Raw genomic sequence first — 180,582 nt, forward strand, 5'->3', positions numbered from 1 at the left:
TCCGAAACACGCGCCTATATGGCCGTGCTGATGGGGGCCATAATGGCGATCATCATGCTGGGCTTCATGCTGTCGATGTACTCCAGCAAGGCGATCAACGCTGCCATCTTTATTGGCGGCGCCGTGGTGTTTGCCGGATCCCTCTGGCTGGTCCGGAGCCAGGTGACCGTGGGCGATACCAGCTACATGAAGGCAATGATCCCGCACCATTCGATCGCGATCATGACATCGAGCCGCGCCAACATTTCTGACCCTCGGGTGCGCAAACTGGCTGACGAGATCATCTTTGCCCAAGACAAAGAAATCGCCGAAATGCGGTATCTGGTGAATGACATCGACACGAATGGTGACGCGGCTGATGAGGGTCTGGATGGTTCAGCCCGCATCGTCGATCTGAACGAGGCACTCTCATCCGCCGAAATCGCCATCCTTGATCTGGAATTCCTGACTGGCGATGAGATCGCGCAGCTTTTCCCGGATGGGGCCATCTGCACCTTCAAGTATACGACGACCAGCAAACCTGTGCTTGCCACAGGACAGATCGACGGTGCCCCGGCGGCGCTGGCAAAGATCAGCGGCGACCTGGTGCGTCTTGGTTCAACCGACGCAACCGGCACCCTGAGCACCGAAGGAATGTCCGTAAGCCTCAGTGCGCCGGACGGGGCTGCGGCGCTGGAAAACAGTGGTGAAGTGCAGGACGCCAACCTCGTGCTCGAACTCGATGCCGGCCTGCGGGCAGGCTATCGCGGCTATTATGGCTGCGACGCCTGAACCCTGAAACGGAGGATATGACATGCCAAGAGACACAACCCAGACAGCCAAGCTTTACCGGATGGTGATGCCCGACCACCTCTGTCCCTATGGGCTCAAATCCAAGGACCTGCTGGAGCGCAAGGGTTTCGAAGTCGAGGATCACCCTTTGACCACGCGTGAGGAAACCGACGCGTTCATGGAAGAGCACGGCGTCGAAACCACCCCGCAAACCTGGATCGGGGACGAGCGGATCGGCGGATATGACGACCTTCGGGTCCATTTCGGCATCGATGCGCCGGAAGACGAACGCTCGGACACGTCCTACCAGCCGGTGATCACGATCTTTGCCGTCGCGTTCCTGATGGCGCTCGGTTTGTCGTGGTACAGCTTCGAGAACATTTTCACCCTGCGCGGGCTGGAATGGTTCATTTCGATCTCGATGTGCTTTCTGGCGGTACAAAAACTTCAGGATGTCGAGAGCTTCTCGACCATGTTCCTGAACTACGACCTGCTGGCGCGTCGGTGGGTGCGTTATGGCAAGATCTATCCGTTTGGAGAGGCTTTCGCAGGTATCCTCATGGTCGCCGGGGCGCTGACCTGGCTTTCGGCACCGGTGGCCTTGTTCATCGGCACTGTTGGCGCAGTATCGGTTTTCAAGGCGGTCTATATCGACAAGCGTGAATTGAAGTGCGCCTGCGTCGGCGGCGACAGCAACGTACCGCTCGGCTTTGTCTCGCTCACAGAGAACCTGATGATGATGGTCATGGGGATCTGGATGCCGATCAGGGTCTATCTGATCGGCTGAAAGGCGGGTGCCGTTTTCATATCCCTCGGACTCGTTCTCCCGATAGATGCGCAAGTCGGACAGCACTGCGAAAAAGGGTGAAGCTGAATGGACCAGATAATCGAAGCATTCACGACCGGGGCGGGCATGCTCTGGAAGGCGCTCTGGGCGCTCATCTTCGGGTATATCATCTCCGCAGGCATCCAGATTTTCGTGACACGGGATCAGATGGCGCGTGTTCTTGGCGACCGTGGTGCCAGGAAGGCAGGCATTGCCGGCTTCTTTGGGTTTGTGTCATCGTCCTGTTCCTTCGCGGCTCTTGCCGCGTCGCGTTCGATCCTCGTGAAGGGTGCGCATCCGGTCAATTCGATCGCCTTCCTGATTTCATCGACAAATCTGGTGATCGAGCTTGGAATCGTCCTTCTGGTCCTGCTGGGCTGGAAATTCATGGTGGCAAATTTCATGCTTGGCATCCTGATGACGATCTACGCCTATGCCCTCACCCTGATATGGCTTCCAAGGTCGTTTGTCGAAAGCGCAAAAGAGCATGCGGAGAAGGCCCAATCCGACGAAGGTATGGACAGGGACCAGACCATGAAGGGTTCGTTCCGCGACAAACTGCTGTCCCGCGAAGGATGGGACCGGATCGCCCGCGCTTTCTTCATGGAATGGAAGATGGTCTGGAAGGAGATCCTCTTCGGCTTCACGGTCGCGGGTTTCATTTCCGTCTTTGTGCCGCAGAGCTTCTGGAACGCGATCTTTCTGGTCGGAGATGGCGGTGCGCAGGACGCGCCGGGCTTCCTGATCGTTCTTGAAAACGCGCTGGTGGCACCGGTCGTGGCCTTCTTCACCTTCATCGGGTCGATGGGCAATGTCCCCCTGGCTGCGATCCTCTGGTCGCGTGATGCGTCGTTCGGAGGCGTGATCGCCTTTCTCGGAGCCGATCTTGTTGCTGCCACGGTGATATGGGTGCACGCAAAATATTACGGCTGGCAGTATGCGCTCTATCTTTCAGGCTTGCTGTACCTGTGCATGGTCGCTGCGGGAATTACGGTGCATTACCTGTTCGCTCTCGTAGGGATGATCCCGACCGAGCGGCCTTCGCTTCAGGAAATGGTCCGGTTCAGCATCGATTACACGTTCTTCCTCAACCTGATCTTTCTTGTCATCGGGTCAGCACTGATCTGGCTTCACATCAGGAATGCCGAGGAAGACTAACCGATTGAGGCCAAGAATGGGAAGGTTCCCAGAAGCCAGTAGGCAAACCGGGACAATTGGCCGGTCATGATGGCAACGCCCATGATGATCATGGCGACGCCCGCGCCCTTGTAGAGCCAGCGACCGGCTTTGCCGATCTGTCTGACCCGTGCGGCGATGGCGTCGGTGAACAGCGCGGCCAGCAGGAACGGCACGCCCAGCCCTGCGGAATAGATCGACAACAGCCAGATGCCGTCCGACATACCGCCGGATGTCGAACTGAGCGTCAGGATTGCGCCGAGGATCGGCCCGATGCAGGGCGTCCATCCAAAGGCGAAGGCCAAGCCCAGGACGTAGGCTCCAAGCGGGCGACCCCCCGGAATGTCGAGTGTGAAGCGGGTGTCACGCGAGAACGCTTCCAGACGGAAGGCACCCAGCATGACCAGTCCGAACAGGATGATGATCGCCCCGCCCAGATAGTTGAGCTCAGTGCGCCAAGTCAGCAGCAACGACCCGAGCGCGCTGGCCCCGGCCCCCAACGCGACAAAGACCGTGGAGAACCCCAGAACGAAGCAGGTGCTTAGGCCAAGTGCCCAGGCGCGTGCCCGCAGGCCGACCGATCGCGTCGTGCGCAAATCCGGCTGGCCTGCGATGTAGGAAACATAGCCCGGAACCAGTGGCAGGACGCAGGGTGACAGGAAGGAAATGGCCCCCGCCAGAAAGGCCGCGAAGATGCCGATGCCGGAAATATCCATCATGCTTTATGCTCGGCGCTGAAGGGTCGCGCCGCCCACCAGAAGGCAATCAGCGGGATTACGATCCATTGCAGCACGGGCGACAGCCCTGCATCGAGGACCGGAATGATCGGCATCAGGTCCGAATAGGCCCAAGCCGCGCGGATCACGATGTTGAGCCATTCGCTGAACAGCGTATATCCCAACCCGAACACCACCGTCAGGACGGTTACCGAGCGTCGCGTCGGAGCCACGAAGGGCCAGCCACGGCCGGTCAGCATCAAGGCAAGCACCAGCGCGCTCATGGCAATCAGGATGTCGCCACCCGTGCAATGAACCGCGGCGAAGACGATCTCACCCCAGGTGCCCTCGTTCCAGATCGTGTAGAGCGGCATATGGGCGAACTCCTAGATCAGATTGGCCGGGATGATTACCGAAAAATACCGACGTAGCGCTGTCAGGGATATTCCATCCGCCGAAGATGGCATGACGCCAGTCGCGGTGACACTCATTGAAACACCCCTGTCACCCGGTCCCACCAACTGCGTTCCCGGCGTCGATGCTGGGCATTGTTGATCAACTCGCTGACATAGAGGATCAGGTTCACATTCTTGAAATCCATGCCATGGAACTTTGCGGCGAACCGCCCGCCGATATCCACGACATGGGTGACCGCACCGTGCATCATCATGTCGCTGTCGGCGGTCGTGGTGAACTCGAGCCCATAGTCCCGCGCCACAAGGCGCGTCGCGTCGTCGCTCTGATCGGGCCGTTTGGTCAGAATGACCCAGTTGCTCGGATCGAGCCCATGCCGGTCCGCGTAGTCGCGCAGAACGTCCGGCGTGTCATTCACGGGATCGGTTGTGATCGAGATGAATTGCACCAGATCCCTCATCGGCCCGTCGTTGATCGAAGCCTGGACCGCCGCGATCTTTTCCGCATGGAGCGGGCAGATATCCGGGCAGTTGGCGTAGATGAAATGCAGGATGACGACCCTTTCGCTGAAATCCGCCAAGCGCACAGGATTGCCCTCCGCATTCTGCAACTCGAAATCCGGGGCCTGTGCCGCGTCGATGGCCTGGAAGTATGGCTCCATCTCGAACATCCGGGCATCCAGATTTTCACCCGGATGATCGGCGGAGGCCGGAAAGGAGATCGTGGCCGCAAGTGTCGCCAAGGCGGCGCGCCGGGTAAGATAGACAATCAACTGCATCACCTTTCGGATTGATCGGGCTTGCCACCACCCGCATCGTTGCATTTCCCGCCAGACCCGCCCTTCATGCACAGACCAAGCCCGCACATCGCGGCACAGGGTGCCAGCGAAACCAGAACAGGCGCGAGACCGATCGCGGTGAGCCATCCCCAGTTCAGCGCCATGCCGCCGCCCATAACGGTTGCCGCACCGATGAACAGCAATCGTTTGCGCATCAACCACCGGGTCCGTTTGCCAGCGTTTTCGATGCCGACGGCGCCCGCATCGTTGGAAGATGATATGTCGGTCATCCGGAAACTCCTTTTGAAGTTTGAGGACCGGTCATTCTGATAACTGAAAGGTCAAAAGCGGGTGTTACTCTTTCGAAGGTACTCATTGGATGAACCCTTGCAAAAAGGACGCCATCTCGGGCTCGTCCCATTCGGCAGGGCCGACCAGCCGTCCCAGTTCCTGCCCCTGCGCGTCGATCAGGATCGTCGTCGGCAGGCCGACGGTGCGCAGCGCGGTCATCGACAGCATGGTCTTGTCGACATACATCTTGAGACTGCTGACACCGATCTCGTCGTAGAACCGCCGCACCACGGGCGACCCCGCCCTGTCGATGGACAGGGCGACAACCTCGAAGCGGTCGCTGCCAAGTTCCGCCTGGAGCGCATCCAGCGTCGGCATTTCCTCACGGCATGGCACGCACCAGGTGGCCCAGACGTTCAGGAGGATCACCTTGCCGCGAAAATCCTCCATGTCCCCACGGCTGCCGTCCTCGGTCTCGTAGCGCACATTGATCACCGGCTGCGGCGTGTCGTGCAGTGCGAAGCCTTGCGGCCCGGCAAACGCAGCGCCGACGGACAATGCCCAGACGAGCAGCGCCGTTTTTAGATATTTCATGGCGTTGGCTCCTTGAAAGATTGGTTTTTCAGATCCCGGACGATCGGCAACAGGGTTTCGCGCAAGATTGCCCGAGTGATCGGTCCGACATGGCGGTAGGCGATGGTGCCGTCAGACGTGATGACATAGGTTTCGGGCACGCCGTAAACGCCCCATTCGATGCCAGCACGTCCGTCGATGTCGGCCCCGATGCGCGCGTAGGGATCGCCCAATTCGTCGAGCCAGGCGCGCGCCTGCTCGGGTGGGTCCTTGTAGTTGATCCCGTAGAGCGGCACCTCACCGGTGGCGCTCAGCTCCATGAACAGCGGGTGTTCGGCCCGACAGGGCACACACCACGAGGCAAAGACGTTCACCAGCGAGACATGGCCGATCAGGTCCTGCGTCGAAAGACCTTCCTCGCGGCCGAGCACCGGAGCAAGCGCAAACTCCGGCACAGGTTTGTCGAGAAGCGCCGATGGCAAGTCGTCGCCGCCCCTGAAAAGCCCCCAGCCGAACAAGACCATGAGGGCAAAAGCTATCAGCGGCACCAGCACAAACCCGGAGATCCTGCGCCGCGGTACGGGGTCGATTTTGCTGACGACCTCTTGCGTCATGGCTGCACCTGCTCATCCGCAAGGGTACGGCTTTCCTGCGAAGCGCGGATCCGATCGGGCCATGTGCTCTTGATGTAATCGATGATCGCCGTGATCTCTTCATCCGTCAGCACCTCCTTGAAACCGGGCATGTCGCTTTCATAGCCATTCCCGACAATCGCCGCCGTTCCGCGCTTCACGATGTCCAAAAGCACGCGGTCCGTATGGTGCCAAGTATGGCCCGAGGCGTCATGCGGCGGGGCACGCAACCGGCCGTTCGGCAATCTGGAGCGCCAATCGGGCTGCCCCTCCAGGTTTGCGCCATGGCAACTGGCGCAATTCTCCTGATAAAGGCGTTCGCCCGCGAGCGAGTCATCCTGCGCCGAAACGGGCAAGACCGTTGCAGCCAGCAAAAGTGCTGCGAGCCTAATGGTAATTTTCATGTCGCTTGTGCCTTCTTCTTGCGATCCACATACAAAGGATGAAGAGTGCCACGAGCGATGCCACGACAAGCAGGACGCAATTCGCCCAGACCAATCCCATCGACAACAAACTGTCGCCACTGTTGGCGCCCTCATTCCGCATCCCGGCGCATTTCTATTTCCCGTTGTCCGAGCGGATGTATTTGACCAGGGCGATTGCCGCGAGCACCAGCACCGCCACGATGAGCAACCAAACCAGTCCCGTCGCGATCATCATTCCACCATCCATCATCATGCACTTCATCCTTTGTTTTCCCTTGAAACCGGTCAGGCACGGGATCGCACCAAACCGCGCAATTGATCATTCGACCGCATAGACGGTCGGGTTCACACCTTCTTCGACGGTGTAAATCTTGAACGGTTCCTGCTTCGCGCCACCCATACCCGGCGATCCCAACGGCATGCCGGGAAGCGTCACACCGGCAATGTCCGGGCGCTCATCAAGCAACTTGTTGACGACATCGATTGGCACATGACCGCTGACGACGTAGTCTCCCAGAAAGGTCGTATGGCAGCCTTGGAAACTGTCCGGGATACCTGCATCACGGCTGATCTGAACCAGATCGTGGGTCGGCTTCACCTCGACCGTGAAGCCGTTCTCGCGGAGGTAGTCCGCATAGCTCTCGCAGCATCCGCATTGCGGGTTCTTGTAGAGCGTGGCCTCTTGCGCTGCGACAGGCGCGGCATTCAGGCTCATGGCGAACACAGCGGCGGCTCCTGCGGTGCCAAGACTGGCAAGTCCAATTAGTTTCTTCATCGGTTCTTTCCTTTCGTGGTCATTGATACGTGAGATTGTTTCAGGTTTTGGTCGCGCCGGGATCGACACGTATGATGCCCATCATGCCGGCCGCCTGGTGCTCCAGGATGTGACAATGGAACATCCAGTCTCCCGGATTGTCCGCCACGAAGGCGATTTCGACCCGTTCCTCGGGTGCCAACAGGACGGTGTCCTGCCATTCGCGATGCCGTGTCGGTTGTCCGTTCCGTGCGATCACACGGAACGAATGTCCATGAAGATGCATCGGGTGATGCCACGCGGTGCGATTGTCCATCTGGAGCACGTGCGACGTGCCCTGCGGCAGGACCAGCAATGGATCCATCATGTGCCCCGTTGCTGCTTTGCCGTTGATGAACCACATGTTGCCTTCGCGCATCTGCTCCATCATCGACCCCATGCCGCCGCCCATCATCATCTGCCCCATCATGCCGCCATTGAAGATGATCTGATGCCGCGTGGCCGCTTGCATATCGGGTTCGGCCAGCGGGTTGGGAGGCAGCGCCATCGACCAGTCCGGGACCGCGTCCCGTAACCGATCCGGCCCGTAGGCGAGATCGACCAGACGGTATTCCAGATCCCTGTAGAAGACATCGGTGATGGTCAGGCTCTCTCCGGGCTTGCCGGTCATATCAATCACCAGATCGACACGCATGGCCGGACCGACCACCACGATGTCATCGACTGGTACATGAGGTGACACGGGTTGACCGTCCAGAGCGACCACGACCGGCGCAAGCCCCCCGAAATCCAGCCCGAATATCCGCGCGTTCGCTGCATTGACCAGCCGAAGGCGGATGCGTTCCCCGGATCGCACCGCGATGCGTTCCGGCATCTGGCCGTTGATGGTCACGGAATTGCCGATACGACCGCCGTGCATCGCGTCGTGGCGGCTTCCGAAGTCGCCGGCAATCTGTCCGTCCCGGGTCATGCGCCAGTCATCGAGCATCCAGGTCAGGTCGCGATCCACACGGATCGGGTCCGCCTCCTCGACGATCAGCGGCCCGTAAAGGCCGCGTCCGACCTGTTCCGAACTGCGCTGGTGCGGGTGATACCAGAATGTACCTGCGTCTAGCGCATCGAATTCGTAGAGAAACTCGCCACCGACCGGGATCGGGTCCTGTGTCAGGAACGGCACACCGTCCATCGCATTGGGTGTGCGAATGCCATGCCAGTGGACCGTCGTCCCTTCATTTAGCCCGTTCCGGGCCAGAACCCGAATTCGGTCTCCCTGCCGCACCCGGATCTCGGGGCCGGGGAGGGATCCGTTGTAGCTCCAGACGTCGGTAGGGCCGTAGGGTGCCGGTCGCAGGGCGGCTTGTCCGGCCGCAGCGCGTAGCAAGAATGGGTCCTCTGTCGGACCTGCCATCGCTACTCGCGCAGGTGACAGGGCGGATATGGCAGTGAAGGCGGCACCGGTGCGCAGCACGTGCCGTCGTGAAATCAGTCTGTTGAGGGTCATTACTTCTGCCTTGATCTGAAAGGGTCGCACTCAGCCAGCTTCGGCCAAGGCAACGGTCAGGCCCCGCAACAAGCGAGGTCGTTATCAGGTTCAGACAGGCAGCTTGGGAGGAAATGGATCAAGGGAGGGAACCGAGCCAATCGGGATCACAGGTCCCGCGACCGGGATGACAACTCCGAAGGCCATCTCAAGCGTCATCGCTGACGTACGAGCTACGATACCGGCCGTACTTCCCGCGCCACAAGGGACTGTACACCCACCCTCGCAGGATATCCCGTCAGCAAATCCGATCGGATCGCATCCGCTGCAATGGTCGTCCGCGCTTTCGGCGCCCGCCATCTGAGCCATTGCTGCCTCAGCCGCATTCACTGCCGATACATCCGGCGCAACCACGGCACCGAAGCTCAATGCAAGAATCAAAATGAGGCGGAAAAAGCGGATCATGCAGTTCTTATGCAAGCTTCCAGTAGGGGGAGGTCAAGAAGTATCCTGTAACATAGGCGTGACATTGCCACGCGGGTACTGACTGATTGGCCAACGGATGCCCGAGGTTGGTTTCGGGGGAAAATCTGAGGCGAGACTGCGGACTCATCCAAGGTCTTTTTCGGAGCCAGGCAACCACCCGCATCCTTTCATGCTGGTGGCTGCCCTTGTGTCAACTTGCGTCTTTGAATTCGGTGTATTCACCGCGCACCTGGACAGTCACGGTTGCGGGCTGGCTGTCCCGATTCCGCCAAAACCATCCGTGTTCGTCGTCAAATGTCGCGATGATCTCGCCCTCGTCGCCCGTCGAACCGGGGCCCTTTTCATAGGTCACCGAATTGCCCTCGCCATGGCCGTGCATGTTGAAGTTCACACGCCCGCCATCGACCAGCATTCGGTATTCTTCCGTCTGGCCCTCTTCCATGACCAGCTTCCACTCGGCACTGTCGCCGGGTGCAAGCGTAAAGGTGGTTTCGTCGCGCCAGACCTCGACCTCCTGCGCGTGTGCCGCACCGGTGCAGGGTCATAACCGATTCCGGCGCTATGTCCCGAGAATGCTCCATCTTCTTAAGATCGACGGGGCGCATGTGGCTACGCCGCTCTTGGCTGCCATCGATTTGATCAAAAATGGCGCAAGGCATTCTGTGCCAACAGATTTTCTGCGACGCACCTCGAAGTGGCACCAGCACCTGAAGATGCAGCAACCGAGTGATCAACGCTTGTGGGAGGTGGCGGTTCTGTTCCATTTGCGGGACGCCTTCCGATCCGGCGATATCTGGCTGGCACAATCCAAGCGCTACGGTGATCTCAAGCAGGTTCTGGTTCCCGCAACAACGGCAGCGGCAAATGCGCGGCTTGCTGTGCCGCTTGATCCCGAGCAATGGTTGGCAGACCGCCATGCCCAGATGGAAATCGGTCTGGAAAAACTCTCAAAGGCGGCGAAACGCGGAACGATCCCCGGCGGGGCCATCGAAGACGGTGTCCTGCAGCTCAGCCGATTGCCTACACAAAACCCGAACGGCGCGGCTGATCTGCTCTTTGATCTGTATAAGCGTGTCCCGGATACGCGCATCACCGACATCATGTTGCTGGTCGATGATGCAACTGGGTTCACCGATGCGTTCACACATCTACGGACAGGGGCACCGCCGAAGGATCGGATTGGCTTGCTGAATGTGCTGCTTTCGGAAGGCTTGAATCTTGGATTGAGCAAGATGGCTAAGGCGAGTAATTCGCATGGGTTTTGGGAATTGATGCGTATTTCGCGGTGGCACATTGAAAGTGAAGCCTAGGCTCCAGACCCATTAATCCGCTTGAGGCTGCCAAGCTTGCATGATTCAAACTCCCAAAATCTGGGGGCATTATGAGCAATCTTTACTGGCTGACGGACGAACAAATGGCGCGGCTTCGGCCGTTCTTTCCAAAGAGCCATGGCAAGCCACGCGTGGATGACAGGCGCGTTCTGAGTGGAATAATATTCATGAATCGCAATGGCTTGCGGTGGTCCGACGCGCCGAAGGAATACGGCCCGGCAAAGACCCTCTACAACCGATGGAAGCGGTGGGGCGACATGGGCGTCTTCGCGAGGATGATGGAGGGGTTGGCCTCTGAGGCGACAGTTCCGAAGATGGTAATGATCGACGCGACCTATCTCAAAGCACACCGCACGGCTTCGAGCCTTGGGTTGAAAAAGGGGGGCGCGGTCGCCTGATTGGCCGAACAAAGGGCGGCATGAACACCAAGTTGCATGCCGTCACAGATGAAAACGGCCGCCCGATCAGCTTCTTCATGAGCGCAGGCGAGGCCAGCGATTATACTGGTGCAGCGGCATTGCTGAACAGTCTTCCTCCTGCGCAATGGCTTCTGGCCGACAGAGGTTATGATGCCGACTGGTTCCGTGAAGGCTTGCAAAACAAGGGCATAAAGCCGTGCATCCCTGGCCGGAAGTCGCGAGCAAAGCCCGTCAAATACGACAAGCGTCGATACAAACGTCGTAACAGGATCGAAATTATGTTTGGTCGCCTGAAGGATTGGCGCCGGGTTGCCACTCGCTACGACAGATGCCCGAAGGTCTTCCTCTCAGCCATCGCACTCGCCGCGACCGTCTTGTTCTGGCTTTGATCATCAATGAGTCTGGAGCCTACGGACGGGCGCTTGCGAATATCGTGGACGCTCAGGCCAAACTACCTATGGCGTAGTTCTGGGGCATGGGGATAACCGCATCCAGCGACGATCAGTTCTTTCCAACCACCCGACAAGGCGAGGCGATGAATCTGATCAATGCCAAATACGGAAATGAGCCGGTGCTGAAAGCCTACACGCATGTTTCGGACCAGTTTGCGCCGTTTGCATCTCAGACCATTCCGGCCACGGTCAGCGAGGCAGCTTACATCCTTGATGGGTTGCTGAACAATGATGTCGGCAAACGGATCAAGGAACAATATGCGGACACAGGCGGCTTCACTGATCACCTCTTTGCGGTCACGTCGATCCTGGGCCATCGGTTCATTCCGCGCATCTGGGATCTGCCATCAAAGCGGCTTTATGTGTCCGATGCCGGAGGAACGCCACAGAACCTTAAAGGAATGATTGGCGGCAAAATCCGCGAAGGCCTGATCGCGTCAAACTGGCCTGACATTCTCAGGATTGCAGCCACAATGACGGCGGGGACGGTCGCGCCAAGCCAAATCCTCCGCAAGCTGGCTTCGTATCCACGCCAGAACGATCTCGCGTTGCTTTGAGGGAAGTCGGCCGTGTCGAACGCACATTGTTCATGCTGGATTGGGTACTCAACGCGGATATGCAGCGGCGAGTGCAGATCGAATTGAACAAAGGTGAGGCGCATCACGCGCTGAAGAATGCTCTGCGCATCGGCAGGCAGGGCGAAATACAAGACCGCACGACCGAAGGACAGCACTATCGTATGGCGGCGCTCAATCTGCTGGCGGCCATCGTCATATACTGGAACACCGCCCGGCTCGGTGAGGCGGTGGTGCAGCGCCAAGACGCGGGCCTGCCTATTCAGCCTGACCTCCTTGCGCATACATCGCCACTCGGGTGGGCGCACATTCTGCTGACAGGAGAATACAAATGGCCAAAAAAAATGATACGCAGGACAGCGGACCTTGGCTACGAGGCGCATGGACTCACACAGTGCGGACAAACCAAACTTATGCAGTTGCGGCTATTGCTGACGCAGCATCGCTATGCAACTGCGGCAAACATGCCGTTCGACATCTGCGCATATCCTGGAAGCAGTCATTGGATTTTGCCTGGGCTGATGCGAAGTGTATGGTTTCGTCCTCATCTATTTGACTGTCGAAAAGCTCTGCTTACTCACAGAATTGAGTTTGCCTAGATTGGAGGAGGTGTAATTAGTTCAGATGTTCGACATCATTCGCCGCGTCATTCAGTGGCTCGTCCGAAGCATCCTCATAGAGCGCGGCAAACAGCGCGAAGGCGACGGCCGCCGCTATGCCCGCCAACGGGATCCAATGCCATTTTTTCGATTTCTCGAAGTCCGGTTCCTGGTTCGACATATTGCACCTCCAAAAAAACGATCTGGCCGGGCGATGCGAAGAGCGCCCGGCCAAAGGGATCAGTCGTCGATCGAAATCGGGCTGACCAGCGGGCCGCCATCGACAACCACCGGCTTGTCGTTCGCAACGCTTCCGGGTCCGAATTCGTAGACGCCGAGTTCGCCATCATCGACGTGCAACATCGCGATGACTTTGTCTCCGTCATAGTCACCGGTCAGCGGAACGTAGACATTTTCGGTCATGCCAGCCTTGACATAGGTATGCCCGATCGAGGCCGGAACGACCGGCTTGCCGTCCTTGATTGCGTGGATCACGACCCAACCATCCGCGGCGGCGGTCACGGACTTGACCACGACGGCGTGGCTCAGTTCCTGCTCTGCGGTTTCGAGCGCGTTGGACACGTGGCCGTCAGCGAGGGCGACGGACGCAGTGGCGGTCAGGACCGCGATTGTGGCGATAACTTTCTTCGTAGCGTTCATGAGAACTCTCCTTTGAATTCGGTTGGAGCGCCGCTTTGGGCGGAGCTTGCAAGGTTCACGACCGACAGCCTGGAACCCTTCCCAAGTTTTTGTTCACGAACCCGTGATCGACAATTTTCAAAAGATTTCCGGGAATAATCCGGCGACCGCGCGCGTTACTTATGTGAATGCATGCAAACGGAGGCAGCGTGCCGACCCATCACGCCCTTGCCCAAGAGGCCGACGCCATGAAGCGGTACGCGATCACGCTGACGCGCGACGTGCACACCGCCGATGACCTGGTGCAGGATTGCATGGAACGAGCCTTGCGCAAGTGGACGCTGCGGCGCGCAGGTGTCCCCCTGCGGGCCTGGCTGTTCACGATGATGCGCAATCTGCATGTTGATGGGTGGCGGCAGGCGAAACGACGTCAGACGGAATCGCTTGAGACCATGACATCACCGCCCGCGATACCGCCGACCCAGGAAAACCATGTCGAGTTGAACCGGTTGTTGGCGCGCGTCATGTCTCTGCCCGACGATCAGCGTGTGGCTTTGATACTGGTCAGCGTTGAAGGCTTCACCTACCGAGAGGCCGCTCAGACGCTTGGCGTCCCAGAAGGCACGATCCTGAGCCGCGTAAGCCGGGCCCGCGCCGCTTTGCGCGGGGCAACGGCTGAGACGGCCCCAAGACTGAGGAGCGTGACATGACAAGCGCGCCGAAGGATATTCGTGAAGAGGATCTTGTCGCCTACGTGGACGACGCCTTGCCGCCTGATCGGAGAAAACAAGTCGAAGCCTATCTGAATGACACACCAGAAGCCGCCCGTCGGGTGGAAGCCGACATGGCCATCGCCCGCGATCTGCGCCATGCCTTTGCGGGGCTGGTTGCCGATCATCCGATGGCGACGCTGCCGGTTGCCGAACGGCGCAGGCACATGCCGTTGGCATGGGTTGCGTCAGTTGCGATGGCGCTGATGATAGGCGGTACGGCAGGTTGGGTCCTGCGCCCCGACACAGCCCCGCAGCCGATGTCGGGCCTTGTGGCCGAAGCCTTCGCCGCACATCGCACTTTCGTTGTCGAGGTCGCGCACCCGGTCGAGGTCGGGGCGGAGAACAAGGGCCATCTGGCCACTTGGCTGACCAATCGGCTGGATCGTCCGTTTGCTATCCCCGACCTGCGTGTCGTGGGTCTGTCGCTGGTCGGTGGGCGGCTCCTTCCCTCGCCCACCGAACCAGCGGCACAATTGATGTACGAAGACGGCAACGGTCAGCGCCTGACGCTCTATCTGCGACGCGGCAGCGAAGGCGATCCAAGTTTCCGATTTGCCGAAACGGCCACCGAGCAGGCGTTCTACTGGAGCGACACCGAGTTCGCCTACGCCCTGACCGGTGCTTTGCCGCGCGCGCGCCTTCTGGAAATCGCTCATTTGCTGCAGGCTCAGTTCGAGGATCCAGGCGCGCCAACCTGATCTCACGGAAGCGTGATCATAAATTCGGGAAGGGTTCTGGATGTCGGCGCGTCAGTCTTGTGAAGGCCGCCCGCAATCGGTGGAGGCCGATCCACGACCCTGACAGGAGATACCATGCGACTGACAACGCTTTTCACCACCACAATCCTTGCCGCCGCCCCGGCATTCGCCGACACCGCAGCCGACCGCCGCGGTGATACCGCGTTCAACGATCCATCTATCGAACACGCGCCGCAAGACGGCGTCGTAAAGCTTTACGGCGCGGGTGGTCCGCACACGGCATTCCGCAAGGTCGCAGCCGTCTTTGAAGAGCAGACGGGAACCTCCGTCGAAGTGATCGCGGGCCCGGAATCGAAATGGACCGCAGACGCCCAGGCCGACGCCGACATTCTTTGGGGCACATCCGAGCAGTCGATGACAGCCTTCCTGCTGACCTACACGGCCTTCGATCCCGCGAAAGTCGAGCCGATCTACCTGCGGCCGACCGTGATCGCAGTGAAGGCCGGCAACCCGCTGAACATTGATGACTTCGATGACCTTCTGGCCGACGGGGTGCGGGTTGTCGTGACCGAGGGCGCAGGGGTCTACAACACCTCCGGCACTGGCACATGGGAAGACGTAGCGGGCCGTTTGGGGAGCCTCGATGACATCTCCGACCTGCGACGCAATATCGTGGCCTATGCGCTTGGATCGGGTGCCTCCTATGGGGTCATCTCAAACGGTGATGCCGACGCTTGGATCACCTGGCCCAATTGGCCGATCACAAAGGACGACCTCGACATGGTCGAACTGTCTGCGGATCGTGTGATCTACCGCGACGTGAATGTCGTGCTTTCGCCCGATGCCGATCCGGAGGCGCAAGCCTTCCTTGACTTCCTCATCACGGATGAAGCGCAGGAACTCATGGCAACCGAAGGCTGGCAGCGATAGTGCGGTTGATCCGACAACTTTCGCAACATGCGGAATAAACCAACATGATTGGACGTTTTGTCTTTAGGCCCCGCTGCTTAGCCGGGGCCTAAAGGACTTTCGGAACATGAGTTGCTTGATGACACAGCCCTGATTGCCCGGTGACGCCGAACGGACTTCAGTCCTCCCCGCAAGGCCGAACACCGGTTCACGGTCTGCGCCCTGTTCCTGACCCGGAAGTTTTATTTTCGTGAGCTTTTCGCCATCGGAGCGGCGACCGTCTGAGCTGTCGCAGCGGCGTGTTTCTCAGATATAGAAATAGGACGGTACCAGCGTCGAAGTCGCTGCTGCCGTGGTTCAGCTATCTGGAAGTCGCGCGATGGCGGGCATCTATTTCCGGACAAACCGCGTTGCCGTGCGGTTTCTCAATTACGTGGCGCCGACTGCGCTGACACGGCACCTGACCGCATCCATCGATCTTGATCCGTCGCAACGTTCTGACCCTGCCCCTCGGTTGAATACAACATACGGGTCTTCCCAGGGACTTTCGGCGGTGGTTATTCTTGTATTGCGCGACGGCTCCTACGCTTTTCCATCCGACAACCCTGCCGGTTATAGCTCTGATCTGTTGGCGCAGCCTCCGGGAGCCGTGCGCCCCCCATATCCAACTGACTGAGCATCGGAACTGCACGACCCCAATTACCAAAATGGGTTATCCGGCAAGCAGAGCGACCGCACAAGCGGGCACCGTCCTTTGGCCAGCCGACCCGGCCACGTGCATCCACTTATTTGGAGCTTCGCGAATATTTTTTCGTTCCGCGGGAATAAAATGCACCCTCAACACGTTAGTTACGCATGGAGCTGCTGCATACCGTGGAGTGCAAATGCTTCGAACCACGGGAGGAAAGACATGAAAATCATAGAAAAAGTAAAGCGTCGGCATTTCCTGATAGGATCAGCGGGCACGATGGTGGCTGCTGCAGTCGGGGCACCGGGGATGGCGCAATCAGACGGGGAGCCGTTGCCAGATTACGTCGCATGGAAAGACGCCGAGGACATGATCGTCCATTCCAAGCAGACGCTTGAGACGAAGCGCGCCGCGCAAGGTTCGGAGCTGATCACGCCCAGTACCGAGCTTTACATACGCAATAACCTGCCCGCCCCACCCGACGAGATCGTCGCAGATCGCGATGCCTGGGAGGTCGAGATCGACGGGGTCGCGAACCCGGGTAAGATGACTGTGGGCGAGATGAAGACGCTCGCGGTCGAAACCGTGGTTTGTGTGCTGCAATGCTCGGGCAACGGGCGCGCTTTTTTCGATCATGAAACCAGCGGCTCGCAGTGGTCGGTTGGTGCTGCGGGCAACGTGGTGTGGACCGGCGTGCCGGTGCGCGCCGTGATTGACGCGATGGGCGGCGCGAATGCGGGCGCCGTGTTCCTGACCGGTACAGGTGGCGAAGAGATCCCCGAAGGTCTTCCACCCGAGACGATCCAGGTCGAACGGTCGGTTCCAAAGGTCGCGATGGATCAGGCTATCCTGGCGTGGGAGATGAACGGTGAGCCTTTGCCACTCGCCCATGGAGGCCCCCTGCGGCTGGTGATTCCGGGGTATTATGGCGTGAACAACGTCAAGTATCTCAAACGTCTGGCAATGACGGCCGAGGAATCGCCCAATAAAATCCAGCAAACCGGCTATCGCGTGCGCTCCGTGGGGGTAAAGGGCGATCCCTCTCAGCCGTCGATGTACGAGATGGCCGTCAAATCCTGGATCACCGGCCCTCTGATGGATGCGGCGACCGGCAAGGTGCAGGTCCACGGCGTCGCCATGGGCGGTGTCAGCGGTCTGGACAAGATCGAGGTGTCCACCGACGGGGGGCAAAACTGGGCAGAAGCGCAGTTCCTTGGCCCGGACCTTGGCCCCTATGCATGGCGGCCATTCGTGCTGATCACGGAGCTGTCCGAAGGCACACATATGCTGGCGAGCCGTGCCACCAACGAAGCAGGCGATACCCAACCCGAGATTTTTCCGCCCAACGAACGGGGTTATGGCAATAACGGCTGGCGCGCCCATGCCGTCGACGTGACCGTCAGCTGAGCTGACTGACCGGCGGCATCCTCTGCCACCGGTTTGACAACAAAAAAACCGGAGACATGAACATGACCACCCGAACGACGCCACGACTCGGCGGCGCAGTTTTTCTTGCCTTGATGGCCGGTGCTGCGAGCGCCGAGGCTGATCTGGATGCGGGCCGTAAGATATTCACTGAAACCGCGCAACCCGCCTGCGCCCTTTGCCACGCGCTGAAAGATGTGGGTTCGGAGGCCGAGATCGGCCCCAACCTTGATGAATTCAAACCGACAGTCGATCAGGTGCGCGCAGCCGTGACCAGTGGAATCGGAGTCATGCCAGCCTTTTCGGAAACGCTGACCAAGGAAGAAATCGAAACGGTTTCGAAATACGTGGCCCAGGTCACGGGAGGGTCGGAGACTGCAACCGGCACAGATGCCGCTACTGAAGCGACAGATTCCGCAGATGCGGAGGAGGTTGAAACTCCCGGCGCTGAGATCCTTGCGCAGGGCGACCCGGCTGCCGGCGAAAAGACGTTCAGGAAATGCAAGGCTTGCCATACGGTAGACGAAGGTGGGTCCAATCGTGTCGGTCCCAACCTTTATGGTATCGTCGGGGCACCCGTGGCAACGGTCGACGGCTTTCGCTATTCCGACGCGCTGGTTGAATACGGGGGCGATTGGACACCTGATCGGCTTGCCGCGTTTCTTGCAAATCCCCGGAAAGAAGTGCGTGGCACCAAGATGGGGTTCAGTGGCCTGCGCAAGGCGCAGGATCAGGCCGATGTCATTGCCTATCTTGACAGCTTGACGGACACCGCAAAAACCAACTGACCTAGCCGACGCAGGACCGTGCCGTCCGGGTTGCCTCCGAAAGCGACGCCATCACGCTTTCGGAAACACGTTCGCGGGTTTCAAGCATCAGATAACTGGCGATGGCATCGAACCGCGTGCGGTCCATCCCTGTCGCGACAACTATATGACGAAGGTGATCCCCGGACAGCCAGGTTGCGATCTGCTGACCGGGTGTGTCGTTGCCCTCTGGGGAAACGAACGCGCCGCGAAAATAGGTCAACCTGCATCCATTCTGACCCGCGTAATGCATGACTTCGCCGTTGTCCGATGTGCGGAAGGCAACAGCCGTCAGGTTTGCGACGGACAGGTCGGGTACGCCCACCGCACCGCCTGTCGCGGCGGGCCGCAGATCGGCGGTTTCGACGTCATACATCTCAGCGGCCAGTTCAGCGTGAATGTCAAAAGCTGTCGGGGTGGCAACAAAAGCGGGTCCGAATACCACAGCCAAGGCAATTCCCGCAGCGACAGCACCGCCCGCCAGCCAGCGCCGGGGGTGCCAGCTACTATTTGCGGCACTAGTTTCCGGCATAGATTCCGAATGCACGAGGTCCGGTCGCAAGGCCGCCAAGCTGACGGACACGTTCCGCACGTCCTCAAGCGCTGCGGCAAGCGCGGGCTCGGATGCAGGCCGCCCCTCGAATGCGCGCATGTCGGCCGCGCACAACTCACCATCGTGGTAAGCGTTGACCTGTTCCCAGTCCTTGTCGTTCAGTTCATTCATGTCTTCCGCGTCACTTCCTGCTTTGCCGTTTCGGCCCCATCGACGATTTCCAGCAACGCCTTGCGGGCACGGCTGATCCGGCTCATCACCGTTCCGTTCGGCACATCCATCACTTTCGCCGCCTCGGCGTACTTCAACCCCATGATATCAACGAGGCACAGAACCTCGCGGGTCTCGGGCGGCAGTTTCTTAAAGGCCAGCCGGATCAACACATCCCGCGCGGTGTCCGACGCACCCGCTTCATTGGATAGACGTTTTTCGGCCGCGAAATATTCCCGACGCACGCGCCTTTTTCTCAGCTCATCGTAATGCAGGTTGCGAATGACACGGAACATCCAGGGCCGTAGTTCCCCGATCGGGTCTGGCCTCCCACCTGATCGCAGCCCCCGTTCCACAGCATCCTGAACAAGATCTTCAGCCTCGTCGCGGGAATGGCAAATGGCTATCGCATAGGCCCGAAGTTCAGGCAATAGGATTTCAATGGAGGTCAGCTGCGCCATGACGAACCGTACCGCGTTTGCAGGTGGGGTCAAAGCAAACAAGGAGCGCTGGAAAAGTCCGGTCAGAGCTTGAAATAAATTCATACCGTCGCATATGCGAATGTATGAAGGTAAAGCAGATGCAAGAAAACGCGGACAAGGCTGAGGCGCTGCTCAAGGCGATGGCCAGCCGGAATCGCCTGATGATCTTGTGTACGCTTGTCGAAGGCGAAAGGTCGGTCGGCGCACTCGCAAAGGCCCTTGGGGTGCGCGAAAGCGTGATTTCCCAGCATCTCGGGCTTTTGCGCCGCGACGGGTTGGTGCAAGGGCGGCGGGATGGGCAGACGATCCACTATGCGCTTGCGGGCGAAAACGCAAAGCGTCTGCTGACCACCCTTTACCAAATTTTCTGCACCGACGACGCGGACGCCCCGGAACCCGATGACTGACAGACGCGCCCCCATCTGACACCCCAACCAAAACGAGGCATTATGACGATCACACGCCACAGCCCGTCCAACGGCCCTACCTCTCCGGATGTCTGGGGGCTTTATGAAGAGGAAACGGGATCCATCCAGTATGTCGCTGCCTGCCCCGCGACCGGGCAGGCCGCGCTGATCGACGTGGTTCTGGACTTTGATCCGAAGGCCGCATCCACTTCGACAGACAGCGCAAAGGCTGTACTGGATCTGGTCAATCGTGAGGGGCTGGAGGTGGCGATGATCCTCGACACCCACCCCCATGCCGACCACATGACCGCCGCCGCGTGGTTGAAGGAGGAGACCGGCGCGCCGACGGCGATCGGTGTCAACGGCGGAGACAAAACCGGCCACGTGGCGGCGCAAAAGTAGGCCAATGGCGGGGCACCAAGCGCCATGGCGCGTGCGCTCTCCAGATAGCCGGCGCGTGCCATGGCGCATTGGCCCGGAGGGCCAGTTCTGCAAGGTGTGATCAGGTGGCGGCTTGGGCCTTTCGGGCGCGGCTTTGGCTGAGGCGATAGCTTTCGCCGTTCATCTCGAGAATGTTGACGTGGTGTGTCAGCCTGTCGAGAAGGGCGCCGGTCAGGCGCTCGGTGCCGAAGGTTTCGGTCCATTCGTCGAAGGGCAGGTTGCTGGTGATCAGCGTGGAGCCGCGCTCATAGCGCTGCGAGATCAGTTCGAACAAGAGCTCGGCGCCGGTCTTGGAGAGCGGCACGAAGCCCAGTTCGTCGATGATGAGCAATTTTACGGCAGCCAGCTGCTTTTGCAGCCGTAGCAGCCGACGTTCGTCGCGGGCTTCCATCAACTCGTTGACCAGCGCGGCGGCGGTGATAAAGCTGACAGGCAGCCCCTTCTGGCAGGCGGCCAGCCCCAGCCCGAGGGCAACATGGGTCTTGCCGGTTCCACTGGGCCCCAAGGCGATGACGTTCTCGCGTCGGTCGATCCATTCGCAGCGGGCGAGTTCCAGCACCTGCATCTTGTTGAGCTTCGGGATCGCCTTGAAGTCGAAGCTGTCCAAGCTCTTGGTTGCCGGGAACTTCGCGGCCTTGATACGCCGCTCGATCATCCGCCGCTCGCGGTCGATCAATTCCAGCTCGACCAGACGCGCCAGGAACTGGACATGATCCAGCCCCTCGGCGGCGCATTGGCGGGCGAGTTTGTCATATTCCCGCAGGAAAGTCGGCAGCTTCAGCGTCTTCAGATGATCCGCAAGCAGGATCTTCGGGGGCACGGTCATGCTGCATCCTCTGACATCAGGGACATATAGCTGGCCGCGGATGTGGTCTCGACGTTCGCCCGCGGCAGGTATGGGTAAACATCGAGATCCAACTTCGGCGGCCGTTTCTCGACGTGGCAGAGGACAAGGTGCTTGACGGCATCAAAGCCGACCGCGCCCAGTTGCAGAGCCTTCTTCACGGCGGCATGCAGATCGTCGATGTCGAAGGTCTCGAGCAGGCGCAGCACCTGCACATATTCCCGGCGTCCGGCTTTGATCATGCGCGCTTCCATCAAGCGGCGCAGGGTCGCGAACTCCGACGGCAGGTCCCATTCTGCCAAGGGAGCCGCCTGGTCGAGAGCGTTGATCTTCTGCTCGATCAGCGGAAGGTAATGCCGCGGATCGAAGACCATGTCCTCGCGGTCGTAGCAGCGCGGATGACGTGCGATGACCTCGCCGCCGCAGCCGATCACGACCACGTCGACATAGCCCCTGATCCAGACGTCACGATGGCCGTAGGCAACCGGGACCGAGTAATCATTGGTTTTGTAGCGCACCAACGCCTGCGAACTGACCCGTCCGGTTGTCTGATCGCAGGCATCGAACGGCGCCACAGGCAGGTCGGACATCGCGGCCAGATCCCGCTCGAGGCGTTGGCCAATCGTCTCGGACTGACCTCGCAAGACATCCGCCTGACGTTTGAGACACTGTGTCTCCAGGTAATCGTTGAACGCGTCCCAGGTCGCGAACCGCGGGATTGGCACCATGAAGTTGCGGCGCGAGTAACCGACCAGGCCTTCCGCATTGCCCTTGTCATTTCCCTTGCCGGGTCGCCCGTAGCGGTCACGGAACAGGTAATGTGACAGGAACCCGCTGAACAGCGTAGCCCTCTGACGTGACCCGTCCGGCAGGATCTTCGCAACCAAACAGCGGTCGTTGTCGTAGAGCACCGACACCGGCACCTTGCCGAAGAACGCGAAGGCGTGGACGTGGCCATCAACCCAGGCTTCGGCAGTGGCCGCCGGATAGGCACGGACATAGCAGGCGTCGCTGTGCGGCAGATCCATGACAAAGAAATGCGCCTTCTGCTCGATGCCGCAGATGACGACCACCGCCTCGCCAAAGTCGGCCTGGGCATGACCGGGCGGATGCGCCAGCGGCACGAACATCTCGCGGCCGCGCCGTTCGCGCTGTCGCATGTAATCCTTCACGATCGTGTAGCCCCCGGTGAAGGCATGCTCGTCGCGGAGCCGCTCGAACACCCGCTTCGCCGTGTGCCGCTGCTTGCGAGGGACCTCCCGATCGCCGTCCAGCCAACCGTCGATGATCCCGGTGAAGGCATCCAGCTTCGGTCGCTTGACCGGCGCCTTCCGCCGATATCCAGGTGGAACCGAAAACGCCATCATCTTGGCTACGCTATCGCGCGAGATGTTGAAATGCCGCGCCGCCTCACGCTGGCTCATGCCCTCAGCACAGGCCAGCCGAACCTTCCGATACAAATCCACAGTGAAAATCCTCCCGCCCTCCCTGTCACCAGAAAGGGTAAAGGTGGACGACTTTTACACCGCCCGCAGCAGGCTCATCCCGCCGCTACCGTGGCCGACTTTCGCACCGCCGTTTTCAATCTGCTCCGCCAAGAACTGAGCAACAATCTCTGGTATAGCATCCATTCGGTTAGGAAATCTGGCATGGCGTTGGAAAAACTTCAGGTAGTATCCGAGCACAAGCCGCTTCGGACCAGACAACCCCTTCAGCAGCGGCTGCTCTGAGGGTTGCAAAACCCAATGTAACCGCAGGGCCTCCGCTGACCAAAGTTGTTCCATGTCCGCTCCAAATTAAACTATATCGGAGCATACATACGGATCATCCCGCTATGTCAACTCAAAACGCACAACCCGAAAATGTGGCCGCTTTTGACCCCCTTCGTGCGTACAGGGCCTACCCGGCGTCGGCCTTCCCCCCGGACACTGACAAATAGGGGTAGATTCCGGCTGGGTGCAGAATAGTACGTTAGGCTCCGAGGACGCGCTTGCCGTAGTCTCGCAGATTGCCGTTCGGGTCGACGTAGCGATAGAGAGTAACGGGCCTCACGCCTAATTCTTTGCAAAGTTCTGAAACAGACGTGTCGCGGTTTGCCATTGCGGCCTGTGCCATGCGCACCTGTGATTTTGACAGCGCGAATTTTCGTCCGCCTTTCCTCCCCCGCGCCCGGGCTGCCTGAAGACCGGCCACTGTGCGTTCACGGATCAACTCGCTTTCAAATTCGGCGAGAGCGGCAAAGATGCCGAATGAAAGCCGTCCTGCCGCAGTTGTTGTGTCGATCTGCGCACCTTGCCCGGTGAGCACTTTAAGGCCAACCCCGCGCTCAGACAGCATACTGACGGTCTTGACCAGATGATGCAGGCTACGCCCCAAACGATCGAGCTTCCACACAACCAGAACATCGCCGTCACGCAATGCCTTGAGGCAGGCCTCCAACCCTGGCCGGTCATCCTTTTTGCCAGATGCCAGATCCGAGTAAATCTGCTCCTCTCCAACGCTCGCCGCGATCAAGGCATCCCGTTGCAGGTCAAGAGACTGCCTGCCATCGGCTTTAGAGACGCGCGCATAGCCAATCAGCATGTGTCACAAACGTTGGTTTGTGATGCTTGGGTTCGGCGGTCGCTTTCGGGCAACGGATTTATTCCTTATCTCATATCATAAATAAATATACTCAATACCTCCCATGAAAGCAAAAGAAGCATGGCGCATCGCACCATTCTGACCGAGCGCCAGCGCGCGACACTATTTGATCTGCCAACCAGTGAAGCGGCACTACTTCACCATTACACGTTGGCCGATGATGACATCGAACATGTTCGTCTGCGAAGACGATCACAAAACCGGCTTGGGTTTGCCCTTCAGCTTTGCGCGTTTCGACACCCCGGCCGCCTCCTGACGGCTGGAGAGGTCATCCCAGAAAAAGCGATCAGGTTCATCGCGGCTCAGCTGGGAATGCAAGCGGTTGAGTTGGAGGGCTACGCCGTCCGCGAAGAGACTCGGCGGGATCATCTGATCGAGCTTAGAGCGATCTATGGCTACAAGATGTTTACCGGACGTGGTGCCCGCGACCTGAAGGTTTGGCTTGAAACTGAGGCTGAGGTTGCGCGCTCTAATGAGGAGCTGGCGCGTCGGTTCGTGACAGAATGCCGCCGGAGCCAGACCATTCTGCCCGGGGTGTCGGTGATCGAACGGCTCTGCGCTGATGCGCTTGTCGCCGCCGAACGTCGGATGGAAACGCGCATCGCCGACCGTCTCGACGCGCCCATGAGAGGCAGGCTGGATGCCCTGCTTTCGGAAGACGTCGATGACCGGGTCAGCCGTTTTGTCTGGTTGCGCCAATTTGAGGTTGGCAAGAACTCGGCAGACGCGAACCGCCTGCTGGACCGGTTGGAGTTTCTGCAAGGTCTCGGGCTTGCGACCGCTGCCCTTGATGGCGTTCCACCCCACCGGATCACCCGACTTCGTCGCCAAGGCGAACGATATTTCTCGGATGATTTGCGCGACATTTCCAGCGATCGGCGGTGGGCGATCATGACCGTCTGTGCTGTGGAATGGCAGGCTGCGATAGCTGATGCAGTGATTGAGACCCATGATCGGATCGTGGGTAAAACCTGGCGCGATGCCAAGAGGTTATGTGATGTGCAGATTACCGGCGCCAAAGCAGCATTGCAGGACACACTTCGTTCTTTCTCAGGCTTGGGGGCCGCTCTCCTGGAAGCGCATGGCGATGGCGCACCCCTTGAGAGCGCGGTTACGACCGCCTGCGGTTGGCGTGATCTGGAAGGACTTGTCGCCACGGCGATGCAGTTGACCAGTACAATGGCTGCCAATCCCTTGGCCCATGTCGCCCAAGGCTATCATCGGTTCCGGCGCTACGCGCCGCGCATGTTGAGGGCGCTCGATATTCGGCCCTGTACGCACGAAGGGGGTCAAAAGCGGCCACATTTTCGGGTTGTGCGTTTTGAGTTGACATAGCGGGATGATCCGTATGTATGCTCCGATATAGTTTAATTTGGAGCGGACATGGAACAACTTTGGTCAGCGGAGGCCCTGCGGTTACATTGGGTTTTGCAACCCTCAGAGCAGCCGCTGCTGAAGGGGTTGTCTGGTCCGAAGCGGCTTGTGCTCGGATACTACCTGAAGTTTTTCCAACGCCATGCCAGATTTCCTAACCGAATGGATGCTATACCAGAGATTGTTGCTCAGTTCTTGGCGGAGCAGATCGAGTATGACGGTCCACTGCCATCAGATGTGCCAGAGCGCTCGGATCGCCGGTATCGCCGTCTGGTTTCGGACCATTTGCGGCTCCGACGGTTTGATCAAGCCGCTTCAGGCGAGTTTGTGAAATGGCTTGTGGCCGAGGTCTTGCCGAACGCACCGCAGGTGTCCGCGCTTGATGAGCGAATGACGGCGTGGTTTCTGATCAACCGCTTCATCCAACCTGACCAATCGCGTTTGGACAAGCTGGTGGCCCAGTCAGAACGCCGGTTCGATCAGATGCTGTGCGCCAAGATTTCAGGGCGGCTGGTGTTGGCGCACAAACACGCCTTGGATGCTTTGCTGACGACTGATGAGGCCGCATCGCGATTTGCGCAGCTTGCGCGAGGTCCAGGCGGGACAAGCGTACAGGCCGTTCAGGATGCTGTGGTGCGGTTAGAGATGGTGCGTGCCATCGGCCTTCCTGCAGATCTCTTGGACGGTGTCTACCCAGACCATATCGCCAATCTGGCCCGGCGCGCCGCCAGCGAGGATGCTTGGGACATGCGCCGCCGTCCTGAGGTCGTGCGCCATGCCCTGCTGAGTTGCTTTTGCGCAACCAGGGGCACAGATTTGACAGATGATCTGAGCGATTTGGTGATCAGCATCATCCACAAGATCTCTGCGCGCGCTGAGAGTAAGGTGATCAAGGAATACGTTGCCGATTTCCGGAAGGCGGAAAGCAAAGACACGCTTCTGGGCAAGATCGTGCTCGCGGTCGATGGGCAGCCGGACGGTGACATTCCGCAGGTCATCTACCCAGTGGTCCCGCGCGAAACGATCCGTGATCTCGCACAAGCCTACCAGGCGGACACGCCTTCCTTCACGACCCGCGTGCATCACACAATTCGCCGCTCTTATGCGCGGCATTATCGGCGCGTCCTGCCGGTAATCTTGAAAGCGCTGACATTCCGGACCAGCAGTGCCAGTGCGGAGCCGTTGTTAGCCGCCCTTTCTATATTGACCGAGCCATCGGATCGGAAGCCGCAGTTTTACGCTGAGAGTGAGGTGCCGATCGACGGTGTCGTCCGCCCAAAATGGCGCGATATTGTCCTCGAGATGGGCCGTGGGGGCGTGAGCCGCGTCAATCGGATCAACTACGAGATATGCGTCCTGCAAACCCTGCGCGACAAACTGCGGACAAAGGAAATCTGGATAGAGGGCGCGAAGCGATATTGTGATCCGGACCAAGACCTGCCCGCCGATTTTGATGCGCGCCGCGCGCACTACTTTAATCTTCTTAATCAGCCCCAAGACGCGGATCAGTTTGTCCAAGCTTTGCGGGATAACATGAGAACCGCCTTGATCTCCTTCGATCAAAGCTTCCCGGCCAACAAGGATGTCACACTCAAGTCCCGGGGTGGCGGCACGCGCCTGTCTCTACGCCCCTTGAAGCCACAAACTGATCCTGTGGGGCTTGAAGACCTGAAAGCAGAGCTCGGCCGACGGTGGCCGATGACCAGCCTGCTTGATGTGCTGAAGGAAGTTGACCTGCGCACGGAGTTCACGCCGCTGTTCCGTGCGGCGGGATCTCGGCAGACCTTGCCACAGGAAGAGGTCTCCCGGCGCCTCTTGCTGGCCCTGTTTGGGATCGGGACGAATATTGGGCTCAAGGCCATTGCGGCGGGCCCCCATAAGGTCAGCTACAAAGAACTGCTCTACATCCGGCAACGCTTCGTTCACAAAACAGCGCTTCAGGATGCAACCCGGCGGATTGCAGACGCCACCTACCGCATCCGAAGCGCCGATATCTGGGGAGATGCGGGCACGAGTTGTGCCTCGGATTCCACGCAGTTGGCTTCCTGGGACCAGAACCTGATGACAGAGTGGCACCAGCGCTATGGCGGGCGCGGGGTGATGATCTACTGGCATGTTGATAAGCAGGCCACCTGCGTCCACTCACAGATGAAACAAGTCTCGTCTTCAGAGGTCGCTTCCATGATCGAAGGCGTGCTGCACCACGGCACGGACCTGGATATCGACCGCCAGTTTGTTGATACCCACGGGCAAAGTGTCGTGGGGTTCGCCTTTTGCCATCTTCTCGGCTTCGACTTGATGCCGCGCCTGAAGGGTATCGCCAACCAAAAGCTCGCCCGCGCGGACAAGCAAACCGACCATCGCTTCGCAAATATCGAGTCTATTTGCATGGCCCGGCCCATCGACTGGGGTCTGATCGGGCAGCATTACGATGAGATGATCCGCCTTGCGAGCGCCCTCAAGCTGCGGACAGCAGACGCGGAAACCATCCTACGCCGCTTTACACGGGGCCAAACGCACCCGGTGTTCTCGGCGCTGTTGGAATTGGGCAAGGCGGTTAAAACGATCTTTCTGTGCCGGTATCTCGGCAACGCGGAGCTGCGCCGCGAGATCCATTCTGGACTCAATGTTATAGAGCGCTGGAACGGGGTGAACGACTTCATCTTCTACGGCAATGGCAATGAGCTGGTGTCCAATCGTCGTGACGATCATGAAATCTCTGTCCTCAGCCTGCATCTGCTGCAAGCGGCGATGGTCTACGTGAACACCCTTATGATCCAGGAGGTGCTCCGTGAGCACGCCTGGCGCGAAAAAATGACAGACCGAGACATGGCGGCGCTGAACCCACTGCCGCACAGCCACTTCAACCCATACGGCGTCTTCGATCTTGATATGGACACGCGTTTACCTCTCGAAGAGGTGAGGATGGCAGCATGACATGTTCCGAAACTTATAACAAACGGAACGACCTTTTTTGTGCGCAAAATCAGCGCCTTGTAAAATCCGTATATTTGTTCCGTATATGGCGCCTTAAATCCGGGCAAAATCCATGCTGATCGGGTACGCGAGGGTCTCGACGACTGGCCAGAACCTAGAAAGTCAGATCGAACACCTCCAGAGCGAAGGTTGTGACACGATCTTCCAGGAAAAAATCACGGGGTTTGACCGGCGCAGGCCTCAGCTTGAAAAGATGATCGCTTCCCTACAGCCCAGTGATACGTTGGTCGTCACCAGCCTCGACCGTCTGGCCCGATCAACCAGTGATCTCTTCGTGATTACCCAGAAGGTAGAGGCCGTCGGAGCATCATTCCGCTCCCTGCGGGAACCCTGGGCCGACACAACAAGCTCCATGGGAAAGTTCTTACTTACTGTTTTTGCTGGACTTTCTGAACTTGAACGCAACATCATCAATGAACGCACAGAAGAAGGACGGACCTCCGCAAAGAAACGCGGCGTGAAGTTCGGACGCAAGCTGAAGCTGACACCACACCAGCAGGATCAGGTCAGGGCCATGCTCAAAGAGGGAAAATCCATTCGTGCCATCGCGCGCGACTTCAACGTCGGTGTCGCAACAATCGACCGCATCAAGCGCACAACAGCACTCTCATGAAATGTGGCCGTTTTTGAACCCCTTCGTGCGTACGGGGCCTATGTGTTCAGGATGGGGTGATGCCGGCAGTTCCGGCCCGCCTGCGCGGCGGCAAATACAGAAGACATGGGTGAGATCGCACGCCGAAGGACTGTGTCCGTCTCTTGGTCGTGGTTTGCCCGGCCTCATGAAGGGGACATAGGTCTGCCGCGCGAGCGGCAGAAAGGAATTCATCGAGAAAGTTTGCCGCGGGAGGATTTGGCTATCGTTACCGGTTCGCACCGCCAGGATTTCCGACGCGGATCTATGTGAACCATGGATCCGCGTCGGATTTAGTATGACACATCATATTGGTCCGTCAGGGACGGCTCAGGACGTTCAAGCCCGGTAGCCAACACCGATAACGTGATTGCCAATAACCAATGGACGCCTTCCTCCCAGTTCCGGGAACGCCATACATGCCACGTCTTCGACGGACTTCGGACGTTGCAACACCTGATAGACAATGGATTGAGCAGCGAGGAGGGCATCCTGCTCGTTTGCGAACGGCTTGGAATCTGGCGTGCCCGTCACCTCAGGAAAGCCCTTGGGCACGTTCTTGAACACAATATCCCCGACCCAGCCGCCGTTTCGACGCAGGATAACCATGGCAAGCATATTGCCAGCATTCATGTAACCGAGCGGGTGCCCAGAGGGCGTGTAGGGCGGAGGAAGCATGTCACGATCCTCCAAGTCACGAATGAAATCTGCCAGAGCAACCTGGCCGGCGCGGATCTGTGCCGTCGTGTAGCGGTCATCTTTCACAGTGGATCTCCTTGTCTGTGATGGCGTGGATGTCTGCCGAAGCTGACAAGGATGAAATCGGATCGATTGGTTGGACGCGGGAGCGATCTCGTGCATTTTTCTGATTTTTTTCTCGCGCCCGACATCGAGAGGAAAGGCATGAGGATCAAAGGAGGCCTTTCGCGCGCACTGTCCGGATGTGAAAGGGTGCCAAATTACACCGACCCGCTCGTGAGAACCTGGAAAATTCTGCAATGGAAGAGGCGCGTGCCGCTTGGCAAAACAGATGACGGCAGGGTCTCTATTAGTGATGACGGGACCCCAACCGCTCACTGGTATATTGACGCCTGAAGACGACAATTACTTTGGTTGCAGCCGACCTCGTGTATCGATCACAGTCTTAGATCAGTGGCTCTGTTCTTATCCGAATGCTGTGCAAACTTCGGAATCAGTTGTGGCGCATCTGCTGGCGAGATTTCTGGAGCCTCGTCCTGTGATATCAGAATGACTTTCCGGGCTGTGTTCGGCATGCTCGAGAGGCTCTTGTTGCTCCACAGCGTTCCCGCGCGGCTCATGCGAATTTTTACTTCATCGATACCAAGACGCGATCCGCGCGCTTCACAAATTACAACAAACTTCACGCCAAAGATGCGCGCAGATTTCTGCAATGCCGGGACAAGCTTTGGACGCAGCCGGGGCCAATCCAGGACGTGACCCGCGCCCCCGAAATGCGTGTCGGCACACAAGTCGAATTCGGGAGCGCGTTTACGGCGCGCGATCCCTGTCGTCTCATAGATCAGGAAATCCAGAGTGGAGCACAATGACGCGGTGTCGCGGATATCGAACAAACCATAGGGCTGTATGTCGAACAGAAGGGCAAACGCCTTTTCCGTCAGATTGAACTCCAGCCATTGGTTCCAGTGGCAGAAAGCATACTCTTCAAGAAACGACAGTTGTTCCAGGTTCTGCAGTCCAGCTTTCAGTGCAGCGTTTCCATTGGCCTTTTCAAGCCCGAGGTTGCGGCGCAGTTCCACGCACCGAACGCGATAGGGGAATGGAAACTGTGGCGCGGTACCGTCATGCCAGTTAGTGGTCTGTCTGCAGACGCTATGCACGAGGCCGTGCAAAACGCGGGCTCCATGCAGTGTCAGGCCTTTCCTGAAGAGACCAAGCAACAGCACCTTCGATATGCGGTAGCGATACTCACGATCCTCACGGTTTAGCGCGAAGGCAACGGACTTTTGGATTGTCATGATGCGTTCCTCTTGAGATGCATCTGAAAGATGGGATCGGCGGAGGAACTTCGGAAACGGAAATCGACCCGAGGCGCGCGAACTCAGTCACAGCGGCGACGGTGACCCGCACAGAAACCAGAGCATGACTGCTCAGGAGCAAGGTGTGTTGTCTGCTGAAGGTTGCGGCACAGAAGAGGCATCGCTGCCAGATGTCTTGCTGGGCGGGCGCAGCGCAGCTGGCTCTGAATGAGGCGTCCCCGTTTTTGTTTCTTAACAACAAGATAGGAGGGATGTCGAAGCCAAGGTTAGATGGTGCCCGCTGGAATCTCAAGGTACGTTGCGACAGGTTCCGCTATCTCAGTTTCATCAGTTCTTCCCTGAATGCTTCAGTCGGTGTGCGCCATCCGAGGCATTTTCTGGGTGTGTTGTTCAAGCGGTCGCAAATCGCCTTCATATCGCGATTTGAGAGAGCGGCCACGGGCGCATCTCGTGGCAGAAACCGACGCGCCCGCTTGTTCAGGTTCTCGACAGAGCCCTTCTGCCACGGAGCCTGCGGATCACAGAACCACGCCTCAGTGCCGATCCCTGGCTTGAGTTTGCGCCAGTCGCGGAACTCAATCCCGCGATCGAACGTGATTGATTTGCGTGCAGGTTGGGGCAGGGGTTCCATAACGCCCATCAGGCGGTTCATCAGGTGCGTCGTGCTGCGATCATTGTTCCGGAACAGGACGGCGAAGCGCGTCTTGCGCTCGACCAGTGAAGCTACATTCATTTTGCCCTGTGCACGTTCAAAGATCATGAGATCGCCCTCCCATTCGCCAAAAGTCTCACGCGATCTGACGTAGGCGGGCCGCTCATGGATCGACCGATCCGGCGGAAAAACAAGGCCACGCGGCGTGCGTCGACCTCGCGGATGCCGCTTCTTACGTCGATGCGGCAGATAACGGGCCAATTGTTCAGACTGGCCGTCGGGCCCGTAAACATAGGCATAGATCGTCTCATGGCTGACGCGCAAATCTTGACCCTCATACCGCAAGCGCCCCGCGATCTGTTCCGGTGACCATCCTTCCTCCAACTGCTTGATAACATGAACTCGAAGATCCACGAACCGCACCAGCTTGCGACGCCGAGCGCGACGCTCGACAGCAGACCTCTGGGCATTCATCCCATAATAGCCATTCAGGTTTGGCAGCTCGTCGTCGACAAATCGATTCCGCTTGATCTCGCGATACACAGTCGAGCGATGCCTGCCGACCTCAGCGGCGATCTTGTCGACGGACATTTTGGCGTTCAACATATCTTCAATCGCACGCCTCTCGCGTAGGTTCAGCTCTGTGTGGGCCATCTTTCATTCTCCTGCTTTCCAGCAAGATAGGGGATTTGTCGCAACCCAAGTTAGAATGTGCCCCGCGTACATGATAGATTCGCATAATGAAGTTTATGTTAAGGTAATCTCCAGATCCCTTCGTCCTGAACCACCCGGGATTCTGAAAGAAGCTTCTCCAGATGCGCCGCGGCATTTCGTTCGGCGGCCATTGCAATATGCGGGTCAGATTTTTTGTAAACAGAAGTGGCGATATTCTGGAGCGAGTCGGAGGTACTTGAGAGGTACGCGAGAATCTCCGACTCACGACGCATCCGGTTGGCGAGCAACCGTTTGACGTACGGTCCCGGGTCCCGGAGTACAGGTCCGTGACCCGGCAGGCTGACCTTATCGTTGCGATCGATTAGCCGCTGAAGCTGGGTGCAGTAATCGCGCATGTTGCCGTCAGGGGGACTGACTATAGAACTGTTCCAACTCATCACGTGATCGCCTGTGAAAAGTACTCCATCCGGCCTCGCGAAGCAGAGGTGATCGCTCGCATGACCAGGTGTGTGCAGGACAGTAAGACCAGCGATCACCTGCCCGTCTTTCAAAAAGCCGTCAGGTTGAAACGCATCGTCAGGAAATGCGCGCGAAACATAAACCGGCAAACCTGTACGTTCGCGCAATGCCGGCACGGCCCCGAAATGATCGGAATGGTGATGTGTCAAGAGAATTCCGGCAGGGTTGGCTCCCAAATTCTCGACGATTGCTTCGAAATGTGCACTGTCTTCTGCTGGACCGGGGTCGATAATGAACCGACCGTCAGGAGTATCAATGATATAGCTATTCGTCCCGTGATAGGTCATCTTCCCGGGATTGTTGGCAACGATCCTTAGGATTCCCTCGGCCACCTCTACGCCCTGCGCACGAGGAGGGTCAGGCTCACCGTAAAACATGTTGTTTCTTGTCATTCTTTATGACCATGTATTGATTGCGAACAATCCGTATCATGCAGCTCCGCCTCTTGCTCTTGCACAATTTCGGAAACCTCAAGCTGGTTTTCAGCGCCGGTCGAACCCGGCACTGGAACAAAGCAACGAAGCCCAGCGTTCAAACACGGCCCCGATTTTGGAACCCTGTATACAGCACCACAGCAATTGCCGCCTTGGCCAGATCTCCAAGCAGGAACGGGTAAAGCCCGGCGTTCATCAATTTTTCTCCATAGCCGATAAAGCCGCCCAGCCAGAAGAGCCCTGCGCAGTACATAAGCATGGAACCGAAAAGTACAGCGACAGTTGCTCTGAATGCAGGCTGAAACCCTCTCAACTTTTGAACCATCCATCCAGCGGCAGCCGCTGCGAGTGCGAACCCAATCAAGTATCCGCCTGTGGGGCCGGCAATATAGACCAATCCGGCCGGCGCGGGAGGCGTGCCAGCGAAAACCGGAAGGCCAAGCGCGCCTTCCAGAAGGTAGATTACTACAACAAGTCCACCGCGAACTGGACCCAGAAAAAGTCCAAGGCCCAGGACTGCTAGGGATTGGGTCGACATCGGAACCGGGTAGAAAGGAACCACGATTTTCGCGGAGAGTGTTAGAAGAATGGTGCCGATGAGTATAGTTGCGAACTCTCGGGACAGACTTGCGAGTGGTTGGCGTTGAGTAGATTCCAAATTCATTTTGTTAGTCCTTGTGTCAGTTGGTCGTTGATATGGTTTTTGTAATGGTGAGTTCACATCCGCTTGGCGACCTCTTCGAGCATGACCTCGGTGGCACCGCCGCCGATGGCCTGGACACGGGCATCGCGCGACATGCGTTCCACGGGTGTTTCCCGCATATAGCCCATACCGCCATGGAACTGGACACAGTCGTAAAGCACGCTGTTTACCAGCTCGCCACAATAGGCCTTGACCATCGATACTTCTTTGACGCAATCGCGGCCCGCGGCATCTAGTGACGCAGCGTGATAGGTAAGCTGACGTCCCGCTTCAATCCGGGTCTGGCAATCGGCCAATCGCTGGCGCACTGCCTGCTTGTCCCACAGCACACCACCGAAAGCCTTGCGCTGCTTGACGTAATCCACAGTCATTTCCAGTGCGGATTGCGCCTCGGCGCAGGCCATTGCACCCAGCACGATCCGTTCGTTCTGGAAGTTCTTCATCACCGAGTAGAAGCCCCGGTTCACCTCCCCCAGCACGTTCTCTGCCGGGATGCGCACATCCTCGAAGATCAGTTCGGCGGTGTCCGAGCACAGCCAGCCGGTCTTGTTCAGCGCCCGGCCGACAGAGAACCCCGGCGTGCCCTTTTCGACCGTGAACATGGTGATCCCGCGCGAGCCCTTGGCGTCCGGGTCGGTCTTGGCGCCGACGAAATAGATGTCGCCATGCACGCCGTTGGTGATGAACATCTTGGTGCCGTTGATCACCCAGTCCGATCCGTCCTGCACCGCGCGCGTGCGCATCCCCGCCACGTCAGACCCGGCGCCCGGTTCGGTCACGGCCACTGCGGCAATCTTTTCGCCCGAGGTGATCGAGGGCATCCAGCGCGCCTTTTGTTCGGGCGTACCGGCGTTTTCAAGATGCGGCGAGGCCATGTCGGTATGGACCAGAACCGTGGCCGAAAACCCGCCGAAGGTGGAGCGACCCGCTTCCTCGGCCAGCACGACGCTGGACATCACATTTAGCCCTGCGCCGCCATATTGCTCGTCATAGCGCATGCCCAGCACGCCCAGATCGCCCATCCGGCGCAGCACGTCACGCGGCACCATGCCATCCTTTTCCCAAGCGTCGGCCTTGGCCGTCACTTCGGTTTCGATGAAGCGGCGCAGCTGCGCGCGGATCATGTTCAGGTCCTCACTGAACGGGCCTGTGGCCGCATCAATCATGTCATGCTTGGTCATTGGATTTCCTCTGGATCGAGTTTTACAAGGGGCGCTTGCCCGGCGACGGTGTCGCCGGCGGCGCAGTAGATTTCGGCTACGATGCCCGCAAACGGGGCGACCAGGCTTTGCAGCAGTTTCATCGCCTCAAGCACCACCAGTGTATCGCCCGCCGCGACCCGATCGCCGGGCGCGACCCGCAGTTCGACCACTGCACCGGGCATCGGCGCGACAAGCAAGTCTGCCCCGCGGACCTTTCCCGAAGCGCGTTGCAGGTGTCTGTCCTCCAGCGTTTCAATGGCAAACCCGGCCATACCATCCGGCGTTGACAGAAACACCTGCCAGTGTTTTTTCGTGCGGCGCAGGTGCGCGGCGCGGGTAAAGGGCACGCCGCCAACGCGCCCTGTCAGGCGGTCGGCGGTCAGGCCGGGCGCTTCGACGGTAACAGGGGTGTCGTCCGGCAATCTGATCGTCAGATGCCTTTTATCGCCCGCCGCGCTGGTCGGGTCTTCGTCGCCCAAGGCCCAATAGAAGGCAGCGCCGGGCCGGCCTGCGGGCGCGGTCAGACGCCACGCACCTAGACCTTGCCAAGGGGTGTTCCCGGCCGTCGGGACCAGATGCAAATGCAGGGCCAGTGTGGCCAGCGCGCGGCTTTGCGCATCGGGTGCGGGGGGTGCCCACCCGTTCACAAACATCTCGACAAGCCCGGCGGTGTGATGCCGGATCGCGGCAAAGTCGGGATGAATTAACAAGGCGCGCTGAAACGCCAGGTTCAGCCCCAGCCCGCCCACGGCAAAGCCGTCGATTGCGGCCACGCTCTTGCGGATGGCCTGCGCCCGGTCCGGCGCATGGATGATCAGCTTGGCCAACATGGAATCGTAGTGATGGCCGACAGTTGAACCTTCCCCGACGCCCGTATCCAGCCGCACGCCCGAAGGCGGCACCCACAGCGTGATCCTGCCGGTTTCGGGGCGGTAATTCTCGGCCGGGTTTTCGGCGGCAACGCGCACTTCGATGGCGTGGCCTTCGAAGTGTACGTCGGGTTGCTGGAAAGTCAGCCGCTCGCCCCGCGCGATGCGCAACTGCCATTCGACCAAGTCGATTCCGGTGATCGCCTCGGTGACGGGATGTTCGACCTGAAGGCGGGTATTCATCTCAAGGAAGTAATAGGCGCGGCGCTCGGGGTCATATAAGTATTCAACCGTTCCGGCAGAGCGGTATCCGATCGCCTGTGCAAGGCGCACGGCGGCAGCGCGCATATGCTCGCGCAGATCGTCTGGCAGATTCGGCGCGGGGGCCTCTTCGATAAGCTTCTGGTGATTGCGTTGCAGCGAACAGTCCCGGTCGCCGAGATGCACCAGGTTGCCATGCGTGTCGCCTAGCACCTGCACCTCGACATGGCGGGAGCGGAGCGCATAGCGTTCCAAAAATACCGCCGGATCGCCGAACGCACCCTGCGCCTCTGCCCGGGCAGAGGCGATGGCCTTGGGCGCGTCGGCCATGTCGGTGACGAGACGCATCCCGCGTCCGCCACCGCCGGCGCTGGCCTTGACCAGGAATGGCACCCCAAGCGCGCCCGCCTCTTGCAGCAGGCGTGAATCCGATTGATCGGCACCGCGGTACCCGGGCAGCACCGGCACCCCTGCGGCCTCGGCCGCAGCCTTCGCCGCGATCTTGGACCCCATTTGAGCGATGGCATCGGGTTCCGGTCCGATAAAGACTAGCCCTGCGGCCTCGACCGCTGCCGCGAAATCCGCGTTCTCGGACAGAAAGCCATAACCGGGATGCACCGCACCCGCGCCCGTGGCGCGCGCAGCCCCCAGGATGGCCGGGACGTTCAGGTAGCTTTCAGACGCAGCCGCCGGGCCGATACAGACAGCGTGATCCGCCTCGGCTACGAAGGGCGCGTCGCGGTCGGCCTCGGAAAAGACCGCAACCGTTTCCAGACCCAGCTTGCGGCACCCGCGCTGGATGCGCCGGGCGATCTCGCCCCGGTTGGTAATCAGGACGCGGGTGAAACTCATTTCACTCTCCACGAAGGCACGCTCTTGTTGAGAAAGCTGTTGATGCCTTCAATGCCTTCCCCGGTTTCCCAGGCGTCGGCTAGACGGTCGGCGGTGTAGATCATGTTGGTTTCCAGATCGTGACTGGCGACATAAGCGATCAGTGCCTTGGTATCCGCCACCGCGCCGGGCGCTGCCTGAAGGTGATCGTGCACCACCCGTTCAACGGCGGCATCCAACGCGTCGGCGGCGACGACCTCGGTGAGGAGCCCGATCCTTTCGGCGCGCGCGCTGTCGAAGAGCGCGCCCGACAGCATGGTTTCACGCGCGTGCACCTTGCCGATGCGGGCCACCACGTAGGGCGAGATATTGGCGGGCAGCAGACCCAGTTTCACTTCGGTCAGGCCATAGCGTGCGCCTTCTGCGCCGATGGTATAGTCGCAGACCGAAATCATGCCGACGCCACCGCCATATGCCGGCCCGTTGATCCGCCCGATCAGGGGCTTTTGCAGCGTGTCCAGTCGGCGCAACAGATGCGCGAGCGTGGCGCTTTGTTCGACCCGTTCGGCGCGGGATTTTTCGACGTTTGAGGCGAACCAGTTGAAATCCCCTCCAGCGCAAAAGCTTTTGCCGGCACCGGTCAGGATCACGATGCGCACCTTGTCATCTGAAGCCAGATCCTCGACCGCGTCGAAAAGCTCGGCGATCAGATCGGCGTTCAGCGCATTGTGCTTGTCAGGGCGGTTGAGGGTTACCGTGGCAACGCCACGCGCATCGGTTTCGACAATGATGGTTTCATAACTTGTTGTCATGACATCGGCCTCACATTCTGAAGACGGGCGTGTGGCGCCCTTTCTCGGGCACCGACGAGACAATGGCCAGACACAGGCCCAGAATATCGCGGGTCTGTCCGGGCTCGATCAACCCGTCATCCCAGAGCCGCGACGTGGCGTAATACGGATCGGACTGTTCGCCATATTGGGCACGCACCTGCGCCTCGATCTGCGCAAGATCGGTCTCCATCCTTTCAGGCTCGCCGCCTTTCTGGCGGCGCAGCTCCTGCATCACGTTGGTCGCGATGTCCGCGGACATGGTGGCCAACTCCGCCATCGGCCAGGCAAAGAGGAAATTCGGTGCAAATCCGCGTCCGCACATGCCGTAATTGCCCGCTCCATAGGATCCGCCAAGCAGGACTGACAATCGCGGCACCTTGGCAACCGACATGGCATAGACAAGCTTGGCGCTGTTCTTGGCGATGCCGCCGCGCTCCGCCTCGGTCCCGACCATGAAACCCGCGATGTTGTGCAAGAACAGTAGCGGGATATTGCGCTGGTCGCACATCGAGACGAACTGCGCCCCCTTCAGCGAACTGTCCGACATCAGCGCGCCGTTGTTGGCCAGGATACCGACCCGATAGCCGTGGATCCGCCCGGTGCCGCAAACCAACGTCTCACCCCAGCCGGGCTTGAATTCGCGGAACTCGCCCGCGTCGATCATGCGCAGCAGAACCTCGCGCATGTCGTAGGGCTGCTTGCGGTCGGCGCTGATGATGCCGAGCAATTCTGACGGATCATGCGCGGGCGGCGCGGGGGCTGCGTCGGGCGGCATCGGGCGCGACTGGCCCAACTCGGCCACGATGTCGCGCATCAGCGCCAGCGCATGGTATTCGTCCTCGGCCAGATGGTCGGACACGCCCGAGACGCGCGAATGCATCTCAGCACCACCCAGCGTTTCGCCATCGGCCACTTCGTTGATCGCCACCTTGACGATAGAGGGCCCGCCCAGATGGATGCGCGCGTTGCCGCGCACCATGATGACCTCGTCCGACAGCGCGGGAATATAGGCCCCGCCTGCCGTGCAGCCGCCGAACACGGCCGATATCTGCGGCAAGCCGCTGGCCGACATGTTGGCCTGGCGATAGAAGGAATTGCCGAAATGGCGGGCATCGGGAAAGACCCGGTCCTGCTCGGGCAGATAGGCCCCGCCGCAATCCACCAGATAAAGGCAAGGCAGCCGGGTTTCCGCCGCGATTTCCTGGGCGCGGATATGCTTTTGCACCGTCTCGTGGTAAAATGATCCGCCCTTGACCGTCGCATCATTGGCTATGATCATGCAGGGCAGGCCGTGGACGATGCCGATGCCGGTCACGATCCCCGCACCAGGCACCTCGCCGCCGTATTGCCCGTAGGCCGCGAGCGACGACAGTTCCAGAAACGCCGTGCCCGGATCCACCAGCAAGTCGATCCTCTCGCGGACCAGCAGCTTGCCGCGCTTGCGGTGGCGCTCGACCATGTCGAGGCGCCCGCCCGAGGTGGCCTCGGCAAAGCGCGCGCGCAGCGTCTCGACCCGCGCGCTTTGCGCCTGGTGATTCCGCGCATAGATCTCTGATGCGGTCAGCACTGCTGTTTCAAGGCGCGCCATGGCTCAGGTCTCCTGTCTTTCAAGTATTCCGTTGAGAAACACATCGGCATAGGTGCGTGACAGCGCCTCTGCGCTGCCGCGGTGCGGATCGAACCATTCAAGCGTGGCGTTCAGCGTACCGATCAACATCAGGCGCAGGCGGCGGATGTCCACTTCGCGTTTCAGCGCGCCGTCTGCCTGAAGCCGGGACAACAGGTTGTCCCATTCGGCCTCATAGGCCCGGCGCGTGTGCAGATTGGCATCGCGGACGGATTGCGGCACCTGCCCGAAAATGCGCACATTGGCCGAGGAATAATCGCTGACGTCCAGAAGCGCGCGCAGGTGCGCCCCGATCGCTGCCCGCAGGATCGCCTCGGCGCCGGTGCCCTCGGGCAAGGCGGAAACGGCTTGGCGCATGCTCTCATGAACGACCTGAATACCTGCATCCAGAACGCGCGCGACGATCTCGTCCTTGGAGCCAAAATGGTAATATATGCTGCCCGCCTTGATTCCAGCGGCCTCGGCGATTTTTCTGAGTGACACGGACCCATAGCCCTGTTCGCGGAAGAGCCGCGCCGCAACATCCAGCACGCCATCACGCCCGACCGCCCTCCGGGGGATCTCGTTGAGCTTGCTCGCTGAGGTATTCGCCATGGGGTCTCTTTACGGTATACTGCCTAACTAACACCTGTTAGGTAATTGGTGCCGATGAGTCAATCCTCCCGAACGCGTTGGATTGGAATTTGTGGCGAATCCCGTCCGGGCAATCGTCATACGGCCGCCGGAAATGCCGGTCGCCAGCCAAGGCTCGAATACGTGGTTTGGCTGGCGTGGGTCAGATCGTGAAGCCGCCGCCGCAAATGATGTGCTGACCCGAAATGAAGTTAGATTCGGGCGTACAGAACAAATAGACCGCGCCAGCGGCCTCTTGCGGGGTGCCGACCCGGCCCAGCGGAATCATGCGCTCCATCTGGGACAAGAGATCGGGGTTCACGCCGACCTTGATTTCGCGGTCTTCCACTTTGATTGTGCTGTCGCCCGCGGCGCTGCCTTCGGTCAGCCGCGTGCGGATCGGGCCAAAGGCCACCGCGTTGACGTTGACCTTGTAACGGCCCCATTCCTTGGCCATCGTCCGGGTGACACCCAGAACACCGGCCTTGGCGGCGGCGTAGTTGATCTGGCCGGCATTACCGCCGGTCCCCGCGATGGATGAGATATTCACCACCTTGCGGAACACTTCCTGCCCTGCAGCAGCTTCTTCTTTGGCCTTGGCGCTGATCACCGGCTGGGCGGCGCGCAGAATCCTGAAGGGCGCAGTCAGGTGAACGTCGATGATCGCCTGCCACTGTTCGTCGGTCATCTTCTGAACGACGCTGTCCCAAGTATAGCCGGCATTGTTCACGATGATGTCCAGCCCGCCAAAACTGTCCACGCCCGTCTTGATGAAACGTTCGGCGAAACCGTCTTCTGTCACGCTGCCGGCGCAGACCACGGCCTCGCCGCCAACCGCACGAATGGCCTCGGCGGTCTCATTGGCCGGGTCGGCATCCAGATCGTTGACCACCACGCGCGCCCCTTCCGAGGCCAGCTTGAGCGCGATCTCGCGACCGATACCCCGGCCCGAACCGGAAACCAGCGCAACGCGCCCGTCAAGTTTTCCAGTCATGTTTTCTCCTCCCGATTGGTGCTGTCACGCTTTTTCATAAAGCGTGGTCACACAAGCCCCGCCAAGACCCAGATTATGCTGGAGCGCCAGCCGCGCGCCTTCCACCTGCCTTGCATCTGCCTGCCCGCGCAACTGCTGAACCAGTTCGGTGCATTGCGCCAGGCCGGTCGCCCCCAGCGGATGCCCCTTGGACAACAGCCCGCCCGACGGATTGGTCACGAATTTGCCGCCATAGGTGTTGTCGCCGTCATCGACGAATTTTGCCGCATCACCGCGGCGGCAAAGCCCAAGCGCCTCGTAGGTGATCAGCTCGTTATGGGCGAAACAGTCATGCAGTTCGACCACGTCCACATCCTGAGGGCCGATGCCCGCCGCCTCATAGACCTGATCGGCGGCGCGTTTGGCCATCGAATAGCCGACGACCTCGCGCATGTCATGCGCGCCGAAGGTTTCCGGGCCGTCCGTCGTCATGGCCTGAGCGGCAATGCGCACCGAGCTGTCCAGACCGTGCTTGTCGGCGAAGGCCTTGGAGCACACGATTGCCGCAGCCGCGCCACAGGTCGGTGGGCAAGCCATCAGCTTTGTCATGACGCCGGGCCAGACGACCTGTGCCGCCATCACTTCTTCCGGCGTCACTTCCTGCCGGAACAGCGCCACCGGGTTCCTGGACGCATGCCGACTGGCTTTGGCGCGGATTTTCGCGAAGGTTTCCAGCGTAGTTCCGAACTCTTCCATATGCGCTTTGCCCGCGCCGCCGAAATAGCGCAGCGCCAGCGGAATCTCCGTGTTGCCCACCAGCACGTCGGTCTCGGCGTCGAAGGACGTGAAGGGGCTGACCCGATCGTGGAACATCGCGACGATTGCGCCAGGCTGCATCTGCTCGAAGCCAAGCGCCAGAGCACATTCCACCGCACCGCTTTCAACTGCCTGACGGGCCAGGAACAGGGCCGACGAACCGGTCGAGCAGTTGTTGTTCACATTCAGAACCGGTATCCCGGTCATGCCGACGTGATACAAAGCCCGCTGGCCGCTGGTGCTGTCACCATAGACATATCCCACATAGGCCTGCTGAACCTTGTCATAATCCAGCCCCGCATCGGCAAGCGCGGCACGGGTGGCCGCAGCAGCCATCACATCATAGCTTTCGGATTTTCCTGGCTTCTGAAATGGGACCATCCCGACGCCGACGACATAGGCTTTGTCTCTCATTTCTCTCTCTCCCATGCTTGGCCCGGCCATCGTGAACGGTAAGCCATGTCAATTTCTAACACATGTTTGATTTTAGCGCTCAACCTTGATAACTGTCAACATAGCTAAACCGTGATGTAGGGAGCCTGCGTCATTTGCCAACACATGACTGATTTTCCTGACCGCGCGTTCCGCAAGCCAGCACCATTCAGGCGTTCGGGTCCCGGCATGACTGTCGATAAACGTCTGACGTCTGGTTCCGGTAACCAGTGGTACCCAACCCACCAAAAGGAGAGATAATGGCGTATTGTTACGAATTCAAAGGGTTCGTGCCCGTTGTGCCCGAGGATACATATGTCCATCCTCAGGCGGTTCTGATCGGAAATGTCATCCTGGGTCATGGATGCTATATCGGACCCGGAGCAAGCCTGCGGGGCGACTTCGGCAGGATCGTGATTGGCGACGGGGCCAATGTGCAGGACAATTGTATCATCCATTCCTTTCCCGGTCGCGACGCGATCGTTGAATCCGACGGTCATATCGGCCACGGCGCGATCCTGCACGGTTGCACAGTGGGTCGGAACGCCCTGGTCGGGATGAATGCCGTCATCATGGATGGCGTAGAGCTTGGTGCGGAATCAATCGTCGGCGCGCAGGCGTTCGTGCGGGGCGAAACGATAGTTCCACCGCGCTCGATGGTGGTCGGATCGCCGGCAAGGGTAATCCGCGACGTCACCGAGAAGGAAGTCGCTTGGAAAACACGCGGAACTGCCGAGTATCAGCAACTCGCGCGCGACTGTCTGGCCGGATTGAAGCCCGTCGAGCCGCTGAAGGCGGTAGAGACCGACAGGCCGCATATGGCCGCCTCCGACGTCGTATCCATTCAGGAGGCGCGGCAGAAGCCATCCTGACCTGTCCGGCAAACCGGACAGGTCAGGGTTCCCGCGTGCCTCAAAAGCCCCCGTTGGCATCGCCTTGACGCGGGACGGCAACTCCGTAATCCAGTGTGCCGCCCTGCCCTTCAAGCCGTCACAGCCGGAATATCCCGTAATGCGGATCGTCGATCGGCGCGTTCAGCGCAGCCGAGATCGACATGCCGAGCGCGTTGCGCGTGTCCGCCGGGTCGAGAATGCCGTCATCCCACAATTCCGAGGTCGAGGTATAGGCCTCGACATCGCGCCGGAACTTCTCCAGCACCGGGTCACGGATCGCGGCGATTTCCACTTCGGTCAGTTGCTTGCCTTCGCGTTCAAGCTGCCGGATCTTGACGTCGGCCATGGTGTTGGCGGCCTGATCCGCCCCCATTACGCCGATTTCCGCCTGCGGCCACATGAACAGCGTGCGCGCATCCCAGGCCCGCCCGCACATGCCGTAATTGCCGGCCCCGTAGGACGCATTGGCAATCACGGTGAACTTGGGCACGACCGAGCCGCCCTGCGCCATCAGCATCTTGGCGCCGTCCTTGGCGATGCCGCGTTCCTCGTATTCGCGGCCGACCATGTAGCCGGTGATGTTCTGAAAAAAGACCAGTGGCGTACGGTTCTGGTTGCATAGCTGCATGAAATGCGCCGCTTTAAGCGAGCTGTCGTTGAACAGCACCCCGTTGTTGGCGAGGATGCCCACTTTGTAGCCCCAGATGTGGGCAAAACCGCAAATCATCGTGGTTCCGTAATCCGGCTGGTATTCGTGAAACCGCGAACCGTCCACGATTCGGGCAAGAACCTCGCGCATGTCGAACTGGGTCTTCCGGTCCTTGGGGATGATCCCGTAAAGTTCCTTGGGATCGTAATAGGGCTCCTCATGCGCCGCCGTTTCGATGATGGTTTTTGGCATACGCTTCCACTGACTGACAATCTCGCGCGCCAGTGCAAAGGCGTGCTGTTCTGTGGCGGCGCGATAATCTCCCGTCCCCGAGACAGAGGTGTGCATCACCGCGCCGCCAAGTTCCTGCACGCCGACCTCTTCGCCGGTGGCCGCCTTGACCAGTGGCGGACCGCCCAGAAAGATCGCCCCGGTGCCCTCGATGATGATGTTGTAATCGCTCAGCGTCGGCACATAGGCGCCGCCCGCGGTGCAATGCCCGCCAACGATGGCAATCTGCGGGATATTGGCCTGGCTCAGCTTGACCTGGTTGCGAAACACCCGCCCGCCCAGATAGCGGTCGGGAAACACGCCGTGTTGCAGCGGCAGGAAGCCCCCGGCGCTATCGCAGATATGGACGACCGGCAAATGGTTCTCAAGCGCGACATCCAGAAGCCGCACGATCTTTTTGACGGTATGCGGATACCAGGCACCACCCTTGACGCTCGCATCGTTGGCGTGGATGGCCACCTCGCGGCCCTGCACGATGCCGATGCCCGTCACCACGGCGGCACCGGGCACGGCGCCATCATATTCGCGGCAGGCGGCCAGCGTCGAGAATTCAAGAAACGGCGTGCCCGGATCGAGCAGCAGCTTCAACCGCTCGCGCACGCCCAGTTTGTTCTGGCGTGCCAAGCGGTCGATGTCCCGTTGGGGCCGCTCGAAACGCGCCGCGTGCTGGCGAGCGTGAAACTCCTTCAGCCGTTCGGACATGGCGGCAAAATTGGCCTTGTAGTCGGCGGCATTGGTGTCGATGTGGCTTTCGATCCGGCGCATTGTCACTCCTCCTGCGGGGTCAGCTGGGCAAGGACGGCCTTTAGGCCGAAACTGTCACCCGCGGTAAAAGGCATTTCGGCAACCACACCGTCGCGCGGCGCGGTCAGGGTGGTTTCAAGCTTCATGCTTTCGATGACCAGAAGCGGCTGGCCTTCTGTAACGGTGTCTCCGGGCTTAACCGCCACCGAAACGACGACCCCCGGCATCGGCGCCAACAGTCGATCACCCCCTGCAGCGCCCTGCCTGCCGGCAAGCCGGTCGTCGGGATCGACCCTCCCAACCTCGAAGGTGCGCCCGTTCAAATGTATGAAGGTAGATTCCGACCCGACCGCCAGCCGCAACTCATGCGCCCGCCCCCCGGTCCGCAGCACATGTGCGCCCGGCGCCCCGGTCGGGTCCAGTTGGCAGGGAACTGCGCCATCTGGCATGTTCAGGACAAAGCGGCTGCCATCATGGGTTAGCCAGCATTCGGCCTCATGGCTGGCGATCATGAATATTCTGCGCATCAGTTTCTCCACCCGCCCATCTTGCGGTGCATTTCGGGTATCTGCATCACATCGGTCACCAGACGTTGATCAGACAGGGCCGCCGCCGCCATAAGCAGGGTGGATACATCCTCGCCCGGCGCGGTCAGCACATCCGCCTGTTCGGCTAGAAACCCGGTTGAAACATCGCCCGACGCAAAATCGGGATGTGCAAGGATCGCGTCCAGATAGCCGGTGTTGGTCGTCACCCCGAGGATGACGTAATTCTGCACGGCGTTCCGCGCACGGGCGATGGCCTGTGCGCGATCTGCCCCATGCACGATCAGTTTGGACAGCATCGGGTCGAAATCGGTCGTGACCTTGCCGCCGTCCCGAATGCCACTGTCCACACGGATACCCTCACCGTGGGGTTCGTCCAGCAGCAGGATATCCCCGATCGCGGGGCGGAAATCGGCCGTCGCGTCCTCGGCACAGATGCGCAGCTCAATCGAATGGCCGGTCTGCGGAATATCGGCCTGCGCCGCGCTCAGCCCCTCGCCCGCCGCGATACGCAACTGCTCGGCGACCAGATCGAAGCCCGTGACCATCTCGGTCACCGGATGTTCGACCTGAAGGCGGGTGTTCATTTCGAGAAAGTAGAAGGCCCCGTCCTGCGCATAGATGAACTCGACGGTTCCGGCACCCCGATAGTTGACGGCGCGCGCAATTCTGGCGGCGGTTTCGCAGATCTCGTCCCGTTGTTCGGGCGAAAGCGCGGGCGAGGGCGTTTCCTCGATGATCTTCTGGAACCGGCGCTGGATCGAGCATTCGCGCTCCCAGAAATGGACCACGTTGCCCTGCCCGTCGCCCATCACCTGCACCTCGATATGGCGCGGACGTTCGATATAGCGTTCGACGAAGAGACGACCGTCGCCGAAATACCGCTCGCCCTCGCGGCGCGCGGTGGCGATCTCGGTCTCCAACGTGCTGTCCTCGCGCACGATGCGCATGCCCTTGCCGCCGCCCCCCGCCGAAGGCTTGATCAGCAGCGGATAGCCCAGGGTGCGGGCGCGTTCGACAAAACTCGCCGGATCGTCATCCTCGATCGCCGAGGGGGCAACCGGAAAGCCGCGCGCCTCGACAAAGGCGCGCGCGCGGACCTTGTCGCCCATCAGGTCGATGGTCTCGGAGGTCGGGCCGACAAATGTCACACCGGCCTCTTCCAGCGCCGCGACGAAACCGGCATTCTCCGACAGAAAGCCGTAGCCGGGATGCACCGCATCCGCGCCGATCTTTCTTGCGGCCGCAACGATCTGCGGAATATCGAGATAGGCCGCTACAGGCGTCGGGCCGTCGATCATCACAACCTCATCCGCGATCAGATGGGCCGGCCCATCTTGTTCGGCGACGTGGCGCAACACAGCCGTCGCAAGGCCGCGGGCCTTGGCGGTGCGCAACACGCGCGCCGCGATTTCACCCCGATTGGCGACCAGGAGTTTTGAAATAGTCATGGTATTACCCTCTTGTTCGGGTCCGGGGTGTTCAGCCCGTCGCGCGCGGCCAGGTCGGCCGGCACGGGAATTTCGATATCCAGCAGCATCTGGGCAAACCCCTTGCCTTGCGGATCGATGCGGACCGAGGCGATGCCGCCCCCGCCCAGCGATTCGTGCAGCAGGAAATTCAGCGAATGGCTTCCCGGCAGGTCGAACCGCTCGACCTTGCCTTCGCAGACATGGGAGAAATAGTCTTTTACCACCTCTTCGCTGAGAGCCGACCGGATAAAAGGCAGGTAGTCTGGCTTGCGCGCCAGGATACCGATATTGGCGATATCCCCCTTGTCGCCCGACCGTCCCCAGGCCAGATCGACGAGGCGCACCTTGACCGCGTCCGGACCGGGCTCGCGGCTCTCTGCGGGCGGTGCGGCAGGCGGATCGAGGTGGACTGGCCTGGTGGCCACGGTGACGGGAACATCCTGGCCGTCGACCTCGACTGCGACGGGGGTGTCGGCCTTGTCCTGCAGGAACGAGAACAGGCGTACCACCGGCTGCACCTTGGGCCGCCCGGCAAAGAACCCGGTCAGCCCCTGCGCAGTCGAGATGGCCATCGGTGCGATCTCGCCGGCGAAGATGTTGAGCGCGGCGCGGTCGTCGTGCGTCACGCCGATCTTGATCACCACCTCGCGGGTCTGCGCCCGCGCGTTGGCGCCGTAAGCCGCCTCTGCCCCCAGCACTTCGACGCTGACCTGCCGGAAATCGGACAGGTTTCTTTCACGGAAGATCCGGCGGCAACGGGTAACGATGGCCTCGGCCACGCGCTTGCCCTTGGCCGGCGCGTTGATGGCCGCCAGGGTCAGGGAGGAAACCGCGCGCCAGCCATCGGCATGGGTCGCCGACACCTTGTAGCTGCCGGTACGCCCGAGACCCTTGCCGCCTTTGACCAACACCCGATCCGGCCCGACCTGGTCCAGCGTGACCTGCGACCAGTCGCAGATCACGTCGGGCAGCAGGTAGGCGCGCGGATCGCCGATTTCATAGAGCATCTGTTCACCGACCGAACCCGGCACAACCAGCCCGCCCGTCTCTGGTGTTTTGGTCATGACAAAACTGCCGTCTTCCGACACTTCGACGATGGGCATCCCCATGTCGTCCCAGCCCGGTACGTCCTGCCAGTCGGTGAAGTTGCCACCGGTCCCCTGGGGGCCGCACTCGATCAAATGGCCCGCCAACGATCCCTGGCTGAGCTTGTCCCAATCATCGTCGCCCCAGCCAAATTCATGCATCAGCGGGCCGAGCGCCACTGCGCTGTCTGCACAGCGCCCTGTGATCACGATGTCGGCTCCGGCATCCAGCGCCGCCGCGATGGGGCGGGCGCCCAGATAGGCGTTCATGCTCCAGATATCGTCTGGAAACGCGACGCCCGAGAACATCTCCGTCTGACCACCGGCGCGGATATCGTCGGCCCGCGCCGACAAATCATCGCCCAGCACAACACCGATGGACACATCTATCCCGGCCTCGGCGGCGACTTTAGCCAGCGCATCGCGGCAGCCACGCGGGTTCACACCCCCGGCATTGGCAACGACCTTCATCCCCTTGGCCTTGATTTCCGACAACCAGGGTGCCAGCGCCTTGACGAAATCCGGCGCATAACCCGCATCGGGCGACTTGGCGCGGGCTCGCGCCATCAGCGACATCGTCACCTCGGCCAGATAGTCGAACACCAGATAGTCGATCTCGCCTTTGGAGACCAGCTGACCGATCGCTTCAGGCGTATCGCCCCAGAATCCCGATGCGCATCCGATACGCAGTTTTCGATCCGACATGTGCTTCTCCTCTCCGCTTGATCAGCGGCCTGTCCATTCAGGTTTGCGTTTCGCAATGAAGGCGGCAAAGCCCTCGCGCGCATCTTCTGTCTGCGCAACTCGTGGCAACAGGGTTTCGGCAAAGCGCATCTGCTGCGCATAGGTCATGTCTTCCATCGCGTGGCAGGCGTATTTTCCCAGCCGGATCGCGGTAGGCGACTGCGCGGCAATCTGCGCGACCAACTCCGCAACCTTGTCATCCAGCCCGGCAGTATCTGTCACATGGTTGACCAGATCATAGCGCAAGGACTCCTCGGCGGTCAGAGGAACGCCGGTGATGAACATCTCCATCAATCTGCGCCGGGGCAACATGCGGATCATTGGCGGAACGATAGTCATCGGAAACAGACCCACCTTCACTTCAGGCGTTCCGATTCGGGCATGATCGACCATCACGGCCAGATCGCAGGCACAGATGATGCCCGCGCCCGCGCCCATGGCCACACCGTTGATGCGCGCGATGGTTGGCTTTCGGCAGGCTTGTATGGTTTCGAACAATTGCCCGGCGAAATGGTCCGGATAGGCCGGGTCCTGAACAAATGGGCCACCTTCGGCACCCGCCTTGATGTCGCCGCCAGCGCAGAAGGCACGCTCGCCCTCGCCGGTCAGGACGATCACCCGGCATTCCGCGTCGGCCTCGGCCGCCAGAATTGCGGCAATCAGACCCTCTGCCACTTCGCGGTTCAGGGCATTTCGACTGTCAGGGCGGCAGATCGTGATGCGCACCTCATACCCCCGCGACTGCGAACGAACGACATTCTCCACCATTTCCAAGATATCCCCCGTTTTCTGGCCGAACTTGCCTGCAACGTCAGGTCGCGAAAAGCTTGCCTTGAACTATTTTCTAACATGTGTTTGATTTTGGTCAACGCTGTAGATGACATTTTGTTCGGGAGGAAAAAGTATGACCAGTCAGAATGAACTTGCCATGGCTGATCTGGCGGCCATCAGGGCGAATTATTCGCTGACCGATGAGCAGCGCCAGATCGTTGATCATGTTGATCGGGTGTCGCGCGAGGTGCTTCACCCGCTACAGGCACGCATGGACCAAGAGGATTGGTGGCCTGACGATCTTTTCAAGCAGATGGGCGAACTTGGTCTTCTGGGGATCACGGCCCCGGAGGCTTTGGGCGGATCGGGCCAGAACGAGTTTACCCAGGCGTTGGTGTCTGAGGTGATTTCGAAGTGGAACCCCGCCGTCGGCCTGTCGCATGGTGCACATGACAACCTGTGCCTGAACAACCTGCTGCGCAACGGCTCCGAAGCGCAGGTGAAAAAATATGTGCCGGGGTTGTGTTCGGGCGATCTGGTCGGCGGGCTCGGGCTGACCGAGCCCGGCGCGGGATCCGATGCGCTTGGCTCCATGGCCACCACCGCCCGGCGCGACGGCGACGACTATGTCATCAACGGCTCGAAGATCTACATCACCAACGGTCCCATTGCCGATGTGATCCTGCTCTATGCCAAGACCGACAAATCCAAAGGCGCCAAGGGCATTTCGGCCTTCATCATCGAAACCGACAATCCCGGGTTCAAGGTGGCGCAGAAACTAGACAAGATGGGTTTTCGCGGCTCACCTACGGGCGAGCTGGTGTTCGAGGATTGCCGCGTTCCGGCATCAGCCATGTTGGGGGTCGAAAACTCTGGCGTTGCAGTGGTGATGAGCGGGCTTGATCTGGAACGCGCGATGGTCGCTTCGGTCTGCGTCGGCATGGCCGAACGTGCGCTTGAACTGGGTCTGGAATACGCGAAGATGCGCGAACAATTCGGCAAGCCGATCGCCAGCTTCCAGATGATGCAGTCGAAACTGGCCGAGATCTACACCGAGGTCGAAACCGCTCGCGCCTTCAGTTATCGTGCCCTGGCGGCCTGTGTCGGCTTGCCGAAGGGTGCTGGGGGTCGCGGCGAGATCCACAAGCTGACCGCGGCCGCCTGCCTTTACGCAGGCGAGGCCTTTAACAAGGCCGTCACCGAAGCCTGCCACATCCACGGCGGCTCGGGCTACATGCAGGACACCGAGATTAACCGGCTGTTCCGCGCCAACAAGTTGCTGGAGATCGGCGCGGGCACCAGCGAAGTGCGCAAGATCATCATCGCCGAAGAACTTTTGCGCGCCTGAGGGGGACGAGACCATGAACAAGCAACTGCGCAACGACATCAATCTGCCAACACATTTCATGACGGACGAACAGCAGGCATTGGCCGATCAGGCCGGAAAGTTCTTCTTTTCCGAGTTCCACCACCTGAACGCGGAAATGGACGACACCGACGACCTGCCGCCTTCGGTCTTTCCCAAGCTGGGAGAGATGGGCTATCTCGGCCTCAACGTACCGCCGGAATTCGGCGGCGCGGGGCTCGACTTCACCTCGGCCTGCATCATCACCGAACAGCTGTCGCGCGCCTCGGCGGCCATCGGGTTGACCCATGTCGCGCATGACAACCTGTGCGTCAACAACATCTACCGAAACGCCAATGACGATCTGCGCCGCAAGTATCTGCCCGGCCTGTGCAACGGCACGCTGGTGGGCGCGCTTGGCCTGACCGAACCGGGCGCCGGGTCGGATGCGCTCGGCTCGATGCGGACCACGGCGAAGAAGGATGGCGATGACTATATCCTGAATGGCACCAAGATATATATCACCAACGGGCCGATTGCCGACTTGGTGCTGGTCTATGCCAAGACCTCGCCCGAAAAGGGCGCCAAGGGCATTTCCGCCTTCATCGTCGAAACTGACACGCCCGGCTTCAAGGTGGCGCAGAAGCTCAACAAGATGGGTTTTCGCGGCTCGCCCACGGGTGAGCTGGTGTTCGAGGATTGCCGGGTGCCCGCGAAGAACATGGTCGGCAAGCTGGACGGCGGCGTTGCGGTGACAATGTCGGGGCTGGATCTGGAGCGCGCCATCGTCTGCTTCAATGCCCTGGGGATTGCGCAGCGGGCGCTGGATATTTCCATCGATTACGCCAAGACGCGCCAGCAGTTCGGCAAACCGATCGCCAGTTTCCAGATGGTGCAGGCGATGCTGGCCGACATGTATACCCAGATCGAGGCGGCGCGCAGCCTGTCGCTGAAGACGGCCGCCATGTGTGAGGGGCTGGAAGAGGGCGAAGGCGGGCGCGGCGAAATTCACAAGCTGACCGCTGCGGCGATCTTCAAGACCGCCGCGGCGACGTCCTTCGTGCTGGACAAGGCGGTGCAGATCCACGGGGGGTCGGGCTACATGCGTGATACCGAAGTGAACCGCCTCTACCGCACCGGACGTGTGCTGGAGGTCGGCGCGGGCACCCAGGAGGTGCGCAAGCTGATCATCGCCGGCGAACTGCTTAAAAACTGAGGGGGCAGAACATGAGCGAAGAAAAAGCACGGCGTTACGCGCCGGATCTCATGGCGGGCCAGGTGGCTCTGGTCACCGGATCCGGCTCGGGGATGGGCCGGGCAACGGCGCTGGAAATGGCCTCCTGCGGGGCCAGGCTGGCCCTATTCGCGCGCCGCGAAGGGCCGCTGGAGGAGACCGCCGAGATGATCCGCGCGGCGGGTGGCGAGGCCTTTGTCGTGCCAGGCGACACCCGTGACGCGGACAGTATCGAAATAGCGATGGGGCGCATCAAGGACCATTACGGGCGGCTTGATGTTCTGGTGAACAACGCGGGCGGCCAGTATATCGCAGCCGCGCGCGACATCACCAACAAGGGCTTCGAGGCTGTGATCCGCAACAACCTGATAGGATCGTGGCAGATGACACGCGCCGTGGCCGATCATTTCATGTATGAAAACGGCGGCTCCATCGTCTTCGTGACTGCGATTTCAGCGCGCACCGCGCTCACCGGGTTCACCCATACCGTCGCCGCGCGCGCCGGCGTGACGGGCATGATGAAGACCTTGGCCGCCGAATGGGGCGAATACGGGATCCGTCTGAACTGCGTTGCGCCGGGAACGATCAAGACAGAGGCGCTTGGCCGCTATCCCATTCCGACGGAGCGCTGGAAACAGCTCAACCGCTCGGTCCTGAACCGGATGGGCGCGGCGGAGGACATCGCCGGGACGATCATTTTCCTCGCATCCAAATTGGGGAATTTCATGACCGGCGAAGACATCTATGTAGACGGCGGGGAAACCCTGCACATGGGTCACGATGCCCGTGACATGATAAACCCTGACATGTTCGAGAAACGCGAACGAGGAGATGGAAAAAATGAGTAACCCCCCCGTCGTTCTGGAAATTTCCGACAGGATAGCCACGGTCACGCTGAACGATCCGGAACGTCGCAACCCGATCACCGGAAACGACATGATCGCCGCGCTTCTGGACGCGTTTGCAAAAGTGCAGGCCGACCCGCAGGTCAGCGTCATGATCCTGACCGGTGCCGATCCGGCCTTCTGCGCCGGCGGCGACATCAAGGAGATGAACGATCCCGACAGCATCTTTCGCAAGGAACCGCTTGCGGCGGCGCAGAGCTATGTCGATGGGGTGCAGCGGCTGCCTCTGGCGCTCTACAATCTCGACGTTCCTACCATCGCCGCGGTCAACGGCGCGGCGGTCGGCGCGGGATGCGACCTGACGATGATGTGCGACATGCGCGTCGCCTCGGACAAGGCGCGGTTCGGCGAAGTCTTTTTGAACCTCGGAATCATTCCGGGCGATGCGGGCAGCTGGTTCATGCTGCGCCGTCTGGGCCATCAGAAAGCTGCCGATCTGACCTTCTCGGGCCGCATGATCGATGCCGCCGAGGCCCTGGAAATGGGAATGGTGCTGGAGGTCGTGCCGCATGAGAAATTGATGGACCGCACCCGCGAACGCGCCGCCGTCATCGCATCGAAGCCGCCGCGCGCGGTGCGGATCGCAAAGCGTCTGATGCGCAATGCCGAACGGATGGATCTACCAGATTTCCTGAATTCCGCGGCGGCCTATCAAGCGCTCATGCATCAGACTGAAGACCACCACGAGGCGGTCGCTGCCTTTATCGAAAAACGAAAACCGAATTTCACGGGTCGCTAAAGGAAGATCACATGTCCGATATCACCAAGAGGAAGATGGAGCAGATCGCGCAGATGTGGAATGCGCGCGGCAAGGGTCTGATAAAGCATATGGCACTCCAGATCGAAGAGGTCTCGACCGAAGGCGTTCGAGTTCGGATGCCGTTCAATCCGGAGTTTTGCGTCGACGCGGATCAAACGCGGCTTCATGGTGGCATCCTGACGGCTCTGCTGGACAGTGTGTTCGGTCTTGCAAACTTTGTGGCAATCGAGGGCGTCAGCACCATGGCCACTCTTGACCTTAGGGTTGATTACCTGCGGCCCGCTCGATCGCGCGCGGACGTCATCGTTCGCGCGCATTGTTTTCGGGAAACCCGCCATATCGCCTTCAATTCGGGCAGTATCTGGTTTGATGGCCATGAGAATGCGGAAATTGCACGTGGAGTCGCATCATTCGCATTGACCCGTGGAGACTCCAGCCTGTTTGACGCGTTGGAAAAAGGAGAGCCATCGTGATCAACTTGCAAGCCGTCAATGCAAATGTATCCCGCGTGCCGTTCTTCCGTTTTCTCAACTTCGAGGTTCAGAGCGTGGACAGCTGCCACGCCGAAACCGAGATGACCTTTGTAGAACGCCACATCGGAAACCCAGTCATGGACTACTACCATGGCGGGATCATCGCGAGCTTCATGGAAGCGACCGCCGCTATCGCAGTTCATCCCGATTTCGCGGACGTTCCGGCAAAGCCGATCAATCTGACCGTCGATTACCTCCGACCTGGCGTGAAGGGATCGCTTTATGCCCGTGCTAATGTTACCCGCAAGGGCAAGCGGATGGCGAGCGTCAGCGTGATCACGTGGCAGACGGACCGGGAAAAGGCGGTTGCGGAAGGGCTGTACCACTTCCTTCTGGTTTGATCGCAATGGCTGCGCTCATCAGGCTCGCGCGACGTTCTCCCTGTCGCAGATCCCTTCAAGAAGCAGCTTGATGAGCATGCCAGAGAACTCAGACAATGAAAGATACCCCGAGCTTCCCTCCTTGTTGGGATCAAACCATTCCACCGTCCAGTTCAAGGCGCCCAACATCACCTGGCGCAGAGGGACAATCTTGATGTCAGATCTTATGGCATCGGCCTCTTGCGCTTCGCGAAGAACCCTGTCCCAGAGATGCCCATACTCATGACGAATATCCCTGTGTCTCTTCCTTAAATGATTGGGCAGCATCCCATAGCTTCTGATGTTCGCAGACGTGAATTCGCTTGCCTTGAAGAGAAAATGTAAATGCGTCCAAATCGCAGTTGCGATCCTAGCATGATGGTCGATTGGCGCATGAAATTCTTGGACTGCTGCGGTGACCCCAGATAGCAAATCGCTCAAGCCGGCGTTCAGAACCTCGTCCACTATCGCGTCTTTGGATTTGAAATGGTAATAGACGCTGCCCGCCTTCATATCCGCTTCATCCGCGATCTGTCTTAGCGTGGTCGCCTTGTACCCTTTGTCTCTAAGAACGCGCGCCGCGGCCCTCAGGATTTCGGCGCGGGTTTTTGCGGCCTTGCCGATGGTGTCTTGCTCTTCAACAGAAGCGGCTACGTCGCCCGCCTTCTGGCCGTCTACGTCAGCCCGGTGACTGGGACACATACCGTCAAGTATCAGTTTGCTCATACGTTCTGCGAGGATATGAACCGGATACTGGTCCATTTTATACCATTCGACGGTCCAGTTCATGGCGCTCAATATGAACTGCCGGATCGCCGTAACGGAAATGTCGTTTCTCAGGGTGCCATAGTCTTTGGCATCCTGCAGAAAGCTGCTCCATACCCCGGCATAGGAGGCACGCAACTCACGGTGTGGGGCGCGCGCTTCATCCGACAGCATCGGATAGTTCCGGATATTGGCGGAAGTGAAGTCGCTGTCGGTCAGAAGATAGGTCAGGTGGGTTTCGATAAGCAAAGCGAAGGTCTTGCGAAATTCTTCGGGGCGCTGCTTTGTCGCGCGGACGATTTCGCAGACCTTCTCGTAAAGCTGCCGCACACCAAGTTCGAGAACCTCGCTCAAAATCTGGTCCTTGGATTGGAAATGATAGTAGATGCTTCCGGCTTCTATCCCTGATCCATGGGCAATGTCGCGCATCGTCGTCGCGTAAAAGCCATCGTGCCGAAAAAGTCGGGCAGCCGTAGCGAGGACGTCCCCCCGCGTCCTTTCGGACTTGCTCAGGTCATCTTCGATTTTATCGACCACATCGAGTCCTCGCATCATCCGCGACCGATACTTGTCGCCCATAAGGATGTCCATTGCAATAAATCTAACAAGCGTTAGAATGTACGAAAGGACGCCTCGAATCAAGTTCTTTGCGAAGGTGTTAGCGGAAGAGGAGGACATCCATATGCGAGGATTAAATGGAAAACGTGTCATCGTGACGGGTGGCGGCAGCGGAATCGGGCGCGCGGTGTGCGAACGTTTCGGCGAAGAAGGTGCCGAGGTTGCGATCTTCGACATGAATGAAGGCGGCGCGCAGGAAACGGCCCGTCTGATCCAGAGCGGCGGAGGAAAAGCCCAAGCTTACAGGGTGGACATCACCGACCGGGCTGAGGTGGACAAGGCTGTGGCCGCGTTCGAGGCTGGTGGCCCGATCGACGTGCTGGTGAACAACGCCGGCTGGGATGTGATAAAACCGTTCCTCGACAGCGATGCGGATCTGTGGAAAAAGGTCATCGACATCAACCTTTATGGTCCGCTGAACATGCACCACGCGGTGTTGCCCGGCATGGTCAATAACGGCGGGGGCCGCGTGGTCAACATCGCCTCCGACGCCGGTCGTGTCGGGTCTTCGGGCGAAGCCGTTTATTCGGCTTGCAAGGGCGGCATCATCTCGTTCACCAAAACCGTGGCGCGGGAACTGGCGCGCAAGGGCATTCAGTTGAACGCTGTCGCCCCCGGCCCGACCGATACGCCGCTGTTTGCTCAGGTTGCCGAGGGCGAGGCCGGTCAAAAGATCGCCGAGGGTCTCAAGCGGGCGATTCCGATGAAGCGTCTGGCGCAGCCGACGGATTATCCTGGCATCATCTGCTTCCTGTCGTCCGACGACGCCGGTTTCATCACCGGCCAGGTGATCTCGGTTTCCGGCGGCTTGTCGATGCACGGTTGACCGTGGGCGGGAGTGCCTGTCACAAGGTATTGCCGTCACGCCGTGTCCAGGGTTACCTCCCCGACTGGCCGCGCCAAATGCGCGGCCCTTTTTCCTTGTAGAAAGGTGGCGGATGTTTCAGCCAGACTCTGACATTCAGCGATTAAGCACGCTGACCGCTTTTCTGAAAGACTGCGGCATTGACAGTTACGAGGATCTTGTCCGCCGCGCCACTGAGGAGCCGGATTGGTTCTGGGGCCGGATCATTGACCATGCCGGTATACGGTTCGGCAAGCCGCACACGGTGCTGCGGGATATTTCCGATGGGCCTGAATCGATCAGATGGGCTGTCGGAGCCACTCTGAATCTGACGGAAACCTGTCTCGACGCACGAATTCACGAAGGTCTTGGCGAAAAGACTGCGATTGACTGGGTCGGCGAAGACGGAAGCCGCCGCCGATGGACCTATTCCGAACTTTCCGCCGAAGTCGCCCGCGTCGCCTCGGCCCTTGACGCGCGCGGGGTGCAGCCTGGTCAGGCGGTGGGCATCTACATGCCGATGATCCCCGAAATCGAGGCTGCGCTGCTAGGTATTGCCCGGCTGGGCGCGGTCGCGGTGCCGCTGTTTTCCGGCTTTGCGCCGCATGCGATCATATCGCGCCTGAAGGATGCGGGTGCCGTGGCGGTGCTGACGGCGGATGCCTCACCCAGACGCGGCAAGCCGGTCTGGATGGAGGCGGTGCTGGCCGAAGCCCTGACCGAGGTGCCTTCCGTTCATACCGTGTTCAGCCTGCGGCGGTTCGGCGGCGCGGTGGCCGATCCGGCCCGCGATCTCGACTGGACCGAAGCTTTGGGCGCCGCCGACCCGGATTTCGCAGCGGTTGCCGTCAAGGCCGAGGACCCTTTCCTCATCGCCTATACCTCGGGCACGACAGGCCGGCCCAAGGGCGTTGTGCATACCCATCTCGGGGTGCAGGCCAAGGCAACGGCGGATATCCTGCTGTGCCTCGACATGAAACGCGATGACCGCCACCTGTGGATGACCGACATGGGCTGGGTGATGGGGCCGCTCACCCTGCTATCGGTGCTGCTGTCCGGCGCCACGCTGGTGCTGGCCGAGGGCGCGCCCTCTATCCCTGGCGATCCCTTCAGGCTGTTGCGCATTGCGTCCGAGATGCAGGTGACCCACATCGGCGTTGCCCCCACGCTGGTGCGGCAATTCATGACGCAAAGCCCCGAGCCACTTTTGGCCTATGACTTGGCACGCCTGCGCATCGTCGCCTCGACCGGCGAGCCCTGGACGGAAGAGGCCTGGCTCTGGCAACTCGACCATATCTGCCGACGCCGCGCTGTGCCGCTGAACATTTCCGGTGGAACCGAACTGTTCGGCGCGATCCTGACCTCAACTGTGCTGCACGAAATCAAGCAGGGCGGTTTTTCGGCCCAGGCCCTGGGTGTGGGCGCGCGCGTACTGCGCGAGGATGGCCACGAGGCCGCGCCGGGCGAGGTGGGCGAACTGGTCGTGACCCAGCCGCCTCTGGGGCTGACCCCGGCGATCTGGGGCGACCGCGAGCGGTATCTCGAAACCTACTGGTCCACCTATCCCGGCATCTGGCGGCACGGCGACTGGGTGCGCCGCGACCCTGACGGCACCTGGTATATCCTCGGCCGCTCGGACGACACGCTGAACATCGCCGGTAAACGCATCGGCCCGCCCGAGATCGAGGCGGCGCTGACCGGGACCGGCGAGGTGGTGGACGCCGCCGCCATCGCCGCGCCCGACGATATCAAGGGGGTGGCCGTGGTCTGTATTTGCGTCGCGGCGCCGGGGGTGTCGCCCAATGCGACGCTTGTCGAACGGCTCAAGGACCGGGTGGGCGAGGTCGTGTCGAAACCCTTCCGCCCGCGCGAGATCCATTTCGTCGAGGCATTGCCCAAGACCCGCACCATGAAGACGATGCGCCGGATCGTGCGCGCGGCCTTCCTTGGCGAGAATCCGGGCGATCTGTCGTCGATCAGCAACCCGAAAACAATCCAGCCCATTGCAGACCTGCGAAAGGATAAGACATGATCACCGTTTTCGGAGCCACCGGCACCACCGGCGCCCCCCTTGTCGACACGCTTCTGACCAAGGGCGCGACCGTGCGCGCTGTCACCAGCAACCCCGCAAGTCTGGACGCTCTGAAGGCCAAGGGATGCGAGGCCGTCGTCGCGAGTTTCACCGATCCCGCCGCGCTGGCGCGGGCCTGTAACGGGGCAGAAAAGATATACCTGGTCACGCCTGCCCATCTGGACATGCGCCAGTGGAAGGCGAACGTGATCGAGGCCGCCAAGGCCGCGGGCGTGCGCCATGTCGTTCTGGCCACCGGGCTGGGTGCGTCGCCCAAGGCGGGGCTGACTTTTGGAAAGTGGCACTCCGAAACCCAGGAGCTGCTGAAGCAGAGCGGGCTTGACTGGACGTTCGTCCAGCCGACCTATTTCATGCAGAACCTGTTCTGGCAGACCAGCAACATTGGCAAGAACGGGGTGTACCACGATGATCTGGGCGGCCCTGTAGCCTGGATCCACGCCCGCGACATCGCGGATGTCGCCGCCGAGACACTGACCGCCCCGGGATTTGAGGGCAAGGGTCTTGGGCTGACCGGCCCCGAAGCGCTAACCGGCGATGACATCGCAGCCCTTTTGTCCGAAGTGACAGGGCGAAATGTCACCTGTGCCCCCCTGTCGGCCGAGGATGCGAAAGCGGCCATGGTGGCTGGCGGGATGCAGGATGAGGTCGCCGGAGCCATGGTCGAACTGGCCTCCATAGCGCCCAAGGGCTACCTTGCCGGCATCGAGACAACGGTCAGCGACGTGTTGGGCCGCCCGGCCCGTCGATTTACCGATTTCATCGCTGAGAACCGGGATGCGTTCGTCCAGTGACCTGGCGGCGGCGCCGCTTTATCTTGAAATGGCGCCGCCCCTGAACGCAGCGTCCCAGATCAACCATCTTTTTGTGTTCCGCGATATGGGTGTACTGAGCGGACGTGGAAGCGGGCGGTTCGCGACCGACCTCTTTACCCTTTCGATAACGTGCGACGACAGCGGCGGGGCGCGCGGATCGATGGCACCACCGCGCCCGGGTTTCACGCCCCGCCTAATGCCATTCCATGGTGTCGTGGCCGGGCTACGGCTGTCGTCAAGACCGGAGCGTTTGCCCGAGGCCGAGGAACTGAAACCGTTGGCTTCAGCTCTGGCGCGCGTTCAGCAGAGCGACGAGGCGCTGCCGTTGTTGGTCACTATGCTCGACGAACTTGCAAAGTGTCTGCGTTTTGCCGCGTCACCCGGGCTGTGCAGTGCCCGGACGGAACGACGTAAGGTCCGAGAGGAAACCAGCGTGTCACGACGGCGACTCGCTGCCTCACGGCGCTTTCGGAGGTTGCTTGGACAACTCGCGACGCAGACCGTGTCCCTGACAGATCTGGCGCTGGATGCCGGATATTACGATCAACCTCATATGTCCGCCGCCTGCCGTGCCTTTGCAGGAAAACCACCCCGCGCACTTCGCTTACAGGCGGCACAGTGCGGTTTTGGCCGTTCGCTACAAGATGCGCGCCTCAAGGATCGGCTAATCTTGGTCATCAATGAATGAAATTCAGGAGGGCAGCACGCCATGACGCCATTCGAACCGAAAAATCCTGCCTATGACGCACGCGTACGCGACAGTTTCAATCGACAGAATGTGATGCGCACGCTTGGGATCAGGATTGCCGATCTTACCCCCGGACATATCGTCCTAGAGATGGCCCACAGTGCTGATTTCACCCAACAGCATGGGTTTCTGCATGCCGGAGTCGTTTCGACCGCGCTCGACAGTGCGTGCGGCTATGCCGGTTTTTCGCTGATGCCCGCCGATGCCGCGGTGTTGACGGTGGAATTCAAGATCAACCTGCTCAACCCGGCGGACGGCGAACGGTTTCGCTTCGTTGCCGACGTGGTGAAACCGGGAAGGAACCTGACCATCTGCGAGGCACGCGCCTATGCCACCAAGGGAGGACAGGAAAAGCTGGTCGCGACGATGACCGCGACGCTGATGGCGCTGGTGGGGCGGACGGGCGTGGCGGGGTGACGACCGGGGCCGGGCACCGGGCGAGGGTCAGACCTTCAACCGGGCTTCGAGGACATGCCGCTGGACCTTTCCGCTGGTCGATCTGGGGAAATCGTCGAATGCGATGAAATGCAGCTCGCGCGGGCGTTTGTAGCCTGCCAGACTTTCGCGGCACAAATTCATCAGCGCATCCGCATCCGGTCGGTCATTGCCGCAGGCGACAAAGGCCACCGGGGCTTCGCCCCATTTCGCGTCGAACGCCCGCACCACCGCCGCTTCGACAACAGACGGATGCGCCAGAAGCACGCGCTCGATTTCCGCCGGATAGACGTTCTCGCCGCCGGTCTTGATCAGGTATTTAACCCTGTCCACAAAGTCGATCGTGCCATCGGGATTGCGCCGGAACAGATCGCCCATGTGGAAGAACCCGTTGCGAAAGTCTCGGGCATTGGTGGCGTTGGCGTTCCAGTAGCCAGAGAACAGCGTCGGGCCGCGCATCGCCATTTCACCGGGCGTTCCGTCGGGAACGTCGCGGTCTTCAGGGTCAACCAGCCGGACCTCGCAGAATGCGCTGATCCGTTTGGACAGTTTTTCGGGTATGACACCGGGCGCGATCAGACCCGCGGTGCCAGGCGGCAAGCCGGTTTCGGTCGCCCCGAAGGAATTCAGGAAGGGCGTGTCCAGAAGGCTGGTCAACTCCGCGATCTGATGTGGAGGCACCAGATCAGCCATCGCGCCGCAGACCTTGATCCCTTTCACCGGCAGCGGGTTGGCGCGCCGCTCGGCGATGAAGGCATCCAACGCGCCCGGCATCATCACGAACCAGCCGATCCTGTGGCGTGACAGCGCCTCATTGATGACGGCAGGTTGCAACCCGTCCACCATCACCACCGTGCCGCCGCGCAAGATCGTCGCCAGCGCATGATCGGTGGACGCCATGTGAAACATGGGCGCCCAGGCGATGAAGCCGTCGCCGGGATCGAGCGCCAGTTGCGCCGCGAAGACCATGGATCTAGCGATATGGGCGCGGTGGCTGATCAGCGCCCCCTTGGGTCGGCCTGTCGTCCCCGATGTGTAAAGGATCGTCAGCCCGGCCTCGGGATCCTCCACCAGGGTTCCGGTGCGCGGATCTGGTTTGGCCCCAGCGATGGCCGCGTCCAGATCCGGCCCGATCTCCATGCATCGGGTAGCGGAGACCGCATGATACGCGCCGCGCAGGCCGGGTTCGACCAGCGCCAGAACCGGCTCGACCAGGTCGATGCAATGCCGCAGTTCATCCGGCGCAAGCGGCCAGTTCGGTTTCAAGATATTCCGCCCGGTTGTGGGACAGGATCGCGATCCTGTCTCCGGGCGTGACGCCTCTCGCCAGAAAGACGGCGGCCAGACGATCAACCCGCTCCAGCAACTCGGCGTAGGTCTGCCGTTTGCGACCGTCCTCGACGGCAAGAACCCTGGCACTGTCCTGCGCGCGGCTTCGAAAGATCGAGTACAGATCGGTGCGTCCTGCGCGAAAAACCTCTGGCTGCATCGCATCCTCCCCTCATGCCAATTCAAAGACCCTGCGCCAAACGCACCCCTTCATCAATGGCGCGCAGCGCGTCAAGCTCCGCCGCCTCTTTTGCCCCGCCGATCATCGTGACGGTGACTCCGCGCCCGGCGAGGGCCTCGGCCAGCGCCCGCTCTGGCTCCTGCCCGGTGCACAGCACGATCGTATCGGCGGCGATGACCTTTGGCTTTCCGTCCATGAGGATATGCAGCCCCGCGTCGTCGATACGGTCATAGACCACGCCGCCCATGGCCTCGACCCCGTGTTTGCGCAGCGCGTTGCGCAGGATCCAGCCCGTGGAGACGCCAAGCCCTGCCCCCGGTTTCGAGGTTTTTCGCTGAAGCATGACCACCTTGCGACGCGAAGGTTTCGGTGCCAGCGGATCGCCCGCAAGACCGCCCGACGCGGCGAATGTCGGGTCTACGCCCCATGTCTCGCAGAATGCGTTGGTGCTGTGGACCTCTGCCGATCCGGTCACGAGGAATTCGGCCACGTCATGGCCGATGCCGCCTGCCCCCATCACCACGACGTTGTCACCCGCAGCACGTTCGCCGGACAGGATCTCGGCATAGGTGGCAACGCTCGGATGGTCCACGCCCGGCAGATCGGGAATGCGCGGCGTGACCCCTGTGGCGATCACTACATGGTCGAAACCGGTCAGATCATCCAGACCGGCCCGCTGCCCCAGGCGCAGCGTGACGCCGTGTTTGTGCATCTGGCCGGAATAATAGCGCAGGGTTTCGTCGAACTCGTCCTTGCCCGGCGCCGCACGCGCCAGGTTCAATTGGCCGCCCAGCCTGTCATGGGCTTCGAACAAGGTGACGACATGGCCCAGCCGTGCCGCCTCGGCCGCCGTGGCCATGCCCGCGGCGCCGCCGCCGACAACCGCCACCTTCCGGGGTGAATCTGTCGGCGTGTCCCGGAATTCGGTTTCGCGGCCTGCCCGAGGGTTGACCAGACAGCTCACCGGCCGGTCGGAAAAGATAAAATCCAGACAGGCTTGGTTGCAGGCGATGCAGGTGTTGATCTCGTCCGCGCGGCCCTCGCGCACCTTCTTGACGAAATGCGGGTCGGCCAGAAAGGGCCGGGCCATCGAGATCATGTCTGCCTCGCCAGAGGCAAGGATGTCCTCGGCCATTGCGGGCGTGTTGATCCGGTTCGAGGCGACCACAGGAATGGACACTGCGGCCTTCACATTGGCCGCCGCCTGCCGCCAGGCACCTCGCGGAACCGGATAAGCAATCGTCGGCACGCGCGCTTCGTGCCAACCGATGCCGGTGTTCAGAATATCCGCCCCCGCCGCCTCGATCTTGCGCGCCAGTGCCGCAATTTCATCGGCGGGCGCGCCGCCCTCGACCAGATCAGCCGCCGAAATTCGGTAGATGACAAGGAAATCCGGCCCGCATTGGTCTCGCACGGCGCGCACGATCTCGACCGGAAAGCGATGTCGGTTCTCGGCGCTGCCGCCCCAGTCGTCTTCACGCTTGTTGGTATGCGTGACAGTGAATTCATTGATGAGGTATCCTTCGGAACCCATGATCTCGACGCCATCGAACCCCGCGGCCTGGGCGTTGGCTGCGGCTTTGGCGAAATCCGCAATGGTGCGGCGAATATCGGCGTCGGTCATCTCACGCGGGATGAAACGGTTGATCGGCGCGCGAATCGGTGATGGCGCCACGCAGCCCTCGATCTTTGCGTAGCGTCCGGCATGAAGCAACTGCGCGCAGAACAGGCTGCCTTCGGCTTGTACCGCCTCGCAGATCGGACGCAGGTGCATGGCCTCGTCCGGGTCGTCGATTCGCGGACCTTCCGGATCGAACAGCCCCTCGGCATTGGGAGAAAACCCTCCGGTGACCAGAATCGCCGCCTCCCCCCGGGCCCGTTCAGCGTAGAACGCGATCTGTTTGGAAATGCCATCGGGCTCGGTTTCCAGCCGTGTGTGCATCGACCCCATGATGATCCGGTTTCGCACCATGTGTGTGCCTGCGCGGATGGGCGAAAGCAGGTTTCCGAAGCTTTCCCTTTGCGTGTTTCCCATTGTGAACATCCTCCTCAAATCTTTGCTTGAACTATATTCTAACATTCGTTAGATTTTTGGGAAGAGTATATTTCGGTCACGGGGAGGAGCGCCGATGCAATTCCAGCCAACAGAGGATCAAAAGGCGTTTCGCGAAACCGCCAAGAGATTCGCCACTGAAAAACTGGCGCCCAGCTATCAGGAGCGCGCAAGCGGCCACACGTTTGACCGAGCGCTGATCCGCGACATGGGCGCGCTTGGACTAATTGGTGCCGATCTGCCGGAGGAATTCGGCGGACTTGGCGAAAGTTCGGTTACTTCCGGGCTGATCGTCGAGGAAATCGCCTATGCCGATTTCAACGCAAGCTATGTTCAGCTCCTCGGCTCTCTCATGGGGGGGATGGTGGCCAAGCATGCTTCCCAGGAGATCGCTTCGGAATGGGTGCCCAAGGTAGTCTCGGGGGAGGCCGTCATTGGCTTGGGCCTGACCGAACCGCGCGGCGGTTCGGACGCGGCGAACCTGATCCTCAAGGCCACGAAGTCCGGCAACGGCTGGCGGCTGAACGGCGAGAAGACCTCGATGAGCTTTGCATCCCAAGCCGATGCGGCGGTAGTCTTTGCGCGTACCGGCGATCCGGACGGCGGCTCACGCGGGGTCAGCGCGTTTTTTGTCGATCTGAACCAGGAGGGCATCAAGCGTACCCATTTCGACGACATCGGCACCAAGCCGGTCGGACGCGGATCAGTGTTTTTCGACGATGTGTTTGTGCCGGCCGAAAGCATGATGGCCGAACAGGACCGCGCTTTCGGCACGATCATGGCGGGGTTCGACTATTCCCGCGCGCTGATAGGACTGGAATGCCTGGGCGCGGCACAGGCATCGGTGGACGAAACCTGGGCCTATGTCCGGGAACGCGAGGCGTTCGGCGCCCCCATCGTGCAATATCAGGGCGTCAGCTTCCCGCTGGCAGAGGCCGAGACGCAACTTACCATGATGCGGCAGCTTTGCTACTACACACTAGACCTGCGCGACCGGGGCCTGCCCCATACCTCCGAGGCGGCGATGTGCAAGTGGTATCTGCCCAAGACCGCCTGCGAGATCATTCACCAGTGTCTGATCCTGCACGGGCATTACGGATACACCACCGACCTGCCCCATCATCAGCGTTACAACGACGTGCTCGGTCTGCAGATTGGCGACGGCACCGCGCAGATCCAGAAGCTGGTGATTGCCCGCGAGAAGGTCGGGCGGCTGGCGCTGCAGTATGACAAGAAGGCGAAGGGAGTAGCGAAATGAGCGCTCCCGTCGCCGTAACCATCGAAGGTAGCGTCGGCATCATCGAGCTGGCTCGACCAGAGAAGTTCAATTGCTTGTCGCTCAAGGTGCATGAATGCATTTCGAACGCGCGCGCCAGGTTCGAGGCCGAACGGAATGTTCGGTCGATCCTGATCCGGGCACAGGGCAAACATTTTTGCACCGGAGCCGATCTGACTGAGGTGAAGGGCAAACTGAACGATCCCGCCGCGCTGGACCATTTCATCGCCTTTGGCATGAACAACCTGCGCGCACTCGAATCCTCCTCCCTCCCTGTCGTAGTGGCAGTGCAGGGCTTGTGTTTGGCCGGCGGGGTCGAACTAATGCTAGCATGTGACGTGTGTTTCGGAGCCGAAACGGCGCAGTTCGGCGATCAGCATGCGCAATTTGGTCTGATACCCGGTTGGGGCGGTTCGCAGCGGCTGACGCGGCTGATGGGACAACGCCGGGCGCTTGACTTGATGTTTTCGGCTCGCTGGCTGAAGGCCGAGGAGGCCAAAGAGGCGGGTTTGGTCAATTACATCGTGCCGGAAGCGGATCTGCACAAGTCCGCGCTGGAATACTGCCAAAAGATCGCGACCCGGTCGCGTCCCGGTATCGCCGAGATGAAGCGGCTGGCACGGGAAGGTGCGGACCTGGGCATCGACCAGCAAATGCGGCTGGAGCGTGACGCCGCCGTGCGCGCGCTGCCCAGTGATGACGTGGCCGAGGGGCTCGACGCATTCGAGAACCGGCGCGCCCCCGAATTCAAGACTTGAGGAAAACATGGAATTCACTTTGAACGACGAACAACGCCAGATCTACGAATACGGCGGTCAGTTGGCGCAAGAATTCGACAACGATTATTGGCTGCGGCATGCCCGGAAACATGAATTTCCCAGGGACATGTTCCAAAAGATTGCCGATGACGGCTTTCTGGGCATCATGGTTCCCGAAGAATACGGCGGTGCCGGGCTTGGCATGACCGAGATGGCCCTGTTCATGGAAGGCACGGCCAATCACGGCATTCCGCTGCTGATGATGGTGGTCGGCCCGACCATGTCGCTGGCCCATATCGCCAGCCACGGCACCGAGTTCCACAAGAAAGAGCTGCTTCCAGCCGCCTGCCGGGGCGAAATCCAGTTCTGTTTCGCGATCACCGAACCGGGGGCCGGGTCGAACACGATGAAGTCCACCACGCTGGCCAAGCGCCGGGGCAACCGGTTCAGCCTGACGGGGGAAAAGACCTTCATCACCGGGGCCGATGTGTCCGACTATTGCCTGGTTGTGGCGCGGACCAAGCCGCACACCGAGGTCAGCCGCAAGACCGACGGGTTCACCCTTTTTGCCGTGGACCTGAAAAAGAAGGGCGTCGCGCAACAACGGGTGAAGATCTCGATCCCCTTGCCCGAAGAACAGTGGACCCTGTTTTTCGACGAGGTGGATCTGGGTCCCGAGGACGTGGTCGGCGAAGTGGACGAAGGGTTTTCCATCCTGTTCGACAGCCTCAACCCCGAGCGCATCATCCTGGCCGCACTATGCTGCGGCATCGGCCGCTTCGCCCTGAACAAAGGTGTGGCCTATGCGTCCGAACGCAATGTCTTCGGTCAACCCATCGGGGCGCACCAGGGTGTGCAGCACCCGATGGCCAAGGCCTACACCGCCATTGAAATGGCCAGCCTGATGACCCGTCGCGCAGCGTGGGAGTTCGACAACAAGCTGCCCGCGGGGGCCTCGTCGAACATGGCCAAATACTTCGCCGCCGAAGCCGGGATCGAAGCGGTGGACGCCGCACTGCAGGCGCATGGCGGATCGGGTTTCACCGAGGATACCGGACTCTACGAGATGTATCCGCTGGTGCGCCTGTTGCGTACGGCACCCGTGAACCGCGAGCTGTGCCTCAGCTTCATCGGCGAAAAGGTCATGGGTCTGCCGCGGTCCTATTGATCGCCCGGCCGGGAATGGAGGATAATATGCAATATGGAATGCGCTTCCGGCGGGAGGATGCCGCCGACAAGGTAAACGATCACTTCTGGCACCCAGTCGAGGGCACGCCGCTCGAGGAGGTGCGCCGCATTCAGGAAGAGCGGCTGCGCGATCAAATGGCCTATCTCAAGGCGAACTCGACCTTCTATCAGGAGAAGTTCGCCGAGGCCGGTGTGGAATTCGGCGATATCCGCACCATCGAAGACCTGCAAAAGCTGCCCTACACATACAAGACCGAGATTCGCGAAAGCCTCGCGGCAGAGCCGCCCTTCGGCAAGCACCGCGCCGCGCCGATGGCCGACATCATCCAGATGCAGGCCTCGTCGGGGACAACCGGCAGCCCCGCATATGTGGCCCTGACCGAATCCGACGCCGAGATGTGGCACGAGATGACGGCGCGCTGTTTCTTTGCCAACGGCGTGCGGCCCGGCGACATGGTGCTGCATGCGTTTTCGCTGGCCAAGGGCTTTGTCGGCGGCATCCCGGTGATGCAGGGACTGCAATACATGGGTGCGATCGACGTGCCGGTGGGGGCTGATGGCGGCGCGGAAAGGTTGCTGCGCGCTTGTGCGGACACGCGCCCGCGCTGTATCGTCGGCGCACCTAACTTCGTTCTGCATCTGGCCGAAAAGGCTCCGGAAGTGCTTGGCTGCAAGGCCAGCGAGCTGGGCGTCGAGCGGGTGATCGTGGGCGGCGAACCGGGCGGCGGCATCCCGGCGATCCGCGCCAAGATCGAAGCGGCCTGGGGTGCCAAATGCACCGAGATGCTGGGGGGCACCGATCTGGGCGTGACCTATTGGGCCGAATGCGACGCGCAATCGGGCATGCATATGGTCAACATGGACTACATCATCACCGAACTGCTCAATCCCGAAAGTGGCGAGATCATTCCTTGGAAAAAAGGCGCCGAGGGCGAGATGATCTATACCGCGATCGGCCGGCGGGCAAGCCCGCTGGTGCGGTTCCGGTCGGGCGATTATATTGAGGTCATCGACACCGAGTGCTCCTGCGGCCGCACCGGCCCCAAGATCCGTTGCACCGGTCGGACCGACGACATGCTGATTGTGCGCGGGGCCAATGTGTTTCCTTCGGCGATCAACAGCGTGATCACAGAAATGGTGCCCGAAACCAATGGTGTCATGCGGATCGTGGCAGATTTCGAAGGCCACACTACTCAGGGCGCGCTGAAAGTGATCGTCGAACGCGGTCCCGGTCGCGATCCATCTGATGACAACGCCCTCAAGAATAAGATTGAGCAGCGCTTGCGCGATGCCCTCGTTTTCAGGGCCGACATTCGCCTGGTCGCGCCGGATACGTTTGAAAAACCCGGCGCAGCTAAGGTCGCCTTTGTCCTCAGAAAGTACCCGGACCTGCCATGACGAAAATGAAATCCCTTCTCGACACCGGGTCCGACGACTTCCGGAAAAACGATGCGCTTTACCGGGAAAAGGTCGGCGAACTGCATGCGCTTCGGCTGCTACAACGCGTCGGCGGCCCGGAAAATGCGCGGGAACGGCATGTCAGCAAAGGCAAGATCCTGCCGCGCGAACGGGTCGAGCGGCTGATCGATCCGGGAACGCCCTTTCTCGAAATCGGAGAACTCGCCGGGCTGAACAAATATGAAGGCGTGCCACCCGGTGCAGGGATCATCACCGGCATCGGCGTGATCGAGGGACGTCAGTGCATGATAATCGCCAATGACGCTACCGTGAAGGGCGGCACCTATTTCGGCATGACCTGCCGCAAACACGTCCGGGCGCAGAAAATCGCCTGGAAAAACCGTCTTCCGGTGATCACCCTGGTCGATTCCGGCGGGGCGTTTCTGCCGGAGCAGGCGAGTATCTTTCCCGATGAGGGGCAGTTCGGCTCAATCTTCCATCAACAGATCGGCATGTCGGGCGATGGCGTACCGCAGATCGCCGTGGTCATGGGGCCCTGCACCGCGGGCGGCGCCTATATCCCGGCGCTTTGCGACGAGGTGGTGATCGTGCGCGGTCAGGGCTTCATGTATCTGGGCGGGCCAGAATTGACCTTTGCTGCGACCGGCGAAAAGGTCGATGCCGAAACGCTGGGCGGCGGCAAGATGCATTCGTCCGTTTCCGGCGTGACAGACCATCTTGCCGAGGATGACGCGCACGCGCTGGCCATCACCCGCGAAATCGTCAGCCACCTGGGCGAAAAACCGCAGCCGCGCAAGACGCCGACGTCGCCGCGCCCCCCCGCCTATCCGGTCGAGGAGATCTATGGCGTCGTCAGCCGAGACCCAAGGGTGCCGACCGACAACCGCGAGATTGTTGCGCGCCTTGTCGATGACAGCGATTTTCACGAGTTCAAGCCACTTTTCGGCGACACCCTCATGACCGGCTGGGGCCGAATCCATGGCCACGAGGTCGGCATCCTGGCCAACACCGGCGTGCTCTTTGTCGAGGCCGCGCTGAAGGCTACGCATTTCATCAATCTCTGCGTCCAGCGCGATATCCCGCTGCTGTTCCTCGCGGATGTGAACGGCTTCATGGTCGGCCGCGACGTCGAGCAGATGGGCATTGCCAAGGCGGGCGCCAAGATGATCACCGCCATGTCTTCGGCGCGGGTGCCGAAGTTCACCATCATCACCGGCGGCTCTTACGGGGCGGGTTACCTGGCCATGCTTGGCCGCCCGTTCCAGCCGGACGCGATGTTCGCCTGGCCCACGGGCCGGTCCGCGATCATGGGGCCGGAACAGGCCGCCAGCGTGCTAGCGCAGGTGCGCGCCCAGATCAACGAACGCCAAGGCAAGAAATGGACACCCGAGGAGGAGGAAACCTTCAAGGCACCAATCCGCAAGGAATACGAAGATTTCCAGGGGGCCTACAATTTCGCCTCCAACCTCTGGATCGACAGCGTGATCGAGCCTGCCGAGACCCGGGACGTCATGGCGCTGATGCTGGACATCGCTTCGCGCAGGCCCAAGGTCGAAACGCATTTCGGCGTGTTCAGGATGTGAGGCGCAAACCATGAAAATCAAAACGCTTCTTATCGCCAATCGCGGCGAAATCGCCTGCCGAATCGCACGCACCGCGCGGGCCAGCGGCATCACCCCTGTTGGCGTGCATTCGCAGGCCGACGCCAACGCCCTTCACGTCCGTGAGATCGGCAAATCTGTCTGCATCGGTGCCGGTCCCGCATCCGAGAGCTATCTGAAGATCGACGCAGTCATCGCCGCCGCCAGATCCGTCGGCGCCGATGCGATCCATCCCGGTTACGGCTTTCTGGCAGAGAACGCAGATTTCGCCCGCGCGGTCGAAGCCGCAGGCATGATCTTCATGGGGCCGACACCGGAAACGCTGGAACGCTTCGGCGACAAGGCCAGCGCCAAGGACGCGGCGGTTGCTGCCGGCATTCCGGTTGTCTCGGGCGCCCAGGGCGCGCGCTCCAACCCGCAGGAAATCGCACAGGAAGTGCGCAAGATGGGCCTACCGGTGCTGCTCAAGGCGGTCGGCGGCGGCGGCGGGCGCGGGCAGCGGCTCGTGACGGTTGAAGCCACGCTTGTGGAGGACATCGAGGGCGCGCTGCGCGAAGCAAAGTCCACCTTTGGCTCCGAGGGCCTTCTGCTGGAACGCTTCCTGCCCGAGGCACGCCATGTCGAGGTGCAGATCGCGGGCGACGGCAAGGGCCATGTGCTGCACCTGTTCGAGCGCGACTGCACGCTTCAGCGCCGCCACCAGAAGGTCATCGAAGAGGCCCCGGCTTGGGGCTTGCCTCGCGCGCTTCTTGACGAGATCGCGCATGACGCGGTGCGCCTGGGCGAAACGCTCAATTATCGCGGCCTGGGCACGGTCGAATTTCTGGTCGCGGGGGACGAGTATTTCTTTCTGGAGGTGAACCCGCGCATCCAGGTGGAACACCCCGTCACAGAGGCGATCACCGGGCTGGACCTGGTCGCGTTGCACCTGCGCATTGCGGAGGGCGCGGGCTTGGGGCTTGTTCAGGAGGATCTGCGGATCAACGGCCACGCCGTCGAGGCGCGGCTTTATGCCGAAGACCCGGCCATGCAATTCGCCCCCTCGACGGGCACGCTGACCACGCTCAGCCTGCCCGGCGGCCTGCGGATCGACAGCGGTGTCGAAGAAGGCGACGCGGTGACGCCCTATTACGACCCGATGATCGCTAAGCTGATCGTTCACGCGCCCGACCGGGAAACCGCCTTGGCGCGGCTGGCGACGGCGCTGGACCATATCGCGGTGGAGGGTGTGGAAACTAACCGTGCCTTTCTGACGGCGCTAGCGCGAAACCCCGAATTCGGGCAGATGCAGGTTCATACGCGCTGGATCGACGGCCAGCTTGACGCGCTGACACAGCCGCCCCCCCTTACCCGCCCCGAGCGGTGGAAGGCGGCAGCCGCGATTCTGTTCGTGGCAACGTCGCGCCGCGATGCGGACGTGGATCCCTGGAGCAACCGCGATACCTTCACCGGCTGGCGGCTTGGCCTGGGTGGAGATGCGGTTGAGGCGGGACAGCGCGTGACGCTCACCGATTCCGCCGGTGCATCGGAGGAATTGCGCGTCGGCCCTGTCAAACCGGGTGACAAATACACCGTTATTTCGGAAAACGGCGATGCTACCATGTTGACCGCGCGTGAAATCACGCCGGGTCGATGGCGCCTGAGCGAGGGCGATACCGTCCTTTTGATCGACGCGCGGCTCCACGCCGGGGTGATTGAGATGGACACGCCCGAAGGTCGGCTGATCTTTCGCCCGGCCACGCCGCTGACCTTTGCCGGCGGCGATGCGGCAGCGGATCGCGCCGTGGTCTCGCCGCTAACCGGCATGATCGTCGAGATCAAGGTGACCGACGGTCAACCCGTCGCCGCAGGCGACGTGATCGCGGTCATGGAATCAATGAAACTTGAAATCTCGATCCGCGCTGCCGCAGCCGGTACCGCCAGCAAGATATCCGTCTCGAATGGTGACATGGTCAATCGCGGCCAGGTCATCGCCGAGATACTGCCATCCGAGGAGCTATGAGATGAGCGACTTTCCCAAATTCGTCGAATTTCGTGAGGAAGGCCCGCGCGAGGGCTTTCAGATCGAAAAGAAGATCTATCCGATCGAACAGCGGATCGAACTGATCGATATGCTCAGCGACACCGGTCTGAAGCGCATTCAGGTCGGCAGCTTTGTCAGCCCGAAATACGTGCCGCAGATGGCGGACACCGGGGAGTTGTTCCAGCGTATCAAGCGCAAGCCGGGCGTGAATTACACGTCACTATGGCTGAACGACAAAGGGTTTCGCAAGGCCCTGACGGCGCATGAGGTCGATATCGACCCGCGCCTGCTGTTATATCCTTCCGAGGCGTTTGCCCAATCGAACAACAATTGTTCCTCCGCGGAAATGCGGGAAAAACAACGCGACTGGGTTCGCCTTTACAAGGAAGAGGGATATACGATCGACGCGGCCTATGTGATGACGGCCTTCGGCTGCAACCTCGAAGGCCCCATCCCGCAAGAGCGCATCTTGGACGATTTCCGCTTCGTTCTTCAGCTGTGCGAAGAAGAGGACATCCCCGTACCGATCCTTGTGATCGCCGATACAATGGGCTGGGGCAACCCCGAGGCTGTCAAACGAATGATCGGCGCGCTGCGGGAACTGGCACCCAGTGCCCGCATCGGGATGCATATTCATGACACGCGCGGGCTTGGCATCGCCAATCTCCATGCCGCCCTGTCGATGGGCGTGGACATGTTCGAAAGTTCGGTCGCCGGTCTTGGCGGCTGTCCTTTCGCGGGCCACGGCCACGCCCGCGCCGCAGGAAATGTCTGCACTGAGGATGCGGTGTTCCTGTGCCACGAGCTTGGCATCGAAACCGGCATTGATCTGGACAAGCTGATCGCAGCGGCGGTCAAGGCGGAAGAGATCATCGGCGTGCCTCTCATGGGCCGGGTCATGCATACCGGCGGGCTCGACAAGTACCGCAAGGCAAACTGAGGAGGGATGAAGATGGCGAAGGCGCTTGACGGAAAAGTGGTTCTGGTCACCGGCGCGGGTGGCGGTATCGGCCGCGATATCGCGCTGATGGCGGCGTCCGAAGGGGCGGCGGTGGTAGTCAATGATCTGGGGGCGTCCCTGAAAGGCACCGGCCAGACCGAAAGCGCCGCTCAGGCCGTCGTCGCAGAGATCAAAGCCGCCGGAGGTGATGCGATCGCCGATGGCGGTTCGGTCACCGACCCCGAGGCCGCGCGTGCGATGATCGAGGCCGGTGTCAAGGAATTCGGTCGCATTGACGCGGTGGTCAACAACGCAGGCATCCTGCGCGACGGGTTTTTCCACAAGATGACATACGAGGATTTCGATGCGGTGGTGAAGGTCCATCTTTATGGTGCCTTCAATACCAGCCGCGCTGCCGCCGATTATTTCCGCGAACAGGAAGGCGGCGCTCTGGTTCACATGACCTCGACCTCGGGTCTGATCGGCAATCTGGCGCAGGCCAATTATGCGTCTGCCAAATTGGGCATCGCCGCCTTGTCGAAATCGATTGCGCTCGACCTGAAGCGGTGGAACGTGCGGTCGAACTGCATCGCGCCCTTCGCCTGGAGCCGGATGATCTCGTCTATCAAGACAGACACCCCGGAACAGGTGGCGCGGGTCGAGAAGATCAAGCAGATGACCCCTGCAAAAGTTGCGCCGATGGCCTGTTTCCTGATGAGCGACCGCGCGGCTGACGTGTCCGGACAAGTCTTTGCGGTTCGCAAGAACGAGATCTTCCTGTTCAACCAGCCCCGCCCGGTGCGGTCGGTTCATTCCGGCGAGGGCTGGACAGCGGATGAAATCGCCGAGCGCGCCATGCCCACGCTCAGATCGCAGTTCACACCGCTCGAAGTGTCGGCGGACGTCTTTTCGTGGGATCCGGTCTGATGGGAAAACGCAAGGAAAAGATTAGCTCGAACATCGCCTGGAGCACGCCGGACAAGATCTGCGTGCGGGGCCTTGATCTGCCGAACGAGATTCTGGGCCACATGAACCTAGGCGATCTCGCCTTTCTGCAACTGACGGGCCGCAAGGCCACGCCAGAGGAAAGCCGGGTCTTCAACGCCATCATCATCACCCTGGTGGAGCATGGCATCACGCCCTCGGCGCTGGCCGCGCGCATGACTTATATGGGCGCACCGGAATCGCTTCAGGCGGCGGTGGCGGCGGGACTGTGCGGGCTGGGCACGGTTTTTGTCGGCTCGATGGAGGGCGCCTCAAAAATGCTCTACGAGGCGCTGCCGCAGGACAGGCGCGGCACCGGCGCCGATCTGGATGCCATAGCGCTGGAAACGGTTGAGAAGTTCCACGCCCGCAAGGCCATCGTGCCGGGGCTGGGCCACCCGGTTCACAAGCCGGTCGATCCGCGCACACCGCGCCTGTTCCAGATCGCAGCCGAGAACGGCAAATCCGGTCAATACATCGAGTTGATCCAGAAAATTCAGGGCGTGGCCGAGGCGAGATCGGGCAAGATGCTGCCGATCAACGCTACCGGTGCCATCGGCGCGATCTGCTGCGAATTCGGCTTTCCGTGGAAGATCGTGCGCGGCTTTGGGGTGATGGCGCGGGCCATCGGGCTGGTCGGCCATATCCTTGAGGAAAGCGAAAACCCAATTTCCTATGAGCTGTGGCAGCGTGCCGAGCAGGAAATCCTTGAAACCTCGGGACCGGGAGCGAAATAAACGATGCAGACATCAGCCCCCGACACCCATGGCGACCTGCGCGATGCCCTGCGCGCGCTTTGTGCACAGTTCCCGCCGCAATATCATCGAAAGTTCGGCGAGAACGAAACCTACCCCGAGGAATTTGTCGATGCGCTGACCCGCGAGGGCTGGCTCGCCGCGATGATCCCCGAGGAATACGGCGGATCGGGCCTGGGTCTGACCGAAGCCTCGATCATCATGGAAGAGGTGAACCGCTGCGGTGGCAACGCGGGCCACTGCCATGGGCAGATGTATAACATGGGCACGCTTCTGCGGCACGGCTCGGACGAGCAGAAGCAGAAATACCTACCCGCCATCGCCAGCGGCGCGCTGCGCCTGCAGTCCATGGCCGTGACCGAGCCGACGACCGGGACCGACACCACCAAGCTCAAGACTACAGCGGTCAGGAAGGGCGACCGCTATGTGATCAACGGCCAGAAGGTCTGGATCAGCCGCATTCAACATTCGGACCTGATGATCCTGCTGGCCCGCACCACACCGTTGAAAGATGTCAAGAAGAAGTCCCAGGGCCTGTCGATCTTAATGGTTGATCTGAAAGAGGCCATCGGCAATGGCATGGAGGTGCGCCCCATCGCCAACATGCCGGGCCACGAAACCAATGAAGTGTTCTTCGACAACCTGGAGATTCCCGCCGAGAACCTGATCGGAACCGAAGGCCGCGGATTTTACCACATTCTTGACGGGCTCAACGCCGAGCGCACGCTGATCGCCGGGGAATGTATCGGGGACGGATACTGGTTTGTGGACAAGGCCCGCGCCTATGCCGGCGAGCGTATTGTCTTCGATCGCCCGATCGGTCAGAATCAGGGCGTGCAGTTTCCTATCGCCAAGGCCTATGTGAACGTCGAGGCCGCCAACCTGATGCGCTTCGAGGCCGCAAGACGCTTTGACGCCGGGCAGGATTGCGGGGCACAGGCGAACATGGCAAAACTACTGGCCGCCGATGCCAGCTGGGAAGCGGCCAATGCCTGCATCCAGACTCATGGCGGCTTCGGCTTTGCGCGCGAATACGATGTCGAGCGCAAGTTCCGCGAGGCCCGACTGTATCAGGTGGCCCCGATCTCGACCAACCTCATCCTGTCCTATGTCGGCGAGCATATCCTGGGTATGCCGCGGTCGTTCTGAGGCCAGGGACCATGAATGAGATCGACCTTGACGCGCTGGCACCCTGGCTAGGACGCACTGAAACCAAAGAAGACGTCCTGACGCACGGTCTGATCGACAAATTCCGTGCCGCGTTCGGTCCGCAACTTTGGGGCGGAGCAGGTGATGTCCCGCTGGGGGTTCATTGGTGTATTGCCCTTGATACCGTGCCAGCTGCCGCCCTGTCAGACGATGGCCATGCCGCAAGGGGTGGATTTCTGCCCCCTGTCCCGCTGCCCGCCCGCATGTGGGCCGGCGGCGATGTTACACATTTCACGCCGCTGACGATCGGCGAAGCCGTCACCCGCCGCTCGGTGATCGGGGATATAACAGCCAAGCAGGGCCGCAGCGGAACGTTGGTCTTTGTGACCGTAGAACACGAGTATTCGAGCGGCGGCCGGCTTTGTATTCGGGAGAAGCAATCGATTGTCTATCGTGAGATTTCTGTGCCCCGCCCGGTCAAGAACGCACCTGCCGCGGTTGACCCCACCACGCTCAGATCGAGCCTTGCACCGGATCCGGTGCTGCTGTTTCGCTATTCGGCGCTGACGTTCAATGCCCATCGCATCCACTATGACCACGTCTACGCCACCGAAACCGAAGCCTATGCCGGGCTTGTTGTGCATGGCCCATTGCAGGCGACGCTTCTTCTGAATCTGGCGGCGGAAGCCTTGAAGTCGTCGCCCCACCGGTTTTCTTTCCGGGGACTGGCACCGCTGACCCTGCCCTGCGAATTGCAGTTGCATAGTGAAGGGGCCGAAAACTCCGGAACCGTCTGGTGCCAGGATCAAACCGGTCTTCGAAGCTTTACCGCAGAATACGCGACTGTCTGAGCGGTTCTGCTTGGCGGCGGATTCAATTGTTGATTTAACTTTCTAACATATGTTAGGTATCAGAAAGCGGCTTGGCACCTCCGGCAAGCAGCCCTCTGAAATAAGAGGTGGGAGGAGAAAAATGCGAGGAAACCTCGTCACTTGCGGATCACCGTTCGGTCAGGTTATGTGCCGTTCCATGGGCTGTCGGCAAAAGGCACGGGCTGAGTCATGACCACGAATGGGGGGATCGTCACATCGCCGCTTGCTGTGCGCAGTGCAACTTTGAAATTTGGCGGTGTGACGGCGCTCGACGATGTGAGCATTACCGTGAACGACGATGAATTGCTTGCGATCATCGGTCCGAACGGTGCCGGAAAAACATCACTTCTGAACGTTACTGCGGGTTTCTATCGTCCGCAGAAGGGCCGTGTCGAGTTGTCCGGGCAGGACGTTACCGGCCTGCGTGTAGACCAGATCGCCCGGCGCGGACTGGCGCGTACGTTTCAGGGCACCCATCTCTTTGCCGGGCAGACCGTGGTGGAAAACATCATGATCGGTCGTCACATGCTGATGAAATCGAATGTGATCCAGGCCTTTTTCCAGTTTGGGCTCGTGATGCGGGAGGAATCAGAGCATCGCGAAGCCGCCGAAGAGATTATTGACTTTCTGGAGATCGAAGCAATCCGCAACCGGCCAGTGGGCACATTGGGCTACGGGCTGCGCAAACGTGTCGATCTGGGCCGCGCATTGGCGCAGGAACCATCCATCCTGCTGATGGATGAACCGATGGCTGGCATGAACTCGGAAGAGAAAGAAGACCTCGCGCGCTTCATTCTCGATGTGCGCGAGGCGCGCAAGATTCCAGTGGTTCTGGTCGAGCACGACATGGGCGTTGTTATGGACCTTGCTGACCGGATCGTGGTGCTGGACTTCGGGCGGGTCATCGCCGAAGGCACGCCCGAAGAAATCCAGAAGAACCCGGCTGTGATCAAGGCATATCTGGGTTAGCGGGATGACAAAACAACGAACAGCAATGGTCTTTTCAGACCCGGCAGTGACACACAGCGAAACCCTGCCGCAGGTTTTGCTCGCGCGTGCAACGTCCATGCCGAACAACCTCGCCGAACGCCACAAGCGCCTGGGCATCTGGCGGGAATTCACCTGGGCCGATGTGATTGACAGAGTTCGTGCCCTGGCTCTCGGGTTGGAGAACCTGGGCCTGTCGGCGGGCGAATCCGTCATGTTGATCGGGGAAAACGAACCCGAACATTTCTGGGCTGAATACGCCGTTCAGTCATTGGGCGGCAAAGTCCTGTCCGTCTATCCGGATCAGAACGCCGAAGAGATCCTGTATCTGGCCGAAGACTCGCAAACGCGGATTTTTCTGGCGCAGGATCAGGAGCAGGTCGATAAATGCATCGAGATCGCGGGCAAGTACTCGGGTGCCTTGGCGATCGTTTACTGGGATGATTCTGGTCTTTGGAGCTATGATCATCCCCTTTTGCATTCATTTGAAAGCCTTAGCGCGGCAGGACGTCAGATTCACGCCAAGGAGCCTGCCAGATTTGAAGAACACGTCAAACGCGGACGGGCGGACGATACCGCCTTGCTGTCCTATACCTCCGGGACCACGGGAAAACCGAAGGGCGTTGTCATCAGCTATCGTTACCTGTTCGACAACTGCTCACGTGTGATGGGGGCAATCGAAATCGCGCCAGGCACCGAATACTTGACGTACATTTCGCCTGCCTGGGTCACGGAACAGATTTTCGGCCTGTCGATCGGTTTGATCGCGCCCATGGTCGTCAATTTTCCCGAAGGCCCCGAAGATGTGCTGACCAACATCCGCGAACTGGCGGTTGACGCGCTGGTGTTCAGTCCGCGCCAGTGGGAAAACCTTGCGTCGATCGTGCAGGCCCGGATGTTGGGCGCGGGCAAGTTCCGCAACTTGATGTACAATTGGGGTATGAAAGTCGGCCGTGACGTTTATGTCGAACGCTTGGAAGGGCGCAGTCCCAGCCTCGCCTCGCGCCTGCGACTTCCCTTTGCCGAGGCGCTGGTGCTGCATCACCTGCGCGACAATTTGGGCCTTGGCAAGGCAAAAAATGCGATGAGCGGCGGTGCTCTGATGGCCCCCGAAGTCTTTCGCATGTTCCACGCCATGGGGGTCAAGCTGCGCAACGTCTATGGCGCGACCGAAATCGGCCTTCTGACCGCGCATGTCAGCGAAAGTTATCAGCTGGAAACAAGCGGCAGCTGGATGCAAAGCAATACCGCTTATGGCGATCCGTTGGAATACCGCATAACGCCGCAAAGTGAGTTGCAGGTCCGCGGCGGCTCGGGCTTTGGCGGATATTATGGCAAACCGGACGAGACCGCCGAGGTGCTGACCGAAGACGGTTGGTATGCCACCGGCGATGCGGTTTCGATGACCGATGACGGAGAGCTGGTATTCTACGACCGCGTCAAGGACATGCGCCGCCTAGCGAACGGCCACAGTTATCCGCCGCAGTTTATCGAAACACGGCTGCGCTACAGCCCCTACATCAAGGATCTTATGACGCTGGGCGACGAAACCCGGGATTTTGTCGGAGCGCTGATCAATATCGACATGGAGGTCCTCAGCCGCTGGGCCGAAGAGAACAATATCAGCTTCTCGACCTATACCGACCTGTCGCAAAAAGCCGAGGTTCTGGACCTTATCAAAGGCGAGGTTTCGCGCATCAACGCCTTGCTGCCCGAAGGTTCTCGGGTCGTGCGGTTCGCGAATTTCCCCAAGGAACTGGACCCGGACGAAGGCGAGCTGACCCGCAGCCGGAAACTCCGGCGCGCATTCCTGGAAGATCGGTATGCCACGCTCGTCGAGGCTATTTACAGCGGTGCCGACAAGATCGACCTTGAGATTGCCGTTACTTATCAGGATGGCCGCCAGGGCGTGCTCAGGGCCGAGGTGCGTGTATCGGATGTCGAGAGCGGATCGAAGGCTGCCGGGCGGCGGTCGCAAATTTAAGGGAGGTCGGCAAAAATGGTCTATTTCATCAATGACATCATCACCGGGGCCTTGATCGGCCTGCTTTACGCGCTGGTGGCCATGGGGTTCGTCGTGATCTACCGCGCTAGCAAGGTGTTCAATTTCGCGCAGGGCGAACTGGTGATCATCGGCGGTTTCATCGTCTGGTTCACAACCATGCAGCTCGGCCTGAGCCTGTGGCTGTCGATCCCGCTATCCTTGGTTCTTGCGGGTCTTGTCGGCTATCTGATCGAACGGATTTTCCTCACCAAGCTGATCGGTGAATCGGTGTTCTCGATGGTGATGGTGACTGTCGGCCTGCTGATCCTGCTGCGTGGCGTCGTCCTGCTGCTGTTTGGGGCTTCCGTCCGGCCATTCCCGATCATCTTTCCGCTGAAGCCGCTCTTACTCGGCGATATGCTGATTCCGATGAACTTGCTTATCGGGGGGATCATCACCATCGTTGCCGCCGTTGGCCTGTCCTGGTTCTTCAACTGGACCCGTTCAGGCCTGCGGATGACGGCAGTGGCCGAAGATCACGTCGTCGCTGCTTCGATGGGGATTTCGGTGAAAGGCTCTATTGCCTTTGCCTGGATTCTCGGCGCAATCCTGTCCACGATAGGAGCGATGATCTTCCTCAGCGGCAAGTCGCTGACCTTTCTGGCCTCGGATATCGGTTTTGCGGCACTGCCGGTTGCATTGTTCGCCGGGTTGGAGTCGATCGGCGGACTTGTCCTGGCGGGAATCATCATCGGTGTAATCCAGAGCCTGACCACCAACTACCTCGATCCGATCATCGGCGGCTCGCTCGGCAGTGTCGTGCCCTATATCATCATGCTTGCCATTCTGCTGATCCGGCCCACGGGTCTGTTCGGCTGGCGCACAATCGAGCGGGTTTAATTCATGGATCCTTCCGGCATTTTTCCCACAAGCTATCGCGCCGACAGACGTCTCGTGCGCACGCGCTGGCAGGCGGTTTGCCTGGCGCTGTTCCTCGTGGTTATGCTGGCGATGCCCTATCTTGTGAGCGGGCGTATCATCGCCGTGCTGAACATGATGCTGATCAGCGCCGTGATCGCCGTCGGACTCCAGATTTGCACCGGCTATGCGGGCCAGATCAATCTGGGCCAGGCCGCATTCATGGGGGTGGGCGCCTATACCGCTTCGATACTGGCCTCCAAGACCGGTCTCACGTTCCTGTTGACCATACCGTTGGCCGGGTTCGCGGCTGCGCTGTTCGGCTTTCTCTTCGGTTTGACGGCGACTCGGATCAAGGGGTTCTATCTGGCGCTGACGACTCTCGCGGCACAGTTCATCTTTCATTTTGCAGTCCTGAACCTGCCATCCTCCTGGCTAGGTGGCTCAAATGGAGTCACCGTGCCGGCAGCAGAGATATTCGGGCTGCGCTTCGTCACCGAGACCCAGCAATTCTACATGAACCTTGCGGTTGCCGCGATCATGATCGCAGGCGCGTTCGGGATCATCCGGTCGCGCTTCGGTCGCGCCTTCATCGCGGTCAGGGACGATGACGTGGCCGCAGGCATCATGGGGATCAATGTAGCGGCTACCAAGGCGAATGCCTTTCTGATCGGCGCCTTCTATGCTGGCGTCGGCGGGGCACTCTGGGCCTACATGATCCGCTTTGTCGGGGTCGATCAATTCACCCTGTTCCATTCCATCTTTTTCGTGGCGATGATCATCGTCGGTGGAATGGGGTCGATCGTCGGGGCGCTGGTCGGTGTCTTCGTCATTCGCACCATCCAGGAAGTTATTGCCACAGTCGGCCCGAATATCGCCGATTCCGTCTCGTTTCTGGGAGGCGATATCGTGTTCGCGGGCATGAACGTCATTCTTGGTGGCGTGATTGCCTTGTTCATGATCCTTGAACCCAAGGGGGTGATGCACCGCTGGAATATCCTGAAATCGTCTTATCGTATCTGGCCGTTCCCCTATTGATTTCGGGGCGGTCTATAACCTGGGAGGAGAATGAAAATGACATACCTCAGCAAATCGGGCCTTGGGGGGCTGCTGGCCGCCGGAACGCTGGCGCTCGCCACGGCGCTACCAATGAAGGCACAGGCGGAGACCACATATAACCTTGCGCTTCTGTCGGACTTTTCTGGCCCCTATGCCGACATCATGCCGATCTTGGCCTCAAGCCGGGAGGTCGTTTTCGACTGGTGGAACGCGACCAGCGGCAAGGAACTCGGCGTCAAGCTGAACTACAAGAACTACGAGACCCGATATGATGCCGCACAGGTCGCCAGCCTGTGGCCCGGAATCAAGTCGGAGCTGGCGCCGATCGCCGTGGTCGGCCTTGGCGGGCCGGACGTGGCGGCCCTGTCCGAACGCTTACCCGAAGACAAGATCCCGATGTTCATGGCCACGGCCGCCTATGGCTTTGCCTGGCAGCCCGATTCCTGGATATTTAATCCGCGCCCGACCTATTCGCATGAAGCCGCAGGCTTTCTGGCTTGGATGCGCGAACAGCGTGGCGGCGACGAACCCATAAAATTCGCGGTCCTGTCCTCCGAGGCATCCCCTGCCTATGTCGATATGGGAAAGGGGCTCGAAGTCTATGCCGAAGAGCATCCCGAGGCCGCCGATTTGGTTGAGGTCATCTATACCGACGTGCAGCCGACCGACCTGACCGCGCAAATGCGTCGCGTCGCGCGGTCGGGGGCCGAAGCGGTGATCATCCAGACCAACACCTCGATCGTGGTCGCCGCGAAACGCGGGTTGCAGGCCAACGGGGCCGACATCCCGATCATGATGAGCTCGCATAACGGGCTGCCTGCCTCGGGCAAAGCGCTTGGCGGGCTGGCGCAGCTTGAAGGCGACTTTGAGGCCTACGGCATGGTGATCGCGGCCGATGAGGACACAGAAGCGCGGCAGTTTTACCAGACCCTAGTTTCGGATTACGGGCTCAAGGCGCCCTGGAATGTCGTGACGGCCATGGGGATTTCCCAGGCCATCTATACCGTGGCCGTGATCGAGCACGCGATCGAGGAGAACGGTGCCGAAGGTCTGACGGGCGAGCTGGTGCGCGAGGCGCTCTTTGCCAAGCCGATCACCTCGGAGGAAACCCATGGCTTCCTTCCGAGTCTCACTTTCACCCCAGAAGCCCCCTTTCCTCTGAAAGGACTCAAGGTGAACGTGGGCACGGTTAAGGACGGGAAGATCACCATCGCGGCGACCGGCGTCGATGTTCCCGATTTGAGCAAGTGGTGAACAAAACCCGGGCACCGCGATCGTGGTGCCCGACCCTTTCTCTGGATCCGGACCCGAAGTTATGCTCGAACTCAATAACGTGGAAGTGACCTATTCCGACGTCATTCTGGCGCTCAAAGGGATCTCAATGACCGTGCGCGAGGGTCAGTGTGTTGCGCTTCTCGGTGGAAACGGGGCAGGGAAAAGCACGACGCTCAAGGCGATTTCCGGAACTCTGAAATCCGAAGACGGAACCGTGTCCGCCGGTTCGATCGTCCTGAACGGCACGCCGATTCAGAACATGGAAGCGTCGAATGTGGTAAAGAATGGCCTTATCCATGTGATGGAGGGCCGACGCGTGCTGCGTCACCTGACATCGGAACAGAACCTGATTGTCGGCGGGCATATGGTGACCAATTCCACCGAACTGAAAAACCGTCTGGCTCATGTCTACAGTCTGATGCCGCGTCTTGCGGACCTGCGCAACCGCACCTCGGGGTTCATGTCCGGCGGTGAGCAGCAACTGCTTTTGATCGGCCGGGCCATGATGGCGAGGCCCAAGATCATCGCCATCGACGAGCCGTCGCTGGGTCTGGCGCCGATGATGGTCCGTGACGTCTACGAAGTTCTCAAACAGCTCAAGCGCGAAGGCACGACCTTCTTTCTTGTTGAACAAAACAGCGCCGCCGCCCTGTCGATCGCCGATTACGCCTATGTGATGGAAAACGGGCGCATCGTCTTGGATGGCCCCGCCCACAAGCTCGCCGGCAACGAAGACATCAGAGAATTCTATCTTGGTGTCACCGCCTCCGGTGAACGCAAGAGCTATCGCGAAATCAAGCATTATCGGCGCCGCAAGAGATGGCTCGGATAGGAGGGGAAATACAATGACTGAATTGCTGGACATCAAGGGTCATACCGCACTTGTAACCGGGGCCGGACAAGGCGTGGGTCGTCAGGTCGCGCTTTATCTCGCCGAACATGGCGCGGGTGCCGTTGTGGTCAACGATTTCCACGCCGCGCGGGCCGAAAGCGTCGCGGCGGAAGTGGAAGCGGCTGGTGCAAAGGCGCTACCGATGGCCTTTGACGTGTCGGATTTCGATGCTGTGGGCGCGGCCTTTTCCGAGGCGCAGCGCGTCTTTGGTAGCGTGGAAATTCTGGTCAATAATGCTGGTAATGCCGGGCCGACGTCACGGCTCGACGATCTTGTACCGTTCTGGGAATCAAACCCCGCCGAATGGCGGCGCTGGATGGCCACCAATTTCGATGGCGTGCTGAACTGCACCCGCCACGCCATGCCGATGATGGTCAAGGGTGGCTACGGACGCATCGTGACGGTCATTTCCGACGCAGGCCGGGTGGGCGAGCCGCACCTGGCGGTCTATTCCGGTGCCAAGGCCGGGGCGGCGGGCTTCATGCGCGCCATTGCAAAGGCCGGTGGCCGGTTCGGAGTTACCGCAAACTGCGTCGCCCTAGGCGGCACCAGAACCCCGGCGGTCGCCGATCTGATCCCGGATGCGGAGACCGAAAAGCGGGCGCTTTCGCAATATGTAGTCCGGCGGCTGGGTGAGCCGGAAGACGCGGCAGGCATGATCCTGTTTCTTTGCTCGGATGCAGCAAGCTGGATCACCGGCCAGACCTATCCGGTGAATGGCGGTTATTCATTTGCTTGCTAGAGCCGAATATGGGCAGTCGCAATCAATTGGGGCCGCCCTCGAACAAGCGTTTATTATCGGCGCCGATCTCCGGCGGCAGCCCCGAAATCTCGGTTTCGAAACCGTCGAATTTCAGGGGTTGGACCAGAAAAGTCTCTGTCTTGCCGCCATCGTGCGCGATGGTGCGCAGCAACCGGCGGGCGCGCACATGCGGATCGTTCATGGCCTCGGCCAGCGAATTGACAGGGCCCCAGGGTACGCCGGCCTTGTCAAAGAGACCGCCCCAGTCCGCGCGCGTCTTGCCGACAAGAACCGCCGCAATCTCCTCCCGCAACTCGTCCTTGCGCGTGACACGGTCGCGGCTTTTCATCCCGGCGAGGTCCGGTTTGTCGATCGCCTCGCAGAACGGATGCCAGAACCAGTCCTCATGCGCGATGGACAGCGTCAGCAGTTTGCCGTCCTTGCAGGTGAACACGCCATAGCCCGGCTCAGAGATGAACTCGCCCAGCGGCGTGCCATTGGCCGCGGGCACAAGGAAGGCCGTGAGCATCGAGACCACCGCATCCGACATCGAGACATCGACGTAACGGCCCTGCCCCGTCCGCTGGCTGGATACCACAGCCGAGAGGATCGCGATCGCCGCAAACAGCGCGGCGCCGATATCCGCAAGCGGCAGGGTCGGCACCGGCCCCGGTTGCCCGGCCTCGGCCTGATCGGCCAGAAGACCACCGACGCCTTCATAGCTGAGGTCATGCCCCGCCCTGTCGCGATAGGGGCCGTCTTGCCCGTATCCCGAGATCGACACATAGACCAGCCGCGGATTGATCTTGCGCATGTCCTCGAACCCGGCGCCAAGTGCTGCCAGCTTGCCGGGGCGAAAGCCTTCGACGATGACATCGGATTTGCTGACCATCTCACGAAACCGCGCGATCCCCTCCGCGGATTTCAGATCGAGCGCCACGCTGCGCTTGCCCCGGTTGAGCGCCCGAAAAAGCGGCGGAAACTGCCGCGCGGGATCGCCGACGCCGGGCCGTTCGACCATGATCACCTCGGCACCCATATCCGACAGAAGCATCGTCGCGTAGGGTCCGGGGAATTGTTCCGCGAGGCTGAGGATTTTCAATCCGGCCAGTGGTGCAGTGCTCATATCAGGCTCCAGGTCTTGTTTCTTCCGCGCGCGTATCCAGCTCAGTGCAACGCAATCCGCGCTAAAAGGCAAGCCCAACTCAGCAAATGTTGTTTTTATTCCGAGGGTTACAATGACTGAAACACCCAGCACCCTTACCGTCGAACGTGTGGCCAGAACCGAATGGATTGCCTTCCAGCGCACCGAGCAGTTGAACGCCATGTCGATGCAGATGCTGCGCGATATGACAAATGCGCTTGAAGCCGCGATTGCCGACGACGCCGTTCGCGCCATTGTCCTGACCGGCTCGGGCCGCGCGTTCTGCGCGGGGGCCGATCTCAAGGAAGTGGCCAGCGCAAGTCACGAACCCGGAGAGCCCGACCTGCTCGACCTGGTCGAGCACACGTTCGGGCTGATACGCCATGGCCCCAAGCCTGTGATCGCCGCCGTCAACGGGCTGGCCATGGCGGGCGGGCTGGAAATGGTGATGTCCTGCGATCTGGTCTTTGCCGCCGAAAGCGCGCAGATGGGCGATGCCCATTCCAATTTCGGTGTCTTTCCCGGTGCGGGCGGCGCGGCGATCCTGCCGCGCCGGGTCGGACTGAACCGCGCGAAGTACCTGCTCTTCTCGGGCGAAAATGTCTCGGCGCGGGAGATGATGGAGTGGGGATTGGTCAACAAGGTGGTTGCGGACGCCCAGCTTCGCGAGACGGTGCAGGCCTTTGCCGACAAGCTGTCCGACAAGAGCCCGGCCGTGCTGCGCCGCATGAAGTCGGTCGCCAACCGGTCGCTGAACGTAGACGAGCCTGCCGCGCTCGCCGAAGAGATGCTAAATCTGCGCGCTCATATGCGATCCTGGGACATGCACGAAGGGCTGGCGGCGTTCAATGAGAAGCGCAAGCCTCGGTTTCGCGGATACTGATACAGGAGGACGAATGATGCAGGACATATATGTCATCGGCGTCGGCATGACGCCGTTCGGAAAGTTTCGGGACAAGTCCATCAAGGACATGACCCGCGAGGCCGTCACCGGCGCTCTTGCCGATGCCGGACTCTCGGCAAAGCGCATCGAAGGCGCGTTTTTCTCGAACGCCGTGCAGGGCCACATGGAGGGCCAACACATGATCCGCGGAGAGATAGCGCTGCGCGAGATCGGCATTCAGGGCGTTCCAGTGGTGAATGTCGAGAACGCCTGCGCCAGCGGCGCGACTGGTTTCAAGCTGGCGGTCGATTTTCTCAAGGCCGGCAACGGCGATTGCTGCCTCGCCGTGGGTGCGGAAAAGATGTATTCCGATGATCGCGCGCTGATGTTCTCGGCCTTCGACAGCGGCTGGGACGTGAGCAATGGCGAAGCGGTCGCGCAGCGCCTGGCCGATCTGGGTGCCGGGGTGGAGGAACCCGAAGGCTCGAAATCGTCCAAGCCATATAGCGTGTTCATGGATGTCTATGCCGGCTTCGCGCGGCTGCACATGAAAACCTTTGGCACGACACAGGAACACTTCGCGGCCGTGTCCGCCAAGAACCACGGGCACTCGGTACATAATCCGCTGGCGCAATATCGCGACAGCATGAGCATTGATCAGGTGCTCGCCGCGCCGCCCATCACCTACCCGCTGACCCTTCCCATGTGCGCCCCGATTTCCGACGGAGCGGCGGCGGCGGTGCTTTGTACGGGCGAGGGCCTCAAACGGCTGGGCATCGACCGGACCCGCGCGATCAGGGTCAAGGCAGCGGTCCTGCGCTCGGGCACCGACCGCGCGCCCGAGGATCACGAAAACCACCTGACCCGCCTTACCGCCCTGCAAGCCTATGAACAAGCCGGGCTTGGCCCCGATGACATGTCCCTCGCCGAAGTGCACGACGCAACCGCCGTGGGCGAGGTCATCCAGATAGAGAACCTGGGCTTTGTCCCGTTCGGCGAAGGTGGCCCGGCCAGCCTCCGCGGCGAGACAACGATCGGCGGGCGCATCCCGGTGAACACCTCGGGCGGGCTGGAATCCAAGGGCCACCCGGTGGGTGCCACCGGGATTGGCCAGATATTCGAACTGGTCACGCAACTACGCGGCGAGGCTGGCGCACGCCAGGTTGACGGCGCACAGAACGCCATCGCCGAAAATGGCGGCGGCTTGCACGGCGTCGAGGAAGCCGCCGCCTGCGTCACCATTCTGGGCCGCTGAAACAAGGAAAAGAAAATGGAAAATGTGATTGCTGCCGCACAGGCGATTTATACCGACGACCAGCGCATGTTGCTGGAAAACTTCCGCAAGATGGCCAATGCGGAATTCGCTCCGCTAGTGGAAAAATACGAAGATCTGGGCCATCCTCCGGATGCGGAAACCCTCAAGGGCTTGTTCACCAAGGTCGAGGAATTCGGGCTCATCAGCGGCTTGCTTCCCGAAGAGGACGGTGGCGCGGGGATCGACCGCTTGACCTATGGTATCCTCTACGAGGAACTGGCGCGGGTTTGGGCCGATCTGGCGATCGCCGTTCTGATTCAGGGTCATGCCGCATTCGCGCTCAACCTGATGGGCGACGCGGCGCAGAAAGAGGCTTATCTCAAACCGCTCCTGCGCAGTGAGCGCATTTGCGCCACTTGCATTTCCGAACCCTCCGTCGGCTCGAACGTGCGTGAGGTCAAGACCCGCGCGGAGCGCCACGGCGACAGGATTTTTGTCAGCGGACAGAAGCTGTGGATTTCCAACGGTGCGCAATCGGATTTCGCCATCGTTGTCTGCAATTTGGACGGTGGCATTTCGATGGTTATCGTGGATCGCGACAAGGGCGGTTATGAAAGCCGCGAGCTGCGCAAGATGGGGCTTGTCGGCGCCTCGACCTGCGAATTGTTCTTTGACCGTGCGGAAACCAGCGCCGAACATGTTCTGGGAAATGCAGGCGGGGGCCTGTTCCAGACATTGAAGCTTTTTGAGAGCGCGCGGGTCTTTGTGGGGCTGACAAGCGTCGGTATTGCACAAGCGGCGCTGGAGTGCGCAGTCTCTTATTCGAAAGAGCGCGAGCAGCACGGCAAGCCGATCGGCGGGCACCAGTTGATCCAGGGCTACCTAGCCGACATGGCCACGCATCTGGATGCTGCGCGCCTGTTGTGCCAGCGTGGGCTGCAACTTCTGGAACTGGGCGTGCGCTGCGACACGCAGACCTCGATGGCGAAATGGTATGCGACTGAAATGGCAGTCGAAATCGCCGGCAAGGCCGTGCAGATTCACGGCGGCAATGGTATCACCAAAGAGTTTCCCGTCGAACGGCACTTCCGCAATGCCAAGGTCATGCCGATCCCGGACGGCACCACCGAAATCCAGAAGCTGGTCATCGGGCGCAACCTGACCGGGTTGAACGCGTTCTGAAATGCGCCCGGGCCGGTACGGCACACGCGGTGCAGCCACGGCGTGATCGTTCCGGCCCAATGGCGTTAAGCAGGTCGATCCAAACCTTGCCTCGACCCGAGCGGAGGGGCCAAGAGGAAGCGAATTTGTCGAATAAGCTACGGCCAGCATCGCGGACCAACTCTGCAAGCACCGTCAGGGCATCCTGATCATCGATACCGCGACAGTCGGCAGATGCTACCCGGTCAAACATCCAGACTGGACTTCCAGAGACCGGTCCGCCCGGCCGCCAGTGAGATTGCATCGAAACATCGCCACACCAGGTTTGTCGATCACTTTATGGAGATAAACCGACCGGCCAGACCATGGACGTCATCGATAGAAGAACCTCGCGCCAATCGATAACGTGGGTGTTCTAGTGTTCAGTTGTACAACGAGGAAGCCGCATTCGGGCCTCGGCTACCAGACGCCCAAGGCGTTCGCCGAGGACTTGGGCATCGCAACCGAAAGCTGCGCTGCACCATTCTAAAGTTCCGCGCATCTGTCAGTAGCTCCAGCAGCGCCAGTCGGCGTATCACTAACCGGGCTCAAATCGCGGCTGGATGAAAGTTCTGTGGCAGGTCACCTACTGCCGTGGAGCTTAAAGCCATCAAGCTGAACGGCCAGTGCTCTTCTGTGAACGCTTATCAACAAAGGAGATGAGCTATGGAACATGGAAAAACGGGCGAACTCCGTACGCGTGGCGGACTCGACGACCGTCATGAACCGCCAGTGTCGGCCGACGAACCCGTTCTCGCCGGAGATCCCGCGGAGGACGGGCATGTCCGGTACGGTGCGTCCTGCGGCGCGATATGCACTCACCACCTCATGCGCGGGCGTCAGTGGCCGCGTCGTCTGTCGGGCCGCCTATTTCGTCGCAGATGAAGGAGGCGGCATTCGGCATGGTGCCCAAGCAGTGCCCCCCCGCACCCATAAGACCTGCCGCCACTGCACCCCGAAGTTATTCGGCACACCGAGAATGGTCATCCGCGAGGCGATGGCAAAGGGGGTGAGGCCGTACGGATGATCGCGTTGGTTATCGCGCGGGTGCTTGAATTGGGTTTTTTCCCGTAGCGGTGAACTAGATCATGTCGATGAAACCCATTTCGCCGATGTCCGTCTCTACCGTCATCGACTTGCTCGGCCGAGGCCGCCAGATCGCACATACATGCGATTGCGCCGACCGAGGCCGCGGCGGCGTTGGTGCGGCGATTGCCGGTCAGTAGGACTTGGGCATCCCCAGCGCTTTCTCGGCCACGTGAGAGAGGATCAGTTCCTCGCTGACTGGGGCGATGAAGTTCAGCACGCTTTCGCGGAAATACCGCTCGACGTGGTACTCCTGTGCGAAACCGAAGCCGCCATGGGCGCGGATTTTGGCTATATCGGTTCGCTCTTCATCGCCACGACCGAAGCTGTCGCCGCCGAAAGCTACAAGCAGATGATCGTGGACAGCGCGGCCGAGGACATTCTCTACACCAGCCATTTCACCGGGGTGAATGCCAATTACCTCAAACCTTCGATCCGGTCAGTAGGCCTGGATCCGGAAAACCTGACCGGCGAAGGCAACAAGCTAAACCTCTCCACCGGCGACGTCCGCCCGAAGGCATGGCGCGACATTTGGGGCTGCGGTCAGGGCATCGGAGCGGTTCACGCGGTGACGACAACGGCGGACTACATCGACCGGGAATCCCGTGCCGCGAAGGACGCGCTCTGCAGCTGAGCGCCGGCAACTTTGCGCAAACCCGTTTCGGTCAAGACAGTCATATCAGCCGGATTTGGTCGGCCGCCTTGCGATCTGCCCGGAAAATCAGCGCGGTCCGGGTCCGCGCCTCATCCGTCCTTGTCGTTGACGATCAGATCGGCATTCTCCGGCAACTCCGGCACCACGCTCACCGCGTCGGCGCGGATCCTGGAATGCGACTTGAAGGCCTCGGCAGCGGCGATGATTGCGGCCGAGGCATCGGCACCGTCTTCCAGCACAAGCGAGATGCGGATCATGTCGCGATCGTTCTCGCGCGTTACCACGGCCTGCGCGGCCTTTGCGCCCGGCGTACCGATGACAACTTCTTCGATCACGCGCGGATAAACGAAAATCTCGCGCACTTTGACCGCTGCGCCGACTCGGCCCTGCAGTGCAGAAATTCGGCTGACGGTGCCATCCGCGTTGCTCCCCAGCGCAAAGGCGCTGTCTCCGGTGCCAAACCGAATCATCGGCCAGGTGGCATCGCGCGCGGTCACAACAACCTCACCCGGTTCCCCGTGAGCGACCTGTTCTCCACTGATCGGATCGCAGATTTGCACCACGCGGTCGGGATGAACCACATAGCCGTCGCCGCCATCCTCATAGCCGACAAGGCCCAAATCCGCAGTGGCATAGGCAGCCCAGGTCGACACGCCATAGTCTGCCTCGATCCGGCGGCGCTTGGCCATCCAGTCGCCCATCTCACCACCGAGGAAGGCCGTTTTCACCTTCCAAGCGTCGCGGCCATAGGTTTCGATCACCTTGTCCGCCAGCGTCAGGAAAAACGCGGTGGATGCGCAGATCGAAGTGACGCCGGTTTCGACGATGATCTGCGCCTGAAGCTCGGTATTGCCGACGCCGCTGGGAATTACGGTGGCCCCGGCGGCCTGTGCCGCTTCGTCGAACAAAAGCCCCGCCGGCACGAGGTGATACATCCAGGTGTTCAGAATGATGTCGCCCGCACCCACGCTGGCCGATCTGAATAGAAGGTCCAAGCCGTGGCCACCGCCGCCCGAAAGCGACGGCTCGAAGATCGGGCCGGGCGACACGTAGATCCGGCCGACATCCTTTAGATCGGCAGCGAGAAACCCGCCGAAGGGCGGATTGGCGCGCTGGAGCTTGAGAAGCTCTTCCTTCTTCATCACCGGCAGCCGTGACAGATCTGCCAAGGACCTGACGGCCGCCGGATCGAATCCGGCAGCCGCAAATCGTGATTTCAGCCCAGATGCCCTTTCGGCTGCGGCGGCATAGGCTTGAGCTATGTCCTTATAGATGTCTTCAGACATGATCATGCCTCCCTGTTCAGTCGTGGCTTAAAGCGGGCAGTCCTTGCGGAAGTTCGGCGCGCGCTTCTCGCGATGCGACAGTACCCCTTCCTTGACGTCTTCGCCCATGAACCCGAGCATTTCAAGCGCAGTCGAGGCATCGAAGATCGGGCCAGCCTGGCGCAGCCAGTTGTTCAGCGAATATTTGGTCCAGCGGATCGCGCTTTGCGAGCCGTTGGCGAGCTCGACGGCCGTATCCAAAGCGATTTGCTGCAACTCGTCATCTTCGACGCACATTGACACTAGGCCGATGCGCTCGGCCTCTTCGCCCGAAACCGGCTTACAAGTCATCAAATAGTATTTCGCCTTGGCCATCGAGGTCAGCAATGGCCAGATGATTGCCGCGACATCGCCAGCGGCAACGCCCAGACGCGGGTGACCATCGACGATCTTGGCCTTCTTACCGGCGATCGAGATGTCGGCTAGGATGGCCACCACAAGGCCGGCACCGGCGGCAGGGCCGTTGATGGCGGAAATAATCGGCTTGTTACAGTTGATGATGTTGTAGACGAGGTCTTTGGCCTCTTTCCACGTCTTCATGATCTCGTACGAATTGCCGATCATGTTTTCGATCAGGCTGAAATCGCCGCCGGCCGAGAATGCCTTGCCCGCGCCGGTGACTATGACCGCATTGATGTCGGGGTCACGATCGATATCGATCCACATATCTGTCATCTGAGTGTGGGTTTCCGCATCTACGGAATTGAAGGTCTCAGGGCGGTCGAACGTGATGCGCAGGACGCGATCAGCCGGGTAGTCGAATTTCATCTTGTGATATTTTGCGTAACGATCGGACATGGTTCTTTTCCTCCTCAGGGTATTAGGTTCAGTCAGGCAATCCGAGAACGGCCTTGGACAGGATGTTTCGCTGGATCTCGTTCGACCCTCCATAGATCGTCGTCGGTCTGGCCTTGTAGAAACTCGCAAGGACATCGACGCTTACATTGCCGACCTGAAGCGGGCCGACGGTGCCGCCATCGGGTCCGGCTGCCTCGATCATCAGCTCGGTGATGCGCTGAAAGCACTCGGTCACCCAGATCTTGAGCATCGAGACATCGGCGCCCAGCGTTTCGCCGCGCTTCAGTTGGTCGGCGAAACGGGAGTAAAGCGCCGCGTGATCCTCGACATCAAGCGCGGCTTGCGCAAAGCGGTCGCGGAACACTGGATCGTCAAAAGCGCCACGGCCCCGTGCGAAGCTCTCAAGCTGCCCCAACGCGTTCTGGGCCAGGCTGGGCGAGCCGATGAAGATGCGCTCGAAGCTCAGGAGCGCCTTGGCCATGGTCCAGCCCTTGTTCAACTCGCCCACGAGGTTTTCGCGGGGTGTACGGGCATTGTCGAAGAAAACCTCGCAAAATTCCGTTTCCCCCGAAAGCGTGGTGATCGTGCGCACCTCGACACCGGGTTGATCCATCGGCGCAAGGACAAAGCTGATTCCCTGTTGTTTTTTGGGCGCGTCCGGATCGGTGCGGACCAGCATGAAGATGTGCGTGGCGTCATGCGCCATCGTGGTCCAGATCTTCTGTCCGTTTATGACAAAGTCGTCGCCGTCAATCTCTGCGCGTGTGCGCAGGTTGGCCAGATCGGACCCGGCACCGGGTTCCGAATACCCCTGGCACCAGATGTCTTCGCAACTGAGGATTCGCGGCAGCCAATAGTTTTTTTGTTTCTGAGTGCCGAACTTGATGATCAGGGGGCCGACCATCTGCACACCCATGTCTCGACCACGATTGACACCCCAGCGCTGCTGCTCTTCGTAGAAGATCAGCAGCTTGGCGGCATTCAGCCCCATACCGCCGTATTCCGCGGGCCAGGCCGGCGCAACCCATCCCTTGGTGTGCAGCTTGCGATGCCAATGTTCAATCTCGGCGAACTTGGGGCGGTGCGGCAGATGGCGCAGCTCTTCGGGGTACTCGGCCTCGAGGAACCCGCGCACCTCTTTGCGGAATTCCGCATCGCTCATTGCGTTCCAGTCGGTCATTGTGCGGCCCCCTCTTCTTCGCGCGCGTCAAACCAGATCCGACGGTGATAGGCGTCGTCGCCCAGCCAGGCCGACAGCACCAGCGCCCGGTTCAGATAAAGCCCGATATCGAATTCATCGGTGTAGCCGACCGCGCCGTGCAGCTGGATGGCGTCGCGGGTGACTTTCCTGGCGGCCGTGACCGCCCGTGCCTTGGCCCGGCTGGCCAGACGTGCGCGGATACTTGCGTCCGTTTCGCCATCCATCCGCATCAGAACTTCGCGCACTGCGGCCTGCGCGACCTCGCACATCACGTTCAGGTCGACGGCGCGGTGCTGGATGACCTGGAAGGATCCGATCGGCTTGTCGAACTGCTCGCGCGTCTTGATGTAGTCGAGCGTAATCTCGAAGGCGCGCTGGCTCAGGCCGACAAGCTCGGCTGCGGCAAGCGCCGTTGCGTCGGCCACAGCCTCGGACAGCGCTCCCTGAACCGCGGCACCGCAGGCCAGCTCCGCAGCCGGCGTTCCTGAAAAGGAAAGCTCGCCCAAGGAACTGCCATCGGCCTGCGCCCGCCTGGTCGTAACAAGCCCATCCGCGCTGGCCTCGGCCAGAACTAGAACCGGGCCACCATCTGCTTCGGCTACAACAAGGAAATCCTGCGTTCCTCCCGCGCCAACCACCCAGGCCTTGCCGCCGGTCAGCTTTCCGTCCGCATACCGGCAAGTCGCATCAGCGGAAGCGCCGCCCGGACCACGTTCCTGCCAGGCAACCGCCAGCGATGCCTCGCCGCCGATAAGCTGTTCCAGCTTCGGATGCTCCGGGCAAAGGCGGCGCAGAAGGCCTAGGCCAAGACCAATCGTCGCCACGACCGGTTCCGGGGCGATCACGCGGCCGACCTCTTCGGCGATAACGCCACCGGCAGCCAGGCCCATGCCAAGCCCCCCCTGTTCTTCGGGCACGGCCACGCCAAAAACACCGGCTTCGCCCAATTCCCGGACCATATCCGGGTCAAATTCGCCCCCGGCATCGCGGAGCTTTCGCGACCGTCCACTTCCGCCCGCGCGGTCAAACAGCGTGCGCGCGCTTTCGCGCAGCAGGCGAAGGTCTTCTTCTTGTTCGCTGGATTGCATATCAACCTGTGTCATTTCGTTTTCGCTTCATCATCAATGGGACGTCAGCTGAAAGAACCACCTCGCCCTTGGGGTTCCTGACGCTGAGCGTATAGTGCAAAACACCTCGATCGGGCTTGCTTTTGGACGGCGTGACCGAGTTGATAGTCATTTCGATATCGAGGGGTTCATCCGGGCGGACAGGCAGCAGCCAGCGCAGATTCTCGAAGCCCATGCCGCCGATATTGGCCACCTCGACCATCAATTCCGTCACGACAGGTTTGAACACCTCAAGCACGGTCTGAAATCCCGAGGCGATCAGGCTGCCATGTATCGCGGTCGCATAGTCTTCGTCGGTGTGCAGCCGTTGCGGGTCCCACTCCTGGGCAAAGGCCTTTATGGACTGTGCGCTCATCGGGGCGCTGCGAAAGTGAAAGACTTGGCCCGACTCGAAATCGTCAAGATATTTCAAGCGGCCCCCTCCTTTGCGAAACCGGAATCATACCCGCTCGAATCTTTGGAGATTCTCACCCGGTTGAACTCTTCCAGTTTCGGGTAGGTTTCCTTGAAGGCCGTCAGGAATTCCGCCATCGGCGCATCGACATAAAGACCCCGGTCGTTCACATATTCCATGTGGCGCTGGTCCTGCTCGTCGAATTCGTGGAAAAGAGCATCATGATAGCCGTCAAAGACCAGAGGCTTGACCCCGAATCTTTCACACAGCTCTATGTTGAAAGCGGGTGTGACCTTATAGGATTCACCACCCAGCCAAAGTTGAACATAACCGTGATAGATAAAGAGATCGGTCCCCATCAGCTCCTGCAGCTTGGGAGTATTCAGGTGGTTGCGCACGTCCGCGAATCCCAAAGCGGCGGGGATACCGACGGCGCGCAGACAGGCGGCAAGTAGGATTGCCTTGGGGACGCAGAAGGCTGCCTCCGCCCCGGCGATCCGGCTGGCACGATAAGAATCTTCATCCAGCGCAAAACAATACGGGTCGTAACGGATATCGTCGCGAACCGCTTCGAACAGGCGGATCGCCTTATCTCGATTGGTCGCGTCCACAGGAAGATCGCGCAAAGCCGATGTGATGAAACCCTGCACTTCGAGGCTGTCGCTCTCGACAAAGTGCGCGGGCAAGACAAAGCGCGCAGCTTCTGTCGGCAGGTCGTCATGGGGTTGGGCCATTGGATCTGTCCATTTTTTTCTAACAAATGTTAGAATACAATCTGAAAACCTGCGGGTCAACGAGATTTATTCTGTTTTTCGCAAGTCCTGGCCAAAGCGGGTATTGTCTTCCCCCAAAGCCGCAGCACGGCCGGCCGAAGTTGCCGCACAACGGAATTCCGGAGCAATTGGCAGCGGCAGCGCCGGTACCTCCCGACCAGAAATGTTCAGCTTCCGCGCGAATACGCCGCGTGCGATAAAATGCGGATCGGCCGCAGCTTCGGCTGGCGTTTTCACGACGGAACAGCAACAGTCCGCCGCGGCCAACAAAGACTCCCAATGGGTCGAGGGCTGGTCGCCCAGACGGCGCGCCACTTCCGCAACACTGGCATTGGGGTCGGACCAGTCATCACGAAGCTCCTGCGGCAGGCCGATGACATCGCAGAACCTCTGCCAGAACTTTTCCTCGATCGCCCCGACGGCGATCTGACGGCCGTCCGCCGCGGTATAGAGACGATAGCGCGCTAGGCCGCCGGTCAGACGGCTGCTGCCGCTTGCGATGTCATTGCCGGCGATCACGCCATCTGCATGGGCCCAGTAGGCAAAGGCAAACGCCCCCTCAGACATGGCGACATCAAGATGCGTCCCCTGACCGCTTGCCTGCCGCGCAATCAGGGCCAGCAGGATATTCACCACCGCCGGATAGGTTCCGCCCCCGATATCAGCGACCAACCCGAAGGGCATGGTTGGCTGCTGATCCGGTCCCCGGCTCAGCGACAGGATCCCCGAATCGCCCACATAATTGAGATCGTGCCCGGCAGTCGAAGCCTTCGGGCCGGTCTGTCCATAGCCGGTGATCGAACAATAGATGAGACCGGGATTGATCTCGCGCACGGCCTCGTATCCCAGACCGAGCCGGTCCATCACTCCGGGGCGAAATTGCTCTACCAGAACATCGGCCTTTTCAAGCAAAGGGCGCAGAACATTCATTGCGCCCTTTGACTTGAGGTCGATAGCCACTGACCGCTTGCCGTGATTCAAAACAGCGAAGCCAATGCTCTCCCCGTCTATTTTTGGCGCGGTCAGGCGTGCGTCTTCACCCGTGCCCGGGCGCTCGAACTTGATAACCTCGGCCCCGGCTTCGGATAACATGAGCGTGGCCATCGGGCCGGGAAGAAGGGTGCTGAAATCCAGCACCAAGATATCCTTGAGCGGCTGTGTCATCCTCCCTCCCTCACGCGAAACGCGCAGCCCCATTGTTTAGAACCACCACGTCGCGGGCCGGGATCGAAGCGCGGAACCGGGCCTCGCCACCCTCTTCCCAGATCTCAAACCGCACGGTCTCGCCGGGATAGACCGGGGCGGAAAACCGCACGTCCAGCCCGACAAGCCGGGCGGCGTCATAATCGAGCAGCGATTTGAGGATCGCCCGCGCCGCCAGACCATAGGTCGCAAGGCCGTGCAGGATCGGGCGGTCGAACCCGACCGAACGCGCCACATCCGGGTCGGCATGAAGCGGGTTCATGTCACCGCTAAGGCGGTAAACCAGCGCCTGGCGCGGCAGTGTTTCGATATCGCAGACATGATCGGGCGCGCGGTCGGGCAAGGCCGCCGGGGCCGGGCCGGGCCTGTTTTCGCCACCGAACCCACCATCGCCACGGCAGAAGGCCGACATCGCCACGCGAGCCAGCTTTTCGCCGCTATCGGCATTGATGATGTCGCGGCTCTGGTAGATGACGGCACCTTTGCCCTCGCCCTTGTCGGAAATAAAGTCGATCCGGCTGCGGCCGATGATGTTGCCGTTCACCGGCAGCGGCTTGTAGATGTCTAGCCATTGTTCACCATGCAGCACCTTCTGCCAGTTCACGCCGGTCTTGGGGTCGCGCAGCCAGAAGCCCGGGTACCCCATCGTGACCGCCATTGAGGGAACCGCCCTCAGCCCAGCTTCATAGACAAAGGCCAACTCTTTCCTGTCGGTCGGATCCTCGCCAAACCCGAGGCCGAGCGCATAAAGGATCGTATCCCGCTCGGTCAGTGTCTGCTCGATCTCTTCGAAGTCCCAGTTCGATAGCGCGTCGAAATCCAATGGCATGATCTTTCCTCCCTGGTTTGTTCTTAGAGGGTGTTTTGCGAACCCAAGATTGCCGTGACCTGACTGGACAGCACACCGCCGTTCCCATGGGCCAGCGCCAGGTCGACATCCCTCAACTGAATGCCGGGCGCATCGCCACGGATCTGCCGCGCCGCCTCGATCACGGTGAAAATGCCATACATGCCGGGATGCACACAGGACAAACCCCCGCCATTGGTATTCACCGGCAAGACCCCGCCCGGCGCGATGCGCCCGCCCTCGACAAAGGCACCGCCCTCGCCCTTGGCACAAAAGCCGAGATCTTCCAGAAATAGGATCGTATTGATGGTGAACGCATCGTAAAGCTCGACCGCCTGAATGTCCGAAGGCGACACGCCCGCCGCGGCAAAGGCGCGTGCGCCCGACTCGCGGGCGGCGGTCACGGTGAAATCCTTCATCTGCGATATTTGCCGGTGCGAGCTTTCCGCCGCGCTGCCCAAAACGTAAACCGGGGCCTTAGGGAAGTCCCTGGCACGGTCGGCGCGAACCATCACGATCGCCCCGCCGCCATCGGTGACAAGACAACAATCGCGCACAGTCAACGGATCGCCCACCATACGCGCGCCCAAAACATCCGCGCGGCTGAGCGGGCCGCGCTCGAATGCCTCGGGGTTGTGCTGCGCCCAGGCCCGCGCGGCCACGGCCACATCGGCCAGCTGTTCGCGGGTGGTGCCAAATTCATGCATGTGCCGTGCCGCCGCCATCGCATAGGCGGAAATCGGATATCGCGGATTATAGGGCGCCTCATAGGCGGGCGGGCGCGAGGCCGTCACCAGCCTGCCCGACGCGGTGCGCTGGTTGGAGCCATAAACAATCAGCGCCACATCACACAGGCCAGCCTCCAGCGCCATTGTGGCGGAGGTCAGGTAATTCACGAAGGACGACCCGCCCGTCATGGTGCCGTCGATGAACCTGGGCTGAATGCCCAGATATTCGGCCGCCATAAGGGCAGGCATGCTGTCTTCCATCATGGTGCAGAACAGACCGTCCACATCGGACAGCTTCAGCCCCGCATCGCCAAGTGCCGCAAGCGCGGATTGCGCCATGACATCATAGGCCGTCAGCCCATGCGCCTCGCCGAAACCCGCGTGCCCGGTTCCCACAATGGCGGATTTTCCCCGAAGTTTGGTGGTCATGGCCTATACCTCCGCCGGTTTGAACAACACGGCCGGTTGGCCCTCGGCCCCGCCCACGAAGGCGGTCACGGCCATGTCGATGACAATGTCACCGGGGGCAATGCCCTCGACCCGGCTCATCATCCGAACGCCTTCCTCCAGTTCCACCACGCACACGTTATAGTCGCCGCCGCGCTCGGGCTTCTGACGCACGACAGTGGTGGTGTGGACCCGGCCCTTGCCGCTGGCGGGATGCCAAGAGATCGCGGTCCCATGGCAGTGCGGACACAGGACCCTTGGAAAGAAATGATAGGCTCCGCAATCATCGCACCTGGGCAGCATGATCTCCCCGTTTGTCAGCGCGCGTTGGAATATCTGGTCTGGTCCTGTGGCGTCCGGCACCGGCATTCTCCTCAAATGGCCCATTCCTGGTTAATCGTATTGATAATGTTTCTAACACCTGTTAGATTCTGTCAAGCTCCTAGGATCACGTGAGAGAACGCCATGTCAGATTCAAGTTCAGCCCCCCTTTCCGGCAAGCTCGTCATCGCGCTCGAACAGGCGGTGGCGGCGCCCTTTTGCTCTTCGCGGCTTGCCGATGCCGGTGCGCGGGTGATCAAGGTCGAACGCAAGGGCGTGGGCGATTTCGCGCGCGCCTATGATACTGCCGCCAACGGCGAAGGCGCCTATTTTACATGGCTAAACCGGGGCAAGGAATCGGTCGCACTGGATATCAAAGCAGCAGAAGATCGCGATATCCTGCTGAAAATGCTGGAAAACGCGGATGTGTTCATTCAAAATCTTTTGCCGGGCGCCCTGGCAAAGCTGGGTCTGGATTCCGCGAGTCTGCGAGAGAGGTTCCCGCGTCTCGTGACTTGCGACATCACCGGATACGGCGAAGACGGCCCGATGCGCAACGCCAAGGCCTATGACCTTCTGGTGCAATGCGAAAGCGGCCTGGCATCGGTGACCGGCACGCCGGACGGGCCGGGGCGGGTTGGCGTGTCGATCTGCGACATCGCCACGGGCATGACAGCCCATGCCGGGATCTGCGAAGCGCTGATCGGGCGTGAGCGCACCGGCAAAGGTAGCGGCGTTTCGGTGGCCATGTTCGACGTGATGGCCGACTGGATGTCGGTTCCGCTGCTCTATCACGACTATCTTGGCAAACCGACGCCCCGCGTCGGTCTGAACCACACGGTGATCTGCCCCTACGGCGCCTATGAGTGCAAGGACGGTCAGCTTGTCGTCATTACCGTGCAGCACAGCGGCGAATGGCAACGGTTCTGTGAACACATACTGGGCGATGCAACTCTGGCAGCCGACCCCCGGTTTCATGACAACACGGCGCGAATTGACAACAAGCCCGCGCTCGAAGCGCTCATCAAGACCGTGTTCGCCTCGCATGACCGCGTCGAGATGCTGAAGAGGCTCGATGCTGCGGGCATTGCATTCGCGGCAGTCAACGACGTGGCCTCCCTGTCCGACCACCCCCAGCTCGACCGGTCCGTCATCAGCACGCCCTCTGGCGAAATCAACGTCCCTGCGCCCCCGATCCGGCGCAGCGCCGGAGAGACGACACTTGGCCCTTGCCCTGCTTTTGACGCGGACGGCAAAGCCATCCGCGCCGAGTTCGACCCTCGTCATAGAACAGGATACACGCATAAATGACCGCTGCGCAGAAACCCGCGATCCTTGATGGCGTGAAGATTGTCGATCTTACTTCTGTGGTTTTCGGGCCTTTGGCCACGCAAATGCTGGGCGATCTGGGGGCCGATGTGATCAAGGTGGAAAGCCCCGAGGGAGATCTTTTGCGCCAGGTCCAGCCGTCCCGCAACAAGCTGATGGGCGCCGCCTTTCTGGGTGCAAACCGCAACAAACGCAGCGTCATTCTAGACCTCAAGACGCCAAATGATCGCGATCGGCTGCGCAAGCTGCTGGCCGATGCCGATGTGATGATCTCCAGCATCCGGCCCGCGGCGCTTGCCAGATTGTCCCTTGACCCCGAAACGTTGCGCCGCGAGAATCCGAGACTGATTACGGTATCCGCCACCGGCTTTGGGCAGGACGGGCCCTATGCGGCCAAACCTGCCTTCGACGACATCGTCCAATCGGTCTCGGGGTTGGCCAGCTTGGCATCATTGCGCGATCCCGAAGCTGCGCCGGCCTATGCCCCGACGATCCTTGCCGACAAGCTTGGCGGCGTCACTGCGGCCTATGCTGTCATGGCCGCCTTGTTCCATCGTGAGCGCACGGGCGTGCCCCAGCATGTCGAAGTGCCGATGTTTGAGACGCTGACGTCGTTCCTGCTGACCGAACATATGGATGGTGCCACATTCGAGGACAACCCGCAAGATTTCGGCTATGCCCGCATGCTTGTCCCTCATCGCCGCCCGGTTCAGACTTCGGACGGGTTTATCACTATTCTGCCCTACACCAACGTTCAATGGGCACGCTTTTTCAAGGCAGTCGGGCGGGAAGACATGCTCGGCCACTTGTGGGTGACCGACATGGACACCCGCAGCCGCAACATAGGCGCGGTTTACGATATGGTGGCGCAGCTCGCGCTGACACGGACCACAAAAGAATGGCTTGCCCTGATGGAGCAGGCCGATATTCCCGCCATGCCAGTCCGAAACCTGTCAGATCTGCCCAGCGACCCCCATCTTGCCGCCACCGGTTTCTTTCAGCAGATTGCTCATCCAACGGAAGGTGCCATCTGGACAACACGCCCGCCGGTTCGATTTTCGGCAACCCCGGCGCGACACGACCACCGACCAGCCCCTCGGTTGGGCGAGCACAGCGAAGAGATCTTGGGCCCGGCCGAAGAGTAACCCCACCCGGACCGATCAGACATCCAGCGAACGAGCGATCAGTTCCTTCATGATTTCGTTGGTGCCGCCATAGATCATCTGCACCCGGCTGTCGGCGTAAAGACGCGCGATCGGGAATTCCATCATGTAACCGTATCCGCCATGCAGTTGCAGACATTCATGCATGACTTCGTTCTGCGTCTGACTGCCCCACCATTTCGCCATTGACGCGGTGGCGGCATCAAGCTCGCCAGCCTCTATTCGGGCAATGCCGTCATTGACGAAGCTACGCAGCAGTTCGGCTTTGGTCTTGCATTCCGCCAGTTTGAACCGGGTGTTCTGGAAATCCATGATCCGCTTGCCGAACGCCTTGCGATCCTGAACGTATTTTACGGTCTCATCGATCGCGAAGTCGATGAAACCAAGCGCGGTGATTCCGATCATCAATCGCTCCCAGGGCAATTGCTTCATCAGCTGATAGAACCCCTGCCCTTCCTCAGTACCTAGCAGGTTGGCTGTGGGGACGCGCACATCCTCAAAAAACAGCTCGGCCGTGTCAGAGCCCTTCATGCCAAGCTTCTTTAGGTTCCGCCCACGCCGGAATCCTTCTGCGTCCTTGGCCTCCAGAACGATCAGCGACACACCCTTGGCCCCTGCGCTTCTGTCCGTCTTGGCCACCACTACGACTATGTCGGCGGTATGACCGTTGGTTATGAAAATCTTCGACCCGTTGATCTTGTAGTGATTGCCGTCTCGTTCTGCATAGGTCTGAACGCTCTGAAGGTCCGAGCCGGTGCCCGGTTCTGTCATGGCGATAGCGGCGACGCTTTCGCCGCTAATCAACCGCGGCAGCCACTTTTTCTTTTGCTCTTCACTGCCGTAGGTGTTCAGATAGTGAATTACGATGCTCTGGATGCCGTAACCCCAGCCGGTATCTCCGGTGCGCCCTTGTTCATAGACAGTGATCGCGTCAAACCCAATACCGCCCCCGAATCCACCATACTCCTCCGCAATGGATCCGCCCATGACGCCCTGCTCGCCGACGACCTTCCAGAACTCTCGGTCGACGATGCCTTGTGACGCCAATTTGTCGACATTTGGCGCCATCTCGGCATCAAAAAGTTTGCGGGTACTCTCCGCGAACATCTTGTGTTCATCGGAAACCCAGTTTGGGGAGTTCTTGATCAGAGACATGTTTTTTTCCTACAAAGGCGACTTGATCTGTTGAAATCTATCAGGTGTCTTGTCTTGAAAATGAGGAGGAACAGGTTCAAGCGATGCGTCAGATTAAGCAAATATCCTCCCAAGAGCCGGTTCCCCTACTGGTTGCTCCCGTTCATGATAAGCTCCGCGCAAGGCGGACCTTTCAAACGCTGTGCGCCCCGAATCAACTGAGTTTCTCGATCAATTCCGGCACCGCGGTGAAAAGATCCGCGACAAGGCCGTAGTCGGCAACCTGGAAGATCGGGGCTTCTTCGTCCTTGTTGATGGCGACGATGATCTTGCTGTCTTTCATACCGGCCAGATGCTGGATCGCGCCAGAGATGCCCACCGCGACATAAAGATCGGGGGCTACAACCTTGCCGGTTTGCCCGACCTGCCAGTCGTTGGGGGCGTAGCCCGAGTCAACGGCGGCACGGGATGCGCCGACGGCGGCACCCAGCTTGTCGGCCAGTTTCTCGATCAGGGCGAAGTCAGCTTCCGAGCCGACACCGCGCCCGCCCGACACGACCACGCCTGCGCTGGTCAGTTCGGGGCGGTCCGAGGCGGCTACCTTGTCCTCGACCCATTCGGACAGGCCGGGGTTTTCGCCCGTGGCAATCGCCTCGACCGAGGCAGAGCCGCCCATCGGGGCCAGATCGAAGGTCGAGGTGCGGATCGTTATCACCTTGACGCCATCGGTGGATTTCACCGTCTGGATCGCGTTGCCGGCATAGATCGGACGTTCGAACGTGTCCGCATCGACTACGCCCACCACGTCGGACAGGATCATCACGTCCAGCAGGGCGGCGACGCGCGGCATAATGTTCTTCGCATCCGTGGTAGAGGGGGCCACGATGTGCGAATAATTGCCCGCAAGGCTGACGATCAGGGCGGCCACGGGTTCGGCCAGGCGGTGCCCGTAGAGCGCGTCTTCGGCGACCAGCACCTTGGAGACGCCTTCGATCTTGGCGGCCTCATCCGCTGCGGCCTTGGCCGAGGCGCCGGTGCAGAGCACGGTCATATCGCCCAGTTGCTTGGCCGCGGTCACGGCCTTGGCGGTGGCATCCACTGCCAGCGTGCCATCGGTTACTTCACCAATCAGAAGAACAGCCATCACACAGCCCCCGCTTCCTTGAGTTTCGCCACAAGCTCGTCAACCGAGCCCACCTTGATGCCCGCCGCGCGCGCCGCCGGTTCCGAGGTCTTGACCACGGTCAGGCGCGGGGTGACATCGACGCCGTAATCGGCGGCGGTCTTTTCATCGAGCGGCTTTTTCTTGGCCTTCATGATGTTCGGCAGCGACGCGTAGCGCGGCTCGTTCAGGCGCAGGTCGGCGGTCACGATCGTGGGCAGTTTGACCTTGATCGTCTGCAGACCGCCATCCACTTCGCGGGTGACCAGCGCGTGATCGCCCTGAATGTCCAGATGCGAGGCGAAGGCGGCTTGGCTCCAGCCCAGCAGGGCAGATAGCATCTGGCCGGTGGCGTTCATGTCGTTGTCGATGGCCTGTTTACCCGCGATCACCAGACCGGGGTTTTCCTCGGCGATGACGGCTTTCAGGATCTTGGCCACGGCCAGCGGTTCGATGTCGTTGTGAACATCGTCCGTAGCCACGACCAGAATGGCGCGGTCGGCGCCCATGGCCAGCGCGGTCCGCAGGGTTTCCTGCGCTTGCTTGACGCCGATGGAAACCACCACGACCTCATCAGCCTTTCCCGCTTCCTTCAACCGGATCGCCTCTTCCACCGCGATCTCGTCGAAAGGGTTCATGGACATTTTGACATTGGCGAGATCGACACCGCTTCCGTCCGCCTTGACGCGGACCTTCACGTTGTAGTCGATCACACGTTTGACAGGCACGAGTACCTTCATTGGCGTGGTCTCCCTTGAGTTCTTCGATATGGTTTCGACCGACTTATCGGTCTGTGAATTGGGGTTTGCGCTTCTCCGAAAACGCTTTCATAGCTTCGGGAAAGTCATGCGCGCACAGCAGAACACTTTGGCAGTCACGCTCGATGTCCAGAGCCTCAAGATAACTACATTCCGCCGACGCGCGCATCACACGCTTGGCGGTTTGAACGCCGAACATCGGATGCTGTGCAATCTCGCGCGCGATCTCAAGCGCGCGGGCCTCGACCTGTCCGGCCGGCACACATTCCTCGACGACGCGCAGGTCGCGGGCGGTGCGCCCGTCGATCTCGCGCCCCGTGAGAACAAGCATCCGCGCCACGCCCGCGCCGGCGCGTTGCTGAAGAAGCCAGCTCGACCCGGTGTCAGGGCAGCCGCCGACACGGGCAAAAACCTCGCACAGCCGGGCATCTTCGGCCGCTACGACGATATCCGCCGACAGGGCCAGGCTCAGGCCGGCACCGAAGGCGACACCGCAGACGGCGGAGATCAGGGGTTTCCGAAAGAGATACGCGGCGCGCCCGCCATCATGAACCTTGTCCACCATTTCCGATGTGGCTCTCGCGCCTTTGGCAATCTCAGACTGAAAGCCGACCAGATCCCCACCGCTGCTGAAATGATCGCCACCGGTCATGACAACTGCGCGTAGCGTGTCGTCCCGCTCCGCCTGCCGCAGGCATGTTACGAGATCCTCGACAAACCCGATGCTGTAGGGGTTACGTTTCCCGGGCTGGGTAAAGCGTAGGATGCCGATGGGGCCGTCCCGGTCTAGGCGCATCAACTCGGTCATGCCAATCTCCCTCAGGTTCCGGTCCACACCGGGGCGCGCTTTTCGGCGAATGCTCTGGGGCCCTCGATTGCGTCATTGCTGGCGTAAACGACCTCGTGCAGGCGCTTACCTTCTTCCAGACCGCCTGCGCAGCCCAGATCCATGGTGGCGCGAACGCCGCCTTTGGCGGCGATCACGGAAAGCGGCGCGCCCCCGGCAATCCGCTTGGCGAGATCCAACGCCCGCGCGCGCACCGCGTCCGGCGTATCCTCGAGATAATTGGTGAACCCGTAATCATGCAGACGCTCAATCGGCATCAGATCGCCGGTCAGAAGGATTTCCATGAGAATGGGTTGCGGCAGCATCGACAGCGCCGGCGCCGCCCAAGGCGACCCCCGGCCAATCTTCACCTCTGTAATACCAACCTTTGTTCCCTTGAGGCCGACGCGCAGGTCGCAATTGAGGGTCAGCATCATGCCCCCCGCCATCAGCGATCCAGTCATCGCGGCGATGATCGGCTTCTTGCAGGCGCGCATGGTTTCATGAAACGGGTCACGCATTTTCGTCAGAATATCGACTCCTTCATCACGCGCTATCTGCGAAGCTTCCTTCAAATCCAGCCCGGCACTGAAGACACCGCAATCGGTCGAGGTAAGTATCGCCACGCGGACGGTGTCATCCGCTCCGATTTTCTTCCAAGCATCTGTCAGCCCGTTCGTTGCGTCCACAGACAACGCGTTCTTGCGCTCGGGCCGATTGATACAGACGGTCGCGATTCCGTCTTCAATTGTAAGCTTGATCGGGCTCATGGTTTCCACTTCGTTTCTCCAGCATCGTTTTAACTTGAACACGCGGTTGTTGCTCCCCCGCGACATGATCGCCACGGGGGAGCTGCCATCTATTCGACAGTGAACTTCGCCGAGCTTTCCTTGATCACTTCCCACACCACATCGATGTAGTCCGCGCTCCAGTCGGTCAAAGGAACCCAGTTTGCCCCGTCCCATTGTTCAATGCGTGTCTTGCCACCGCCACCGTGATCCTGGGGCGTTACGGTCACAGGGGCCATCAAGCCATTGGCGTCGAAGTTTTCTATCGCCTCGTAGCCCGATTTCATGCTCTCGGGCGTCAACGGCCAACCGTTCTCCTGGATCGCAAGCCGAGCAGCTTCGAAACCCGTCGTATAGACTGCAAGGCCGAGATTGTAGTATACGTCACGAACCAGGCTTTCCGGCCCACTGCCCTTTCCGTTTGCATAGTAGGTGTCGAGCATCGTCTTGACGATTGGCACGTCTTGCCCGCCGGCCACGTTAGTCCCGCGCAAGACACCTTTTGCCTCTTCCGCGCCGATGTTATTTATATCGACCTCGTTCATCCAGTTCACCGACAAGTAGCGGTCGATTGGGAAACCGTTACGACGCATTTCCTTGGACGCAACAACATGCCCACCGGCCAATAGCCAGCTGATCACATAGTCAGGCTTGTCTCGGCGAATCTTGCTCCATGCGCCGGACTGATCCGACCCCGGCAGCGGAACCGGATAGAGCTCCAGTTGGAAGCCTTCCTTCTCGGCAAGCGTCTTAAGAATCTCGATCGGCTCCTGCCCGAAAGGATAGTCCAGATAGATGAAGCCGATCTTGGCATCGCTCAGATCGCCCCCCATTTGGCCCTTGATGAAGGCAACATCGTTCGCCGCCTGCTGCCAATAGGTCGGACCGACAGGGAAGACCCATCCGAAAACCTCGCCGTCGACTGCGTCACCACGGCCGACGAAAGATTGCATCAAAATGTTTCCATCCTTCATGGCACGCGGCAAAGCCGCGTTCGTGACCGGCGTAGACAGGAAGTTGTAGATAAAAACGCCCTCACGCTTCAGCTGCTCATAGCATTCCACGCCCCGCTGCGGCTCATTGCCGTGGTCGCGCACGATGATTTCAACCGGGTGCCCCTCGATGCCACCGTTTTCATTGGTGTACATCGCAAGATCTTGGGCCGCCTGTGCGACCTGTGGCGAAATGAATGTGTATGACTTGCTGAGGTCAAAGCAGAGGCCGAACTTGATCGGCTCATTTTCCTGAGCTGATGCGATCGCCCCGCTGGTTGCCAACGCAGCGGCGATGGCAATAGTCCATACTTTCCGTTTGGTTTTCATGTTTCTCTCTCCCGTTGTTGAACGCAGGGCTCATAGTTCCAATACTGATTCTCAGCCCCACGCATTTTGCGTTCAGTTGCCATTCTTCATTCCCCGTACTTCGAAGAACTTTCCCTAACGACGTCCCAAACAACTTCTCCGTACGCCGCGATCCAGTCAGTCTGCGGAACCCAGGTTTCGCCATCCCACATCTCGATACGCGTCTTGCCGCCGCCGCCGTGATCCTCGGCTGTGACCGTGATTGGTGCCATCAGACCGTTGGCGTCGTAGTTTTCCAGCGACTCTAGGCCCTTTTTATAGGATTCCGCGGTGATCGGCATCCCCTCCAGGTCTGCGGCCCTGCGGGCAGCCTCGAAGATGATCGAATACATCGCCAGACCTGTGTTGTAATAGACGTCCTGCGTGTTCACGAGCGGACCGGAGCCCTCTCCCTCGTCATAGAGTTTATTGATGATCTCCAGACGCAGGGGCACGTCCTGACCACCCACGACATTTGTGCCGCGCTTGAGCCCGGTGGCGGCCTCGGCGCCAATATTGGCGATGTCGACTTCATTCAGCCAGTTTACGGAAATATACTTGTCCATCGGAATGCGATTGCGTTGCATTTCCTTCGAAGCGACGACATGCGCACCACCAAGCATCCATGAGATCACATGGTCGGGATTGTCACGACGCATCTTCGACCATGCACCGGATTGATCGCTGCCCGGCAGCGGCACGGGGTAAAGCAGTAGTTCGAAACCCTCTTTCTGCGACAGCGTTTTGAGAATCTCGATCGGCTCCTGCCCGAACGGGTAGTCGAAATAAATGTAGCCGATCTTGACGTCCGAGAGATCGTCGTCATGTAGCTGCTTGATATATCCGATATCGTTTGCCACCTGCCCCCAATATGTCGGGCCGACGGGATAGACCCATTCGAAAACGGTTCCATCCACCGCATCGCCCCGACCCACCAGTGACTGCATGAGAATCCGCCCGTCTTCCATCGCGCGTGGCAGGATCGCCAAAGATACAGGCGTCGACAGCGTGTCGAAGACGAAAACCCCTTCCCGGCTCAGCCTGGAATAACACTCGATGCCGCGCTGTGGCTCGTTTCCGTGATCACGAACGATAACCTCTACCGGCTCTCCACCGATACCACCCTGCATGTTGATCAGCTTCGCCACATCCATCGCTGCCTGCGACACCTGCGGCGTGGCGAAAGTATAGGCCTTGCTAAGATCATAGCAAACCCCGACCTTGAATGGCTCCGCCAGAGCCTGTGTTCCGGCCATCCAGCTCCCCATCATAGAAAAAACAGCTAATGCCTTGGTAAGTTTCTTCATCTTTTCCTCCCTGAACAATCTCTGTCTAGTGACTTAACTCAGCCAACGCTTGCGTCGGCTGTAATGTTTGACATTGTGAAAGTTGGCACCTTCTCCGCCGCCAAGGTAGAATTCCTGGATGTCGGAGTTGGATTTGAGCGCCTCGGCTGTACCATGCATGACCACGCGGCCGTTTTCGATCAGATAACCTTCCGAAACGATTTCCAGCGCGGCCAAGGCATTCTGTTCAACCAAAAGCACCGACAAACCCTCCTCGCGGTTGATTTTTTGAAGGATGCCGAAAATTTCAGCCACCAAGAATGGCGCTAGCCCAAGACTCGGCTCATCGAGCATCAGAAGACTCGGTTGGGTCACAAGAGCTCGGCCAATGGCAAGCATTTGCTGTTCGCCGCCCGACAGATAACCCGCCTGCGAATTACGGCGCTCGGCAAGCCTGGGAAAATAGTCGTATATTTTATCCTTTTCCACACTCAATTCAGATCTGGACATTCCCATCGGTGCGGCCGCAGTCAGGTTCTCGTCTGGAGTCAGATGCTCGAAAACGCGCCGTCCTTCGATGACGTGACAGATGCCCATTTCGACACGTTTCTGCGCCAGCATCTCTGTGATGTCGGTCCCGTCAAACTTTATCTCACCCCGGCTGATATGGCCGCGTTCTGCCTTCAGAAGACCACTGATCGCCTTCAATGTTGTGCTTTTTCCGGCTCCGTTGGAGCCCAGAAGCGCGACCATTCCGCCCTTCGGCACCTGAACAGAAACGCCTTTGATCGCCAGCATTACGTTGTCGTACAGCACCTCGATGCTATTCATCGACAGAATGGACTGGCCTTGGGCTTTCTCTTGCATCGGCATTCCTCTTTACTTTCTGAGCTGATCGAAGGGCCAGGTCATAAGATAGTCTCTGATATTGCCGTAGAGTTTTCCGAGACCTAGCGGTTCGATCATGAGAATGATGACGATCAACGCGCCGTAGACCGCATTGGGGATATGAGCGAGCGTTTCCACATTGACCTGCATGCCGAGCTCTTCGCTCGCTGTCACGACGAGCCCGTTCACCAGCCCCGGCACGAGCAGGATCAACGCAACTCCGAAATAGGACCCGATGATGCTGCCAAGTCCGCCTACGATCACCATCGCCAATACCTGGATTGATACGTTTACCGAAAACTGTTCGGGTGCGGCCAGAAAGTAGAAGGTCGCGACCAGCAGGGCCCCGCTGACACCGGCAATGAAAGACGATGCCGCGAAGGCTAGGATCTTGTAGTAGAAGCTGTTTACGCCGAGGATCGCCGCAGCAAAATCCTTCTCACGCACTGCGACAAGTGCACGTCCCAGCCCAGTGCGCTTGAGGTTTAGCATGAAGATTGTGACCAAGACGCACCAGCCAAGTGCGACATAATAATAGCCGGCATCAGAGGTGATCTGCTGTCCTAACAGCGCCAAAGTTGGAGCCTGAAGTGATGCGTGTGACCCGCCGGAAATCGTTGGGGAGTGGGTCAATACCCAGTCCATCACGAATTGCATCGCGAGGGTCGTGAGCGCGAGATAAAGACCTTTGACCCGCAATGCGGCAAAGGCGAACAGACTGCCGATCACTGATGCCGCCAACCCGCCAATGATCAAGGCGATTTCCCAAGGCACCCCGAGCCGCACGGCATGTATGGCCGAATAGGCACCAACGGCCATTACTGCGGCATATCCGAGATGGAGCTGTCCGGCCCAGCCTGTCACCAAGTTCAGTCCTAAAGCGGCGGCTGTCCAGATCAGCCAAGGCAAAATGTAACTGTTAAGGTAAAGTGACGGTAGGATAAACGGTGCCGCAAGTCCGATCAACAGAAGGAACACCGCCAAGTTCCGGTCTGCCGGAACTTTGAACATGCGGCTATCCGAGATCAAACTGGAGTGGTAGACACCCGAGAGTCGATAGAACATTTTACACCCTTTCGATGTCGTGACGGCCGAACAGTCCGTGCGGACGGATCATGACCGTAAGAATCAGGACCGCGGCGACGATGAGTTCGCGGCTGCCGCCTCCGACAAGCGGATCAAGAAATTCCGCACCGACATTTTCGATTACGCCCAGAATGATACCAGCAACGATCGCGCCTAATATGCTGTCGAGACCACCCAGAACAGCGACAGTCAGACCCTTGAGAAGCAGAAGCGACAGTGCCTGATCGACACCCTGGATTTCGCCCCAAATGACACCTGCCGCCACAGCCACCACAGAAGCGAGGGCCCAGGACAGCCCGACACCGCGCTCGACCGAAATTCCGACAGACCATGATGCCATGTAATCATCCGCGATCGCCCGCAATTTGATCCCGGTCCGGGTTCGAAAGAACACCATGAAAGCGACGAACAGGGCAAGCGCAACGCCGGCGCCGACCAGATGGATGCGGCTGATGAAGATGTCGCCCAGAAACAATGGTTCATAGCTGACACCGAGTTCCATCGAACGCGACGTCCCACCCCAGATTGCAAGCGTTGTGCCCCGCAGGAAGATGTCGAGGCCAAGTGTCAGCATCAGGATCATGACGACCGGACGGCCCGCGAGACGCCGAAGCGCCACCCTTTCAATGCCAAACCCCAGACCGAACATGACGACCGCAGCAAGCGGAATAGCTAGCCATAACGGCATTCCCAGATCGCGCGCTAGGGCAAGAACCACATAAGCCCCGACCATTGTCAGCCCGCCCTGCGCCAGATTAGGCACCGAGGATGCCTTGTAGACCAGGACCAGGCCGATGGCAAAAAGTGAATACAACAGACCCGTCAGGGCACCGTTGATCGCAAGCTCTGATAAAAAAACCCAATCCATTTAAACCTCCCTTATGGGAAGGGTTCTTTCGACCTTCCCCATTTCTCCGGTCTCGTAAGCCACCTGGGCGCTCACATGGACCTTGGTTGAACCGTCATAGAGTGCCGCGATAACATCGGCGTAGCGTTCCTCTACGACCTTGCGACGCAGTTTTCGGGTTCGAGTGATCTCGCCATCGTCCGGGTCAAATTCCTTTGGAAGGCAGACAAAGCGCTTCAGGTGCAGTGGCTCGGTGACGGCCTTGTTTACCCGTTCGAAAGCCGGGCGTATTAGCGCCGCGACTTCGTCGCGCTGAGACAAATCTGAATAGGACACATATGGCACACCGTTCACCTCGGCCCAATGACCGACAGCTTCAAAATCCACGCAGATCATCGCAGTCAGCTCATCCCGCCCCGCTCCGACAACGGCCGCATCCTTGATATACGGACTGAATTTCAGCCGGTTCTCTATATAGTTTGGCACGTAGCGTTCACCGCCCGCCGTATGCATGACCTCGGAGACGCGCCCCAGAACCACAAGCTGGCCATTCTCCTCAAGATAGCCGGCATCGCCAGTACGCAGCCACCCGTCCGTCAGGGCTTCGGCGGTCGCTTCGGGTTTGTTGAAATAGCCATTGAACACACCTTCCGAGCGCAAGAGGATTTCACCGTTCTCGTCAATCTTCGCCTCGACACCCGGCACGGGCTTGCCGACGGTATGCAGGCGCACCTCGTTGGGGGCCTGCATCGCGGTGATCGCGCTGTGCTCGGTCTGGCCGTAGAACTGGCGCAGCTTGATCCCGAGGGCGCGGTAGAACACGAAGGTATCTTCGCCAATCGCCTCGCCACCGGTAAACGCATTCCTCAGGCGGCTCATGCCGAATTGATCCTTGATCGGACCGAAAATGAGAGCCTCCCCCAGAAAACGGCCCAGTGGTTCCAACGCACCACCACTTTGGCCGTTCAGTTTGCGCGTCTCGGCGGCAATCGCCCGGTCCATGAAGAAGTGGTAGAGCCACTTCTTCAACGGGGTTGAGTTCTCCATGCCGACCTGGATTGTTGTCAACATCTGGTCCCAACTCCTGGGTGCTGCCAGGTAGAAGGTCGGTGCGATTTCCCGCATGTCTCGAACGACCGTTTCCTGCCTCTCCGGTACGTTCACCGTGAACCGGAACATCAGCGCCGCCGCCACCGTTATGGCATAATCGCCGACCCAGGCCATCGGGAGATAGGCAAGGATTTCCTCTCCCTCTCCAAACACTCCCGCTGCATGGCCATTGCGGACAGCGGCAAGAACATTCTTCTGGCTCAGTACGATACCCTTCGGCTTGCCCGTGGTGCCCGACGAATGCAGGAAGATTGCCGGGTCCTCGGGCTTCGCTCTGTTCAGAAGTTCATCGCGGCGGCGCGGATCCTCGTTGAGACTGTGCAGGCCGATTTCGATCAGGTGATCCCATGACATCAGGCCGTCGTCTTCATAGAAGCTGAGCCCGCGCGTTTCGTCGTATATGATATGCGCTATGCCGCTCGCGCTCGCGCTCCGCAGCTCGAGGACCTTGTCCACTTGCTCTTGATCTTCTGCTATGGCCGCGACGATTTCGACCTCGCTCAGGAAATGCTGAAGCTCTTCGATCGTTGCGCCAGGATAAGCCGGCATTGCATAGGCACCGAGCAGCGAAATCGCAAGCATGCCTGCATAGAGCCGCGCACGGTTGTCGCCCAGAATGAGCACAGCCTTGCCGGGCTTTACGCCGATCTTCTCAAGCCCGGCCGCGCAGGCCAGTACTTCTTCGGCGTACTCTGCCCAGGTGGTTTCCTTCCAGATTCCACGCTCTTTTTCGCGAATAGCAATATTCGACCCGTAGCTTGACGCGTTCCGTGCCAGCAATGCCCCGATCGTTTCGCTGGCGGAAAACTGCGATTTTGCTGCTTCAACCATGCGATCCTCCAATATATGCCTCGATAACCCTCGGATCTTTTACAACATCCTTCGGGATACCGCTGGCGATCATTTCGCCGTAGTTGAGTGCCAGCACCCGATCACAAATACCGATGATGACGTCCATATGATGTTCGATAAGCAGGACACTAACGCCGCGTTCATCCCGCGCGTCCAGAATGAAGCGGGACATATACCCCTTCTCCTCCTGGTTCATACCCGCCATCGGCTCGTCAAGGATCAACATCTGCGGCTCTGCCACCAGGGCCCGCGCAAGTTCGACCCGCTTTTTCAGCCCGATCGGAAGGCCGTCGACCAGTTCGTACCGGATGCTCTCGAGCTGCAGGAACTCGATCACCTCCTCGACGATTTTGCGGTTCTCGACTTCTTCAGGACGGGCCGCCCACCAATAGAACGCCGTGCGGAAAACTCCCGGGTGCATATGAATGTGCCGGCCGAGCAGGATATTATCGAGAACGCTCATCCCATTGAAGAGCGCGAGGTTCTGAAACGTCCGGGCCACACCGAGCTTTGCAACCTTGTGGGGTGCCGTGCCGGTAATGTTCTTTCCGGCCAACCGGACAGTCCCCTCGTTTGGCGGGTAGAACCCGGTGATTGCATTGGTAAGCGTCGTCTTGCCACTGCCATTCGGCCCAACAAGGCCGAAGATTTCCCCTCGCTGGATGACAAGATCGACACCGGTGACAGCAACGATACCGCCAAAACGGCGTTCGATCCCTGTGCATTCCAGTATCGGCTTATTACTTAGTGTCGTCATATGGCCCCCGTTTTCCCCCAGGCAATGCACGTATCAAGATATCCGGAAGTAATCCGGTCGACCTGTGGGCCAGGGATCTCCCCACAACTGCTGCCCACCGTCGATATTCAGAACTTCACCGGTTACGAATTTCCCCGAATTTGCCGCCATATAAACAACGCCTTCGGCGACATCCCATTCGTCGCCGGCGTGGCGCATCGGATTTGAGTCCTCGAAGGTGGCCGCGCCGTCTTCGGGATAGTTGTGAAAGCCGTTGCTTTCACAACATCCGGGCGCCACGCAGTTCACGCGAATCCCATGCGGCGCCCACTCTACCGCGACCGATTTTGACAAGTATATCACCCCTGCTCGCGCCGCACAGGTATGCGCGATGCCCGGCATGCCGCGCCAGATGTCGGCCACGATATTCACGATAGAACCGGGTCGCTTTTGCTCGACCCAGTGTCGTGCGGTGGATTGCATCATCCACCAGGTCCCGTTGAGGTTGGTGTCGATGACCGCGTTCCAGCCCTTCGGAGAAAAGTCCAACGCTGCTTGGGGAAACTGACCCCCGGCATTGTTCACCAGAACGTCAATCGATCCGAATTCACGGTTGACCTCGCCAACGAAGTCCTCGACCTGTCCGGGATCCCGGATCGTCATAGGCTTGGCAAACACCATGCCACCAAAAGTTTCGAGAAATTCCTTGGCCGAGGCCAGCTTTACCGCGTCGCGTCCATTGATCGCAAGATTGGCACCCAACCTAGCGAACAGCACCGCAATGGAAAGACCCAAGCCACCGCCGGCGCCCGTCACAGCAACGGTTTTACCCGCAAACAAGTCGCTTGCATACACGGTTGCGCGTGACGCCAAGTCTCCTCGCGAAGACCCGTACTGCGTCTTAGTCATGACGCCTCCTCCCTGTGTCCCGTTCGGGTTCGTTGCGGATAATCTAACGCGTGTTAGAAAACTATGCAAGACAAGAATGCGCTTTGCTATAGTGATCACCTCTGGTCAGTAAGACTTTGGAAGCCCTAACGCTTTTTCGGCGATGAACGACAAAAGCATCTGTGGTGTCACGGGGACGATGCGGAAAAGTAGTGCCTCTCTTACCAGACGCTCCACATGATATTCCTTGGCGTATCCAAACCCGCCAAAGGTAATCTGCGCTGCTTCAGTCGCCTCGACCGCGGCATCTGCGGCCAGTAGCTTGGCAGCGTTGGCTTCCACTCCGCACGCCTCTCCCGAATCATAGAGGGCGGCGGCATGCATCACCATGAGATTGGCAGCTTCCACCCGTGCCCATGCCATTGCCAGCGGATGCTGGATGCCCTGATTCTGGCCGATCGGCCGCCCAAAGACCACACGCTCGTTGGCGTATTGCGCGGCGCGCACCAATGCATTGCGTGCGATGCCGATGCATTCGCCGGCAACGAGGATGCGTTCCGGGTTCAGCCCATGCAGAATCTGTCGGAAACCCTTGCCCTCTTCCCCAATCAAGTCTTCGGCCGGGATTGGCAGTCTGTCGATGAACATCTCGTTCGAGTCAACGGCTTTCCGGCCCATTTTTTCGATTTCGCGAACATCCACGAAATTGCGGTCCAGATCCGTATAGAACAGGCTCAAACCCTCGGTCGGGTTAGTCACGTCTTCAAGCCGTGTCGTTCTGGCCAGAAGCAGCATCTTGTGGGCCACCTGCGCGGTCGAAATCCAGACCTTTTGACCATGAACGACGTACCTGTCCCCCTGTCGCACAGCTATGGTTTTAAGCTTGGTGGTATCCAGCCCGGTCGTCGGCTCGGTTACAGCGAAACAAGCTTTTTGATCGCCGGCGATCAGAGGGGGCAGCATGCGAGCGCGCTGTTCATCGGTTCCGAACTTGACCACCGGGTTGAGCCCGAAAATGTTCATGTGGATGGCCGAGGCCCCGCTGGCGCCAGCCCCCGATTCGGCAATCGCCTGCATCATGACGGTCGCTTCGGTGATCCCCAGACCAGCACCGCCTACGTCTTCCGGCATGGCAATGCCAAGCCAGCCACCATCTGCCATCGCCCTGTGCAAATCATGCGGGAAACCCCCGTTCCGATCCCGGTCCAGCCAGTAGTCGTCATCAAACTGCGCACATATACGCAGGATCTGATCTCGAATTTCCTTTTGTTCACCCGTCATTCGAAATGTCATTGTGTCTCGCTCCCATCCACACCTACAAACCCTGCCTCACACAGGGCAGTGATCCGGTCATCTTCATATCCAAGATTGCGCAGAATGCTTCGGCTGTCCGCGCCCGGCGGCCGCCCTAGCCAGCGCAACTCACCGGGGGTGGCGCTGAGATGCGGGATAGGTCCAATCACCTGCGTTTGCTCGCCCTCAACCGATACGATGTCGCCGCGATGACGTATCTGCTCATTCGTCATGATCTCCTCGACGCTCAGCACACGAGAGGCAACCGCATCATAGCGGGCAAACTCCGCCTCGACTTCCGCAAGCGTGTGTTGCGTGACGAAATCATTTATGGCGTCGAAGACCACGGCCATATGCTGCGACATCTCGTCGAGTGTAGCGAACCGCGGATCATCGGCCAGCGCATCTCCGCCGACCGCCCGCAACAGGCGTTGCGCTGTTTCTGCGCTACCAGCCGAAACGGTCACCCACACCCCATCAGAGGTTCGGAACATGCCCCCCGGCGCAAAATCCATCGGCTGGCGCAGCCCGTTGCGCCGCGGCGAGAGGTTCGCGCCCGTCAATGCGGGCACGGGATAGTCCATCAGTCGAAGCAGCGCCTCGAACACCGCAAGATCGACGACCTGACCACGCGCAATCCCTTTTTCCCGGGCAAACAGCGCGATCATGATCCCCAAAGCACCCATCAACCCTGTCGTGCTGTCGGCCGCTGGAAATCCGGGGTGCATCGGTGGCCCGTCCGCAAAACCAGTCAGATGGGCTAGACCACTCAACGCCTCTGCCGCGCGCCCGAAAGCGGGCACGTCCCGCATCGGGCCGTCCTGACCGTAACCCGAAACGCGCAGAATAACTAAATCCGGGTTCCACTTATGCAGGGTTTCAGTCCCGACACCCGCACGTTCAAGCACGCCTGGCCGGAAATTTTCAACAAGTACGTCGGCGCTTTCAACCAGTCTGCGCAGGATGTCCCGTCCTTCGCCCGACTTCCAGTCGAGGCTCAGAATTTTTTTGTTGCGGCCCAGAGTTTTCCACCAAACGCCAACTCCGTCCCCGGCCTTTGGTCCGAGATCGCGCATCATATCCGTCCGGTTGGGTGCCTCAATCTTGATGACGTCTGCCCCAAAATCAGAAAGCAGCGAGGTCGAGAGTGGTCCAGCAATAACATGACCGAGTTCGATGATTTTCAGCTGATGAAGTGGGGAGGTCATATGATCTCTTCGCTAATAATCTAACATCCGTTAGATTATTAGCGAAGAGGCGGACCAAATTCAAGCCGCAATTGCGATTCCAATGGCTCGGGAAAGGGTTAATGATTGCTGTCTTTTAGAAATTTGCGGTCAGACAGAGAGAATGTTTACCCACAAAGTCGTCACCTTATTCACGTGATATCGACCAGTTCGCAAAGTCAGGAAGAGATCAACTTCGAATGCAACGTGGTCGGATTCATCTCCCGCCTCGGAGGACGGATCCGAAAGAGGAGCGCGTAAAGCACCGGCACGGCCACCAGCGTCAAGACCGAAGCAAAGGCAAGGCCGCCCATGATTGTGACCGCCATAGACGCGAAAAACGCATCCGGCAGCAGTGGGATCATGCCGAAAATCGTCGTGCCGGCCGCGAGCACCACCGGGCGCAGACGGCTGACCGATCCATTCATCACGGCCTCGTAATCCGCAACACCATCTGCACGTTGCAAGTCGATCTCTTCGACCAGAACAATCGCGTTCTTCATCAGCATCCCGGATAGCGAGAGGAAGCCGAGCAAGGCCGTAAAGGTGAAAGGCAATCCGGTGAGCAACAGCCCCAGGACCATGCCCGTCACGGACATGGGGACGACAAGCCAAAGGATCAGCGGTTGGCGGATCTTGTTGAACATCAGGATCGAAATCGTCAGCATGACCAGGAAGCCTAGGGGAAGCTGTTTGCCAAGGCTTTGCTGCGCCTCCCCTGCGCTTTCGAATTCGCCACCCCATTCCATCGAGTAACCTTCCGGAAGCGGAATGGCCTCGATCTCGGCGCGGACACTGCGGAAAGCTTCATCAGCGGTGAGGTCGCTGCGCGCGCCACCAAGGGCGGTGATCGTCCGTTCGCGGTCGCGCCGGTGAATGAGCGCCTCGGCGAGGCGTGTTTCGAAGCGTTCCACCAGGTTGGCCATGGGAACATAGGATCCCGCCCCCGCGGACCAAACCGACAGGTCGCGGACGTGGCCAATGCCGTCACGTTCGCTCTCTGGAAGTCGGAGAAGAATCGGGATCACCACATCTCCCTCTCTCAGCTCGCCAACGCGCAAGCCAGAGGTTCCGAAGCGAATAGTGTCCGCGATCGCGCTGCGCGTGGCGCCGGCCAGCCGCATCCGCGACTCGTCGACGACAGGTTCAATGAGAATCTCGCGTTGGCGCCAGTTGGTGCGCGGATTAGTGATCGTACCTGCCTCCTCGAAAATGCTTGTCGCCTCATCCGCGAGCTGGCGCAGGATGACAGGATCGGGTCCCGAAAAACGAACTGCAACATCGGCACCGGCTGGCGGTCCGAACACGATCTCTTCGACGCGGATCAGAGCGTGGGGGAATTCAGCGGGCAAGTCTTCGTTGAGTCTGCTGGCGATCGCCGGGATCATCGCGGCGTCCGCAACCCGGACGATGAGCTGGCCATAGCTGGCATCCGCCTGCTCTGGGTTGTATGTCAGCATGAAGCGGCTTGCACCACGCCCCACCAGGGTCGTCACATCTGTTACACCCTCTTCGGCCAGAAACATTTGTTCCAGACGTCGCATTTCGCGTTCGGTGACATTGATGTCGGTCCCTTGCGGCATCTGGAATTGGACATAGAAAATCGGGGTGTTCGACGCCGGGAAAAAGGCCTGCTTAACCTGACCGAAGGCCATCACCGACCAGACGGTGATCCCCAAGATTGTCAGCACGACCGGGATACGGGCGCGCAGCGCCAGCCACAGAAACCCGCGATAAACCCCATAGAAAGCGCCCTTGTAGGGATCATCCGAAATGTTCTTGGGGGCCTTGAGCAGCAGCTTGCCAAGATACGGCGTGACCGTTACGGCAAGAACCCAGCTCATGAGCAGCGATATGGCGATCACCGCGAACAACGAAAACAGGAACTCGCCCGTCGCATCGGGCGACAGACCAATCCCGGAAAAGGCCATGATCCCGATCACGGTCGCGCCGAGCAAGGGGATGGATGTGGAACCTTCTGTTTCGACCGCCGCGTCTTCCGCGCTCTTTCCCCGCGCCATGCCGATTACCATTCCCTCGGTGATGACGATGGCGTTATCAACCAGCATTCCCATTGCGATGATCAGGGCGCCCAGGCTGATCCGTTCCATCTGGATCCCGAACACCGACATGAAGAACAGCGTGGAGAAAACGGTGAGCCCGAGCGTTGTCCCCACCACAAGGCCCGCCCGCCAGCCCATGGTCAGCATCAGCGCCCCGACGACGATGGCGATGGACTGCCCTAGGCTGACAAGAAAACTCGAAACCGCCTCGTCGACCACAACATGCTGTTCATAGATAGGGGTGATCTCTACCCCCTCGGGCAACGCGGCCCTCAGCTGTTCGATCCGGTCCGAGACCGCAGCGCCGACCTCGACGACGTTCCGGTTTGTCAACGCCGACACGCCGAGAGTGAAGGCTGCTGCTCCGTTCTGGCGGATGATCTGGCTTGGCTGTTCGGCCTCATCGCGAGTGACACGGGCGATGTCGTTGACCGCCACTTGTCCGACCTCTCCAGCCACGCCAAGCCGCAGTTCTTCAAGCCCTTCGGGTGTTACATAACCCGGCGGAACCGACAGGCCGATACGTGCAGGGCCCTCGGTTATCTCGCCATTGGTGAACACCTGGTTCTCGTCCGTGAGAAGACCAAGTATCTGGTTGGGCGGAATCCCAAGTCCAGTGAGGCGGGCGGATGGGATCGAAATGGTGACCAATTCTTCGGCGAGGCCCTGAACCTCGACATTTGCGACCCCGTCGACAGTGACGAGTCCGACTCGCAACGACCTCGCCAGATCACGCTGCTGCTGTGGGGTCAGACCTTCGGTCGTCACAGCGTAGAACATGCCGAAGACGTCGCCAAAGTCGTCGTTTATGATGGGTGCGCGCGCGCCCGCCGGAAGCTCCCCCTCCACATCTCGGATTCGGCGTCGCATTTCGTCCCAGACCTGCGGGATTTCGTCACGACCATAGGTGTCCACGATGTCAACAGTAATCTGCGCCATGCCCGGCATCGACTTGGATTCGACCCTGTCCAGCTGCTTCATCTGCTGCAAAGCATTCTCAATGACGTCAGCGACTTCCTCCTCGACCTCGACGGCCGTGGCGCCGGGATAGGGCACGAAGACGAGCGCGGTCTTGAGGGTAAAGCTCGGATCTTCCAGACGGCCGACCGTGTTCAGCCCCCAGTAGCCACCGAACAGGCAGAAGATGATCGCAAGCCATACCGCGACGGGACGCTTGATGCTGGCGCGTGAAATGCTGAGTGCCATGAACTAATTTCGTCCTGTTAAAAGGGTAGGATCACAAACCCGAAACGACGACTGCCTGATCGTCGCTGAGCCGCCACCAGCCGCCAGACACGACCAGTTCGTTGCCCTCCAGACCGCCCAGAATGACAACCTCGTCATCAACGGGAAGCCCAAGCTGGACCGACCTGCGCGAGACCTGGCCGGATGATTCATTGTAGACCCAAATAGAAGGATTGGGTCGGCTCGTCGTGTCCACCGCTGAAACCGGAACGATGATGGCTTGTGGGCGACTTTCTTCTGCCGCAATGGCAATGCGCACATCCGCAATCATTCCTGGCAGCAGGCGCGGGTCGATATCGCCGGTGATGGCGAATTCCAGATCATAGGTCTGCGCCGTCTGGTCGGCATCGGTCGCAAAGGACCGGAATACGAGAGGTGCCGTGTAGCCCGGCACGGCTGGGAAACTCGCCACGATGTGGAAGGCGCCGGGTGTCGCTCGCGCAATGGCCGCAAGATCCTCCGGCAGCGATATCACGACTAGCATCTCGTTGAGGTCCTGCAAGCGTGCGACTGGGGCGGCCGAAGTAATGTTGACGTATTCCTCGACGAAGGTGCGCGCCACGATCGCGTCGAACGGCGCGACGATCTGGGTCTGTGAGAGACGCCGCCGTGCCTCTCGCAGCGCGACATCTGCCTGCGCGAATTGGGCGCGCGCAGTCTCGAGCCGGGCGTCGGCCGCGACACCCCGCGCGGCGAGACCGGCCGCGCGATTAAGCTCGGACTTCGAGAGATCGAAGGACGCTTGCGCCCGGTGGACCGTAAGCTCGAAATCGACCGGATCGAGCTCGGCAATAACGTCGCCCGCGCGGACCGTGTCGCCGGGCTCCACCGCGAGCCGAACGATCTGCCCCGATATCTGAAACGCAAAATCCACTGTCCGGGCAGGTTCGACGCGACCTGCGACGGTGCGGGATTGATTGACGGAGCGACTGATCACACGGGTGACTTCGACTGTGACCGGTCGTTCCGCGTTCCCCCCAGGCCGTGTGTCAACATCTGCCTCCGTGGTGCCCGTCGCGGTCTGAGCAAGCACGTCGGTCAGGAACGACGGAGCGAACGGAATTGCAACGGCAGCCACGCCTGCGACCAAGACAACAGACATTAATTGCTTCAAACGTCGTGTCTTTCTATTCGAGTTCATTGATCATGGTCCTCAATCGTTCGATGACGCGTTCCCCGATGTCCGCGCCGCCATCCGGAAGCTTCAAAAGCTTCTGGAACCTCAGCCCTTGGATCGCAAGGACGGCAATCATGGCACCCGGAGCGTCCTTCGTGTCGGACAGGATGCGCTCAAGATCGCCGGTCAGCTCAACGCGGAGTGGATCTAGCAGCTGTGGATCCGAGGCCGCGGCGGCGAGTATCGCCATGGACAGGTCATCGTCGACATCCTTGGATCGGGTGATGGTTTCAAGATGTCCTCGCAATGTGCGCGAGGACAGCCGCTCGGGCAGATCGTTAAGGAGCACGCGATGCGCCGAGAGCATTTGGTTCAAAAGTCCGGATAGCAGGGCTTTCTTCGTCGGATAGTTGTATAGCACCCCGCCCTTGCTCAGGCCGGACTCCTTTGCGACGGCGTCAATCGTTATTTTTCCAGCACCTTCACGCGCGGCAATCGCACGCGCCGCCTCGAGGATCTTCCGCGAGGTCTTTCCTTCTCCCGCAGCGAGTAGGCGCCCTTTCATTTCTGTACCATCCGGACGGTTAGGTTCGACAGGCAGCTATGTCTCGTTACCACCTAAGTCAAGCGTCCGGTGCACATCGCGTCAAAAAGGCGTGGCGCCTGCTGTCAAGAGTACATGAAGCCACCTGGATGTCCTCCTCCCGCTAAATCGAGCTATTGCCCGCGGAATAGACGTCTAGAAAGGTGTCGGTAGCTTTCGTGGAATGTTCTGATGCATCGATCCGAGGCTCGAGCGCCAACAGTCTCGGCATGATGACGCCGGACAGGGAGAGATGAATGAACTGACCGGCAGCAGTATGGCAATCCTGCACGTGCAGAGATCCCGCGTCGCGCATGCCTTGAAGGATCCGCGCGACAATTCCGGTAGCCCGCTTCGGACCCGCTTCCATGTATATGTCGCCTGCCTCGGGCAGAACCGAAACCGCACCAATGCAGGAACGCAATAGACGAATGTAGTCATCATCCATCACAAGGTCGATCATGCGCCGTGAGAGCTCTTCCAGGACGCTTCGCGGATCTTCTCTGCTTGATAGCGGTCGAGATATTTCGGCCGAGAGCCTGTCGCACTCCGCTTGCACAACGATCAGAAAGAGCTGTTCCTTGCTTGAACAATGAGCATAAAGGGTTGCCTTGGATACTTTCGCTTCCTCGGCAATCGCATCGACGCTGGCACCTTCGAAGCCAAATTTCAGGAAAACGGTCCTGGCCCCTCTGAGCACATCGTCAACTTTACTGACCCTCATGCCGACCACCTCCCTCGCCTGCGAAGACGCCCTCGTGTTCCCAATTATGTGCAATCTCTCCCAGTGCGTCGAGAACGCTTCGCAAGTCGTTGCCGCGCGACGTCAGGCCATAGGACACCGCAGGCGGAATGGTCTCAGCCTGTTCGCGCCAGATGACACCAGCGCCTTGCAGCATCCGCAGACGCTCGGTCAACATTCGGGTTGATATCCCCGGCACAGCTCGCTTCAGCGCCCCGAACCTTTGCGGCCCCTGATCGCTCAGGACCCAGATGATGTAGGTGGTCCAGGGTCCCATGAGCAGACGCAAAATCGAGTCCATCGGGCACTGTGGCGGGACCTTGGGCATCGCTGTTCACCCTCGGGCTATGCAGTTACTTTTCCGTTCCTACTTTATTTTTCGCCATGCATCAACTATTCAGTGTCTTCACGAGACACGCGAGGTCTCCCTGCAAACCGGGAAGGACAAACGGACATGGCCCGCCAACCCACGTTCTTCATTCCCCACGGGGGCGGCCCCTGCTTCTTCATGGACTGGAACCCGCCCGATGAGTGGGACCGGCACCGGCAGTTCCTGAAGGATCTGCCGGGCACGCTGCCTGAGCGCCCCAGGGCGCTCTTGGTGATCTCGGGTCATTGGAAAGAGCCTGCCTTTACCATGCAGACCAACCCTGCCCCACCGCTTCTGTTCGACTACGGCGGTTTCCCGCCCCATACCTACGAGTTGACCTGGCCTGCCCCCGGCGATCCGGCGCTGGCGGAGCGCGTGCATGACCTGATCCGCGCCGCGGGTCTCCCCGCCGCAAAGGATGCCGTGCGGGGGTTTGACCACGGCGTCTTCGTGCCGCTCAAGGTCGCCTTTCCGGAGGCCGACATTCCCTGCGTCCAGCTGTCGGTTGCCAGCGATCTCGACCCCGGGCGCCATATCGCGCTTGGCCAGGCCCTGGCCCCCCTTCGCGACGAGGGCGTGCTGATCCTCGGCAGCGGCAACACCTATCACAACATGGGCGTGATGATGCGGAGCCTGCGCTGCGGGCCGCGGGGCGACATCGTTGGCGGCGCGTTCGACACCTGGCTGACCGAGGCGACGACCTGCCCCGATTCCGAGGACCGCAACCGCAGGCTGACGCACTGGTCGGACGCACCCGGCGGCCGGGATGCCCATCCGCGCGAAGAGCATCTCATCCCGCTGCATGTCGTGGCGGGTGCGGCGGGCGACGATATCGGTCGCAAGACGCTGGAGGATCACGTTCTTGGCGCTATCGAAAGCGCCTTTCGCTTCGGTTGAACAGAAACTTGGAACAGGAACACAAAGTCATGTCAATTGACATCAAAGGCCCCTTCATCGTGACCGGTGCCTCCGGCCAACTCGGCAGTCAAGTCATCGAGAACCTGCTGGCGCAGGGGGCCGAGCCCCTTGTTGCAATCACCCGCACGCCGGAAAAGCTCGCGGCCCTTCTGGGGCGTGGGGTCGACGTCAGGGCAGGCGATTTCAATGACCCGGCCGCTCTTGGTGCGGCCTTTGCCGGCGGCGGGCGGCTGCTGATCATCTCGACGGACGACCTTGAGCCGGGCAAACGGCTTGCCGCGCACCGTAACGCGATCGCCGCCGCGCAGGACGCCGGTGTTTCGCATATCGTATATACGTCGCTCACCAACCCGGATGAAAGCAGCCCGATAACCTTTGCCGCCGATCACCGTGAGACCGAGGCGCTGATCAAGCAGACCGGCATCCCGCACACGATCCTGCGCAACTGCCTTTATGCCGATCTCTTGTTGCAGAGCGGACAGCAGGCAATCAATGCGGGGGCGCTATACGCGGCAGCAGGCGAAGGCAAAGCAGGCTATGTCACGCGCGAAGATTGCGCCCGCGCTGCCGCCGCGGCCCTGTTGTCCGAGACCGGATCGACCCTGCGCGACATCACCGGACCCGAGGCCGTCGGCCATGCCGAGATCGCCGCGATCCTGTCCAAAGTTTCCGGAAAGAAGATCCCCTATGTCTCGATCACGCGCGATGCGCTTGTCGAGGCTATGGTCAAGAACGGCCTGCCGGAGTTCGTCGCGGATGTCTTCTCATCCTTCGACGTCGCCATTGCTACGGAAAGTCTTGATGTTGCCTCGCATGAGGTTGAAAAACTGATCGGGCAGAAGGCGGAGTCGGTCCGGGATTTCCTGCTGGCAAACAAAACCGCTTTGACAGGACAGGCGTAAACGACACGCCCAAAGGGCATTGCTAAGTTGTTGGCCGCGTGTCGTAGGGTGTTGCAGGTCTGTAAATTACGCCACCATCTAGATGGTGTATTCTGCCCAGAGGCTGAACGCGTCAGCTCGGGCGTGGCGATATGAGTTTGCGGTGAGTTGAAATCGGCGGGGACGGAAAATCAGGTTGATCTGATCGTGAGCGGATAGAAACCTCTGAGCCTGCCGATGTGACTTGAACCGGCCGAATATCTTCTCTCGCTTCCGGGTCGGCCTGTGTGATCCTTCGATGGCGTTGTTCAATCCCTTGTGGGCGCGGTGGTCAGCGTCCGGTGCCAATGTTTTGATCGGCTTGACATAGCTGCGCAGCTTGTCGGTGATCACGACCCTCGGCTCGCCGAACTGATTGATCAGCCTTTGGAGAAACCGCTTGGCTGCTTTAGCGTTTCGTCGCGTTTTCACGAGAATGTCGAGGACGTCCCCTTCCGCGTCGATGGCACGCCACAGCCAATGTTTCTTCCCTCGAATCGAGATAACGACCTCATCCAGATGCCATTTGTCATTGGGGCGAGGACGATCGCGCCGGACGCAATTTGCGAAATGTGGACCAAAGCGATTGACCCACAACCGGATCGCTTCCCGGCTTACAATCACACCGCGCTCGGCCAGCAGGTCTTCGACGTCGGCCGTGCTCATTGCGAAGCGATGGCAAGCCCAAACAGCGTATGCGATGATTTCGCGAGGGAACCGGAAGCCCTTTAGGCGCAGGATACTGGTTGGGATTTTCATGACGTTGAAATAGCCTGATCATGCAAGCTGAACAACTTGGCAATGCCGGGCGTGCCGGGTGAATGTCATGCTTCAAGCTTACGTCATCACGGCGCTTTCTTCCAGAAAATAGCACTATAAGCGCCTCGCCTTGTCGGCCGCAGCTATGCCAATAAGTTTGCTTATCGGACATGATTATATATGCTCAGCAGCATGGCAAAAAATAGCGGGAAATCGAGTGCAAACGCACCAATCGGGTCCTCCGGCAGTGAGGGCAACAAGAGCAATACGCCGCCCAGCGAGGCCCTGAGCCTTCCCTCCTTTGTAGCGGGCTCCGGCAGCCTTGACAGGCTGGTCGAGACGGCACGCGATTACGCCCGTGCCGCCGCCTCCGAGAACACGCTCAAAGCCTATGCGAAAGACTGGGCGCATTTTACACGCTGGTGCCGGATGAAGGGCGCGGAGGCCCTGCCGCCGTCGCCCGAATTGATCGGGCTCTATCTTGCCGATCTGGCATCGGCTACTGGTGCCTCCCCTGCCCTCTCCGTCTCATCCATCGAGCGACGTCTGTCTGGCATGGCGTGGAACTTTGCACAGCGCGGCTCTACGCTTGATCGCAAGAACCGTCACATCGCTACGGTACTGGCAGGCATCAAGCGCAAACATGCGCGCCCGCCGGTCCAGAAAGAGGCGATCCTGGCCGAGGACATTCTCGCCATGGTCGCCACCCTGTCCTTCGACCTGCGCGGGTTACGTGACCGGGCGATCCTGCTGATAGGTTTTGCCGGAGGCTTGCGCCGCTCTGAAATCGTCAGTCTCGATCACGGCAAGGATGATACGCCCGATAGCGGCGGCTGGGTCAATATCCTTGAGGCCGGCGCCATCCTGACGCTGCGCGGCAAGACCGGTTGGCGCGAGGTCGAGATTGCTCGCGGCTCCAAAGATCGGACCTGCCCGGTGCACGCATTGGAGCAGTGGCTGCACTTTGCAAGGATCGACTTTGGCCCAGTCTTTGTGGGCACCTCGCGGGATGGCAAACGGGCGCTGGAAGCACGGCTAAACGACAAACACGTCGCCCGGCTGATCAAGCGTACCATCCGCGACGCTGGCATTCGATCAGAGCTGCCCGAAAAGGACCGACTGGCGCTGTTTTCGGGTCACAGTCTGCGAGCCGGTCTGGCCAGTTCTGCCGAGGTCGACGAACGTTACGTTCAGAAGCAGCTTGGCCATGCCTCAGCCGAAATGACCCGCCGCTATCAGCGCCGCAGGGACCGGTTCCGGGTGAACCTGACCAAGGCTGCGGGATTGTGACGGTCAACCGTCGAGCAGATAGGCCGTGAGGTTCCGATGGACATGCAATATGCGGATGATCGCAACCCCCTGCCCTTCCACACGATAGATTACCAGATGCGCTCCACTAGGATGGATACGTACCGGGGGTGTGAACTCGCTGCGCTCACGCGCCATCTCTGGAAAGTCAGCAAGCAGGTCGAAGAGTGCAAATAGACTATCCGAATAGTGATCTGCTTGCTCAATGCCCCAGTTGTCTGCGCCGTAGTGCCAGATGTCGGACAGGTCCTTTTCAGCCGCGGGTCTAATGACCCAACGACTATTCTCCGGCATATTTGGCGCGCATCCGGGACTTGAACGTACTGCGATCAAGCGGGACCGCCGGCCCGCTTGCGAGGCCCACGTCGACAGCGGATTGAATTTCAGCAATGGCTTCACGACGGTCCCGATCACGCCGGATCAGGTCGCGAACGTAGTCGCTGGAATTGGCATACCGACCTGATTTTGCCTGTTCTTCGACCCAGCTCTTCATCGGGTCCGGCAAAGAAATATTCATGGTGCCCATGCTGATCTCCTTTCAAACCAAACTTATGGCAAAGTTTGCCAAGAGGCAAGAGCGGCTCCTTCACTTAGTACTAATCGGTCGTTTAATCGCGATACCTTAAATTGCAAACGGCCCGATTTCATGCGCTTGATAGGCTACGCGCAAGTTTCCACGGAGGATCAGACCCCCCTGCCCCAGTCTGAGGCCCTTCAATCTGCTGGCTGCGCCGAAATCTTCGAAGAACACGCCTCCGGCGGCAATCGCGCGCGTCCAGTGCTTGCGCGCGTGCTCGAACGTGTCCAGAACGGCGACACGCTGGTCGTCGTGCGGATAGACCGGCTTGCGCGGTCTTTGTCGCACTTGCTGGAGGTGATCGAACGTCTGGAGGCCAAGGGGGCTTTCTTCCGTTCTCTCCAAGACCCGATCGACACGGCTTCTCCACAAGGCAAGTTCACATTGCAGGTGTTGGGCGCAGCGGCCGAGTTCGAACGCGCTCTGATCCGCGAACGCACCAAGGCCGGGCTGGCGAGCGCCCGTAGTAAGGGCCGGATCGGCGGGAACCCGGGCCTGCGCGCCGGCGATCCAGCGGCGCTCCGCAAGGTGCGGCTCGCGCGGCAAGACGGCTATATGGAGCGCTTGAACGAAACCGCGCAGGACTGGGTGCCCCATGTGCGCCGCCTGCGCCCCGATATGGCTTGGGAAGACGTGCTGCGGATCATCAATGGCCCCCTGCCCCACGACCGCCACTGGACCCAGAGTCGCTTGCTGCGTGCCGTGAAAGCCTATGTGCGTGACGGGTTCCTGCCCGCAAAGGTGCTGGACCGTGCCGGACGCCGTGAAGCAGACGACCGCCTGCCTGCGATTGTCGCCGCGATCAAAGGCGCAGATCCCGGCATGACGCTGCAGGCGATCTGTGACCGGCTGGAATCCATGCGTGAGCGCACGCCGCGTGGACGCATGAGCTGGCAGCCGTCGTCCGTGAGGATGCTGCTGGAACGGGCGGAGCGAATTGGGTTGTTGGAGTGAGTTTTGGCGCAAAGCCTGTTCGTCACTTCAGGCTAATTCACAAATTGGGCCGGAACGTTAGCCGCACAATAATTTAACCTTGCAAATCTTCCACATGATGGAGTAATTGCAAGGTATGTATATGCGCCAAACTCATCAACTTGTGCAATCCGCGCTTGCGAACCAAGCCGCTGTTGTGCTCCTCGGTCCCCGGCAGGTTGGGAAGACCACGCTTGCTCTCGACATCGCTCCGGAGCAACCATCGGTATACCTAGATCTTGAACGTGACGCGGACCGGCAGATCCTGACCGAACCAGATCTCTATCTGGATGAACAAACGGGAAAACTCGTCATCCTCGACGAAGTGCAGCAGATGCCCGGCCTCTTCAAGAGCCTGCGTGGTCAGATCGACCAGCGCAGGCGGGCCGGGTTTCGTACGGGGCAGTTTCTGCTTTTAGGGTCAGCCTCCAATGTTCTTCTGCAACAATCGGCAGAGTCCCTCGCTGGAAGGGTCCGGTATATCGAAATGCCCCCTCTGCAACTTACCGAGGTTGGGGCTGATCAGTTGAATGCGCTCTGGTTGCGTGGTGGCTTTCCTGACAGTTTCTTGGCTGCCAGCGATCAGGCCAGCATGGACTGGCGTCTAGATTTCCTGCGCACATATCTGGAACGAGACATCCCTGCCCTCGGGCCGCGTATTCCGGCCGCAACCTTGCGGCGCTTCTGGACCATGTTGGCGCATGTGCAAGGCGGCCTGCTGAATGCTGCTGCCCTTGCTGAAGGGCTCGGAGTATCGGGGCAAACGATTGGACGCTACCTCGACTTGCTCGTCGATCTCATGCTGGTGCGGCGGCTGCAGCCCTGGCATGAGAATGTCGGCAAACGCCTGGTGAAATCGCCAAAAGTCTATGTGCGGGACAGCGGGATCGTGCATGCGCTGTTGAGTATTGGTACGACCGAGGGCTTGCTCGGGCATCCTGTCGTCGGCGGCAGTTGGGAGGGGTTCTGCATCGAGACCCTTCTTGCCGCGGCGCCCGCCGGCACCGAACCATTCTTCTATCGCACCTCTGCCGGAGCCGAACTTGATTTGGTTCTGCGTTTGCCGGGTGGCGACATCTGGGCCGTCGAGATCAAGCGCACGACCGCGCCGAAGGTTTCTCGTGGTTTCCACACCGGCGCAGAAGACGTCAAAGCGAACCGGAAGCTGCTGATCTACGCCGGAGAGCGTGACGTCCCCGTGGCAGAAGATATCCGGGCAATATCTCTCGAACAGGGAATTGGGCTGTTGAGAGCGCTTTAGCGCAGCGCTGGCTTTTCCCGCTGCGCGCCTGCGCGAGTTCCAAGGTATTTCTTGTTTGGGTCAGTTTCAACAGAGTTTCCAATTTTCCTTGGTATCTTTCTCGACCGCCGGACGTCTCCCGATGCCGCCCTGTTGCATGGAATGCACATCGCAGCGGCCGCCCCGTCCACAACGGCCGTGGCACATCTTCCTCCCCGGGATTGCCAACTTATTCTGCAGTGATCACAGAAGCCCCGTCCGGCTTTTATCACGCGGTCATTTCGAGGGCATAGCTCCGCCACAGATCGAAAGCATCTGATCTGACATGGCGGTATGAAGCGGCGGAAAGGCGATATCGGCGGGGGCGGAAGATTGTGTTGATCTGGTCGTGGGCGGAAAGGAAGCGTTGCGCCTGCCCTGGCGACTTGAACCGGCCCATGAGCTTCTCTCGCTTTCGGGTCGGTCGATACGAACCTTCGATCCGATTATTGAGGCCCTTGTGGGCGCGATGATCGGCGTCCGGTGCTAGCTGCCGGATAGGTTTGATATAGCTGCGCAATTTGTCTGTGATGATGACGCGGGGCCGGCTAAATCGGGCGATTAACTGCTTCAGAAACCGCTTAGCCGCTCTGGCATTTCGCCGTGGTTGCACCAGAATATCGAGAACGTCGCCGTTGGCATCCACGGCGCGCCACAACCAGATCTTCACGCCGTTGATTGGCACAACGACTTCGTCCAGATGCCATTTATCTGCCGCAGCTGGCCGGTCACGCTTGATGCAATGTGCGAAATGCCGACCAAACCGTTTCACCCATTTGCGCACGGTTTCCCGACTGACGGTTACACCCCGCTCAGCAAGCAGGTCTTCCACGTCGCCAGTGCTCAGCGCAAAACGGTGATAGGCCCATACCGCGTAGGCGATGATCTGGCGAGGGAAACGGTAGCCTTTCAGGCGAGGCATATCGGACGGTGCATTCATAGCGGATTGCTAGACCGCTACAGGAGCGCCAGCAAGTTGGCAATCTCGACCAAGGCAGCAGGGCTTTAACTTTAGGCTGCGAACGTTTCTTAACGACAAGCAGCATATTCACTTAGTTTTGCTGGGCTATCTCCCAACTTCACCCACGGCTCGGATCCCCCTGCCCTAACATAAAAGACAACACCAATAGGTGTTGACGCGCACCACACGCTGAGAAGTAAACTTTGAGTAGAAATAATGCTCGAGAGGCATGTCGAGCTCTTCTCGGAGGGACGAAAAGTCCAACTTTCGCGCATGTAAGGTGCGCGTAATTTGGACTGCCATCTCTTTTAGAAGCGCTGTCAAAACCCGTTACAAGTCGTCCTGGAAGAGCATCTCGACTTTCTGGTCGTCACAAGGGTCTTCAAAACATTCCTGAAATTCAACCGATTCGAGATCAAGACCAAGCTGCTATCAGTTGTGATCATTTGACAAAATTCTACTACATCTTGCTGAGTATACGGAATTCTTGGTAAAATGTGTTTTTTCAACAGGTTAATAAGACGTTTTCACCATCCAATGCTGAACACAAAGGCCCCCCGTCACCGACAGGGCCAAAAAATTGTTGCCTGGGGATAAGTTGCGTGTCATGAGTTCAATTGTCGCAAGCTGACGTAAATCACGCCTTTTAGCGACGAAACACATATGACCCACTAAGAGGTCGTGAGGGCAGTATGAATTCCAACGCAAATATCGCGCAAACCAGCTCCATCGCAGCATCTATTGCGTCGAACGCTGCCCGCCTCTCCGAGGCGCTCAACAATCATATGCGCAATAGCTTCCAGCCGGATAGTAGAAAAGCACTGCGCAAGTTTCACCCTGCTGAGGTGTCAGAGCTAACTGGCATCAGCATGTCCAACCTCAGGACACGCCACCAGGAAGGAGATTTCCCCGATGTAGAGACGGATTCCAGAGGTCGCAGGCTCTACACCGCGCAAGAGATTGATCAAATCCGACATGTGATGGCGAAGACTGGTCGAAATGGTGAGACATATCGTCCCGGACGCCGCGAGAACGACGCCCTTCAAGTGATTTCCATTGTCAACTTCAAAGGCGGGTCCAGCAAAACGACCAGTGCGATCCACTTGGCCCAACGCTACGCCTTGCGGGGCTATAGAGTTCTTGCGATCGACATGGATCCGCAAGCCAGCTTGACCACTATGTTCGGATACCGTCCTGAGATTGAATTTGCTGAAAGCGGCACAGTTTACGACGCTCTCAAATATGAAGACCCGGTTCCGTTAAGCCAAGTCATCCGAAAGACCTATTTCCACAACCTTGATCTCGCTCCGGCAGGTCTCTTGCTGTCCGAGTACGAGACCGAAACGGCCTATGCGCTTCAACACAAGATCGATCCACCATTCACGCAGCGCCTTGCGATCGCTCTCGACGAAATTGAAGCAGACTACGATCTTGTCATCATCGATTGCCCGCCTCAACTTGGCTTCACAACGATGACAGCCTTGCTGGCGTCTACCGGCCTTCTGATCACCGTCGTTCCCAGCATGTTGGATGTTGCATCGATGGCGCAATTCCTTGAAATGGCTGGAGAAACTGTACAAACTCTTGAGGAGGCCGCGGGACCTATCGACTGGAACTTCCTTAAGTTTTTGATAGCTCGATATGAACCAACAGACGTACCCCAGTCGCAAATGGCGGGTTTCTTGAGATCTATTCTCTTGGATCAAGTGTTGACCACACCGATGTTAAAATCCACCGCGATCTCCGATGCTGGGATGACGCAGCAAACAATCTATGAGTTGGACCCCTCTCAGGTCGTGAAAAAAACTCTAACTCGCATATTGGAGTCTTTTAACGGCGTCGCGGATGAGTTTGAAAAGACGATTCAGCAAGCTTGGGGAAGGGAAACTAGCTAATGGCCCGTAGAAACCTGTTCCAGCCCCCTCCCCCGCCTGATGTAGCCAAGACTGCGGTCTCGGCATCAGAGCAAAAGGCACGTTTCCCGAATACTGGTGCGATGAGCGGCGTGAAATCCACTTTGAAAGATGTCGCTAGCAATGCGGTGAGGGAAATCTCCGTTGATGTCATTGAAGAGAACGGCCCAAAGGACCGTCTCACTTTCACCGATGCCGATGTTGTAGCGCTAGCTGAGAGCATCAAGGGCCACGGCCAACAAGTACCGATTATGGTGCGCCCCATCGCGCACAAACCCGGGCACTATAGGATCGTCTATGGCCGCCGCAGATTGCAGGCCTTGCGATCGCTCGGCATCCCCGCGAAAGCACTTGTCAGGTCTCTTTCTGACGAAGAGGCTATTCTCGCCCAGGGACAAGAGAACACTCAGCGCTTGGACCCCAGCTTCATTGAAAAGGCCCTCTTTGCGGCTGAACTGGCCACAAGTGGCTACGAACAGGCCATCATCCTTGATGCCTTGGCAGTCGACAAACCAATGCTATCCCGCATGACCAAAGTCGCGCGGTCCATTCCAAAGCCAGTCATTGAGCAGATCGGGGCCGCTCATGGCATTGGACGCAGGCGTTGGGAAGAACTCGCGGACCAATCGCGCAACGAAGGCGTCGATCTTGAACAGATCACCGCGGCGCTTCAGCTTGATGCCACCAAAAGCTCCGACGACCGCTTTAGCATGATCAGTGACGCCATTACTCAGGCGCTCAAACCTAAGGCAGCTGGCAAACTAGCTCCCTCCCCGACTCTTTCCATCAAGCTTAGCGATGGGACGACTTTGGCCGAGGTAAAAGAAACGGCACGTGCTTTGACATTTAAGCTGTCAAAGTCTGATGCCCCACAATTTGCTCAGTGGATGCGCAACAACGCAGAAGCTGAGCTTACACGCCTCTATGAGGCCTGGCAGTCAGAGCAAAAGCCTGACTGATATCGACCGAGCAGTAGAACTTTAAAAAAGGAGCACGACCAACAACCCAAAAAAGAAAGAGCCCCCCAAGGTTTCCCTAGGAGAGCCCAATCTGTTCTTTGCACTTTCAGATTTACCAGCTTCTCCGCGCCAGTCAACAACAACCGATTCGGTTGACGAAGATTTGCGGCCTTTTTTCTGATTTTCAGAGATATTGGTGCCTTTCACATCGGTTGTCGTGAAAAAAAATGGCATTTACACAAGCAACTGCACCCACTGGGCTGCGGACCAGTGAAATATTGTCCGCGGACAATTCCATTCCAGAGCGTCACATCGTCGTAGCAACGCTCCGCAACGCAGCGCCTCGTCTTGGTCTCAGCGCATCTGTGATATCGACCTTAGATGCGATGCTTTCGTGCCTGGCACCAAAGCGCAATCACCACACAGTGTTTGCATCGAATGCAACACTCACATTTCGACGCAACGGCATTTCAGACAGAACAATCAGACGTCACGCGGCAACATTGCAGGATATTGGCCTACTGGTGCGTCGTGACAGCCCAAATCGAAAGCGCTTCACAAAGCACAACAGACACGAGGGCAAGGCCCTTCGGTTTGGCTTCGACCTCTCACCACTCTTTGATCGCTTGCATGAGATTGCTTCAATGGCAGCTGAGGTCATGAAGGAACGGGAGCAAATTGACTATCTGCGCGCCAAAATTCGCGCAGCAGCCAATGCAAGTCTGACCGACAACCCAAACGATGAGATCGCCCTGGACATCTTTCGTGTCCTACGTCGGAAATTGTCGCTCAAAGACTGTGAACAAATCCTCTCAAACCTGCCAATCTCAGTGGTTGATGCCGAGTCAGCAGATAATGAAAGTCCGATTTCAACAACAACTATGACCGCCAGTGACGGTCAATTTGTCCGGCATCATCATAGGTCAAGTAAAGAACATATTGATAAAGTGAGCATCTCTCTAAAAAAACAAACGACTCTCAGGGTATCAGAAGCTCCAATCACTATCCCCGAACTACTGTCTGCCTGTCCAGAAGCAGCAGAATTTTCACTGAGAAAGATAGTTACTGTTCATGATGTTGTTGCTCACGCACGAACACTCGCCCCGATGATAGGGATCACAACCCAAAACTACGAAGCAGCACATGAGCGCCTTGGTGCGTTACGAGCTGCAGCAACCGTTTGGGCAATAATGCAATTCCACGACAAGATCAAAGCAGTCGGTGCCTATTTTCGGACAATAACCACTGGATCAAAAAGTGACGGTTTTAGCCCAGAGAAGCTAATCCGACGTCTGGCTTTGGCGAAAAATCATGCAGCTTGATTTCACAATTGTCCGCGGACAATATTCCAATCAACGATAGCAAAGCCGCCAGGTCTTGCCGTTGCCAGCCGCACATATTTCATTGCGTCCAGAAGAGATCGGGCAGGGCGGACTGATCCATATACAGTCTGACACGAACCTTTGCCTATACATAGCACGCATCATGGGACTGTTGCATTACTCGGCAGAGGCGTGTTTTTGGCTGGGGCAGAACATCTATCATGCGGCGTCCTCGAACAGCTGATGGATGTGACCTCGTTTGATGGTCCGGATTGTCTCAATGCCGCTGAGTGTCGCCTTAGCCGTTCGCAAGGATCGAAAGCTCTGCCGGTATCCGAGCAGCCGTTTCATGGCCGCGTGATCGCTCTCGATCAATATGCCGGATGCTGTCAAAGTGAGGATCATAACGTTGATTTATCTCACGTATGACACGTCGATAGCTGTCCGCCGTGTCCGTCACTATCGTAACAGGCCGGTGCAGCCGAACACGCTCGATAGCCATGTTCAGAAAGTCACTTGCAGCCTTTGCATCGCGGCGCGCGGTGAGGCGGAAGTCGACCATCTGGCCGTTGGCATCGATGCCGCGCCAGAGATAGCGCCACTTGCCACCGACACGGACGTAGGTCTCGTCCACAAACCAGTCGACACTCGCCCGGCGCAAGTGCTTCTCAGTGCGCTTGGTCAATGCGAGACCGAACTTCTGAACCCAGCGATAGATGATCGACCGGTCAACGGTGAAATCGCGTTCTGCCAGAAGATCGACCACATCCTGATAGGATAGTGGGAAACGCAGGTGCCACCGCACAGCACACAGGATGATCTCACGCAGAAAGCGGTGATGTTTGAACGGTGAAGGGCGCGTCATGTACAACCTCAAAGAGCCAAACCTGTCCGCACATGCCCAATAATGCAACGGTCCCGTACACCTACACTGAGACCGTGCGGCGGTTCGGATGACACATGGAAGGGCTCAATCCATCTCTTGCAGAATATCCAGAATGTATGTATATTCCGCACAAATGGAGACCCAGATCATGCAAGAGCTTCCCGAGTTCAAGGCTGCCGACCTGACGCGGCACACCAGTGACCTGTTCGACGCGGCCATTCGGTCGCCGATTGCGATCACCAAGCACCGCAAGCCGAAATTCGTGCTGATGAGCATGGACCAGTACCAGCAGCTCGCGCGGGGAGCCACGCAACAAGCTCACATGATCGACGAGATGCCAGAGGATCTCAAGGCGCTGATGATTGAAGGGCTCGAACGGGACTTTACGCAGGCGGATGACTAAGCCGAGTGCTGGAGAAGTTTTCCGCTATCCATTCCTTTGGAAACGCGAGCAGCTGGCGGGCGAGACTGCAGGCCGCAAGACGCGGCCTGTTTGTATCGCAGTCACTGTCGCCAAGTCCGATAACGAGACCGTGGTGTTCATCCTGCCGATCACGACGCAACCGCCCTTGCCCTCGCGCAAGTGCATTGAGGTGCCACAGATCGAGTCGCAGCGTGTGGGGTTGGAGACCCATGTCCGCAAATGGGTCATGCTGGACGAGATCAACACCGATATTCTGGAGCGGTCCTATGTCTGGGAGGACCGCACGCCCTTCGGCACGTTCAGTTCCGTCTTCACATCCAAAATCCAGTCCAGCCTGATCGCGCTTGCCAGGTCGGGCGGGGCATCGATTGTTGATCGGCTGAAGTAGTCTCAATCACCGCAGGGGCTACCCAGCTTCATTTGTTCCCATCGATCCATTTTGACATCAGCCCCTTGTCGCGGAAACACTCATCCGGGACGGCGCGGCGTTTGATCCGGGCGAGACGCTCGGCGAAGGCGACCTGCTTCGATGTCGGGCGGCTGTCCTGCGCGCCCGGGTTCAACTTGGCTTGTGCGTCGATCCAGGCGCTCAGGGACCGCCGATCTTGCTGAACCTCCCACGGCAAAAGCGTCTGGTTGCGCAAGGCCAGCGCGCGCGCATAGGCGATCTGCTTGGGCGTCGCGGGCAGGGCGTAAGCGGTGCTTTCCATCGGGGACCCCCTTCTTAGCGTGGTTCTTAAAATAGAACATAACAGGAACAAAATCAAGCCACCTGCGGAAATCATGGGATTTGAGAGGAAGAGGAGGGCCGGGGAAGGTCAGGCCTTTGGGGGTGCCCGAAAGAGGGTGTACGGGCCTGATCCTGTTCCTCATTGGGGTCTGATGCCGGAAAGTGCAGAATCCTGCGTTCTCATGGGCTTCGCATTTAACAATCTCCGGCATCAGATCCCTAAAGAGTGAAAGTATCCTTCGGGTTTTGTGACTGACGGATGAGGGCCTTTGGGGTCCCTCAGATGGGTCCGGGCCGGATTTCGGTCTGTCTTTCCTGATGAAGGGCATTCCGATGCAAACAGGTGTCTTGCGCGTGTTGCGCGCGACCGCTGCCTCGTGGTGGCGACACAAGGAACTACGCCGAACTGGCCAGACGGCGCTGGCACAGCGGCTCGAACGCCAGACCGTCCTGCGTGATCTCGGCTATCTGAAGCAGGCGGCGTCATTGCCAAACGCGCACGTGATCTGCGGAGAGGGCGGGACATTCCTCCATCTTGGTTGGACCACCGTGTCGACCTTCGCGCCGATCGAGCGCTTTCCCCTGGCCACTCTTGCGGTCGCACGAGGGACCCCGTTCATCGATATCCGACCCGTCACCGATGTCATCGCCTTCGCGAACCTGCCGCGGGTGGCGCGGGACGGATCGATCGACCCTGAACCTTGCGGCCTTGGCAGGTCCGTCTCGCTGACCGCCTACATCGACATGGTCGAAGCCCTCGGTGGCAGGATCGCCAACGATCCACGCCCCCGTCAGTCAACCTGATCACCACTCCCTCTCATCAACACTCGAAAGGAGGCCAGCCATGGCCCGATCCGGTAATCCCCCCCGAAAGTAAGGGGCTGCGGAAGTAGAATTTTCTCGGCAAGATGCATGAGGAGATTCAGATGAAGATGACGAGATACAGTGAGCCGCAGATCCTTGCGATCCTGCGCCAGGCCGAAGGCGGTGTTCCTGTGGCCGAGCTTTGCCGCGAACATGGTATGAGCACAGCGTCCTTTTACAAATGGCGGGCGAAGTATGGCGGGATGGATGCTTCAATGATCGCGCAGACCAAGGCGCTTGAAGACGAGAACCGACGCCTGAAGAAGATGTTCGCAGAGTTGAGCATGCAGAACGAGTTGCTGAAGGAAGCCCTTGGAAAAAAGTGACTGGGCCATCTCAGCGACGAGAGATGGCCGCAACGGCGGTAGAGCGACGCGGGGTCAGTGTCGCCGTGGCGTGCCGCACCTTTGGGGTTAGCGAGACCTGCTATCGCTACAGCCCGCTTCTGAGCGATGAGAACGAACAGATTGCCGATTTGCTTGTCGGGCTGACGGATACGAGGAAGACTTGGGGCTTCGGACTTTGCTATCTGCACCTGCGCAACGTCAAAGGTCATCCGTGGAACCATAAGCGGGTCTATCGCATCTATTGCGCGCTGGAACTGAACCTGCGGATTAAGCCCCGCAAACGGCTAAAGCGGGATAAACCCGACGCGCTGGCGGTACCCGAGGCCCCCAACATGACCTGGTCGATGGACTTTATGGCCGACAGGCTGAGCGACGGTCGTCAGTTTCGACTGCTGAACGTGCTGGACGACTTCAACCGCGAAGGGCTTGGCATTGAGGTCGACTTTTCATTGCCTGCTGAACGCGTGATCCGGAGCCTCGATCGCATCATCGAATGGCGTGGCAAGCCCGGCACGATCCGGGTCGATAATGGCCCTGAATACATCAGCATCAAGCTGCTGGAATGGGCTGAGAAACAAGGTGTTACCCTCCAGCACATCCAACCAGGACAGCCCCAGCAGAACGCCTACATCGAACGTTACAACCGCACCGTCAGGAATGAATGGCTGGACCAACACATCATCGAAAACATCGAGGAGGCCCAAGACTTCGCCACGCAATGGCTCTGGACTTACAACAACGACCGCCCGAACATGGGCATCGGCGGCATCACACCCGCACAGAAACTGAAAATGGCCGCGTAAGTTCTACGGCTGCACCCCATTAAAAATGGGGGGATTACCATCCCGCACGCCCAAATTCGATGCCTCCGAGGTCATCACAAACGAAATCATCCGCATCATCGAGCGCGGCGTCCTGCCGTGGCGCAAGCCATGGACCGCAGGTGGCAGCTCTCGTCCCCTGCGCGTGGGCGGTGAACCCTATCAGGGAGTGAACAACTTTCTGCTGACGATGCGGACCGTGATGGCGGGCCACAGCTCTCCCTTCTGGATGACGTTGCCGCAAGCCAATGCCTTGGATGCAAAGGTTCGCAAGGGCGAAAAGTCCTCTGTCGTCGTCTATTACGGCCAAAGCCGGAAAGACGCGGGCGCAGATGATCATGACCGCAGCGACGGGGATGATCACTCCGAGGAAGCCCGTATCTTCCGCTTCCAGAAATCCTACCGTGTGTTCAATGCCTGCCAGATCGAGGGCTTGCCCGACAGCTTCTACCCTGACCCGGAGCCCGTGCCCGAGCATCCGCCGTCCGAGCCCATCCCGCACATGCAGGCGTTTTTCGATGCCATCGACATCACAACCGTCTTCACGGGCACGGAGGCGTACTATTTGCCGCCCGTGGACAAGGTTTACATGCCGTCCATCACGCGGTTTCAGGACCCGCGCAATTTCTACGGGGTCTGGGCCCATGAGCTGGCCCATGCCACGAAAGCCCCCCATCGACTGAACCGTGATTTCGGGTTCTCGAAGTTCGGCAACACGTCCTATGCGCGCGAGGAGATCGTCGCGGAATTGACCTCGGTGTTCCTGGGTCAGACGCTCGGCTTCACGGCGCATAGGCTCGAGATGAATGCCGCCTATCTCCACAACTGGTTGCGCGTTCTTCGGTCGGACAAGGGCGCGATCTTCAAGCACGCCGCTGACGCGCAGCGCGCTTGCGACTATCTGATCGCTAGGTCGGAGGCAGGCAGGGCAGGGCGCAGTGCCGAGGCCGCCTGACCACACACAGAACGGAGACTCGCATGTCACGTAAGGAACCCAAGACGCTGCGGGTGGCCTGCTTCAACGACGGCCGCCGCAAGATCATCACCTTCAAGCGCGGTGCCTATTGGTGGAGCGCTGCCGAGGGCGCTTATCCGCTCTCGGCAGCGCTCGAGAGCATCAAGGAACAGGGTGGCTGGATCGAAACCATCCCCAACCCGAACCACAGAGCCAGAGGGCTTTTCGGGCAAGGCGCCTTAGACCTCAATTCATCCGCCAGGCGGAAAAGAAAAAGCAGGCTTTGAGAAGGGTGTTTCAACTTCTCAAAGGAGATTCTCATGTCCATGACCGTTCAACCCCTGCCAGACCGTCCGGATCCGACCGTGATCGCGGCGCAGAACGATGCGTTTCGCAAGCTCGCATGCCTCGGAGTGCCGCCCGCGCAGCCCATCCAAGGCCACATGCATGTGACCCGTTCGCTCATGGAGGCCGGCGATGGCTTCATGGCCGAGGCGGTGAAGGCCACCGGTGAGTTTGCCACGTTCGAGCCTGAGAATGATCCCGAGGGATGGCACGATTTCGGGGCGGTCGAGATCCGGAGCGAGACCGTGTTCTGGAAAATCGATCTCTATGAGGCAGTTTCGGATTTCCGCTACGGGGCTGAGACCCCGGACAATCCCGCCACCACCATGCGCGTGCTGACCATCATGCTGGCGCGCGACTGGTAGGGCAGGGGACTCCTCCCCCCTGACATCTGAGACGATGAAGGCCCACTGACCCCTCAAAGGGAAAGTGGGCCTTTTGTCGAGGTGATCCCTGAAGCCGGGGATTGGTCACGCGCGTGAGCGCGCGGGCCACACCTCACCCACCTGGAAGGATATCCCATGACCACAAGCTTTGCCCCTCTCATCGTCGCCATCGGCGATCTGGTCCCGCATCCTGCCAATGTGCGCAGCAACGCGCCGGAAACTTATGACCCCGAGAACATCGCGCATCTGAAGGCCAGCATCGCTGTGCTGGGCCTGCTCCAGCCGCTCCTGGTCCAGAAGCTTGACGGCAAATATGCTGTCCTCGCCGGCGGACGGCGCCATGCCGCGCTAAAGGAGCTGGTTGCCGACAAGGCCGCCGAGGGGTTCACGGCGAAGACCAAGGTGGACTGCCGCCTTGTGCCGGAAGACTGCGACGTCACCACGGCACTGTCGCTCGCCGAGAACATCACCCAGGCACCGATGAATGCCATCGACGAGTTCGAGGCCTTCGCTCGGATGATGGAGGTCGACGGCCAGACGCCCGAGACGATCGCAAAGACCTTCGGCACCACGGTGGCGGCCGTGAAAGGCCGGTTGCGCTATGGCCTGATCCACCCCGACATCCGCGCCGCGGCTCGGGGCAAGGTGATCACGCTCGACACGATGAAAGCCTTCGCCGAGCACCCGAGCCAGGAGGCGCAGCGTGAGGTCTACGAGGCGCTCACGAAAGACGGCGGCTATCTGCAGGCCTATACCGTTCGACAGGCGCTCAAATCCCGCGGGGTGCAGGTCAGCGATGATATCGGGGCTTTCGTGCGCGCGGAGTACGAGGCGCGTGGCGGCGCAGTCGCGGCTGACCTTCTGGAAGAGCATTCCGTGCTCGAGGATGCGGCGCTGGTCGAGACCATCCTGCTCGAAAAGCTCGGCGCCGCTGCCGAAGAGGCCCGCATAAAGCTGGGCTTTGCCTGGGCCGATGCGATGGTGCGCTATGACTACGCGACCATGGCCGACTATGGCCGCGTCTATCCCGGCCCGATCGAGCCGGATGAGGCTGCCCAGAAGCGCATCGATGAGATCACCGCCGAGCTTGAGAAATTGCAGCTCGAGATGGAGGACGAGGGACTCGAGGACGGTGCCTACAATGCCCTTTACGACCGCGTCGACGCTCTGGAAGAGGAAGCGCGCGATCTGCAGGAGGCCTACAGCGCCGAGAACCTCGCACGGTCTGGGGTGATCGCCTCGTGGCAGGGTGGGCAGATCACGCTCCATGTTGGTCTCGTCCGCCCGGAAGTCACCATCAAAGAGGAGGGCGCGCGCGGCTCCTCGGCTAGCCCGACCGGGGAGGAGGCCCCGGACCCGGGCGAAATCACTTATCCAGCCTCACTGGCTGAGGACCTCAAGACCGAGCGAGCTATGGCCCTTGGCGCCGCGATGGCGCTGCATCCGGAGGCCACGCTCGATCTGACGCTCTTCAAGCTGGTGAGCGACGTTCTGGCCAGCGGCATGAGTGTCACGCAGGCGATCAAGATCGATGCCCGCAAGGAATACCGCAGCCATGCCAAGATGGACGAGATCGACGAGACCTCGCTCGAGCAGGTGGCGGCGGCGCATGATGCGCTTGACCTCTCCTGGCTCGATGACACCCGCGTGCCCGCCGATCAGTTCGCGGCGTTTCGCGCGCTGGAGGCAGGCGAGAAGGCCAAGCTCGTCGCCTATGCCACGGCCAGCACCACGCAGTCCTGCTTCGCGCGTGACCGCCAGCGTGACAGTCTGATGCATGATTTCGAAATCGAGATCATGCCCGATATCCGCGCGCATTGGACGCCGAATGCGGCGCTCTTCAATCGCTTTAAAAAGGCTTGGCTTCTGAAGATCCTCGGCGAGGATCTGGGTCTCGCCCAGGAGGCTGTGACGCTGGCCTCGTCGAGCAAGAAAGAGGTCGTCGCCTTCTGCGACAAGCTCTTCGCCGAACCCTTCGCCACACTCACGGACGCGCAGCGCGCTGCCGTGGCCGCCTGGTGCCCGCCGATGATGCAGACCGCCGGTATCGCCTTTGACGAGGCGGAACCCACTGCGGAAACCCCCGAGCCTGAGAGCGAGATCGCGCAAGCGGCCTGAGCCATCACGCGACCCGCGCGTGGATCATGCCACCCGCGCGGGTCGACCCTCCCACACCCAACGGAAAGACATCCCCATGGCTATTCTCAAGTTCTCTGCGTCCGCTGTCGCGGCGCAAATCGCACATGCGCGTGCCTGCAAGACCTTCCTGCCCAACTGGAACGGGCCCGTGGACAGGCCGGCCCTGATCCTCATCGTCGGCAATGGTGTGCATCTGCGCTCGAACGGCATCGATGGCACGACCACCCGTATCGTCACCACCGAACAGGCCGATCCCTCCTTCGCCTTTGCCGACGGCATGAACCCGTTTCGGGATACCGACTGGATGGCGCAGCGCCGCATGGCGTTTCGCGATCTGACCGGCCAGTTCTACACCGACATCCTGGATGACGTGCAGGTGCTCATCGACCGGGGGCGGGGTGCGATCCGGCTCGCCACCGATGGCCACAGCATCTGCGTCCTCAAACGCCGGGCCTCGGACTATCTCATCGGCGGGACCTACGAGGTGCCCTCGGGCCTCGGCGGCACCTTCCGGGTCATTCTCAAGGATGCCTGCGACACCTTCGCGATCGTGCAGAACTGCGGCAATTGCGAGGATTTCGACGCCATGCAGCCCTACCGCGTGCCTCTCGATGCGCTGATGGAACTCGATGATCGGAGGGCGGCATAGTGGGATGGCTTTTCTACACCGACCGCCGTATCAAATCCTACGCGGATGAGAAGGCGGAAATTACACGGCTCTGCACCTTCGAGGGCGACACGCGCAAAACTGAACTGGTCAAAGCCTGCAAGGTTGGTTTGACTTGGTACGCGGCGGCAAGGGTCACCAATCTCGACGGCACCGCTGTCGAAGACGCGACCTATATGACCGATGCGGATGGCTCCATCACGTTCGGGGCTGTCTTCCTCACCCGATACGATGACGGCTGCTGGGGCTACAAGGACATGGAGGAAAGCGCGGGACCGGTCGAATCCCGCGCGCCACTGAGCCTATTGGCCCTGCTGTCCGAGCTGAAAGACCCAGACAGCTATGCTCATGCCTGGCGACAGCGCTGCCGGGATTGGGCTGCGATCCCGGACTACGAGGAAGGCGACAAGATCAAGCTCGCAGCACCTGTGACGCTCACCGATGGCAGTACCTGCCAGATTGTCACCGCGACCCACTACAGGCGCGGGAGGCAAAAGCGCCGCTGCTACCGCATCGAGGAAACTGGTGGGCTCGTACGCCTGTCGAAGGCCTCGCTTGCGGGCTCGGAGCTGCTCAGCTCCGCGAAAGGTGCGGCTAGCCCGGTGCTGGCGGAGTTCCTGGCGGGGCGAAATTAGGTCCTGCGCCGGACGGTTCATCGACCTGCCCGGCGACAGCAGATGCTGCGGCTTGTCTTGACAAGGCAATGCAAATGCATTACCTATCGCGGGCAGCAAAGAACCTTTTCTTCAGGAGACTGCCATGACAGCCCTCGCACAAGATGTCTCGAAACTCACGGATCGGTATCAGACGACCGTGCCGGCGGGTGTGCGCAAACAGCTCAAGCTGGGCAAGGGCGACCAGATTCGCTACTGCACCGAGCCGAGTGGCAGGGTCTATATCGAGCCCGTGCGCAGCGACGAGGAAGATCCCGTGCTCGGAGCCTTTCTCGATTTTGTCGAGGCCGATATCAAGGCGCATCCGGACCGCATTCGGGCGTTCGATGGGGCTTTGCATGACCGTCTGGCAGCACTGGTCGGAGACGTTGACGTCGATCTCGATGCGCCGCTATCGCTCGAGGATGAATGAGCGGCGATAGCGTGCCCGCAGGGGCGCCCCTTGTCGTAAACGGATGGTCGATTTATGCGCATCCGCTCTTTCTGGATCAGTTCGAAGGGCTGATTGAAGTGGTCGAGGCGCGTAAGGCACGCGATCCTAAGACCTGGCGCAAGAAAAACCCGACGAAACGGCTGGCCGCCATCTTCAAGCTGGTCACCGAGGCCATACCGGCAGATCCGGGTGCCGCCGCCTTCCGGCAAGGCGGCACACTCGGCGATCACCGCAAGCACTGGTTCCGGGCGAAATTCTTCCAGCAGTATCGGCTGTTCTATCGGTTCAACAGCGATGCGAAGGTCATCGTGGTGGCCTGGGTGAACGACGACAAGACCCTGCGCGCCTACGGCAGCAAGACGGATGCCTATGCGACGTTCAAAGGGATGTTGGAAGATAGCAATCCACCTGACAATTTCGACGTGCTCTTGAAAGAAGCTGCAGCGGCGGGCAAGCGGTTCGAAACTTCCCTTGAAGCGGTGCCCGATCGGTAAGTGCGGTCGAATGCCAGAGGGGGGTAGGTCACTTACATTTAGGCTGTCTATAAGGGGGGGTCTTCGTTACAATCTCCCGTCACCTTTGAGCCGAGTGAAATGGGCGATATTGGTGTGCAAGATGGCTGGTACGATGAAATTCTCAGAAGTCCCACCATATCCGTACACCTGCCGTTCGCTGCGTCGTGTACGAACTGGTAAGATGCGGGACAAAGGGTGCATTCGCTGCGGATGCGCAGATGGCTGCTTCAGGTTTGGCGCACCGATAGGACATTGCAGCAGGTCGCGCCGGTTAGTCCGTATAGCTTTGGCAGGCATCAACTCCGTTGGCTGTCGAGGCAAGTAGCTGATCTGCATCACGGATGAGATCGGCGACCCGCCTGTCCGCCAGACGATACCGAACGAAGCGGCCTTTGCTGCGGCGACTGACCAGCCCGCATTCCAGCAGACAGCGCAGATGGTTCGAGACGTTGGGCTGACCCAAACCCGTATGCCCGACGATTTCCTGCACGTTGCGTTCGTCCGACACCAGCGCATCGAGGATCGTCAGACGGCTGGGATCGCTTAGGCCCCGGAAGAGCTTTGCCCGCAGTTCCAGTGTATCGGGTGCCGAAAGATCGTCTTGAATGTTTTGCGCTGTCATATCATTATCCACTGATACGTTAGCAGCGTACCTTTTCGCCCGCCACCACAAAAAGGATCGCACATGAGCCAGCCCGATAACAGCAAGTTGGCGACAGCCTCCTCCCCGATCCGAATGCGGGTGCAAGGCATGGACTGCGCGAAAGATGCCGCCGAGATCGAGCGCGCGGCCCGGTCTGCGGGCGTGGCCGAAGGCGACGTGAAAGTGTCCGCCGCCACCCACATCATGACATTGCGGATCGCGGACGGCGATCTGCCGAAAGTGCGGCCCGCGCTCGACGCGACCGGCTACGGTTTCGAGAAGATCGAGGACGGCGATACATCGTCCGATCCGGCCTACAAGGACCCGAGCTATCGCCGCGCGCTCTGGATCGTGGTCGCGCTCAATCTCGGATACGGCGTGGTCGAAATGTTCGGCGGGTTCCTGTCCGGTTCGCAGGCGCTGAAGGCAGACGCGCTCGATTTTCTGGGCGATGGTGCGATCACGTTTCTGGGCCTGCTCGCCATCGGCTGGAGCCTGACATGGCGGGCGCGGTCGGCGATGATCCAAGGCGTGTTTCTGGGCCTTCTGGGCCTTGGCGTTGTCGGCAGCACGCTCTGGCGTGTCCTCAACCAGACCACGCCAGAAGCCGGGTTGATGGGAGCCTTCGCGGTAGGTGCGCTGATCGTAAACATCCTCGCGGTGCTGCCGCTGCTAAAGCACCGCAAGGGTGATGCCAATATGCGAGCCGTCTGGCTGTTCTCTCGCAACGACGCCATCGGCAACCTCGCCGTGGTCATCGCCGCCGGGCTGGTCGCGTGGCTTGGCAGTGCATGGCCCGACCTGATCGTCGCGTTCGCGATCGCGGGGCTTTTCCTGCATTCGTCGTGGATGATCATCCGCGATGCCCGGAGTGACTTGGTGGAAGCTGACTAACTCCATCATGGTGCGACGCGCCGGACGAAAGCCGACATTCGCGCGCCCCGCAGCATCGGTGAGTCTGGGCTCCTAGCGGTCGATCGCCGCGCGCTGCCTCAATGTCGGCTCTATTGATCAACAAGTTCGGCGGTTTTGCTGCGTGGCTTTCTCTTTGTTGCTGAGGAAGGCGGACCGCGTTGACGGCCCGCCCTTGTTAATAGCTTTCGGGCCCGTCACCCTGAAAAGCAAAAGCGGGCTTTTTGTCCTTTGGAACTCAGACCCAGATCCAAAGGAAATCCCCATGACCAAGCCCAAACCGGCAAATCCGGCTCTCTCAATCTCCGACGCTAACCTCGCCTCTGCGCTGGCGCAGATCGGCACGGAGATCGATCACCAGCCCCTGCGCAGCTCAGCGCTGGCGCGCATTATGCGCGAGACGTTTCATGGCAGCGATGCCGGCGGTGCCTGGGACTGGCGCATGGCATATGACCTGATGCAAGCCGCTGCCGTCCAAATGCTGCTGCGTGGGAACAGCGAGGCAGGTGACATCGCCGCTGCAAAGCTGCTTGCCTCACGGCTGCTGACGGAAATGCGCCGGTCAGAGCAGCAAATCCGGCTGCAGCAGTTTTCCACGCCGTTGCCTTTCGCGGCAATGGTCGTGCGGGCGGCAGCCATTCGCAAGGGCGAGACTGTGCTGGAGCCCTCGGCTGGCACCGGTGCCCTAGCCGCTTTCGCCGCCCAGGCCGGTGCCGCGCTTATTCTCAACGAGATCGACCCCTTTCGCCAGCGCCTCCTGCGCGCGGTTTTCGGCGGCGAGGTGACGGGCCATGACGGCGAGCATATCGATGATCTGCTGCAGACGCCGGTTCTACCCGACGTCGTGGTGATGAACCCGCCCTTCGCCTCCTCGGTCGATCGCTCCCGAGACAAGCACATCGCCGCCAAGCATCTCATCGCTGCTGCAAAGCGCCTGGCACCCGGCGGGCGGCTTGTGGCGATCATGCCGCCGGGATTCACGCCCGAGCGCGATGCCGCGCATTGGTCCCGCGCCTGCGGTCTCCTGACGCCGAGATTGGCGCTGACGATGCCGGGGCAGGTCTACCGCAAGCTCGGCACCTCTGTGGAAACCCAGCTGATGATCTTCGACAAGGTGCAGGAGGGCGGCGAGATGATCCGCGCCATTGTGTGCGATCTGGATGAGGCCCTTCTTTTTGTCGACGTCGTGGCCGCGACCCGGACCGAGAGTCGCCCCGTACAACAGGCGGCGGTGATCCCTCACGGGCCGCCGACCGTTCCATCATCTGCCCCGCGCAAGACCGCCGCTTCGCCTGTTGCCGCCTCCAAACCCCGGGCCAATGCCGTCCGTCCGCTCAGCTTCACAAGCTTTGAGACCCCGCGCGACAACACGCCGATCTCGGACATCTATGCGCGCTACCGGCCGCAGCGGATCGAGATTGCGGGTGCGCAGGAACATCCCACGCCGCTCGTTGAAAGCATCGCCATGGCCTCGGTTGCCCCGCCCATGCCCTCAAACATGGGCAGTGATGACTTGCGGCTGCCCGCACGGTTGATCGGGGAGGGACATCTCTCCGAGGCGCAGCTGGAAACCATCATCATGGCGCATGATGCCCATGGGCGCGATCTGCCCGGTCGGTTTACCATCGATGACGACCAGACCAAGCTGACGCGCGCCGATGATGACCCGGATGCACGTGCCTATCGCCTTGGCTATTTCCTCGGCGACGGCACCGGTTGCGGCAAGGGCCGCGAATGCGCGGGGCTCATTCTCGTGAACTGGCTTTCCGGGCGCAGGAAGGCGATCTGGGTCTCCAAATCCGCTACGCTCATCGAGGACGCCATCCGCGACTGGACCGATCTCGGCGGCTCGCCAGCCGACATCCAGCCGCTCTCCAAATGGAAACCGGACCAGCCCGTCCCTATGGGTGACGGTATCCTCTTCGTCACCTACGCCACGCTGCGGTCCGCGGGCAAATGCGGCACCACGCGACTGAGCCAGATCCTCGATTGGATGGGCGACGACTTCGATGCCGTGCTGGCCTTTGATGAAGCCCATGCCATGCAGAACGCGGCGGGGTCCGAGCAGGGCAGAGGGGTCAAACCCTCCCAGCAGGGCCTTGCGGGCCTGCGGCTGCAACTGGCAGCACCCCGCGCCCGCGTCTTCTACATCTCGGCCACGGGGGCCACGAGCGTGCACAACCTGGCCTATGCCGCGCGGCTGGGGCTCTGGGGGCAGGGCCCCGAATACCCCTTCCCAAGCCGCGAGAGCTTCGTTTCTGCGATGGAAGCCGGCGGTGTCGCCGCCATGGAGGTGGTCGCGCGCGATCTCAAGACGCTCGGGCTCTACACGGCGCGTGCCCTCAGTTTTGATGGGGTGGAGTATGACGTGCTCGAACACGCGCTCACTCCGGCCCAGATCGAGATCTACGACGCATACGCGGGTGCGTTTCGGACGATTCACCACAATCTCGAAGCCGCGTTGACTGCGACCGGCGTCAACGATGCCTCGGGCGAGACCAATGCCTCGGCCGCACGCGCCTCGGCCAAGTCCCGTTTCGAGAGCACGAAACAGCGCTTCTTCAACCATCTCCTGATGGGCATGAAGGCTACAGGCATCATCCACGCCATCAAGGACGATCTGGCGGCGGGCAAGGCTTGCGTCATCCAGGTGGTCTCGACGGGTGAGAGCCTGCTGAAGCGCCGGCTTGAGGCGATGGACCAGGAGGACGAGCTGGTCGAGGGCGCGCTAACGCCGCGCGACTACGTCCTGGGATACCTCGAACAGGCCTTCCCGATTCATGCGCAAAAGCTGGTCGAGATCGACGGCAATATGGTGGCAGAGCCGCTCCGCGATGAAACTGGCGCGCTGGTCGTCTCGCGCGAGGCGCTCGCTCTGCGTGACGCGGCCATGATGGAGTTGATGACGCTGGCCCCGATCCCTTCGGCGCTGGATCAGATCCTCTGGGCCTTTGGCGACGATGCCGTGGCCGAAGTGACCGGAAGGTCGATCCGACCTCTGAAGGCGGACGATGGCCACCTCTTCATCGAGAAGCGCGCCGCCAGCAGCAATTCATCCGAAACCCAAGCCTTCATGGACGGCGAAAAGGATGTCCTGATCTTCTCCGATGCGGGCGGCACGGGCCGTTCCTATCATGCGGCACAAACGGCGAAGAACCAGAAACGGCGGCGGCACTACCTGCTGGAGCCCGGCTGGCGCGCGGATGCGGCCATCCAGGGGCTCGGGCGCACGCATCGCTCGGCTCAGGTCAGCGCGCCCTTCTTCCGGGTCTGCACCTCGGATGTGCATGGCGAGAAGCGTTTCACCTCGACGATCGCCAAGCGCCTCGACCAGCTGGGGGCCTTGACCAAGGGCCAGCGCGAGACCGGCTCGCAAGGCATGTTCCGCGAGGAGGACAATCTCGAAAGCCCGATCGCACGGGCGGCGCTGCGTGGGTATTTCGCCGATCTTGCCGCCGGGCGCGCTGAGGCGATGAGCTACGAGAGTTTCACCGACTGGACGGCCCTGCGGCTGATCGACAAGGACGGGGTGCTCCTTGAGGAGCTTCCCCCGATCCAGCGGTTTCTCAACCGGGTGCTTGCCCTTCCCATCCACATGCAGAACGCGCTCTTTGCCGAGTTCATGAGGCGGATTGCCGATCAGTCTGAGCGGGCGCGCGCGGCGGGCACGCTCGATCTCGGCGTGGAAACCCTGTGTGGCGAAAAGATCGAGCAGGTCTCCACCGAGGATCTCTGGACCTGCCCGAAATCCGGCGCCGTGACGCGGATCATCGGACTTGAGGTGACGGACCCAGTGTATGTCCTTGACGCCGAAGAGGCCATGTCGCGCAATCCCGACAAGCTACCCATGGTCAATCGCGCCTCCGGTCGCGCGGGGCTCATCTCGGCGCGGCCCATGCAGATGTATGACGAGGACATCGTCACGCTGATGCGCAAGGCGGTGAGGCCAAATGGGTCTAGCTATCTGGAGGAGACGCGGTTTGAGTCTTCGGCCTGGGAAGACATCGGAAGGCCCGAGTTTGCAAGGCTTTGGGATGCCGAGGCAGCGTCCCTGCCAAAAACCACCACGACCAAGCTCTACCTGCTAACCGGGCTGCTGCTGCCCATTTGGAAGGACATTCCGACCACCAATGAGCGCATCTACCGGGTCACGCCCGACGGGGCGACCGCCATGATCGGGCGCACGCTGAGCGAACAAGGGGCGGCCGCGCTGCGCGCCCGCTTCCTAGTCTCCAACCCGCAAACGCCGCGTGAGATGCTGATCGCCGCCCTTGGCTCCACCGCGCCTGTCGATCTGGGCCGGGGTCTCACCCTGACCCGTCGCCGTGTTGCAGGCGAGATGCGTCTCGAGCTGGGCGGCGCGGATCGGGGCATGATTGATGGCCTCAAGGCCATGGGGTGTTTCACCGAGATCATTGCCTTCCAGCTGCGGGTGTTCCTGCCGCATGGGGACGGGATCGACACGGGAACCATTCTGGCCCGGATCGTGGGCCAGCGAGCCGCTAGAGCGGCAGAACAAGCCGCCTGAAAAGTCAAAGCGGGCTTCCGGTCGGGCGTCGCAGATCGGGATTTGACCGGTCTGCGCGTTCCGGGCGCGCGCAGACCAATGCCACGCTCAGCCCCCCAAATTCAGACAAGAGGACTGACCCATGACCAATCCCCAGATCGATTATGCCGCAATGGCGGCTCAGTGGCGTGCAGAGCGCGAAACCACCTTGAAGGCATCCCGAGTGGAGCTGCTCGCGCAACTACGTGCGCTTGGCATCAGCGAGGTCACTGCCGAATACGAAGGCTATGGCGACTCCGGCAATGTCGAGGATGTGACGGTGCAGCCTGCAGAGGTCCAACTGCCGGAGGCGCTTGCCACAGAGGTTGGCGACTTCGCCTGGTCGCTCGCCTATCACCATCACCCGGGGTTCGAAAACAACGAGGGCGGCTACGGCACGCTGACCTGGGACATAGCACTAGACAGCATCATCCTCGATCACGTGGACCGCTATGTCGAATGCTCGCACAGCTATGACGAGGGGCTTTGAGATGGCCCATCCGCTTCATCATGCTGAAAGCTCTGCCCGGAAATTCGGCGGGGTGCCGTCTGACTATCAGTCTGTGCACGATTGGTTTGACGCCTCGAAAGAGCACCTCGCGCTCTTCACGCACCGCGCCATGCGTCACCATGCGTTATCCTGACTCTATGGAAGCGTCTTATTCCTGTGCATGGTGCGGGTTATGCGGAACCTTAGGATTGAGAGATGAGCCAGCCCCGGCCCGCTCTCCATCAAAAGGGCCGTAGGGACGGGGCTGGCGGCGCTTCGGTTTTAGCGCGACTGGAGTCGCGGGCGTCGTTTTCTGGACGCGAACGCCTTTGGAGGATGGATGACGCAGCTTTATTTCACCGACGGATCGGCGCTGCGCGCGCCCGTTTCGGTCGAAGGCGTTCCGGCCGATCTTTCCGTGTCCCTGACGGAGGCCGCTGGCAAGATCGACCTGATGGATGGCATGCCCTTCTTACTGGATCGGGACGGAAGCTACTTGCATGACGTGAACCGGTTCTTTCGCGCCTGTCCGACCATGGGGGTGCGTTCGCGGCACAGTTTGCGCGCCTACGCCCATGACATCTTCGTCTGGATGCGGTTTCTGGAAGAACGGCGTGGTGGAAAGCAGCTTTGGCGTGCCGATTACAACGATGTCATCGCGTTTCACCATGCACGGCGTTTGTCGGATGCACCGTTCCGGATTTCGGCATCCAGTTGGAACAGGGCGATCGCGGCGCTCGACAAACTGTATCGGTGGGCGCTTGAAGAGGGACTGATCGCATCCTCGCCGTTTCGATATGACCTGTCCTTTCGCCATGGTCATGGGCGAGGAACGCCGAAGGTGGTTGAGGGGAACAGGGCGCGGGAACGTGCCGCGCGCCCGCATGACATGCAATTCGTCGATCTCGGGCGCTACCTCGTATTCCGGGATATCGGCCTGAGGGGTAAATTGCCGGACGGGTCCGAGGACCCAGCCTGGCGCTGCCGCAATGGCGAGCGGAATGCCGTTTTCGCGGAACTGCTCGTCACGACAGGCATGCGCCTCGGCGAGGCCGGTAGCCTGATCATAGACGAACTGCCCCGGCTGATCTCCGACAGCCCACGGATACTTCCTTTCGATCTGCCGGCCGTGATCACCAAGGGCGAACGCCCGCGACGCATCCGGTTGCCGCGCCGGGTGCTCAAGCAGATCGGGGATTACGTCGATATCGAGCGCCGGATTGCCGCCGCCAAGGCGCCGCCTCGTCCGGCCGTCCCCTTTGTATTGTCACCCGATGGCCGCAACGCCATTGATGACAGTGGTCGGCGCATCGCGCTGACCAGGCTCCTTGCGCAAGACCGCCAACGGCTGCTGCGATCGCCTGATGGGATGCCTGAACACGCATCGCTCTGGCTCACGGAACGCGGCCAGCCCGTGTCGTCGGGTACTTGGGAGGTAGCGTTTCGTAGGGCAAGCCAGCGGTGCCAGGCCTTCGGCCTCAATATCATCGTCACACCGCACATGTTGCGGCACACCTTTGCGGTCAACATGTTGTCGATGCTGATCCGCGAACAGGTGGGCAGGATCTTCAACCCGACCGATGCGCACGGTGCTGCCTATCGGCAGATGCTTGGCGATCCGCTCCGCCATCTCCAGCACCTCCTCGGCCACGCGAACATCGCTAGCACCTACATCTATCTCGACAGCCTTGCCGAGGCGCAGGAACTCGTCGATGCGGCGGCGGATCGCTGGACCGACGAACTCATGGCGGAGGATCGATGACCGGCAGAGCCCGCGTCTCACAGCCCCGCCCAGGGCGACGCGCGAGTTTTCCTGACAATCTTTCCGATCCCGGTCCCGCGGCCGCCATTGCCATCACCGCCCGCCGTTTCGAGATTGCCTTGGCCGGACAGACTGCGACGATGGACCTGACGCGTTTGCCGGGTCGCAATTCGCTTGCACGGGCCTTCACGCTGGCACTCTGGCAGGCATGTCAGGTCGGTGGCCCTGCCGGCACCGTCCGCACCGCCATGTCATTGGCCGAAGCCATCCATCGGTTCTGGCGCTATCTCGATGCGACAGACTCATCCGTACAGGCGCTTGCCGAGATTGATGTTGCTACCATCGAAGGCTTCGACGCCTGGATGGATGAGCGCGGGCAGCATCCCAACCATCGCCGCCACCAGATGGGAGATGTAGTGATGCTGCTGCGGTTGGCGGATGCGGGCGAACCAGGCCGCCTTTCCGAAGAGGCTTCCCGCCGATTATTCTATGTCAGTACGCGCCCGGGTGTTCCACCGCGCCCGCGCGATGCCTACAGCGACAGTGTCCGGGTGGCCTTGAAGGTGGCCGCACGTGCCGATGTTGCAGCGATCATGCAGCGATTCCGTCCGGCGCTTGAACAGGAGTGCGAGACACGCATCGACCGGCTGGAGATGGACGCCTTCGCGGAGATCGACCGTGTCGGTTTCATTACCGTCAAGAACGACCTTTTTCGTCAACTCTACGGGGCACGGAACTATGCAGGGATTTCGAATGAGGGGCTGAGCGACAGGATGCATGGCACGCGGCATCTGCTTCTTGGCGATCTGATTGCCCTTTTTGTTTTGCTGTCGCTGGAGACCGGTCTCGAGATCGAAGCGATCAAGACCCTGCGTGCCGACTGCCTCAAGAACCCGTCCAGCGGATATGTCGAGATCGAGTATTGCAAGCGCCGCGCCCGTCATGCCGAGTGGAAGCGGCTGCGGGTTCGGGACGGAGGGTCAGGCACCCCGGGCGGCCTCCTGCGCCTCGCAATTCAGTGGACCGCAACGGCGCGCGGTCATCTCAAGAGCGAGCAGCTTTTCACGTTTTACTGCCGCGGGCGCCTGACCGATGTCGTTCTGCCGATGCAATCCGCTAGAAAGGTCTGGGTCAAACATCACGGGTTGCAGGATGATTACGGGAAGCCGTTGAAGCTCTGCCTCTCGCGTTTGCGCAAGACCCACAAGGCTGCGTGGTATCGCAAGACCGGCGGTCAGCTGCGCCGGTTTGCGGTTGGACATACCGTCGAGGTTGCTGCGAACCACTATGGGGACATTCCCGCCTTGCGGCCGATACACGAAGCTACCATCGCCGAGGCGCTGATGGACGCTGTCGAAGATGCGTTGCAGCCTACCGTGTTGACCCCGGAGGCCGAGGTCGAAGTCTTGGCAGCTCCGTCTTCGGCTCAGCCCGGTTTTCCGGAGGGCTTGGCGACCGATGTTCCGGCATTGCTGGCAGGCGAACAGGATGTATGGCTGGCAAGCTGTTCCGGCTTCTACAGCAGCCCGTTCGCCACGTCGGGAGAGGCCTGCCCGGTGCCGTTCTGGGGCTGCCTCGAATGCCGCAACGGCGTCATCACCACTCGCAAGCTTCCCGCGCTGATGGCGTTTCTGGATTTCGTGGTGGACCAGCGCAAGGTTTTGTCCGAAGCAGATTGGCAGGCGAAGTTCGGGCGGGTCCACCACAGGATCTCTGCGCAGATATTGCCGCAATTCTCTGAGCCCGATTTAGCCGCCGCGCGTGCCCTCACGGCCAGTCAATCGGCACAGATCTACCTTCCCCCGGAGGCGGGTCTCGCATGAGAGCAAATCCAGACTGCACGACCGCAAGGCCATCGCTGCCATCGGCAATCCATCCCGACGACACCGACATCCTCGCAGGCAGACCGCTCAGACCGGGATCGGAGCGGTCGATGCTGTCCCGCTTCGGCGACGATGTCTGGGATCTCAGTCCAGCGATGTTTCGCGCCAACGCGCGTCCGGCAGCGTTTCGCGTGGACTTCGGCGCCATCGAAGACCCCGCGCTTCGACGGCTCGCCAAGGAGTATATGCTTGCCCGCCTTCAGGCGCCTCTGCGCAGCTACCGGGGCCCTTGCGGCCCCTCGACCGCCAAGGGCACATTGCTGTTCCTGCGCCATTTCGGAGAGTTCCTGCACGATCGTATCGGTTCCGTCGAACTGGCGCGCGTCGACCAGCAAGTGCTGGACGCGTATCTGGCGCATCTGGGGGCAGACGGCGCACGTTCATCGCAACAGATCCGCCTCTATGTCGATGTCCCCATCGACCTCCATCATTTTGGGCCATGGGTGACCGGGGGCGGCATTCCCTTCCTGCCCTGGGGTGGGCGCACGGCAAGCAATGTCAGCGGTCGGAGCCGGACGAGCTCGGAGAACACCACGCCGCGCATCCCCGAACCGGTCATCGGCGCACTGCTCCACTGGTCGATGCGATACGTCGATGTCTTCGCTCCGGATATCCTCGCGGCGCGCGAAGAGCTGGATCGCCTTAAAGCCCGCGCTGCCCAGATTATTGCCGAGGATGCGCGCCAGACCCGCCACGAACGGTTTCGCTACCGTCTTCGCACCTGGCTCGAGGCCCGTCGGGCGGAAGGGCGGGGCGTGCCACTCTGGGAGCGCCGTCCAAACACCACCCGCGGTGTCCCCGATGTTAGGGAAGGCAACGCGTATAATTTCAGGCTGATGTGCCTTCAGATCGGCTGTCCTCAAACGGGGAACCTCAGTAGTTCCACCGCGACCGTGAGGATGCTGGACCAGATGGCGGGTGAGATGGGAACCGAGGTCGGCGGAATGGATACCCCGATCACCCTCGATCCCGATACCGGCCTGCCCTGGCGGGAGCGTTTCGACACGGACAGCCTGCCACATGAAGAGCAGATGCTGCAGGCGGCCTGCTACATCGTCTGCGCGTATCTGACGGGGATGCGCGACAGCGAGTTGCAGGACATGGAGCCGGGCTGCGTTTCGGTTGAACGCAGTGCTGACAACCTGATCGAGCGCTATCGGGTACGCAGCAACGTCTATAAGCACCGCGAGGCGGCGGGTGTTTCCGCCGATTGGATCACTATCGCGCCGGTCGCCCGAGCGGTCGATGCTTTGGAAGTCCTGTCACGGCGCGCACGCGGCGAGCGCGACCTGAGATCTCTTTGGGTCTCGTTGAAGCCTTGGGACTGGACGGCGGATTACCTTGCCGCGCAGGCGTCGCCGATCATCAAGATGTTCCGCGACGGTCTGGATGCAAAGGTCGCAAACCCGCCCGCAATTCCACATGTCGACGGACGCCCCTGGCATTTCAGCACCCGCCAGTTCCGGCGCACCATCGCATGGTACATCGCGAACCGCCCTTTCGGCGTGATTGCCGGAAAGATCCAGTACAAGCATGCCTCCGTGGCGATGTTCGAGGGCTATGCCGGTGCGCCGCACGGAGATTTTCGCCGGGCGGTCGAGCAGGAACGCGCCCTTGGCCAATTGGACGATGTGGTCGCCTATTATGAGGCCTACCTGCAGGGTGACGAGCCCGGCGGACCGGCTTCGTCCCGTCTCAAGCAGGAGTTCGACCACGTCCGGGACACCCTCGGTGATCTGCCCGGGCGCATCCTCGACCAGAAACGCCTTCGAACGATGCTGGCGCATCTTGGAAAGACGCTGCATGTCGGATTTCTGAACGATTGCTTCTTTGAGCCCGCCAGCGCCCTCTGCCTGCGGCCCGACGACAAGCCGGAGGCCCCGGTGATTTCGCGTTGCAGCCCTGACCGCTGCCCCAATTCCTGCCTGACCACGCGCCATGTCGCGCCCTGGCGGACCTCGATCGAGGAGGGCGAGCGCCTCCTGCAGGGCAACACCCTGTCGGCATTTCAGAAGGTCGCAATCGCGCAGGACAATGATCGAAAGCGCGGACTGATCGCGCACTTGGAGGACCCAAAGCTATGACATGGCCCGTCAGTCAGAAGACCGAAGACGCCTTGCGCGCCGCCATGAAGCGGCTGCTCGAAGGAGCCTCAGAGCATACCGACGGGCGCCTCAGTGTCGCCAATCTCGCGTGCGAGGCCGGCGTCAGCCGCGCCACAGCCAACCGGGCCACTGCCGTTCTTGCGGAATTTCGTGCGGCAGAGGCGCGGTTCCGGTCGGGATCAGTCGCAGGATTGAAAGCCCGTATCCGTGAACTCGAAGCCGAGCTGAGGGCCGCCCGCGGCGGCGAACTGGCAGAGCTGCGCGCGACCGTCAAAACCCTAGCGCAACAAATCCAGGTACTCGCGCTGAAGGGTGAAGAACAACGCCGCCTGATTGCGGTTCTTGAAGCACAGATCGCGCGGGCCGACCCGAAAGTCCTGCCGTTCAGTCCGCCGTCCCAGGGCGGCATCTGAAGTCATGATCAGGGAGAGGAAGAGGTGAGCTGGGTGGGGGTGAAACAGGGATAAGATAGAGAGGGAGCCCCCATGAATTGTCTCATCGATGCCACTCAGGAAAACCCCAATGATCGCAGGGTGTTTTCCTTAAGAGACAGCTTGACTGTCCAGATAACATGCCCAAGGCCTGTTTGAGGCCGAACGGGTTTTTGGCCTGACACTGACCAATAGTGCGGGCCGCGACATCCCCGTGCGCTGGATCGGCGAGCAGCATATCCGTGAAGACTGCCAGGGCCGCATCCCGAGCATGGCGGACTGGCTGCGACGGATACAGCCTGAGCCATGGATGGCCAATGGCCACATCGACCGGCATGTCGGCTCCAAGCCCTGCGGCGACCCAAGGGTTGCCTGGGCCTCCGAGGTCGCCGCCGGAAGAACGGTTCTTGGCCTGAAGGATTGGATGGCGGCGCGCGCGACGCAAGCCAAGCAAAGCGCCTGACAGCTCTCGGCCGTTTGCCAAACAAATCTTGCATGGAAGCCCGGTCAGAAGATCGGACTTCTTGCGTCGTTTCCCCACCATTCTTCGTAAGGAGGTTCGCATGACACTCGAAGACATCAAGGCGGCCGTTGATGCCGGCCAGACCGTGCATTGGGCCAATACCGGATACGTTGTCCACAAGGACCGGCTCGGTCAGTACCTCGTCACCTTTGTGCCGAATGGTAGCTGCATCGGTCTGACCGACCGGGGCGGGCACCGGTTGAACGGAAAAGAAACGGAGTTCTTCGTCGCGCAATCGAAGGACGCCGCAGAAAATCCGGGCAACCAATCAAGACCAGACGGGCAGGGGAGGGGCGTAGCACCCGGAGGCGCGGGGGCATTCCCACTCGGACGGCAGCTTTGACCCGTGGGCGGGGCTGAAAGGAAAGCAGGCTTTCTGATTTGTGATCCCTCAAGGGGTCGAGAAAGCAATCCCGGATGCGTTGGCAAAAACGTCAGGCACCGGCCAATCCAAAAGGAACCATCCCATGTTCGCAGGAACCCTCACCCGCAATGTCGAGACCGCAGCCGCCGAGTACACCGGCATGATCCATTCGACGCGCTTTGACATCGCCATCCAGCTCGAGGCACGGGCCAAGATGTCCGCTCGCAGCCCGGATTACGACGTGACGGCAGTCAACAAATCAGGCCGCAAGGTGCGTATCGGCACGGCCTGGAACGAGACCGGGAATACCAGCGGCAACCCCTACATCTCGATGCAGATCGATGTCGGCTTGGGCCCGTTCCGGGTCAACGCGGTGCAGACGAAAGAGGCGCGCGCGGCCCAGATCGGCGAATTCGAGATCATCCCACTGGTCTCGAACGGCCTGATGAAATCCGGCTCGATCTCGGGCGAGCTCACGGCCATGGACGCCGACAACGCCTTCACCGGCTACATCGCCAACATGATGTTCGATCTGGAGTTCATGCTGATCGAGAACAGCTACAAGACCGAGGAGACCCACCCCGACTACCGGATCGAGGTCAGCTCGCCCCGGGGCACGCCGATCCGCGTTGGCTCGGCCTGGATGGCGAAAAGCCGCCGCACAGGCAATGACTACCTGTCGCTGCTGATCAACACGCCCGATGGCGATCTGCGCGTCAACGCCGTGCAGAACGAAGAACAGCGCGGCGGGCAGACCTTCTCGATCATCCCGTTCATCGACAGCGGTGAGCAGCCGCAGGACGCAGGCGCGGGGCTCTCCTTGGTCGCCTAATGGGCGCGCGGGGGGAGACGATCTGAACCGAAAGGGGAGCCGTGGGATCACGGTTCCCCTTTTTCCATGTCCGTTGGCGTGAAGGACGCCACCCGCTTGCGATCAGGTGCAAATGCGATACAATAATATATTAACGTAATATCGAGGGCGGGCGCGTGGCGGCTAGATCAGGGACGGTTCCATGGTTCGAGAGCTTTAATGTTGAGGCAGAGGTTGAAGATCTCCTCGCCCATATCGAGCGCTGCACCGGATTTGCGCCACCCGCCCGAAAGCGTGAAGTCATCATGACCCATGCAAGGGCAAAGCTCGACAGGACAAGGCAGACATATCTGGAGGCCAAGGCGGCGGGAAAGCCGGTGTCCACATCGCGGCGTGCGTATCTGACCGACTTGCAGGACACGATCTTCATGGCGATCCCGGAAGAGAACCTGGCGCGGATGCCGCTGAGCGAGCAGGTTCTCAACGACCCGTCATTTTACGCGGACGCCATGCACCGCGCCGCTGCGATCAGCGAGGATGAACTTTTCATGGCGCTGTCCTCATCGCTGAACGATATGACGGTCCAAGACGCTCGGGCGTTTGTCTCGAAGCTGTGGCACAGCACGATCGATGACAATGCCCGCAAATACGCCGAAGCCCTGAAGCGCCCCGAGCGTGAAATCATGCCGCTGCGACCGGGGAACACTGTGTAAGATCGAAGCGATTCTCCTGGCTTGAGCCGTACCGAGGTTGGCCGCCTCAAACCCCCTTTCTCGGAAGGGGCACCCTGTGCAGCGCGCGAAAGCTGTTGAAGGCGCTGTGGGGACGTCTACTGTCGCGAACATGATGAAACGGGATCACATGCGCGCTTTCTTGCGGCGCGCCGCAACGCTTGCCGCTTTTGTCGCGCTGCTCTGGGCGGTTCAGGTCGTCAATTGGATCACTGGCTACGGTTTGAACCCGGCCTTCGGCCTGATCCCCAGGCAGCTCGATGGTTTGGATGGCGTTGTCGCCATGCCGCTGATGCACGGAAGCTTCGCGCATCTGATGGCCAATACGCCGCCTCTCCTGGTGATGGGTGGGCTGCTGGTTGCCACGACCACGCGAGCCTTGCTGCCGGTGAACGCAGTGGTGATCGGCCTCGGCGGCGGACTCGTCTGGCTGTTCGGAAGCTCCGCCATCCATATCGGTGCGTCAGGGTTGGTCTTCGGCTGGTTTGGCTTCCTCGTCGCGCGCGGCTTCGTGGATCGCTCCCCGATCACGCTGGGCGCGGCACTACTGGTCGGTGTCCTCTATAGCTCCATTCTCTGGGGCGTTCTTCCGGGCCAACCCGGCGTCTCGTGGGAGGCGCATCTCTTCGGCGCCATCGCGGGCGCTGTCGCTGCATCCCTTGTCCGGACGCATGTCCATGTGCCGCGCCTCGGCGGTGTCGATTTGGACTGAAGCAGTACACCCTACGTTGTCGGCCCATAGCTGCCGCTCGGCGAGCTGTCCGGCGCTGGAGCGCAGCTGCACTAGAACGGTCATTTGCATAGGCGGCAGAATTTTCAATGGGTAAGCATCAGCAGACTGGGATAAAATGCCATTTCGCTGCGGTTAATCGACCGACTTGGCTTTACTCTCAACTCAAATAGCAAAGTGCCCGATGGGTTGCACCGGGCACTTCTTTGTTAACGCAGCTCGAGATTACTTGGCAGCAAGGATGTCGAAATTGCGGACGTTTGCCACCACACCATCGTCCCATCCGCCCGAGACCAATTCCGAAGCCCTTTCATTCAGTAGCCCGGCGACCTGTCCGGCAAAATGCGCTTCGCGGCCAGCATCGTCGGCAAAGATGTCGAAGATGGCAAAGTTGTTCTCGTCAATTTGCAGCGCCGCCCAGAACAATGTCATGGGTTCGGTATCTGCGACGATGGGGCCGGCGGCGGTCAGCAAGGCTGCCAATTCGCGGCCTTTCCCCGGCGCAGCTTCAAGCTTGATGTAAGTTGCGGTCGTTGCCGTGGTGAGATCAACCGGCGCCTTGACCGACAGGACATCGGAGTTGTTGATATTCGCGACAACACCTTCGTCCCATCCTCCGTCGACCAGTGTGTCGGCGTTTTGGTTCAAAGCCGCAGCAACCGCTCCTGAGAAGTGAGCGTTCCGTGCCTCTTCATCTGCAAAGATGTCAAAGATTGCGAGCGTATCGTTGGCTTGCAGAGCAAACCAAAGGACGGTGCCCGGCTCTGTGTCCCGCACGATAGGTGCGGCACCCGCCAGAAACTCCGCGAAAGCTTCGGACTGGCCTTCGGCGGCGGGCATGGCGATGTAGCTGGCGGTATGATTTTCCATTGGATTGTCCTGTGCAGTTGCAGAAGTTGCGATCAGAGCCAGTGCGGCGAGTGTCTGAAGAATTTGCGATTTCATGGTCGGCCCCTGCTTTGAAGTGCATCGTGTTTGGTTTCGATGCACTCTTGTCCCATGCCGGATGCGGTGGACTCCAATTCCGAAATGCTATTCTTTGATAGACATGGACTATCGAACTTGTTTTGATGGCGCGGCCGGAGATGTGACGGAGAATGCGGCGATGGAAATGAACCAGATCAGATACTTTCTCGCTGTCTGCGAGCACCGAAACTTCACCCACGCGGCCAGTGCCTCCAATGTCTCCCAACCTTCCTTGACGACTGCGGTCAAGAAACTTGAAGACGAACTTGGAGGTGACCTGTTTGTCAGAGACCGTGCAGGCTGCAGGCTGACCGCGCTGGGAAAACTCGTGCAGCCAAGATTGCAGAAAATATACGACGAGACGCGACAGGCGAAGGCCGAGGCAGTCCGTCATATGCGGTTGGAGCGAGTTCCTATCACTGTCGGTGTCGGCGAAACGATTGGCCACAGCAGAATTTCGGCAGCTATGGAGCGTATGCGCAAGCGCGTGCCGCAAGCCGAAATCGAATTGATCGTTGCGTCATCCCACGAGCTTCTTTCCGGGTTGCGAGATGGTGACTTTGACGTTGTCGTCACCGCGGACAAGGTCAGTGAAGACCTCTATCGTATAGACATTCTCTATGAAGAGGACTACAAGGTCGTGGTGTCAAAGTCGCATCCATTGTCTGAACTAAATACAATTTCTCTTTCGACGCTTGCTCAAACTGACATGCTTGACAGACTGAATTGCGAAATGCGGGATACTTTACATGGAACCTGCGCAGATCAAGGTTACGACCTCTACGCGGCCTATCGGTCAAATCGCGTGGATTGGTTAATCGAACTTGCCCGGCAGGGTTCGGGTGCGGTGATCCTACCAGCCACCGCTATTCCATCAGACATGGGCCTGGTGTCGAAACCCATCGATGGCCTTGAAATAACACGAACTGTTTTGGCCGTTCGATATCGGCACCAAACGACGAGATCAGAAACAAACGATCTGATCCGTGAGATTATGCGCACGCCAGCATAACGACGCCGGTTATCGACCCGGGCGCATCGTGTATCATTCTGCAATTAGGGCTCAAACGATGCTTTCGTGCCATCAGGCTCGACTTACGAGTGGTTCTGAAAATGGGGGCAGGTCAAACTGGCGCTGACGCTGAGACAATAATTGTCGCAATCATGTCTCAGACAGTATGCTTTCGCACTCGCAGTGAATGTCCGCTTTCCGCCGATGCTGTTGAAAAAGTCTTTGTTGCAGCGCGGCAAGTCCTTTGATTCACTTGATTATGAGGAGATTGGAGGATTTCGTCATGATGGGCACCCAAACGGCACCGGCACAGTTGTTCTATGACTTCGATCTGGAGCGTCATGTTCCTTCCGGTCATATGCTTCGCGAGATCGACCGTTTCCTCGACGTGGATGAGATGCGGGAGGCCGTGCGCCCGTTCTATAGCCACATGGGGCGTCCTTCGATTGATCCAGAGCTGATTATACGGATGCTGGTCATCGGTTACGTCATGGGCATCCGGTCGGAACGTCGCCTCTGCGACGAGGTCCATCTGAACCTCGCCTATCGGTGGTTCTGTCGGCTGGGCCTGGAGGGCAAGGTCCCGGATCACTCGACGTTCTCGCGGTATCGCCATGGCAAGTTTCGCGACAGCAATCTGCTGCGACAGATCTTCGAGGCCACGGTCGAGCGGTGCCTGAGGGAGGACCTGGTGTCCGGCGAGGGCTTTGCCGTGGATGCCAGCCTGATCTCCGCTGACGCCAACAAGGCCCGGTCAATCGCAGCTGAGGACTGGAGCCCTGAGGTCGCGCGCGAGGCTGGGAACCGGGCAGCGCGGGAATACCTGGAGACACTCGACGATGCCGCCTTCGGGGCCGCGTCGCCGGTCCAGCCGAAGTTCGTGGCGAAGTCCGATCCGGCTGCGCAATGGACCCGCGCCGAGGAAAGCCGCCCGTATTTTGCCTATGCCACCAACTACCTGATCGACACCAAGAGTTCGGTGATCATGGATGTCGAAGCCACGAGAGCGATCCGTCAGGCTGAGGTCGGAGCCTCGCGGATCATGCTGGACAGGACGGAGAAGCGGTTCGGCATTCGACCGGATTGGCTGGCGGCCGACACGGCATATGGCAACGCCGAGAACCTTGGCTGGCTGGTCGAACAGCGCAGCATCATCCCCTTCATCCCTGTCATCGATAAATCAGAGCGGACCGATGGCACCTGGTCCAGATCCGACTTCGAATGGGACGAGGCGAATGATCAATACATCTGCCCCGAGGGTCACGCCCTCAAACAGTATCGCCGGAACTACTCCGATCCGAACCGGGGTCAGGACACCGGCGGGCGGAAGAAATATCGTGCCTTGAAGGCGACATGTCAGGCCTGTCCATCCAAGGAAATCTGCTGCCCGAAAGCGGAGGCCCGATACGTCACCCGCGAACCCCACGAGGAAGCACGCGAGTTCGCCCGCGAATGCCGCAAAACCAAGGCTCACAAGGTATCCCGCGACAAGCGTAAGAAGGTGGAGATGCTCTTCGCACACTTGAAGCGCATCCTCGGCTTGAACCGCCTACGCCTGCGTGGCCCCAATGGCGCCAAGGACGAGTTCCTCCTCGCTGCCATCGCCCAGAACCTCCGAAAACTCGCGAAGCTGCGGCCTCACTGCGCCAACTCGGAGGCTGCGGCATGATCTGAGCGGCCAGATAATCGCCACAAGGCGGCGCGACGGGCGATTGCCCGAACCAAACGGCGACACCCGAGGCTGAGGGCAGCCAAAAACCCGTTCTCAGGCCGACTTTTTCAACAAAATCCGCCGATCACGTCGAATGCCTGGACAAGCAATCCCTATAGTCGGCAGCGTAGTCCCTGCACATCAACCGTGGCCAGAGCCTTGCGGCCTCCCCTGCTCGGCTTCGCGTGTCGCAGGGGAGAACGGCCCTTCGGTCCGTCGCGCATTCGGCCATGCGGCCTCACCGCGGCGTCGCGCCTGGCATCCCGGTTTGCCCGCCTGGCGAGCACGTCCCTCCCCGGCCGCTCCGCCGGATTGCGCTCTGGTCTGTTTTGGCCCGAGGCCAAAACGATCCCGCCGCTCCATCCGTCTTCCGCGTCCGGTCGGGCCGTTTGCCTGCTCGGGTCGGGCAAACCTACCGTCAAAACACACACACATGAGTGCGGAAGCATATCCTCCGGATGGCCCCCAAATCAGCCCGCGTCAAGGATCGCAAAACTTTTCGGCGAGGGCGCCGCTCGTGGTGCGGCGCGGTCCCGTGCGTGAGGGCGCGCGTGTCTCGGGTGTTGCGCGCGGAAAACTTTTGCGCCCGGCAAGCCGGCGGCTGCGCCGTCCCTGACCCGGGCAGATTCGGAAACCAGACATTCGGCCATGCCCCCACACTCACGTGGTGGCTCTATAACCGAACACTGGAGACCAGACATGGCTTACGACACCGCAAACACCTACGAGACCATCGAACTTTTCGGGCTGACCGAGAGGGACGCGCAGCTCCCGATCCCGGAGGATCACGTCCTGACCGACCACATCATCCGCGAGAGCTTCGAGGCTTTGCTCGGTCAGCTGCGCGGGACCGGGCTTGAAGCCGAAATCGAACCGCTGGCCCATGGGCTCGCGACGATACTGCAGCGGCGCAAGGTGGCGCTTGGCAAGGAGGTCGACCGCACCGCCGACAAGATCGGCGCGCTGGCAAAATCCCACGACGGATCGGAGATCGCCGAGACCGCGCTCGAAGAGGCGCAGGCGCGCTTTCTGCAGCTGCGCGAGATTGTGAGCGCCATCGAGGTGATGAGCGAGGCAGCGGCGGAATGCTACGAGATCGAGACGGGCCACGCCTTCATTCCGGCAGCCGGGTCGCGCGCAAGCGTCCGGGCGCAGGAGACCGGGGCGGTCTTCGAGGCGCGGCAGCTCCTCGAGCAGCACGACCGTGAAACCGCCGAGAAGTCGAAAGTCGAGGGGGTGCCCCTGATCGTCTCGGGCGCCACCGACTGGACCGATGTCGATGTGATCTTCAACACGCTCGACAAGGTTCGCGAACGGATCAAACAGAACCGCAATCAGGAGATCTTCCTCTGCCACAAGGGTGGCAAGCACGGGGCGGAGATGATTGCGGCTCGGTGGGCCCGGGCACGGGGTGTCGCGCAGGCGCGCTTCGATCCGCGCTGGTCCGCGCATGGGCGGGCGGCGCCGTTCAAGTGCAACGACGAAATGCTGGACGACAAGTTCGCGGCGACGGGGGTTGTACTCTTCGGCGGCAACGGGGTCGCGCTGAACCTCGGGCAGAAGGCGGAAGCGAAAGGTCTGACGGTCATGCGGGTTGCTGACCCGGCGAAGACGGCGTCGCAGGATTGAAGAGAGGGGGTCGCGCTTGGCGCGGCCCTTTCGTTATGTCTCATGGTGCGTGCGATCGGTCACGCGTGATCGGCAGTCTGCGGCGTCCAGTACCGTTATCCCTCTACCCGGTCCGTCAGAGTGCGGTCCATCCGCATCGGTATGGGCTCGGGATGGTGCGCACCTCACGCACATCATTAACAGCACAAGACGCGAGAGATCGAGACGTCGCACTTGAGGCTGAAGAGCTGCACGTCCCTCGGGGCGTGTTTCGGAACATCGCATCCACGCGGGCGGGCTCCGTCAGCACCCCGGCCAGGCTCGGCGGGACGCGGACGCGGATGGTGGCGGCTGCGTGATGGCAAGGGTCATCCGGATCACTCCTTTTTGCTCATAGATGTGGATCGCACGGGGTCGGCCCAATCGTGCCCTGCGCTCACGCTTCAGCAAGCACAAATACGGCTTCCACAGCTAGCCGCGGACCCTCCGCATTTGGGCTTGCGACCGGGCCTCTTGCCCCGTGCCGGGTGATCCCCATCGCAACAAGGAGTAACCCAAATGACCAACCACTACGTCGCCACCGTCCCCGTCAAGTTCACCGATACCGATGGCCAGGAGCGCACCCGTTTTCAGCGCGTAGGTGCGATGTTCCGCAACACCCGCAACGGGGATGGATCGGAGTTCTTCAGCCTCAAGCTCGACTTTCCCGTCGCGGTCTCGGAGCTGGTGATGTTCCCACCGAGCGCGAAAGATCCCCAGGACTAAATCCTCTGACGAGGATGGGCCGCCCCAGGATGATCTTGGGGCGGCCCGATCCCTGTTCCAAGGATGCCGGTCCCTGCGCGTTCAACGGACGCACTCCGCCCGGAATGATCAGGCCGCGACAGACCGGCCAGTCAGCCTCAAGGGGGCCATCCACAAAAACCTATCGGCCAGGGCCTCCCGGTTTTTGCGGCAGAGATTTGGCAAGCCAAATCTGGCCCTCCTTGACCCTGCCTGTCCGCCCAGTCGGAGGGGTTCGCGCCCGCCCGCGGTTCCGTCCGAACACATGCGTGTTCGGCCAGACCCTCGGGCGGTGCTGGGGAAGGGGACCTCCGAAGCTGGAGGCTGTGCTGGTGGTGAGGGGGCAGGCCCGCGTCCCTGCGGGCCGCGGGGGAAGCGGACACCAAGGCTGCCTGAAACCGAATGCGACGTAAGTATATAATTGACAGTTAGGTATATTATCGTAAGGTAGGGGCAGCCTTGGTGGAAGGTGGCAGGAAATAGGGGGTCTTTCTTCGCATGTCGCGCTCAAAACGTCTCACAGATGCGGACCGCATGGAGATCGTTCGCAAAGCTGCGGAAGGCGTTTCCACGTCTGTGCTGGCGGAACGGTTTGGCGTGTCGGTGCGGGCGATCCAGTACACGCTCAAAGCCGATGCCGAGCGCCAGACGGATGCCGCGATCCCGGTCTCAGCGGTCAGTGTGAAGGTCACGGCTGCGGAGCTTGAGGCACTCGACGAGGTGTTGGCGAAGGCGGGGATCGAGAGCCGGGCCGAGGGGCTGCGGCGGCTCATTCAGGCGGCAGGAGGGGTGTTCGTTCCGGACGCGCAGACGGCAGCAGAGATGGCGCGCTACCGCGCCTCGCTGCACGAGGTCGGCAATGGGGTCGCGCAGATCGCCAAACAGATGACGCAGGCCAACCGGCGGGGGCTGGGGGCCGTGGGGGGCACGAGTGCCGAGTTCACCGAATTGCGCCTTGCGCAGATGCGCGGGCTGGCGCGGTTCATTCTGGATTCCGCGGACGAGATCGATCTGCTTCTGCGCCGCCGTCGAGAGGCAATGCAGCTGCAGGCCACGGCCGCGCTGAGGGAGTTTGCCCATGCGGCTGAATGACGCCGTCCATGCCGTCACGGGCGAGGTCTTCCGGGATGGCTGGAGCCGCGTCCGGGGCTCGATGCAAGGGCTGCACGTGGCCAAGCAGACCCAGCTTACCCGCGCGGCAGCAGGGCACCGGCCGGCGGTCTTCAAGGCGATCCGGGGTGGGGGTACGCATACCAAATCGCAGCTTGCAAACCAGCTCGATTACCTCACCACCAAGTCCACCCATATCGTGGACAGTAGCGGTTTTCTGGATGGCAAGGCTAAGCTTGAGGCGGGCGACATCAAGGACCTGACAGAGCGCTTTGCCAAGCGGTGGGATGCGGGCTTCAAACCCAAGCTGGGCCAGACCACCCACATGCTCATGTCCTTCCCCATCGGCACGCGGGGCGAGGATGTGCGCGACATCGCGACGGACGTGGCCGAGCGGTTCTTCCAGACCGACGAAGGGCATTTCGACTACATCATCGCGGTGCATGAGGACCGCGATCACCCCCATGCGCATCTGGTGCTGAACCGCCGCTCGCAAGAAGGCGAGTTCTTCTTTCTGGGGCGCAACCACCGCTTCAACTATGACGACTTCCGCCTCGCCATGGTCGAGGAGGCGGAAAAGTACGGTGTGCGTCTGGAAGCCACGCGGCGGGTGGATCGCGGCGTCGTGCATTACCCAGCCCGCACAAGCGAGGTTTATGCCGCGAAAGACGAGGGTCGCGCGCCCCGCGAGCGCGAACGCTTGGGGGCCGACCTGACTCGGACGCTGGCGGAGATCGCCAACACCAGAACCGTCTACCATTCGCTTGCTGCAGAGGCCTCCCGGGAGGCCCGGGAAGACATCGCCGCGGCACTCTTCCGCGCGGGCGAGGTGCTGGCGCGCGGCGGGCAGGTGGACCGAACAGGAGATGTGTATATGGCCGAGGATCAAAGCTTCGAGGATCTGAGAAGCCTCTATGCGGAGAAGCTCGCACGGGTGCAGGGCATGATCGCCGAGAAGTCCGACGCGGAACGTCCCGTGCTGGAAAAACGCCTCATCGAGATCCAGACGCAGGTCCAGCACATGCAGCCTCTCGGTTTGCGATCATCCACGCTGTCAGAGACCCCCTCGGAGGGCGGGATCTATTCCGAGGCCAATATCGACGCCAGCCAGCGCGAGCGACTGGCCGAGCCCGACCTGAGATCGCGCATTGGCGCGGCACTACACGGCACCGGGATCAGCACATCGGAAGTGGTGGCCCGGATCGAGACGGGCGCCTCAAATGCAGCGCTCGAGCATCAATGGATCGCCAATGATCTCTCCAAAGTGGCCGAAGCGCGGGATCTCAACCTCGAGCGCCGCGCCGATCTGGAACAGGCGCGCGACATTCTCAACGATGTGCATGTCGCGCTTGGTACGCTTTTGGAACGGGAGAACGTGCTGCGCCGGGATGGCGTCATGGAAGCGGAACCGGTCAGCGAGCATTTCCATTATAATGAGGGCGCGGTGCGGGCGATGGAAGGGACAATCCGTCAGGAGATGCGCGCAGACGGCCTGACAGCGCAGCAGATCGAGGACCGGGACTGGGAGGTTGTCTCACGGGCGGAGCGCCGGATCGAGACGGAGCAGCGCGCATATCTCGAGGCACACCCAGATCTGCTCGCACGCCCTGGCGATGTGATCGACCGGTCTGAGCCCTACAGGGAGACCATCACCGATGCGGCCCGCGCCAGCGAGATCACCAGCGAGGTCGACCGCATCATGGAGGGACGCGACCTCCGCACGCCCGTTGCGGATGCAGTCACGGATGACTTGCGAGCGCGCTATCCGGACATGCCGTCCCATCTCGCCCGTGGGCTCGGTGCAACCTATGCAGCCGTCGTCGAGATACGGGACACAGAGGCCATCAATCAGGTTCGCCGCGAAAACGAGATGCGCGACGGGCTCGGGGTTGGCACCCGCGACGACATCCTCGCAACCCGCGATGAAACTGCGCCGCAGTCTGTCCGTGTTGACCGCCTTGCAGACGAGATTGCGCGTGTCCTGGACCATGAGCGGGCGGGGGAGTTGTCCGCGCCCTTCGAGACCGAGGCGGAGCGGGACGCATTTCGCGACGAGATCGCGCGGGTGCTGGACGTTCGCCAACTCGACCGGCTCACATCCGGTGATGCCGATGCGCTTGAGAAGGTTCTCGAGGACCGCCTAGACCGGCTCTATGTCGCCAAGGTTTATCTTCAATCCGATGCCGCGACGGCCAATACTGAGGCCTTGCGCCAGGTGGTCGATGATCTTGCCGACGCCGAGTATGAAAAACACCGCGCGACAGACGTGGATGGCGAGACCGAGCGGGGTCAGGTCCATTGAGCGCCTCCATGGGAAAGGCGCGGATCGCAACAGGGGTCTTGCTGGTAACGCTGGTGACCGGGGCCATGGGCTATACCATCGCCTCGGCGGTGCTGACCTACCAGGATCTCGGCTTCGGGGCCGAGATCGATTTTGCCTATATCGCGCAGAATTATCTGGCGATCCTCGATCGCCGCCCGGAGGATGCCCAACTCATCCACCTGATTATCGGCAGCTTCGCCGCCGCCGGCCTGATGCTGAGCCTCGCCCTCTCGGGGTCCGCCCTGACACGCTTTGGCCAGACCCATTGGCAGACTGCGCGCGAGATGAAGGCCAACGGCTTTTTCGGGGCGCCTGGCACCGGGTTTATCCTCGGCAAGCTGGGGCCGCCGGGCTCCCGGGCCAACTACATCTGCTCGAAGGTCTTCCCCCACGCGCTGATCGTGGCACCCACGGGCCGTGGCAAGACCACGGGCTTTGTCATCCCGAACCTGCTGACCTGGCAAGGCTCCGCCGTGACGCTCGATGTGAAGGGCGAGTGTTTTGAGGCCACGGCCCGGCACCGCGCCGCCCAAGGCGACAAGGTCTATCGCTTTGCCCCCACCGATTGGGAGGGTAAGCGCACGCATCGCTACAACCCGCTCCTGCGCATCTATCAACTGAAAGATCCCGCGCGCCAGCAGATGGAACTGCAGCTCCTGGCGACGCTGTTCCTGCAGAGCGACAATGACCGGGTGCAGGGCCTCCTCAAGGGCGGGATCGATCTCTTCGTGGCGGCAGGGCTCTTGGCCTTCCAGCGCAAGCGTCCGACCTTGGGCGAGATCTACCGCATCGCGGCCTCGGGCGGGAACAAGCAGAAGGAGTATTTCGCGCGGGGCCATGAGGTCGACAACAGGGCGGCCAAGCTGATCTTCACGCGGCTGGCGTCTACCAACAATGACACGCTAACCTCTTATGTTTCGCTCCTGATGACCTCGGGGCTTGACCAATGGCAGAACCCGGCCATCGATGAGGCGACGGCGGTGTCGGACTTTGATTTCCGGACAATCCGCAAGAAGCCCTTTTCGGTCTATCTCGTGGTCCAGCCCCTCATGGTGAAGCCGCTCGCACCCCTGATCCGGCTCTTCTTCTCTGATCTTCTCTCGGCCATGCAGGAAAAGGACCCAGGGCCGGATGAGCCCTGGCCCGTGATGATCATGCTCGACGAGTTCAATCGCCTCGGTAAGATGCCCATCGTGGTCGAAAGCATCGAGACCCTGCGCACCTATCGCGGTCACCTGGCCGTGGTCACGCAAACCATTCCCGCCCTCGATGAAATCTACGGCGAGAACACCCGTCGCGCCCTGCAAGGCAATGCCGGCGTGAAGCTCTACCTGACACCGTCAGATGAAAAGACTGTCGAGGAGCTCAGCAAGGCTGTTGGCAAGACCACGAAGACCGTCATCACGCGGTCCCAGTCCATCGGCAAGAACCCCTTTGAAGGGCGCAGCCAATCTACACGGACAGAAGAAAGTTCTCTGCTACCTGAAGATGAGGCGCGCCGCCTGCCGCTCGACGAGATCGTCATGGTTGTCGACGGCCAGATGCCGATCCGGGTCAAACGGATCCAGTATTTTGACGACCGGCTGTTCAAGGCGGTCCACGCGGCACAGACGGGGGAGTTGCCGTTTCCGGAGCCGGGGGGAGGTGGGTCGCAGGGCAATCTGCCGCTGAGTGTGCGCGCCATGCCGATGACTCGGTAATCCCCCCATTTTTAATGGGGTGCAGCCGTAGAACTTACGCGGCCATTTTCAGTTTCTGTGCGGGTGTGATGCCGCCGATGCCCATGTTCGGGCGGTCGTTGTTGTAAGTCCAGAGCCATTGCGTGGCGAAGTCTTGGGCCTCCTCGATGTTTTCGATGATGTGTTGGTCCAGCCATTCATTCCTGACGGTGCGGTTGTAACGTTCGATGTAGGCGTTCTGCTGGGGCTGTCCTGGTTGGATGTGCTGGAGGGTAACACCTTGTTTCTCAGCCCATTCCAGCAGCTTGATGCTGATGTATTCAGGGCCATTATCGACCCGGATCGTGCCGGGCTTGCCACGCCATTCGATGATGCGATCGAGGCTCCGGATCACGCGTTCAGCAGGCAATGAAAAGTCGACCTCAATGCCAAGCCCTTCGCGGTTGAAGTCGTCCAGCACGTTCAGCAGTCGAAACTGACGACCGTCGCTCAGCCTGTCGGCCATAAAGTCCATCGACCAGGTCATGTTGGGGGCCTCGGGTACCGCCAGCGCGTCGGGTTTATCCCGCTTTAGCCGTTTGCGGGGCTTAATCCGCAGGTTCAGTTCCAGCGCGCAATAGATGCGATAGACCCGCTTATGGTTCCACGGATGACCTTTGACGTTGCGCAGGTGCAGATAGCAAAGTCCGAAGCCCCAAGTCTTCCTCGTATCCGTCAGCCCGACAAGCAAATCGGCAATCTGTTCGTTCTCATCGCTCAGAAGCGGGCTGTAGCGATAGCAGGTCTCGCTAACCCCAAAGGTGCGGCACGCCACGGCGACACTGACCCCGCGTCGCTCTACCGCCGTTGCGGCCATCTCTCGTCGCTGAGATGGCCCAGTCACTTTTTTCCAAGGGCTTCCTTCAGCAACTCGTTCTGCATGCTCAACTCTGCGAACATCTTCTTCAGGCGTCGGTTCTCGTCTTCAAGCGCCTTGGTCTGCGCGATCATTGAAGCATCCATCCCGCCATACTTCGCCCGCCATTTGTAAAAGGACGCTGTGCTCATACCATGTTCGCGGCAAAGCTCGGCCACCGGAACACCGCCTTCGGCCTGGCGCAGGATCGCAAGGATCTGCGGCTCACTGTATCTCGTCATCTTCATCTGAATCTCCTCATGCATCTTGCCGAGAAAATTCTACTTCCGCAGCCCCTTACTTTCGGGGGGGATTACCACTCCACCCGCGAACGGACCAGGTGGGTCTGACGCCGTTGTGGAGAGCGCAAGCCAAGCTGCTGGCAGTCAAACGTCAGGGCAAACCGACGTCGCCCCAAAAAAGACCGCGCCCGTCGTTCAAGCTGTTATCGCCGAGGAACAGCGTCAGATGGAGATGGATTTTGGGAGCCAGGTCGCCGATGCAGAGGCAGCGAGCGTAGTAAATGAGGCGCAGATGCGCTCCGCCGTCGATGGCTTGGACGACATGGAAGCGATGCTGCGGGAAGGGGGTGGTGAAAAGCTGGTTGCTCGGTAGCGTGGCTTGTCTGTCTGTCGTGCGGGGTGGAGTTCGGACATTCGCTGGAAGCGCAGATAGGCTTAGAACAAATTCAAAAGCGGTCCTGAAAGCGCTTAGAACTGAAGTGTAGGGTTCAAGATCGCCGGTTATGTCGATAGACGGATGAATGGAAGCCGAATCCACATCAAATCGGGTGGCTGCTCCGACAAGACTCGCTAGTTGGCTTTCCGTCAAAAAGCTCCAAGACACAGGTGTTCGATGACGATCCATAAAGATGAGATACTTAACAGACTGGCTGCTCGCGGAAACGTAGCGCAATTTGTGTCCTTCGCACCGGATCAGAATCGATCGCCTCAACAGACGTTTTCTCGACTAGTCGGACACGAAGCTAACGAGGTATTTCCTGACATCGAAGCCGCCATCGAGGTACTTTTCAATAGAAGTAGCGCAGGTACGATAAATATTAGGAGTTACCTGCCTGAAGATCCACGCAGCCGTGAATTTCTATATGCGCTAACGTCTGTCGAAAGCGCTTGCTCTGCGGTAAAGCGTTTGAGCCTTGAGGGACTGCACACGATCGTCAATGAAACGATTGACGTTAGTGATGGCGGTGTATCCGGAGTTGTCCAAGGCGATATCATCGAATTTAGTCCAGATGACACGCCCCGCTGCGTTGAGAAGCCCGGCGTCCTGTCGATGCCCTTCGACCTGGGAATGGCCCTCTTAGAGAAAGTGTACGGCTTCAGACCCGAGCTTGAAGGGTCGGCAAATGAGAGAACAGAGTTTAGCATCCATCCAAATGCTTGTGGGTGGAAAGGATCTCATACACTTTTGTGGGAGCACGAGGAAGACGTAGTTTCCCCAGCTAAGCAGCCCATACGTTGGCCAAACAACTTTAGTCGACACTTAGGCGACAAGACATTCGGCCTTTTGGTAGCAGATAGGTTGGGCTTTCCAGTTCCTTCAACGCTCGTAATTCCGAGAAAACTTGCGCCTTTCTCATTTGGGACCGCGACAGGCTCTGGCGAGATTTGGACACGTACCTGTCCTTTTGAACCTCAACCTGGTCTATTTACAACCGTGAAAGGGTGGATCGATCCTTTTACGCTATTGGCAACAGAGGATCCCACCGGTTCCGCCATTGCGTCGCTGCTTAAGCAAGATGCGGTTGTCGCAGCGTGGAGTGGTGCTGCAATTACTGGGCGGGATGATGAAATCGTAATTGAAGGTGTGCCAGGGGAGGGCGACCAGCTAATGCTTGGTCTACATCAACCCGCCGCGCTTCCGAAGGAGATTACTCGTGACGTCTCCTTACTGCACTGCAAGCTTTCCAAGGTCCTCGGTCCCGTTCGGATTGAATGGGTACATGATGGGAGTCAAGTTTGGTGCGTACAGCTGCATGTAGGTATCACCCAAAGCAGTGGCTCGGTCATTGTTCCTGGAGAAGCTAGCGATTGGCGTGAAGTTAGTGCGTCTGATGGCCTCGAGGCCATCAGAAACCTGCTAGCTTCGCTGCCTGACGGCTGTGGAGTTTTAGTCAATGGTCATGTCGGTGTGACCAGTCATATCGCTGATCTACTGCGCAAGAAGGGCTCTCCAGCTCGTCTGGTTTAGACTCCGGCAAAGATCAAGGGTGGTCGTTGTCATCAGCGTCGGGAGATCGCCAGATCTCGCCAAGCAGTTTATCATTAATTACCTCATGTACGGCTAGCACATGATCTGCCATGTCGGGGACCGAGTGCTCAACTAGCAATTCAACAACGTTATTTGCTGCAGCGCGAGTGCCAGATCGCTCTTCAAACGGAAAATCTCCAATGCGCATGAATGTGCCGAGCCCACGAGGCTGTGGCTTGAACAGCGTCGAACCGCTATTGATCGGGCTTAGCCAAATCCGCTCCCTGTGAGCAGCAACCAAGCTGGCCGTATCAATAGTCAGAACGGTCTGCGGTAGGTTGCGATATGCCCGTGCTTTCAACAGTCGCCAGATTCTGTCGCGCGACAACCAAAAGAATGTTCGGGAATTTAGCAACGCGTACCATTGATTTGGAGTTAGCCCAGCATCAAGACACTTGATCAATGCTGCGTCACTCATTGGTTTCTGATCGCGAATGATAGCTCCGAGACGGTCGGGATGTGCGATGTGAACCGATTCAGGTCGACGCATGGTCTCTAAGCGAGTTCTTTGATCTCCCTGAATAACATAATCTTCCAGCAAGGCTGTGGAACTCATCAACCCACGCTCACGAATTGCAGGCCATGCCCCTTGGTGCGCCATATGCCAAAGGCGAGGATACCGCAGAACTAAATCTTGCTCGTCCATTATACAGTCACACGCTTGATCACAGAATCTATTGCGAACGGGTAATCCCCCCCGAAAGTAAGGGGCTGCGGAAGTAGAATTTTCTCGGCAAGATGCATGAGGAGATTCAGATGAAGATGACGAGATACAGTGAGCCGCAGATCCTTGCGATCCTGCGCCAGGCCGAAGGCGGTGTTCCGGTGGCCGAGCTTTGCCGCGAACATGGTATGAGCACAGCGTCCTTTTACAAATGGCGGGCGAAGTATGGCGGGATGGATGCTTCAATGATCGCGCAGACCAAGGCGCTTGAAGACGAGAACCGACGCCTGAAGAAGATGTTCGCAGAGTTGAGCATGCAGAACGAGTTGCTGAAGGAAGCCCTTGGAAAAAAGTGACTGGGCCATCTCAGCGACGAGAGATGGCCGCAACGGCGGTAGAGCGACGCGGGGTCAGTGTCGCCGTGGCGTGCCGCACCTTTGGGGTTAGCGAGACCTGCTATCGCTACAGCCCGCTTCTGAGCGATGAGAACGAACAGATTGCCGATTTGCTTGTCGGGCTGACGGATACGAGGAAGACTTGGGGCTTCGGACTTTGCTATCTGCACCTGCGCAACGTCAAAGGTCATCCGTGGAACCATAAGCGGGTCTATCGCATCTATTGCGCGCTGGAACTGAACCTGCGGATTAAGCCCCGCAAACGGCTAAAGCGGGATAAACCCGACGCGCTGGCGGTACCCGAGGCCCCCAACATGACCTGGTCGATGGACTTTATGGCCGACAGGCTGAGCGACGGTCGTCAGTTTCGACTGCTGAACGTGCTGGACGACTTCAACCGCGAAGGGCTTGGCATTGAGGTCGACTTTTCATTGCCTGCTGAACGCGTGATCCGGAGCCTCGATCGCATCATCGAATGGCGTGGCAAGCCCGGCACGATCCGGGTCGATAATGGCCCTGAATACATCAGCATCAAGCTGCTGGAATGGGCTGAGAAACAAGGTGTTACCCTCCAGCACATCCAACCAGGACAGCCCCAGCAGAACGCCTACATCGAACGTTACAACCGCACCGTCAGGAATGAATGGCTGGACCAACACATCATCGAAAACATCGAGGAGGCCCAAGACTTCGCCACGCAATGGCTCTGGACTTACAACAACGACCGCCCGAACATGGGCATCGGCGGCATCACACCCGCACAGAAACTGAAAATGGCCGCGTAAGTTCTACGGCTGCACCCCATTAAAAATGGGGGGATTACCAACGCCTTCGATATCAGCGTAACTGGTACACCAGCAACCCTCTCGACTTTTTGGACAAAGTCTTGGGCGCCATCATTAAGCTCGCTGTAGGTCGTTGCTGCGCGGTTCTCAATGCCAAAGTAATCCGCGAATGTTATGGCGATCTCAGTAGCTCCGTTCAGGATTACTGAATGCCGTAATTGGCCCCAGTCAAATTCTGCGACGCGGCGCTGTTTATAGGAAACACTTCCCGTCTCGGTTTTTCGTAGCTCGTCTATAGGGATGCCGGATCGGTTGCTTAGCTCTTCAAACTCAATCTCTTGACCAATCCAGCCAGAGGTTCCACCAACTCTAATAGGGTAAGTTCGAACGACCATAATAGCGCGGTTAAGTCGAGCTGGGGCGATCCCTGCTTCAGAGAGGCAGCCAGCCAC

168 protein-coding genes and 8 pseudogenes (1 of these 176 running past the window's edge) are annotated in these 180,582 nt (G+C 60.0%); 94 read left to right on the top strand and 82 right to left on the bottom strand.

Annotated elements, in window-relative coordinates; translation table 11 throughout:
* From IMCC21224_RS23265 to IMCC21224_RS23275, 3 genes are all read left to right on the top strand, one after another.
* Positions 1-771, top strand: the 3' portion of a protein-coding gene (locus tag IMCC21224_RS23265) for a DUF305 domain-containing protein (RefSeq protein ID WP_045685131.1). 99 nt of this gene lie to the left of the window's left edge; 771 of the gene's 870 nt are visible here — the last part of the coding sequence; its start codon lies beyond the left edge, outside the window; the stop codon is at positions 769-771.
* A 22-nt stretch (positions 772-793) separates the two neighbouring features.
* Complete coding sequence (locus IMCC21224_RS23270) at positions 794-1,558, top strand: MauE/DoxX family redox-associated membrane protein (RefSeq protein WP_197089315.1); 765 nt, start codon at positions 794-796, stop codon at positions 1,556-1,558.
* A gap of 87 nt (positions 1,559-1,645) precedes the next feature.
* Positions 1,646-2,755 (top strand): permease, encoded by a 1,110-nt coding sequence (locus IMCC21224_RS23275; protein WP_047997986.1) that lies wholly within the window; start codon positions 1,646-1,648, stop codon positions 2,753-2,755.
* On the opposite strand, the gene IMCC21224_RS23280 is transcribed toward IMCC21224_RS23275, so the two are convergent.
* From IMCC21224_RS23280 to IMCC21224_RS28675, 10 genes and pseudogenes are all read right to left on the bottom strand, one after another.
* A complete protein-coding gene (locus IMCC21224_RS23280; RefSeq protein WP_047997987.1) occupies positions 2,752-3,492 on the bottom strand; it encodes a cytochrome c biogenesis CcdA family protein in 741 nt (246 codons plus the stop codon). The genes IMCC21224_RS23275 and IMCC21224_RS23280 overlap by 4 nt on opposite strands.
* Positions 3,489-3,980 (bottom strand): annotated as a pseudogene (locus IMCC21224_RS23285) (hypothetical protein). Before IMCC21224_RS23285 ends, IMCC21224_RS23280 begins: the two are co-directional and overlap by 4 nt.
* Positions 3,977-4,681: an SCO family protein gene (locus IMCC21224_RS23290; RefSeq protein ID WP_047997988.1), complete on the bottom strand. Its 705-nt coding sequence runs from the start codon at positions 4,679-4,681 to the stop codon at positions 3,977-3,979. Before IMCC21224_RS23290 ends, IMCC21224_RS23285 begins: the two are co-directional and overlap by 4 nt.
* Complete coding sequence (locus tag IMCC21224_RS23295) at positions 4,681-4,971, bottom strand: hypothetical protein (protein WP_047997989.1); 291 nt, start codon at positions 4,969-4,971, stop codon at positions 4,681-4,683. The genes IMCC21224_RS23290 and IMCC21224_RS23295 overlap by 1 nt, the downstream gene beginning before the upstream one ends.
* Positions 4,972-5,053: 82 nt before the next feature.
* Positions 5,054-5,566 (bottom strand): TlpA disulfide reductase family protein, encoded by a 513-nt coding sequence (locus IMCC21224_RS23300; protein WP_047997990.1) that lies wholly within the window; start codon positions 5,564-5,566, stop codon positions 5,054-5,056.
* A complete protein-coding gene (locus tag IMCC21224_RS23305) occupies positions 5,563-6,159 on the bottom strand; it encodes a DsbE family thiol:disulfide interchange protein (RefSeq protein ID WP_047997991.1) in 597 nt (198 codons plus the stop codon). Before IMCC21224_RS23305 ends, IMCC21224_RS23300 begins: the two co-directional genes overlap by 4 nt.
* Positions 6,156-6,581, bottom strand: a complete 426-nt coding sequence (locus IMCC21224_RS23310; protein ID WP_053079183.1) for a cytochrome c — start codon at positions 6,579-6,581, stop codon at positions 6,156-6,158. Before IMCC21224_RS23310 ends, IMCC21224_RS23305 begins: the two co-directional genes overlap by 4 nt.
* 340 nt (positions 6,582-6,921) lie before the next feature.
* Entirely contained in the window at positions 6,922-7,377 is a 456-nt protein-coding gene (locus IMCC21224_RS23315) for a DUF411 domain-containing protein (protein ID WP_047997992.1), read from the bottom strand.
* 40 nt (positions 7,378-7,417) lie between these two features.
* Positions 7,418-8,857, bottom strand: coding sequence for a multicopper oxidase family protein (locus IMCC21224_RS23320; RefSeq protein WP_156178418.1), 1,440 nt, complete (start codon positions 8,855-8,857; stop codon positions 7,418-7,420).
* Between the two features lie 655 nt (positions 8,858-9,512).
* Positions 9,513-9,734, bottom strand: coding sequence for a hypothetical protein (locus IMCC21224_RS28675; RefSeq protein ID WP_231582199.1), 222 nt, complete (start codon positions 9,732-9,734; stop codon positions 9,513-9,515).
* A 121-nt stretch (positions 9,735-9,855) separates the two neighbouring features.
* On the opposite strand from IMCC21224_RS28675, the pseudogene IMCC21224_RS23335 reads away from it, so the two are divergent.
* The 3 genes and pseudogenes from IMCC21224_RS23335 to IMCC21224_RS28050 all read left to right on the top strand — a co-directional run.
* Positions 9,856-10,629: pseudogene (locus tag IMCC21224_RS23335) on the top strand (Tn3 family transposase); the annotation flags it as partial.
* A gap of 74 nt (positions 10,630-10,703) precedes the next feature.
* Positions 10,704-11,461, top strand: a protein-coding gene (locus IMCC21224_RS27485) for an IS5 family transposase (protein ID WP_093734042.1) whose coding sequence is annotated in 2 segments (ribosomal slippage) — positions 10,704-11,022 and positions 11,022-11,461 — 759 coding nt in all. Because the reading frame shifts where the segments join, the coding sequence is not laid out codon by codon here.
* 8 nt (positions 11,462-11,469) lie between these two features.
* Positions 11,470-12,443: pseudogene (locus tag IMCC21224_RS28050) on the top strand (Tn3 family transposase); the annotation flags it as partial.
* 271 nt (positions 12,444-12,714) lie between these two features.
* Here the strand turns inward: IMCC21224_RS28050 and IMCC21224_RS28055 are convergent.
* On the bottom strand, positions 12,715-12,879 hold the full coding sequence (locus tag IMCC21224_RS28055; protein WP_156178419.1) for a hypothetical protein: 165 nt from the start codon (positions 12,877-12,879) through the stop codon (positions 12,715-12,717).
* A gap of 59 nt (positions 12,880-12,938) precedes the next feature.
* On the bottom strand, positions 12,939-13,358 hold the full coding sequence (locus IMCC21224_RS23355) for a hypothetical protein (RefSeq protein ID WP_053079185.1): 420 nt from the start codon (positions 13,356-13,358) through the stop codon (positions 12,939-12,941).
* A gap of 188 nt (positions 13,359-13,546) precedes the next feature.
* Here IMCC21224_RS23355 and IMCC21224_RS23360 point away from each other — a divergent pair, with 188 nt between their 5' ends.
* The 5 genes from IMCC21224_RS23360 (at position 13,547) to IMCC21224_RS23380 (ending at position 18,618) form a co-directional block, all read left to right on the top strand.
* Positions 13,547-14,047 (top strand): sigma-70 family RNA polymerase sigma factor, encoded by a 501-nt coding sequence (locus tag IMCC21224_RS23360; protein WP_197089316.1) that lies wholly within the window; start codon positions 13,547-13,549, stop codon positions 14,045-14,047.
* Complete coding sequence (locus tag IMCC21224_RS23365; protein ID WP_047997998.1) at positions 14,044-14,808, top strand: anti-sigma factor; 765 nt, start codon at positions 14,044-14,046, stop codon at positions 14,806-14,808. Before IMCC21224_RS23360 ends, IMCC21224_RS23365 begins: the two co-directional genes overlap by 4 nt.
* A gap of 114 nt (positions 14,809-14,922) precedes the next feature.
* Positions 14,923-15,738 (top strand): extracellular solute-binding protein, encoded by an 816-nt coding sequence (locus IMCC21224_RS23370; protein WP_047997999.1) that lies wholly within the window; start codon positions 14,923-14,925, stop codon positions 15,736-15,738.
* Between the two features lie 889 nt (positions 15,739-16,627).
* Positions 16,628-17,812, top strand: coding sequence for a sulfite oxidase (locus IMCC21224_RS23375; RefSeq protein ID WP_047998000.1), 1,185 nt, complete (start codon positions 16,628-16,630; stop codon positions 17,810-17,812).
* Between the two features lie 62 nt (positions 17,813-17,874).
* The gene (locus IMCC21224_RS23380; protein WP_047998135.1) at positions 17,875-18,618 is read left to right on the top strand and encodes a c-type cytochrome; all 744 of its coding nucleotides are present in this window, start codon (positions 17,875-17,877) and stop codon (positions 18,616-18,618) included.
* A 1-nt stretch (position 18,619) separates the two neighbouring features.
* Here the strand turns inward: IMCC21224_RS23380 and IMCC21224_RS23385 are convergent, their stop codons facing one another.
* Together IMCC21224_RS23385 and IMCC21224_RS23390 are read right to left on the bottom strand one after the other, a co-directional pair.
* Positions 18,620-19,360: a hypothetical protein gene (locus IMCC21224_RS23385; RefSeq protein WP_047998001.1), complete on the bottom strand. Its 741-nt coding sequence runs from the start codon at positions 19,358-19,360 to the stop codon at positions 18,620-18,622.
* Entirely contained in the window at positions 19,357-19,860 is a 504-nt protein-coding gene (locus IMCC21224_RS23390; protein ID WP_047998002.1) for an RNA polymerase sigma factor, read from the bottom strand. The genes IMCC21224_RS23385 and IMCC21224_RS23390 overlap by 4 nt, the downstream gene beginning before the upstream one ends.
* Positions 19,861-19,979: 119 nt before the next feature.
* Here IMCC21224_RS23390 and IMCC21224_RS23395 point away from each other — a divergent pair, with 119 nt between their 5' ends.
* Together IMCC21224_RS23395 and IMCC21224_RS23400 are read left to right on the top strand one after the other, a co-directional pair.
* Entirely contained in the window at positions 19,980-20,288 is a 309-nt protein-coding gene (locus IMCC21224_RS23395) for a metalloregulator ArsR/SmtB family transcription factor (protein WP_231582200.1), read from the top strand.
* Between the two features lie 42 nt (positions 20,289-20,330).
* The gene (locus IMCC21224_RS23400; protein WP_053079186.1) at positions 20,331-20,690 is read left to right on the top strand and encodes an MBL fold metallo-hydrolase; all 360 of its coding nucleotides are present in this window, start codon (positions 20,331-20,333) and stop codon (positions 20,688-20,690) included.
* Positions 20,691-20,790: 100 nt separating this feature from the next.
* Here the strand turns inward: IMCC21224_RS23400 and istB are convergent, their stop codons facing one another.
* The 4 genes from istB to IMCC21224_RS23420 all read right to left on the bottom strand — a co-directional run bounded on the left by istB (position 20,791) and on the right by IMCC21224_RS23420 (position 24,156).
* Positions 20,791-21,555: an IS21-like element helper ATPase IstB gene (istB, locus tag IMCC21224_RS23405; RefSeq protein ID WP_047994087.1), complete on the bottom strand. Its 765-nt coding sequence runs from the start codon at positions 21,553-21,555 to the stop codon at positions 20,791-20,793.
* Positions 21,552-22,997 carry an IS21 family transposase gene (istA, locus tag IMCC21224_RS23410; RefSeq protein ID WP_047996836.1) on the bottom strand — a complete coding sequence of 482 codons (1,446 nt, stop codon included), beginning with the start codon at positions 22,995-22,997 and terminating at the stop codon, positions 21,552-21,554. Before istA ends, istB begins: the two co-directional genes overlap by 4 nt.
* A 96-nt stretch (positions 22,998-23,093) precedes the next feature.
* Entirely contained in the window at positions 23,094-23,357 is a 264-nt protein-coding gene (locus IMCC21224_RS23415) for a hypothetical protein (RefSeq protein WP_047998004.1), read from the bottom strand.
* A gap of 187 nt (positions 23,358-23,544) precedes the next feature.
* Complete coding sequence (locus IMCC21224_RS23420; RefSeq protein WP_047998005.1) at positions 23,545-24,156, bottom strand: recombinase family protein; 612 nt, start codon at positions 24,154-24,156, stop codon at positions 23,545-23,547.
* Between the two features lie 120 nt (positions 24,157-24,276).
* Between IMCC21224_RS23420 and IMCC21224_RS23425 the strand changes: the two are divergent.
* The 3 genes and pseudogenes from IMCC21224_RS23425 to IMCC21224_RS23435 form a co-directional block, all read left to right on the top strand.
* Positions 24,277-25,482: pseudogene (locus IMCC21224_RS23425) on the top strand (DUF4158 domain-containing protein); the annotation flags it as partial.
* Positions 25,483-25,599: 117 nt separating this feature from the next.
* Entirely contained in the window at positions 25,600-28,527 is a 2,928-nt protein-coding gene (locus IMCC21224_RS23430) for a Tn3 family transposase (protein ID WP_047998006.1), read from the top strand.
* A 112-nt stretch (positions 28,528-28,639) separates the two neighbouring features.
* Positions 28,640-29,200 carry a recombinase family protein gene (locus IMCC21224_RS23435; RefSeq protein WP_047998007.1) on the top strand — a complete coding sequence of 187 codons (561 nt, stop codon included), beginning with the start codon at positions 28,640-28,642 and terminating at the stop codon, positions 29,198-29,200.
* A gap of 357 nt (positions 29,201-29,557) precedes the next feature.
* Here the strand turns inward: IMCC21224_RS23435 and IMCC21224_RS23440 are convergent, their stop codons facing one another.
* The 12 genes from IMCC21224_RS23440 to IMCC21224_RS23495 all read right to left on the bottom strand — a co-directional run bounded on the left by IMCC21224_RS23440 (position 29,558) and on the right by IMCC21224_RS23495 (position 42,657).
* On the bottom strand, positions 29,558-29,983 hold the full coding sequence (locus IMCC21224_RS23440) for a hypothetical protein (protein WP_047998008.1): 426 nt from the start codon (positions 29,981-29,983) through the stop codon (positions 29,558-29,560).
* 371 nt (positions 29,984-30,354) lie between these two features.
* Positions 30,355-31,215 (bottom strand): hypothetical protein, encoded by an 861-nt coding sequence (locus IMCC21224_RS23445; protein ID WP_047998009.1) that lies wholly within the window; start codon positions 31,213-31,215, stop codon positions 30,355-30,357.
* 334 nt (positions 31,216-31,549) lie between these two features.
* The gene (locus IMCC21224_RS23450; RefSeq protein WP_047998010.1) at positions 31,550-32,542 is read right to left on the bottom strand and encodes an IS30 family transposase; all 993 of its coding nucleotides are present in this window, start codon (positions 32,540-32,542) and stop codon (positions 31,550-31,552) included.
* Positions 32,543-32,640: 98 nt separating this feature from the next.
* The gene (locus tag IMCC21224_RS23455; protein WP_224557916.1) at positions 32,641-33,474 is read right to left on the bottom strand and encodes an MBL fold metallo-hydrolase; all 834 of its coding nucleotides are present in this window, start codon (positions 33,472-33,474) and stop codon (positions 32,641-32,643) included.
* 139 nt (positions 33,475-33,613) lie between these two features.
* Positions 33,614-34,180 (bottom strand): biotin transporter BioY, encoded by a 567-nt coding sequence (locus IMCC21224_RS23460; protein WP_047998012.1) that lies wholly within the window; start codon positions 34,178-34,180, stop codon positions 33,614-33,616.
* A gap of 53 nt (positions 34,181-34,233) precedes the next feature.
* Positions 34,234-35,400 carry an acyl-CoA dehydrogenase family protein gene (locus IMCC21224_RS23465; RefSeq protein ID WP_047998013.1) on the bottom strand — a complete coding sequence of 389 codons (1,167 nt, stop codon included), beginning with the start codon at positions 35,398-35,400 and terminating at the stop codon, positions 34,234-34,236.
* Positions 35,397-37,403, bottom strand: a complete 2,007-nt coding sequence (locus IMCC21224_RS23470) for a biotin carboxylase N-terminal domain-containing protein (protein ID WP_047998014.1) — start codon at positions 37,401-37,403, stop codon at positions 35,397-35,399. Before IMCC21224_RS23470 ends, IMCC21224_RS23465 begins: the two co-directional genes overlap by 4 nt.
* Complete coding sequence (locus IMCC21224_RS23475) at positions 37,400-38,194, bottom strand: crotonase/enoyl-CoA hydratase family protein (protein WP_047998015.1); 795 nt, start codon at positions 38,192-38,194, stop codon at positions 37,400-37,402. The genes IMCC21224_RS23470 and IMCC21224_RS23475 overlap by 4 nt, the downstream gene beginning before the upstream one ends.
* Positions 38,195-38,204: 10 nt before the next feature.
* On the bottom strand, positions 38,205-39,803 hold the full coding sequence (locus tag IMCC21224_RS23480; protein ID WP_047998016.1) for an acyl-CoA carboxylase subunit beta: 1,599 nt from the start codon (positions 39,801-39,803) through the stop codon (positions 38,205-38,207).
* 3 nt (positions 39,804-39,806) lie between these two features.
* Positions 39,807-40,436 (bottom strand): TetR/AcrR family transcriptional regulator, encoded by a 630-nt coding sequence (locus IMCC21224_RS23485; RefSeq protein WP_047998017.1) that lies wholly within the window; start codon positions 40,434-40,436, stop codon positions 39,807-39,809.
* 181 nt (positions 40,437-40,617) lie between these two features.
* Positions 40,618-41,448 (bottom strand): SDR family NAD(P)-dependent oxidoreductase, encoded by an 831-nt coding sequence (locus IMCC21224_RS23490; protein WP_047998018.1) that lies wholly within the window; start codon positions 41,446-41,448, stop codon positions 40,618-40,620.
* Positions 41,449-41,472: 24 nt separating this feature from the next.
* The gene (locus IMCC21224_RS23495) at positions 41,473-42,657 is read right to left on the bottom strand and encodes a lipid-transfer protein (protein ID WP_047998019.1); all 1,185 of its coding nucleotides are present in this window, start codon (positions 42,655-42,657) and stop codon (positions 41,473-41,475) included.
* Between the two features lie 278 nt (positions 42,658-42,935).
* On the opposite strand from IMCC21224_RS23495, the gene IMCC21224_RS23500 reads away from it, so the two are divergent.
* Positions 42,936-43,547, top strand: coding sequence for a transferase hexapeptide repeat family protein (locus IMCC21224_RS23500; protein WP_047998020.1), 612 nt, complete (start codon positions 42,936-42,938; stop codon positions 43,545-43,547).
* Between the two features lie 118 nt (positions 43,548-43,665).
* On the opposite strand, the gene IMCC21224_RS23505 is transcribed toward IMCC21224_RS23500, so the two are convergent.
* From IMCC21224_RS23505 to IMCC21224_RS23525, 5 genes are read right to left on the bottom strand one after another with little or no spacing between them, the layout of a single operon-like run.
* A complete protein-coding gene (locus IMCC21224_RS23505) occupies positions 43,666-45,273 on the bottom strand; it encodes an acyl-CoA carboxylase subunit beta (RefSeq protein ID WP_047998021.1) in 1,608 nt (535 codons plus the stop codon).
* A 2-nt stretch (positions 45,274-45,275) separates the two neighbouring features.
* Positions 45,276-45,779 (bottom strand): biotin/lipoyl-containing protein, encoded by a 504-nt coding sequence (locus tag IMCC21224_RS23510; RefSeq protein ID WP_231582201.1) that lies wholly within the window; start codon positions 45,777-45,779, stop codon positions 45,276-45,278.
* Positions 45,779-47,248: an acetyl/propionyl/methylcrotonyl-CoA carboxylase subunit alpha gene (locus IMCC21224_RS23515; RefSeq protein WP_047998023.1), complete on the bottom strand. Its 1,470-nt coding sequence runs from the start codon at positions 47,246-47,248 to the stop codon at positions 45,779-45,781. Before IMCC21224_RS23515 ends, IMCC21224_RS23510 begins: the two co-directional genes overlap by 1 nt.
* Positions 47,245-49,059 (bottom strand): acyclic terpene utilization AtuA family protein, encoded by a 1,815-nt coding sequence (locus tag IMCC21224_RS23520; protein ID WP_047998024.1) that lies wholly within the window; start codon positions 49,057-49,059, stop codon positions 47,245-47,247. Before IMCC21224_RS23520 ends, IMCC21224_RS23515 begins: the two co-directional genes overlap by 4 nt.
* A gap of 21 nt (positions 49,060-49,080) precedes the next feature.
* Positions 49,081-49,866, bottom strand: coding sequence for an enoyl-CoA hydratase-related protein (locus tag IMCC21224_RS23525; protein WP_047998025.1), 786 nt, complete (start codon positions 49,864-49,866; stop codon positions 49,081-49,083).
* 136 nt (positions 49,867-50,002) lie between these two features.
* Here IMCC21224_RS23525 and IMCC21224_RS23530 point away from each other — a divergent pair, with 136 nt between their 5' ends.
* From IMCC21224_RS23530 to IMCC21224_RS23555, 6 genes are read left to right on the top strand one after another with little or no spacing between them, the layout of a single operon-like run.
* Positions 50,003-51,217, top strand: a complete 1,215-nt coding sequence (locus IMCC21224_RS23530; RefSeq protein ID WP_047998026.1) for an acyl-CoA dehydrogenase family protein — start codon at positions 50,003-50,005, stop codon at positions 51,215-51,217.
* 13 nt (positions 51,218-51,230) lie between these two features.
* Complete coding sequence (locus IMCC21224_RS23535) at positions 51,231-52,430, top strand: acyl-CoA dehydrogenase family protein (protein ID WP_047998027.1); 1,200 nt, start codon at positions 51,231-51,233, stop codon at positions 52,428-52,430.
* Between the two features lie 11 nt (positions 52,431-52,441).
* Positions 52,442-53,296, top strand: coding sequence for an SDR family NAD(P)-dependent oxidoreductase (locus IMCC21224_RS23540; RefSeq protein WP_047998028.1), 855 nt, complete (start codon positions 52,442-52,444; stop codon positions 53,294-53,296).
* Positions 53,289-54,092, top strand: coding sequence for an enoyl-CoA hydratase-related protein (locus IMCC21224_RS23545; RefSeq protein ID WP_047998029.1), 804 nt, complete (start codon positions 53,289-53,291; stop codon positions 54,090-54,092). The genes IMCC21224_RS23540 and IMCC21224_RS23545 overlap by 8 nt, the downstream gene beginning before the upstream one ends.
* Positions 54,093-54,103: 11 nt before the next feature.
* The gene (locus IMCC21224_RS23550) at positions 54,104-54,586 is read left to right on the top strand and encodes a PaaI family thioesterase (protein ID WP_047998030.1); all 483 of its coding nucleotides are present in this window, start codon (positions 54,104-54,106) and stop codon (positions 54,584-54,586) included.
* On the top strand, positions 54,583-54,987 hold the full coding sequence (locus tag IMCC21224_RS23555; RefSeq protein WP_231582202.1) for a PaaI family thioesterase: 405 nt from the start codon (positions 54,583-54,585) through the stop codon (positions 54,985-54,987). Before IMCC21224_RS23550 ends, IMCC21224_RS23555 begins: the two co-directional genes overlap by 4 nt.
* A gap of 18 nt (positions 54,988-55,005) precedes the next feature.
* On the opposite strand, the gene IMCC21224_RS23560 is transcribed toward IMCC21224_RS23555, so the two are convergent.
* Positions 55,006-56,349: a TetR/AcrR family transcriptional regulator gene (locus tag IMCC21224_RS23560; protein ID WP_231582203.1), complete on the bottom strand. Its 1,344-nt coding sequence runs from the start codon at positions 56,347-56,349 to the stop codon at positions 55,006-55,008.
* A 103-nt stretch (positions 56,350-56,452) separates the two neighbouring features.
* On the opposite strand from IMCC21224_RS23560, the gene IMCC21224_RS23565 reads away from it, so the two are divergent.
* From IMCC21224_RS23565 to IMCC21224_RS23585, 5 genes are all read left to right on the top strand, one after another.
* On the top strand, positions 56,453-57,214 hold the full coding sequence (locus IMCC21224_RS23565) for a glucose 1-dehydrogenase (protein ID WP_047998031.1): 762 nt from the start codon (positions 56,453-56,455) through the stop codon (positions 57,212-57,214).
* 112 nt (positions 57,215-57,326) lie between these two features.
* Positions 57,327-59,264: an AMP-binding protein gene (locus tag IMCC21224_RS23570; protein WP_047998032.1), complete on the top strand. Its 1,938-nt coding sequence runs from the start codon at positions 57,327-57,329 to the stop codon at positions 59,262-59,264.
* The gene (locus tag IMCC21224_RS23575; protein WP_047998033.1) at positions 59,261-60,115 is read left to right on the top strand and encodes an SDR family oxidoreductase; all 855 of its coding nucleotides are present in this window, start codon (positions 59,261-59,263) and stop codon (positions 60,113-60,115) included. The genes IMCC21224_RS23570 and IMCC21224_RS23575 overlap by 4 nt, the downstream gene beginning before the upstream one ends.
* Entirely contained in the window at positions 60,099-60,824 is a 726-nt protein-coding gene (locus tag IMCC21224_RS23580) for a helix-turn-helix domain-containing protein (protein ID WP_047998034.1), read from the top strand. The genes IMCC21224_RS23575 and IMCC21224_RS23580 overlap by 17 nt, the downstream gene beginning before the upstream one ends.
* Positions 60,825-60,845: 21 nt before the next feature.
* Positions 60,846-61,301: a PaaI family thioesterase gene (locus tag IMCC21224_RS23585; RefSeq protein ID WP_047998035.1), complete on the top strand. Its 456-nt coding sequence runs from the start codon at positions 60,846-60,848 to the stop codon at positions 61,299-61,301.
* Positions 61,302-61,328: 27 nt separating this feature from the next.
* Here IMCC21224_RS23585 and IMCC21224_RS28680 read toward each other — a convergent pair whose 3' ends face one another.
* The 3 genes and pseudogenes from IMCC21224_RS28680 to IMCC21224_RS23595 form a co-directional block, all read right to left on the bottom strand.
* On the bottom strand, positions 61,329-61,784 hold the full coding sequence (locus IMCC21224_RS28680; protein ID WP_338031156.1) for a fatty acid--CoA ligase family protein: 456 nt from the start codon (positions 61,782-61,784) through the stop codon (positions 61,329-61,331).
* A 21-nt stretch (positions 61,785-61,805) separates the two neighbouring features.
* A pseudogene (locus tag IMCC21224_RS28685) lies at positions 61,806-62,808 on the bottom strand (class I adenylate-forming enzyme family protein); the annotation flags it as partial.
* Positions 62,809-62,830: 22 nt separating this feature from the next.
* Complete coding sequence (locus IMCC21224_RS23595; RefSeq protein ID WP_047998140.1) at positions 62,831-64,864, bottom strand: NADPH-dependent 2,4-dienoyl-CoA reductase; 2,034 nt, start codon at positions 64,862-64,864, stop codon at positions 62,831-62,833.
* A 94-nt stretch (positions 64,865-64,958) separates the two neighbouring features.
* On the opposite strand from IMCC21224_RS23595, the gene IMCC21224_RS23600 reads away from it, so the two are divergent.
* From IMCC21224_RS23600 to IMCC21224_RS23685, 18 genes are all read left to right on the top strand, one after another.
* Positions 64,959-66,140, top strand: coding sequence for an acyl-CoA dehydrogenase family protein (locus IMCC21224_RS23600; protein ID WP_047998036.1), 1,182 nt, complete (start codon positions 64,959-64,961; stop codon positions 66,138-66,140).
* On the top strand, positions 66,137-66,916 hold the full coding sequence (locus IMCC21224_RS23605; RefSeq protein ID WP_047998037.1) for an enoyl-CoA hydratase/isomerase family protein: 780 nt from the start codon (positions 66,137-66,139) through the stop codon (positions 66,914-66,916). The genes IMCC21224_RS23600 and IMCC21224_RS23605 overlap by 4 nt, the downstream gene beginning before the upstream one ends.
* 7 nt (positions 66,917-66,923) lie before the next feature.
* Entirely contained in the window at positions 66,924-68,084 is a 1,161-nt protein-coding gene (locus IMCC21224_RS23610) for an acyl-CoA dehydrogenase family protein (protein WP_047998038.1), read from the top strand.
* Between the two features lie 26 nt (positions 68,085-68,110).
* Complete coding sequence (locus IMCC21224_RS23615; RefSeq protein ID WP_047998039.1) at positions 68,111-69,502, top strand: phenylacetate--CoA ligase family protein; 1,392 nt, start codon at positions 68,111-68,113, stop codon at positions 69,500-69,502.
* Entirely contained in the window at positions 69,499-71,106 is a 1,608-nt protein-coding gene (locus IMCC21224_RS23620) for an acyl-CoA carboxylase subunit beta (protein WP_047998040.1), read from the top strand. The genes IMCC21224_RS23615 and IMCC21224_RS23620 overlap by 4 nt, the downstream gene beginning before the upstream one ends.
* A 10-nt stretch (positions 71,107-71,116) precedes the next feature.
* Positions 71,117-73,126: a biotin carboxylase N-terminal domain-containing protein gene (locus IMCC21224_RS23625; protein WP_047998041.1), complete on the top strand. Its 2,010-nt coding sequence runs from the start codon at positions 71,117-71,119 to the stop codon at positions 73,124-73,126.
* A gap of 1 nt (position 73,127) precedes the next feature.
* Positions 73,128-74,087: a hydroxymethylglutaryl-CoA lyase gene (locus tag IMCC21224_RS23630; RefSeq protein WP_047998042.1), complete on the top strand. Its 960-nt coding sequence runs from the start codon at positions 73,128-73,130 to the stop codon at positions 74,085-74,087.
* Between the two features lie 12 nt (positions 74,088-74,099).
* Complete coding sequence (locus tag IMCC21224_RS23635; RefSeq protein WP_082135449.1) at positions 74,100-75,014, top strand: SDR family NAD(P)-dependent oxidoreductase; 915 nt, start codon at positions 74,100-74,102, stop codon at positions 75,012-75,014.
* On the top strand, positions 75,014-75,808 hold the full coding sequence (locus IMCC21224_RS23640) for a citryl-CoA lyase (protein ID WP_047998141.1): 795 nt from the start codon (positions 75,014-75,016) through the stop codon (positions 75,806-75,808). Before IMCC21224_RS23635 ends, IMCC21224_RS23640 begins: the two co-directional genes overlap by 1 nt.
* 3 nt (positions 75,809-75,811) lie before the next feature.
* A complete protein-coding gene (locus tag IMCC21224_RS23645; protein ID WP_047998044.1) occupies positions 75,812-76,975 on the top strand; it encodes an acyl-CoA dehydrogenase family protein in 1,164 nt (387 codons plus the stop codon).
* An 11-nt stretch (positions 76,976-76,986) separates the two neighbouring features.
* Positions 76,987-77,826, top strand: a complete 840-nt coding sequence (locus IMCC21224_RS23650) for a MaoC family dehydratase N-terminal domain-containing protein (protein ID WP_047998045.1) — start codon at positions 76,987-76,989, stop codon at positions 77,824-77,826.
* A 210-nt stretch (positions 77,827-78,036) separates the two neighbouring features.
* The gene (locus IMCC21224_RS23655; RefSeq protein WP_047998046.1) at positions 78,037-78,816 is read left to right on the top strand and encodes an ABC transporter ATP-binding protein; all 780 of its coding nucleotides are present in this window, start codon (positions 78,037-78,039) and stop codon (positions 78,814-78,816) included.
* A 4-nt stretch (positions 78,817-78,820) separates the two neighbouring features.
* Positions 78,821-80,818, top strand: a complete 1,998-nt coding sequence (locus IMCC21224_RS23660; RefSeq protein WP_231582204.1) for an AMP-binding protein — start codon at positions 78,821-78,823, stop codon at positions 80,816-80,818.
* Positions 80,819-80,833: 15 nt separating this feature from the next.
* A complete protein-coding gene (locus tag IMCC21224_RS23665; protein ID WP_047998048.1) occupies positions 80,834-81,718 on the top strand; it encodes a branched-chain amino acid ABC transporter permease in 885 nt (294 codons plus the stop codon).
* Positions 81,719-81,721: 3 nt separating this feature from the next.
* The gene (locus tag IMCC21224_RS23670; protein ID WP_047998049.1) at positions 81,722-82,774 is read left to right on the top strand and encodes a branched-chain amino acid ABC transporter permease; all 1,053 of its coding nucleotides are present in this window, start codon (positions 81,722-81,724) and stop codon (positions 82,772-82,774) included.
* A 36-nt stretch (positions 82,775-82,810) separates the two neighbouring features.
* Positions 82,811-84,049 carry an ABC transporter substrate-binding protein gene (locus IMCC21224_RS23675; protein ID WP_047998050.1) on the top strand — a complete coding sequence of 413 codons (1,239 nt, stop codon included), beginning with the start codon at positions 82,811-82,813 and terminating at the stop codon, positions 84,047-84,049.
* 61 nt (positions 84,050-84,110) lie between these two features.
* Entirely contained in the window at positions 84,111-84,902 is a 792-nt protein-coding gene (locus IMCC21224_RS23680; RefSeq protein WP_047998051.1) for an ABC transporter ATP-binding protein, read from the top strand.
* Between the two features lie 13 nt (positions 84,903-84,915).
* Complete coding sequence (locus IMCC21224_RS23685) at positions 84,916-85,704, top strand: SDR family NAD(P)-dependent oxidoreductase (RefSeq protein WP_047998052.1); 789 nt, start codon at positions 84,916-84,918, stop codon at positions 85,702-85,704.
* Between the two features lie 22 nt (positions 85,705-85,726).
* Here the strand turns inward: IMCC21224_RS23685 and IMCC21224_RS23690 are convergent, their stop codons facing one another.
* Positions 85,727-86,830, bottom strand: a complete 1,104-nt coding sequence (locus tag IMCC21224_RS23690; RefSeq protein ID WP_047998053.1) for a CaiB/BaiF CoA-transferase family protein — start codon at positions 86,828-86,830, stop codon at positions 85,727-85,729.
* Positions 86,831-86,942: 112 nt separating this feature from the next.
* On the opposite strand from IMCC21224_RS23690, the gene IMCC21224_RS23695 reads away from it, so the two are divergent.
* The 4 genes from IMCC21224_RS23695 (at position 86,943) to IMCC21224_RS29060 (ending at position 91,906) form a co-directional block, all read left to right on the top strand.
* The gene (locus IMCC21224_RS23695; protein ID WP_053079188.1) at positions 86,943-87,731 is read left to right on the top strand and encodes an enoyl-CoA hydratase/isomerase family protein; all 789 of its coding nucleotides are present in this window, start codon (positions 86,943-86,945) and stop codon (positions 87,729-87,731) included.
* Between the two features lie 13 nt (positions 87,732-87,744).
* Positions 87,745-88,986, top strand: coding sequence for a thiolase family protein (locus tag IMCC21224_RS23700; RefSeq protein ID WP_231582205.1), 1,242 nt, complete (start codon positions 87,745-87,747; stop codon positions 88,984-88,986).
* Between the two features lie 15 nt (positions 88,987-89,001).
* Positions 89,002-90,168: an acyl-CoA dehydrogenase family protein gene (locus tag IMCC21224_RS23705; protein WP_047998054.1), complete on the top strand. Its 1,167-nt coding sequence runs from the start codon at positions 89,002-89,004 to the stop codon at positions 90,166-90,168.
* Positions 90,169-91,444: 1,276 nt separating this feature from the next.
* Positions 91,445-91,906 carry a nitronate monooxygenase family protein gene (locus IMCC21224_RS29060; protein ID WP_331284233.1) on the top strand — a complete coding sequence of 154 codons (462 nt, stop codon included), beginning with the start codon at positions 91,445-91,447 and terminating at the stop codon, positions 91,904-91,906.
* Positions 91,907-92,016: 110 nt separating this feature from the next.
* Here the strand turns inward: IMCC21224_RS29060 and IMCC21224_RS23720 are convergent, their stop codons facing one another.
* The 10 genes from IMCC21224_RS23720 to IMCC21224_RS23765 form a co-directional block, all read right to left on the bottom strand.
* Positions 92,017-93,213: a phenylacetate--CoA ligase family protein gene (locus IMCC21224_RS23720; protein WP_231582207.1), complete on the bottom strand. Its 1,197-nt coding sequence runs from the start codon at positions 93,211-93,213 to the stop codon at positions 92,017-92,019.
* A gap of 27 nt (positions 93,214-93,240) precedes the next feature.
* Positions 93,241-94,050: an enoyl-CoA hydratase/isomerase family protein gene (locus tag IMCC21224_RS23725; RefSeq protein ID WP_047998057.1), complete on the bottom strand. Its 810-nt coding sequence runs from the start codon at positions 94,048-94,050 to the stop codon at positions 93,241-93,243.
* 28 nt (positions 94,051-94,078) lie between these two features.
* On the bottom strand, positions 94,079-95,230 hold the full coding sequence (locus IMCC21224_RS23730; RefSeq protein WP_047998058.1) for an acyl-CoA dehydrogenase family protein: 1,152 nt from the start codon (positions 95,228-95,230) through the stop codon (positions 94,079-94,081).
* Positions 95,227-96,354, bottom strand: a complete 1,128-nt coding sequence (locus IMCC21224_RS23735) for an acyl-CoA dehydrogenase family protein (RefSeq protein ID WP_047998059.1) — start codon at positions 96,352-96,354, stop codon at positions 95,227-95,229. The genes IMCC21224_RS23730 and IMCC21224_RS23735 overlap by 4 nt, the downstream gene beginning before the upstream one ends.
* Entirely contained in the window at positions 96,341-96,790 is a 450-nt protein-coding gene (locus IMCC21224_RS23740) for a MaoC/PaaZ C-terminal domain-containing protein (RefSeq protein WP_047998060.1), read from the bottom strand. The genes IMCC21224_RS23735 and IMCC21224_RS23740 overlap by 14 nt, the downstream gene beginning before the upstream one ends.
* Entirely contained in the window at positions 96,787-97,506 is a 720-nt protein-coding gene (locus IMCC21224_RS23745; protein ID WP_047998061.1) for a transglutaminase family protein, read from the bottom strand. Before IMCC21224_RS23745 ends, IMCC21224_RS23740 begins: the two co-directional genes overlap by 4 nt.
* Before the next feature lie 66 nt (positions 97,507-97,572).
* A complete protein-coding gene (locus tag IMCC21224_RS23750; protein ID WP_047998062.1) occupies positions 97,573-98,709 on the bottom strand; it encodes a CaiB/BaiF CoA-transferase family protein in 1,137 nt (378 codons plus the stop codon).
* Positions 98,710-98,719: 10 nt separating this feature from the next.
* On the bottom strand, positions 98,720-99,577 hold the full coding sequence (locus tag IMCC21224_RS23755; protein WP_197089319.1) for a MaoC/PaaZ C-terminal domain-containing protein: 858 nt from the start codon (positions 99,575-99,577) through the stop codon (positions 98,720-98,722).
* A 23-nt stretch (positions 99,578-99,600) separates the two neighbouring features.
* The gene (locus IMCC21224_RS23760; RefSeq protein WP_047998063.1) at positions 99,601-100,752 is read right to left on the bottom strand and encodes a thiolase; all 1,152 of its coding nucleotides are present in this window, start codon (positions 100,750-100,752) and stop codon (positions 99,601-99,603) included.
* Positions 100,753-100,755: 3 nt separating this feature from the next.
* Positions 100,756-101,139, bottom strand: coding sequence for a Zn-ribbon domain-containing OB-fold protein (locus IMCC21224_RS23765; protein ID WP_047998064.1), 384 nt, complete (start codon positions 101,137-101,139; stop codon positions 100,756-100,758).
* Positions 101,140-101,235: 96 nt separating this feature from the next.
* On the opposite strand from IMCC21224_RS23765, the gene IMCC21224_RS23770 reads away from it, so the two are divergent.
* Both IMCC21224_RS23770 and IMCC21224_RS23775 read left to right on the top strand, forming a co-directional pair.
* Positions 101,236-102,402: a CaiB/BaiF CoA-transferase family protein gene (locus IMCC21224_RS23770; protein WP_047998065.1), complete on the top strand. Its 1,167-nt coding sequence runs from the start codon at positions 101,236-101,238 to the stop codon at positions 102,400-102,402.
* The gene (locus IMCC21224_RS23775) at positions 102,399-103,565 is read left to right on the top strand and encodes a CaiB/BaiF CoA-transferase family protein (RefSeq protein ID WP_047998066.1); all 1,167 of its coding nucleotides are present in this window, start codon (positions 102,399-102,401) and stop codon (positions 103,563-103,565) included. The genes IMCC21224_RS23770 and IMCC21224_RS23775 overlap by 4 nt, the downstream gene beginning before the upstream one ends.
* A 15-nt stretch (positions 103,566-103,580) precedes the next feature.
* Here the strand turns inward: IMCC21224_RS23775 and IMCC21224_RS23780 are convergent, their stop codons facing one another.
* The 20 genes from IMCC21224_RS23780 to IMCC21224_RS23875 all read right to left on the bottom strand — a co-directional run bounded on the left by IMCC21224_RS23780 (position 103,581) and on the right by IMCC21224_RS23875 (position 125,881).
* Complete coding sequence (locus tag IMCC21224_RS23780) at positions 103,581-104,738, bottom strand: acyl-CoA dehydrogenase family protein (protein ID WP_047998067.1); 1,158 nt, start codon at positions 104,736-104,738, stop codon at positions 103,581-103,583.
* A gap of 193 nt (positions 104,739-104,931) precedes the next feature.
* Complete coding sequence (locus IMCC21224_RS23785) at positions 104,932-105,861, bottom strand: electron transfer flavoprotein subunit alpha/FixB family protein (RefSeq protein WP_047998068.1); 930 nt, start codon at positions 105,859-105,861, stop codon at positions 104,932-104,934.
* Positions 105,861-106,619, bottom strand: a complete 759-nt coding sequence (locus tag IMCC21224_RS23790; RefSeq protein ID WP_047998069.1) for an electron transfer flavoprotein subunit beta/FixA family protein — start codon at positions 106,617-106,619, stop codon at positions 105,861-105,863. The genes IMCC21224_RS23785 and IMCC21224_RS23790 overlap by 1 nt, the downstream gene beginning before the upstream one ends.
* Positions 106,620-106,662: 43 nt before the next feature.
* Positions 106,663-107,445, bottom strand: a complete 783-nt coding sequence (locus IMCC21224_RS23795) for an enoyl-CoA hydratase/isomerase family protein (RefSeq protein ID WP_047998070.1) — start codon at positions 107,443-107,445, stop codon at positions 106,663-106,665.
* 11 nt (positions 107,446-107,456) lie between these two features.
* The gene (locus IMCC21224_RS23800; protein WP_231582208.1) at positions 107,457-108,428 is read right to left on the bottom strand and encodes an enoyl-CoA hydratase/isomerase family protein; all 972 of its coding nucleotides are present in this window, start codon (positions 108,426-108,428) and stop codon (positions 107,457-107,459) included.
* Entirely contained in the window at positions 108,323-109,573 is a 1,251-nt protein-coding gene (locus IMCC21224_RS23805; RefSeq protein WP_047998072.1) for an ABC transporter substrate-binding protein, read from the bottom strand. The genes IMCC21224_RS23800 and IMCC21224_RS23805 overlap by 106 nt, the downstream gene beginning before the upstream one ends.
* Before the next feature lie 86 nt (positions 109,574-109,659).
* Positions 109,660-110,898, bottom strand: a complete 1,239-nt coding sequence (locus tag IMCC21224_RS23810) for an ABC transporter substrate-binding protein (RefSeq protein ID WP_053079190.1) — start codon at positions 110,896-110,898, stop codon at positions 109,660-109,662.
* A gap of 33 nt (positions 110,899-110,931) precedes the next feature.
* Complete coding sequence (locus IMCC21224_RS23815) at positions 110,932-111,744, bottom strand: ABC transporter ATP-binding protein (protein WP_047998074.1); 813 nt, start codon at positions 111,742-111,744, stop codon at positions 110,932-110,934.
* 12 nt (positions 111,745-111,756) lie between these two features.
* A complete protein-coding gene (locus tag IMCC21224_RS23820; RefSeq protein WP_047998075.1) occupies positions 111,757-112,830 on the bottom strand; it encodes a branched-chain amino acid ABC transporter permease in 1,074 nt (357 codons plus the stop codon).
* A gap of 1 nt (position 112,831) precedes the next feature.
* Complete coding sequence (locus IMCC21224_RS23825) at positions 112,832-113,719, bottom strand: branched-chain amino acid ABC transporter permease (RefSeq protein ID WP_047998076.1); 888 nt, start codon at positions 113,717-113,719, stop codon at positions 112,832-112,834.
* Positions 113,720-115,639, bottom strand: coding sequence for a long-chain fatty acid--CoA ligase (locus IMCC21224_RS23830; protein ID WP_047998077.1), 1,920 nt, complete (start codon positions 115,637-115,639; stop codon positions 113,720-113,722).
* A complete protein-coding gene (locus tag IMCC21224_RS23835) occupies positions 115,632-116,417 on the bottom strand; it encodes an ABC transporter ATP-binding protein (RefSeq protein WP_047998078.1) in 786 nt (261 codons plus the stop codon). The genes IMCC21224_RS23830 and IMCC21224_RS23835 overlap by 8 nt, the downstream gene beginning before the upstream one ends.
* Positions 116,418-116,450: 33 nt before the next feature.
* Positions 116,451-117,404 carry an SDR family oxidoreductase gene (locus IMCC21224_RS23840; protein ID WP_231582209.1) on the bottom strand — a complete coding sequence of 318 codons (954 nt, stop codon included), beginning with the start codon at positions 117,402-117,404 and terminating at the stop codon, positions 116,451-116,453.
* A gap of 6 nt (positions 117,405-117,410) precedes the next feature.
* Complete coding sequence (locus tag IMCC21224_RS23845; protein WP_047998080.1) at positions 117,411-118,577, bottom strand: acyl-CoA dehydrogenase family protein; 1,167 nt, start codon at positions 118,575-118,577, stop codon at positions 117,411-117,413.
* Positions 118,574-119,785 (bottom strand): CaiB/BaiF CoA-transferase family protein, encoded by a 1,212-nt coding sequence (locus tag IMCC21224_RS23850; RefSeq protein WP_047998081.1) that lies wholly within the window; start codon positions 119,783-119,785, stop codon positions 118,574-118,576. The genes IMCC21224_RS23845 and IMCC21224_RS23850 overlap by 4 nt, the downstream gene beginning before the upstream one ends.
* A gap of 197 nt (positions 119,786-119,982) precedes the next feature.
* Positions 119,983-123,072 carry an efflux RND transporter permease subunit gene (locus tag IMCC21224_RS23855; protein ID WP_047998082.1) on the bottom strand — a complete coding sequence of 1,030 codons (3,090 nt, stop codon included), beginning with the start codon at positions 123,070-123,072 and terminating at the stop codon, positions 119,983-119,985.
* Positions 123,073-123,103: 31 nt separating this feature from the next.
* Positions 123,104-124,213 carry an efflux RND transporter periplasmic adaptor subunit gene (locus tag IMCC21224_RS23860; protein ID WP_231582210.1) on the bottom strand — a complete coding sequence of 370 codons (1,110 nt, stop codon included), beginning with the start codon at positions 124,211-124,213 and terminating at the stop codon, positions 123,104-123,106.
* Between the two features lie 25 nt (positions 124,214-124,238).
* Positions 124,239-124,793, bottom strand: a complete 555-nt coding sequence (locus IMCC21224_RS23865) for a TetR family transcriptional regulator (RefSeq protein ID WP_047998084.1) — start codon at positions 124,791-124,793, stop codon at positions 124,239-124,241.
* Positions 124,794-124,935: 142 nt separating this feature from the next.
* A complete protein-coding gene (locus IMCC21224_RS23870) occupies positions 124,936-125,535 on the bottom strand; it encodes a TetR/AcrR family transcriptional regulator (RefSeq protein WP_047998085.1) in 600 nt (199 codons plus the stop codon).
* Positions 125,522-125,881 carry a helix-turn-helix domain-containing protein gene (locus IMCC21224_RS23875; protein ID WP_053079191.1) on the bottom strand — a complete coding sequence of 120 codons (360 nt, stop codon included), beginning with the start codon at positions 125,879-125,881 and terminating at the stop codon, positions 125,522-125,524. Before IMCC21224_RS23875 ends, IMCC21224_RS23870 begins: the two co-directional genes overlap by 14 nt.
* A 126-nt stretch (positions 125,882-126,007) precedes the next feature.
* On the opposite strand from IMCC21224_RS23875, the gene IMCC21224_RS23880 reads away from it, so the two are divergent.
* Positions 126,008-126,820: a class III extradiol ring-cleavage dioxygenase gene (locus IMCC21224_RS23880; protein WP_047998086.1), complete on the top strand. Its 813-nt coding sequence runs from the start codon at positions 126,008-126,010 to the stop codon at positions 126,818-126,820.
* A gap of 29 nt (positions 126,821-126,849) precedes the next feature.
* Positions 126,850-127,743, top strand: a complete 894-nt coding sequence (locus tag IMCC21224_RS23885) for an SDR family oxidoreductase (RefSeq protein ID WP_047998087.1) — start codon at positions 126,850-126,852, stop codon at positions 127,741-127,743.
* A gap of 78 nt (positions 127,744-127,821) precedes the next feature.
* On the opposite strand, the gene IMCC21224_RS23890 is transcribed toward IMCC21224_RS23885, so the two are convergent.
* Entirely contained in the window at positions 127,822-128,520 is a 699-nt protein-coding gene (locus IMCC21224_RS23890; protein WP_047998088.1) for an IS6 family transposase, read from the bottom strand.
* 192 nt (positions 128,521-128,712) lie between these two features.
* On the opposite strand from IMCC21224_RS23890, the gene IMCC21224_RS23895 reads away from it, so the two are divergent.
* Complete coding sequence (locus IMCC21224_RS23895; protein WP_044029440.1) at positions 128,713-129,810, top strand: tyrosine-type recombinase/integrase; 1,098 nt, start codon at positions 128,713-128,715, stop codon at positions 129,808-129,810.
* 3 nt (positions 129,811-129,813) lie between these two features.
* Here the strand turns inward: IMCC21224_RS23895 and IMCC21224_RS23900 are convergent, their stop codons facing one another.
* Both IMCC21224_RS23900 and IMCC21224_RS23905 read right to left on the bottom strand, forming a co-directional pair.
* On the bottom strand, positions 129,814-130,122 hold the full coding sequence (locus IMCC21224_RS23900; protein WP_012187058.1) for a type II toxin-antitoxin system RelE/ParE family toxin: 309 nt from the start codon (positions 130,120-130,122) through the stop codon (positions 129,814-129,816).
* Positions 130,109-130,354 carry a type II toxin-antitoxin system ParD family antitoxin gene (locus IMCC21224_RS23905; protein ID WP_012187059.1) on the bottom strand — a complete coding sequence of 82 codons (246 nt, stop codon included), beginning with the start codon at positions 130,352-130,354 and terminating at the stop codon, positions 130,109-130,111. The genes IMCC21224_RS23900 and IMCC21224_RS23905 overlap by 14 nt, the downstream gene beginning before the upstream one ends.
* Positions 130,355-130,474: 120 nt before the next feature.
* On the opposite strand from IMCC21224_RS23905, the gene IMCC21224_RS23910 reads away from it, so the two are divergent.
* Together IMCC21224_RS23910 and IMCC21224_RS23915 are read left to right on the top strand one after the other, a co-directional pair.
* Entirely contained in the window at positions 130,475-131,359 is an 885-nt protein-coding gene (locus IMCC21224_RS23910) for a recombinase family protein (RefSeq protein WP_047998089.1), read from the top strand.
* 115 nt (positions 131,360-131,474) lie between these two features.
* Positions 131,475-132,638: an ATP-binding protein gene (locus tag IMCC21224_RS23915; RefSeq protein ID WP_047998090.1), complete on the top strand. Its 1,164-nt coding sequence runs from the start codon at positions 131,475-131,477 to the stop codon at positions 132,636-132,638.
* A gap of 247 nt (positions 132,639-132,885) precedes the next feature.
* On the opposite strand, the gene IMCC21224_RS23920 is transcribed toward IMCC21224_RS23915, so the two are convergent.
* A complete protein-coding gene (locus tag IMCC21224_RS23920) occupies positions 132,886-133,596 on the bottom strand; it encodes an IS6 family transposase (protein ID WP_047998091.1) in 711 nt (236 codons plus the stop codon).
* Positions 133,597-134,309: 713 nt separating this feature from the next.
* On the opposite strand from IMCC21224_RS23920, the gene repA reads away from it, so the two are divergent.
* From repA to repC, 3 genes are all read left to right on the top strand, one after another.
* Positions 134,310-135,512, top strand: coding sequence for a plasmid partitioning protein RepA (repA, locus tag IMCC21224_RS23925; RefSeq protein WP_047998092.1), 1,203 nt, complete (start codon positions 134,310-134,312; stop codon positions 135,510-135,512).
* On the top strand, positions 135,512-136,489 hold the full coding sequence (repB, locus tag IMCC21224_RS23930) for a plasmid partitioning protein RepB (protein ID WP_047998093.1): 978 nt from the start codon (positions 135,512-135,514) through the stop codon (positions 136,487-136,489). Before repA ends, repB begins: the two co-directional genes overlap by 1 nt.
* Positions 136,490-136,716: 227 nt before the next feature.
* Positions 136,717-137,811, top strand: coding sequence for a plasmid replication protein RepC (gene repC, locus IMCC21224_RS27500; RefSeq protein WP_082135443.1), 1,095 nt, complete (start codon positions 136,717-136,719; stop codon positions 137,809-137,811).
* Between the two features lie 219 nt (positions 137,812-138,030).
* Here the strand turns inward: repC and IMCC21224_RS23935 are convergent.
* Positions 138,031-138,676: pseudogene (locus IMCC21224_RS23935) on the bottom strand (IS6 family transposase).
* A gap of 169 nt (positions 138,677-138,845) precedes the next feature.
* Between IMCC21224_RS23935 and IMCC21224_RS23940 the strand changes: the two are divergent.
* Positions 138,846-139,100, top strand: a complete 255-nt coding sequence (locus IMCC21224_RS23940; protein ID WP_231582211.1) for a type II toxin-antitoxin system prevent-host-death family antitoxin — start codon at positions 138,846-138,848, stop codon at positions 139,098-139,100.
* The gene (locus tag IMCC21224_RS23945) at positions 139,093-139,509 is read left to right on the top strand and encodes a hypothetical protein (RefSeq protein WP_231582212.1); all 417 of its coding nucleotides are present in this window, start codon (positions 139,093-139,095) and stop codon (positions 139,507-139,509) included. The genes IMCC21224_RS23940 and IMCC21224_RS23945 overlap by 8 nt, the downstream gene beginning before the upstream one ends.
* Before the next feature lie 28 nt (positions 139,510-139,537).
* Here IMCC21224_RS23945 and IMCC21224_RS23950 read toward each other — a convergent pair whose 3' ends face one another.
* The gene (locus tag IMCC21224_RS23950) at positions 139,538-139,831 is read right to left on the bottom strand and encodes a hypothetical protein (protein WP_047998094.1); all 294 of its coding nucleotides are present in this window, start codon (positions 139,829-139,831) and stop codon (positions 139,538-139,540) included.
* 338 nt (positions 139,832-140,169) lie between these two features.
* Here IMCC21224_RS23950 and IMCC21224_RS23955 point away from each other — a divergent pair, with 338 nt between their 5' ends.
* The 10 genes and pseudogenes from IMCC21224_RS23955 to IMCC21224_RS24005 all read left to right on the top strand — a co-directional run bounded on the left by IMCC21224_RS23955 (position 140,170) and on the right by IMCC21224_RS24005 (position 147,976).
* Complete coding sequence (locus tag IMCC21224_RS23955; RefSeq protein ID WP_047998095.1) at positions 140,170-140,655, top strand: hypothetical protein; 486 nt, start codon at positions 140,170-140,172, stop codon at positions 140,653-140,655.
* 122 nt (positions 140,656-140,777) lie between these two features.
* Positions 140,778-141,865, top strand: a protein-coding gene (locus IMCC21224_RS23965; protein WP_156178101.1) for an IS3 family transposase whose coding sequence is annotated in 2 segments (ribosomal slippage) — positions 140,778-141,039 and positions 141,039-141,865 — 1,089 coding nt in all. Because the reading frame shifts where the segments join, the coding sequence is not laid out codon by codon here.
* Positions 141,866-141,890: 25 nt separating this feature from the next.
* On the top strand, positions 141,891-142,838 hold the full coding sequence (locus IMCC21224_RS23970; RefSeq protein ID WP_047998096.1) for an ArdC family protein: 948 nt from the start codon (positions 141,891-141,893) through the stop codon (positions 142,836-142,838).
* A gap of 23 nt (positions 142,839-142,861) precedes the next feature.
* Positions 142,862-143,068, top strand: a pseudogene (locus IMCC21224_RS23975) (DUF6330 family protein); the annotation flags it as partial.
* 90 nt (positions 143,069-143,158) lie between these two features.
* On the top strand, positions 143,159-143,548 hold the full coding sequence (locus IMCC21224_RS23980; protein WP_047998098.1) for a DUF3768 domain-containing protein: 390 nt from the start codon (positions 143,159-143,161) through the stop codon (positions 143,546-143,548).
* 156 nt (positions 143,549-143,704) lie between these two features.
* Positions 143,705-145,687, top strand: a complete 1,983-nt coding sequence (locus tag IMCC21224_RS23985; RefSeq protein WP_047998099.1) for a ParB/RepB/Spo0J family partition protein — start codon at positions 143,705-143,707, stop codon at positions 145,685-145,687.
* A 76-nt stretch (positions 145,688-145,763) separates the two neighbouring features.
* Entirely contained in the window at positions 145,764-146,357 is a 594-nt protein-coding gene (locus tag IMCC21224_RS23990) for a hypothetical protein (RefSeq protein WP_047998100.1), read from the top strand.
* Complete coding sequence (locus tag IMCC21224_RS23995) at positions 146,357-147,010, top strand: hypothetical protein (protein ID WP_047998101.1); 654 nt, start codon at positions 146,357-146,359, stop codon at positions 147,008-147,010. Before IMCC21224_RS23990 ends, IMCC21224_RS23995 begins: the two co-directional genes overlap by 1 nt.
* A gap of 124 nt (positions 147,011-147,134) precedes the next feature.
* Positions 147,135-147,461 (top strand): type II toxin-antitoxin system PrlF family antitoxin, encoded by a 327-nt coding sequence (locus tag IMCC21224_RS24000; RefSeq protein WP_005668772.1) that lies wholly within the window; start codon positions 147,135-147,137, stop codon positions 147,459-147,461.
* The gene (locus tag IMCC21224_RS24005; RefSeq protein ID WP_047998102.1) at positions 147,458-147,976 is read left to right on the top strand and encodes a type II toxin-antitoxin system YhaV family toxin; all 519 of its coding nucleotides are present in this window, start codon (positions 147,458-147,460) and stop codon (positions 147,974-147,976) included. The genes IMCC21224_RS24000 and IMCC21224_RS24005 overlap by 4 nt, the downstream gene beginning before the upstream one ends.
* Positions 147,977-148,268: 292 nt before the next feature.
* On the opposite strand, the gene IMCC21224_RS24010 is transcribed toward IMCC21224_RS24005, so the two are convergent.
* A complete protein-coding gene (locus IMCC21224_RS24010) occupies positions 148,269-148,619 on the bottom strand; it encodes a helix-turn-helix transcriptional regulator (protein ID WP_007803330.1) in 351 nt (116 codons plus the stop codon).
* 63 nt (positions 148,620-148,682) lie between these two features.
* On the opposite strand from IMCC21224_RS24010, the gene IMCC21224_RS24015 reads away from it, so the two are divergent.
* The 13 genes and pseudogenes from IMCC21224_RS24015 to IMCC21224_RS24070 all read left to right on the top strand — a co-directional run bounded on the left by IMCC21224_RS24015 (position 148,683) and on the right by IMCC21224_RS24070 (position 163,910).
* Entirely contained in the window at positions 148,683-149,534 is an 852-nt protein-coding gene (locus IMCC21224_RS24015; RefSeq protein ID WP_007803328.1) for a cation diffusion facilitator family transporter, read from the top strand.
* A gap of 283 nt (positions 149,535-149,817) precedes the next feature.
* Positions 149,818-154,080, top strand: coding sequence for a strawberry notch family protein (locus IMCC21224_RS24020; protein ID WP_047998103.1), 4,263 nt, complete (start codon positions 149,818-149,820; stop codon positions 154,078-154,080).
* Positions 154,081-154,201: 121 nt separating this feature from the next.
* On the top strand, positions 154,202-154,588 hold the full coding sequence (locus IMCC21224_RS24025; RefSeq protein WP_047998104.1) for a DUF6878 family protein: 387 nt from the start codon (positions 154,202-154,204) through the stop codon (positions 154,586-154,588).
* A gap of 1 nt (position 154,589) precedes the next feature.
* Positions 154,590-154,742: a hypothetical protein gene (locus tag IMCC21224_RS28060; protein ID WP_156178420.1), complete on the top strand. Its 153-nt coding sequence runs from the start codon at positions 154,590-154,592 to the stop codon at positions 154,740-154,742.
* 186 nt (positions 154,743-154,928) lie between these two features.
* Entirely contained in the window at positions 154,929-156,350 is a 1,422-nt protein-coding gene (locus tag IMCC21224_RS24030) for a tyrosine-type recombinase/integrase (protein ID WP_047998105.1), read from the top strand.
* Positions 156,347-158,173 (top strand): hypothetical protein, encoded by a 1,827-nt coding sequence (locus tag IMCC21224_RS24035; protein ID WP_047998106.1) that lies wholly within the window; start codon positions 156,347-156,349, stop codon positions 158,171-158,173. Before IMCC21224_RS24030 ends, IMCC21224_RS24035 begins: the two co-directional genes overlap by 4 nt.
* Positions 158,170-160,317 (top strand): hypothetical protein, encoded by a 2,148-nt coding sequence (locus tag IMCC21224_RS24040; RefSeq protein WP_047997896.1) that lies wholly within the window; start codon positions 158,170-158,172, stop codon positions 160,315-160,317. Before IMCC21224_RS24035 ends, IMCC21224_RS24040 begins: the two co-directional genes overlap by 4 nt.
* Positions 160,314-160,751 carry a hypothetical protein gene (locus IMCC21224_RS24045; RefSeq protein ID WP_047997895.1) on the top strand — a complete coding sequence of 146 codons (438 nt, stop codon included), beginning with the start codon at positions 160,314-160,316 and terminating at the stop codon, positions 160,749-160,751. Before IMCC21224_RS24040 ends, IMCC21224_RS24045 begins: the two co-directional genes overlap by 4 nt.
* Positions 160,752-160,908: 157 nt before the next feature.
* Positions 160,909-161,232 (top strand): annotated as a pseudogene (locus IMCC21224_RS24050) (hypothetical protein); the annotation flags it as partial.
* A 100-nt stretch (positions 161,233-161,332) separates the two neighbouring features.
* Positions 161,333-161,635, top strand: a complete 303-nt coding sequence (locus tag IMCC21224_RS24055; protein ID WP_047998108.1) for a hypothetical protein — start codon at positions 161,333-161,335, stop codon at positions 161,633-161,635.
* A 124-nt stretch (positions 161,636-161,759) separates the two neighbouring features.
* The gene (locus IMCC21224_RS24060) at positions 161,760-162,488 is read left to right on the top strand and encodes a DUF736 family protein (RefSeq protein ID WP_047998109.1); all 729 of its coding nucleotides are present in this window, start codon (positions 161,760-161,762) and stop codon (positions 162,486-162,488) included.
* Between the two features lie 155 nt (positions 162,489-162,643).
* A complete protein-coding gene (locus IMCC21224_RS24065; protein ID WP_231582215.1) occupies positions 162,644-163,180 on the top strand; it encodes a hypothetical protein in 537 nt (178 codons plus the stop codon).
* 148 nt (positions 163,181-163,328) lie between these two features.
* Positions 163,329-163,910, top strand: a complete 582-nt coding sequence (locus IMCC21224_RS24070) for a rhomboid family intramembrane serine protease (RefSeq protein WP_047998149.1) — start codon at positions 163,329-163,331, stop codon at positions 163,908-163,910.
* 243 nt (positions 163,911-164,153) lie between these two features.
* Here the strand turns inward: IMCC21224_RS24070 and IMCC21224_RS24075 are convergent, their stop codons facing one another.
* On the bottom strand, positions 164,154-164,873 hold the full coding sequence (locus tag IMCC21224_RS24075) for a putative quinol monooxygenase (protein WP_045320533.1): 720 nt from the start codon (positions 164,871-164,873) through the stop codon (positions 164,154-164,156).
* Between the two features lie 103 nt (positions 164,874-164,976).
* On the opposite strand from IMCC21224_RS24075, the gene IMCC21224_RS24080 reads away from it, so the two are divergent.
* From IMCC21224_RS24080 to IMCC21224_RS24110, 7 genes are all read left to right on the top strand, one after another.
* Complete coding sequence (locus IMCC21224_RS24080) at positions 164,977-165,906, top strand: LysR family transcriptional regulator (RefSeq protein ID WP_231582216.1); 930 nt, start codon at positions 164,977-164,979, stop codon at positions 165,904-165,906.
* A gap of 283 nt (positions 165,907-166,189) precedes the next feature.
* On the top strand, positions 166,190-167,575 hold the full coding sequence (locus tag IMCC21224_RS24085) for an IS1182 family transposase (RefSeq protein WP_047998112.1): 1,386 nt from the start codon (positions 166,190-166,192) through the stop codon (positions 167,573-167,575).
* Positions 167,576-168,316: 741 nt separating this feature from the next.
* A complete protein-coding gene (locus IMCC21224_RS24090; RefSeq protein WP_047998113.1) occupies positions 168,317-169,246 on the top strand; it encodes a DUF2493 domain-containing protein in 930 nt (309 codons plus the stop codon).
* Positions 169,247-169,783: 537 nt separating this feature from the next.
* The gene (locus tag IMCC21224_RS24095) at positions 169,784-169,990 is read left to right on the top strand and encodes a hypothetical protein (RefSeq protein ID WP_007120662.1); all 207 of its coding nucleotides are present in this window, start codon (positions 169,784-169,786) and stop codon (positions 169,988-169,990) included.
* A gap of 516 nt (positions 169,991-170,506) precedes the next feature.
* On the top strand, positions 170,507-171,100 hold the full coding sequence (locus IMCC21224_RS24100; RefSeq protein ID WP_047998114.1) for a helix-turn-helix domain-containing protein: 594 nt from the start codon (positions 170,507-170,509) through the stop codon (positions 171,098-171,100).
* A complete protein-coding gene (locus IMCC21224_RS24105) occupies positions 171,087-173,420 on the top strand; it encodes a relaxase/mobilization nuclease domain-containing protein (protein WP_047998115.1) in 2,334 nt (777 codons plus the stop codon). The genes IMCC21224_RS24100 and IMCC21224_RS24105 overlap by 14 nt, the downstream gene beginning before the upstream one ends.
* Positions 173,421-173,428: 8 nt before the next feature.
* Complete coding sequence (locus IMCC21224_RS24110; protein WP_231582217.1) at positions 173,429-175,141, top strand: type IV secretory system conjugative DNA transfer family protein; 1,713 nt, start codon at positions 173,429-173,431, stop codon at positions 175,139-175,141.
* Between the two features lie 34 nt (positions 175,142-175,175).
* On the opposite strand, the gene IMCC21224_RS24115 is transcribed toward IMCC21224_RS24110, so the two are convergent.
* Positions 175,176-176,263, bottom strand: a protein-coding gene (locus tag IMCC21224_RS24115; RefSeq protein WP_156178101.1) for an IS3 family transposase whose coding sequence is annotated in 2 segments (ribosomal slippage) — positions 175,176-176,002 and positions 176,002-176,263 — 1,089 coding nt in all. Because the reading frame shifts where the segments join, the coding sequence is not laid out codon by codon here.
* Positions 176,264-176,408: 145 nt separating this feature from the next.
* A complete protein-coding gene (locus IMCC21224_RS28325) occupies positions 176,409-176,930 on the bottom strand; it encodes a hypothetical protein (protein ID WP_197089322.1) in 522 nt (173 codons plus the stop codon).
* A 234-nt stretch (positions 176,931-177,164) separates the two neighbouring features.
* Between IMCC21224_RS28325 and IMCC21224_RS24130 the strand changes: the two genes are divergently transcribed.
* Complete coding sequence (locus tag IMCC21224_RS24130) at positions 177,165-178,226, top strand: hypothetical protein (RefSeq protein ID WP_231582218.1); 1,062 nt, start codon at positions 177,165-177,167, stop codon at positions 178,224-178,226.
* Positions 178,227-178,239: 13 nt separating this feature from the next.
* On the opposite strand, the gene IMCC21224_RS24135 is transcribed toward IMCC21224_RS24130, so the two are convergent.
* A complete protein-coding gene (locus IMCC21224_RS24135; protein ID WP_047998118.1) occupies positions 178,240-178,932 on the bottom strand; it encodes a hypothetical protein in 693 nt (230 codons plus the stop codon).
* A gap of 110 nt (positions 178,933-179,042) precedes the next feature.
* Here IMCC21224_RS24135 and IMCC21224_RS24145 point away from each other — a divergent pair.
* A protein-coding gene (locus IMCC21224_RS24145; protein WP_156178101.1) for an IS3 family transposase occupies positions 179,043-180,130 on the top strand; the annotation gives its coding sequence in 2 pieces (ribosomal slippage) (positions 179,043-179,304 and positions 179,304-180,130; 1,089 coding nt in all).
* Here IMCC21224_RS24145 and IMCC21224_RS27510 read toward each other — a convergent pair.
* A partial coding sequence (locus tag IMCC21224_RS27510) for an adenylosuccinate synthetase (RefSeq protein WP_197089320.1) occupies positions 180,058-180,582 on the bottom strand: 525 nt, incomplete at its 5' end. The two genes, IMCC21224_RS24145 and IMCC21224_RS27510, sit on opposite strands and share 73 nt — an antisense overlap.

Source organism: Puniceibacterium sp. IMCC21224 (genome assembly GCF_001038505.1).
GTDB lineage: Bacteria > Pseudomonadota > Alphaproteobacteria > Rhodobacterales > Rhodobacteraceae > Puniceibacterium.

What these genes read in the sequence shown, in the direction of transcription:
- IMCC21224_RS23470 (WP_047998014.1), bottom strand. Translation starts at nt 37,403, where the DNA reads ATGAGTTTCACCCGCGTCCTGATTACCAACCGGGGCGAGATCGCCCGG.
- IMCC21224_RS23885 (WP_047998087.1), top strand. Translation starts at nt 126,850, where the DNA reads ATGTCAATTGACATCAAAGGCCCCTTCATCGTGACCGGTGCCTCCGGC.
- IMCC21224_RS23270 (WP_197089315.1), top strand. Translation starts at nt 794, where the DNA reads ATGCCAAGAGACACAACCCAGACAGCCAAGCTTTACCGGATGGTGATG.
- IMCC21224_RS23865 (WP_047998084.1), bottom strand. Translation starts at nt 124,793, where the DNA reads ATGAAAGGGCGCCTACTCGCTGCGGGAGAAGGAAAGACCTCGCGGAAG.
- IMCC21224_RS23760 (WP_047998063.1), bottom strand. Translation starts at nt 100,752, where the DNA reads ATGACCACCAAACTTCGGGGAAAATCCGCCATTGTGGGAACCGGGCAC.
- IMCC21224_RS24005 (WP_047998102.1), top strand. Translation starts at nt 147,458, where the DNA reads ATGAGCGGCGATAGCGTGCCCGCAGGGGCGCCCCTTGTCGTAAACGGA.
- IMCC21224_RS23755 (WP_197089319.1), bottom strand. Translation starts at nt 99,577, where the DNA reads ATGCCATTGGATTTCGACGCGCTATCGAACTGGGACTTCGAAGAGATC.
- IMCC21224_RS23385 (WP_047998001.1), bottom strand. Translation starts at nt 19,360, where the DNA reads ATGAATGAACTGAACGACAAGGACTGGGAACAGGTCAACGCTTACCAC.
- IMCC21224_RS24085 (WP_047998112.1), top strand. Translation starts at nt 166,190, where the DNA reads ATGATGGGCACCCAAACGGCACCGGCACAGTTGTTCTATGACTTCGAT.
- IMCC21224_RS23420 (WP_047998005.1), bottom strand. Translation starts at nt 24,156, where the DNA reads ATGCTGATTGGCTATGCGCGCGTCTCTAAAGCCGATGGCAGGCAGTCT.
- IMCC21224_RS23530 (WP_047998026.1), top strand. Translation starts at nt 50,003, where the DNA reads ATGACCAGTCAGAATGAACTTGCCATGGCTGATCTGGCGGCCATCAGG.
- IMCC21224_RS23985 (WP_047998099.1), top strand. Translation starts at nt 143,705, where the DNA reads ATGACCACAAGCTTTGCCCCTCTCATCGTCGCCATCGGCGATCTGGTC.
- IMCC21224_RS23655 (WP_047998046.1), top strand. Translation starts at nt 78,037, where the DNA reads ATGACCACGAATGGGGGGATCGTCACATCGCCGCTTGCTGTGCGCAGT.
- IMCC21224_RS23370 (WP_047997999.1), top strand. Translation starts at nt 14,923, where the DNA reads ATGCGACTGACAACGCTTTTCACCACCACAATCCTTGCCGCCGCCCCG.
- repC (WP_082135443.1), top strand. Translation starts at nt 136,717, where the DNA reads ATGGCATTTACACAAGCAACTGCACCCACTGGGCTGCGGACCAGTGAA.
- IMCC21224_RS23380 (WP_047998135.1), top strand. Translation starts at nt 17,875, where the DNA reads ATGACCACCCGAACGACGCCACGACTCGGCGGCGCAGTTTTTCTTGCC.
- IMCC21224_RS23875 (WP_053079191.1), bottom strand. Translation starts at nt 125,881, where the DNA reads ATGCCCAAGGTCCCGCCACAGTGCCCGATGGACTCGATTTTGCGTCTG.
- IMCC21224_RS23455 (WP_224557916.1), bottom strand. Translation starts at nt 33,474, where the DNA reads ATGACAAGAAACAACATGTTTTACGGTGAGCCTGACCCTCCTCGTGCG.
- IMCC21224_RS24080 (WP_231582216.1), top strand. Translation starts at nt 164,977, where the DNA reads ATGGACTATCGAACTTGTTTTGATGGCGCGGCCGGAGATGTGACGGAG.
- IMCC21224_RS23815 (WP_047998074.1), bottom strand. Translation starts at nt 111,744, where the DNA reads ATGCAAGAGAAAGCCCAAGGCCAGTCCATTCTGTCGATGAATAGCATC.
- IMCC21224_RS23435 (WP_047998007.1), top strand. Translation starts at nt 28,640, where the DNA reads ATGCTGATCGGGTACGCGAGGGTCTCGACGACTGGCCAGAACCTAGAA.
- IMCC21224_RS23860 (WP_231582210.1), bottom strand. Translation starts at nt 124,213, where the DNA reads ATGTCTGTTGTCTTGGTCGCAGGCGTGGCTGCCGTTGCAATTCCGTTC.
- IMCC21224_RS23450 (WP_047998010.1), bottom strand. Translation starts at nt 32,542, where the DNA reads ATGGCCCACACAGAGCTGAACCTACGCGAGAGGCGTGCGATTGAAGAT.
- IMCC21224_RS23650 (WP_047998045.1), top strand. Translation starts at nt 76,987, where the DNA reads ATGAATGAGATCGACCTTGACGCGCTGGCACCCTGGCTAGGACGCACT.
- IMCC21224_RS28675 (WP_231582199.1), bottom strand. Translation starts at nt 9,734, where the DNA reads ATGCTGGTCGATGGCGGGCGTGTGAACTTCAACATGCACGGCCATGGC.
- IMCC21224_RS23500 (WP_047998020.1), top strand. Translation starts at nt 42,936, where the DNA reads ATGGCGTATTGTTACGAATTCAAAGGGTTCGTGCCCGTTGTGCCCGAG.
- IMCC21224_RS23295 (WP_047997989.1), bottom strand. Translation starts at nt 4,971, where the DNA reads ATGACCGACATATCATCTTCCAACGATGCGGGCGCCGTCGGCATCGAA.
- IMCC21224_RS23545 (WP_047998029.1), top strand. Translation starts at nt 53,289, where the DNA reads ATGAGTAACCCCCCCGTCGTTCTGGAAATTTCCGACAGGATAGCCACG.
- IMCC21224_RS23525 (WP_047998025.1), bottom strand. Translation starts at nt 49,866, where the DNA reads ATGGTGGAGAATGTCGTTCGTTCGCAGTCGCGGGGGTATGAGGTGCGC.
- repB (WP_047998093.1), top strand. Translation starts at nt 135,512, where the DNA reads ATGGCCCGTAGAAACCTGTTCCAGCCCCCTCCCCCGCCTGATGTAGCC.
- IMCC21224_RS23465 (WP_047998013.1), bottom strand. Translation starts at nt 35,400, where the DNA reads ATGACCAAGCATGACATGATTGATGCGGCCACAGGCCCGTTCAGTGAG.
- IMCC21224_RS23520 (WP_047998024.1), bottom strand. Translation starts at nt 49,059, where the DNA reads ATGTCGGATCGAAAACTGCGTATCGGATGCGCATCGGGATTCTGGGGC.
- IMCC21224_RS23365 (WP_047997998.1), top strand. Translation starts at nt 14,044, where the DNA reads ATGACAAGCGCGCCGAAGGATATTCGTGAAGAGGATCTTGTCGCCTAC.
- IMCC21224_RS23605 (WP_047998037.1), top strand. Translation starts at nt 66,137, where the DNA reads ATGAGCGCTCCCGTCGCCGTAACCATCGAAGGTAGCGTCGGCATCATC.
- IMCC21224_RS23810 (WP_053079190.1), bottom strand. Translation starts at nt 110,898, where the DNA reads ATGAAGAAACTTACCAAGGCATTAGCTGTTTTTTCTATGATGGGGAGC.
- IMCC21224_RS23915 (WP_047998090.1), top strand. Translation starts at nt 131,475, where the DNA reads ATGTATATGCGCCAAACTCATCAACTTGTGCAATCCGCGCTTGCGAAC.
- IMCC21224_RS23375 (WP_047998000.1), top strand. Translation starts at nt 16,628, where the DNA reads ATGAAAATCATAGAAAAAGTAAAGCGTCGGCATTTCCTGATAGGATCA.
- IMCC21224_RS23575 (WP_047998033.1), top strand. Translation starts at nt 59,261, where the DNA reads ATGATCACCGTTTTCGGAGCCACCGGCACCACCGGCGCCCCCCTTGTC.
- IMCC21224_RS23850 (WP_047998081.1), bottom strand. Translation starts at nt 119,785, where the DNA reads ATGACCTCCCCACTTCATCAGCTGAAAATCATCGAACTCGGTCATGTT.
- IMCC21224_RS23820 (WP_047998075.1), bottom strand. Translation starts at nt 112,830, where the DNA reads ATGTTCTATCGACTCTCGGGTGTCTACCACTCCAGTTTGATCTCGGAT.
- IMCC21224_RS23585 (WP_047998035.1), top strand. Translation starts at nt 60,846, where the DNA reads ATGACGCCATTCGAACCGAAAAATCCTGCCTATGACGCACGCGTACGC.
- IMCC21224_RS24090 (WP_047998113.1), top strand. Translation starts at nt 168,317, where the DNA reads ATGGCTTACGACACCGCAAACACCTACGAGACCATCGAACTTTTCGGG.
- IMCC21224_RS23695 (WP_053079188.1), top strand. Translation starts at nt 86,943, where the DNA reads ATGACTGAAACACCCAGCACCCTTACCGTCGAACGTGTGGCCAGAACC.
- IMCC21224_RS23970 (WP_047998096.1), top strand. Translation starts at nt 141,891, where the DNA reads ATGGGGGGATTACCATCCCGCACGCCCAAATTCGATGCCTCCGAGGTC.
- repA (WP_047998092.1), top strand. Translation starts at nt 134,310, where the DNA reads ATGAATTCCAACGCAAATATCGCGCAAACCAGCTCCATCGCAGCATCT.
- IMCC21224_RS24020 (WP_047998103.1), top strand. Translation starts at nt 149,818, where the DNA reads ATGACCAAGCCCAAACCGGCAAATCCGGCTCTCTCAATCTCCGACGCT.
- IMCC21224_RS23675 (WP_047998050.1), top strand. Translation starts at nt 82,811, where the DNA reads ATGACATACCTCAGCAAATCGGGCCTTGGGGGGCTGCTGGCCGCCGGA.
- IMCC21224_RS23490 (WP_047998018.1), bottom strand. Translation starts at nt 41,448, where the DNA reads ATGACTGGAAAACTTGACGGGCGCGTTGCGCTGGTTTCCGGTTCGGGC.
- IMCC21224_RS23475 (WP_047998015.1), bottom strand. Translation starts at nt 38,194, where the DNA reads ATGACAACAAGTTATGAAACCATCATTGTCGAAACCGATGCGCGTGGC.
- IMCC21224_RS23640 (WP_047998141.1), top strand. Translation starts at nt 75,014, where the DNA reads ATGGGAAAACGCAAGGAAAAGATTAGCTCGAACATCGCCTGGAGCACG.
- IMCC21224_RS24025 (WP_047998104.1), top strand. Translation starts at nt 154,202, where the DNA reads ATGACCAATCCCCAGATCGATTATGCCGCAATGGCGGCTCAGTGGCGT.
- IMCC21224_RS23535 (WP_047998027.1), top strand. Translation starts at nt 51,231, where the DNA reads ATGAACAAGCAACTGCGCAACGACATCAATCTGCCAACACATTTCATG.
- IMCC21224_RS23670 (WP_047998049.1), top strand. Translation starts at nt 81,722, where the DNA reads ATGGATCCTTCCGGCATTTTTCCCACAAGCTATCGCGCCGACAGACGT.
- IMCC21224_RS23600 (WP_047998036.1), top strand. Translation starts at nt 64,959, where the DNA reads ATGCAATTCCAGCCAACAGAGGATCAAAAGGCGTTTCGCGAAACCGCC.
- IMCC21224_RS24075 (WP_045320533.1), bottom strand. Translation starts at nt 164,873, where the DNA reads ATGAAATCGCAAATTCTTCAGACACTCGCCGCACTGGCTCTGATCGCA.
- IMCC21224_RS23835 (WP_047998078.1), bottom strand. Translation starts at nt 116,417, where the DNA reads ATGACGACACTAAGTAATAAGCCGATACTGGAATGCACAGGGATCGAA.
- IMCC21224_RS23620 (WP_047998040.1), top strand. Translation starts at nt 69,499, where the DNA reads ATGACGAAAATGAAATCCCTTCTCGACACCGGGTCCGACGACTTCCGG.
- IMCC21224_RS23870 (WP_047998085.1), bottom strand. Translation starts at nt 125,535, where the DNA reads ATGAGGGTCAGTAAAGTTGACGATGTGCTCAGAGGGGCCAGGACCGTT.
- IMCC21224_RS23895 (WP_044029440.1), top strand. Translation starts at nt 128,713, where the DNA reads ATGGCAAAAAATAGCGGGAAATCGAGTGCAAACGCACCAATCGGGTCC.
- IMCC21224_RS23700 (WP_231582205.1), top strand. Translation starts at nt 87,745, where the DNA reads ATGATGCAGGACATATATGTCATCGGCGTCGGCATGACGCCGTTCGGA.
- IMCC21224_RS23510 (WP_231582201.1), bottom strand. Translation starts at nt 45,779, where the DNA reads ATGCGCAGAATATTCATGATCGCCAGCCATGAGGCCGAATGCTGGCTA.
- IMCC21224_RS23665 (WP_047998048.1), top strand. Translation starts at nt 80,834, where the DNA reads ATGGTCTATTTCATCAATGACATCATCACCGGGGCCTTGATCGGCCTG.
- IMCC21224_RS23635 (WP_082135449.1), top strand. Translation starts at nt 74,100, where the DNA reads ATGGCGAAGGCGCTTGACGGAAAAGTGGTTCTGGTCACCGGCGCGGGT.
- IMCC21224_RS23955 (WP_047998095.1), top strand. Translation starts at nt 140,170, where the DNA reads ATGAAGGGCATTCCGATGCAAACAGGTGTCTTGCGCGTGTTGCGCGCG.
- IMCC21224_RS23910 (WP_047998089.1), top strand. Translation starts at nt 130,475, where the DNA reads ATGCGCTTGATAGGCTACGCGCAAGTTTCCACGGAGGATCAGACCCCC.
- IMCC21224_RS23305 (WP_047997991.1), bottom strand. Translation starts at nt 6,159, where the DNA reads ATGACGCAAGAGGTCGTCAGCAAAATCGACCCCGTACCGCGGCGCAGG.
- IMCC21224_RS23395 (WP_231582200.1), top strand. Translation starts at nt 19,980, where the DNA reads ATGCAAGAAAACGCGGACAAGGCTGAGGCGCTGCTCAAGGCGATGGCC.
- IMCC21224_RS23485 (WP_047998017.1), bottom strand. Translation starts at nt 40,436, where the DNA reads ATGGCGAATACCTCAGCGAGCAAGCTCAACGAGATCCCCCGGAGGGCG.
- IMCC21224_RS23645 (WP_047998044.1), top strand. Translation starts at nt 75,812, where the DNA reads ATGCAGACATCAGCCCCCGACACCCATGGCGACCTGCGCGATGCCCTG.
- IMCC21224_RS24105 (WP_047998115.1), top strand. Translation starts at nt 171,087, where the DNA reads ATGCGGCTGAATGACGCCGTCCATGCCGTCACGGGCGAGGTCTTCCGG.
- IMCC21224_RS23495 (WP_047998019.1), bottom strand. Translation starts at nt 42,657, where the DNA reads ATGAGAGACAAAGCCTATGTCGTCGGCGTCGGGATGGTCCCATTTCAG.
- IMCC21224_RS23280 (WP_047997987.1), bottom strand. Translation starts at nt 3,492, where the DNA reads ATGATGGATATTTCCGGCATCGGCATCTTCGCGGCCTTTCTGGCGGGG.
- IMCC21224_RS23460 (WP_047998012.1), bottom strand. Translation starts at nt 34,180, where the DNA reads ATGAATTTGGAATCTACTCAACGCCAACCACTCGCAAGTCTGTCCCGA.
- IMCC21224_RS23845 (WP_047998080.1), bottom strand. Translation starts at nt 118,577, where the DNA reads ATGACATTTCGAATGACGGGTGAACAAAAGGAAATTCGAGATCAGATC.
- IMCC21224_RS28680 (WP_338031156.1), bottom strand. Translation starts at nt 61,784, where the DNA reads ATGGCGATGCGCGGCCCGACGCTGTTCTCTGGCTACTGGAACGCCAAC.
- IMCC21224_RS23780 (WP_047998067.1), bottom strand. Translation starts at nt 104,738, where the DNA reads ATGTCTCTGATCAAGAACTCCCCAAACTGGGTTTCCGATGAACACAAG.
- istA (WP_047996836.1), bottom strand. Translation starts at nt 22,997, where the DNA reads ATGAGCCAGCGTGAGGCGGCGCGGCATTTCAACATCTCGCGCGATAGC.
- IMCC21224_RS23825 (WP_047998076.1), bottom strand. Translation starts at nt 113,719, where the DNA reads ATGGATTGGGTTTTTTTATCAGAGCTTGCGATCAACGGTGCCCTGACG.
- IMCC21224_RS23625 (WP_047998041.1), top strand. Translation starts at nt 71,117, where the DNA reads ATGAAAATCAAAACGCTTCTTATCGCCAATCGCGGCGAAATCGCCTGC.
- IMCC21224_RS23275 (WP_047997986.1), top strand. Translation starts at nt 1,646, where the DNA reads ATGGACCAGATAATCGAAGCATTCACGACCGGGGCGGGCATGCTCTGG.
- IMCC21224_RS24110 (WP_231582217.1), top strand. Translation starts at nt 173,429, where the DNA reads ATGGGAAAGGCGCGGATCGCAACAGGGGTCTTGCTGGTAACGCTGGTG.
- IMCC21224_RS23480 (WP_047998016.1), bottom strand. Translation starts at nt 39,803, where the DNA reads ATGGCGCGCCTTGAAACAGCAGTGCTGACCGCATCAGAGATCTATGCG.
- IMCC21224_RS23945 (WP_231582212.1), top strand. Translation starts at nt 139,093, where the DNA reads ATGACTAAGCCGAGTGCTGGAGAAGTTTTCCGCTATCCATTCCTTTGG.
- IMCC21224_RS24000 (WP_005668772.1), top strand. Translation starts at nt 147,135, where the DNA reads ATGACAGCCCTCGCACAAGATGTCTCGAAACTCACGGATCGGTATCAG.
- IMCC21224_RS23795 (WP_047998070.1), bottom strand. Translation starts at nt 107,445, where the DNA reads ATGACCGAGTTGATGCGCCTAGACCGGGACGGCCCCATCGGCATCCTA.
- IMCC21224_RS23980 (WP_047998098.1), top strand. Translation starts at nt 143,159, where the DNA reads ATGTCCATGACCGTTCAACCCCTGCCAGACCGTCCGGATCCGACCGTG.
- IMCC21224_RS23660 (WP_231582204.1), top strand. Translation starts at nt 78,821, where the DNA reads ATGACAAAACAACGAACAGCAATGGTCTTTTCAGACCCGGCAGTGACA.
- IMCC21224_RS23310 (WP_053079183.1), bottom strand. Translation starts at nt 6,581, where the DNA reads ATGAAAATTACCATTAGGCTCGCAGCACTTTTGCTGGCTGCAACGGTC.
- IMCC21224_RS24055 (WP_047998108.1), top strand. Translation starts at nt 161,333, where the DNA reads ATGACACTCGAAGACATCAAGGCGGCCGTTGATGCCGGCCAGACCGTG.
- IMCC21224_RS23705 (WP_047998054.1), top strand. Translation starts at nt 89,002, where the DNA reads ATGGAAAATGTGATTGCTGCCGCACAGGCGATTTATACCGACGACCAG.
- IMCC21224_RS23920 (WP_047998091.1), bottom strand. Translation starts at nt 133,596, where the DNA reads ATGAATGCACCGTCCGATATGCCTCGCCTGAAAGGCTACCGTTTCCCT.
- IMCC21224_RS28060 (WP_156178420.1), top strand. Translation starts at nt 154,590, where the DNA reads ATGGCCCATCCGCTTCATCATGCTGAAAGCTCTGCCCGGAAATTCGGC.
- IMCC21224_RS23775 (WP_047998066.1), top strand. Translation starts at nt 102,399, where the DNA reads ATGACCGCTGCGCAGAAACCCGCGATCCTTGATGGCGTGAAGATTGTC.
- IMCC21224_RS24095 (WP_007120662.1), top strand. Translation starts at nt 169,784, where the DNA reads ATGACCAACCACTACGTCGCCACCGTCCCCGTCAAGTTCACCGATACC.
- IMCC21224_RS24035 (WP_047998106.1), top strand. Translation starts at nt 156,347, where the DNA reads ATGACCGGCAGAGCCCGCGTCTCACAGCCCCGCCCAGGGCGACGCGCG.
- IMCC21224_RS24040 (WP_047997896.1), top strand. Translation starts at nt 158,170, where the DNA reads ATGAGAGCAAATCCAGACTGCACGACCGCAAGGCCATCGCTGCCATCG.
- IMCC21224_RS23610 (WP_047998038.1), top strand. Translation starts at nt 66,924, where the DNA reads ATGGAATTCACTTTGAACGACGAACAACGCCAGATCTACGAATACGGC.
- IMCC21224_RS23765 (WP_047998064.1), bottom strand. Translation starts at nt 101,139, where the DNA reads ATGCCGGTGCCGGACGCCACAGGACCAGACCAGATATTCCAACGCGCG.
- IMCC21224_RS28055 (WP_156178419.1), bottom strand. Translation starts at nt 12,879, where the DNA reads ATGTCGAACCAGGAACCGGACTTCGAGAAATCGAAAAAATGGCATTGG.
- IMCC21224_RS23570 (WP_047998032.1), top strand. Translation starts at nt 57,327, where the DNA reads ATGTTTCAGCCAGACTCTGACATTCAGCGATTAAGCACGCTGACCGCT.
- IMCC21224_RS23855 (WP_047998082.1), bottom strand. Translation starts at nt 123,072, where the DNA reads ATGGCACTCAGCATTTCACGCGCCAGCATCAAGCGTCCCGTCGCGGTA.
- IMCC21224_RS23770 (WP_047998065.1), top strand. Translation starts at nt 101,236, where the DNA reads ATGTCAGATTCAAGTTCAGCCCCCCTTTCCGGCAAGCTCGTCATCGCG.
- IMCC21224_RS23560 (WP_231582203.1), bottom strand. Translation starts at nt 56,349, where the DNA reads ATGGGCGACAAGTATCGGTCGCGGATGATGCGAGGACTCGATGTGGTC.
- IMCC21224_RS23690 (WP_047998053.1), bottom strand. Translation starts at nt 86,830, where the DNA reads ATGAGCACTGCACCACTGGCCGGATTGAAAATCCTCAGCCTCGCGGAA.
- IMCC21224_RS24010 (WP_007803330.1), bottom strand. Translation starts at nt 148,619, where the DNA reads ATGACAGCGCAAAACATTCAAGACGATCTTTCGGCACCCGATACACTG.
- IMCC21224_RS23445 (WP_047998009.1), bottom strand. Translation starts at nt 31,215, where the DNA reads ATGACAATCCAAAAGTCCGTTGCCTTCGCGCTAAACCGTGAGGATCGT.
- IMCC21224_RS23745 (WP_047998061.1), bottom strand. Translation starts at nt 97,506, where the DNA reads ATGGCCCAACCCCATGACGACCTGCCGACAGAAGCTGCGCGCTTTGTC.
- IMCC21224_RS23505 (WP_047998021.1), bottom strand. Translation starts at nt 45,273, where the DNA reads ATGCGCCGGATCGAAAGCCACATCGACACCAATGCCGCCGACTACAAG.
- IMCC21224_RS24015 (WP_007803328.1), top strand. Translation starts at nt 148,683, where the DNA reads ATGAGCCAGCCCGATAACAGCAAGTTGGCGACAGCCTCCTCCCCGATC.
- IMCC21224_RS23615 (WP_047998039.1), top strand. Translation starts at nt 68,111, where the DNA reads ATGCAATATGGAATGCGCTTCCGGCGGGAGGATGCCGCCGACAAGGTA.
- IMCC21224_RS23750 (WP_047998062.1), bottom strand. Translation starts at nt 98,709, where the DNA reads ATGACACAGCCGCTCAAGGATATCTTGGTGCTGGATTTCAGCACCCTT.
- IMCC21224_RS23940 (WP_231582211.1), top strand. Translation starts at nt 138,846, where the DNA reads ATGCAAGAGCTTCCCGAGTTCAAGGCTGCCGACCTGACGCGGCACACC.
- IMCC21224_RS23320 (WP_156178418.1), bottom strand. Translation starts at nt 8,857, where the DNA reads ATGACCCTCAACAGACTGATTTCACGACGGCACGTGCTGCGCACCGGT.
- IMCC21224_RS23685 (WP_047998052.1), top strand. Translation starts at nt 84,916, where the DNA reads ATGACTGAATTGCTGGACATCAAGGGTCATACCGCACTTGTAACCGGG.
- IMCC21224_RS23430 (WP_047998006.1), top strand. Translation starts at nt 25,600, where the DNA reads ATGGAACAACTTTGGTCAGCGGAGGCCCTGCGGTTACATTGGGTTTTG.
- IMCC21224_RS24060 (WP_047998109.1), top strand. Translation starts at nt 161,760, where the DNA reads ATGTTCGCAGGAACCCTCACCCGCAATGTCGAGACCGCAGCCGCCGAG.
- IMCC21224_RS23905 (WP_012187059.1), bottom strand. Translation starts at nt 130,354, where the DNA reads ATGGGCACCATGAATATTTCTTTGCCGGACCCGATGAAGAGCTGGGTC.
- IMCC21224_RS23790 (WP_047998069.1), bottom strand. Translation starts at nt 106,619, where the DNA reads ATGAAGGTACTCGTGCCTGTCAAACGTGTGATCGACTACAACGTGAAG.
- IMCC21224_RS23290 (WP_047997988.1), bottom strand. Translation starts at nt 4,681, where the DNA reads ATGCAGTTGATTGTCTATCTTACCCGGCGCGCCGCCTTGGCGACACTT.
- IMCC21224_RS23680 (WP_047998051.1), top strand. Translation starts at nt 84,111, where the DNA reads ATGCTCGAACTCAATAACGTGGAAGTGACCTATTCCGACGTCATTCTG.
- IMCC21224_RS24100 (WP_047998114.1), top strand. Translation starts at nt 170,507, where the DNA reads ATGTCGCGCTCAAAACGTCTCACAGATGCGGACCGCATGGAGATCGTT.
- IMCC21224_RS23735 (WP_047998059.1), bottom strand. Translation starts at nt 96,354, where the DNA reads ATGACACAGGTTGATATGCAATCCAGCGAACAAGAAGAAGACCTTCGC.
- IMCC21224_RS23300 (WP_047997990.1), bottom strand. Translation starts at nt 5,566, where the DNA reads ATGAAATATCTAAAAACGGCGCTGCTCGTCTGGGCATTGTCCGTCGGC.
- IMCC21224_RS23415 (WP_047998004.1), bottom strand. Translation starts at nt 23,357, where the DNA reads ATGGAACAACTTTGGTCAGCGGAGGCCCTGCGGTTACATTGGGTTTTG.
- IMCC21224_RS23390 (WP_047998002.1), bottom strand. Translation starts at nt 19,860, where the DNA reads ATGGCGCAGCTGACCTCCATTGAAATCCTATTGCCTGAACTTCGGGCC.
- IMCC21224_RS23990 (WP_047998100.1), top strand. Translation starts at nt 145,764, where the DNA reads ATGGCTATTCTCAAGTTCTCTGCGTCCGCTGTCGCGGCGCAAATCGCA.
- IMCC21224_RS23890 (WP_047998088.1), bottom strand. Translation starts at nt 128,520, where the DNA reads ATGAAAATCCCAACCAGTATCCTGCGCCTAAAGGGCTTCCGGTTCCCT.
- IMCC21224_RS23800 (WP_231582208.1), bottom strand. Translation starts at nt 108,428, where the DNA reads ATGGGACGGGGCAAACTGGGTTCCTTTGACCGACTGGAGCGCGGACTA.
- IMCC21224_RS23580 (WP_047998034.1), top strand. Translation starts at nt 60,099, where the DNA reads ATGCGTTCGTCCAGTGACCTGGCGGCGGCGCCGCTTTATCTTGAAATG.
- IMCC21224_RS23400 (WP_053079186.1), top strand. Translation starts at nt 20,331, where the DNA reads ATGACGATCACACGCCACAGCCCGTCCAACGGCCCTACCTCTCCGGAT.
- IMCC21224_RS24135 (WP_047998118.1), bottom strand. Translation starts at nt 178,932, where the DNA reads ATGGACGAGCAAGATTTAGTTCTGCGGTATCCTCGCCTTTGGCATATG.
- IMCC21224_RS23725 (WP_047998057.1), bottom strand. Translation starts at nt 94,050, where the DNA reads ATGTCCGATCGTTACGCAAAATATCACAAGATGAAATTCGACTACCCG.
- IMCC21224_RS23880 (WP_047998086.1), top strand. Translation starts at nt 126,008, where the DNA reads ATGGCCCGCCAACCCACGTTCTTCATTCCCCACGGGGGCGGCCCCTGC.
- IMCC21224_RS23720 (WP_231582207.1), bottom strand. Translation starts at nt 93,213, where the DNA reads ATGTCTGAAGACATCTATAAGGACATAGCTCAAGCCTATGCCGCCGCA.
- IMCC21224_RS23315 (WP_047997992.1), bottom strand. Translation starts at nt 7,377, where the DNA reads ATGAAGAAACTAATTGGACTTGCCAGTCTTGGCACCGCAGGAGCCGCC.
- IMCC21224_RS23900 (WP_012187058.1), bottom strand. Translation starts at nt 130,122, where the DNA reads ATGCCGGAGAATAGTCGTTGGGTCATTAGACCCGCGGCTGAAAAGGAC.
- IMCC21224_RS23565 (WP_047998031.1), top strand. Translation starts at nt 56,453, where the DNA reads ATGCGAGGATTAAATGGAAAACGTGTCATCGTGACGGGTGGCGGCAGC.
- IMCC21224_RS24045 (WP_047997895.1), top strand. Translation starts at nt 160,314, where the DNA reads ATGACATGGCCCGTCAGTCAGAAGACCGAAGACGCCTTGCGCGCCGCC.
- IMCC21224_RS23540 (WP_047998028.1), top strand. Translation starts at nt 52,442, where the DNA reads ATGAGCGAAGAAAAAGCACGGCGTTACGCGCCGGATCTCATGGCGGGC.
- IMCC21224_RS24030 (WP_047998105.1), top strand. Translation starts at nt 154,929, where the DNA reads ATGACGCAGCTTTATTTCACCGACGGATCGGCGCTGCGCGCGCCCGTT.
- IMCC21224_RS24070 (WP_047998149.1), top strand. Translation starts at nt 163,329, where the DNA reads ATGCGCGCTTTCTTGCGGCGCGCCGCAACGCTTGCCGCTTTTGTCGCG.
- IMCC21224_RS23830 (WP_047998077.1), bottom strand. Translation starts at nt 115,639, where the DNA reads ATGGTTGAAGCAGCAAAATCGCAGTTTTCCGCCAGCGAAACGATCGGG.
- IMCC21224_RS23550 (WP_047998030.1), top strand. Translation starts at nt 54,104, where the DNA reads ATGTCCGATATCACCAAGAGGAAGATGGAGCAGATCGCGCAGATGTGG.
- IMCC21224_RS23515 (WP_047998023.1), bottom strand. Translation starts at nt 47,248, where the DNA reads ATGACTATTTCAAAACTCCTGGTCGCCAATCGGGGTGAAATCGCGGCG.
- istB (WP_047994087.1), bottom strand. Translation starts at nt 21,555, where the DNA reads ATGACCGTGCCCCCGAAGATCCTGCTTGCGGATCATCTGAAGACGCTG.
- IMCC21224_RS23595 (WP_047998140.1), bottom strand. Translation starts at nt 64,864, where the DNA reads ATGGGAAACACGCAAAGGGAAAGCTTCGGAAACCTGCTTTCGCCCATC.
- IMCC21224_RS23730 (WP_047998058.1), bottom strand. Translation starts at nt 95,230, where the DNA reads ATGACCGACTGGAACGCAATGAGCGATGCGGAATTCCGCAAAGAGGTG.
- IMCC21224_RS23950 (WP_047998094.1), bottom strand. Translation starts at nt 139,831, where the DNA reads ATGGAAAGCACCGCTTACGCCCTGCCCGCGACGCCCAAGCAGATCGCC.
- IMCC21224_RS23805 (WP_047998072.1), bottom strand. Translation starts at nt 109,573, where the DNA reads ATGAAAACCAAACGGAAAGTATGGACTATTGCCATCGCCGCTGCGTTG.
- IMCC21224_RS23785 (WP_047998068.1), bottom strand. Translation starts at nt 105,861, where the DNA reads ATGGCTGTTCTTCTGATTGGTGAAGTAACCGATGGCACGCTGGCAGTG.
- IMCC21224_RS23630 (WP_047998042.1), top strand. Translation starts at nt 73,128, where the DNA reads ATGAGCGACTTTCCCAAATTCGTCGAATTTCGTGAGGAAGGCCCGCGC.
- IMCC21224_RS23355 (WP_053079185.1), bottom strand. Translation starts at nt 13,358, where the DNA reads ATGAACGCTACGAAGAAAGTTATCGCCACAATCGCGGTCCTGACCGCC.